Origin of the sequence: Motilimonas eburnea, from assembly GCF_021295345.1 — a bacterium.
Classification (GTDB): Bacteria; Pseudomonadota; Gammaproteobacteria; order Enterobacterales; family CBDFNC01; genus Motilimonas; species Motilimonas eburnea.
The window spans coordinates 173,015-403,700 of the sequence record NZ_JAIMJB010000001.1 but is presented as its reverse complement, the minus strand read 5'-3'; the positions used below and the strand labels follow the sequence as shown (position 1 = coordinate 403,700).

Annotated in this window: 208 protein-coding genes, 6 tRNA genes and 1 riboswitch (1 of these 215 only partly in view); of the genes, 95 read left to right on the top strand and 119 right to left on the bottom strand. The window is 46.0% G+C overall.

Features of this window, described 5'->3' with window-relative positions; translation table 11 throughout:
* Positions 1–84: 84 nt before the first annotated feature.
* Together K6Y21_RS01890 and K6Y21_RS01885 are read right to left on the bottom strand one after the other, a co-directional pair.
* A complete protein-coding gene (locus K6Y21_RS01890; RefSeq protein ID WP_233069972.1) occupies positions 85–612 on the bottom strand; it encodes an NlpC/P60 family protein in 528 nt (175 codons plus the stop codon).
* A 33-nt stretch (positions 613–645) separates the two neighbouring features.
* A complete protein-coding gene (locus tag K6Y21_RS01885; RefSeq protein ID WP_233069971.1) occupies positions 646–933 on the bottom strand; it encodes a DUF406 family protein in 288 nt (95 codons plus the stop codon).
* Positions 934–1,131: 198 nt separating this feature from the next.
* Here K6Y21_RS01885 and K6Y21_RS01880 point away from each other — a divergent pair, with 198 nt between their 5' ends.
* Both K6Y21_RS01880 and K6Y21_RS01875 read left to right on the top strand, forming a co-directional pair.
* Positions 1,132–2,142, top strand: a complete 1,011-nt coding sequence (locus K6Y21_RS01880; RefSeq protein ID WP_233069970.1) for a M14 family zinc carboxypeptidase — start codon at positions 1,132–1,134, stop codon at positions 2,140–2,142.
* Positions 2,143–2,178: 36 nt separating this feature from the next.
* A complete protein-coding gene (locus K6Y21_RS01875) occupies positions 2,179–2,943 on the top strand; it encodes an alpha/beta fold hydrolase (protein ID WP_233069969.1) in 765 nt (254 codons plus the stop codon).
* On the opposite strand, the gene K6Y21_RS01870 is transcribed toward K6Y21_RS01875, so the two are convergent.
* Positions 2,926–3,540, bottom strand: a complete 615-nt coding sequence (locus K6Y21_RS01870) for a TetR/AcrR family transcriptional regulator (RefSeq protein ID WP_233069968.1) — start codon at positions 3,538–3,540, stop codon at positions 2,926–2,928. The genes K6Y21_RS01875 and K6Y21_RS01870 overlap by 18 nt on opposite strands.
* 534 nt (positions 3,541–4,074) lie before the next feature.
* Here K6Y21_RS01870 and adhE point away from each other — a divergent pair.
* Together adhE and K6Y21_RS01860 are read left to right on the top strand one after the other, a co-directional pair.
* Positions 4,075–6,741, top strand: a complete 2,667-nt coding sequence (gene adhE / locus K6Y21_RS01865; protein ID WP_233069967.1) for a bifunctional acetaldehyde-CoA/alcohol dehydrogenase — start codon at positions 4,075–4,077, stop codon at positions 6,739–6,741.
* Between the two features lie 115 nt (positions 6,742–6,856).
* On the top strand, positions 6,857–8,134 hold the full coding sequence (locus K6Y21_RS01860; RefSeq protein ID WP_233069966.1) for a cyclic di-GMP phosphodiesterase: 1,278 nt from the start codon (positions 6,857–6,859) through the stop codon (positions 8,132–8,134).
* Here the strand turns inward: K6Y21_RS01860 and K6Y21_RS01855 are convergent.
* Positions 8,131–8,946, bottom strand: a complete 816-nt coding sequence (locus K6Y21_RS01855) for a helix-turn-helix domain-containing protein (RefSeq protein ID WP_233069965.1) — start codon at positions 8,944–8,946, stop codon at positions 8,131–8,133. The two genes, K6Y21_RS01860 and K6Y21_RS01855, sit on opposite strands and share 4 nt — an antisense overlap.
* 661 nt (positions 8,947–9,607) lie before the next feature.
* Between K6Y21_RS01855 and K6Y21_RS01850 the strand changes: the two genes are divergently transcribed.
* The 4 genes from K6Y21_RS01850 to K6Y21_RS01835 all read left to right on the top strand — a co-directional run bounded on the left by K6Y21_RS01850 (position 9,608) and on the right by K6Y21_RS01835 (position 18,169).
* Positions 9,608–10,444 carry a hypothetical protein gene (locus tag K6Y21_RS01850; protein ID WP_233069964.1) on the top strand — a complete coding sequence of 279 codons (837 nt, stop codon included), beginning with the start codon at positions 9,608–9,610 and terminating at the stop codon, positions 10,442–10,444.
* Between the two features lie 43 nt (positions 10,445–10,487).
* On the top strand, positions 10,488–14,249 hold the full coding sequence (locus tag K6Y21_RS01845) for a zinc-dependent metalloprotease (RefSeq protein WP_233069963.1): 3,762 nt from the start codon (positions 10,488–10,490) through the stop codon (positions 14,247–14,249).
* 610 nt (positions 14,250–14,859) lie between these two features.
* On the top strand, positions 14,860–15,921 hold the full coding sequence (locus K6Y21_RS01840) for an alpha/beta hydrolase (protein WP_233069962.1): 1,062 nt from the start codon (positions 14,860–14,862) through the stop codon (positions 15,919–15,921).
* A gap of 166 nt (positions 15,922–16,087) precedes the next feature.
* Positions 16,088–18,169, top strand: coding sequence for a winged helix-turn-helix domain-containing protein (locus K6Y21_RS01835; RefSeq protein WP_233069961.1), 2,082 nt, complete (start codon positions 16,088–16,090; stop codon positions 18,167–18,169).
* 91 nt (positions 18,170–18,260) lie between these two features.
* On the opposite strand, the gene pcp is transcribed toward K6Y21_RS01835, so the two are convergent.
* The 6 genes from pcp to K6Y21_RS01805 all read right to left on the bottom strand — a co-directional run bounded on the left by pcp (position 18,261) and on the right by K6Y21_RS01805 (position 24,943).
* On the bottom strand, positions 18,261–18,908 hold the full coding sequence (gene pcp, locus K6Y21_RS01830; protein ID WP_233069960.1) for a pyroglutamyl-peptidase I: 648 nt from the start codon (positions 18,906–18,908) through the stop codon (positions 18,261–18,263).
* A gap of 72 nt (positions 18,909–18,980) precedes the next feature.
* Positions 18,981–19,970 (bottom strand): ABC transporter ATP-binding protein, encoded by a 990-nt coding sequence (locus K6Y21_RS01825; protein ID WP_233069959.1) that lies wholly within the window; start codon positions 19,968–19,970, stop codon positions 18,981–18,983.
* A complete protein-coding gene (locus tag K6Y21_RS01820; protein ID WP_233069958.1) occupies positions 19,970–21,007 on the bottom strand; it encodes an ABC transporter ATP-binding protein in 1,038 nt (345 codons plus the stop codon). Before K6Y21_RS01820 ends, K6Y21_RS01825 begins: the two co-directional genes overlap by 1 nt.
* Positions 20,988–22,796 carry an extracellular solute-binding protein gene (locus K6Y21_RS01815; protein WP_233069957.1) on the bottom strand — a complete coding sequence of 603 codons (1,809 nt, stop codon included), beginning with the start codon at positions 22,794–22,796 and terminating at the stop codon, positions 20,988–20,990. Before K6Y21_RS01815 ends, K6Y21_RS01820 begins: the two co-directional genes overlap by 20 nt.
* An 82-nt stretch (positions 22,797–22,878) precedes the next feature.
* Positions 22,879–23,925 carry an ABC transporter permease gene (locus tag K6Y21_RS01810; RefSeq protein ID WP_233069956.1) on the bottom strand — a complete coding sequence of 349 codons (1,047 nt, stop codon included), beginning with the start codon at positions 23,923–23,925 and terminating at the stop codon, positions 22,879–22,881.
* Between the two features lies 1 nt (position 23,926).
* On the bottom strand, positions 23,927–24,943 hold the full coding sequence (locus K6Y21_RS01805; protein ID WP_233069955.1) for an ABC transporter permease subunit: 1,017 nt from the start codon (positions 24,941–24,943) through the stop codon (positions 23,927–23,929).
* A 475-nt stretch (positions 24,944–25,418) separates the two neighbouring features.
* On the opposite strand from K6Y21_RS01805, the gene K6Y21_RS01800 reads away from it, so the two are divergent.
* The 4 genes from K6Y21_RS01800 (at position 25,419) to purU (ending at position 30,526) form a co-directional block, all read left to right on the top strand.
* Positions 25,419–27,422: a prolyl oligopeptidase family serine peptidase gene (locus tag K6Y21_RS01800; protein ID WP_233069954.1), complete on the top strand. Its 2,004-nt coding sequence runs from the start codon at positions 25,419–25,421 to the stop codon at positions 27,420–27,422.
* A gap of 106 nt (positions 27,423–27,528) precedes the next feature.
* Entirely contained in the window at positions 27,529–28,971 is a 1,443-nt protein-coding gene (locus K6Y21_RS01795) for a leucyl aminopeptidase (protein ID WP_233069953.1), read from the top strand.
* Positions 28,972–29,201: 230 nt separating this feature from the next.
* Positions 29,202–29,675 carry a YchJ family protein gene (locus K6Y21_RS01790; RefSeq protein ID WP_233069952.1) on the top strand — a complete coding sequence of 158 codons (474 nt, stop codon included), beginning with the start codon at positions 29,202–29,204 and terminating at the stop codon, positions 29,673–29,675.
* 14 nt (positions 29,676–29,689) lie between these two features.
* Positions 29,690–30,526: a formyltetrahydrofolate deformylase gene (purU, locus tag K6Y21_RS01785; protein ID WP_233069951.1), complete on the top strand. Its 837-nt coding sequence runs from the start codon at positions 29,690–29,692 to the stop codon at positions 30,524–30,526.
* 39 nt (positions 30,527–30,565) lie between these two features.
* Here the strand turns inward: purU and K6Y21_RS01780 are convergent, their stop codons facing one another.
* Positions 30,566–31,105 (bottom strand): VC2046/SO_2500 family protein, encoded by a 540-nt coding sequence (locus tag K6Y21_RS01780; protein ID WP_233069950.1) that lies wholly within the window; start codon positions 31,103–31,105, stop codon positions 30,566–30,568.
* A gap of 256 nt (positions 31,106–31,361) precedes the next feature.
* Between K6Y21_RS01780 and K6Y21_RS01775 the strand changes: the two genes are divergently transcribed.
* The gene (locus K6Y21_RS01775; protein WP_233069949.1) at positions 31,362–33,020 is read left to right on the top strand and encodes a response regulator; all 1,659 of its coding nucleotides are present in this window, start codon (positions 31,362–31,364) and stop codon (positions 33,018–33,020) included.
* An 11-nt stretch (positions 33,021–33,031) separates the two neighbouring features.
* Here K6Y21_RS01775 and K6Y21_RS01770 read toward each other — a convergent pair whose 3' ends face one another.
* Positions 33,032–33,994 (bottom strand): glutathione S-transferase family protein, encoded by a 963-nt coding sequence (locus tag K6Y21_RS01770; protein WP_233069948.1) that lies wholly within the window; start codon positions 33,992–33,994, stop codon positions 33,032–33,034.
* A gap of 219 nt (positions 33,995–34,213) precedes the next feature.
* On the opposite strand from K6Y21_RS01770, the gene K6Y21_RS01765 reads away from it, so the two are divergent.
* The 4 genes from K6Y21_RS01765 (at position 34,214) to K6Y21_RS01750 (ending at position 37,611) form a co-directional block, all read left to right on the top strand.
* Positions 34,214–35,215, top strand: coding sequence for an ion channel (locus tag K6Y21_RS01765; RefSeq protein ID WP_233069947.1), 1,002 nt, complete (start codon positions 34,214–34,216; stop codon positions 35,213–35,215).
* Positions 35,216–35,317: 102 nt separating this feature from the next.
* Positions 35,318–36,205: a DMT family transporter gene (locus K6Y21_RS01760; protein WP_233069946.1), complete on the top strand. Its 888-nt coding sequence runs from the start codon at positions 35,318–35,320 to the stop codon at positions 36,203–36,205.
* 124 nt (positions 36,206–36,329) lie between these two features.
* A complete protein-coding gene (xthA, locus tag K6Y21_RS01755) occupies positions 36,330–37,139 on the top strand; it encodes an exodeoxyribonuclease III (protein WP_233069945.1) in 810 nt (269 codons plus the stop codon).
* Between the two features lie 10 nt (positions 37,140–37,149).
* Positions 37,150–37,611: an EVE domain-containing protein gene (locus K6Y21_RS01750; RefSeq protein ID WP_233069944.1), complete on the top strand. Its 462-nt coding sequence runs from the start codon at positions 37,150–37,152 to the stop codon at positions 37,609–37,611.
* A gap of 97 nt (positions 37,612–37,708) precedes the next feature.
* Here the strand turns inward: K6Y21_RS01750 and metQ are convergent, their stop codons facing one another.
* The 5 genes from metQ to K6Y21_RS01725 all read right to left on the bottom strand — a co-directional run bounded on the left by metQ (position 37,709) and on the right by K6Y21_RS01725 (position 43,316).
* Entirely contained in the window at positions 37,709–38,542 is an 834-nt protein-coding gene (gene metQ, locus K6Y21_RS01745) for a methionine ABC transporter substrate-binding lipoprotein MetQ (protein WP_233069943.1), read from the bottom strand.
* A 20-nt stretch (positions 38,543–38,562) separates the two neighbouring features.
* Positions 38,563–39,216, bottom strand: a complete 654-nt coding sequence (locus tag K6Y21_RS01740; RefSeq protein ID WP_233069942.1) for a methionine ABC transporter permease — start codon at positions 39,214–39,216, stop codon at positions 38,563–38,565.
* Positions 39,209–40,240, bottom strand: coding sequence for a methionine ABC transporter ATP-binding protein MetN (gene metN / locus K6Y21_RS01735; protein ID WP_233069941.1), 1,032 nt, complete (start codon positions 40,238–40,240; stop codon positions 39,209–39,211). Before metN ends, K6Y21_RS01740 begins: the two co-directional genes overlap by 8 nt.
* Positions 40,241–40,423: 183 nt before the next feature.
* Positions 40,424–42,367: a putative bifunctional diguanylate cyclase/phosphodiesterase gene (locus K6Y21_RS01730; RefSeq protein ID WP_233069940.1), complete on the bottom strand. Its 1,944-nt coding sequence runs from the start codon at positions 42,365–42,367 to the stop codon at positions 40,424–40,426.
* A 202-nt stretch (positions 42,368–42,569) separates the two neighbouring features.
* On the bottom strand, positions 42,570–43,316 hold the full coding sequence (locus tag K6Y21_RS01725; RefSeq protein WP_233069939.1) for a substrate-binding periplasmic protein: 747 nt from the start codon (positions 43,314–43,316) through the stop codon (positions 42,570–42,572).
* 310 nt (positions 43,317–43,626) lie between these two features.
* Between K6Y21_RS01725 and cspE the strand changes: the two genes are divergently transcribed.
* From cspE to K6Y21_RS01705, 4 genes are all read left to right on the top strand, one after another.
* Entirely contained in the window at positions 43,627–43,836 is a 210-nt protein-coding gene (cspE, locus tag K6Y21_RS01720; RefSeq protein ID WP_233069938.1) for a transcription antiterminator/RNA stability regulator CspE, read from the top strand.
* Positions 43,837–44,138: 302 nt separating this feature from the next.
* On the top strand, positions 44,139–45,563 hold the full coding sequence (locus K6Y21_RS01715) for a C45 family autoproteolytic acyltransferase/hydrolase (RefSeq protein WP_233069937.1): 1,425 nt from the start codon (positions 44,139–44,141) through the stop codon (positions 45,561–45,563).
* Complete coding sequence (locus K6Y21_RS01710; protein WP_233069936.1) at positions 45,563–47,815, top strand: PAS domain-containing hybrid sensor histidine kinase/response regulator; 2,253 nt, start codon at positions 45,563–45,565, stop codon at positions 47,813–47,815. Before K6Y21_RS01715 ends, K6Y21_RS01710 begins: the two co-directional genes overlap by 1 nt.
* Entirely contained in the window at positions 47,812–48,684 is an 873-nt protein-coding gene (locus K6Y21_RS01705; protein ID WP_233069935.1) for a diguanylate cyclase, read from the top strand. The genes K6Y21_RS01710 and K6Y21_RS01705 overlap by 4 nt, the downstream gene beginning before the upstream one ends.
* A gap of 43 nt (positions 48,685–48,727) precedes the next feature.
* On the opposite strand, the gene K6Y21_RS01700 is transcribed toward K6Y21_RS01705, so the two are convergent.
* Both K6Y21_RS01700 and K6Y21_RS01695 read right to left on the bottom strand, forming a co-directional pair.
* Positions 48,728–50,326, bottom strand: a complete 1,599-nt coding sequence (locus K6Y21_RS01700; RefSeq protein WP_233070007.1) for an isocitrate lyase — start codon at positions 50,324–50,326, stop codon at positions 48,728–48,730.
* 110 nt (positions 50,327–50,436) lie between these two features.
* Entirely contained in the window at positions 50,437–52,623 is a 2,187-nt protein-coding gene (locus K6Y21_RS01695; RefSeq protein WP_233069934.1) for a malate synthase G, read from the bottom strand.
* Between the two features lie 138 nt (positions 52,624–52,761).
* Here K6Y21_RS01695 and K6Y21_RS01690 point away from each other — a divergent pair, with 138 nt between their 5' ends.
* Positions 52,762–54,348, top strand: a complete 1,587-nt coding sequence (locus K6Y21_RS01690; protein WP_233069933.1) for a DUF3612 domain-containing protein — start codon at positions 52,762–52,764, stop codon at positions 54,346–54,348.
* Between the two features lie 89 nt (positions 54,349–54,437).
* Here K6Y21_RS01690 and K6Y21_RS01685 read toward each other — a convergent pair whose 3' ends face one another.
* The 3 genes from K6Y21_RS01685 to K6Y21_RS01675 form a co-directional block, all read right to left on the bottom strand.
* The gene (locus K6Y21_RS01685) at positions 54,438–56,288 is read right to left on the bottom strand and encodes a methyl-accepting chemotaxis protein (RefSeq protein WP_233069932.1); all 1,851 of its coding nucleotides are present in this window, start codon (positions 56,286–56,288) and stop codon (positions 54,438–54,440) included.
* A gap of 237 nt (positions 56,289–56,525) precedes the next feature.
* Positions 56,526–57,200, bottom strand: a complete 675-nt coding sequence (locus K6Y21_RS01680) for a DUF2913 family protein (RefSeq protein ID WP_233069931.1) — start codon at positions 57,198–57,200, stop codon at positions 56,526–56,528.
* Positions 57,201–57,300: 100 nt separating this feature from the next.
* Positions 57,301–58,182 carry a helix-turn-helix domain-containing protein gene (locus K6Y21_RS01675; RefSeq protein ID WP_233069930.1) on the bottom strand — a complete coding sequence of 294 codons (882 nt, stop codon included), beginning with the start codon at positions 58,180–58,182 and terminating at the stop codon, positions 57,301–57,303.
* Between the two features lie 181 nt (positions 58,183–58,363).
* On the opposite strand from K6Y21_RS01675, the gene K6Y21_RS01670 reads away from it, so the two are divergent.
* Complete coding sequence (locus K6Y21_RS01670; protein ID WP_233069929.1) at positions 58,364–59,623, top strand: sugar efflux transporter; 1,260 nt, start codon at positions 58,364–58,366, stop codon at positions 59,621–59,623.
* A gap of 139 nt (positions 59,624–59,762) precedes the next feature.
* Here the strand turns inward: K6Y21_RS01670 and K6Y21_RS01665 are convergent, their stop codons facing one another.
* The 6 genes from K6Y21_RS01665 to K6Y21_RS01640 form a co-directional block, all read right to left on the bottom strand.
* Complete coding sequence (locus tag K6Y21_RS01665) at positions 59,763–59,972, bottom strand: cold-shock protein (protein WP_233069928.1); 210 nt, start codon at positions 59,970–59,972, stop codon at positions 59,763–59,765.
* Between the two features lie 317 nt (positions 59,973–60,289).
* Entirely contained in the window at positions 60,290–61,009 is a 720-nt protein-coding gene (locus tag K6Y21_RS01660) for a TIGR01621 family pseudouridine synthase (protein WP_233069927.1), read from the bottom strand.
* A 134-nt stretch (positions 61,010–61,143) separates the two neighbouring features.
* Positions 61,144–61,887 (bottom strand): ABC transporter permease, encoded by a 744-nt coding sequence (locus tag K6Y21_RS01655; protein ID WP_233069926.1) that lies wholly within the window; start codon positions 61,885–61,887, stop codon positions 61,144–61,146.
* A gap of 2 nt (positions 61,888–61,889) precedes the next feature.
* Positions 61,890–62,633, bottom strand: a complete 744-nt coding sequence (locus tag K6Y21_RS01650; RefSeq protein WP_233069925.1) for an ABC transporter permease — start codon at positions 62,631–62,633, stop codon at positions 61,890–61,892.
* A 168-nt stretch (positions 62,634–62,801) separates the two neighbouring features.
* Positions 62,802–63,575, bottom strand: coding sequence for an ABC transporter substrate-binding protein (locus K6Y21_RS01645; RefSeq protein WP_233069924.1), 774 nt, complete (start codon positions 63,573–63,575; stop codon positions 62,802–62,804).
* 130 nt (positions 63,576–63,705) lie between these two features.
* Positions 63,706–64,476: an ABC transporter ATP-binding protein gene (locus tag K6Y21_RS01640; RefSeq protein ID WP_233069923.1), complete on the bottom strand. Its 771-nt coding sequence runs from the start codon at positions 64,474–64,476 to the stop codon at positions 63,706–63,708.
* Between the two features lie 707 nt (positions 64,477–65,183).
* Here K6Y21_RS01640 and K6Y21_RS01635 point away from each other — a divergent pair.
* The 3 genes from K6Y21_RS01635 to K6Y21_RS01625 all read left to right on the top strand — a co-directional run bounded on the left by K6Y21_RS01635 (position 65,184) and on the right by K6Y21_RS01625 (position 68,142).
* Complete coding sequence (locus K6Y21_RS01635; RefSeq protein WP_233069922.1) at positions 65,184–65,792, top strand: acetate uptake transporter; 609 nt, start codon at positions 65,184–65,186, stop codon at positions 65,790–65,792.
* A gap of 248 nt (positions 65,793–66,040) precedes the next feature.
* Positions 66,041–67,135, top strand: a complete 1,095-nt coding sequence (locus K6Y21_RS01630) for a YjgN family protein (protein WP_233069921.1) — start codon at positions 66,041–66,043, stop codon at positions 67,133–67,135.
* Positions 67,132–68,142 carry a M48 family metallopeptidase gene (locus K6Y21_RS01625; RefSeq protein ID WP_233069920.1) on the top strand — a complete coding sequence of 337 codons (1,011 nt, stop codon included), beginning with the start codon at positions 67,132–67,134 and terminating at the stop codon, positions 68,140–68,142. The genes K6Y21_RS01630 and K6Y21_RS01625 overlap by 4 nt, the downstream gene beginning before the upstream one ends.
* A 30-nt stretch (positions 68,143–68,172) precedes the next feature.
* Here K6Y21_RS01625 and K6Y21_RS01620 read toward each other — a convergent pair whose 3' ends face one another.
* The 4 genes from K6Y21_RS01620 to K6Y21_RS01605 form a co-directional block, all read right to left on the bottom strand.
* Positions 68,173–70,134 (bottom strand): methyl-accepting chemotaxis protein, encoded by a 1,962-nt coding sequence (locus K6Y21_RS01620; protein WP_233069919.1) that lies wholly within the window; start codon positions 70,132–70,134, stop codon positions 68,173–68,175.
* Between the two features lie 128 nt (positions 70,135–70,262).
* Positions 70,263–70,784 carry a DUF2753 domain-containing protein gene (locus tag K6Y21_RS01615; RefSeq protein WP_233069918.1) on the bottom strand — a complete coding sequence of 174 codons (522 nt, stop codon included), beginning with the start codon at positions 70,782–70,784 and terminating at the stop codon, positions 70,263–70,265.
* Between the two features lie 6 nt (positions 70,785–70,790).
* Entirely contained in the window at positions 70,791–71,729 is a 939-nt protein-coding gene (locus tag K6Y21_RS01610; protein WP_233069917.1) for an ATP-binding cassette domain-containing protein, read from the bottom strand.
* 10 nt (positions 71,730–71,739) lie between these two features.
* Positions 71,740–72,597 (bottom strand): ABC transporter ATP-binding protein, encoded by an 858-nt coding sequence (locus K6Y21_RS01605; RefSeq protein ID WP_233069916.1) that lies wholly within the window; start codon positions 72,595–72,597, stop codon positions 71,740–71,742.
* A gap of 203 nt (positions 72,598–72,800) precedes the next feature.
* Here K6Y21_RS01605 and K6Y21_RS01600 point away from each other — a divergent pair, with 203 nt between their 5' ends.
* The 4 genes from K6Y21_RS01600 to K6Y21_RS01585 all read left to right on the top strand — a co-directional run bounded on the left by K6Y21_RS01600 (position 72,801) and on the right by K6Y21_RS01585 (position 74,277).
* A complete protein-coding gene (locus tag K6Y21_RS01600) occupies positions 72,801–73,661 on the top strand; it encodes a tetratricopeptide repeat protein (protein WP_233069915.1) in 861 nt (286 codons plus the stop codon).
* A 105-nt stretch (positions 73,662–73,766) separates the two neighbouring features.
* The gene (locus tag K6Y21_RS01595; protein WP_233069914.1) at positions 73,767–73,883 is read left to right on the top strand and encodes a tetratricopeptide repeat protein; all 117 of its coding nucleotides are present in this window, start codon (positions 73,767–73,769) and stop codon (positions 73,881–73,883) included.
* Between the two features lie 73 nt (positions 73,884–73,956).
* On the top strand, positions 73,957–74,073 hold the full coding sequence (locus K6Y21_RS01590; RefSeq protein WP_233069913.1) for a tetratricopeptide repeat protein: 117 nt from the start codon (positions 73,957–73,959) through the stop codon (positions 74,071–74,073).
* 87 nt (positions 74,074–74,160) lie between these two features.
* Entirely contained in the window at positions 74,161–74,277 is a 117-nt protein-coding gene (locus K6Y21_RS01585) for a tetratricopeptide repeat protein (protein WP_233069912.1), read from the top strand.
* Between the two features lie 146 nt (positions 74,278–74,423).
* Here K6Y21_RS01585 and sohB read toward each other — a convergent pair whose 3' ends face one another.
* Positions 74,424–75,473, bottom strand: a complete 1,050-nt coding sequence (gene sohB, locus K6Y21_RS01580; protein ID WP_233070006.1) for a protease SohB — start codon at positions 75,471–75,473, stop codon at positions 74,424–74,426.
* A gap of 134 nt (positions 75,474–75,607) precedes the next feature.
* Between sohB and K6Y21_RS01575 the strand changes: the two genes are divergently transcribed.
* From K6Y21_RS01575 to K6Y21_RS01555, 5 genes are all read left to right on the top strand, one after another.
* Positions 75,608–76,342 (top strand): YciK family oxidoreductase, encoded by a 735-nt coding sequence (locus K6Y21_RS01575; RefSeq protein ID WP_233069911.1) that lies wholly within the window; start codon positions 75,608–75,610, stop codon positions 76,340–76,342.
* Between the two features lie 12 nt (positions 76,343–76,354).
* Positions 76,355–77,275 carry a LysR family transcriptional regulator gene (locus K6Y21_RS01570; RefSeq protein WP_233069910.1) on the top strand — a complete coding sequence of 307 codons (921 nt, stop codon included), beginning with the start codon at positions 76,355–76,357 and terminating at the stop codon, positions 77,273–77,275.
* A 151-nt stretch (positions 77,276–77,426) separates the two neighbouring features.
* A complete protein-coding gene (locus K6Y21_RS01565) occupies positions 77,427–78,170 on the top strand; it encodes a 5-oxoprolinase subunit PxpA (RefSeq protein ID WP_349629449.1) in 744 nt (247 codons plus the stop codon).
* Positions 78,170–78,859, top strand: a complete 690-nt coding sequence (gene pxpB, locus K6Y21_RS01560; RefSeq protein ID WP_233069909.1) for a 5-oxoprolinase subunit PxpB — start codon at positions 78,170–78,172, stop codon at positions 78,857–78,859. Before K6Y21_RS01565 ends, pxpB begins: the two co-directional genes overlap by 1 nt.
* Positions 78,856–79,803, top strand: a complete 948-nt coding sequence (locus K6Y21_RS01555) for a 5-oxoprolinase subunit C family protein (protein WP_233069907.1) — start codon at positions 78,856–78,858, stop codon at positions 79,801–79,803. Before pxpB ends, K6Y21_RS01555 begins: the two co-directional genes overlap by 4 nt.
* Before the next feature lie 34 nt (positions 79,804–79,837).
* Here the strand turns inward: K6Y21_RS01555 and ylqF are convergent, their stop codons facing one another.
* A complete protein-coding gene (gene ylqF / locus K6Y21_RS01550) occupies positions 79,838–80,761 on the bottom strand; it encodes a ribosome biogenesis GTPase YlqF (RefSeq protein ID WP_233069900.1) in 924 nt (307 codons plus the stop codon).
* A 491-nt stretch (positions 80,762–81,252) separates the two neighbouring features.
* On the opposite strand from ylqF, the gene K6Y21_RS01545 reads away from it, so the two are divergent.
* The 4 genes from K6Y21_RS01545 to K6Y21_RS01530 all read left to right on the top strand — a co-directional run bounded on the left by K6Y21_RS01545 (position 81,253) and on the right by K6Y21_RS01530 (position 85,733).
* Complete coding sequence (locus tag K6Y21_RS01545) at positions 81,253–82,230, top strand: TAXI family TRAP transporter solute-binding subunit (protein WP_233069898.1); 978 nt, start codon at positions 81,253–81,255, stop codon at positions 82,228–82,230.
* Positions 82,231–82,301: 71 nt separating this feature from the next.
* A complete protein-coding gene (locus K6Y21_RS01540; protein WP_233069896.1) occupies positions 82,302–84,887 on the top strand; it encodes a TRAP transporter permease in 2,586 nt (861 codons plus the stop codon).
* Between the two features lie 10 nt (positions 84,888–84,897).
* A complete protein-coding gene (locus K6Y21_RS01535) occupies positions 84,898–85,329 on the top strand; it encodes a universal stress protein (RefSeq protein WP_233069894.1) in 432 nt (143 codons plus the stop codon).
* A 209-nt stretch (positions 85,330–85,538) separates the two neighbouring features.
* Positions 85,539–85,733, top strand: coding sequence for a YaeP family protein (locus K6Y21_RS01530; RefSeq protein ID WP_233069893.1), 195 nt, complete (start codon positions 85,539–85,541; stop codon positions 85,731–85,733).
* Between the two features lie 53 nt (positions 85,734–85,786).
* Here the strand turns inward: K6Y21_RS01530 and K6Y21_RS01525 are convergent, their stop codons facing one another.
* A complete protein-coding gene (locus K6Y21_RS01525) occupies positions 85,787–86,536 on the bottom strand; it encodes a hypothetical protein (RefSeq protein ID WP_233069891.1) in 750 nt (249 codons plus the stop codon).
* 298 nt (positions 86,537–86,834) lie between these two features.
* Here K6Y21_RS01525 and K6Y21_RS01520 point away from each other — a divergent pair, with 298 nt between their 5' ends.
* On the top strand, positions 86,835–87,950 hold the full coding sequence (locus tag K6Y21_RS01520) for a sensor histidine kinase (protein WP_233069889.1): 1,116 nt from the start codon (positions 86,835–86,837) through the stop codon (positions 87,948–87,950).
* A gap of 121 nt (positions 87,951–88,071) precedes the next feature.
* Positions 88,072–88,704 (top strand): hypothetical protein, encoded by a 633-nt coding sequence (locus K6Y21_RS01515; RefSeq protein WP_233069888.1) that lies wholly within the window; start codon positions 88,072–88,074, stop codon positions 88,702–88,704.
* Positions 88,705–88,742: 38 nt separating this feature from the next.
* On the opposite strand, the gene K6Y21_RS01510 is transcribed toward K6Y21_RS01515, so the two are convergent.
* Positions 88,743–89,660 carry a LysR family transcriptional regulator gene (locus K6Y21_RS01510; protein ID WP_233069887.1) on the bottom strand — a complete coding sequence of 306 codons (918 nt, stop codon included), beginning with the start codon at positions 89,658–89,660 and terminating at the stop codon, positions 88,743–88,745.
* 389 nt (positions 89,661–90,049) lie between these two features.
* Here K6Y21_RS01510 and K6Y21_RS01505 point away from each other — a divergent pair, with 389 nt between their 5' ends.
* From K6Y21_RS01505 to K6Y21_RS01495, 3 genes are read left to right on the top strand one after another with little or no spacing between them, the layout of a single operon-like run.
* Positions 90,050–91,264 (top strand): pyridoxal phosphate-dependent aminotransferase, encoded by a 1,215-nt coding sequence (locus K6Y21_RS01505; RefSeq protein WP_233069884.1) that lies wholly within the window; start codon positions 90,050–90,052, stop codon positions 91,262–91,264.
* 59 nt (positions 91,265–91,323) lie between these two features.
* Complete coding sequence (gene yfbR, locus K6Y21_RS01500) at positions 91,324–91,920, top strand: 5'-deoxynucleotidase (RefSeq protein WP_233069883.1); 597 nt, start codon at positions 91,324–91,326, stop codon at positions 91,918–91,920.
* A gap of 44 nt (positions 91,921–91,964) precedes the next feature.
* Positions 91,965–93,272 carry an anti-phage deoxyguanosine triphosphatase gene (locus tag K6Y21_RS01495; RefSeq protein ID WP_233070004.1) on the top strand — a complete coding sequence of 436 codons (1,308 nt, stop codon included), beginning with the start codon at positions 91,965–91,967 and terminating at the stop codon, positions 93,270–93,272.
* A 28-nt stretch (positions 93,273–93,300) separates the two neighbouring features.
* On the opposite strand, the gene K6Y21_RS01490 is transcribed toward K6Y21_RS01495, so the two are convergent.
* The 8 genes from K6Y21_RS01490 to pspA form a co-directional block, all read right to left on the bottom strand.
* A complete protein-coding gene (locus tag K6Y21_RS01490) occupies positions 93,301–93,984 on the bottom strand; it encodes a SanA/YdcF family protein (protein WP_233069882.1) in 684 nt (227 codons plus the stop codon).
* A 126-nt stretch (positions 93,985–94,110) separates the two neighbouring features.
* Complete coding sequence (locus tag K6Y21_RS01485) at positions 94,111–95,064, bottom strand: fumarylacetoacetate hydrolase family protein (RefSeq protein WP_233069880.1); 954 nt, start codon at positions 95,062–95,064, stop codon at positions 94,111–94,113.
* Positions 95,065–95,146: 82 nt separating this feature from the next.
* Positions 95,147–95,491: a 4a-hydroxytetrahydrobiopterin dehydratase gene (locus K6Y21_RS01480; protein ID WP_233069873.1), complete on the bottom strand. Its 345-nt coding sequence runs from the start codon at positions 95,489–95,491 to the stop codon at positions 95,147–95,149.
* Between the two features lie 59 nt (positions 95,492–95,550).
* Positions 95,551–96,558: a YcjF family protein gene (locus K6Y21_RS01475; protein ID WP_233069872.1), complete on the bottom strand. Its 1,008-nt coding sequence runs from the start codon at positions 96,556–96,558 to the stop codon at positions 95,551–95,553.
* Positions 96,555–97,913 (bottom strand): YcjX family GTP-binding protein, encoded by a 1,359-nt coding sequence (locus tag K6Y21_RS01470; protein WP_233069871.1) that lies wholly within the window; start codon positions 97,911–97,913, stop codon positions 96,555–96,557. Before K6Y21_RS01470 ends, K6Y21_RS01475 begins: the two co-directional genes overlap by 4 nt.
* Before the next feature lie 114 nt (positions 97,914–98,027).
* Positions 98,028–98,432, bottom strand: coding sequence for an envelope stress response membrane protein PspC (pspC, locus tag K6Y21_RS01465; protein WP_233069869.1), 405 nt, complete (start codon positions 98,430–98,432; stop codon positions 98,028–98,030).
* Positions 98,429–98,656, bottom strand: coding sequence for an envelope stress response membrane protein PspB (gene pspB, locus K6Y21_RS01460; RefSeq protein WP_233069868.1), 228 nt, complete (start codon positions 98,654–98,656; stop codon positions 98,429–98,431). Before pspB ends, pspC begins: the two co-directional genes overlap by 4 nt.
* Before the next feature lie 25 nt (positions 98,657–98,681).
* Positions 98,682–99,344 (bottom strand): phage shock protein PspA, encoded by a 663-nt coding sequence (pspA, locus tag K6Y21_RS01455; protein ID WP_233069866.1) that lies wholly within the window; start codon positions 99,342–99,344, stop codon positions 98,682–98,684.
* A gap of 224 nt (positions 99,345–99,568) precedes the next feature.
* Here pspA and pspF point away from each other — a divergent pair, with 224 nt between their 5' ends.
* The 6 genes from pspF to K6Y21_RS01425 all read left to right on the top strand — a co-directional run bounded on the left by pspF (position 99,569) and on the right by K6Y21_RS01425 (position 105,847).
* Complete coding sequence (gene pspF / locus K6Y21_RS01450) at positions 99,569–100,549, top strand: phage shock protein operon transcriptional activator (RefSeq protein ID WP_233069865.1); 981 nt, start codon at positions 99,569–99,571, stop codon at positions 100,547–100,549.
* Positions 100,550–100,631: 82 nt separating this feature from the next.
* Positions 100,632–102,227: an ABC transporter substrate-binding protein gene (locus tag K6Y21_RS01445; protein ID WP_233069863.1), complete on the top strand. Its 1,596-nt coding sequence runs from the start codon at positions 100,632–100,634 to the stop codon at positions 102,225–102,227.
* 3 nt (positions 102,228–102,230) lie between these two features.
* The gene (locus K6Y21_RS01440; protein WP_233069859.1) at positions 102,231–103,196 is read left to right on the top strand and encodes an ABC transporter permease; all 966 of its coding nucleotides are present in this window, start codon (positions 102,231–102,233) and stop codon (positions 103,194–103,196) included.
* Positions 103,183–104,073, top strand: coding sequence for an ABC transporter permease subunit (locus tag K6Y21_RS01435; RefSeq protein WP_233069857.1), 891 nt, complete (start codon positions 103,183–103,185; stop codon positions 104,071–104,073). Before K6Y21_RS01440 ends, K6Y21_RS01435 begins: the two co-directional genes overlap by 14 nt.
* On the top strand, positions 104,073–105,068 hold the full coding sequence (locus K6Y21_RS01430; RefSeq protein ID WP_233069856.1) for a peptide ABC transporter ATP-binding protein: 996 nt from the start codon (positions 104,073–104,075) through the stop codon (positions 105,066–105,068). Before K6Y21_RS01435 ends, K6Y21_RS01430 begins: the two co-directional genes overlap by 1 nt.
* Positions 105,069–105,070: 2 nt before the next feature.
* Positions 105,071–105,847: an ATP-binding cassette domain-containing protein gene (locus K6Y21_RS01425; RefSeq protein WP_233069854.1), complete on the top strand. Its 777-nt coding sequence runs from the start codon at positions 105,071–105,073 to the stop codon at positions 105,845–105,847.
* A gap of 5 nt (positions 105,848–105,852) precedes the next feature.
* On the opposite strand, the gene K6Y21_RS01420 is transcribed toward K6Y21_RS01425, so the two are convergent.
* The 8 genes from K6Y21_RS01420 to K6Y21_RS01385 form a co-directional block, all read right to left on the bottom strand.
* Positions 105,853–106,203: a DUF2850 domain-containing protein gene (locus tag K6Y21_RS01420; RefSeq protein ID WP_233069850.1), complete on the bottom strand. Its 351-nt coding sequence runs from the start codon at positions 106,201–106,203 to the stop codon at positions 105,853–105,855.
* Between the two features lie 74 nt (positions 106,204–106,277).
* Positions 106,278–108,179, bottom strand: a complete 1,902-nt coding sequence (gene ppiD / locus K6Y21_RS01415) for a peptidylprolyl isomerase (protein ID WP_233069844.1) — start codon at positions 108,177–108,179, stop codon at positions 106,278–106,280.
* Between the two features lie 139 nt (positions 108,180–108,318).
* Positions 108,319–108,594 carry an HU family DNA-binding protein gene (locus K6Y21_RS01410; RefSeq protein WP_490356155.1) on the bottom strand — a complete coding sequence of 92 codons (276 nt, stop codon included), beginning with the start codon at positions 108,592–108,594 and terminating at the stop codon, positions 108,319–108,321.
* A 224-nt stretch (positions 108,595–108,818) separates the two neighbouring features.
* Positions 108,819–111,167: an endopeptidase La gene (gene lon, locus K6Y21_RS01405; protein ID WP_233069842.1), complete on the bottom strand. Its 2,349-nt coding sequence runs from the start codon at positions 111,165–111,167 to the stop codon at positions 108,819–108,821.
* Positions 111,168–111,314: 147 nt separating this feature from the next.
* A complete protein-coding gene (gene clpX / locus K6Y21_RS01400; RefSeq protein WP_233069841.1) occupies positions 111,315–112,598 on the bottom strand; it encodes an ATP-dependent protease ATP-binding subunit ClpX in 1,284 nt (427 codons plus the stop codon).
* 112 nt (positions 112,599–112,710) lie between these two features.
* Positions 112,711–113,334 carry an ATP-dependent Clp endopeptidase proteolytic subunit ClpP gene (gene clpP / locus K6Y21_RS01395; RefSeq protein ID WP_285229707.1) on the bottom strand — a complete coding sequence of 208 codons (624 nt, stop codon included), beginning with the start codon at positions 113,332–113,334 and terminating at the stop codon, positions 112,711–112,713.
* 86 nt (positions 113,335–113,420) lie between these two features.
* Positions 113,421–114,734 carry a trigger factor gene (gene tig / locus K6Y21_RS01390; protein WP_233069832.1) on the bottom strand — a complete coding sequence of 438 codons (1,314 nt, stop codon included), beginning with the start codon at positions 114,732–114,734 and terminating at the stop codon, positions 113,421–113,423.
* A gap of 288 nt (positions 114,735–115,022) precedes the next feature.
* Positions 115,023–115,970, bottom strand: coding sequence for a chemotaxis protein CheV (locus K6Y21_RS01385; protein ID WP_233069830.1), 948 nt, complete (start codon positions 115,968–115,970; stop codon positions 115,023–115,025).
* Positions 115,971–116,093: 123 nt separating this feature from the next.
* On the opposite strand from K6Y21_RS01385, the gene K6Y21_RS01380 reads away from it, so the two are divergent.
* Positions 116,094–116,417 (top strand): hypothetical protein, encoded by a 324-nt coding sequence (locus K6Y21_RS01380; RefSeq protein WP_233069828.1) that lies wholly within the window; start codon positions 116,094–116,096, stop codon positions 116,415–116,417.
* Between the two features lie 74 nt (positions 116,418–116,491).
* On the opposite strand, the gene pyrC is transcribed toward K6Y21_RS01380, so the two are convergent.
* Positions 116,492–117,529, bottom strand: coding sequence for a dihydroorotase (gene pyrC, locus K6Y21_RS01375; RefSeq protein WP_233069822.1), 1,038 nt, complete (start codon positions 117,527–117,529; stop codon positions 116,492–116,494).
* Between the two features lie 126 nt (positions 117,530–117,655).
* Positions 117,656–118,132 (bottom strand): FKBP-type peptidyl-prolyl cis-trans isomerase, encoded by a 477-nt coding sequence (locus K6Y21_RS01370; protein ID WP_233069814.1) that lies wholly within the window; start codon positions 118,130–118,132, stop codon positions 117,656–117,658.
* Between the two features lie 134 nt (positions 118,133–118,266).
* On the opposite strand from K6Y21_RS01370, the gene K6Y21_RS21240 reads away from it, so the two are divergent.
* The 3 genes from K6Y21_RS21240 (at position 118,267) to K6Y21_RS01360 (ending at position 120,117) form a co-directional block, all read left to right on the top strand.
* On the top strand, positions 118,267–118,401 hold the full coding sequence (locus K6Y21_RS21240) for a hypothetical protein (protein ID WP_285229706.1): 135 nt from the start codon (positions 118,267–118,269) through the stop codon (positions 118,399–118,401).
* Positions 118,382–118,843 (top strand): TIGR02444 family protein, encoded by a 462-nt coding sequence (locus K6Y21_RS01365; RefSeq protein ID WP_233069813.1) that lies wholly within the window; start codon positions 118,382–118,384, stop codon positions 118,841–118,843. The genes K6Y21_RS21240 and K6Y21_RS01365 overlap by 20 nt, the downstream gene beginning before the upstream one ends.
* Before the next feature lie 77 nt (positions 118,844–118,920).
* Entirely contained in the window at positions 118,921–120,117 is a 1,197-nt protein-coding gene (locus tag K6Y21_RS01360; protein WP_233069811.1) for an ABC transporter substrate-binding protein, read from the top strand.
* Positions 120,118–120,477: 360 nt separating this feature from the next.
* Here the strand turns inward: K6Y21_RS01360 and K6Y21_RS01355 are convergent, their stop codons facing one another.
* On the bottom strand, positions 120,478–121,347 hold the full coding sequence (locus K6Y21_RS01355) for a flagellar protein MotY (protein ID WP_233069809.1): 870 nt from the start codon (positions 121,345–121,347) through the stop codon (positions 120,478–120,480).
* Positions 121,348–121,510: 163 nt separating this feature from the next.
* Here K6Y21_RS01355 and rnt point away from each other — a divergent pair, with 163 nt between their 5' ends.
* Together rnt and K6Y21_RS01345 are read left to right on the top strand one after the other, a co-directional pair.
* Positions 121,511–122,161 carry a ribonuclease T gene (gene rnt / locus K6Y21_RS01350; RefSeq protein ID WP_233069807.1) on the top strand — a complete coding sequence of 217 codons (651 nt, stop codon included), beginning with the start codon at positions 121,511–121,513 and terminating at the stop codon, positions 122,159–122,161.
* 262 nt (positions 122,162–122,423) lie between these two features.
* A complete protein-coding gene (locus K6Y21_RS01345) occupies positions 122,424–123,746 on the top strand; it encodes a Na+/H+ antiporter family protein (RefSeq protein ID WP_233069796.1) in 1,323 nt (440 codons plus the stop codon).
* Positions 123,747–123,840: 94 nt separating this feature from the next.
* Here the strand turns inward: K6Y21_RS01345 and K6Y21_RS01340 are convergent, their stop codons facing one another.
* Positions 123,841–124,188, bottom strand: coding sequence for a Grx4 family monothiol glutaredoxin (locus K6Y21_RS01340; RefSeq protein WP_233069794.1), 348 nt, complete (start codon positions 124,186–124,188; stop codon positions 123,841–123,843).
* 215 nt (positions 124,189–124,403) lie between these two features.
* Between K6Y21_RS01340 and sodB the strand changes: the two genes are divergently transcribed.
* Positions 124,404–124,985 (top strand): superoxide dismutase [Fe], encoded by a 582-nt coding sequence (gene sodB, locus K6Y21_RS01335; protein WP_233069792.1) that lies wholly within the window; start codon positions 124,404–124,406, stop codon positions 124,983–124,985.
* A 231-nt stretch (positions 124,986–125,216) separates the two neighbouring features.
* A complete protein-coding gene (gene olsF, locus K6Y21_RS01330) occupies positions 125,217–126,935 on the top strand; it encodes a bifunctional ornithine lipid synthase OlsF (protein ID WP_233069791.1) in 1,719 nt (572 codons plus the stop codon).
* A gap of 29 nt (positions 126,936–126,964) precedes the next feature.
* Here the strand turns inward: olsF and K6Y21_RS01325 are convergent, their stop codons facing one another.
* From K6Y21_RS01325 to K6Y21_RS01315, 3 genes are all read right to left on the bottom strand, one after another.
* Positions 126,965–127,249 (bottom strand): Rdx family protein, encoded by a 285-nt coding sequence (locus tag K6Y21_RS01325; protein WP_233069790.1) that lies wholly within the window; start codon positions 127,247–127,249, stop codon positions 126,965–126,967.
* The gene (folE, locus tag K6Y21_RS01320) at positions 127,246–127,902 is read right to left on the bottom strand and encodes a GTP cyclohydrolase I FolE (RefSeq protein ID WP_233069789.1); all 657 of its coding nucleotides are present in this window, start codon (positions 127,900–127,902) and stop codon (positions 127,246–127,248) included. Before folE ends, K6Y21_RS01325 begins: the two co-directional genes overlap by 4 nt.
* Before the next feature lie 61 nt (positions 127,903–127,963).
* Positions 127,964–128,119, bottom strand: a complete 156-nt coding sequence (locus tag K6Y21_RS01315; RefSeq protein WP_233069788.1) for a hypothetical protein — start codon at positions 128,117–128,119, stop codon at positions 127,964–127,966.
* 134 nt (positions 128,120–128,253) lie between these two features.
* On the opposite strand from K6Y21_RS01315, the gene moeA reads away from it, so the two are divergent.
* Positions 128,254–129,498 (top strand): molybdopterin molybdotransferase MoeA, encoded by a 1,245-nt coding sequence (moeA, locus tag K6Y21_RS01310; RefSeq protein WP_233069787.1) that lies wholly within the window; start codon positions 128,254–128,256, stop codon positions 129,496–129,498.
* Between the two features lie 88 nt (positions 129,499–129,586).
* Here the strand turns inward: moeA and moaE are convergent, their stop codons facing one another.
* From moaE to moaA, 11 genes are all read right to left on the bottom strand, one after another.
* Positions 129,587–130,030, bottom strand: coding sequence for a molybdopterin synthase catalytic subunit MoaE (gene moaE, locus K6Y21_RS01305; RefSeq protein WP_233069786.1), 444 nt, complete (start codon positions 130,028–130,030; stop codon positions 129,587–129,589).
* On the bottom strand, positions 130,031–130,279 hold the full coding sequence (moaD, locus tag K6Y21_RS01300; protein WP_233069785.1) for a molybdopterin converting factor subunit 1: 249 nt from the start codon (positions 130,277–130,279) through the stop codon (positions 130,031–130,033).
* Entirely contained in the window at positions 130,272–130,754 is a 483-nt protein-coding gene (gene moaC, locus K6Y21_RS01295) for a cyclic pyranopterin monophosphate synthase MoaC (protein ID WP_233069784.1), read from the bottom strand. Before moaC ends, moaD begins: the two co-directional genes overlap by 8 nt.
* Before the next feature lie 3 nt (positions 130,755–130,757).
* Positions 130,758–131,270, bottom strand: coding sequence for a molybdenum cofactor biosynthesis protein B (gene moaB / locus K6Y21_RS01290; protein WP_233069783.1), 513 nt, complete (start codon positions 131,268–131,270; stop codon positions 130,758–130,760).
* Positions 131,271–131,332: 62 nt separating this feature from the next.
* Positions 131,333–131,905, bottom strand: a complete 573-nt coding sequence (gene mobA, locus K6Y21_RS01285; protein ID WP_233069782.1) for a molybdenum cofactor guanylyltransferase — start codon at positions 131,903–131,905, stop codon at positions 131,333–131,335.
* Positions 131,906–132,024: 119 nt separating this feature from the next.
* Positions 132,025–132,579, bottom strand: coding sequence for a NapC/NirT family cytochrome c (locus tag K6Y21_RS01280; protein ID WP_432757971.1), 555 nt, complete (start codon positions 132,577–132,579; stop codon positions 132,025–132,027).
* A 67-nt stretch (positions 132,580–132,646) separates the two neighbouring features.
* The gene (locus K6Y21_RS01275; RefSeq protein WP_233069780.1) at positions 132,647–133,126 is read right to left on the bottom strand and encodes a nitrate reductase cytochrome c-type subunit; all 480 of its coding nucleotides are present in this window, start codon (positions 133,124–133,126) and stop codon (positions 132,647–132,649) included.
* 25 nt (positions 133,127–133,151) lie between these two features.
* The gene (gene napA, locus K6Y21_RS01270) at positions 133,152–135,644 is read right to left on the bottom strand and encodes a nitrate reductase catalytic subunit NapA (protein ID WP_233070002.1); all 2,493 of its coding nucleotides are present in this window, start codon (positions 135,642–135,644) and stop codon (positions 133,152–133,154) included.
* Positions 135,644–135,946, bottom strand: coding sequence for a chaperone NapD (locus K6Y21_RS01265; protein ID WP_233069779.1), 303 nt, complete (start codon positions 135,944–135,946; stop codon positions 135,644–135,646). The genes napA and K6Y21_RS01265 overlap by 1 nt, the downstream gene beginning before the upstream one ends.
* Before the next feature lie 80 nt (positions 135,947–136,026).
* Positions 136,027–136,506 (bottom strand): ferredoxin-type protein NapF, encoded by a 480-nt coding sequence (gene napF, locus K6Y21_RS01260; protein WP_233069778.1) that lies wholly within the window; start codon positions 136,504–136,506, stop codon positions 136,027–136,029.
* Between the two features lie 223 nt (positions 136,507–136,729).
* Positions 136,730–137,710: a GTP 3',8-cyclase MoaA gene (gene moaA, locus K6Y21_RS01255; RefSeq protein WP_233069777.1), complete on the bottom strand. Its 981-nt coding sequence runs from the start codon at positions 137,708–137,710 to the stop codon at positions 136,730–136,732.
* Positions 137,698–137,843, bottom strand: a riboswitch (molybdenum cofactor riboswitch). Its footprint overlaps the gene before it by 13 nt.
* 95 nt (positions 137,844–137,938) lie before the next feature.
* Between moaA and narQ the strand changes: the two genes are divergently transcribed.
* The 3 genes from narQ (at position 137,939) to yvcK (ending at position 141,269) form a co-directional block, all read left to right on the top strand.
* Entirely contained in the window at positions 137,939–139,663 is a 1,725-nt protein-coding gene (gene narQ, locus K6Y21_RS01250) for a nitrate/nitrite two-component system sensor histidine kinase NarQ (RefSeq protein WP_233069776.1), read from the top strand.
* Positions 139,650–140,288, top strand: coding sequence for a two-component system response regulator NarL (gene narL, locus K6Y21_RS01245; protein ID WP_233069775.1), 639 nt, complete (start codon positions 139,650–139,652; stop codon positions 140,286–140,288). The genes narQ and narL overlap by 14 nt, the downstream gene beginning before the upstream one ends.
* A gap of 84 nt (positions 140,289–140,372) precedes the next feature.
* Positions 140,373–141,269: a uridine diphosphate-N-acetylglucosamine-binding protein YvcK gene (gene yvcK / locus K6Y21_RS01240; RefSeq protein WP_233069774.1), complete on the top strand. Its 897-nt coding sequence runs from the start codon at positions 140,373–140,375 to the stop codon at positions 141,267–141,269.
* Between the two features lie 57 nt (positions 141,270–141,326).
* Here the strand turns inward: yvcK and K6Y21_RS01235 are convergent, their stop codons facing one another.
* Together K6Y21_RS01235 and K6Y21_RS01230 are read right to left on the bottom strand one after the other, a co-directional pair.
* On the bottom strand, positions 141,327–142,088 hold the full coding sequence (locus K6Y21_RS01235) for a Nif3-like dinuclear metal center hexameric protein (protein WP_233069773.1): 762 nt from the start codon (positions 142,086–142,088) through the stop codon (positions 141,327–141,329).
* Between the two features lie 100 nt (positions 142,089–142,188).
* The gene (locus tag K6Y21_RS01230) at positions 142,189–142,386 is read right to left on the bottom strand and encodes a DUF2517 family protein (protein ID WP_233069772.1); all 198 of its coding nucleotides are present in this window, start codon (positions 142,384–142,386) and stop codon (positions 142,189–142,191) included.
* Between the two features lie 223 nt (positions 142,387–142,609).
* Here K6Y21_RS01230 and K6Y21_RS01225 point away from each other — a divergent pair, with 223 nt between their 5' ends.
* Genes K6Y21_RS01225 through K6Y21_RS01205 form a run of 5 tightly spaced genes read left to right on the top strand, consistent with a single transcriptional unit; the run spans position 142,610 to position 146,052 of the window.
* Complete coding sequence (locus K6Y21_RS01225; RefSeq protein WP_349629448.1) at positions 142,610–143,002, top strand: type IV pilin protein; 393 nt, start codon at positions 142,610–142,612, stop codon at positions 143,000–143,002.
* A gap of 13 nt (positions 143,003–143,015) precedes the next feature.
* On the top strand, positions 143,016–143,465 hold the full coding sequence (locus K6Y21_RS01220) for a GspH/FimT family pseudopilin (protein WP_233069771.1): 450 nt from the start codon (positions 143,016–143,018) through the stop codon (positions 143,463–143,465).
* A complete protein-coding gene (locus K6Y21_RS01215) occupies positions 143,465–143,878 on the top strand; it encodes a type IV pilus modification PilV family protein (RefSeq protein WP_233069770.1) in 414 nt (137 codons plus the stop codon). The genes K6Y21_RS01220 and K6Y21_RS01215 overlap by 1 nt, the downstream gene beginning before the upstream one ends.
* Positions 143,879–143,886: 8 nt before the next feature.
* Positions 143,887–144,432: a PilW family protein gene (locus K6Y21_RS01210; RefSeq protein ID WP_233069769.1), complete on the top strand. Its 546-nt coding sequence runs from the start codon at positions 143,887–143,889 to the stop codon at positions 144,430–144,432.
* A gap of 21 nt (positions 144,433–144,453) precedes the next feature.
* Positions 144,454–146,052, top strand: a complete 1,599-nt coding sequence (locus K6Y21_RS01205) for a pilus assembly PilX family protein (protein ID WP_233069768.1) — start codon at positions 144,454–144,456, stop codon at positions 146,050–146,052.
* A 138-nt stretch (positions 146,053–146,190) separates the two neighbouring features.
* Here K6Y21_RS01205 and K6Y21_RS01200 read toward each other — a convergent pair whose 3' ends face one another.
* From K6Y21_RS01200 to K6Y21_RS01180, 4 genes are all read right to left on the bottom strand, one after another.
* Positions 146,191–146,664, bottom strand: a complete 474-nt coding sequence (locus K6Y21_RS01200; protein WP_233069767.1) for a response regulator — start codon at positions 146,662–146,664, stop codon at positions 146,191–146,193.
* Entirely contained in the window at positions 146,651–148,024 is a 1,374-nt protein-coding gene (locus K6Y21_RS01195) for an ATP-binding protein (protein WP_233069766.1), read from the bottom strand. The genes K6Y21_RS01200 and K6Y21_RS01195 overlap by 14 nt, the downstream gene beginning before the upstream one ends.
* Positions 148,024–149,433, bottom strand: a complete 1,410-nt coding sequence (locus K6Y21_RS01190; RefSeq protein WP_233069765.1) for an SLC13 family permease — start codon at positions 149,431–149,433, stop codon at positions 148,024–148,026. Before K6Y21_RS01190 ends, K6Y21_RS01195 begins: the two co-directional genes overlap by 1 nt.
* 480 nt (positions 149,434–149,913) lie before the next feature.
* Entirely contained in the window at positions 149,914–150,573 is a 660-nt protein-coding gene (locus K6Y21_RS01180; RefSeq protein WP_233069764.1) for a M50 family metallopeptidase, read from the bottom strand.
* Between the two features lie 298 nt (positions 150,574–150,871).
* On the opposite strand from K6Y21_RS01180, the gene K6Y21_RS01175 reads away from it, so the two are divergent.
* The 8 genes from K6Y21_RS01175 to K6Y21_RS01140 all read left to right on the top strand — a co-directional run bounded on the left by K6Y21_RS01175 (position 150,872) and on the right by K6Y21_RS01140 (position 164,274).
* Positions 150,872–154,363, top strand: a complete 3,492-nt coding sequence (locus K6Y21_RS01175; protein WP_233069763.1) for a hybrid sensor histidine kinase/response regulator — start codon at positions 150,872–150,874, stop codon at positions 154,361–154,363.
* Between the two features lie 555 nt (positions 154,364–154,918).
* Positions 154,919–156,475, top strand: coding sequence for an ABC transporter substrate-binding protein (locus K6Y21_RS01170; RefSeq protein WP_233069762.1), 1,557 nt, complete (start codon positions 154,919–154,921; stop codon positions 156,473–156,475).
* A 158-nt stretch (positions 156,476–156,633) separates the two neighbouring features.
* Positions 156,634–157,611 (top strand): ABC transporter permease, encoded by a 978-nt coding sequence (locus tag K6Y21_RS01165; RefSeq protein ID WP_233069761.1) that lies wholly within the window; start codon positions 156,634–156,636, stop codon positions 157,609–157,611.
* A 2-nt stretch (positions 157,612–157,613) separates the two neighbouring features.
* Positions 157,614–158,528 carry an ABC transporter permease gene (locus K6Y21_RS01160; protein WP_233069760.1) on the top strand — a complete coding sequence of 305 codons (915 nt, stop codon included), beginning with the start codon at positions 157,614–157,616 and terminating at the stop codon, positions 158,526–158,528.
* On the top strand, positions 158,525–159,568 hold the full coding sequence (locus K6Y21_RS01155) for an ABC transporter ATP-binding protein (protein ID WP_233069759.1): 1,044 nt from the start codon (positions 158,525–158,527) through the stop codon (positions 159,566–159,568). The genes K6Y21_RS01160 and K6Y21_RS01155 overlap by 4 nt, the downstream gene beginning before the upstream one ends.
* A 16-nt stretch (positions 159,569–159,584) precedes the next feature.
* A complete protein-coding gene (locus K6Y21_RS01150; RefSeq protein WP_233069758.1) occupies positions 159,585–160,565 on the top strand; it encodes an ABC transporter ATP-binding protein in 981 nt (326 codons plus the stop codon).
* Positions 160,566–160,593: 28 nt separating this feature from the next.
* On the top strand, positions 160,594–162,300 hold the full coding sequence (locus K6Y21_RS01145) for a glycoside hydrolase family 9 protein (RefSeq protein ID WP_233069757.1): 1,707 nt from the start codon (positions 160,594–160,596) through the stop codon (positions 162,298–162,300).
* 87 nt (positions 162,301–162,387) lie between these two features.
* A complete protein-coding gene (locus K6Y21_RS01140) occupies positions 162,388–164,274 on the top strand; it encodes a beta-N-acetylhexosaminidase (RefSeq protein WP_233069756.1) in 1,887 nt (628 codons plus the stop codon).
* Positions 164,275–164,343: 69 nt separating this feature from the next.
* Here K6Y21_RS01140 and K6Y21_RS01135 read toward each other — a convergent pair whose 3' ends face one another.
* The 3 genes from K6Y21_RS01135 to K6Y21_RS01125 are packed head-to-tail and all read right to left on the bottom strand — an operon-like array spanning position 164,344 to position 167,200.
* Entirely contained in the window at positions 164,344–165,126 is a 783-nt protein-coding gene (locus K6Y21_RS01135) for a metal ABC transporter permease (RefSeq protein ID WP_233069755.1), read from the bottom strand.
* Positions 165,127–166,029, bottom strand: a complete 903-nt coding sequence (locus tag K6Y21_RS01130; protein ID WP_233069754.1) for a metal ABC transporter solute-binding protein, Zn/Mn family — start codon at positions 166,027–166,029, stop codon at positions 165,127–165,129.
* Positions 166,019–167,200, bottom strand: a complete 1,182-nt coding sequence (locus tag K6Y21_RS01125; protein ID WP_233069753.1) for a hypothetical protein — start codon at positions 167,198–167,200, stop codon at positions 166,019–166,021. The genes K6Y21_RS01130 and K6Y21_RS01125 overlap by 11 nt, the downstream gene beginning before the upstream one ends.
* A gap of 191 nt (positions 167,201–167,391) precedes the next feature.
* Here K6Y21_RS01125 and K6Y21_RS01120 point away from each other — a divergent pair, with 191 nt between their 5' ends.
* Together K6Y21_RS01120 and ggt are read left to right on the top strand one after the other, a co-directional pair.
* Entirely contained in the window at positions 167,392–168,705 is a 1,314-nt protein-coding gene (locus tag K6Y21_RS01120) for a S9 family peptidase (protein WP_233069752.1), read from the top strand.
* Positions 168,706–168,859: 154 nt separating this feature from the next.
* Positions 168,860–170,674, top strand: coding sequence for a gamma-glutamyltransferase (ggt, locus tag K6Y21_RS01115; RefSeq protein ID WP_233069751.1), 1,815 nt, complete (start codon positions 168,860–168,862; stop codon positions 170,672–170,674).
* 226 nt (positions 170,675–170,900) lie between these two features.
* Here the strand turns inward: ggt and tamB are convergent, their stop codons facing one another.
* Both tamB and tamA read right to left on the bottom strand, forming a co-directional pair.
* Positions 170,901–174,647, bottom strand: coding sequence for an autotransporter assembly complex protein TamB (tamB, locus tag K6Y21_RS01110; RefSeq protein ID WP_233069750.1), 3,747 nt, complete (start codon positions 174,645–174,647; stop codon positions 170,901–170,903).
* A complete protein-coding gene (gene tamA, locus K6Y21_RS01105; RefSeq protein ID WP_233069749.1) occupies positions 174,644–176,368 on the bottom strand; it encodes an autotransporter assembly complex protein TamA in 1,725 nt (574 codons plus the stop codon). Before tamA ends, tamB begins: the two co-directional genes overlap by 4 nt.
* Before the next feature lie 193 nt (positions 176,369–176,561).
* Here tamA and K6Y21_RS01100 point away from each other — a divergent pair, with 193 nt between their 5' ends.
* Positions 176,562–177,125 carry a carboxymuconolactone decarboxylase family protein gene (locus tag K6Y21_RS01100; protein WP_233069748.1) on the top strand — a complete coding sequence of 188 codons (564 nt, stop codon included), beginning with the start codon at positions 176,562–176,564 and terminating at the stop codon, positions 177,123–177,125.
* Positions 177,118–179,253 carry a dihydrolipoyl dehydrogenase gene (lpdA, locus tag K6Y21_RS01095; RefSeq protein ID WP_233069747.1) on the top strand — a complete coding sequence of 712 codons (2,136 nt, stop codon included), beginning with the start codon at positions 177,118–177,120 and terminating at the stop codon, positions 179,251–179,253. Before K6Y21_RS01100 ends, lpdA begins: the two co-directional genes overlap by 8 nt.
* A 35-nt stretch (positions 179,254–179,288) precedes the next feature.
* Here the strand turns inward: lpdA and K6Y21_RS01090 are convergent, their stop codons facing one another.
* The 7 genes from K6Y21_RS01090 to bioB all read right to left on the bottom strand — a co-directional run bounded on the left by K6Y21_RS01090 (position 179,289) and on the right by bioB (position 187,889).
* Positions 179,289–181,790: a GGDEF domain-containing phosphodiesterase gene (locus tag K6Y21_RS01090; protein WP_233069746.1), complete on the bottom strand. Its 2,502-nt coding sequence runs from the start codon at positions 181,788–181,790 to the stop codon at positions 179,289–179,291.
* Entirely contained in the window at positions 181,783–182,748 is a 966-nt protein-coding gene (locus tag K6Y21_RS01085; protein ID WP_233069745.1) for an ABC transporter substrate-binding protein, read from the bottom strand. Before K6Y21_RS01085 ends, K6Y21_RS01090 begins: the two co-directional genes overlap by 8 nt.
* A 214-nt stretch (positions 182,749–182,962) precedes the next feature.
* Positions 182,963–183,829 (bottom strand): protease HtpX, encoded by an 867-nt coding sequence (gene htpX / locus K6Y21_RS01080; protein WP_233069744.1) that lies wholly within the window; start codon positions 183,827–183,829, stop codon positions 182,963–182,965.
* 181 nt (positions 183,830–184,010) lie between these two features.
* On the bottom strand, positions 184,011–184,727 hold the full coding sequence (gene bioD, locus K6Y21_RS01075) for a dethiobiotin synthase (protein ID WP_233069743.1): 717 nt from the start codon (positions 184,725–184,727) through the stop codon (positions 184,011–184,013).
* A gap of 112 nt (positions 184,728–184,839) precedes the next feature.
* On the bottom strand, positions 184,840–185,658 hold the full coding sequence (gene bioC / locus K6Y21_RS01070) for a malonyl-ACP O-methyltransferase BioC (protein ID WP_233069742.1): 819 nt from the start codon (positions 185,656–185,658) through the stop codon (positions 184,840–184,842).
* Between the two features lie 19 nt (positions 185,659–185,677).
* Positions 185,678–186,832, bottom strand: a complete 1,155-nt coding sequence (bioF, locus tag K6Y21_RS01065; protein WP_233069741.1) for an 8-amino-7-oxononanoate synthase — start codon at positions 186,830–186,832, stop codon at positions 185,678–185,680.
* Between the two features lie 10 nt (positions 186,833–186,842).
* A complete protein-coding gene (gene bioB / locus K6Y21_RS01060) occupies positions 186,843–187,889 on the bottom strand; it encodes a biotin synthase BioB (RefSeq protein WP_233069740.1) in 1,047 nt (348 codons plus the stop codon).
* A gap of 111 nt (positions 187,890–188,000) precedes the next feature.
* Between bioB and bioA the strand changes: the two genes are divergently transcribed.
* A complete protein-coding gene (bioA, locus tag K6Y21_RS01055; protein ID WP_233069739.1) occupies positions 188,001–189,275 on the top strand; it encodes an adenosylmethionine--8-amino-7-oxononanoate transaminase in 1,275 nt (424 codons plus the stop codon).
* A 10-nt stretch (positions 189,276–189,285) separates the two neighbouring features.
* Here bioA and K6Y21_RS01050 read toward each other — a convergent pair whose 3' ends face one another.
* Positions 189,286–189,645 carry a hypothetical protein gene (locus tag K6Y21_RS01050; RefSeq protein WP_233069738.1) on the bottom strand — a complete coding sequence of 120 codons (360 nt, stop codon included), beginning with the start codon at positions 189,643–189,645 and terminating at the stop codon, positions 189,286–189,288.
* A gap of 259 nt (positions 189,646–189,904) precedes the next feature.
* Between K6Y21_RS01050 and asnS the strand changes: the two genes are divergently transcribed.
* From asnS to K6Y21_RS01030, 4 genes are all read left to right on the top strand, one after another.
* The gene (asnS, locus tag K6Y21_RS01045) at positions 189,905–191,305 is read left to right on the top strand and encodes an asparagine--tRNA ligase (protein ID WP_233069737.1); all 1,401 of its coding nucleotides are present in this window, start codon (positions 189,905–189,907) and stop codon (positions 191,303–191,305) included.
* Between the two features lie 371 nt (positions 191,306–191,676).
* Entirely contained in the window at positions 191,677–192,066 is a 390-nt protein-coding gene (locus K6Y21_RS01040) for an Imm26 family immunity protein (protein ID WP_233069736.1), read from the top strand.
* Positions 192,067–192,174: 108 nt separating this feature from the next.
* Positions 192,175–192,510 (top strand): hypothetical protein, encoded by a 336-nt coding sequence (locus tag K6Y21_RS01035; RefSeq protein ID WP_233069735.1) that lies wholly within the window; start codon positions 192,175–192,177, stop codon positions 192,508–192,510.
* A gap of 393 nt (positions 192,511–192,903) precedes the next feature.
* Positions 192,904–193,194: a cystatin family protein gene (locus tag K6Y21_RS01030; protein ID WP_233069734.1), complete on the top strand. Its 291-nt coding sequence runs from the start codon at positions 192,904–192,906 to the stop codon at positions 193,192–193,194.
* A gap of 361 nt (positions 193,195–193,555) precedes the next feature.
* Here the strand turns inward: K6Y21_RS01030 and K6Y21_RS01025 are convergent, their stop codons facing one another.
* Together K6Y21_RS01025 and K6Y21_RS01020 are read right to left on the bottom strand one after the other, a co-directional pair.
* Entirely contained in the window at positions 193,556–193,987 is a 432-nt protein-coding gene (locus K6Y21_RS01025) for a hypothetical protein (protein WP_233069733.1), read from the bottom strand.
* A 63-nt stretch (positions 193,988–194,050) separates the two neighbouring features.
* Complete coding sequence (locus tag K6Y21_RS01020; protein ID WP_233069732.1) at positions 194,051–194,416, bottom strand: cupin domain-containing protein; 366 nt, start codon at positions 194,414–194,416, stop codon at positions 194,051–194,053.
* Between the two features lie 249 nt (positions 194,417–194,665).
* On the opposite strand from K6Y21_RS01020, the gene K6Y21_RS01015 reads away from it, so the two are divergent.
* Positions 194,666–195,646 (top strand): aldo/keto reductase, encoded by a 981-nt coding sequence (locus tag K6Y21_RS01015; RefSeq protein WP_233069731.1) that lies wholly within the window; start codon positions 194,666–194,668, stop codon positions 195,644–195,646.
* A gap of 15 nt (positions 195,647–195,661) precedes the next feature.
* Here the strand turns inward: K6Y21_RS01015 and K6Y21_RS01010 are convergent, their stop codons facing one another.
* From K6Y21_RS01010 to K6Y21_RS00995, 4 genes are all read right to left on the bottom strand, one after another.
* Positions 195,662–196,024, bottom strand: coding sequence for a MerR family transcriptional regulator (locus K6Y21_RS01010; RefSeq protein ID WP_233069730.1), 363 nt, complete (start codon positions 196,022–196,024; stop codon positions 195,662–195,664).
* Between the two features lie 459 nt (positions 196,025–196,483).
* Positions 196,484–196,948, bottom strand: a complete 465-nt coding sequence (locus K6Y21_RS01005; RefSeq protein ID WP_233069729.1) for a hypothetical protein — start codon at positions 196,946–196,948, stop codon at positions 196,484–196,486.
* Between the two features lie 64 nt (positions 196,949–197,012).
* Positions 197,013–197,435 carry a DUF5412 family protein gene (locus K6Y21_RS01000; RefSeq protein ID WP_233069728.1) on the bottom strand — a complete coding sequence of 141 codons (423 nt, stop codon included), beginning with the start codon at positions 197,433–197,435 and terminating at the stop codon, positions 197,013–197,015.
* Between the two features lie 201 nt (positions 197,436–197,636).
* The gene (locus K6Y21_RS00995; RefSeq protein ID WP_233069727.1) at positions 197,637–198,185 is read right to left on the bottom strand and encodes an NAD(P)H nitroreductase; all 549 of its coding nucleotides are present in this window, start codon (positions 198,183–198,185) and stop codon (positions 197,637–197,639) included.
* Positions 198,186–198,324: 139 nt separating this feature from the next.
* Between K6Y21_RS00995 and sppA the strand changes: the two genes are divergently transcribed.
* Together sppA and ansA are read left to right on the top strand one after the other, a co-directional pair.
* Positions 198,325–200,175: a signal peptide peptidase SppA gene (sppA, locus tag K6Y21_RS00990; protein WP_233069726.1), complete on the top strand. Its 1,851-nt coding sequence runs from the start codon at positions 198,325–198,327 to the stop codon at positions 200,173–200,175.
* A gap of 175 nt (positions 200,176–200,350) precedes the next feature.
* A complete protein-coding gene (gene ansA, locus K6Y21_RS00985; RefSeq protein ID WP_233069999.1) occupies positions 200,351–201,364 on the top strand; it encodes an asparaginase in 1,014 nt (337 codons plus the stop codon).
* On the opposite strand, the gene K6Y21_RS00980 is transcribed toward ansA, so the two are convergent.
* Positions 201,361–201,630: a YeaC family protein gene (locus K6Y21_RS00980; RefSeq protein WP_233069725.1), complete on the bottom strand. Its 270-nt coding sequence runs from the start codon at positions 201,628–201,630 to the stop codon at positions 201,361–201,363. The two genes, ansA and K6Y21_RS00980, sit on opposite strands and share 4 nt — an antisense overlap.
* A 212-nt stretch (positions 201,631–201,842) precedes the next feature.
* Between K6Y21_RS00980 and K6Y21_RS00975 the strand changes: the two genes are divergently transcribed.
* The gene (locus K6Y21_RS00975; RefSeq protein ID WP_233069724.1) at positions 201,843–202,661 is read left to right on the top strand and encodes a DUF2989 domain-containing protein; all 819 of its coding nucleotides are present in this window, start codon (positions 201,843–201,845) and stop codon (positions 202,659–202,661) included.
* 76 nt (positions 202,662–202,737) lie between these two features.
* On the opposite strand, the gene msrB is transcribed toward K6Y21_RS00975, so the two are convergent.
* Positions 202,738–203,121 carry a peptide-methionine (R)-S-oxide reductase MsrB gene (gene msrB / locus K6Y21_RS00970; RefSeq protein ID WP_233069723.1) on the bottom strand — a complete coding sequence of 128 codons (384 nt, stop codon included), beginning with the start codon at positions 203,119–203,121 and terminating at the stop codon, positions 202,738–202,740.
* Positions 203,122–203,703: 582 nt separating this feature from the next.
* Here msrB and gap point away from each other — a divergent pair.
* A complete protein-coding gene (gene gap, locus K6Y21_RS00965) occupies positions 203,704–204,699 on the top strand; it encodes a type I glyceraldehyde-3-phosphate dehydrogenase (RefSeq protein WP_233069722.1) in 996 nt (331 codons plus the stop codon).
* A gap of 351 nt (positions 204,700–205,050) precedes the next feature.
* Here gap and glgX read toward each other — a convergent pair whose 3' ends face one another.
* The 3 genes from glgX to malQ all read right to left on the bottom strand — a co-directional run bounded on the left by glgX (position 205,051) and on the right by malQ (position 211,804).
* Complete coding sequence (gene glgX / locus K6Y21_RS00960; protein ID WP_233069721.1) at positions 205,051–207,165, bottom strand: glycogen debranching protein GlgX; 2,115 nt, start codon at positions 207,163–207,165, stop codon at positions 205,051–205,053.
* 2 nt (positions 207,166–207,167) lie between these two features.
* Positions 207,168–209,516: a 1,4-alpha-glucan branching protein GlgB gene (glgB, locus tag K6Y21_RS00955; protein ID WP_233069720.1), complete on the bottom strand. Its 2,349-nt coding sequence runs from the start codon at positions 209,514–209,516 to the stop codon at positions 207,168–207,170.
* Between the two features lie 89 nt (positions 209,517–209,605).
* A complete protein-coding gene (malQ, locus tag K6Y21_RS00950; RefSeq protein WP_233069719.1) occupies positions 209,606–211,804 on the bottom strand; it encodes a 4-alpha-glucanotransferase in 2,199 nt (732 codons plus the stop codon).
* 312 nt (positions 211,805–212,116) lie between these two features.
* On the opposite strand from malQ, the gene K6Y21_RS00945 reads away from it, so the two are divergent.
* The gene (locus tag K6Y21_RS00945) at positions 212,117–213,007 is read left to right on the top strand and encodes a D-hexose-6-phosphate mutarotase (protein WP_233069718.1); all 891 of its coding nucleotides are present in this window, start codon (positions 212,117–212,119) and stop codon (positions 213,005–213,007) included.
* Positions 213,008–213,077: 70 nt separating this feature from the next.
* Here K6Y21_RS00945 and nadA read toward each other — a convergent pair whose 3' ends face one another.
* From nadA to aspS, 19 genes are all read right to left on the bottom strand, one after another.
* Positions 213,078–214,118, bottom strand: coding sequence for a quinolinate synthase NadA (gene nadA, locus K6Y21_RS00940; protein ID WP_233069717.1), 1,041 nt, complete (start codon positions 214,116–214,118; stop codon positions 213,078–213,080).
* Between the two features lie 109 nt (positions 214,119–214,227).
* Positions 214,228–214,303, bottom strand: a tRNA-Lys gene (locus K6Y21_RS00935).
* Positions 214,304–214,337: 34 nt separating this feature from the next.
* Positions 214,338–214,413, bottom strand: a tRNA-Lys gene (locus K6Y21_RS00930).
* A 34-nt stretch (positions 214,414–214,447) separates the two neighbouring features.
* Positions 214,448–214,523: transfer RNA gene (locus K6Y21_RS00925), tRNA-Lys, on the bottom strand.
* A gap of 74 nt (positions 214,524–214,597) precedes the next feature.
* A tRNA-Lys gene (locus tag K6Y21_RS00920) sits at positions 214,598–214,673 on the bottom strand.
* Between the two features lie 41 nt (positions 214,674–214,714).
* Positions 214,715–214,790: transfer RNA gene (locus K6Y21_RS00915), tRNA-Lys, on the bottom strand.
* Positions 214,791–214,863: 73 nt separating this feature from the next.
* A tRNA-Lys gene (locus K6Y21_RS00910) sits at positions 214,864–214,939 on the bottom strand.
* A 191-nt stretch (positions 214,940–215,130) separates the two neighbouring features.
* Positions 215,131–215,865, bottom strand: a complete 735-nt coding sequence (ybgF, locus tag K6Y21_RS00905) for a tol-pal system protein YbgF (RefSeq protein ID WP_233069716.1) — start codon at positions 215,863–215,865, stop codon at positions 215,131–215,133.
* A 17-nt stretch (positions 215,866–215,882) separates the two neighbouring features.
* Complete coding sequence (gene pal / locus K6Y21_RS00900; RefSeq protein ID WP_233069715.1) at positions 215,883–216,428, bottom strand: peptidoglycan-associated lipoprotein Pal; 546 nt, start codon at positions 216,426–216,428, stop codon at positions 215,883–215,885.
* A 27-nt stretch (positions 216,429–216,455) separates the two neighbouring features.
* On the bottom strand, positions 216,456–217,763 hold the full coding sequence (tolB, locus tag K6Y21_RS00895; protein ID WP_233069714.1) for a Tol-Pal system beta propeller repeat protein TolB: 1,308 nt from the start codon (positions 217,761–217,763) through the stop codon (positions 216,456–216,458).
* Positions 217,764–217,793: 30 nt separating this feature from the next.
* Positions 217,794–218,930, bottom strand: coding sequence for a cell envelope integrity protein TolA (tolA, locus tag K6Y21_RS00890; protein WP_233069713.1), 1,137 nt, complete (start codon positions 218,928–218,930; stop codon positions 217,794–217,796).
* Positions 218,931–218,941: 11 nt separating this feature from the next.
* Complete coding sequence (tolR, locus tag K6Y21_RS00885; protein ID WP_233069998.1) at positions 218,942–219,379, bottom strand: protein TolR; 438 nt, start codon at positions 219,377–219,379, stop codon at positions 218,942–218,944.
* The gene (gene tolQ / locus K6Y21_RS00880; protein WP_238486307.1) at positions 219,379–220,059 is read right to left on the bottom strand and encodes a protein TolQ; all 681 of its coding nucleotides are present in this window, start codon (positions 220,057–220,059) and stop codon (positions 219,379–219,381) included. Before tolQ ends, tolR begins: the two co-directional genes overlap by 1 nt.
* Positions 220,060–220,285: 226 nt before the next feature.
* Complete coding sequence (gene ruvB, locus K6Y21_RS00875) at positions 220,286–221,296, bottom strand: Holliday junction branch migration DNA helicase RuvB (RefSeq protein WP_233069711.1); 1,011 nt, start codon at positions 221,294–221,296, stop codon at positions 220,286–220,288.
* Positions 221,297–221,324: 28 nt separating this feature from the next.
* Positions 221,325–221,939 carry a Holliday junction branch migration protein RuvA gene (gene ruvA / locus K6Y21_RS00870; RefSeq protein WP_233069710.1) on the bottom strand — a complete coding sequence of 205 codons (615 nt, stop codon included), beginning with the start codon at positions 221,937–221,939 and terminating at the stop codon, positions 221,325–221,327.
* 285 nt (positions 221,940–222,224) lie between these two features.
* On the bottom strand, positions 222,225–222,746 hold the full coding sequence (gene ruvC / locus K6Y21_RS00865) for a crossover junction endodeoxyribonuclease RuvC (RefSeq protein WP_233069709.1): 522 nt from the start codon (positions 222,744–222,746) through the stop codon (positions 222,225–222,227).
* 332 nt (positions 222,747–223,078) lie between these two features.
* Complete coding sequence (locus tag K6Y21_RS00855) at positions 223,079–223,825, bottom strand: YebC/PmpR family DNA-binding transcriptional regulator (protein WP_233069708.1); 747 nt, start codon at positions 223,823–223,825, stop codon at positions 223,079–223,081.
* A complete protein-coding gene (gene nudB, locus K6Y21_RS00850; protein ID WP_233069707.1) occupies positions 223,809–224,264 on the bottom strand; it encodes a dihydroneopterin triphosphate diphosphatase in 456 nt (151 codons plus the stop codon). The genes K6Y21_RS00855 and nudB overlap by 17 nt, the downstream gene beginning before the upstream one ends.
* Before the next feature lie 4 nt (positions 224,265–224,268).
* The gene (aspS, locus tag K6Y21_RS00845; RefSeq protein ID WP_233069706.1) at positions 224,269–226,062 is read right to left on the bottom strand and encodes an aspartate--tRNA ligase; all 1,794 of its coding nucleotides are present in this window, start codon (positions 226,060–226,062) and stop codon (positions 224,269–224,271) included.
* A 271-nt stretch (positions 226,063–226,333) separates the two neighbouring features.
* Between aspS and K6Y21_RS00840 the strand changes: the two genes are divergently transcribed.
* From K6Y21_RS00840 to K6Y21_RS00820, 5 genes are all read left to right on the top strand, one after another.
* Positions 226,334–227,200: a DUF72 domain-containing protein gene (locus K6Y21_RS00840; protein ID WP_233069705.1), complete on the top strand. Its 867-nt coding sequence runs from the start codon at positions 226,334–226,336 to the stop codon at positions 227,198–227,200.
* Positions 227,201–227,314: 114 nt separating this feature from the next.
* Positions 227,315–228,043 carry a carboxy-S-adenosyl-L-methionine synthase CmoA gene (gene cmoA / locus K6Y21_RS00835; RefSeq protein ID WP_233069704.1) on the top strand — a complete coding sequence of 243 codons (729 nt, stop codon included), beginning with the start codon at positions 227,315–227,317 and terminating at the stop codon, positions 228,041–228,043.
* A 37-nt stretch (positions 228,044–228,080) separates the two neighbouring features.
* Positions 228,081–229,070, top strand: a complete 990-nt coding sequence (cmoB, locus tag K6Y21_RS00830) for a tRNA 5-methoxyuridine(34)/uridine 5-oxyacetic acid(34) synthase CmoB (protein ID WP_233069703.1) — start codon at positions 228,081–228,083, stop codon at positions 229,068–229,070.
* A gap of 96 nt (positions 229,071–229,166) precedes the next feature.
* The gene (locus K6Y21_RS00825; protein WP_233069702.1) at positions 229,167–229,934 is read left to right on the top strand and encodes an ATP-dependent zinc protease family protein; all 768 of its coding nucleotides are present in this window, start codon (positions 229,167–229,169) and stop codon (positions 229,932–229,934) included.
* Positions 229,935–230,004: 70 nt separating this feature from the next.
* A protein-coding gene (locus tag K6Y21_RS00820) for an inactive transglutaminase family protein (protein WP_233069701.1) crosses the window boundary here: on the top strand, positions 230,005–230,686 show its 5' end (the start). The gene runs 830 nt beyond the window's last position; the window shows 682 of its 1,512 coding nt (coding positions 1–682); its start codon is at positions 230,005–230,007; the stop codon falls past the right edge of the window.

The following is a 230,686-nucleotide window of genomic DNA, read 5'->3' as shown; positions in this document are numbered from 1 at the left end:
TCAAATTATTGGGCTTAGTCACGATTTTTCCATTGAGTGCGCTATTTTTGTAATTAATCTCGCTGCGCCATTTGTTTGTCATCGTTATTGGATACGCCGTGACATCCAGTAACGCTTTTTCCAGTAAGGGTTATCTAATCGAGAAATGATGACACCTTTACTGGTACTCGCATGAAGAAACTGGCCGTCTTTAAGGTAAACCCCCACGTGTTGAGTGCGTCGAGACACCCGAAAAAAGACCAAATCACCCGTCGTTAACTCACTGCGTTTAATCTGACGCCCTAACTTTGCTTGTTGAGTCGTCGTCCTCGGAAGAATGGCATCAAAACTATCTTGGTAGACCCGCTGTACATAAGCGGAACAATCCACCCCGTTGGTACTCGTCCCTCCTAACCGGTAAGGCACCCCTTGCCACTGTTCGTAGTGGTCAAGCAAGAGGTCAATATCCTTTGATTGACCCGTAGGCCTAGCGGAACGAAGATCACTGGGTTGATATTGATATGAGGGGTTCGCCGACTTAACCTTCGCAGCAGTTGGTTCAGGTGACGAACTACAGCCGGCGAGAAGTAACACCCAGCCAGCCAGCAAGATAGAATAAGGTCGACGGCCCATTTTTGTTCCCTAATTAACGATATACGCGGTCGATTAACGCAAGCTCATTTCAAAAATCAGTCGCTCAGCGGTACAGGAAAAGCGAAGGTTAAGCACAAGGGCGATACCGGCATCGAGCCCTTGTGTCACTTGCTCAGCCTCACAATCAGGGTATTTTTCCTTAGCACGTTGAGTGTACTCTTGCGCAAGCGACTGGGCTTGCTCAAGGCTAGGTGCACTGATCGGTAAAGCCAACACATTGTCATCTTCATGGATCACGCTGCCTAACTCCACCAACACACCGCAGGCTTCACATACATCATCATTCTTTTCAACTGTCATAACTGTCCCCTTTAAGTAAAGTCAGCGCATTAAAACCCAATGATAAATCAAAAAACAAGCAGAATTAACCATCATCCCAGCGAAAAACAATAAATCTTAATTTAGAACAACTATTCCTCTTAATCCAAGATCTTAAGTCATCAAACTGTCTTACGCTTAATTTACTGTTGAATTTATCTTCATCCTATCGAAAACGGCATGCAAACACACATACCTGAGTTAGACAAAGTACTTGAATTGATCGAGTGTCACCAAGATACATTGCGCGCCAAAGTATTAGGTTACATTGACGCTAAAGATGCTGCGTTGCCGATACATGGTATCGAAATCGGCAGTGAGTCTCCCCATTGCCCAACAGTCATTTTTGTGGGGGGAATACACGGTGTAGAGCGCATCGGCAGCCAGGTCGTTATCGCCTTCCTTGACAGTATATTGAAGCGGTTACAATGGGATAACCATTTTCAACAATTGTTCAGCCAAGTTCGTGTGGCTTTCTTACCTTTGGCTAATCCCGCTGGTTTTTTGAATAATACGCGCTGTAATGGCCAAGGCATAGACCTGATGCGTAATGCCCCAACCGATGCGATTTGTCCAACCACTTGGATGGTGGGAGGACACAGGATCAGCCGACATCTACCTTGGTACCGTGGCAAACAAGGCCTTGCACCAGAAAGTAAGATGCTATTGTCTTTTGTCAGTGACTTGATTGAGCGTGCCAGCCTGACCCTCAGCCTGGATGCGCACTCAGGGTTTGGCCTGCGTGACCATTTGTGGTTCCCCTATGCTGGCAATATTGCGCCCTACCCCATGCTTGGACAAACCTATGGGCTGATGAACTTATTTGACCAAACTTACCCCTATCATGCCCACTACCAAGTTGCACCGCAAAGCCACTTTTACACCACCCACGGCGATCTCTGGGACCACTTATCCAAACAACATAAACGCCAGCTGTTTATACCGTTAACCCTAGAAATGGGCTCATGGCTTTGGGTAAAAAAAAACCCTCGCCAACTATTTAATTTTGCAGGTTTTTTTAACCCACAGAAACAACACAGATATGAGCGAATCTTAAGAAGACACACAGTCCTGATGAACTTTTTAATACAAGCGGCTTACTCATCGGCCAACTGGCTTCCACAGGGTAACACCTTGGCCCTGATGAATGATGCCGCTAAACGGCTGTGGTACCCGAACCTAAAGCGCTAGTTTTCGTTGTCACTTGAGTCAATAACAAGAGCACAAATGAAGAATCAACAAACCAAACCAACAATCGTATTATTACGTGGCTTATCTCGTGAGCAGCGTCATTGGGGCAACTTTATCAACCTATTACAACACCAATTACCCGAGTATCAGGTGATCTGTCTTGACACGCTAGGAAATGGCACACGCAACCGTCAGCCTAGCCCTGTCAGCATCAGCCGATACAGTCAAGATATCCTAATGCAATTAGCTGAGCGAGACATAGAGGGCGCCGTCTTAGTGGGGCTCTCACTTGGCGCCATGGTGGCATTGTCAGCACAAGCGATCGACACCCACCACATCAGTCAAGTTATCGCGCTTAATACCAGTTCGCGCCACAGCTGGTTTTGGCAACGCTTTGCAACATGGCGAGTCGCCAAAGCATTAATGACCGCCACTGCGGCTCCTGATTGCAGTAGACTAGAGCAAGGCATTTTAGCCTTTACCAGTTATCGACACAGCCACGATTTGGTCTTACTTAAACAGTGGAGCGAATTGCGTAAACAATCCCCCACATCGGTGATGAATGCCCTTTGTCAGATCATTGCAGCAGCAAAATTTAAAGCGCCCGTTCAGGCTCTTGTGGGGAAAAGAGTACGGTTTATCTATGGCAAACAAGATCAATTAGTCAGCCCAAAGTGTACTTTCAAGCTGGCTAATCTACTTGGGGCTGAGGTAGATGCTATTGACCAATGTGGCCATGATATCGCCCTCGACCAGCCACAGAAGCTGGCTGAGATGATCGCATTAATACTCCGCGATTGACGCCAGTTCATCCATCGGTTTGGCGGATGGCGTAAGGGCAAGCTCAATCAACTCAAGCATCAATTTAATTTGCTGTCTTGCCATGGCCGCACTCATATTTGGGTTAAGGCGATTGACGCTTAAACCTGTGATAAAGGTACGGACTAATTGCGCCAAGGTATCGACCTCACTTTGTCCTAATGGGGAAAAACAACGCCATAGATTATCGGTCCCTTGATACAATACAGGCCCCACCACCTGCTCGAGTTTGGTGTCACCTCGCATTGATAGCCACAAATCCATCATCACCAATTGCATTTCATTCTCTGGGTCGCGGTATAACGCATTCAACATGGCTTTAACCAGCTCTAATGGCTGACAATAGCCATCTTTGTAATAATGCACCACCTGCTCACAGAACATGGTTTCAACTAAATCTGCAATTAATCCAACTTTGCCATCTGGATATTGATGGTTTAGGGCTCCGCGAGTGACCCCTGCAGCATGACAGATCGCACTGGCATTAGTACCAGCATATCCAAATTGTACCAGTTGACTTAATGCAGCCTGACGAAGTGCCTCACGGGTTGCTGCGTTGCGCTCAGCTTGAGTTGCCATAAATAGCACCAATATTTCCAATCGAGATAATAAAGTTCAAAAATATACGACAACGGAGTTTAAATTACTTTCAAGATTAATAAAAACAAAACAAAATTTTAATGAACAAAGCATGCTGATTTCATCTATTGATTGTTCCCTATCTAAGAACCGACAGAGCTGGGTAAGTATGGAATTCAGACCAAGATTTAATGTGATCTATGCCTAACAGAATGTCAAAAAAGATGAAACTTTCTTACCATTTAAGGCAATATAGTCATCAGCAGCCAATATTAGTAGTCTAAATAATGTTTCAGAAGGCCTGTTATTTAAGGGCTAACGGTTATTTTTCCACCGTTCTACCCCATGAGTAATAGATTTTCTTTTGTAATTTAGCAACAACTGATCCAAATCAACATTTTGGCCACGATCAGTCCTATAATCCTTCATGAAAGTTATTTACTAAGGCAGCAACAGACAAGTAACAAAGCGAGTTTAGGTTAGTTAGACGTACCACCCTTAATAAAGAATTTTTATTTACTAGGAGTAACCAAGATGACAGTTAGCAATCTTGCTGAATTAGATGCAATGGTCGCACGCGTTAAAGCGGCCCAAAAAGAATTCGCCAACTACAGCCAAGAGCAAGTAGACAAAATTTTCCGCGCGGCTTCACTCGCAGCTTCTACAGCTCGTATTGAACTTGCACGCATGGCTGCCGAAGAGTCAGGCATGGGTATCATGGAAGACAAAGTGATCAAAAACCACTTTGCTTCTGAGTTCATCTACAACAAATATAAAGATGAAAAAACCTGTGGCATCATCGACAAGAACGATGAAGGCGGCACGATCACTATCGCTGAGCCAGTGGGCATTGTTTGTGCAATCGTACCAACCACTAACCCAACTTCTACCGCTATCTTTAAAGCACTGATCTCGCTTAAAACACGTAACGGCTGTATCTTCTCGCCACACCCACGTGCTAAAAACGCCACTAACTTCGCAGCTAAGCTAGTGCTAGATGCAGCGGTTAAAGCGGGTGCACCAAAAGACATCATCGGCTGGATTGACCAACCTTCTGTAGAGCTATCAAATGCCCTAATGAAGCATGACGACATTGCACTTATCCTAGCAACGGGTGGTCCAGGCATGGTTAAAGCTGCTTACTCTTCTGGTAAGCCAGCTATCGGTGTAGGTGCAGGTAACACCCCTGTTGTTATCGACGAAACAGCAGACGTTAAACGCGCTGTATCTTCAATCCTAATGTCTAAAACATTCGATAACGGTGTAATCTGTGCTTCTGAGCAAGCAGCCATCATCGTTGAGTCTAAGTACGACGAAGTGATTGCACGTTTTGCTAAATACGGCGCTGCGGTACTGAACAAAGCTGACGCAGACAAGGTACGTAAAGTATTAATGATTGACGGTGCCCTAAACGCAAAAATCGTTGGTCAACCAGCATACAAGATTGCTGAGCTAGCCGGTGTAACCGTACCTGAATCGACTAAAATTCTTATCGGTGAAGGCCTAGAAGCGTCTTACGATGATGAGTTCTCTCACGAGAAACTATCTCCGACCCTAGGTGTTTACAAAGCCAAAGACTTTGAAGACGCAGTACGTCAAGCAGGTATCGTATTAGATATCGGCGGTGTTGGTCACACATCTGTACTATACACAGACCAAGATGCAAACGCAGACCGCATCGTTTACTTCGGCGACAAAATGAAGACCGCGCGTATCCTAATCAACACGCCTTCTTCTCACGGTGGTATCGGTGACCTTTACAACTTCGAACTAGCACCTTCTTTAACACTGGGTTGTGGTTCTTGGGGTGGTAACGCGATTTCTGAAAACGTAGGTCCTAAGCACCTAATCAACAAGAAAATTGTAGCGAAGCGAGCAGAAAACATGTTATGGCATAAACTACCAAAATCTATCTACTTCCGTCGCGGCTCTCTACCTGTTGCAATGGACGACCTAGACGGCAAGAAACGCGCCATGATCGTTACTGACCGTTTCCTATTCAACAACGGTTACATCGACGACCTACGTGCCATCCTAAAAGAGAAAGGCATGGAAGTGGAAGTGTTCCACGAAGTAGAAGCGGATCCAACATTATCTGTTGTTAAAGCGGGTGCAGCGGCGTGTCATAGCTACCAGCCTGACGTAATCCTAGCTGTGGGCGGTGGTTCACCTATGGATGCGGCGAAAATCATGTGGGTAATGTACGAGCACCCAGAAACTGATTTCGAAGACCTATCAATGCGCTTTATGGATATCCGTAAACGTATTTACAAGTTCCCTAAAATGGGTAGCAAAGCAGAACTAGTGTGTATCACTACTACTTCTGGTACAGGCTCTGAAGTAACGCCTTTCGCGGTTGTAACTGACGATGCAACAGGTCAGAAATACCCACTAGCGGACTACGAACTAACACCAAACATGGCTGTTGTTGATGCTAACCTAGTTATGGACATGCCTAAGTCACTATGTGCCTTCGGTGGTTACGACGCTGTAACGCACGCAATGGAAGCTTATGTTTCTGTACTAGCGAACGAGTACTCAGACGGTCAAGCACTACAAGCGCTTAAACTACTTAAAGAGTACCTACCAAGCTCTTACCAAAATGGTAAAGCGGACCCAATTGCACGTGAGAAAGTGCACAACGCTGCAACTATCGCTGGTATCGCGTTTGCTAACTCTTTCCTAGGTGTTTGTCACTCAATGGCGCACAAACTAGGTGCTGAGTTCCATATTCCTCACGGTCTAGCTAACGCACTACTACTGACTAACGTAGTCCGTTACAACGCGACGAATACACCGACTAAACAAACGGCTTTCTCTCAATACGACCGTCCTAAAGCACGTGCTCGTTACGCAGAAGTCGCTGACCACTTAGGTCTAGGCGGTAAGAACACAGAAGAGAAGCTAAACAACCTACTAGCATGGTTAGACGAGCTGAAGAAAGAAGTTAACATCCCAATGTCGATTCAAGAGACAGGCGTTAACGAAGCTGAGTTCTTAGCCAAAGTTGACGAGCTAGCGGTAGATGCGTTTGATGACCAATGTACTGGTGCAAACCCACGTTACCCGCTCATCAGCGAACTAAAAGAAGTATTAATCGCTTCTTACTACGGTCTACCGTACGTTGAAGGTAAAAAGTGCCAAGACAAGCCAACAGCAGAAGCAAAACCTGCTAAAGCTAAAAAGGCAGCAAAAGCTTAATTAATAACATAAATTGTTAACTAAGTTAGAAATTCAAGCCCGCTTATAGCGGGCTTTTTTGTGTTTGTAGCAAAGCCAACTAAACTGGTAATACAGTTTAGATAAGTTCGCTAATATGGCAGAAAACAAAGCAAAAAAATCCCGTGTCGCAATTAACGACTTAGCCATAGGGCATTTCGTTGAGCTTCCACTCGGCTGGAAAGATCACCCTTTTATGTTCAACAGCTTTAAAATTAAAACCCAAGAGCAGTTGAGCATTATTCAAGCCCTAGGCTTAAGTCAGGTTGACGTAGATTGGCAAAAAAGTGACCTTAAGCCCACACCCGTAAAGCAAGCTGAGGCGACGCCAGAGCCACAAGTAAAAAAAGCCCCCCGCCCTTTGACAGAAGAAGAGCAGCAACGTGCTATATCAAAGCAGCTGCGCATGGACAATAAACGCGCCGATGCCGCTTATCATCATAGCTTATTGAAATTTAGAGAAGCTCTGGGAAAATTTGGCCTCACCCCTGAAGAAGCCCAAGCCGAAATAAAAGAGCTGATTAGAGCACTATGCGCTGATGTGTACACCACCCCAGATACCAAAGTGATGCATGTTATACAGGCTCAGCCAAGTAGCGATGATCTCTTCTATCACAGTTTAAATGTGACCGTGTTGTGTTTAGTGGCAGCCAAAACCCTAAGCTGGAGTGAAACCGATGCACAAACCTTATGCCTGAGTGCTTTTTTACATGATATAGGCCTGATCAAAGTCCCGACCTCCATCCGACGTAAAACCACCCCATTAACGACATCAGAAGAAAACTTTTACAAGATGCACACCACCTACGGTGTCGAGCTGGTTAAAAAAGCCAACTGCTTTCCCCAAGAAGTGATCCCTTTGATTGCTCAACACCATGAGCGCTTAGATGGAACGGGTTACCCCAAGCAATATCAGGCTGATCAACTAGACGAAATGACCCAACTATTAAGTCTCGTCGATGCCTATGATAGCCTATGCTTTCCCCACCCCTCACAAAAAGCACTGAGCCCACGCAGCGCCATTGCCTTGATGTTTAAACAAAGCGAAACCAAATTTAACCGTAGCATGTTAGAAGTGCTAGTGAAATTACTCGGCGTCTACCCACCTGGCTCCTTAGTCGAACTGGACGACAAAACCCCTGCTTTGGTTATGTCAACCAACCCGAAAGACGCCATGAACCCCAATGTACTGATTTACGAAGTGGGTAAAAATGAGGCCAGTGGGCTGGTGTTACCCTTAGCCAGCCACCAGCGCAACATCAGCAAGGTAATTAGTTTTGATGATTTAGATGAACTAGCGGCACGCTATTTTAATAGCCATATCCGCTATTGCTTATACTTCTCACCGCAAGTGCCAGAGAAAAACGAACGTTAGGCCTCTCCAGGCGAGCCCTGATCGATTTTAGAAAAGGATTCAATGCTACTTGAGACATGGGCTAAGAACTCATTTGGGAGATTAGCAATGCCATTTGAGAATAAAATTTTCTGATGTGGGCGGATCATCAGCAGTACATCATGCTGCAACTGCTCGGTTTCATGGGCCTTAAGCCAATGCTCAGTATTGGACTCTAGAATTTTTCGCACTACCATGTCTTCAATTTCTTGAATGCATTTTTTGGTTAAAAACATCCGCGAACAAGCTATGTTTGCCTTCTCTTCACCCGAGCCATAAACGTGCTCTTTAAGTTTTTGATCAAACAGATAGCTGAGCTTTGAGTGCTCAGAAAAACGATAATGACAAGGCCCTTTTAGGAAAAACTTGTTGTTTGGCAACAACTCGATGAGACCAATCATCTCCAGCGCACGTAAATAAGAATAAGTACTGGTTGGTGTAAGTTGATACGTGGCCACCATTTTATCTAATGACTCAGGCGCCAAGCGTAATTCTTGGAAAAAGTCATATAATTCAGGAAATTGAAAAAACACTTCATCTTGAATTTCAGTAAATAAGTCATCGCTTTGCGATTGCAGTTGGCGCGCCTGTTTAATTAAATCATCCAAGCTCAATTCCACCATACGGCAATATTCAACTAACTTATCCAAGGAGATAGCAGGACTATGTAAGTGCCTCTTTAAGGTGGACAAAGGCACATCTAATTGCTGCGCTAGCTTAGCATAGGTTAAATGGCTTTCCTTGATCCTCTCACGCAGAGCGCGCAGCAAATATTCTGGTTTTATATCATGCATCGCTTCATCCTACTGATCATAACCTGCTTATATATATGAAAAAAAAGTAAACCAAGCAGGCAAAAGAATTATCCCTTCATTATAGGTGAGGAGGAACCAATTTAATCAGAGCTAGGATAAATTTTTAATAAATGCGTCCCCTTTAAATCAGCTTAAAAGCGAATATAACAAACAAGAAGAACATTAGAAACGATTAAAACACTAAAACCAGACAGGCAATGGCCTTTGTCGACACTCGATAGTCTATTGAGTTCAGTTTGATAATAGCAACTGCACATCAAAATAATACTAATTCACCAATGTATGTAACAAAATCAGCATATCCAATCAAAAAAACCAGCAATAAACGAGATATTAAAACAACAAAGCAAGTAAAAAACAGACTTAAACACCATTTATATAGTTAAAGTAACATATCACTCCAGATTATAAATTACAGCCAGAATATCCTGCCGAAAATACCTCTTTTTTCGCCCCAAATTGACGGTTCACTATAAGAGACCAATAGGTTCACCCAGTGGACTCCTACCTGATCAATTTAAATAAATGTTCATTTTTCGGTCATTACCGTTTAAAAATCTCCCCACTAGTAATGTGGGGTAGTCCCAACTAGTCGATAAAGCAAACACAAAATAAAAAAATATATAAAGTAGGCCACAATATGATACGGACATTGACTAAGGGCATTCTGCCTGCCGCAGTATGCTGCGTATTCTCTGCAAATGCTTTTGCCAGCACAGCCTCGACGTCTACAGAGGAAACCACATTTCTCGATCGCGTTTCTGGCACCATTGCAGTTGATTACTCTCGCAACGCTTATAAAAGCAGTAGTTACAAAGCAAGACGCTCCACCGGTATCAGTGCGGGCTTACGATATAAGACCGATGCCGATGTCGTATTAGGGGTTAACGGGCGCACCCAATACAGTTACGACATGGAAGAAGGCTGGTTTGAACAGGACATCTGGCTATCTGCAACAAAAGGTAATTTGTTTAAGCCTTACGAATGGCTGACCATAGGCGGAGACATTCGCGCGGCGATCCCTGTTTCGGAATACTCAGACAAAACGAAATTGAACACGGCGGTACGTGGCGCCATCACGTTTGCTTTTGATCTTTCCTCTTGGGCCGAAGGGTTACGTTTTACCTATCAACCAAGGGCCATGAAAAACTTCCACAAATACAAAACCGCCGGCGGCCAAAACCTCATTGAATGGGATCTCAGCGGCTATTACGAATTGGCTTATGGCTACCAAGACTGGACCTTTATCGTTGGCGCCATTAACAACCACACTTGGACCTACAAGGGTAATTACAACCACCCTTCTCTAACCCACCAAGAATATATAGGTTACCAGTTAACCGACAGTTTGAGCTTAGGTGTTGGTCATACCAACAGCATTAGCTTCTTTGATCCTTCACGAGGACCAGCACCGGTGACTCGCTTACTGGATTTTAAAAACTCGAGCTTTTACGCCCTCGCAGTTTATTCGTTTTAAACATAACAAGTAGAAATCGTAAACACACGAAATGGAGTTATCTATGAAACTAACTAAGTTAGCCTTCAGCGTGGCTGTTGGTTTATCACTAGTTGGCTGTGGTGCAGGAGACGCACCGTACGACGAAGTAGTCAAACCAACCGAGCAAGTGAAAAAAGAAGTATTTGATACCGAAAAGGTATACATGTACATGCCTTCTATGAGCAAAGCACCACGCTACGCCGTTGCCATGGCGCCATTTATGCAGGGTCAGGAGCAATTAGTTCGCCTAAACTTCACCGAGCAAGGCTTACAACTGCGCGCGCTAAATTCCGACATCATCAGCCAAGCGCAGCTTGATAACGGTGACTTTGGCCGCTGGAATGAGCAAGATAGCGATAATGCACCGCTGTTGACCATCCCAGGTGATTACGCAGACTACCGCTGTAAGCTTGATGCTTACGACGAATGTACTAACAAAGAAGAAGAAAACAAAGACGCTGACGTCAAATGGTACGACAAGCAGTTCTTTACCCCTGATTTTGCGAACCTAAAAAACATTGCCGCTTCGTGGAGCGATTTCTCATACGGTACACGTTGTTTTAGCCCTGTCGGCAGCCCGCGCTTAACTGAAGATCCTGCGACGGGTTGGAAAGGCTACGAGGTTTCAGAAGATGGCTCAATCTTCATTGAAGTAGAGCAAGAGTACACTGTTAACAAATCTTGGGGCTGTTTAGTTAATAGCCTCATTGCTGCTGATTTTAACTTTAGCGAATTAAGCTTCACCGTTGCACACAGTTACTCAATCGTGCCGCTAGAAAACCTAGCAAGCAAAGATTACGAGCCAATCCTTTACTCGGTTAATGATGAAGATACCTTTGGTTTCTTTACCAGCGAAGTAAACCGCCCTACCGCAGCCAACATCGACGGTGCTGTGGGCTCAAAACACCAGTACTTACATCGCTTTAACCCGAACTTAGCGTCAATTGACTATCACCTTAGCGATAGCTTTAACAACAACGAGTCGACCCGTTTCTTCAAACAGATCACCATTGATGTCATGAACCGCATCAACCCTCAGCTTAAGGCTGCAGGTGTACCAACGGTTAACATCATTGAGCCATCGGGTAAACATTCAGGTGACCTTCGCTACAACGTTATCAACCTTATCGATGAGCCACTTGAGAACGGCTTAGCCGGTTACGGCCCGTCTGCTGCTAACCCAGTAACAGGTGAAATCGTTCACGCTCACATCAACCAATACTCAGGTGTACTTGAGTCAGGTGCTAACTTCTACTGGGATACTATTGCCAGTACCTTTAACCGTGGTGCTACGACGCAAACGTCTACCTTGGAAGCCACCGAGCAAGGCGCATCTGAGTCAACAGACACAGCTCAAGCCACGCAATCGTTTGGCCAAAGCGACATCCTACCAGCCGAGGCTATCGCCATTGCTCAAGTTGGTGAGCTGATCACCCAAGACAAGGTGGCTGAAACGCAATACCTAGATCGTGAGCTCAACAAGTTAGCTGATGACATTCATACAGAAAGCTTTGAACTTGTCCTAGAAGAGATTGCTCGCCTAGATAACCTAGATGAAGAATCTCTCACTAACCAACAGCGCGTTCGCCGTGATGAGTTAGAAAAGCGTGTGTGGACTGAAAACAACATGTTCCCTGCCGCGTCGCTATGGACAAGTGCCACCGCAAAAGCGCTACCGACAGGCATTGCAGGCCACACCATCGACTACACAGATGCAAGCCTATGGGTAAATGGTATCGTTGCTGAAGAATTTGGTGGAACACGCTCAGACAAACCTGCACGTTTGAAAAAATGGGCGGATTTAACCAACGCACAGCAAGTCAACATTGGCCGCGTGTTAGCGGGTATTTCTTACGCTAAAACCTTAGTTCACGAACTGGGCCACAACCTAGGTCTACGTCATAACTTTAAAGGTAACGTTGACGCGTCAAACTTCTTTAGCCAACAGCAAGCTAAAGAAAACGGTTTAATTCACGTACCAGCCTACAGCTCTATCATGGATTACAACCCATCGATTCTTGATGCGCTTCCGGTATTTGGTCCTTACGATCTGGCAGCCCTTAAGTTTGGTTACAAGCGTGAAGTAACGGTTTTGGATCCTGAAACGAAAGAAGTATCAGGCGTTCGTAGCGTAAAAGATTACGACAACCAACTACTAACAGAATACCTAGACATTAACCAAAGCATTTCAACTGAACTTAACAACGGTGTTATCGCCGCGTTAACGCAAGACTTGGAAGAAGAAGCAACAGCAGAAGTTAAGCCATACGAATTCTGTACCGACGGTAACGTCAGTGGTAACACCGACTGTAACCGTCATGACGAAGGCCGTAACCACGATGAGATCAACAAGTTCTCTATCCAACGTTACATCGACTTCTACGAGTTAAGGAACCGTCGTAACAACCGCGAAGATTACACCGAAACCTTCCTACACGGCTACGCTGGTGCACGTGAACGTGAATTTGGTGCGATGCGCGACAATGTTGAATTCCTAAGCCGTGCTTGGGGTGGCAGTGTATCGCAAATGAATAACCAATTACTGTTTGCTAACCACAACTTAGCAGCGGAATTAGGTTGGCCTGCTGATAACTGGACCACACGTTGTGTGAACCCGCAAGGATCAACGTTCTGGGAAGGTGAAACGCCTAAAGTAGATGATTTCCTATGGGATATCTACTGTGCACTCCCTGCTGCTGTAGCGCGTACTCAGCAACACTTCATTGAAGTGGTTTCTGAGCCTGATCACACCTGTGAGCTACAAGATACGCAAACCGGTGCAGTACGTTACTCTCTGCTATCTGACCTAATGAACGGTAAATACGACAGCCTACGCTCACCAACCAGCAGCATGAACACTGCACCTGAGTTTGGCATGAGTGTAGTACCAACCAGCTGTTTCGACGATGCACTCGTTGAAGCCGTGGCCGTTGATGGTTACCAAATCACTGCAGAAGCAGGCCGTCTACTTAACAGTGGTCGTGCGCCAGAGCGTAACCCTAACCACAAGTACTCAAATGATCGTGATTACCTAGGTACTTGGGTAGATAAGTTAGTGGCAATGCGTAAATTGGTTGACCGTACAACGTCAATGCCGATTTCAGATCGTCAATCTATCGCCCTAGCTGATTTGTACGAATTCCGTACAACGCCACAAGGCATTATGCAGTACCCTGCATTTAAACTACTGGTGAAAGACATGGTGTTACAAGACACGCCTTTCTACGCACCTAAGTTTAAAAATGCGCAAGGTGAAGTGGTTGCACCGCAAGGTGACTACAAAGGCCAGTGGAGCTGGGCAACGAACATCGAAGCACTGCCGCTTTACTCAAGCTACCGTTGTCTATCTTGGTGTTACGGTTTATCGCCAAAAGGTGAAAACAACCTGATTGAAGCCTTACTAGAGCAAGTCATGATTGAAAGCCGTGACAGTAGTCTAGCGGGTCGTGACCAAGCTGAAGAGCTAGCTCGCTTTGTTTCTATCCGTACCAGCGACACTTCACAAGTTGGCGCTGTTTACTGGGAGCACAAAGGCACACGTTACGCGGCGACACCAGAAAATGGCCTAGCCCACGAAATCATTGTTAGCCAGCAAGAGCTTGCCTACATGCAAGCACGCCCGAACCTAAATGAGTTAACTCAAGAAGAAGTTCAAACTGTGTTAGCAAACCAATACGTAGACGCACGTGCGTTCTACCTTGGCACCGACGAACAACGCGCTGAGCTTGTAGCCACTGTTGAAGGCTACAAAAACGCACTGCCGATGTTACCGGTTTGGAACTAATTTAGCTCAGCTAAATTAACCCTAGCCAATCCATCAATGATAAAAGCCAGCTATCCGTAGCTGGCTTTTTTATTTCAACAGCCATTAGGTTAGCTATCACCCCAGCTATACAGGAAAAAGTAGTCGCACGAAGAAAAAAATTGCAGAATTACTTGTTAGCTTTTCCTGTTAGAGGCACCTGAGTGTTAGAACTATAGACAGGCAAATCGCCAACAACCACATTCCGAGAAGCCCCCATCACTTATCCCCCAAGCAACATAAATGCGTTTATTTCAGCTGTCCTATGTTGGTAAGCCTTGTTTATAGCCAAAATTATTTCGTGTTAGCAGACTCCACCAAAAATGTCTGTCATTTGTCAGCAAAAAAGTGAAAAACGAGTGATTTTATGGTGATTCACAGCAAATACTACAGTGAACAGTTCCTTGCAGCGAAACAGCCGTAGGGCCCTGCTGTCTTGAAGCGCTAAGCATATTAGCTACATGTTAGGGAATGACTCTTTAACAGAATTAACGATATTGACTGTATGAAATAGAAATCAAGCTTGTAATATGAAATACGGGCTGGCCATCCCCCTACAAACCAATATGGACATTACTATCGAGGTATTATTATGTTACTAAATTCAACCAGAAAAGTATTTCAGACAGGCTTGTTATTAGTTGGCTTTACCGTTGCACTGAGCACTCAAGTCATAGCAGATGCTCTCCCGCAGGGTGAAGTGCTTAATATTCAGGTTGCAGCTCCTACATTAAAAGGTAATTTAACGGATGAACAAGAAGTTAGAGAAACTTATGTTTATTTGCCTCCGTCATATCATAGCAAGCCACAAAAACGCTACCCAGTAGTATACTTTCTACACGGCTTTGGTGGTAACGCACAAGCATGGTTTTCAACACAAAATCCCAGCGACCCGGCCACCCATAAAGCAATGGATGAATTAATTGCACAACAACAAGTACAAGAAATGATTTTAGTCGCAGCCGATACCACAACGAAACATATTGGATCATGGTATATCAACTCACCGATCACCGGTAATTGGCAGGACTTTATCACACAAGATTTGATCACAGCGATAGATCAACAATTTAGAACCCTAGCAAAAGCTGAAAGCCGCGCGTTATTGGGCCACTCTATGGGTGGAATGGGGGCATTTACCATTGCATTTGCTCAACCAAAACTTTTCTCAACAGTCGTTGGAATGAGCCCCGCGACGTATTTACTCGCCCCCACCTCACCCGATGAAATTTATCAGTTTTATTCCAATGTAAAACCACAGCTTGATAATATGCTGACAAAACCAATTGACGGCTCGGCGCATTTTTTTCTTTCTCTCGCCCAGCCTTACCTTGGCGATAGAAGCAATCCGCCAAGCTACATTAAACCTAACTTACAAAGCACTGATTTTGCAGAGTTAGCAAGGTTTAACTTACTTGACTTAGCTAAACGAGCTCCGGAACAGGCGAAAAAAATCAATTATTATTCTGAAATGGGTACTGAAGACATGATCCCTGGCGGCTATACCACTTATGAGCAGACCATGAAGCAAATTCAACAAGCAGGATATAACTTACAATTCGCCTCATTTAAGGGAGGTCATACCGATAAGTTTAATGAACGCGTATACCCAGCCTTAAAATTTGTCAATCAGCACTTGATTTCTACCCCTTAACCGAAAGCATATTCTGGCATAGCGGCCGAAGCCATGGTCGCTATATTTACCTCATCTTCTAATCCCATTCACACAAAATAATAAAAACTTATATTAATCATTTTGTTACGGGACTTTTGTTATGTATGATTATGCCTGTAACACTCCCAAATAGCATGGATGGCTAATGCGTTTTATTCGTTGTGGTACATTTACCATTGATACTGAGTTAGCTCGCTTACAAGAGCAAAATCAAGACGTTCAAATTGATCCTAAGGTTTTTAACCTGCTGCTCTTCTTTTGCCAAAACCCCAACAAATTACTAAGCCGCCAAGACTTATTGGATAATGTATGGGGCGGTAGTATGGTAACGGATAATGCGATAAACAAGATAGTTGCCAACCTTCGCAAGACGCTGAATGACGATCCAAAAAAACCTTCTTTTATTCAAACGGTGCCAAAGAAAGGGTACTGCTTTATCGCAGACGTGACATTTTGTTCTGAACAACCGGAAAACGAGCCAGCAAGACATCAACCAAAAGGCCCAAGAACGCTCGTATATTATTTCCTGATAGGCATCTTAACCTTAATCGCCATAATTGTTGGGTTAGCTAAACGAGAAAGTACCCTTGTTATAAAAACCAAAGAGTTAACGCGCGCGATTGGCGCAGAACATTCTGCTATTATCGATCCCAATTTGCGCTATTTATTATTTGTTAAAGCCAGTAATAAATCCGGCAAAACACAGCTTTGGCGCAAAGATTTAAGCAGTAACAAAACATATAGAGTCAGAAATGCAAGCAGTACTCTCAGTGACGTGTTTGCTATCGACAGCCAAGACCACATTTATTATCTGCAACAACATCAGCAAAGCTGCAGCGTCAACAAAGTAAGCTGGGCATCGCCAACGGCTTTGTCAAAGCCGGAAGTCATTTTCAATTGCAGCCAATATCAAATCGAAGAAATTAAGCTTGCTGAGTTACGCCAACAAGTTTTTTTTACTGCTCACGCTAATAGCGACTCAGATCTCACGCTTTATCGTTATGATATTGTCAATCAACAGCAATACGAAATTCTTATACCGGAAAAAGAAGTCCTTAATATCAGTAAGTTAGATGTTGCACCAGACGAGCACGCTCTGCTTATAATCAGTACCCCCACAGATAACTATTCACAATTTTTTACCTTTGATCTTGATACAGGAAAAACTCAACTAAGGCAGCACTTTGATTATCCCGTGAGCGAAGCGATTTGGTATCATGATAGCGATAAAATAGTAATGCTGTCTGAGCCGCCCGAACACAGTATCTTATTGACTGATAGAAGCGGCAAACAGCAGGTTCTCGTCAACCTTTCTGAGCACTATACTGTTGATTTAAATAGAATAAACAATGGTTCCGATGTTTTATTCACAACGACTAATACCAACTTCAATTTACGTTGGCTTACCATGAGTATGACGAACCATTCACCCAATAATTCATCAGTTTATGACTATTTACCCAGTTTAGCGCATCAACAAGCTAGATATGCGTTTATCTCTAAACGCAGCGGTATTAATCAAGTGTACATGTCCCATTCATTTCGTGAGAAAACCAAAAAGCTAACCGATTTTAAGCAGCATCGAACAATTAAAAGTTTATCTTTTTCACCCGATGATCGTAGTTTGCTGTTAGTGCAATCAAAACAAATATCTAGCCTGACGATACCTGAAGACAAGGATAAAGGTACTTCAGAGCCTGTCATCCTATTTTCTACTTCAGGGAAGATAGGCCATGCTGATTGGCTAAATAACCAGTGGCTAAGCGTGAGGGTTTGGCAACAAAATCATAGTACTAATTACTTGATAAATGCGATCACAGGCGAAAAACGAACACTGAGCAAACGTTGGCATAGCGTTATCGCCGATCACTCATCAACACACACCCTCTATCTCATCGATGATGAAAATCATCAACTACACCAAGTTCATTTGGATAACCTCAACCTAGCACTATCCGATTTTGAACAACATCCCATTGCCCAAAACGTCGTCTTACCCGCTAATGCCGCTGAGATAAAAATATCCCAAGGCGAGCTGTACTATTTAACACACTCGGAGCAAGGTGCTCGAATAAATGTCACCTCGTTGAGTAATCACCAACAACGCCATTATGATGTCGACAATTTATATGGTTACGATGTAGGTGGGTCAAATCTTATTGTCAGTGAGCAAGTAAGCCAAGAGGGTGACGTACATACATTGCTCATAACTCCTACAGAAAATTAAAAATTGAGGGCTTGCTATGAAAAACTTCAGAAACAAGATTCAGCTCAGCTTATGAATTTGAAGCAAATCCAATAGCGCGAGCTCCACACTATTAACACTGACTGCCGGTTACCATAGCGACGCTCTCTGTTGGTGCTAACGCGGCCGTGAGCGAGGCTTGAACGCCTGCTAGCTGCTCTGACAAAGGCATCGCAAATTGCTGAGCTTGTGCTTGCTCGGGTAATAAAGGTAAATGCATAAAGCCCATCACTACTTTGCGAGTGGTTAACTCAGTTGCCAAGGAATGCAAGGTACGATAAAAAATATGATTACAAACGAATGTTCCCGCCGTATTGGATATCGCGCTTGGGACATTGGCATTGTTCATCGCATGGGTCATAGATTTGATCGGTAATGTCGTAAAATAAGCCGCTGGGCCATGGCGAACAATGGGCTGGTCAAGCGGCTGTTCACCTGCATTATCTTTGATGGGGTAATCATCTACATTTATCGCAACGCGCTCTAGGGTCAGCTTGTCTCGCCCCGCCGCTTGGCCTAACACCAACACAATATCCGCCTGGTATTGCTCGATATAAGTCATCAACTTCTCGTGGGCAGCAGCCCCAATCACAGGCAAGGTCTGACAATGTACAACCGCATTGGTCAATGACGTATTTGCCAATAATGGCAGTACTTCACTGGCAGGATTCACGCTCTGGCCATTAAAAGGCTCAAAACCGGCAACTAAGATGGATTTCATGTTGTTACTCAAAAAAAGCATAAAAAAAGCCGTATCAAGCCACCTTGATACGGCATTATTCAAAGGCGTTGCTTATGCGATAGGCTGAACTAAATGACAAGCTACCTGATGGCCTTGGCTATCATAATCAATCAACTCAGGGCGCTTCACCCGGCACTCATCGGTTGCGTGAACACAACGAGCATTAAAATGACACCCCGGCGGAGGATCCATTGGCGAGGGCACATCACCCTGCAAAATAATCCGTTGATTACGATGCCTTGGGTTCGGGATTGGAATAGCCGAAATAAGCGCTTGGGTATACGGATGTTTAGGCTCACGGTATAAGGTTTCTGCATCACCCATTTCGACCACTTTACCCAAATACATCACCGCAATGCGATCAGAAATGTGTTTTACTACCGAAAGATCATGGGCGATAAAAATCAGCGCAAGGTTCATTTCTTTTTGTAATTCAAGTAGTAAGTTAACAATCTGAGACTGTACTGACACATCTAATGCCGATACCGCTTCATCACAAACAATGATTTTAGGTTTTAACGCAATGGCACGGGCAATACCGATACGTTGGCGCTGTCCACCGGAAAATTCATGAGGGTAACGATCGGCTGCCGTTTTCGGTAAGCCAACTTTAACCAATAACTCTTCCACCCAAACTCGGCGCTCTTCAGGCGTGCCGATGCCGTGAATTTCAAACGGCTCAGCCATGATGCCACCTATGGTGTGGCGCGAGTTCAGGCTTTCCATTGGGTCTTGGAAAATGATCTGCATTTCTTTACGCAGATCGCCCATTTCTTTGCTGCCCAACTTGGTTATGTCGCGCCCTTCAAAGAAGATCTGACCCGATGTCGGCTCATACAATTTAAGTAAAGTGCGGCCTACGGTACTTTTACCACAGCCAGACTCACCGACAAGACCTAAGGTTTCACCCGCTTTTACATCAAAGCTAATGCCGTCGACGGCATAAACGAACTTCTTCTTACTAAACAGTCCGCCGCCAATAGCAAAGTGCTGTTTTAAATCACGAATAGATAATACTACTTCACTTACTACGTCATGCATTAGCTTAACTCCTTGAGCCTTAAGCAACTGACCATATGATCATTGGCGATCATTTCCGGCACAGGGGTTTGATGTTCACACTGTTCTTGACGATCCGGACAACGGTTGTAAAAGCGACACCCCTTCGGCATCTCAGCCAAGGAAGGCACCGAGCCTTCAATGGTGTTTAAACGGGTTTTGGGTTTATCATCCAAACGGGGGATCGAGTTTAATAAACCGCGGCTATAAGGATGACGCGGGTTTTCAAACAGCTCAAATACATTGGTTTTCTCTACCGCTCGTCCGGCATACATCACCACTACTTCATCACAAATTTCGGCTACGACACCTAAATCATGGGTGATGAAAATAATCGCCATGCCAGTTTCTTGCTGCAGCTCTTTCATCAAGCTTAAAATCTGGGCTTGGATGGTCACGTCCAATGCTGTGGTAGGCTCGTCGGCAATTAAGATATCCGGCTTACATGCCAGTGCGATGGCTATCATCACACGTTGACGCATACCGCCAGATAACTCATGAGGATAGACATTAAAGCGCTTTTCTGGTGCAGGAATATCTACCTTTCTGAGCATGTTAATGGCTTCTTCTTTGCGCTGCTTTTTATCAAACTCAGGACGGTGCAGTCGATACACCTCACACAATTGCTCACCTATGGTATGCACAGGGTTTAAGGCCGTCATCGGCTCTTGGAAAATCATCGCGATGCGATCGCCGCGCATTTCATACAGTTTTTCCGGCGGCAGTTTTGTCACGTCTTGACCTTTATAGATCACCTCACCCCCAGTCACTTGACCGTGGGGACGCGGTAATAGGCCCATTATCGATAATGACGTAACACTTTTACCACAACCTGATTCACCCACAATACCAATGGTTTGGCCGCGCTTAGCTTGAAAGCTCACGCCGTCAAGTACTTTAATCTTGCCTTGCTCCGTGGTAAAGGTGGTCTCTAGCTGGCGAACATCCAGCACCACTTCACCTAATTGCTCACCCGCTGTTGGCTCTGTTGAGCTAGGATTAGTGTTTAAAGGTTTCATCTATCTTTACCTCAGGCTCAAAAGGAATGCGTTTTTTACGCGCTTTCAATACTGCTTTCTTTTCTTCTTCATCAATCCAGAAAATGCCGAATCTCATGGCCGCATCGAGACTAAACATGGCTCTAGACATACGCGTGATAGGCACTTCAGGAGTGTGAACCCAACGCCAATGGGCCGCGCGTGAGGTCGATTCTTGATAGCCTGGAATGAACATGGCTTGCTCGTGCAGCATATGTTGGATTTGTTTGGCTTGCTTGATCCGGGTCTCGACATCAAATTCGCTGCGATAGGCTTCAATTAATTTATCCAGCTCAGGATCCGCCGTGTTGGTGGTGTTGTTGGTGTTATTTTGGCCCACGTGAACCGAGTGGAAAAACTGCCAATAGGCTGGTGCTAACACACCCACGCCCCAACCGCCCCAGTAGGCTTGATGCTTATTTTCGCCCACGGTGCGTATGCGAGTGGTAAAGTCGACTTTGTTAAGGCGCAAATCCACGCCGGCTTTTTTCGCCTCTTCACGTAAAATCACCATTAGATCATTACGTTGATCACCGTTGTACATCAGTTCAATGGATAACTGTTGACCGTCTTTCACGCGGATACCCATTTCATCACGCTCACCCCAGCCTGCTTTGCTGAAATAGGCTTCCGCCTTGGCCAAATCAAATTCACGGGGTTTGATATCTGCCTGATAAACACCGTTACCTGAGGTAAATTGCGGTAAACGCTGCACATCTCCACGTAGTGCCTTGTCGATACCTTTTTGCATATTCATGGCGTGTTGTAAGCCTAGGCGAATATTGATGTCAGACAGTAATGGCGATTTGGTGTTTAGATAAATACCCCAAGGGATCCTTGGCTTATCGTTATAGGCTAAGGTTTTTAAGATATAACCAGATGCAAATTCACGGGTTTTGGTTTTCTCGTGCCAGTAAATCGGCTCCGGCATTTCAAAAGTATCCAGTTGCCCTTTCAAGAAGTGCTTGTAAGCAATGGCTTTGTCACGAATGATCTTGATGCGAATTTTGTCCACATTAAAGCGGTTTTTTTGAAACTTAAGATCTTTCGCCCACCAGTCTTGATTGCGTTTGAAGGTAACGGTTTTACCTTTGCGAAAATGACTTAGCACATAAGGCCCCGTGTTTGGTGCCACTTCCCAGTTGGCTTCTCTTACCCAGTTTTCACCAATGCGGCCTTGATAAAAATGCTCAGGCACAGGCGTAATACTGGTGGCGGCAATCAGCTCTTGCTTTTCTTTGGCTTCACCTAAGGTAATTGAAATGGTGTGATCATCGAACTTGGTCACATCAACTAACTGATTGGTGTAATACTCATGATACCAAGGCGCTTTAATATTGGGATTTAAGTGGAACTCACGAGCGTAAACAAAGTCATCTGCGGTTACGGGCTCGCCATCAGACCAGCGCGCCGCTGGGTTTAACTTAAAGTAGACGGTTTTAAAGTCATCTTTCACCGCCCATTCGGTCGCAATTTGGGGGATAAATTCTTTGGTGTTGGGGTGCAACATGGTCAACGCCATTTGGTTGCCCAAAATATACTCTCGAAATTCACCGTTTGAGTTTGGCCCCACCACGCGAAATGTCGGTGGATAACTGTCGGTGTAAAGGCGTAACGTACCGCCCTTTTTTGCTTTATCTGATGCAAAAACGGGCTGGTCCAAATTGTTTTCCCAAACCAATCCTTCTGGCAGCTCAGCACTGAAAACGGCTGTCGAAAATAAGCTTAAAGCAGCCAGTAGGCCACACTGTAATTTAAGACTTAACTTCATATTCTGTCCTCTTTTCCATATGACACCCACCACACTTAGGTAGGCGTTTAAATCACCGAGCAAAACCTGCCCGGTGATTTCCTTAAATGTATTTAGTGTGTTTTTTCGGGTCAAACGCTTCCCGAATGGCTTCCCCAACAAAAGTCACCATGGTTAATACCACCACGATGGCCGTGACGACCGAGGCCACAATCCACACCGCATCTAGGTTATCTTTACCTTGAGATAACATCTCACCCCAGCTTGGCGTTGGCGGCGCTAAACCTAAACCAAGGTAATCGAGGGAGGTCAATAAGGTTAAATTGCTGACGATGGTAAAAGGAGCCATGGTGACTATCATCACTAAGGTGTTAGGCATGATGTGTTTGAAAATGATCCGTGCGGTAGATGCTCCTTGGGCTTTGGCCGCCATCACATACTCGCGGGCCTTTTCCTTATAGGTTAGGGTTCGCATATACCAAGTCATGGCGGTCCAGTTAAACATCACGATGATCATGACAAACAGCCAGAAGTTGGAACCAAAGATGGACACAATAATCATGATCACATAGATGCCGGGCAACTGGCTCCAGATTTCAATGATACGCTGACCGAGCAAATCAGCTTTACCGCCCCAATAGCCCATAAAGCAGCCGACCGTCACGCCGATGGCATAACAAATCGCCATCACCAAAAAGGCAAAGCCCATGGCTAAACGAAAGCCGTAGATCAAGCGTGAAGCCACGTCACGGCCATAGGTATCTGTGCCTAAGTAATGCTTATCCGCAAAAGAAGGTGCCGTTGGTGGGTACTGATCCTCATAGTAGTTATTTTCATAAGGGCTATAAGGGATAAAAGGCATCAACACCCAGTTATCGCCACCCTCTTGTTCGAATTTCTGCGCCAATTCACGGTATTTGGTTTCATACGCGTAATCTAAGCCAAAGGTTTTACCCGAATACACATCGCTGTAAGTTGGGAAGTAATAATCGCCGTCATATTTTACAATGACCGCTCGGTTATTGACCCACAACTCGGCAAAGGCCGACAGCAAGACCAGTACCAATAAGATGATGGCGGAATAGTAACCGCGTTTGATTGAGCGAAAGCGATTAAGTTTCTTTAGGGTTAATGGATTTAATTTCATCATGTTACTTCCCAAACTTAACTCGAGGATCAACCAAGGCAACACACACATCCGAGAGGATGTTACCTATCATCATGGCAATTGAGGTCATCACTAAGATGCCCATCACCACCGGATAATCGCGTTGTAAAATCGCGTCGTAACCTAACAAACCTATGCCATCGATATTAAATACCGCTTCGATTAAGAAGGAGCCAGCAAAGAACACGCTTACCACCGCACCAAAATGGCTGGCAATGGGGATCAAGCTGTTGCGCAGCGCATGTTGTTTTAAGGCACGATCAAACGGCAGGCCTTTAGCAATCGCGGTACGCACGTAATCAGCAGACAAGTTCTCCATTAACGAGTTTTTCATCGTCATGGTTAAGATGGCGAAATCACCAATGGCATAAGCCAGTAGCGGCAATACCGCATGCCAGAGTATTTCATAGATTTGCTCACCCAAGGTTTCTAAATCTTCAAAGTCATCGCTGACGAAGCCACCAAAGGGAAACCATTCAAGCTGAAATGAAAAGATGGTTAATAGCAAAATACCGACCACGAAGCCGGGTAAAGCAAAACCCACAAAGATAGCGATGGATGACAGGTTGTCAAACCAACTGCCATGGTGGCGGGCTTTAGCGATACCTAAGGGAATCGATACGCCATAGCTGATTAAAAATAAGCAGACACCATAAAAGGTAGACACGGGTAAGCGCTCTAAAATCAGATCCAGCACAGGATCTTGATAGAAGGTCGATTCACCTAAATCACCTTGTAATAGTTTTGCCATCCAATCGAGATAGGCTTGCCATACAGGTTTGTCCATGCCGTAAAAGGCACTCAGTTCAGCCAGCTGATCTTCAGAAAGCGAACTGCTGCTCATACTTGAGCCTTGAGACAAACTCATTTGCTGCATTTCTGCAATCGCTCGTTCCATGGGGCCACCGGGAACAAAGCGGGTAATGGTAAACACCAGTACGGTAATACCTATAAATGTGGGAATAACCAGCAATAAACGCCGGATAAAATAGGCTAGCACAACCCTCTCTCCTTCTTGAGCTAACGATTCAGCTTGAATCAGTACTGCCGACTCAGACCACCAGTTGGTTTTGGTCGCTGGTGGGACGCTTGATACTATCGCACCATTTTAGATTTGGCGCATTCTAGCACGGCAAGCCTATCGCTCCGCTGCGCCAAGCCCTAAAGCCTCACTGCGCGATACGCTCAGTATCAATAAATGATCCTAGTTTGGCTGCACTCTGTAAAATGGGGCAAAAGCAAGGGATAAGATCGGGTTTACAGCACAAAAATAACCTCAATTGAACAAAAAAGAGTCATCAAGTTTTACTCAGCACCCCTCACTTAGAGCCTCATGACATGCACCTTATGGGCTTACCCATAGGCACTTTATTAGCTTGCTCTGTCATCATCAGGACTTTATGGCAGAATCGGGCGTGTTGTTGAAGATTGTAGTTGAATCGTTGCTCACACTGGATGTGGTATAGGAGTAGTACATGGAACAAGATAACTTTCTATGGTTAGAGCAGGTTGAAGGTGAGCAAGCACTCACTTGGGTTAAGCAACAAAACCAGCGCAGCCAAGCCGAATTAGAAAGCATCAAGGTATTTGAACCGTTTCAACAAGCCATTTTAGCCAGTTTAGAAAACGACCAAAAAATTCCCTACGGCCAACGTCGCCAAGGTGACTACTACAATTTTTGGCAAGACCAAGATCACGTCAAAGGTATTTGGCGCAAGACGTCATTCGCGCCATTTGCAAATAGTGAAAGCCCGTTAGCTTGGCAAACCTTACTGGATGTTGACGCCTTAAGTGAGCAAGAAGATCAGGCTTGGGTTGTTAAGCAAATTGATGTGTTAGCACCGCAACACGAAAAAGCCCTTATTACCTTAAGTCCAGGTGGCAGCGATGCTGCGCAAGTGCGTGAATTTGACTTAACCCAGCAAGCCTTTGTCAGCGATGGCTTTAACTTGCCCGAAGCCAAAAGTACCTTAGCTTGGGTCAATGAGCAGCAAGTGTTAGTCGGTACTGACTTTGGGCCCAATAGCTTGACGGATTCAGGTTATCCGGCTCAATTAAAACTGTGGAGCCGCGGCCAAGCGCTAGCGCATAGTAAACATCTGCTCACCATCCCCAGTAACGAAATGGGCCTGTTTACCTTTAGGTTAGAGCAAGGTGATCACAGTTACAGCGGCGTGACGCGTTGCCTCGACTTTTTCCACTATATTAGTTATATCTTGGTTGGCCAGCAGTTAATTGAACTGCCCCTACCCCAGCAACATGAAATTCATGGCTTATTTAATGATCACTTACTGGTCACCCTAAAAGCCGATTGGCAAGGATTTAAGCAAGCCGATGTGATTGCACTGCCAATGTCATCTTTACTTTGTAAAGAGGCCGAGCCCAAACTGGTGTATCGCGCCAGTAGCAAGGCCGCCGTTGAGCGTATTAGCGCAGCAGGCAGCGTGATCTATATTGAGCTATTAGAAAACGTGTCGTCGCGTTTGCTCTGTTTAGATGCCAACTGGCAAGTGCGCGATCTAACGCCGCAAGCCAATTTAAGTTTGTCTATCATCGACACCTGTGAAGCCGATGACACGGTACTGGTCAAAGCCGAAGGCTTTCTAATGCCAGAGTCTTTACTATTAATTGGGCCAAACCAAGCCCCGAAAGTGATCCAACAATTAGCGCCGCAATTTGATGCCAACCAGCTGGAAGTGAAACAGCATTGGGCGACCTCCAAAGATGGCACCCTAGTGCCTTATTATTTGATCGCCAACAAGGCCCTCGCCTTTGATGCCAGCACCCCAACCATACTCTATGGCTATGGCGGCTTTGAAGTTTCCCTCAAACCCAGTTATTTAGCCCATGCGGGCGCAACTTGGTTGGCGCAGGGCGGCGCTTATGTGATCGCCAATATCCGTGGCGGTGGTGAATTTGGTCCCGCTTGGCACCAAGCGGCATTAAAACATCACAGGCAACGCGCTTATGATGATTTTTTTGCGGTCGCAGAAGACTTGATTGCACGAAACATCACCCAGCCTAAACATTTAGGAGCCATGGGCGGCTCAAATGGCGGCCTATTAATGGGGGTGTGTTTAACCCAGCGTCCCGATCTCTTTAATGCCATCGATATCTTAGTGCCGCTGCTCGACATGAAGCGTTTTCATTTATTACTGGCTGGCGCCAGTTGGATGGCGGAATACGGTAACCCGGATATTGCCGAAGATTGGAACGTGATCAAGACCTATTCGCCGTATCAAAATCTTAAAGCGGATCAGGTTTATCCTAAGGTACTGTTTAGAACCTCGACTAAGGATGATCGCGTGCATCCCGGTCATGCCCGTAAGCTAGCAGCAAAAATGGAAGCCTTAGACTATCCGTTTTTCTATTACGAAAATACCCAAGGTGGCCACGCTGGCGCGGCAGATCTAAAACAAAGTGCTTATGCCAAAGCCCTCGATTTTGCTTATTTCTGGCAACAGCTCAGCAGCAAATGAGTAGCCATCAATGACAACATCCTTTACCCTGCTCGGCGGCATCGGCTGCCGAGCCGTTAAGGTCACCCTACCCTTTACCTATAAAACAAATAAATAGAGCAGTATTATGAAGTTTAACGTTACAACTAACCGTCAACTCGACAACCACACGCTAGTGGTTCCTGTATTTCAAGATGATCATCAAGCCCTTGACGGCCTAGATGCGCAGCACGCCCTTGCCGCCCTAATTGAGCAAGACTTAGTTTCAACTAAAACAGGCGTGCTCACCCCTTACTTCGGCGGCGAACAAGCTATTTTAGTGGTTGGCGCAGGCAAGCGTGAAAAGTTTGATGAGAATGAATTACTCAAACTAGTGCAAGCCCTTGCTAATGGAACCAAAGACAGCCACAAGCAACTTAACCTCGCCGTTGAAGCCTTAGTGCCAGCCGGTCGCGACCTTGATTGGACCTTAACTCAAGTGACGCAGCAATGGGTGAGCAGCTTGTACAGCTATGACACCACCAAGTCTGAAAAAACGCCGGCACAAAAAATTGAACTGGTAAGCTTTATCACCGCACAAGAAAATCTAGCAGCCGTTGAACTAGGCCAAGCCATCGCCACAGGCATGAACATCACCAAAGAGCTAGGCAACTTACCTTCAAACATTTGTACCCCCACTTACCTTGCTGACTTTGCAGGTGAGTTAGCGGCAAAAGATGACGCATTTTCCATTGAAGTGCTTGAAGAAAGTGATATGGAAGCCTTAGGCATGGGCTCGTATTTATCCGTTGCCAAAGGCAGTGATGAGCCAGCCAAGCTGATCGTGCTGAAATATCAAGGCACTGACGAAACTCAGGCCCCACATGTGCTAGTAGGCAAAGGCTTAACCTTTGACAGTGGCGGTATCAGCTTGAAACCGGGTGCTGGCATGGAAGAAATGAAATACGACATGGGCGGCGCCGCGTCTGTGCTAGGTACTATGCATACCCTGGCCGAGCTAAAACCGGCCTTAAATGTGGTTGCCATCATAGCCGCAGCTGAAAACATGCCATCGGCGCGCGCGTCTAAGCCGGGCGATGTGGTCACCAGCATGAGCGGTAAAACCATCGAAATCATCAATACCGACGCCGAAGGCCGCTTGGTACTGTGTGATGCACTCACTTATGCAGAGCGCTTTAACCCAGCAAGCGTAGTTGATATCGCCACCTTAACGGGCGCGGTGATCGTGGGCTTAGGTATTCATCCAACGGCCGTTTATGCCAACGACGATACACTTAGCCAACAGCTATTAGATGCAGGCACGGCATCTTGGGATCGCGGCTGGCCAATGCCACTATGGCAAGACTACGCGGCAGAAATTACCTCACCGTTTGCAGATTTACGCAACACAGGTAACATCGCACGCGCCGGTGGCTCTATCACCGCGGCCATGTTCTTAAAAGCCTTCACTGAAAAATACAAGTGGGCACATTTGGACATCGCCGGCACCGCATGGCAAGGCAGCAAGGGCTCAACTGGTCGCCCTGTGCCTATGTTGACCCATTACTTGCTAGCACAGCTGTCAGCGTAGCTACCCGCGTAACTGTCATTTTGTACTGACCTGCAACCATTAATGGTCGGGGCATAACAAGCTTAGTTATGCCCTAACCAGCTGAAACCTATCAAGCTGTCACTCAATGGATCCCCCTATGGATCCTCCCTCGAGTGACGGCTTATTGATCTCATCCGTTATTTTCTAGTGTGATATGCCTTCAATATCTCCGTTAAGGTGTGCATAATAGCGCCGTTAAGGAGAATTAAATGTCACTGTGCCACTGCGGTAATCCATTACCCTACCAACAATGTTGTCAACCGTTTCACCTCGGACACAAAACTGCACCGACTTGTGAAGCCTTAATGCGCTCACGTTTTAGCGCCTATATTGAACAGTTGGGTGATTATCTATTTAACACTTGGCACCCTGACTTTCGTGATGATTTAACGCCGCAAGCGCTGGCTCAATCGGGTAAAGAAACCGATTGGCGCAGCTTAGATATCTTAGCAAGCTTTGGCGGTCCGGATGATCAGCAAGGCACGGTAGAATTTGTTGCTTGGTTTATGCACCAAGGTGAACTGCAATACCATCATGAAAAGTCGAACTTTACTCGCTATCAAGGTCAGTGGGTGTATCAAGACGGTACGTTTAATCCTCAACGAAAATCCGTACTGCCGGGTCGCAATCAAGCTTGCCCCTGCATGAGTAAGAAAAAGTTTAAAGCCTGTTGTGGCAAATAATTAAGAGCACCCAAATGGAACGCAAAATACTATTAACCGATTGCCAAGACCAAAAAGGCCTGATCGCGCAAATTACCAACATCTGTTACAAGCACCAGCTAAACATCATTAAAAACAATGAGTTTGTTGATAACGACTTTGGCCGCTTCTTTATGCGCACCGAATTAGAGGGCCATTTTAATGATGCCACCTTCCTTGCCGATATCGATTCAGCCTTGCCTACTGGTGCCAATCGCAACCTAGTGCAAGCTGGGCGTAAACGCATCGTTATCATGGTCACCAAGGAAGCCCATGCGTTAGGCGATATCCTAATGAAGCAAGCCTACGGCGGCATGGACGTAGAGATTGCAGCGGTCATTGGTAACTATGATGCATTAGAAGATTTGGTCAGCAAGTTTGATATTCCGTATCACACCGTCAGCCATGAAGGCTTAACTCGCCCAGAGCACGAAGCGAAAGTGATCGAGCTTATCAACCAATACGACCCAAATTATGTGGTACTGGCCAAATACATGCGCATCTTGACACCAGAATTTGTGGCTCACTACCCGAATAAAATCATTAACATTCACCACAGCTTCTTGCCCGCCTTTATTGGCGCCAGCCCTTATAAGCAAGCCTTTGATCGCGGTGTAAAAATCATTGGTGCCACGTCGCACTTTGTGAATAACGATTTAGACGAAGGCCCGATCATCACCCAAGACGTGATCCACGTAGATCACACCTTTAGCGCCCAAGACATGGCTAAAGCAGGTAAAGACGTTGAAAAACTCGTGCTAACGCGTGCACTGTCTTTGGTATTAGATGAGAAAGTGTTTGTGTACGGCAATAAAACCGTGGTGTTTAGATAAGCCGGTTTGTATTGGGCCCTTTGTGAAACGCTAAGGGCCTTAAGCCACCATATCCAATCTGTGCAGCTTGAGCTCTTTGCTGTAATCAAAGCCTTCAATCACTTGATTCATGCTTACTTGATCGTATTTAACGGGTTTAGGCACGGCCTTATCTAGTTGCTCCATCCATTGCAGGCGTTTTTTCAGGCTGATGTTGTCTAGCACTTCTTGACCTAGGCCGCCTGTGCTATCGGGTTGGCAAAGGGGTTTCGGCTCAAGTAATTCCATTAATCTGACCGAACTGGTAAGGCCTTGATTGGTGAGTTCGCTGTATGCTTTAGCGCGCTCAGCACTGATGCCCACGCCTCTTAATGGGATAGGTTTAGGCAAGCCAAATTCACGACGAAAATCCGCATCGGCCTTTTTCATCAAGGGTTTATCGACCAAGGCAAACTGCGGCCACTCAGGCACATCGGCGCAAAGCATACTCAGCAGCAGTGAAAACTGCGCTCGATGACCTTGATGCACTGCTTGGTTAAGGGTATTGCCCAGCTGCAATTCATCGGTGAGTAAAAGTTCGCGTATTTGGCCTGAAATCATTAAGCTGCACACTGCTTTTGGTTGGTGTTATTGTTTTTATCGGCGTGAAGCTAAAAAACATGAACATTTTTTTGCATCTTCCTATAATCCCTGTGGCAATGTACCTGTCATGGTCGCTTGTTGATTATCCTTTGACTACAATATCCTTGTTGAGCAGCCATCAACAATCGGCGCCATCCATGTCAGGGATCAGATGAGCGGAGATATGGCCCTTTAATTTACTCACTAAGATTGAGTTAGCCTTTAGGAAACCTGTTTGGAACAAGAACTTTACCGTTACCACAGCAAGAAGGTGTTGATCGTTGATGATCAACGCGCCTTTCAAGTGATGCTCAAAGCCATGTTGGCCAATTTAGGTTGCACTGCAGTCTATTTTGCAGATAACGCAGAGGCGGCGGTGAAGCTGTGTCGCGAAGTGCCATTTGACCTTTTGTTGGTTGATTACAATTTAGGTACGGGAAGAAATGGGCGGCAGTTATTAGAGTATTTGAAACGCAATAATTTAGTGAGTGTTGAGTCTATTTTCATCATCGTCACCGGCGATAACTCTCGGTCTATGGTGCTGACCGCCCTTGAGCTTGAGCCCGATGATTATTTAATGAAGCCTTTTTCTGGCCACCAGCTCGACACGCGTATCCAACGCTGTTTTCGCAAGAAAAGTGAGTTAATCGACATATTCACTGCATTGCGGGATCAAAAATATGATCAGGTCGCGGCGTTATGCCGACGCAAACTCAAAGAAGATACGCGATATAAAAACTACTGTCGCAACCTAATGGCTGAAATGCTGATCCGTACCGAACGCTATGATTCAGCTCAGGTACTTCTGGAAAAAATCGTTGAGCAACGCGAGTTTACTTGGGCTTGTATCACCTTAGGTAAAGTCTATTTTCTGCAAGGTGAGCATGATAAGGCGATCACCACGTTAGAAAAAGTCATTAAATCCAATTCATTATTGATTGATGCTTATGAATGGCTAGGCCGAGCCTATGAGGGAAAAGGCAACGCCGAAAAAGCTTTGAGCATAGTAACACGCGCTGCAGAACTGGCTTACCACAGTGTCGAACGTCATCGCTTATTAGCCCGTCTCGCCACCGATGCCCACGAGTATGAGATGGCGAAAGATAGCTTTGGCGCGATCCTTCAGCTCTCGAGAAATTCGTTTTATCCCGCCATCGAGCACCTTGCTAATTATATTCGCAGTATCTTAGAAGCGGCGAAGCACACCGATGATATCCATCGCCGTAACCGGATTTTGCAAGATGTGCATTCCGCCCTGTTTAAAGGGCGTCACGAAGAAGGTCGCCAAGAAGACTTCGATTTTGATATGTATGAAAGCATCTGTCATGCCCGCGTTCATGAGGCCAAAGGCGAGATGCTCAAAGCAAAGCGCACCTTACTACATGCCATTGAGCCTATCTTGGAGCAACACGATGACGCTTCAACCCCTATCTTGGCGGAGTCCATGCTGGCTTTAGTAGGGATAGGTGAATACGAATACGCGGAGCTGATGGCCGACACCTTATCAAAACGTGATGTCGTCGATGAAGTCACGAGCAAAACCTTAACAGCCGTGACCCAAGGTGAAATGAAAGAAGCGCTCACCACTTTTAATGACTTAAATAAAGCGGGTAAGCAAGCTTACGAGCATGAAGACTATGAAACGGCCCGCGGTTACTTTGATCGCGCATTGAAAAAAGCGCCGATGAACTCAGGGGCGGCCATCAACAAGCTGCAAGCAACCATCAAATTGTTATTGTTAGATAACAAGCAAGCACGTAAGTACACTGACGAATGTGAGGCTTGCATCGGCAGTCTTGAAGGTATGCCGCTCTCAGCCAGCCACCGAGAACGCTTTCTATCCCTTAAAGACGACTTTCATCAAGCCGTCGCCAAAACCAGTAAACGTAAATAGCCAAATGGCCCTTAAGCTGTAATTTGCTCACGATGATGAGGTGAATCCAAGTCTAATGCCGGCCCAACAGGCACCACTTGAGTCGGATTTATCATGGTGTGACTGAAATAGTAATGACGCTTGATGTGATCCATATTCACCGTTTCAGCCACCCCTGGCATTTGATACAGCTCTTTGAGATAACCTTGAAGATGGGGGTAGTCAACAATACGCGCTTGATTGCATTTAAAATGCCCGACGTAAACCGCATCAAAACGCACTAAGGTTGTAAATAACCGCCAATCCGCTTCGGTTAACTGATCGCCCAACAGATACCGGTGGCAAGAAAGGTGCTGCTCTAATTTATCCAGTTCTGCAAACAGTGCTTTAAATGCCGACTCATAGGCAGCTTGAGTGGTCGCGAAGCCGCAGCGGTAAACGCCGTTGTTCACATTGTCATAAATCGGTGCATTAATAGCGTCTATTTTATCCCTTAATGGGCGTGGATAGTAATCCCGTTCATTATTAGTTAACTCATTGAAGGCGCTATTAAATATCCGGATAATTTCAGCCGATTCATTATTCACGATGCGCTGAGTTTGTTTGTCCCATAAAATAGGTACCGTCACCCGACCCGTGTAGTGAGGATCGGCTTTTTGATATATTTGATACAAGTATTGGCTGTGGTAAAGATCGTCTTCTAGCCCCTGCTCAGGGTCAAACTCCCAGCCATGGGAGAGCATATCCGGGCTAACTACAGACACGGATATATGGGGCGCTAAGCCTTTTAACTGGCGAAAAATTAGGGTGCGATGAGCCCAAGGGCAAGCTAACGAAACATAAAGGTGATAGCGACCCGAATCAGGGGTAAAGCCTTCAGAACTGTTGGGCTCTATAAGGTGGCGAAACTGGCTTAGTTCGCGCTTAAACTCCCCTTTCGTTTTACCGGTGTCATACCATTTGTCATGCCACTGTCCGTCTACTAATAAGCCCATGTTGTTACCCTCTTCACTGTTTTTCTTTATCTTAATTTACAATTAATCGAAAACAAGTAGGCTTTTTAGCAACGTTAATCCTAAAAAATCGAACGTAATACGAGTCAGCTTAATGCTCGACGACTGAGACAAGGGTTGTGCCAAGGGCTGTGCCAAGGGCTGTGGCAAGGGCTAATAACTGGCCTATACTAACTGTGAGTTGGCTTGTAAGGATGAGAAATGGCATCGAGTAGTAATTCCTCAGCCCAACATACTTGCTGTACCTATCATGACCACCTAGGAGCAAGGTGTGAGCAAAAAGCTGGCCCCCACGGTTTGTGCTTTTGGCACGATCCTGACGCAGATAAATCCGGCGATGACATACCTAAACGCCTGGAACAATATGCCAAAGATGGCGGCATGTTACATGGCCTAGCATTGCAACGAGCCAACCTTGAAGGGGTTAATCTGGTTAAGCCGAAAGCCAAAACCGGCTATGATCTCAGTGGCAGTGACTTTTATCGCGCTAACCTACGCGGCGCACATCTGTTTAATGCATCCTTGTGCAAAGGTAGCTTAATGAAGGCCGACCTCACCGGCGCCAATCTCCATTGCGTACACCTTGGCGACTGCAACTTGCTTGGAGTCAAGCTGTTAAAAGCTAAAATAGATAACATCAAGGTAGGTCAGACGTTACTGCAAGAAAAACGCGCAGAGCAAGCCAAAAAACGCCACGACATGGAAGCCATGTTAGACAACTATGAACAAGCCGAAGAGATATACCGGGATTTGCGCAAAGCCAGTGAGCTGCAAGGTTTATTTTCTTTAGCTGGCCCGTTTTTGCAGCGAGAGCTGACCATGCGTCGCTATCAAATGCCGTTATTTTCTTTCTCTCGCTTATTTTCCAAAACCGTGGATTTATTCTGTGGCTACGGTGAAGAGCCCATTCGCGTGGTGCTCTTCTCCCTCTTGCTGATCATCGCCAGCGCCATCTTTTATTTTTTCTTTGGCATCAGCTTTGCGGGTGACATTGTCGCCTTTGATCATCAAGCCGATTTACTCACCAATGGTATCGCCTTTTTAGAATGCCTATATTACAGCGTGGTAACCTTTACCACCTTGGGCTATGGCGACTTTACCCCCGTCGGTTTGTCGCGTGGCATGGCCGCGATCGAAGCCTTTACGGGCAGTTTTACCCTTGCCTTGTTCGTGGTGGTATTTGTGAAGAAGATGACACGATAAATACTTTACAAATACACAACATCAAACTAGATAAAAGCATAAAAACTAGGTAGATTAGCCAAAAAATATTCAATACAAAGATAAATTAACGGACTAATTTACATGCCAGCAAGCCTTTGCCTGACAATCGCCATGATTATCTGGGGCAGTTCATACATTGCCCTTAAACAGGCCATCCTTTTCTATCCTCCTGAGTGGGTTATGTTTTTACGCATGTCCACCACCCTAATTTGTTGCTTATTTTTGTGGCGCTGGGTACGCCGCTTTAGCTACCAAGCTGGCGATTGGAAACTGCTACTGCTCATGAGCGCAGCGGAGCCCTGCCTCTACTTTTGGTTTGAAGGTCAAGCCATGCAATATACCTCGGCGGCACAAGCCGGTGTGTTAGTTTCTTGCCTGCCTATTTTTGTCGCGTTGCTTGCCTGGTTTGTGCTAAAGGAACGTTGTAGCTCAACCATCGCACTGGGTTTTACCTTATGTATTGGCGGCAGTATTTTACTGTCCCTCGTTTCAGAAACGTCCGAGCACGCGCCTAATCCTCTGCTTGGTAACACCTTAGAAATCATTGCGCTGTTTTTTGCTGCCGTTTACACCTTATGTGTGAAAAAACTCTGCACTCGCTACTCCCCTTTAACCTTGATTGCTTTACAAGGCATCAGCGGCAGTTTATTTTTCGCTCCTCAAGCGGCCCTGACGCCTTTTCCAACGGAGCACAATACCGCGGGGTTACTCAGTATTTTTTACCTCGGCGCCTTTGTTACCTTGGGAGCTTATGGCTTGTATAACTACTCGATTTCAAAGATCAGTGTCCTCAAGGTCGCCGCATTCTCTAATTTAACCCCGGTGTTTGCCTTGTTGCTGGCCGTACTACTGCTAGGTGAGACCATTACCTTAGTGCAAGGCGCTGCCATTGCACTGATTTTTCTTGGTGTGTATGTTAGCCAGCAGCATAAAAAGGAGAACAAACTGGTCTCAGAGCCATCCGTTTAAGATGTATACCTAATCAACTTAGATATGCTTGATTTCAGAGCGCCTTCAAGTTGATTGGGTATATTGAATAATAAAAACGGCTGCTCTAGTATGTGCCTCTTTGATTTTTACCAAGGGGCACACAATGAAGGTAGTATCGTTTAATATTAATGGCCTGCGCGCCCGCTTACATCAGTTGGCAGCGCTGATCGAAAAGCATCAGCCTGATGTGATTGGCCTTCAAGAAATTAAAGTCCATGATGAAGCCTTTCCCCTCGCCGATGTTGAGGCCCTAGGCTACCATGTTTATTTCCATGGCCAGAAAGCCCACTACGGCGTCGCCATGTTATGTAAACAGCCACCTTTAGCGGTACAAAAAGGCTTTGCTACGGATACTGACGATGCCCAGCGTCGGATGATCATGGTCACGGTAGCCGATCAGCAAGGCCAGCCAGTGCGTATCCTGAACGGTTACTTTCCCCAAGGGGATAACATTAACCATGAAACCAAATTTCCCTATAAGCGTCAGTTTTATAAAGATTTACAACACTATCTTGAGACCGAGCATCACCCTGACGAACAACTTATCGTCATGGGTGACATCAATATATCCCCCACGGATCAAGACATAGGTATCGGCGAAGCCAATGCCAAACGTTGGTTAAAAACGGGCAAATGTAGCTTTCAACCCGAAGAGCGTGAATGGCTTAAACGCCTAACCGATTGGGGCTTAGAGGATACGTTTCGCCAACTACACCCAGATGTAACCGATCAATTCAGCTGGTTTGATTACCGTTCTAAAGGCTTTGATGATAACCGCGGCCTGCGTATTGATGTGATTTTAGCAACCCCATCATTAGCCGCAAAAGCCATCAATGCGGGGATTGATTATGAGCTGCGCGGTATCGAAAAGCCCTCGGATCATGCACCTATCTGGACTGAATTTAACGAATAGGAACTCATCCATGAAGTACTGGTTATTTAAATCAGAGCCTGATGATTACAGCATTCGAGATTTGGCAACGGCACCCGAGCAAACAGCCAAGTGGGACGGCATTCGCAACTATCAGGCGAGGAACTTTTTACGCGATCAAGTGAGCCTGGGCGATCACGTTTTGTTTTATCACAGCCAATGTAAACACATAGGCATAGTAGGCACGGCGGAAATAGTGCGCGCAGCCTACCCTGATCCTGCGCAATTTGATGAAAACAGCAAATACTTTGACCCCAAAGCCAGCTTTGAAACCCCGCGCTGGTTTTGTGTTGATATTAAGCATCAAACGAGCTTTAAGCGAGAAATCAGCTTAGCTAGGATTAAAGCCAATCCGGCATTGGCCGAGATGGTGTTATTGAAACAAGGTAGGTTATCGGTGCAACCTGTGACGGAGCAAGAGTGGCAAGCCATTATGGCCATGGCAGAACGATAACCTCTTATTGAAGCCTGTCGCTTAGGTCTTCTGAACATAAAAAAGCCACCGCGACTTGGGTGGCTGTTTTACTTTTTAGGGCAATTCAAGTGCTCGCTTACCAGCCTTTTACGACACTGCCTTTAAACAGCTCTTGGGCTGCTTGGTATACCTGCTCTGATTGGAAAGATTGAATAAATTGCGCGACTTGTTGTGCGTCTTTATTGTCTTCGCGTGTTGCAATGATGTTCACATACGGTGAATCTTTGTCTTCAACAAATAATCCATCACGGGTAGGTAATAAATCGATTGAAGAAGCATAAGTGGTGTTGATCACCGCCAACGCTACATCATCCAGTGAACGCGGTAGTTGCGCCGCTTCTAGCTCAACAAATTTAAAGCCTTTTGGATTGTCAACCACGTCCATAATGCTTGCGTTTAGGCCCGCATCTTCTTTGAGTGTGAACAAGCCTTGTTTTGCTAATAAAATTAACGAGCGCCCTTGGTTGGTTGGATCATTTGGGATCGCAATACTAGCGCCTTGTTCTAGCTCACTAATATCTTTAATTTTCTTCGAGTAAGCCGCAATGGGGTAAACAAAGGTATTGGCTACGTTAACGATTTTAAAGCCACGATCTTTTACCATGGTATCTAGGTAAGGTTGGTGTTGAAACGCATTGGCATCGATGCTGCCATCTGACAGGGCAATGTTAGGCGTCACATAATCGGTAAAGGTCACCACTTCCACGTTAAGGTTAAATTTCTCCTTCGCCACAGTGGCTGCCACCTCAACAAGTTGCGCTTCAGCGCCTGCAATGGCGCCCACTTTGATAGTTTCAACTTGCGCTTTGGGCTCAGATTGAGTTTGCTCTGGCGCTGGTTTATCACTACAAGCAGCCACTAAAAATACCGCAGAAATAGCACCAAGGCATTGTTTTAAAGATAATTTCATTTTGATTTCCACTTATTAAATTAACGGTGATCGACTTTATTAACTAGGTAATCCCCTAGCATTTGAATTAACTGCACCAATGCAATGAGCACTACCACAGTAATAATGAGAATTTGCGGCTCGAAACGATGGAACCCGTATCGTATGCCCACATCACCTAAACCGCCTCCACCTACCGCGCCAGCCATGGCTGAATAGTTGACTAATGTCACTAAGGTGATGGTGATACTATTAATGATGCCCGGCAAGGCTTCGGGTAAGCACACCTTACAGATGATTTGCAGGGGACTCGCTCCCATGGCATTGGCGGCTTCGACTAATCCGTCTGGAACTTCCATCAAAGCACCTTCCACCAGCCTAGCCACAAAAGGAATAGCAGCAATAGTGAGTGGCACCGTGGCCGCTAAAGTACCGATGGAGCTGCCCACGATCAAACGCGTCAAAGGAATGATGGCGACCAATAAAATAATGAAGGGCACCGAACGACCAATGTTCACTACGATCCCAAGAACATGATTTAACGCGGGATTAGCCCATAGTTCGCCGGCTTTGGTGTTATGAAGTAGCACTCCTAATGGCAGGCCTAATAAACAGCTGATCAACCCCGATAAGCCGACCATCATGAGAGTTTCTCCAAAAGCTTGGATCAGTAAATCTATCATGGCATCAGACATAACCTAAAACCTCCACACTGATATGGTGCTCAACTAAAAACTGAATGGCCTGTTGCGTTTGGTCGGGCTGACCAAATAACTCTGCTAACATGTAGCCAAATTTTACGCCACCGGCATAATCCATATTGGCACTCAATATACTAATGTCGACATTGTACTGACGGCTCATCTCAGAGATTAAGGGGGCGTCAACACTGGCACCAGAAAAGCCTAAACGGACCAAGGGGTAAGTATCTGGCCTGATGTCGGGATGCAATCGAGCTTGATAGTCATGGGGAATTTCAATATGGATGGTGGCAGCAATGAAGCGTTTAGCCAACTCGGTTTTTGGATGAGAGAAAAACTCAGCCACACTGTTTTGTTCAATTAATTGGCCACCATCAATAATCGCCACTTGATCACAAATACTTTTAATCACTTCCATCTCGTGAGTGATCAATAAAATAGTAATGTTCAGTTTTTGATTGATGTCTTTAAGCAGACTTAAAATCGACTTGGTCGTTTCCGGATCCAACGCCGATGTTGCTTCATCACAAAGTAGCACCTTAGGCGAGGTCGCAAGGGCTCTGGCAATCGCCACGCGCTGCTTTTGCCCACCACTAAGCTGGGCAGGATACACATTCGCTTTATCGGCTAAGCCAACCAAGGGCAGTAATTCGGCAACGCGCTGCTTGATACTGGCTTTACTTTCACCTGCTAGCTCAAGGGGTAAAGCAATATTTGCGGCAACCGTGCGTGATGATAGCAGGTTAAAATGCTGAAAAATCATGCCAATTTTACTGCGCGCCTGGGCCAACTCAGATTTTGCTAATAAGGTTAAATCCACACCATCCAACACAACTTGGCCTGAATCTGGCCGCTCGAGCAAGTTAACACAGCGAATCAAGGTACTTTTCCCCGCCCCCGATGCGCCGATGACGCCAAATATCTGACCGGCCTCAATATGTAAACTAACCTCTTGCAGGGCTTTGACCTGCTTTGCCCCCGAGTGAAAGGTCTTATTCAGATTTTGCAAATGGATCATAGTGATAAGCGGGTCCTGAGTGCATGAATCAAGAAAATAGAGATATTATTACTGGTAATAATATCGTATTAAGTCGTAAGGTCTAATCTCCCCGCAAAAACAGGGTGGATAATGCTAAAAATTATAAAAGACTAAGTCAATGTAATAATTTATTCTAAAAAGTGCTGATATATGCTTTTTGACTTACATTTGAGGGTTGGCTGCAGTGGATCTCGGTGCAAAAGGCGTGGCTTGCTCTAATAAGGCAACCACTTCTTTAGCGAGCAGTGGTTTTGCAAAATAGTACCCTTGAATAGTGTCACACCCCAGCGCCAATAAATGGGTTAATTCAGCTTCGCGTTCAACACCTTCTGCCACTAAATTTAAACCTAGGTTTTTTGCCAACTCAACGATGGCTTTAGTAATGATTTGTTGATCTGATTGTTGATCGATGTGGTCAACAAAAGAGCGATCTATCTTGAGCTTACTGATGGGAAAACGCGATAGATAGGCGAGGTTAGAATAGCCAGTACCAAAATCATCCACACTTAAACTCAGACCTAATTGGCGTAGAGCATGCAGTGTATTATTCAGTTTGATTTCATCTTTCATCAAAATGCTTTCGGTTAACTCCAACTCGATTAATTCGCCTGGCACACCCGATTCATGGATGGTTTGACCTATGTCTTTTACCAAGTCATGTTGATGAAATTGTAATCCTGACACGTTAATGGAAACCGGGACACATTGTAATCCCGCCTGATGCCAATGCGCTTGTTGTTTGAGGGCGGCTTTCAGGACATATTTCCCAACCTCCGAAATCAACCCCGACTGCTCAGCAAATGGAATAAATTCCGCAGGGCCTATTTCACCGCGCTCCGGATCTTGCCAGCGGATCAGCGCTTCCATTCCCACCATGGCGCCGCTCGCCCCATCCACCATAGGTTGATAACGTAAAAACAGCTGCTCTTGCTCTAGTGCAAGGCGCAAACGCTTGTCCATAGACAGCTGCTTTAACGCTAAGCCTGCAAATTGCTCCGAAAAGATTTGATAGCGTTTCCTACCCGCTAATTTCGCCTGATACATGGCAATGTCGGCATTTTTAACTAATTCCCAACATTCACTGCCATGATGAGGGTATAGGCTGATCCCCATGGTGACGGCTAAATCAAACTCAAATGATTCGATCTCGCAGCGTTGGCACACTGAATCCATGATTTTCTGTGCCCACTTTTCAATTTGCTCCTGTTCAACCAAATCGCCTGCCACCAGCACAAATTCATCACCGCTGAGGCGATACACTTGCGTGTTAGCAGGCGCTGCTTGTTGCAATCGCTCAGCGGTCACCCTGAGGGCTTTATCTCCGGCAGCATGGCCCATGGAATCATTGATTAATTTAAAGTTATCCATGTCGAGAAAGGCCACCAATAAATAAGCTGGCTCCTGCGCCAATAATCGATTGAGATCCTGCTCTAGGGAGTAGCGATTGGCTAATCCGGTTAACGAGTCAAAGTGCGCCAAATGGGCCAGTTTCTCTTGGGCTTTTTTACGCTCGCTAATATCACGCGCCGTGCCTGCCGTCCCTACCACCTTGCCCGCTTTAACCACTGGCACTTTAATTAACTCAATCCAAGCTTGAGAGCCATCAACGGCGGTAGCAAGAAATTCTTGCCTAAGCTGTTGACCTGTCTCCATGACATGTAAATCATCTTGGCGATATTGCTCGGCGTCAGCACGGTGTGACAAGTCAAAATCGGTTTTTCCAATCAAGGTTTCATAATTCACGCCAAAAGCTTGTTCAAACTGGGCATTCACCGTCAGGAAGCGGCCTTGGGGATCTTTTACCCAAGCAAGATCAGGTAGACTATCGAGTAAGGTTTGGTATTTTTGGGTTTTGTCAGCAAGGGCGGCAACGTCAATATTTAGTAGCCGGTTTTGTTTTGTTAACTCGCTATTTCGCTGGCTGATACGCTGAATTTTTTGGCCTAACTCTTTGAAGTGAAAATAAGCCAAGAGCAATAAGTTTACAATGGCTGAATAAGCTAAAAGATGTAGAGCATTGATATCATTGCGAAAAAACACCCAAGCTAGGGAATCTACCAACACGGTCAGTGCCAATAAAATAAATAATATCGAGTAACGTCCCACACTTAACCTCACCACTTTGGTTATTTGAATAACCGAGAGAGCCCTGTTGGCACAGTATATCCCTAAGGAAAAAATGAAATCGACTACAAAAGCAAAAGGCGTGATGAAGGCAAAAGGCGATTTAATAAACCGCTACCTTGATTGCAAATTTTAAATTTAAATTCGCGTTCTGCCTCCATTGTGCTAATAGAGGGAAATAGACCTAATCACTCGGTGCAAAGTACTGACGTTTAATTTGTTCAAACTCTTCGCTTTGTAATAACTCGACCAATGCATTCTCGACTTGGGGAGCAAAGGTGAGCTTGGGCGATTTTTTTGAGAAGCCAATATACAAAGAGACCTGATGTTGTGGTCGATAAGGTGCCCGTGCCAAACTCAACCATAAGCCTCGTCGTGAGATTTCATATTCAACCTGACAATCGGTGCCTATGAAGACTTCAATGTGGCCTTTTTGCGCCATTTTTAGCAGCTGGATTTCCGTTGGGACACTGTGTTTAAGCAGCTCTTTATCGGAATCAAATGGTTCAAAATAGGCAGAATCTCGCACATAGCCAATGCGATAATAATAAAGATCTTGATAGTTTTTTATCGGCTTATGTATGTCTTTGGTGGTATAGAAAGCGGGGTTACAATCGTAATAACTCGGCTGTAGGTAATGAATATACTGAGCTCGGGCAGGCGTCTTAGCCAGCCCTACCATCATGTCAACCTGACCAATTTCCATATGACTTAAGGCTCTCGCCCAAGGATACCGCTTCACTTGAAACTGGATCCCCGTTTTTTCACTTAACGCAGCTAACAGTTGAATGTCTAAACCGGTAAAGCCATTGGGATCGGCTATTCTAAAGGGTGGCCACTCATCCGTTGCCACGAGTAAGGTTGTTTGGCCTGTGGCAAAACACGTGGTACAAATGCAAAACCCTAAAATCAACAAGTATTTCGTTTTCATTCACTTACTCCAAACAACAAGTGACCATACAAGTATAGATGAAACTGGGGATGTGGCTTGAAGGTAAAGAAGGGATAAATTAAATAGGTTTACTTTGTTAAGCGCTGTGTTAGTATGGCCGTGGGCTGTCAGACAGACCTTTGTTTATATGTAATACTACAATGTTATGCTTTAGAAACCTTCGTTCCATCTGTTCAACAGCTAGTGTCATGAAGTCTTTCCTTACATCGTTTTTGCAACAAATAAATAATTCTTTTCTGGCTACTACAACGCAAACTGCGAATTAATATTGAAAAGTTAGGAGACACACATGTCTAAATCTACTGGTACTGTAAAATGGTTTAACGAAGACAAAGGTTTCGGTTTTATCACTCAAGATAACGGCGGTTCTGATGTATTCGTACATTTCCGCGCTATCGCTTCTGAAGGCTTCAAAACTTTAGCCGAAGGTCAAAAAGTTTCTTTTGACCTAGAGCAAGGCCAAAAAGGCCCACAAGCAGCTAACGTAGTTACGCTTTAATCGACTCGGCTTAGTCCATCTCGATATCTATCCACGACCCTTCGTTGGATAAAACACAAGTGCCGGCGATCGCCGGCATTTTTTTGCCTAGTTTTTTGTTAGTTTTTCTTAATAGGTAGCGTTCACCAACACCAAAAGTAACATTGAGTCTTTTTCGTGTGCGTCACTGCCCTATTTCATAGCTTTAATCGCTTTCCACAAAACAAAAAATGCGCCAGCTCTTGCTATCCAATCATAACCATTGACATCACAAACTTGTCAAACTAGCTTAACATTATCTTCAACTACAGCGCGGCTTCCCCATGCATGAATCAATCTTAAGCAAAGGCAGTTTAACAGTAGAACAAGGCGTTAAAACGCTGATCATGAAAGGCTCACATTATGAAATGGGTTTCCAGCATGGTTATTTGCTAGCAGAGCAAATTAACACCATGATCCAACAAACCCAGCCTGCTGCAATCGCGGTTATCGCCAAAACATTGCAACATGATTGGGACAAAGCCGAGCTTGCCTTCGCAGAAGGGGCGAAAGTGGCTCAAGAGTATGTCCCCTCGTGCTTATTGGAAGAAATGAAGGGAATCGCCGACGGTGCCCAAGCCGCCGGCTTTGATATTAGCCTTGAGCAAATTCAAACCTGGAATACCATGTATGACCAGTGGTGTATTTATGCCCACCCGCATTATTGGAATGTGTTTGATGAGACAAGCAAAGGCCACTACCCCGCTCATGGTGCAGGCACCCGTGTGTTAACGGGGGCTGGTTGTAGCAGCTTCTCAGCATGGGATGAAACCGCAGGGGGTGATGGGGAGCTTATCTTTTGTAAAAATGAAGATAACCTCAACCTGCCTGGGCAATTGGATAACCGCTATATTTTTATTAGCGCGCCAGAGCAAGGTCAACCGCACCTCTTTTTGTGTTTCCCCGGTATGGTTGGCTTTGATGGCGGGTTCAATACGGCAGGCATCAGTGTGATGACGCAATACGATGCTTCCATCGATGAAACCATGAGGGGCTATGGTTTGGGGGTGTTGACTCGCTTGGCGCTGCTCAACGCTACCAACTTAGAGCAAGCGCTGGATACTTTTCGTGATAACCCAAGACGCACCGGCATTGCCTATCACTGCGCCGATGCCAATAATCGCACTGCGGCCGTGATAGAAGCCTCAGCCAAAATCACCACGGTACGTTATCCCATGGTGGATACCAGTTGTTTATGGCAAACCAACCATTCCATTTGCTACCCCGGTTATATGGGCTACTCAGGCTATAATTACGCACTGGATCAACAACAAGTTTACGCACTCGGACCCATTGATAACATTCCGGCTTACCTTGAGCAATTACGTCAGCCCTATAACTTTATTGTACCGGCTCCCAGTCGATTTGAACGTTATCAGTCCCTGCTTCATGAATACTTCGGTCAAATTACCCCAGACAACGCGATGAAGATCATGAGTGACCGATTTGATCCTTTTACCCAATTAACCCGGGAGCAAGGCGTCCCCTCTTATACCAATAATATTCTCGCTACTATTAGTGCATATTATCCAGAAGAGACATTTACCACACCGAAGCAGTCTTTTTCTGCTGGCGTTGCCAATCTATGGAGTTTGATCGCCTACCCTAAAAGCGGAGACTTTTATTTAGCTATTGATGGCTTTCCGGCAAATCAGCAGGGTTTTAAACAATTTAATTTGTTTGCATTACTTAAGAAGAACACTTTGTAATGGAAAGACGTGATGTACCTAATTCATCAGTAACGGAATCATTGACAAGTTCACTGGCCTATTTACCCTTGGCCAGTGCTTTGTTAGATCCCCAATTAAACCTCAACACAAGCAACTTGGCCTTTGCTCAGTTATTTGGCCTCGAAAATATTTCGCCAGGCCAAACGCCGCTGATGGAAGTCCTCGGTTGGCAACATCAACAAGCCATCAATGAACATCTATCACAAGCCCCCCAGGCTGCCTTAGCGCTAGCGGTGACATACAAACAAAGCACCCTCTGTCTGGATTTGTATTTTACCCGATTACCTGATTCGGATTATCTATTCTTACAATGTGTCGAAACCAGCTGCCACAGCCCTGAACGCCAACAGCTGGCACAAGCTCGATTGGATATAGACAGGCTAGAGTTTGCAGCAAAGGGCGCCAATATCGGCATTTGGGACTTTTATCCGCAGCAAGGCCGGATTATTGCCAACCAAACTTGGGCTACGCAGAAAAAATACCCGCCCAGTGTGATGTTTGACACCAATGAGCTGTTTTCAGAAGTCGTTAATGGTTTGGAGCGTTGGTCTGAGATGGTGCATCCGGATGATTTGGACCAAGCAGTCGCCAAGATCCAAGCGCATCTAGATGGCGAAACCGACACCTACGAAGCTGAATTTAGGATGCGGTGTGGTGATGGGCAGTGGCGTTGGATCCTCGACCTAGGTAAGGTGTCCGACAGAGATGACCAAGGCAAGCCCACGCGGATGAATGGTATTCACCTTGACATCGATAACATAAAAAAATTACAACAACATCTGGCTAAAGCCAAAGATCAGGCAGAAGTGGCCAACCGGGCTAAATCCACGTTTTTGGCCAATATGAGCCATGAACTCAGAACGCCCCTCAATGCCGTGCTTGGCTTTTCTAAGGTGATGCAAGATTCAACCGGCCTAAGTGATGAAAACCTTAACTATATCAATATTATAAACCAGTCAGGTGAACACTTACTGGCATTGATTAATGATGTGTTAGACATGTCGAAAATAGAGGCCGGCCATTATCAAATTGAACCACAAGTAGTTAATTTTCATGAATTAATTGATGATTTATATAACTTACTTTTGATTCGAGCCAAAGAAAAGAACATCAGTTTAAAAGTCACCTATTCTGCCGAACTTCCGCAATTTATTATTGCCGATGGCGTTAAGCTCAGGCAAATCTTGTTAAACCTACTGGGTAATGCCATTAAATTTACCAATCAAGGCCAGGTGACGCTGACCATAGATTGCCCTGTTCAGGCAAACGATGAGTGCGAATTAAGCCTTTTGGTCAGTGATACAGGATGCGGAATTCCCAATACAGACCTAGAGCGTATCTTTTTACCCTTTGAACAACTTGAGCAGTCATCGCCAGCTAAGGGAACGGGGTTAGGCTTAAGTATTACAAAACAATTTGTCGAGCTAATGAAAGGCACCATCAAGGTGAACAGTGAGCTGGGTGTTGGCACTGATTTTTGTCTCACCCTGCCCATCGCCATGGCTGATAAAGCTAGCCAAGACATAGAATTATTAAGTAAGGGCATCCAATTACATCCGCAAAATGCCGGTATTAAGGTACTGGTTGCAGAAGATGAAACCTTCAACCAAGAGCTTATTTTAAAAATACTTGATGGAGCAGGCTTTCAGACCAAATTAGCCATGAATGGTGAACAAGCCGTGGAGCTTTACCAACACTGGCAGCCCGATCTTATTTTCATGGATCGTCGCATGCCCGTCCTCGATGGCCTAGAAGCGACCAAGAAAATTCGTCGTTTAAGCACAAATGGGGGCAAGAAAGTCAAAATTATCGCCCTGACAGCCAGCGTCTTTAAAGATGAAAAGCACGAGATGTTATTGGCCGGCATGGACGATTTTATTTGCAAGCCTTATCGCCCTAATCAACTTTTCCAATGCTTAAAACAGCACCTAACATTAGAATTTAGTTATAACAAGGACCAACCTTTACCTGATGTCGCCCCTGCCACCTTGAGTCATGATCTCGTTGCACTGACTCATGAGCTTGATCTTGCGCTATCAGCGCAATTAGTTGAAACCGCGCAGCAGGGCGATCAAGAGCACCTGAGCGAGCTATTGTGCCAAAATGTGATGCCACCGCCACTAAAAGACCACCTTCAAGGGCTCGTTGACAGCTATAATTTTGCAGAAATCACGCGCATTTTAACGCACCAAACAGACCCTGTTACTCAAGGAGAGCATGTTAACGAATGACATCCGATATTTTGATTGTTGACGATACCGTTGAAAACATTCGTTTGCTGAGTAAGTTACTTAAAGACGAAGGGTATCAAGTACGAGGGGCGGCCGACGGCAAAACAGCATTGATGTTGTGCGACAAAAAGCCGCCCTCGTTGATCCTACTCGACATTATGATGCCGGGCATGAATGGCTATGATGTCTGCCGCCACCTAAAAGAGCAGCCCGAAACCAAAGATATTCCAGTGATCTTTTTAAGTGCCCTCAATGAGCTAACCGACAAAATAACGGCCTTTCGAGCAGGCGGCGTGGACTACATCAGCAAACCCTTTGAAGCCCTAGAGGTACTCGCCAGAGTGGCAACCCATTCACGCATTGTCACGTTACAGCGCACCTTGATGGAGAAAAATGCCCAGCTTAAAGCCTTGGCTGAAACAGACTCCTTGACGGGGTTGTTTAATCGTCGTTATTTAATTTCTCAGGTGAATCACAGGCCCGTGCCTTATTCCCTGATCTTATTTGATATCGATGACTTTAAACAAATCAATGACCAATATGGCCACCAGTTTGGGGATGAAGTGCTGATTTGTTTAAGTAATGTCGTCATGGAACAATGCCGTGAGCAAGACATAGCCGCTCGCTGGGGCGGAGAAGAGTTTTTAATATACCTGCCTAATACTCACCTCAAGCAAGCCAAACAGATAGCTGAAACCTTGCGCGTCAACATCAATCAATGCTGCTGCAATCAGGCGAGGAGTATCAGTGCCAGCTTTGGGATCGCGTCTCAAACGCAGGGGGAAAGTTTAGAATTATTGATCAAGATGGCAGACAGTGCCCTGTATCGCTCAAAACTAAAAGGTAAAAACTGCGTTGAGCTGGCCTAACCCATCAATGAGATGTGCTGAATTAGGCCACAGGGCTTGAACCTTAAGAGAATTGGTTCATGGTGTTGTTTTCACCCGAGGCTTTCAACGCTTGATTACCAGAGAAATACTCTTTGTGATCATCACCAATATTTGATCCCGACATATCCTGGTGTTTAACCGAAGCTAAACTTTGTCGAATTTCTTGGCGTTGCACACCCGCCACATACGCCAGCATACCTAGGTCACCAAAATAATCTTTAGCGAGGTTGTCGGTGGACAAGGCTGCCGTGTGGTAAGTCGGTAGGGTTATCAAATGATGGAAAATGCCTGCTTGCTGCGATGCATCACGCTGGAAGCTTCTGATTTTTTCATCGGCGACTTGCGCTAACTCTGAACCATCATACTGCTGACTCATCAAGTTTTCACGATGATACTCACTGACATCGCGCCCCTCTTGTTGCCAAGCATCGAACACTTGCTGTCTGAAGTTTAAGGTCCAGTTAAATGATGGGCTATTGTTATAGACCAGTTTCGCATTGGGCACCACTTCTCGGATCCGATTCACCATACCTGCGATTTGCTGCACATGGGGTTTTTCGGTTTCAATCCAAAGTAAATCAGCGCCATTTTGCAACGAAGTAATACAATCGAGCACGACGCGATCTTCACCGGTATTGGCTTTAAATTTAACTAAACCATTGGCCAAACGTGTTGGTTTAATCAGCTTATCGCCTTGACGCAGTACCATATCACCCGAATCTAGGGAGCTCACATCGGTGACTTCTTCGCCATCAATGTAGGCATTGTATTGCTCAGCTAAATCGCCAGGATATTGAGATACAGGGATTTTTTGTGTTAGGCCTGCCCCCAGCGAATCGGTACGCGCAACGATAATGCCATTTTCGATACCTAACTCCATAAAGGCGTAGCGCACTGCATTGATCTTGGCGAGAAAATCTTCATGAGGTACCGTTACTTTACCGTCTTGGTGACCACATTGCTTGGCATCGGATACCTGATTCTCAATTTGAATACAGCAAGCCCCCGCTTCTATCATTTTCTTAGCGAGTAGATAAGTGGCTTCTTCATTACCAAAGCCAGCATCGATGTCTGCAATGATAGGCACGACATGAGTTTCAAAATCATCAATGCGTTTTTGCGCTGCTCGCTCTTTGACTTGATCTCCTTCATCTCGGGCCGCATCAAGCTCTTTAAACAGATGATTGAGCTCACGGGCATCGGCCTGTTTCAAAAAGGTGTATAGCTCTTCGATTAACGCTGGAACCGACGTTTTTTCATGCATAGATTGGTCTGGGAGAGGACCAAACTCAGATCGCATCGCCGCCACCATCCAGCCTGAAAGATACAAGTAACGGCCCTTGGTGCTGCCGAAATGTTTTTTCACCGAGATCATTTTTTGCTGGCCAATAAAGCCGTGCCAACAACCTAATGACTGCGTGTACTGAGCAGCATCTTGGTCATATTTCGCCATATCACGGCGCATGATATCCGCCGTGTATTGGGCAATATCAAGCCCCGTTTTAAAGCGATTTTGCAACCGCATTCTCACTACGTATTCCGGGTTAATCGCACGCCAGGTGTCGCCTTGTTGCGCTAAAAAATTGCTGGCTTGAGTCATTTGGTTAGTATAAGTCATCATCATTTGCCTCTTACTTTGTCCATGGTTCGCTAGCCAAGCTAGCGAAAGTTATCTACTTACTTGGAGTGACTATTCGCCAACGTTCCTTGCAGTGTTGCCATATCACCCAATTAGCCAGCTTGTTTTGCTAATCGGCGATATTGATGTAACAGGGGTTCGGTGTAACCACTGGGTTGATTTCCTCCTTCGAAAATTAATGCTTTAGCACTTTGAAACGCTAAGCTGTTATCAAGATCTGGGGTCATAGGGCGATAGCCCTTTACCCCGGCGTTTTGTTGGTCGACCTTAGCGGCCATGGTTGCCATCACATCGAGAACTTGCTCAGTGCTGCAAATGCCGTGCTTGAGCCAATTCGCTAGGTGTTGGCTGGAAATGCGCAGCGTGGCGCGATCTTCCATTAATCCTATGTTGTTGATATCGGGTACCTTAGAGCAGCCCACGCCCATCTCAACCCAGCGCACCACGTAGCCCAAAATGCCTTGAATATTGTTGGCGAGCTCTTGCTCAATCTCATTGGCCGTTAAGGTGCGATGAGTTGGTAGTAAAGGTTGGGTTAGTACATCTTTTAATGCGGCTGGAGTACGTTTAGCCAGCGTTTGCTGAACTTGATGCACATCCACTTGGTGATAGTGCAAGGCGTGTAGCACGGCAGCGGTGGGTGATGGTACCCAAGCAGTACTTGCGCCGGCTTTTGGATGATCGATTTTCGCTTTCATCATTGCCGCCATTTCATCTGGCATCGCCCACATGCCTTTGCCAATTTGCGCCTTGCCAACAAAACCACAGCTCAAGCCAGCATCTACATTGGCGTCTTCGTAGGCTTGGATCCAAACTTGCTGCTTGATTTCGTTTTTCGGTAAAAATGCGCCGGCTTCCATGCTGGTGTGAATTTCATCGCCGGTGCGATCCAAAAAGCCGGTATTAATAAAGAACACACGCTCACGCGCCTCATAAATACACGCTTTTAGATTAACCGTGGTGCGACGCTCTTCATCCATGATGCCAAGCTTGATGGTATTGCGAGTAAGGCCAAGCATGTCCTCAACGCGGCTAAATAGCTTACAGGTAAAGGCCACTTCGGCAGGGCCATGCATTTTCGGTTTAACAATATAAATACTGCCACGGCGTGAATTGTGAATATCACGCTTACTCATATCGGTGTCATTCATATGAGCAAGGTCATACATGGCAATCAAGCTGGTCACCACCGCATCAACAATGCCTTCTGGTGCAAAGTTGCCTTGAGCATCTTGCATCAACTCGGTATCCATCAAGTGACCCACATTGCGCACCAACAATAATGAGCGGCCATGTAAACGATACTCTTCGCCATCTTTGCAGTTAAATATCTTGTCAGGGTTAAGATGGCGCTCCATTAATGCACCGCCTTTTTCAAACGTAGCGGTGAGGTTACCCTGAATCAGCCCCATCCAATTGCGATAAGCCGTTATTTTGTCTTGGGCATCCACTGCCGCGATGGAGTCTTCTAAGTCCATGATGGTACTTAACGCCGCTTCCACCTTAATATCATCAATACCCGATAAATCGTGCTGACCGATAAAGCCGTTACGATCTATCATGAGCTCTATATGCAGGCCATTGTTTTTCAAAACAATTGAACTGGGATCTGCCTTAGAGTTAGCAAATGCCACAAATTGACAAGGTGTCACTAAACCCGACTCTGAGCCATCAGGAAAATAAGCTAACAAGTGTTGGAAATAAACCGTATAACTGGCCACATCATGATGTGAGCCTTTCTCTAATGGGAACACTTGGTCTAAAAAGTCTTTAGCAAAGTCAATAACATGTTTACCACGCGCAGGATTGTATTTACGGCCCGGCGCCAATCCAGACGTTGATGGAATCGCATCGGTGCCGTACAAGGCATCATAAAGACTTCCCCAGCGCGCATTCGCCGCATTAAGCGCAAACCTTGCATTCATGACCGGAACAACTAACTGCGGGCCTGCGATGGTCGCAATCTCTTCATCTACATGCTGGGTACTGATAGCAAATGGCGCAGGCTCATCCACTAGATAGTTAATGCTGCGTAAGAACGCCTCATAGCGATCTGCGTCAGCATTGGGGTTGGCTTGGTGCCATTGATCAATTTGATCTTGTAACTGTTGACGTGTGCGTAGTAATTCACGGTTCTCAGGGGCAAGTTCCTCAACTAACTCCGTGAAATCTTGCCAAAATTTGGCACTGTTTAATTGGGTATGTGGTAGCACTTCTTCGTTAATGAAGCGATAGAAGCCCTGATTAATTTCACATTGTTTTTTTAGTGCTTGGTTCATGGCCTCTTCCTCTTAAATCGGCAACAAAATGGTTAAAGTGTGAGCAGAAAGTGGTGTTTATTTGTTCACTGAATGGAAGTGTAGAGGAAGCAGGACTAAAATTTCACAATAGAAATTTCACAATGTAAATTTTACAAAATGAAAAATAATAAAACCTTATATCGGCAATCTCATTTTCTTGGCACTAAAATCAGAAACTTACGTAAAAGGAACAATCTAACACTGGAGCACTTATCGGCCCGCTGTGTAAAAATTGATCCCGAAGAAGCCCCTTCTGTGTCGTACTTATCCATGATTGAGCGTGGTAAACGGGTGCCCAGTGAAGCCATGTTGACAGTGATTGCAACGGTTTTTCAAAAAGAATTAACCTGGTTTCTCGACGATGAACCCGAGCCACAAGATATCACCCCCGATAAAGGTAACCGCGGTGGCATTAGTGGTATTGCACTCGAACCGAGCTTTTTATTCTCCAATGATATTTTACAAATTGCCATTCCCGAGATGCTGTCGCAAACCGGCACCACAGGGCGCCAATTTGCTCACTTGCTGATCCGGGCTTATCAAGAGCATCATCAAAATCATTTTCCCGATCTAGAGCGTGCTGCCGAATCCGTTGGCCACAAACGTATGCCTCTTCATGTGAATGATTTACTTGATATTGCTAAACAAGTGGGTTTAGACGTGCATTGGTTTGAACGCGCTGACGAACACTTTATCGATGACCAAGGCCAGCCCAGCCAAAGTATCATTACGTCCTTCTTTGAGCCACCCAATGGCGTGTATTTAAACCAACAGCTTAAGCAACATGTGCCTCGGCTTAAATATGATCTCGCGGTCCACATAGGCCACTGTGTTCTGCACAATAATGACGGCATGAAAAGCGTGATGATTGCAGGTAAAAATCAAAGTCTCGGTTTACATCAAGAAAGCAATGAGCAGCGCACGGTGACGACCCTGGAATCCCAAGATATTTTGCATGCTTGGCGCGATTTTGAATGCAGCTTTTTCGCCGGCGCCTTATTGTGCCCAAAGGTGCCCTTTCGCCAATTATTAGATCGCCAAGGCTATGAAGTGAATGTCAGCCAATTGCTGGAAGTCTCTGAATCTGTGGTAATGCGCCGAATGACGGCCGTGTCCCCCTACCCCCATTGGCATTACTTTGATGCTTATGCGCCGGGCAAGTTAAAGGCCGTGTATCGCGGCAATGGTATTCCACTACCTTGGGGTAATATGCGCTTAGTCAATGACCCTTGCCAGCATTGGTCGGTATTTCGCATGATCAATACAGATACCCCAGGAACATGCGCTCAAATTTCCATTTTAAATCATGGGGATACTCCTAGAATCTATTGCTGTGAATCAATCAAGGTGGCGGATATCGCCGACAACCGCCATGTATTGTGCAGTGGCATCGACCTTAACCCAGCGCTGGAAGCCCAAGGCCATGACAGCGTTGCCATTGCAACCGAGTTAAAACAGGCCTGCATTCGCCAGGGCGGAGAGGCAAAAATCCCATATTCAATCAAAAAAATTCTGCAAAGTGTCGCGCAAATCTTAAATATTGCCTGGGTCGAGCGGGGTATTAACAGCCCTGCTCGTTTAATTTGTGCCCGCGGCGGCGAATGCCCAAGAGAGCCAACATGCTATAACCAACACTGCCCAGATCAACCCCGTTTTGATGTGCAGCAAATACAAGCTGAGATCCTTGCTTCCTTAGCCAAGTAGACCGTTTATATAAAAAATGGCTGGCGCTCTTTTTATCAAAGTAACACCAGCCATCTAACCGGAATGCGGATCTTATATTTTAACAGGCTCTAGACAATAAAACGCGCCACGTCTTTTTGCATTTCGTCGGCATGAAGTTGCAGCTCATGATTGCTGCGTTTGTTGTTATTGGCATCGGCTAATAACTGCTCTGCCGCACAAGATATACTGTGGGTTGCATCGCTCACGTGCGCCACCGTGGTTTTCTGCTCTGCGGTGGCCAAGGCAATTTGCGCCGTCATCTCCTTAATGCGATCAAACTCAAGTCGAGTTTGCATAATATGATCGCTCGCCTGTTTTACCTGATCGACCGTGCTATCGACTAACACTAAACCCGATTCCATCGATTGAGAAGATTGCTGAACGACCTGCTGCAGTTGATTGATGATTTTTTCGATATCCACCGTTGAGGTTTGAGTTCGCTGGGCTAAGGTGCGAACTTCATCCGCCACCACAGCAAAACCCCGACCACTTTCACCTGCTCTTGCAGCTTCGATAGCAGCGTTAAGGGCAAGTAAATTCGTTTGCTCGGTAATTTCACGGATCACAGCCACCACTTGACCTATTTCCTGGCTCGCGCGGGCTAAATCAGCAACCCGATGAACACTTTGGCTCACTTGGTGTTGCAGTTGCGTGATCTGCTCTTGGGCTTGCTGCATCGCAGTATCGCTTTGACGAATAATGTCATCGGCTTGTTCAGCACTAAGTGACACCTGCTGGGTATGCTGAGCCACCTGCTCAACAGCGATGGTCATCTGCTCAATAGAGCTTGCCACGGCTAAGGTTTTATTGCGCTGCTCTTCTATTGCTTGAGAAGAGCTATTGGCTAACAGGGCACTGTCTTTGGCACTGCTGCCTACGGCAACCCCTTTATCTTTAATTTCTAACACTAGGCTTGCCGTTGTGCGGATAAAGCCATTGATGGCATTCGCTAACCTTGCTATCTCATCCCTACCTTGAATGTCGATTTGCTGAGTAAGATCGCCATCACCATTACAAATGTCTTCCATTCTCAAGGTCGCCATTTTCAAGCGTTGCGTGACCCGCAAGGATTGCCAGATCAAAAAGGTGGCAATTAACGCTGTTAATAGCAAGGCAATGCTAATGCCGCTCATTCGGCTGTGCTCTAGCTGTTCAATAAGCTGCTCTTCGAGTAACGCACTTAAATCTGCAATTTCCCCTTCTACCTCATGAATATTGCCACGTAACTCGCCACGTAACCCTGACGATTCATCTAAACCTCGTGTCACTAAGGCCTCGGCGAGTTCATTGGTTACCTTTTCATACTCACTGATGGCTTGATGCTGAGAGCTTGTGGGATCTTCAAGACGGGTTTTTACGAACGAAATATGTTGATTTAACTTAGGTTGTAAGGCCAGATCTCGGCTGGCAGTAAAGTGTTGCTCTAACAAGACTAATTTAAGGATGTCAGCCTGCCAGCTGGCATCTTGTACGTAACGCACACTTTGATACACGCTTTGCTGCGCTTGTTTTAACTGAGCCTGTAATCCTTGATGAGTATCCAGACCGATGCGCTTATCAACGGCTACCAAACGTTCAAATGTTTGTGCATAACTATCAAGTAATTGATTACTTTTGTCTATATCTTGATGCACTGCCGCTAGAGGTAGGCTTGTTTTAAACCAAGCTAAGCGTTGCTTCATTTGTGTTAAACGGGCTTGAAACTTGGCGATATATTTTTCATTTTTACGCAGTAAAAAGTCTTTTTCGTGGCGGCGTAACATCAGCATGTCTGTTTGTAAATTCTTTGCCTGCACTTGCTGGTAACCCAAGGTTTGCATGTCGCCGCTGGCTTGCCACAGTAAAGCAGACATCAGCCCCAAACCCAAAAGCACAAACAACGAAATGAATAAAAACACTTGTTTGATTGACAAAGACATATCGAATACACCTTATTGTTAGATTACCCTAAGTGGCATTTCAATATTAGTCGATGCCAATCACTCACAGCAGGGCGACTGATAAAACCGCGATATTGGCGATAAAAGGGCAATAGAACCGATTAAAAGGTTATTTTTTATGATCAGCTTGGATAAAAAAGCCCTGAGGATGGGCTTAGGCAACTGAACCTTGACCGTAGGTCATTAAATTAGGCACGCAACGAGCCTGCCACCTTTTTATGCTGCGGGTGAAGTGAGCATCTCATTAGGAAATTCAGGTAAAAAGTCACCTTTGTTACTTGGAAAAATAAGGTATTCACCGTGGAACTTCACTTTGGATTTGTAATCCGTTTTTTTAAACAAAAGCAGCTGTTGTTGATAGGCAAGATCCACCAATTGGGTAACGTCACCGCGCACATACAAAGACAGAGGTCGTATTAAGCGCCGCTCGGTTTCATTGATGGCATCGGCGTATTGCTTAGCACAAATAATCAACGAGTCTTGACCGTTGCTGTTTAACTTCATTTTGCGTGCTAACTCGACTTGATCGATGACATTCCAATTAGCTTCCGTCAATTGCTCTAACAGGGTTTGCAACTGGGGCTCATACACCTTCACTAACTGATGTTGACTATCTCGCACATGAGCATAAGTGGCTAAAATGCGTTTTAAGATCGGTAGAATGTCGGCTTTTTTGCCTAAACTGCGGCCTTGCTGTTGCCAATTTAAGAGGGTTTTCGCCACACAATGGGGGAACCGCTGCAACTTAATGGCTTTTGTTACCCAGGCGTTGATGTAGTGAGCTTCATTCACTGGGGTTCTTGACACCCCTCCTTGCTGACACGCTTGCTCTAGCTCTAATAATGCGGTTTCGGCAACTAAGGTAATGGCTTTGGCAAAATCATCATTCATGGCATGGCTCTTTGGGTATAAAAAAGCCCATAGTCTAGCTTATTTATGAGTGCCTGTTGATCTTTATTCATCCATTCAAAAAGGCGAGTATCCTCCCGCGTTATCGGGGCTTGTCTTGTCCACCCGTGGCAAACCGGCGACGAAACGCAGACGGTGTCATGCCTTTAAATTGCCTAAATTGACGATTAAAATTTGCCAGGTTATTAAAGCCAACCTGATCGGCTATCACGGCAATGCCCTGCTTACTGTTGATAAGCTGTTGGCACGCTTTGCCGACCCGATATTGGTTCAAATGAACCGTAAAGCTCTCGTTAAAATGTTTATCGAACATACGTTGTACACTGCTGGCGCTCATGTGCAGTAGGTCGCAAATGTCCTGAATTCGAATATCTTGATGAAACTGGTCAGCAATGAAATGAGCGACCTTGGCCAGTTTATGTTGAGCCACTTCATCTTCCTGCCAAGTCAGGTGGCGGCCACGGGTTAGGTTTTCCACCTGCGGACATTCTGCCATCAAGATCAAAATCTCTATCAGATTATTGACCTGCCTCATCGGGCTCAGCTCATCATGGATACAAAGCCGCTCAAACACCGCTTGTGCCAACGTTTGGGGAAATAGGATCCCCTGCTGGGCATGGCAGAAAAGCTTCTCGATCGGTTTAAACTCGGGGATGGATTTCACCACTTCATTCAGCCATAAGGGGTTAAACCATACCGCAAATGTATCACTGTGGTGAGCCCCATTGAGTAAATTGCTGATGCAACTTGTGTGAGGTAAATTTGGACCAATTAAGGCTAATGTATTGTGACCATAAGGAATAATACTGTCATCAACAAATAACTGTCCCATGCTGTCACGTTGTAAGATCAGCTCGTACTCCAAATGATAATGCCAATCAAACTTGGCCCCCGCACATTGATAACGCGCCACTCGCCAAGGGCAGGCAAGATCACCACTGATTTTTTCCATATAAGGCTTCATCGTTCATTTTCCCCATTGCCTTGACGCTGATGTTGCTGCGTTAATCATAACGCAAAGAGTACTATAAACTCACAACCTACCTTAAGATTGAGGTAATAATATCAAACCATGACTGAAGGCTATCACTTTTTATGGCTACAACCTCGTACAGTGACGGAACATTTTTTATAGCGAGGTGATTATGTTCAAACAGCCTGTTTCCCTTGGGTTTATCCTAAGTACCTTTATCTGCGGACTCACGACGGCGTTGGTGTTTCCGTTAACGAGCTTATATTTAATCAATGAAGTGGGCGCAAGCCCAATGGCGATGAGTTATTACTTGGCTGCCATGGTATTAAGTGGCGTCATGGTTTCTTTGTATCTCGCCAAGCAATCCGACCGCGGGTGGTCACGCAAAAAAATCTTAGTGCTTGCACAGGTAGGCTTTTGCCTAGGTGTGTTGACGATGGCGCTGACCAGTGATTATTGGCTGACGTTAGCCAGTGCAATTTGTTTTTTAAGTTTTAGTAATGCGGCCTTACCCCAACTTTTTACCTTGGGCAGACTGTATGCCGACCAAACTATGCCGGAGCAAAGTACGCAGTTTGTGTCTGTGATGCGTGCTGGCATTGCCTTGGCATGGGTGATTGGGCCGCCGATTGCTTTTATGTTACAAGCCAGTTTTGGCTTTGCTTTAACTTTTATCAGCTCCGCCACGTTGGCGCTGATGCTGATCGGTCTGATCATCTACTTACCCACGGTTAATGCCAGCGCAACCAAAGCGACAGCCGAGCCAGCAACAGCGCCTGATAGCGCGAACCCAACTTCGACTGAACCTCAGATGCAATCCAACCCCAGTACTATCACTTCCAATTGGTTAAAGGTGCCCGGTGTTGCATTATTTCTGGTCAGTATTTTGGCCATGTGCTCAGCCAATACCATGTACTTAACCGCGCTCCCCCTCTACCTCAGCCAAGAGCTTAACACCTCTGCTCAATTAGCGGGCTATATGATGGGCACGGCGGCCTTGTTTGAAATTCCAATAATGATCTTAGCCGGCACCCTAGCTGTCAAACTGGGAAATCATAGGTTAATGTTCATGGCCTTTGTTGCAGGTGTGATCTTTTATATCGGCATGGTCAGCCTAGATAACCCCAGTGGATTACTTTTGATCCAACTATTTAACGGCATTTTTATCGCCATTGCTGCTTGTATCGGCCTCGTTATCATTCAAGACATGATGCCCAAGCAACTCGGATTGGCGACAACCTTGTTCAATAATGCGCAACAATTAAGTTTATTACTGGGTAGCTTGTTGGTCGGTATGATCGCGCAACATTTCAACTATTACAGTGTTTTTCTTGCCTGTTTAATCGCCATGTTCATTGCGTTAACTTGCTTCGCATTGATGCAAAAAAGCCTATATCAACGACGCACTCAATGCGTACCAAAAATAGCTTAGGATGCTTATTGCGGGGGAGTGCTACTAAGCCCTCTGCAGTTGGCTGCCGCCATCGCGATTAAAGCTGAGCTGTGGGCATTCGGGCAAAAAAAAAACGAGACCTTAGGTCTCGTTTTTTGCATTGAAAACAATCGCTCTATTATAGAGGTACGATGTTCTCAGCTTGTGGGCCTTTTTGGCCTTGAGTCACTTCGAACTGAACTTTTTGGCCTTCAGCTAGTGTTTTGAAACCAGTACCTTGGATTGCACGGAAGTGAGCAAATACGTCAGGACCATTCTCTTGTTGAATGAAACCGAAACCTTTTGCTTCGTTAAACCATTTTACTGTACCAGTAGTTGTATTAGACATAATAAATATCCTGTAAATTCAAGAGTAATAAGCTCATCGAGCTCGTTGTTTTGCTGGAAGTGTTGCTATTACTTATGAAAACAGGACTGAAGATGTGATTCTTTAATCCGGATGGTGCGCATAAATATAAACCGTACTTTCAAGCTAAAAAGATTATAAACCCCCTTCCCATTAAGTCAATGTATTTTGTGTTACTTTTAGGCGTATCTGATATACGAATAGAAAGGGGTAATTACATTTTAAAATCAACTACTAAGCTAACCCTGAATGACAGCTGAATAAGAGGGTGCCCTGTTGGTTGAGAAATGACAGCTTGATTAACGTGACGCGTTTTCTTTATCCCTTACTGGCTGAGGTAATTGGTAACTCGGCCAAGCCAGATCGGCCAAATTGCCTAATTGATCAAGGCAATCTTGGCATTCAGTCAGATTAAACAACTCCCCAGATAACGCGTTAGCTTGATATTGATACACGCGGCCCTGATAGGTAAAAGCGAGCTGGTAGGCATGCAGATAACCTCTATCAGCGCCATCTTGACCATAGCGACGATCACCCACAATGGGCGAGCCAATGCTTTTCAATGCCACCCTAAGTTGATGGGTTTTTCCCGTAAGAGGCTTAAGTACAAATAAGCGCAGCCCTGCGCGAACCCCAAAACTAAAAAAGTGCGTAATCGCGGGGTTATGTTGCGTCTTACAAAGTTTCCAACTGCCACGGCGGCTTTTCTGCATATCCCCCTTGATTAAGCCTTGTTTTTTTGTCGGCTTACTGTCACTTAACGCGATATAATACTTTTCAATCTGACGCTGAGCAAAAAGTTGAGCCAACGCAGCCGCCGCCACTGGCGACTTAGCCAGTAATAAGATCCCCGACGTTAGCTTATCTAACCTGTGTACGCTGTATAGCTTTTGCCCAAGGGATTGCTGCGCAGCCACTACTAAACCTGCTTCACCTTGCTCACTGTGGAAATTACTGCCGGCCTGCTTGTTAATCACCACAAAATCAGGTTCATCGGCAATTAACTCAAACATACTCATACGGTTTCACCTTAAAATTTAGCTATGATGCGCCTAAGAGCAAAAAATGAAAAAGGGCCAAATGGCCCCTTTATCTATAACCAATCAACTTGAAGATGCATGTTTTTACAGGTTGATTGGGTAAAGCAAAGCAATTATACCTCAAGGGGTTTAAGATGCTTATGCCACCGAGCTTCCCATTTCTTAAACAGGAACACGATCACAAAGGTGGTTAGCATATAAAGTAATCCCGCCGTGATAAAGGCTTCGAACGGTGCATAATAACGTGAATTGACGATGCGCGCTGCACCGGTAAGATCAACGATGGTCACCACGCCAGCTAACGCACTACCGTGTAACATGAAAATCACCTCATTACTGTAAGCCGGTAAGGCACGTCGAAATGCGCTCGGAAGCACAATACGAGACATGATTTTATAACGGCTTAAACCGTAAGCTTTGGCAGCTTCTATTTCGCCACTTGGCATAGTATTGATACTGCCACGCACGATTTCAGCGGTATAGGCGCCGGTATTAAGGGTAAAAGCCAGCAACGCACAAAACCACGCTTCTTGAAACCAAGGCCACAATAGCAGCGCCAAGGGATGCTCGTTATTGGCCAAGAATTGCCCAGCACCGTAATAAATCAAAAACAGCTGGATCAATAAGGGGGTGCCCCGGAAAAAATAGATAAACGCCCATGCCGGAAAACGCACAAACCAATTTTGGCTGTTATTCATGATGCCAGCAGGAACCGCAATAAACAGTCCCAAAAACAGTGAAAAAGCAACCAGCCATAAGGTTGTCCACAAGCCAGATAAATACAAAGGCCATTCGTCGGCGAGTAACTGAAAATATTCTATTTGGCCAAACCAATTAATGATTGCATCAAATCCCATAACTACCTCGACACGATGGCATATTTTTTCTCAGCAAGATTAAGCAGGCTGGTCGAAATAGCAGTAAAAACAAGAAAAATAAGCGCTACAACAAAATAGAAGGTAAATGGCATTTGGGTTGAACCACCCGCGTCACCAGCTGCTTTCACCATATCCTCTAGGCCTATGATAGACACCAAGGCAGTGGTTTTTAATAACACCAACCAATTATTGCCAAAACCGGGTAAGGCATGGCGCATCATTTGCGGAAACATAACACGGCGAAACACCATCATGCTGCTCATGCCATAGGCTCTTGCGGCTTCCAGCTGCCCTTTATCGACAGCGATAATCGCACCGCGAAACGTTTCGGCCATATACGCACCAAAGATAAAACCTATGGTGACAACGCCCGCAAAAAACGGACTCACATCAACATAATCGGGTAAGTAACTGGTCCATTCATGGTTCGGATTTTGGCCCGCAAAATATTCATTAAGCCAATCATTGAGGGTGACATTGAATTCATTGATAAATATCTGCCCACCAAAAAAGATCAGCATCATTAAGATCAAGTCAGGAATACCACGGATCACCGTTGTATATAGCGTCGCCCACCAGCGTATAAAAGCAATGGAAGAAAGTTTTGCTAAGGCTCCGAGCATACCCAGCACCACAGCAAGCAACAATGAAAGCAATGCCACTTCAAGGGTGATCCAAGCGCCAGCGAGGATGGTACCTTCATAACCTTGTAGGTCTAACAACATAAATAAATTCTTATTGCAGCAAAAAGCGTAAGGGAGCGACTCAAATGTAATCAGCAGGGTGCGTTAGCCATCGGCGCCCGATTGGGGAACCCGGATAGGGAAACCCATTGGCTGATAACTCCAGCCCCTGCTTTACTCTGATAACCGCTCCCTCGTTAGTCGACTTTGTTACTCGTCGCCGTAAATATCAAAATCGAAGTACTTGTCTTGTAGCTCTTTGTACTTACCATTCGCACGAATGGCTTTAATGGCTTCATTGAATTTAGCATGTAACTCGGTATCACCTTTACGCATTGCAATACCCGCGCCTTCACCAAACCACTTAGGATCATTGAGTTTTGGTCCAACAAACTCAAACGCATCGCCGCCTGGCTTGTTCAATAAGCCTTCTGAAATCGCTGCTGAGTCAATCATTACGTAATCAATTCGACCCGCTTTAAGATCAAGGTAGGCTTCATCAGCCGTGCCATAGCGTTTAACTTCTGCTTTAGGGAAGTTATCCGTTACATAAGTATCCATAGAGGTGGCACGTTGCACACCAATTCGCTTACCAGACATGAACGCTTCGGTTAATTCAATTGAAGTCCCTTTTTTTGCCGCAAAGCGCGCAGGGATATGTTGATATTTATCAGAAAACGCGACTTTCTTCTTACGCTCATCGGTGATGTCCATGGTTGCGATGATGGCGTCATATTTACGTGCTAACAACGCTGGGATAATGCCATCCCAATCTTGCTTAACTAAGGTACACTTCACTTTCATTTCTTCACAAAGTGCATTGGCAATATCAATGTCAAAGCCTTTCACTTCCCCATTTGGCTCAGTCCAGCTAAATGGAGGGTACGCGCCTTCGATACCGATACGTACATTTTTCCACTCTTTGGCTTGTGCAGTGCCAACAGCAGCGCACAAAATGGTTGCAGCGATGATTAGTTTTTTCATCTAAATTTCCCTCTTAGTTATTTAAGTGACAAGTCGTAAACATGGCCCGTCTACTTTTGTTGTGTTTGTACTACTGTAATGAGCTTCGAATAAGCCACTGCTTTTAGCCGAATGTTTTTAGTTTAGTAGGCTAATAAACAGATGAAATAAATTGTTTAAATCGCGCGGACTTAGGCTGAGTAAATATCAGCTCTGGTGCCCCTTCTTCTTCAACAAGACCCTGATGTAAAAACATCACCTTGTTTGACACATCGCGAGCAAAAGCCATTTCGTGTGTCACCACTAACATGGTGCGCCCTTCTTCAGCTAACTTACGCATAACCGTAAGTACTTCTCCCACTAATTCGGGATCCAGTGCCGATGTGGGCTCATCAAACAACATCACCTCAGGATCCACCGCTAAAGCGCGAGCGATGGCGGCGCGCTGTTGTTGCCCACCTGAAAGGTGGCCAGGATAATAATCACGGCGGTCATATAAGCCGACTTTATTTAAGTATTCGTGAGCCTGCTCGATGGCTTGCTTTTTCGGTATCCCCAATACATGAACCGGTGCTTCAATAATGTTTTGCAACACTGTCATATGTGACCATAAGTTAAAGCCTTGAAAAACCATGGCGAGACGGGCACGAATGGCTTCAACCTGCTTTTGATTAGCAGGAACACGTTCCCCATTTTTGAGCGGCTTCATTTGGATCAATTCACCTTTAACGTAAACATCACCGGCATTGGGCATTTCCAATAAATTGATGCAACGTAAAAACGTACTTTTCCCTGAACCCGAAGAGCCTAAAATGGATATAACATCGCCTTGGTTAGCCACTAGGTCGATTCCTTTTAGCACTTCATTTTGGCCAAATTTTTTATGCAGCGCTTTCACTTCTAAAGTGGGTATCGCATTCATTTGGGTACAGGTTCCTTAAACTGGTATGAACAAATTATGGGCTAATTGACGCCATTGCGCTAAAACAATGTTAAGCCGTTTATGTCAGTGGTTAATGACCGAATCAAACAAAGGCAAGGCAAAATATACTGCGGCTAATGAATTACCAAACCAAAGATAACGCCAACAAACGGGCTGAATCTAACATCTAGTCATTCACCAATAAAGCATATTTAGTCAAAATACGATTTTTTTGATAACTGCCACGATCAACATCACTTTTTGCCCTGATCGAGTCAAGTACTCAAGGATATCGCCACAAAACCCATGATTTAACAACCGACAGCAAACCTTAAACCCATCTCAAACCGTGACTGGTTCCTAAGTTACTCGTTGCAAAATTAGTCACTAAAGTAGATAACACCAACCACCCATAAAATAAACAACATTTCAAAACACAAACAAACGAAATCGCAAACGAATAAACCAAAAAAAAGGCAAGATAAAAACACACTACATACAATGAGAAAATAACCCCAAATACGTGTTATTAGTGCGACAAATAAGAGTTGTTAAGTTTTTGTTAGTCAAAATCAAGCACATTGATAATGACTATTTGCAAGATAATTAAATACGAAAAATGTTTTTAAATTACCTAGGAATGTGATCTGTATCCTGCTACATTCGCGCCGTTTCCCATCCCCTAACAAATTAAGGAGCGCACTAAGGTGTCAACAAACTACGCAAATCCGGGTCCACTTGGCTTAATGGGCTTTGGTATGACAACCGTATTACTGAATATTCACAATGCCGGTTTTTTTCCTATCAGTGCAATGATTTTAGCCATGGGGCTGTGTTACGGGGGAATGGCTCAGATCATTGCTGGCGTGCTTGAGTTCAGAAAAGGCAATACGTTTGGCTTAACTGCATTTACCTCTTACGGCTTTTTTTGGATTAGTTTAGTGGTGCTATTGATCCTCCCTGAACTAGGCTTGGCCGAGGCAACACCTCATGCTTATATGGGCTTTTATTTACTGATGTGGGGTATTTTTACCGCTTTTATGTTTGTCGGAACCCTAAGTCATAACAAAGCAACGCAATTTATCTTTGCTAGCTTAACCCTGTTGTTCTTTTTACTGGCTGCACGTGATTTCACCGGCTCAGAATTAATTGGTACATTAGCGGGTTTTGAAGGAATTATTTGTGGTGCCAGTGCAATCTATACCGCGATGGCAACCGTTATTAACGGCGAACTTGGCCGTGAAGTATTGCCATTAGGCGAAAAGAAGGCTAGCTCGCCAGTCCCAGTGGCCCAAGAGCAAGCCCAAGCAGCTTAACTAGCGCTCCTTAGATACAAACGCCCACCATAACCGAAAGAGACCGACTTTCGGTTATGGTTAACGGATTCCCCCTTCCATTGCCCTTGTAGACTGAGTCGGTATTGCCCATGAGATACGTCCCTTCACACTTTTTCGATAATTCACTCCACCTTGTTTAACCCCGATTGCTAATTAAGATGTTTGATTGATAAAATATTCACCTTAGTATCTTTACCATGCAACCTAGGCCATTATTGGAGTTAACAGTGAGCGAGCATCAAGGCGCCTTCGCGTCCACCCCCTCCCCGGCGAAAAAAGCCTATTATCGTGTTAATTTTACTGGCCAAGGGGGCGAGTACTTTAAGATCTGGATAGTCAACATCGCCCTGACCATTGTCACCCTAGGTATCTATTCAGCTTGGGCGAAAGTCAGAACCCGTCAATACTTCTACAACAACACGTTAATCAATAATACGAGCTTTCAATATCATGGTGAGCCTTTAGCAATTCTCAAGGGCAGGATCATCGCCGTCATTTTGTTTGTGCTGTATTCTTTTGCCGTTCATAGTTTGCCGATCATTGCCGTGCCCACATTTTTAATCTTTTTGGCAGCCTTACCTTGGATAGTCATGCGAGCGTTGGCCTTTAATGCCCGGATGACCTCTTTTAAGGGAGTCAGATTTAATTTCAACGCTAACTACACACAAACATTACAAATAGTACTGCTCTGGCCGATATTGTTAGTGTTCACTTTGGGCTTAATTTTTCCTTTAGTGAAGCATAAATACTATGAATTTGTAGCCAAACACATGAAATTTGGCACCAGTGAATTTGCCTATCAGGGCAAAATATCGGAAATGTTTATTATTTACCTCATCGCTATGGCGATCAGCGCCGGTATCACGACCGTAATGGTGTTGATTGGTGTAGTATTTGCTGGGGTTGCAGGCTTGGCTTCAGGCCTTGAAGATGCGTCAGGTGTGATGCTTTGGCTGGCATCAAGCGGTATCACCTTGTTCATCGTCTTTTACATCGCACTCAATTTGGTGATTTGGGCATTTATCCAAGCCAAAACCGTTAATCTAATCTTTAACAATCTGACATTAGGGGATAATCGTTTTTACGCCGATTTAAACTTTTCCCAAGTCGCCATTATTCAGTTTACCAATACCTTAGCGATTATTTTCTCATTAGGCCTCGCTTACCCTTGGGCCGCGATCCGCATGACTCGCTATCGTACTACTTGTATCCAAGTGATTGCCGCTGACGATTTAGACAATATCACAGCTGAGCAAGTGGCCAAACTCGGCGCCGTAGGTGATGAAGCCGCCGAAGTCTTCGATTTGGATCTGGCATTTTGATATCAATATCGGGTCACTATTATTCGGGGAAAACCAGCAAGGCGACCCCTTGCTGTTTACACTTACAGGGCGATAAACAGGTTCAACTCGTGGAAGTCGGCGGCTACTTTGCGTTAGCCCAACTGCGTATTCCAGCCAGAGTGGGCAATGGTAATCGTTGGGTCTATTTCCCTGATGGCAGCAGTTTTGAGTCAGCCGATACCGATGCCATCGATCAATTAAAGCAAGCCCAACCCGGCTTTAAGCTTCATTTGCACACATTTGAATCTCATTATCGCTACATCGTTGCCAGTTTAATCATTACGGTGGCATTTGTAGTGGCATTTGCTAAATGGGGGATCCCTGCTACAACGGCGCTGATTGCTCACAGCCTGCCTGAGCAAACCAATACCCTGATAGGCAACCAAAGCTTAGCACTGGTAGAGAACTCACTCTTTTCCCCCTCACAATTAAGTCAGCAACGTCAAGAGCAGGTGCTGGCACTGTTTCAACCTTTTTTAGCGCCTCATCATCAGGTGTTAATTCGCCATAGCGAAGCCCTTGGCGCCAATGCCATTGCGTTACCCAATGGGACATTAGTGTTCACCGACGCCATTATCGAGCTCACCAATGACCAAGAGTTGCTGGCTATTTTGGGTCACGAACTGGGCCATGTTGAACATAAACACGGCCTTCAGCAAATGGTCAGAAGCTCATTGATACTGTTTCTATATATGATGGTAACGGGTGATGCGGCTGGTGCATCATCTTCGGTGACTGCGCTGCCGGCCTTCTTATTAGAGCAAAGCTATTCTCGCGAATTTGAACGCGAAGCCGATGATCATGCGATTCAATTTTTACATCAACACCAGCTACCAGCCAATGCTCTGGCCAGCGCCCTAAACAAGCTTTACCACGCGAATAACATAGCGGTCGACCCTGAAACGCAATCAACAAATGTGCAAGATTATTTGTCCTCTCACCCCGCTCCGCCCGAGCGTTTACAGCGACTATCTCAAACCCCGTAAGGGTCATTGAATGACCCTTAACTCAACAGGTTACACCTTGAACTGACCAATATTGGAGGCTAGGCGTTGCCCTAATTGATTCAGCATTTCTGCCGAGTGAGATGTTTCTTCGGTTTGATCATAGGTCCGAGTTGAAATATCAGACACCATGTTAACATTTTGGCTGATCTCATCGGCCACCGTCGCTTGCTGCCCTGCAGCATCAGAGATATGCTCAATGGCGGTGTTGATCTCACTGATAAAGTCTGCGATTGACAGTAATGACTGCTCGGCGGATTGCACTAAGTTAACGGTATCTTCAGCACTGTCACAGCTTTCTTGCATCGCCTTATAGGCTTTTTCTGAGCCTTGCTGCAAGGTTTGGATAATACTTTGGATTTCTTGAGTTGAGTCTTGTGTTCGCGAAGCCAAAGAGCGTACCTCATCGGCCACAACCGCAAAGCCTCGGCCTTGCTCACCGGCACGAGCAGCCTCAATGGCGGCGTTTAAAGCCAGTAGATTAGTTTGCTCGGCAATACTACGGATCACTTCTAAAACGGTGCCAATCTGCTCACTGTCTTTTTGCAGCTCCGCCACGATGTTTGAAGAGTCAATGATTTGTTTTGATAAGCCTGACATACTGCTCACGGAGTTCACCACCACGTCTCGACCTTGGTTGGCGGTGTTCATCGCATTGGCCGATAATTCGGTAGCTTTAGTGGCACTGCTACTCACTTCAACGGCGCTGGCCGACATTTCTGTCATTGCAGATGCGGCAAGGTGAGCTTGCGATTGCTGTTCACGCACATCATCTTGTGTTCCCTTGGCTTTGTCGGTTAACTCAGTCGCTGCACTTAATAACTGCTCCGTTGATTCACTGACTTCTGAAACAGAAACTTGAATTTTTTCGGCAAATTGATTGAAGCTCAAGGCCAGTTGCGATAATTCATCTGTCCCCTCAACTGGTATCCGTCGGGTTAGATCGCCTTCACCCTGTGCAATGTCAGCAAACACGGTGTTGAGCATGGTTAAACTGGTAATGATGGCGCGCGAGATTAAAAATGCCAGGCCAAGGCCTATCACTAACGCGGCACCAGCCACCGTCATAAGCATAGACTCGGAGGCCAATGCGGTTTCGTCAGCAATTTTTGACGCTTGCTCCATCGATGCGGTGATGGATTCAGTCAACTCATTAAGCAATTCGGCAACATGGGGGCCGACACTGTCTAAAGTAGCGATGCCTTTGTTGCGCTCAAAAATGTAGGTGGCGACCTCGTTGGCCGTTTTTATGTATAGATCAACATCTTTCTTAGCTTGTTCGGTTAACGCACGGCGTGTTGGATTTTGTAATTCTCTTAATAAGGCTTCCATATTCGTTTGTGCACTGGTGAGTTCGGCTCTAAAACGTTCAACCTGCTCGGGTTGATTTTCCACCAGAAATTTGGCCACGTATAAACGTCCCAGTAATAAATTTCTCACCGCGGTGCCTGCAGCTACCGCCGCCTCAATATCGCCGTCAGCCTCGGCCGATTTCATCACCTTGGTCAGGGCGCGCTCTATTTCCGGCCCTTTGACATTAAGAATATTGTTAACGGCAGCATTTCGTTTTTTCTGATTCGGCACCACCTGCTCGTTAAAGGCACTCAAATACACTTCTTTATCTTTTTTGATCCCATCGAGCATGGCAACCCGCTTAGGGTTTTGTATTGACTGATATGCTTGATCTAATGAGGTTTGCCAAATATCCGCATCTTGGTTGAATTTACCAGTCAAACTATCATTGCCGCTTTTGACATAATTTTTTACGGTGATCCGCAATCGATACAAGTTTTCGGTAATGTCAGTTGCAAGGGCACTATCGGGAGCAAGATCAAAAGTGATCTTGTGCATATCTTCTCTGACTTCATCAATTGCTTGGATGCCGGCAACCGTAATGAGCACCAAAATAGCGCCTAACACCACGGGGGCAATGGCTAATTTCTTCGCAACGGACAACCGATTAAAGATCTTCATAATTATATCCCTTTTTCTTTTATACATTTAGGTATAGCAAGTCAGGATAATAACTAGGTAAAATAAATCTAAAAAAGAGGGATGGCGCACCTTCTCTTACGGGAAAGTGCGAAAGCTATTGGGCGACACTAATGGAAGGTGGCGTTATCAGGATGGTGCTGGCATCCCTGACAATGGTCACAACTTGGCTCTAGGTTTTTATGTTGGTGTTTATCCATGTAAGCCACATGTTCATCGACGAGGGCGTTTGACAACAATTGCCAATGTTCCCCTTGATGCTGCTGATGAAACTCAAGTAGACCCACTAAGGTAACATCCAACATCTTTAAACTGGTCACCCGAGTCAGCTCAGAGATGGCCTCGTTATCAGCAAACTGTTGTAACTGGGCATGAGCTAGCTGCAAGTAATAGTGTTGATTGTCAACATCCCCCTGTTGCTTACAGGTGTTCACCAAATTATGACAAGCGGTCATATATAACCGCGCCGTATGTTCATAATCCGCTGCAAGTGACAGATCATCAATCAGTTTTTGCGCCTCAGTTAATGCCAGTTTATAAAAGATTTCAGCTTGGCGGCTATCACCTTGTCGCAAATAATGTTGTCCCTGCGCTGACAAGGTTTGCCATAAGTCTAATGAAAATGTGGCCATCGTTAATTACCCCGCTAACAGACGAACATAGTGATTGTGGTTCACTCGTTTCACCTGATCCACCTTGGCGCTGCTGATTTCACGAATTTTCTGGGCATGACCGGAATAATCTTCATCCCCTTTCACCACATCGGCAAAACGCACATCGGGATCGGGCACCGCCGAAATGAGTAATTGGGTGTAAGGATGTTGCGGGTTATTGATCACTTCTGTGGTATCGCCCCACTCCACGATTTGCCCCTTGTACATCACCGCGGTTTCCTCGGCGATATAATGGGCAGTAGCGAGATCGTGAGTGATGTATAAAAAGCCCAAGTTGAACTCTTTTTTCATCCGCTGCATCAAATCAAGCACACCAATACGAATCGACACATCCAGCATCGAAGTAGGCTCATCGGCCAATACCAGATCCGCTCCCACGGCTAAGGTTTTTGCCATGTTAACGCGCTGGCGCTGGCCGCCACTTAACTCATGGGGATATTTATCCGCCGTTAAGGCTGGCAGTTCAACCATTTCCAGTAGTTCACAAACCCGTTCGCGCAGCTTGGTTTTATCATTTTCACACATTCTGTGGAGCAACAAAGGCCTGGCCAAATGATGGTAAATCGTGTGAGTTGGATTAAGGGATCCAAACGGATCTTGAAAAATCATTTGCACGCTTTTGCGGTAGTTCAACACATCCTGGCGCGCCTTGATTTGGGTGATATCTTGACCGCGAAACAAAATCTCTCCCGCTGTCGGTTCATAGATCTTGGTAATTAAACGCGCACACGTGCTTTTGCCGCAGCCAGATTCGCCGACCAATGCCAAAGCACGGCCTTTATGGATAGAAAACGACACATCATTTAACGCCCGAAAGATATCGGTTTTGGCAAAACCACCACCGGTCGTAAAATCTTTCACCACATTACGTAATTCTAAAATGGGGGTATTGGCATCTAACATCAAAAGCTCCTTATAATTGAATTACTTCAGGGGTGAAGTCCGTTGTCGGTTGGTAGTGTTTTCTGCCTTCATGAATAGAAGGAAAAGCAGACCATAATTTTTGCGTATAAGGATGTTGTGGATGATGACGGATTTGCTGTGATTCATTCACCTCAACTAACTCGCCTTGATACATCACACCAATGCGATCACAAAATTGGGTCATCAGACTTAAATCATGGGTAATAAATAAAATAGAAAAGCCAAACTCTTCTTTTAGGTGATAAATCTGTTGCAATATCTCACGTTGTACCACCACATCCAGTGCCGTGGTGGGTTCATCCATGACGATAAGCTTAGCGTTTAATGCCAAACAAATGGCGATCACCAAACGCTGGCGCATCCCACCGCTGAATTGATGGGGATAATCACGCAAACGCTCCCGGGGGATTTTGACAATATCCAGTAGCTTTTCGGCGCGATCGATGGCTTCTTCACGGGTCATTTGGGTGTGAGTCATGATCACATCACAAAATTGCTCTTCAAGACGCAGTACTGGGTTAAGGGAGTTCATGGCACTTTGAAATACCATGGCAATTTGGGTCCAACGAAAATCCCGTAATTGCTTTTCCGTTAGCTTAACCACATCAACGCCGTTAAAAATAATTTCTCCACCGCTGATCAACGCTGGCGGGCGATGCAGCCGCGTCACCGCAAAGGCAATCGTGCTTTTGCCACAGCCCGATTCACCCGCTAGACCAAATACCTCGCCCTCACCGATCTCAAAATTGACCTTCTTTACCGCTTGAAACGCACCATCTTGCGTTAAGTAATCCACCTCTAGGTTTCGTACTTGCAGCAAGGGACGCTTGGCAGTTGATTCACTCATAGTCCACTCCTGTTTACACTCGAAAAAAGTCATTGGTCAAAGCAACCAATAAAACAATAATGCTATTGCGAATCCATATCATTTGCAATAATAATTACACTTAATCTGACCGTCTCGCTCACTTCTGTGATCTTTTACTGCCTTGTAATTCCGCTCTTTTATACCCACTATATAAAAAATTCTTTAAGGAGCGCCGCGAGCGAATGCAAACCAAGATGCAATCGAATATTATTGATATTTCATTAGATAATTTCCAAGCCGTCATTCTAGAAGGCTCCAACACTCAACCTGTCATGGTGACATTTTGGGCCCCCAGCCACGAAGAGTCCGTTGCGCTTGTCGCCACCCTAGAAAAGTTAGCTCAGGAATTCGCCGGCCAATTCGTCCTTGCCAAGATCAACTGTGAAGTTGATCAAGCCATTGCGATGCAATTTGGCGTACAAGCCCTGCCGACAACGGCCATGTTTGTCAACGGCCAGCCATGTGATGGTTTTGCGGGAAATCAAGAGGAAGGTGAAATTCGCGCCATTTTACAAAAGCACTTACCAGATGAGGCCGAGCTATTACTACAACAAGCCCAAGGCCAATTAGAGCTGCAAACCTTTGAAGCGGCAATCACGACGATTAAGCAAGTGTTAGCCCTCAAGCCCGAGTTAGCCAAGGCACAAATCATGCTTGCCAAAGCCCATATTGAGTTAGGACATATTGCTGAAGCGCAAGCGTTGACGGAGGCGATTAAACTTATCGACCAAGACGACCTGTATCACCACGTTATTGCGCAGATTGAACTGGCTAAAGCCGCTGCCGATACGCCTGAGATCCGCGCCCTAGAAGCACAAATCGCAGCCAATCCTAGCCCGTTGTTAAGCTTTGAGCTAGCCATCCAATACAGCCAAGTGAACCGTTTAGAAGAGGCATTAGAGTTGTTGTATCAAGTGTTACATCAAGACATGAATAGTTTGGACGGTAAAGTAAAACAAGCCTTTATGGATATGCTAACGACCCACTCGAGTGATCCAGCCGCCAGTGCTTATCGTCGCAAACTCTATAGTTTACTTTACTAGGGCCTAGTTAAGTGTGAGTGTGAGCTTGGGCCTGAGTTTGAGTTTGAGTTTGAGTTTGAGGTAATGTTATTCGCCGAGCAAGCTCGACTCCCACAGGAGCTTGGCTTGGACGATAAGGTAAAACAAGCCTTTATGGATATGCTAACGACCCGCTCTAACACTCCAACTAGTGATCCAGCCGCCAGTGCTTATCGTCGCAAACTCTATAGTTTACTTTACTAGGGCCTAGTTAAGTGTGAGTGTGAACCTGAGGGTGTTATTCGCCGCGCAAGCTCGCCTCCCACAGGAGCTTGGTTTGGACGATAAAGTAAAACAAGCCTTTATGGATATGCTAACGACCCGCTCTAGCACTCCAACTAGTGATCCAGCCGCCAGTGCTTATCGTCGTAAACTCTATAGTTTACTTTACTAGGGCCTAGTTAAGTGTGAGTGTGAGCTTGGGCCTGAGTTTGAGGTAATGTTATTCGCCGAGCAAGCTCGACTCCCACAGGAGCTTGGTTTGGACGATAAGGTAAAACAAGCCTTTATGGATATGCTAACGACCCGCTCTAACACTCCAACTAGTGATCCAACCGCCAGTGCTTATCGTCGTAAACTCTATAGTTTACTTTACTAGGGCCTAGTTAAGTGTGAGTGTGAGCTTGGGCCTGAGTTTGAGGTAATGTTATTCGCCGAGCAAGCTCGACTCCCACTAGGACTTGAATGGGATCCAACAAAATTGGGCAGCCAAATTCGTCTGCCCATTTTTGCGAAAAAGGTGATCTAGCTGTTTAAAAACGGCCCCTTGCCTTGCTGCCATAACTTCATTAAACAGCGCTCCAATGCCATTGATGCACCGTGGGCGATTTTATCCGCCAGTTTTTTCTTGGTCACATAACGAACCGAAATAATTTTTTTCGTTTCGTTTAGCTGCAACAAGTAATCATCACTGGTTTGGATCTTATCGATTAAGTTAAGGGAAAAGGCTTGACTGCCATACCAGTGTTCACCTGTCGCCACTTTATTGATGTCCAGCTGCGGGCGGTTACTGCTGACAAATTCTTTAAACAAGCTATGGGTTTCTTCAAGCTCTTGTTGGAACTTCTCTTTGCCCTTTTCGGTATTTTCACCAAACATGGTTACGGTGCGTTTAAATTCCCCCGCGGTCATTTGTTCAAAGTCCACATCGTGCTTTTTCAGTAGCCGATTAAAGTTAGGAATTTGCGCGATAACACCGATAGAGCCAACAATGGCAAAAGGAGCTGCAATAATTTTAGGGGCGACACACGCCATCATATAACCACCACTGGCCGCCACTTTATCCACCGACACCGTGAGGTTTATTCCCTTGTCACGTAAGCGCTGCAGTTGTGAAGCCGCTAACCCGTAGCCATGCACCATGCCGCCGCCACTTTCAAGGCGCACAAACACTTCATCATTTGGCTGAGCCACCCCTAAAATAGCGGTAATTTCTTGGCGTAAAGACGTGACTTCTTTTGCGTCAATGCTGCCTTTGAAATCGACCACATACACTTTATTTTCAACGGCATCTTCGGTTGCTGCTGGGGTTTTCTTGGCTGCTTTTTTCGCCTCTTTGGCCGCTTTTTTCTCCGCTTTATGTTTAGCCTTTAACTCTTGCTCCGATAGCAATTGCTCTTCTATATGCGTCTTGTTGTCACTCATTTGTTCAGAAAGATCGGTGATTTGTAACTCACCTTTTTGTCCTTTTTGCTTTGACGCCAAAGCAACACCGGTAATGATAACGGCCAACACCGCTGCAACAAAGGTCAGGGTTTTAGCAAAAAATAAACCATAGTCGTATAAGAATTCCAAACGTTCACTCCTGTCTAAAGCAAAAGGGATATCACCCGCCATGGTGGCGAGGTAAATCATGCAATTGCGCGCCAGCATAGCAAAAACCAGCTAAAGGCGTTAGAATTTGCACAAAATTTTGCAGGAGATGCCCCTTGGATTATCAAGCCCCCCACAACCTATTGGCCAACAAGATTGTTCTCGTGACAGGTGCAGGCTCAGGTATAGGTAAAGAAATCGCCCTAAGCTATGCCAAGCACGGTGCACGCGTGATTTTACTCGGTAAAACCGTGGCTAAACTCGAAGCGGTTTACGATGAGATTGAGGCCCTCGGTGCGCCGCAGCCGGCCATTATCCCACTCGACCTTAAAGGGGCAACAGAACAACATTACCAAGATATGGCCGAAACCATCGCAGGTCAATTTGGTCACCTTGATGGCCTAGTTCATAATGCAGGCGCCCTTGGCGTATTGGGTCCCTTTCATCAAATCGGCCAAGACACCTGGGACGAAGTGATGCAGGTAAATGTAAAGTCACAATTTTTGATGACCAAGCATTTGCTACCCGTACTCAAAGCCGCACCACAAGCATCCATTATTTTCACCAGCTCAGGTGTCGGTCGCCAAGGCCGTGCTTATTGGGGCGCATATGCCATCTCCAAATTTGCCACCGAAGGCATGATGCAAACCCTCGCCAGCGAACTTGATGGATCCCATGTCAGAGCAAACTGCATTAATCCAGGTGCAACTCATACACCGATGCGCTCCAAAGCCTACCCAGCAGAAGACTCAAGCTTATTAAAACGCCCAGCTGATATTATGCCGACCTATCTATATTTGATGGGCGCAGACAGCTTGACTGTGAACGGCGAAAGTCTTAACGCACAATAAAGTAAGTAACCTATGACCGATACCACCAACAAGCGATTAAAAGCCACCTTAGAGCAATGGCGCATCTTACAAGCCGTGGTTGATTGTGGTGGTTACAGTAAGGCAGCAGACACGCTGAATAAAAGCCAGTCCTCATTGAACCATGCCGTGAGTAAACTACAGCATCAAATGGGGGTGGCCTTATTAGAGGTAAAAGGGCGCAAGGCATACCTCACCAAGGCGGGTGAGGTGATGTTAAGGCGCTCTCGGCTACTTACTCAAAGCGCATTTGAACTTGAGCAACTAGCCGATAACTTAAGCCAAGGCTGGGAGCCAGAGATCCGCGTTTATGCCGAAATCATCTACCCTAGAGCGCAATTATACGCCGCCCTGCGCGCATTTTTACCGCAAAGCCGCGGGAGTCGGATCACCTTGATTGACTCAGTGATCACAGGCACCAGCGATGCCATTATCAATAAACAAGCCGATATCGTGATCGCAGGCTTATTGCCTAAGGGGTATATCGGCCAGCCATTGACCCATGTTGACCTATTGCCTTGCATCAGTCCCAACCACCCGTTAAGCCAAGCCAAGGTGGTGGATACCCAAGAATTAATGCAAGACTTGCAAGTGGTGATCAAGGACACCTCACAGCGGCCCGATGAAACCTTAGGCTGGTTAAAATCAGAGCAGCGCATTACCGTGAGTAACTTTCATGAGGCCCTCGCCTTGGTCAGTCAAGGTATCGGGTTTGCTTGGTTTCCCGATCATTTTGTGAAGCAACACCTTGCGCGCAATGAACTGGTCGCCTTGCCCTTAAAGCAAGGCACTAACCGCACCAGTGCCACCCACTTAGTGATCCCAGATGAAACCCGCATCGGCCCCGGCGCGTCCACCTTTGTTGATTGCCTTTTTGCCGAGCATGGCATTACCCCAACTAACACGAGTAAGTAGCGAGAGAAAGCATTGGCCAATGGCAAAAGAAGTTACATGACGAATACAGGAACGCGCGAACAAGGATCATGATGAAATTAAACTGTGGCATGACACGAAAGAGTGTTTTGGCCATTGGCAAAAGAACTGAATGAACGTATAAAAGCAGATTATGATGAAATTAAACTGTGATATGGGTGAGAGTTTTGGCCAATGGCAAATGGGCTGTGATGAGGCCATAATGCCCCATATCGATATGGCCAATATTGCGTGTGGTTTTCATGCCAGTGATCCTGTCACCATGGACAAAACCGTAAAACTAGCCAAACTGCACCATGTCACTATCGGCGCCCATCCCGGTTACCCTGACTTACAAGGTTTTGGCCGCCGCGCCATGCACATGTCGCCAAATGAAATTGTCAGTATGGTGCAATATCAAGTGGGCGCCCTCGGCGCTATTTGCCAAGCCAACCAAGTTAAACTTAGCTATGTTAAACCCCACGGCGCCCTCTACCACGCCATGATGCAAGATGGCAAAGTGATGACGGCCTTGATGCAAGGCATTAGCGCCCTCAATATGGATTTGGCCTTAATGATCCAAGCCAATCGCGAAGCCGAGCGCTGGGCGCAGTTAGCTAAGTCGGTCAACTTACCTTTGTGGTTTGAAGCCTTTGCCGACAGACGCTACCAAGATACAGGTGAGCTAATGCCACGCTCTCAAGCCGGGGCTCAGCTTGAGCTAGATGAGATGCTAAGCCAAGCCCAATCGTTATTTCGCCAGCAACAGGTTATCAGCCAGGGCGGCCAGCCCTTAGGGTTAAAAGCCGATACCTTATGTGTTCACGGCGATAATCCAGCCGCGGTGGCCGCCATTGCCAAACTAGCACACATGCGTGACAGCCTTGAGCAAAACTAATGCTAGCCATCCACCCACTTAACGAAACGAGTTTATTGGTCACCTTTGGCGACCAGTTTGATAACGCGACCTTAGATCTGATTGGCTTATTTTGCCACCAGCTCAAAAGCCGATGCCCAGCTCGGCTGTTAAAAGAAGTGCTGCCTTCCTATAACACTGTGATGATCGAGTACCATATTGATCGAATTAGCTTTGATCAACTGCATCAGCTGATCCACCAAAGCTACCTAAGCATCGTGCAGCTTAGTCCAAGCCAAAGCGAAACACGCCTAGTCGAATTACCCGTTTTTTACATGGGCCCGGATCTTGCGCGCATTGCCAATCACGCTAATATGTCGGTCGAGCAAGTGATTCAATGTCATAGCGATACCCTATATCGAGTTTATGCCATCGGTTTTAGCCCAGGGTTTCCCTACCTCGGCGAGGTTGATCCGCGCATTGCCACTCCCAGATTAACCAGCCCAAGAAAACAGGTTGCCGCGGGCAGTGTGGGCATTGCCGATAATCAAACTGGCATCTATCCTAATGCCTCCCCCGGTGGCTGGAATATCCTTGGCCTTTGCCCTCATGCCCTACTCGATAACGATTACCAGTGCCGGCTCCAAGTGGGCGATCAAGTTAGGTTTGTGCCCATAGCGCAAGATGAATTTTTACATCTGGGCGGGCAACTTGGTGAGGAATTTAGGTGAGCATAAGCATTTTAGATGGCGGCATCTTTAGTCAAATACAAGATTTAGGCCGTGTCGGCCATGGCCATAGCGGTTTTTCTCAAGGCGGGCCAATGGATTTACCCGCAGCATGCTGGGCTAATTATCTGTTAGATAATAACAATCACTGCGCCGTGATTGAAATCACCTTAGGCCAATTGTCGCTGCAATTTAACCAAGACACCGTTATCGCATTATGCGGTGCTGACATGGCACCAAGATTAAATAAACAAGCCTTAGTAATGTGGCAAGCCGTGCCCGTGAAGGCCGGCGATATGCTGAGCATGAAAACCTGCCAAGCCGGCATGCGCGCTTATTTAGCCATTAAGGGCGGCTTTGTTGGTCAAAAGGTGCTAGGCAGTGTGGCCAGCGTCATGCGCGATCGCGTTGGCGGGGTTAATCAAGGACAACCTTTACAAAAGGGCGATGAAATTGAAGTTAATTCCAGCCTAAAAGGTAAAGCCATGCAATCATATAACGTTGCCCCTGAAAGGGCATATCAAAGGGGCTATCATTACACCGCCAAAAGCTGGGCCAAATTAGCCGTGTTTAAAGGGCCGCAGTGGCATTTGTTTAGCCAAGCCGACCAAGATTTGTTTTTAAACCAATATTATCGCCTTGAACAAAGCAGTAATCGCATGGCGGCCAGCTTTGCCGGCACACCTTTGACCAGTGGCATTGCGGGGATAGTGTCACAAGGCATTACCCTAGGGGCCATTCAAGTGCCGCCCAGTGGCTTACCCGTTGCCCTATTAAATGACAGGCAAACCTTAGGTGGCTACGCCAAAATTGCCAACCTAAGCCAAGGCGCATGTTGGCGCCTAGCGCAGCTGCCGCCCGGGTGTCAGGTGCAGTTTGAATTGGCAGACATCACTCAAGCACAGCAGCAAGTGTTGCAATTTCAGCGTTTTTTTCAGCTGAATTAACCTAATTTCTGGTTAAGCCTTAGTTCTGATTAAATTAGTTGCGGCGACGCTTTTTATTCTTCTTACGCTTGGCTTGTTTTTCTTCGCGCTCTTGGGTGAGTTGTTCAACTAACACCTTTTCCTGCTCGACCATGGCGGGGGTTTCTAAGCTGATGCGACCTAGCGCAGCGGAGCGGATCTCATGCAGTAAGATTTCCGATACTTTGTGTAAATCGGCATGGCCACCGGCACGTTTGGCGCCGCGTTTGCCTGCAATGGCCTCAAGCAAGCCTAATTCAGAATCGGGCAACTCATCGAGTTGATAACGCTGTTTGACCACCTCAGGGTAGGCTTGAAGTAAGTATTCAGCGGCAAAAAACGCCACGTCTTCATATTCCATCGCCGTGTCTTTAATGGCACCGGTCACGGCCAAGCGATAGCTTGAATTTTCATTCATCACTTTGGGCCATAAGATCCCCGGGGTATCAGACAGTACGATGCCATTTTTCAGATTGATGCGCTGCTGCGCCTTGGTTACGGCAGGCTCGTTACCGGTTTTGGCGATGATCCTTCCCGCCAGAATGTTTATGGTGGTGGACTTACCTACGTTCGGAATACCCATGATCATTACACGAATATTGGCCAAACCTTGGTCTTTCTCGGGCAACATAGCACGGCATAAATCCAAAATAGCGCGCACTTTTTCCGGCTCTTGGGTGGTTAAGGCGACCGCTTTAATGTTGGTTTGTTGATTGTAATAATCAATCCAAGCCGCGGTAATGTCAGGATCGGCTAAATCCGATTTGTTAAGAATTTTGATGCAAGGCTTATCACCACGCACTTCGGTCACCACCGGGTTTTCACTGCTGTAAGGAATACGCGCATCCAATACTTCAATGATTAAATCTATATTTGGCATAGCTTCGCGCATTTCGCGCTGCGCTTTATGCATATGACCGGGATACCAATGAACAGCCATTTATTCCTCCTGACGATTGCTTGGCGCCATACTAACGGCTCTGACACAGAAGTACAGGTTTAAGCCAAAATATGTTGCTTCAATGTGGCGATGAATAGCAATACTATCCTCATGGTTAATTGCAGCATTTTTCACCAAATATTTAGGCAAATCCTTACACTCAAGGATAAAAATGCAATATCTTCAATTTTATAACCTACATCACGCTTTTTTGAGAGTGAATTGCATTTGCTATTACTGATCACTAAATTAGCTATATATCATTGATTACCTTAGGCATAGCGCTTCAGGCATGGTATTTGGAGTCTCGTTTCGTTGCCTCTGGGCCACTGTCGACACCTAATGTGTAACCTAAGGTATAAAGAATGCGCTTGCACCTAACAATGATAATCATAATTAAATAATAACTATCTACACTATAGATATGTCGGTGTCTCTTCGACTCGACGAAGCACTCCCTGCACACAACACGAATACAAAAGGAACGGTATATGTCGTTAAAACAAAAGTTATCACTTGCAGTCGCAGCAACAGGCTTAAGCTTAGCCATGGCGCTCCCCACGGCCAGTGCACAAGAATTCATTAGCATAGGTACAGGTGGGGTAACAGGTGTCTACTACCCAACCGGTGGTGCAATTTGTCGCTTAGTCAATAAAGACAAAGAGCAACATGGCATACGTTGTTCCGTTGAAAGTACGGGCGGCTCAATTTACAACTTGAATACCATTCGTGCCGGTGAGCTAGACATGGGCGTTGCGCAATCAGACTCACAATATTACGCCTTCAAAGGTGAAGGCCCATTTAAAGATGCAGGGGCTTTTGCTGAACTTCGCTCTGTTTTTTCTGTCCATGCTGAACCCTTTACGATTGTGGCACGAAAAGACGCCAATATTAAAAACTTCACTGACCTAAAAGGTAAACGCGTTAACATTGGTAACCCAGGCTCGGGACAACGCAGCACCATGGAGCTTGTCATGGGTGCTTATGGTTGGACCAACGACGACTTTAAACTGACCTCTGAACTTAAGCCTGCTGAGCAATCACAAGCCTTATGTGATAACAAAATCGATGCCATCGTTTATGTGGTTGGTCACCCTAATGGCTCGATCAAAGAAGCAACAACATCATGTGAGACAGTTTTGGTTAACGTCGCGGGCCCTGAAATCGACAAACTGGTTGAAGGGAACTCTTACTACCGTAAAGTGGATATCCCAGGTGGCATGTATCAAGGCAGCGAGCAAGCTACGCAAACCTTTGGTGTTGGTGCAACTTTTGTTAGCTCAACTAAAACATCTGAAAAAGTGGTCTATGAAGTGGTTAAAGCGGTGTTTGAAAATTTCAATCAATTCAAACGTCTTCACCCGGCCTTTACTAACTTAGAAAAATCACAAATGGTTCAAGACTCCCTTTCTGCTCCCCTTCATGATGGCGCAGTAAAATACTATAAAGAAGCAGGTTTGATTAAATAATCACAGCTCCTGCCTGATAGAGGAGCATCCGCTCCTCTTTTCTTCGCTTTACCAATGCTTTAGGGACGTTAATGGCTAATTCATCGCAAACTGATACCGATCTTGAATTACAAGAAATGCTCGCACAGTCCGACACCGGAGCAAGGCAGCCAGTCGGAAGCGCAGGGGTTATTTTACTCTTGGTGCCGCTACTTTGGGCCTTATTTCAACTTTGGTACGCCTCGCCCCTCCCTTTTGTCTTTGATTTCTTGGTTTTTAACGATACTCAAGCTCGAGCTATCCATCTCGCCTTTGCCATCTTTCTTGCCTTTACTGCTTACCCAGCATTAAAACGCTCACCCAGACAATTTATCCCTTGGCAAGATTGGCTGTTTGCCTTACTTGGTGCTTTTAGTGCGGCCTACATTTTGATCTTTTATGAAGCCCTAGCTAATCGCTCTGGCGCACCGACCACCTTAGATGTCACCGTGGGGGTGATCGGCATGGTCTTGTTGCTTGAAGCCACACGACGAGCTTTAGGCCCCCCCCTAATGATAGTTGCCGCGGTGTTCTTAACCTATGCCCTTGCAGGGCCTTATATGCCCGATATCATTGCCCACAAAGGTGCCAGTTTAAATAAACTCATTTCGCACCAATGGCTGACAACAGAAGGGGTGTTTGGTGTAGCACTGGGCGTTTCAACCTCTTTTGTGTTTATGTTTGTCCTGTTTGGCGCCCTTCTAGATAAAGCCGGGGCGGGAAACTACTTTATCAAGGTGGCCTTTTCATTATTAGGTCACCTTCGAGGCGGCCCAGCTAAAGCAGCAGTGGTGGCTTCAGGCCTAAGCGGTTTGGTTTCTGGCTCATCAATCGCTAACGTGGTCACCACCGGCACTTTTACCATCCCATTAATGAAGCGAGTGGGCTTTCCAGCAGAGAAAGCCGGTGCAGTCGAGGTGGCGGCATCAACTAATGGCCAGTTAACCCCGCCAATCATGGGCGCCGCGGCGTTTTTAATGGTGGAGTATGTCGGCATTCCTTATGTAGAGGTGATTAAGCATGCCATTTTGCCTGCGCTGATTTCATACATTGCGCTCATTTATATTGTTCACCTTGAAGCCCTAAAAGCCAACATGAAGGGGTTAGAGGGCCCTAACTCTCTAACGACATCACAATTTTTGTTTGTACTATTAACCGGTTTGCTGATGGTGACAGGCGTTGGAGCCTTGGTGTACTACTTCATTATTTGGACCAAGCAACTCGTTGGCGATGCTGCTGTATATGTTATCGCTATCGTCACCCTATTGAGCTATGTTGGCTTGGTCTATATATCGGCCCGTAATGAAGATTTAGCCATCGATGATCCGAATCAAGAAGAAGTGCTGATCCCACCTCTGGGGGCAACCTTGGTATCCGGTCTGTATTACTTATTACCCATCGTTGCGTTGATCTGGTGCCTGGTTGTTGAACGTTTTTCACCTGGCTTGTCGGCATTTTGGGCAACCCTTTTTATGATCTTCATCGTGGTCACTCATCGTCCTCTCAAAGCATTGTTTCGCAAACAACACGATCTTAGCACCATGGTGTGGGTTGGCCTGATTGATTTATTCCAAAGCCTAGTCAACGGTGCTCGAAATATGATCGGCATTGGTGTCGCTACGGCTGCGGCTGGGGTAGTGGTCGGCACAGTGACCCTCACGGGCATTGGCCTAGTGATGACCGAATTTGTTGAGTTTATTTCTGGCGGTAACCTGTTCCTGATCCTGTTATTTACGGCCATCATTAGCTTGATCTTAGGCATGGGATTGCCGACCACAGCAAACTACATTGTAGTTTCTACCTTGATGGCGCCCGTTATTGTTACCTTAGGCGCAAATGCAGGCTTAATTGTGCCCTTGATCGCGGTGCATTTATTCGTGTTTTATTTTGGCATTTTAGCCGATGATACCCCTCCCGTTGGTCTAGCGGCTTTTGCCGCCGCTGCTATTGCTAAATCCGATCCTATTCGTACGGGTATCCAAGGTTTTACTTATGATATTCGCACCGCTATTTTGCCCTTTATGTTTATTTTTAACACCCAGCTGTTATTGATAGGCATAGACAGCATTTGGCACCTTTTAGGGACCATTTTCAGTGCGACCATCGCCATGCTGGCATTTGCCGCAGCCACCCAAGGATTTTGGCTGGTTAAAACTAAGTGGTGGGAAGTCGTCGGCTTACTCTTAGTCGCCTTTACCTTGTTCCGTCCCGGCTTTTGGTGGGATGAATTTTATCCCCCGACCGAACAAGTGCCAGCCGCGCAAATTGAACAAGTCATCGCCAGCTTACCCATAGGGCAACCACTGCAAATGCGCGTTTCTGGTGAGACCTTAGACGGGGATCAAGTCAGCAAAATCACTCGCCTACCGTTTGATGAAAAGGCCAATGATGGCGCTGCACGTCTGGCCAGTACCGGGTTGAATTTGCGTCAAGAACAAGCACAAGTCGTGGTTGATTTTGTTGAGTTTGATAGCCCAGCCCAGCGTGAAGGCATCGACTTCGACTGGGTCATAGAAAGCGTGGAGCGCCCCCTTGAGCGACCCGCTAAAGAATGGATGTATATCCCAGCTTTGGTTTTATTAGGCCTGCTGGCCTTAGGCCAAATTCGTCGTCGAAATGCCCAATCTATCGCAGTGTAAAGGAAGGATCATGTATAAGAATATATTAGTCCCCGTCGATCTGAATGCGATTGGGTTTAGTGACAAAGCCATTGATTGCGCCATCTGGTATGCTCAGCAAAATGATGCAAACTTACAGCTTATTTCTGTCTTACCGGGTATGAATATGCCCATGGTGGCATCTTATTTTCCCGAAACGGCCATTAAAGCCATGGCCAGCGACACACGAGCACAATTGTTATCTTTTGCTAAGCAACATATTCCCGATGATATTCAAGTGAGTGTACATGTAGAGCAAGGCAAGCCCTACAAGCGGATTTTGAAATACGCGCAAGCTCACGCCATCGACCTTATTATCATACCGAGTCACAAGCGCTCTAAGCTGGACAAAGCCATGTTAGGCTCGGTCGCCGCCAAAGTCGTTGAAAATGCAAACATGGATGTACTGGTTATAAAACCTTAGGTAAACCTTAGGTAAGCTTTAGGTAAGCCTTGGGATTACCCTAGATGTGTCTTCGTCTATGTAAGACTGAACAAATAAGGCGAAACCTGATATCGATAGGTATTCGTGGTATCTTGTTGAGGCTAGGCCTAATGATGGCTTTTAACTTTGATGGTGCCTGACGCCATCAGAGCCAAATAGGTTAAATCTCATCGACTATTGGAACAAACATGGAACTATCGAATAAAACCCGCGCGACCGCTAATCAAATCGCCAGTGGCGACATCGGCTATGTCAGTAAAGCCATTGGCTGTGCGATTAAAACCTTAGATGAAATCGCTCAAGATGAAACATTACCTGAAGGGGTACGCAATAAAGCGGCTTTTGCTGCTGCCAACTTGCATCTCAGTGATCATCAGGATTAATGAGTTACAGCCCCCTCATTTGGCCCACAAGGTTAACTGGGGGGTAGAGCGCCTTAGCCACGACAACGCTTGCTGAAATCCCCCACAGGACAAATGAATGCTTGCTGTTTGAGATAGAGCTCGGTTTGCCTTGCAGCACGCTCAAACTCACGTAACACTTGAGGATCCGGAAAGATATCCTGCTTTAGCCGTTCAATCGAGATGGCCGTGACATCAAACGGCTCAACGCGCCACTCTCTTGTCACTAAATATATGGCTTCTTTACCCCTAAGGGCTTTAAAAAAGGCGATCACCCCTTGCTCGGTACCACGACGCCGACCACAGTAGTACTTTCCATAGGCTACCCCCACGTCTTTTTCAACATCGGCATAAATGGGTTCGTTGATAGAGCCGTCACAGACACTGTTGACGATGTCCTTCAAAGAGGTAGCAAAGCGCTCCGCTGGCATGCTTTTAGGTAATGCGGTAAGCCATTGTTCATTTAATAAATCGCTGTAATTAAATTGACTTTGACCTTCCGGGATATGCTCAATTTCGCGAAAGCTCCCCAAGCGCTCATCTTTGATTTTTTGCCAATTACCCCAGCCGGGAAATCGGCCTACCGTTAAAAATTCTCGATTGGCATCTTTGCGCTTTTGCGTCTTTTTTCGTTCTTGTTCATAGGAGGGCTCAGCCACATCAAGATCACAGGGCTGGCTTGAAAATACGACCTTATCGCCAAAATCACATTGATAAAACGATGCCGATGCAGGCAAGGTTATTAGCCATGTAATAATGCAAACAAAAAGACGTATAAAACTCATTGGTATAGTGTCGCTTCCATATCGACGCGGGATTCGGCTCATATTGCCAGACCCAGCTCTGTTGCTATAATTTTTTTCCTAAGATTGTGATTCAAAACACAAAGGAAAACCAGTTTTTACGTTATTTATTAGCATTTTCACACCCATGAACAATAAACTATGTAGAGTTAATATTTCGCTGTCACTCCTAGGGCATCCTTGATAATATAAAGATATTGTCTATTGGTTATCACTTATCTTTTTCTCCTATAATCGCGATAATCAAGCTTTTTATTTTTAGTTCACTTGGTCGTAGCCTATGTCGTTTAGACTTGACAATAAAACAGGGAAGTTACGAGTTAAAGGCGTGATAACGGACATAGTTATCTCAAGCCTGCTTGCGTTTACCGTTACAATTATTCTGTACATCACTGAAATTAGTACAAATTTCACCCTTAGTTTAGGGATAGCTCATAGCTTTAGCCTTTCATGTATCTTTATTGCTATCCTAGTTGATGCTTACTATCCATTTGCATCCAGGGTATTCAAAACGTCCATTATTGTTTCCGTGGGCATGGCATTAGCTTCCTTGTTGACTTACTTTTTACTTGTCGGTTTTTATGGTCCATCGGCCAATTTTTTAACCGATCGCGTTTATAAAGCGGCAGTCATCTCCTTAACCATCGGGTTTGTGGCCACCTTTTTCTTTCATAGCCGCGATCGCACCGTGATGATCCAGCACAAGCTCAGTGAAGCCCAGCTGCAAAAGGCAAATCAAGAGAAAGCCTTAGTTGAAGCGCAACTGAAAATGTTGCAAAGCCAAATCGAGCCCCATTTTTTATTTAATACCTTAGCCAACATTCAAGCGATGATTTTCCATCAGCCCGATGTTGCCAGCCAGTTATTATCAAATTTAACCGACTTACTCAGACAAAGTTTAACTAAAACACGCCAAGATAAAATACACATCAGTGATGAACTCACCTTCATTCGCTCTTACCTTTCCATTCAAAAAATTCGCCTTGCAGAACGCTTAGAGTTTAACATCGAAATAAGTGAACACTTGCCTGAAGACACCTACCTTCCCCCTCTGCTGATCCAACCCTTAGTTGAAAATGCCGTCAAGCATGGCATCGGCCCACGTCAAGAAGGTGGTGAAATAAAAGTCATGTTTTCTAAGATTGGAGACCAGCTTTGTGTGGCCATCAAGGACAATGGCGTCGGATTTTCCATCAGTCATACCAAAGGAAATGGCATAGCTCTCAATAACATTAGAAATCGGATCAACAGTTTATTCGGGGATAAAGGCAAGTTAGTCATAAGAGAAAACATGTCGGGAGGCGTCACATCGGAACTTTATATCCCGTTAATGACGGCCGCTACCTCATTAACCCCTAAGGAATATGAATCGCCTAATGCTGAGACGGTCAGTTAACAATGGGAGGCGGGCCCTATAGATACTCAATCAACTTAAAGATGCATGTTATAGCAAGTATATAAAGGTAGGTTGAGCATCTCGGCTCAGTGCAATCAGGCTACAATGTAATGATGACTCAATGGATTGGGCTCTGGCTATGTGGATTGTTATTTCTGTTACCTTATTATGCTTGATTGTTTTCGTGTTAACTTTTGTCTTACACAAAACCTTACTCAAGCCATTATTACAACAGCCTGAGCGTTATTTCGTCGCTAGCCACGTGGACTTCCCTTTTGAAGCGATTAATTGCTGGGCGCAAAACCACGATTTCTTTGAAGACACCCAGTTTATTTTTAAGCGGGATAGGCACCTTGCCCATTGTGCTAGTTGGATCAACGAACAAGCAAACTGCTATTTACTTGCCTGCCAATTGGGCGAGAAGCAACGGGTATTTTTTGTGCAGCTTTTTCACAACGGTGACCACTTTATCACCGCAAATACCTACCCTTGGTTGATTTTACCTGCTCTAACTCAGATCAACGGATGCTACCTGACCACGGCCAATATTGAACAACTTTGGCAGCACCATCTAGCCAATGCGCCAGAGCGACCTGCTTATATCGCTAATACCAAAACATATCGCTTATTGTGCCGATTTATCAGAAAACAACACGCCAGCTATTTAGCACAGCCTTGGTGGCGGATAAATTATTTTAAATTATTCTCATGGCATAGAAAGACCTATTCAGCCCCCTTTGATGACACACTTTAGCCCAGCTTCTCTCAAACTAAGTGATTCAAACAAGTCATCTAAGTGACGCGTTTAATGCCTTTTAAGTTATTAAAGCTTGAATTAACGGCTGTGCTCAAGAAATCACGCATAAATGGCAGATCCGCTTGCTCGGCACGCACCGCTGCATAAAGGGTGCTCCATAGACCGCCTTCACCCAAAGGCTTAGCCAAAACGTAGTCCCGCTCTAAATATTCGGTTAATGCCCAGTTCGGTAATGCGGCGACACCGCGGCCACTGGCCACCAATTGCAGCATCATGATGGTCATGTCAGCTTGGCGTATCCCTGCTGGTGATACCCCTGCTGGATCTAGAAATAAATTAAAAATATCAAGGCGGTCACTTTCAACAGGGTAAGTGATCAAGGTTTGTGAAGCGATATCCTCGGGCAACACGTAAGCCTTTTTAGCTAAGGGATGGTGACGACTAATGGCAAGCATAGGCTGATAACTAAACAAGGGGTGATAAGTGATGCCCGTCATCTCCTGAGGATCGGAGGTGACCACGAGATCTAAATCCCCTCTGGCAAGGGCGGGAAGAGGTGCAAAACTAAAGCCACTGCTTAAATCCAGCTCGACTTCTGGCCAGCTATCGCGAAATTTATCAATGGCAGGCATTAACCACTGAAAACAAGAGTGACATTCAATCGCCATGTGCAAACGCCCTGCTTCGCCAGCATTTAAGCGGCTAATATCACGTTCAGCACTGGCAATACTGGGCAATATATCGTCGGCTAGGTTTAACAAGCGCTGCCCTGCGACCGTAAACCGAATTGGCCTGGTTTTTCTGATAAATAACTTAGCATTTAATTTCGCTTCAAGATCCTTAATCTGATGAGATAATGCTGATTGCGTTAAAAACAAGCGCTCGGCCGCTTCGACTAAGGAGTTGCAGCTACGTAACGCTACCAGGGTATTAAGATGCTTAATTTCTATCACGTGAAAAAACCTAGCCTTAAGTTAAACCAAGTTGAAATAAATTAATAATAAGAGAGTTTGTATTTAAAAACCAGTCACAATGACCCCAGTCCGAGTTAATGCTTGTTGTAAAACGACTTGAGATTACGCGGCTAGCGCCCCCATTGTGAACCAAGATTAGTCCTTCTATGTATTGTATACCCAATCAACTTGATGAGGCATGGTGGGCTATAAATTCGTTTATCAGTTTATTCTCCTTGCAGAATCAGGTAGTTTGACCATATATACCCAATCAACTTAAAGATGCATGTTTCAGAGCGCCACCGTGTTTTCAATACTAGGCACGCTAATGCAGGTTGATTGGGTATCAGGTTTGTCTATATAAGGTTACGCAACAGAGCGCCTCAATCATGAACTTAATTAATAAATCGCAAAAATTAGATAACGTCTGCTATGACATTCGTGGCCCCGTTCTTAAACATGCCAAACGTCTTGAAGATGAAGGTCATAAAGTATTAAAACTGAATATCGGCAACCCCGCTCCGTTTGGTTTTGAGGCACCCGATGAAATTGTCATGGATGTGTTGCAGAACTTACCCCAAAGCCAAGGTTATTGTGATTCAAAAGGGTTGTTTTCTGCCCGTAAAGCCGTGGTCCAGTTTTATCAACAACAAGGCATGCGCGGCGTGGACGTTGATGATATTTACATGGGCAACGGTGTCAGCGAGCTCATCGTGATGGCGATGCAAGCCTTACTCAATAACGGTGACGAGTTACTTGTGCCATCACCCGATTACCCCCTTTGGACTGCGGCAGTCACCTTGGCTGGCGGTCACCCGGTTCATTATATCTGTGATGAAGATGCCAACTGGTTTCCTGATTTAGAAGATATCAAACGTAAAATCACGCCGCGCACTAAAGCCATCGTGCTGATTAATCCGAATAATCCAACGGGAGCCGTTTATAGTCGCCCTTTGCTCGAAGCAGTGATCGCCATTGCCCGTGAACATAACTTGATCATCTTTGCTGACGAAATTTATTCCAAGATTATTTACGACGATGCTGAGCACATTCCGCTTTGCACCTTGGCCGATGATCTGCTTATCGTTACCTTCAATGGGTTATCTAAAGCCTACCGAGTCTGTGGTTTTCGCGTTGGCTGGATGATGATCAGTGGCGCTAAATCCAACGCCCATGATTATATTGCAGGCCTCGATATGCTTGCCTCCATGCGGCTATGCGCCAATGTACCGATGCAACATGCGGTGCAAACCGCTTTGGGTGGGTATCAAAGTATCAACGAGTTAATTGTGCCCGGCGGACGCTTATACGAACAGCGTGAAACAGCATGGCGACTGATTAATGATATTCCTGGCGTATCCTGTACCAAACCCGATGGGGCCATGTACTTATTTCCAAAATTGGATCAGAAAAAATTTAATATCAAGGATGACCAGCAATTCGCCTTAGATTTGTTACTTAAAGAAAAAATATTGCTGGTTCAAGGCACGGGCTTTAACTGGCATAAACCCGATCATTTTAGGCTGGTCTTTTTACCCAATGTCGTGGACTTAGAGACAGCGATTGGTCGCATGGCACGATTCTTAGAGCACTACAAACAATGATCTAATATCTGGCAGGCTGGCCATTGTTGCTAGCCTGCCAATGAATCACAGGAGCCCTTATGAGCCATTTTTTTGCCCACATGGCACGAATGAAATTAATTCAACGCTGGCCACTGATGCGCAACATCGAGCGAGAAAATGTCGCCGAACATAGCCAACAAGTAGCGATGGTGACACACTTACTGGCGCTCATTAAAAATACCCTTTATGGCGGCAAGGTTAACCCAGCCGAAGCGGCTTTATTAGCCCTTTATCACGATGCAAGTGAAGTGATCACCGGTGATATGCCCACCCCAGTTAAATACTTCAATCCCGATATTGCCAAAGAATATAAAAAAATTGAGTGCTTTGCTGAACAAAAATTACTTCACATGCTGCCGCCGCCGCTGCGTGCTGGCTATATTCCTTTACTCGACAGCGAACACATGGATGAAGAGTATAAGTCGCTAGTAAAAGATGCCGATACTCTATGTGCATACATAAAATGCCTTGAGGAATTAAGCGCAGGGAATCATGAATTTACCTTGGCAAAGCGACGCCTAGAGAGCAGCATAGAAAAGCGAAAAACGCCAGAGATGAACTACTTTATCACGCATTTTTTGCCTAGTTTTGAACTCACCCTCGATGAAATCAGCGAGGATGACACCGATTTATAACGCAAGTGACGAATTGCAAAGAGTCAACATCCATGATCAATCCGATAATACAGGCCGACTGGCAACAACGCTTGGGCAGTGAAACCAATAAACAGCGGCTCAATGATCACCGTAGCCCATTTCAACGCGATCGCGCTCGGATCTTACATAGCGCCGCTTTTCGCCGCCTGCAGTCCAAAACACAAGTGCTCAGCACTGGGGCCAATGACTTTTATCGCACACGCTTAACCCATTCCCTTGAAGTATCGCAAATTGGAACGGGAATTGTGGCTCAACTGAAACAAAAGCAGCCGGATATCGCCCCTTTATTGCCATCAACCAGCTTAATTGAAGCCATTTGCCTGAGCCATGATATCGGCCACCCACCCTACGGTCATGGTGGCGAAGTCGCGTTAAACTATATGATGCGTGAACATGGCGGATTTGAGGGCAATGGTCAAACCTTACGCATTGTTAGCAAGCTTGAGCCCTATACCCCAGAAAACGGCATGAACCTAGCGAGGCGAACCTTGCTCGGCTTACTGAAATACCCCGCGCTGATCAGCCAAGTAAGAAGTGAGCTTGAGCCTGAGCCTCCGATCAATTTTCGTCAATTAAAAGCCAGTGATTGGACACCCGCAAAAGGCATTTATGATGATGACAAAGGGATCCTCGATTGGGTATTAGCGCCAATATCAAAGACAGATCGCCAACAATTGGGCCTGACACGTCCTCAAGATGATCCAACATCCCATAAAAAGACGCGCTTTAAGTCACTCGATTGCTCTTTGATGGAGTTGGCCGATGACTTTGCCTACGGCATTCATGATCTTGAAGACGCCATTGCCATGGGGATCGTCAATAAACGGCTTTGGCAAGAGCAAGTCGCATGTAAGTTGGCCGATATTGACGGTTTTTGGTTATCTAAGGACATCAACAACCTAACCGACAAACTGTTTTCTGAACATCACTTCGAGCGTAAAGATGCGATTGGCGCTTTAGTGAATGCATTAATCACCTCGGTGCGAGTATCACAGGTTGATTTGCATTTTGATGAACCCCTGCTGCAATATCATGCCCAGCTAACGCCCGATATGGAGCAAGTGCTCAATGTACTGAAGCAGTTTGTTTTTAACTATGTGATCAGTAAAACCGAACTACAAATAATGGAATATCGCGGTCAACAAGTGGTGATGGAGCTGTTTGAAGCCTTTGCTGGCGACCCTAAACGACTGCTGCCTAATGACACTAAAGCGCGCTGGCAGGCTGCCACAGAGCAAGGTCATAGCGGATATCGGGTGATAGCTGATTATATCTCAGGGATGACGGACGGCCATGCCTTACGATTACATGGCAACTTATTTGGCAAATAAAACGTCAGCATCATCAAGCCTATTCAAGCTAAGGGTTTTCATAGGGGCTACGCGGCGGTGGCGCCTTGAGAATGACCTGCTCTTGCTGACCTAAAAACTTGGGCTGTTTATTGAGAACATTGATGTCTAATACCGCTTTCGCTCTGGCCAGTACTTCGCGTAAGCGAATTTTAACCGCCGCCAAGCCACTGGCATTGTCTGCACTTAAACAAAGAGCATCAATATCCATGGACCGAGCAATATAAATAGCCCGTTCACAGTGAAAGCCTTGGCTGACTATGGTCATGGCATCTTGACCAAAAATGCGTTTAGCACGAACAACCGAATCCAAGGTGCGAAAGCCGGCATAGTCTTTCACTACATAACGTCTTGGTACCCCAGCGCGCACTAAATCGTTTTCCATGGTCTGGGGCTCGTTATAATAACGGGTGGCATTATCACCACTGACGATGATGGCTTGAACCTTATCGTTATCAAACAACGCAACGGCCCCTTGTAACCTCGGTGGATAAAAAGGGTTAATACGTTTACCTATGTATTTACTGGTGCCTAACATAATGGCCACTGGCCGATGGGGAATGGCATTCACATCGGTATAGACACGATCTTTGGCCACATAGGAAACATACCTATCTAAGCCCGCAAGGGTGCAGGCAGCAAGAAAGCTAAGTAGCAGGGAAAACAACAAAAATTGGCGAATCCGCTTAACCAATGGCACCGCCCTAAACTTAAAAGAGGAATCTTAACCGTTTGTTTAGCCATAATAAATGAAAACAGTAGCAGTGAGGAGCAAAGTAAGAAACAAAACCCAACTTCAGCATAAAATACTAATAAAATGTTAATTTACCACTACATTTATCCGACCAAAGAGATTTCTACCCGCAGCATCTTGTACATAAGTCTCGAGCTTATCCCCTGATCTGAGCCCAACAAAATCTCCTTGCTCTTTTGCTAACTGGGCTTTACTCCAAAGGTTAGCTGGGCCACTGAGCTGAGCTTGATTCATAATCGGGCCAATACTTAACATGGCTCCAGCTGATAAGGCGCGGCTTGAAACCAATTGAGTCAAGATGGTCGCAAAGTCGGAATGGGCATCTTGCCATGGGTTTAACGCAGCAAATGGCTTGCCATTAAATTTAGTGATCACCGATAAGTTCATCATGCTCTCTTGCCAAGCTTCGCCAAGCTCTTCAGGTGTGACTAAGACAGGTGCGGATATCAATTGATGGAAACCTTGATTGATACCCCAACCTGAATTTAACTCGTCAACCAGATTTTGAGGGCTGTATATTTGGTTATGTAAAGCCAATAAACGTATCTTTTGCTCACATTCCTGCTGGCTTGCTTGTTGTGAAACAGGGCCGCAAATAACAGATAAATAAGCAGAAAAGTCCAAGGTTGTCGCATCAGGAATACTGATTTCAGCACTGGCATTGTGCTGCTGACAACTGGGTAATGCCAATAAAGGTACAGGCTCAGGAGCAAGGGTCGGCTGACAGGCAGCGTTAACTAAATCGATATAAGGGCGGTAATTGAGCGCTAAGTAATGCTCGAAAGCATAGGCCAAAGGCGCAATGCATTGGCCCAGCATCAACTCAAACGAGCCAGCGATGGGCCCTTGATTCAACTCATGGTATATCATGTGCAGCAACGGCGAGACACTGTCCCAATCATCTAATGCAGCAGGTAGATTGGGTGCCAAAATACCAACAAACTTAGCCCTGCGTAAATCTTGGCTCACCACGACCAAGCGGCCATAACGAGAACCATCATTCAAGCTTGCTAATTTCATGACTCGCCTCACCCATCATTTGCACCTTGTTTAATACTAGACGCAAATACTCGGCCATGAGTCAGAAAATCAATCGCTAAATTTAATGGCCTTGGTACAGCTGATCCGTGTGTGCAGCCATCACAAAGTCATTGAGGTGCAGGTTATCCAGACTGTGGGTCCACCACTCCACGTTGACCCTGCCCCATTCTAAGGTGATCTTGGGGTGGTGATCCGCCTGCTCGGATAACTCGGCCAATTGCACAGTAAAATGCACAGCCGCTGCATAGGTTTTAAATCTAAACAACCGACTCAAGCGCGGCTTTCCCTGTTCAGCCCCTCGTTGCCAATCAGGTAACTGCGCCATCAATGCCACTTGTTGCTGCTCTGGCAGCGCTGCCATGTCACCTTGACACGGTTGACAATTTAACTGGCTTAAACGCTTCATATTAGGGCCTATTGACCTTTGAAAGTGAATGCTGGTTCAAGGAACAAGGTTAATTCATCCTATCCCTTGATCACCGACTTTAATTTCGAAATAAGTGATAGTCTGATCTCTTTTGCTTTAGGGCGTTCTTTTTCTTGCCAAGGCACAGGACGGCAAATTTGCATGGCTTTAAACCCCAAACGCGCCGTCAGCAGCCCCGCAGCCACGCCTTGTGCGGCTCTAGCTGAGACGATTCCAGCCATTTCAGCACCGAGTATATCTGTGCCTAAATCCGCCGCAACTTCAGCACCAGCCGCGTAAATCATGTTGCTAATCACCAATTTGAACAATTTTAAGCGACTTAAATAGCCAAGCTCAATCCCGTAAACCTTGGCCACGGCTTCGATCATCTTAGTGTTACGCCACAAAATAATCAGCATATCCACTAAGGCCAATGGGCTGATGGCAACCAATAGTGCTGCTTCACCTGACCATTTGGTCACCGCAACCTTGGCCTGTTGATCTTGGGCCGCCAAGACGTGATGACGGTATAACGCCAATACCTCTTGATTACTGTGGCTGTCACTTAACTGTGCCTGCCAGTTTTGATAACCCAAGCTTTCAAGTTGACCTGTCACCTTGGCCAACTGCTGGCAATATTTAAATGCGCCGTCGCTGGCTTGCGGATCCAACAATTGGGCCTGATTTTGTAACTGTTTATTGAGCCTGAGCCGGTTTAGCTTACTCACTTCACTCCACAATAATTTAAGCAAAGCGACGACCAAACAAATACTAACTGCGGTGTAAAATAACCCCAACATCGGATGATTAAGCAAACTGGCCTGCAGCCAGCTAACCGTTTCCCAGGTCACACCAACAGAAAGACCAAATAGACCAAACCTGAGCCACCAGTTGGGCCGAGTGGGAACGAAAACCTCATCAAGTAAACTTTCAGTGTGTGACTCGGGCTCATCGACCACAAACTCATCAGACGAAAAAACTTGCGCAGATTTAATGCTCGCACTCGAACCGGTGTCATCGGGTGTATCAAACACTTTTTTGGGTGTTAAATTAGACATGTCGGTCATAACAATTTGTCCCCTAACAGGTGCTCAATGGCCAAGTCCATGCGAATATGTGGCAAAGGCAGGTTACTCGCCACAACCGGAGGCGCAAAATTGACAAAATCAAAGCCTTGCTTTTGCCAAAATGCCGCCTGGGGTAAATCGGCGGGCACTTCACCCGGATACAGGCTGAGCAGCTCAGATGTATCCAATTGGCGGCCCGTTAATGCAACATGAGGCTTACCTTGATAATTGACGTTACCCACTTGGGTACTTTTTACTGCAGCAAGGGCAATACAGTGGCTTTCGATGCCAGAAAAAGCCACTTCTCGTTGGCCATTGACGACGAGTTTATCCACCAGGGCAAGTAAGTTTTCATGTTGATCTGGAGTCACATGATCCGCCTTACTGGCAGCAAAAACGATTCTGTCTATTTTGGGGGCGAACAATCGTCTCAAAAAGCCCGACTGTCCATATTGGAAACTTTGCATGATTTGCTCTACGGCCGTCTGCATATCTTCAAAGCTCTGCCTGCCCGTATTTAGCGGTGTTAAACAATCAAGTAACACAATTTGGCGGTCAAAATGAACAAAATGTTGTTGATAAAAACGTTTAACAACATGCTCTTTATATTGCTCAAAGCGAGCGCTGAGCATGCTTAGGGCGCTGTCTTTGTTATCATGGTCTGAATTAATTTCACCCCAAACATAAGGAAAAAAGGCCAATAACGGCGCGCCCGCTAACTCACCTGGCAACACAAACCGGCCAGGTTGAATATGATGTAAACCTAATTGTGCCTTACATTCATGTAAATATTGTGTGTAGGCTTGGCTTATTTGTGCAATTTGTAATTCATCATACGCACCATGCAGATCTAACTGCGCCCCTAGGTTAAGCCAGTTCTTAGCTAATTCAGCGCGCCCTGGCTGGGTCAAAGACTGCGCCATTTGCTCGCTCCATTGCTCATAGCTCATGTGTAACAAGGGCAAATCCAGTAACCATTCACCGGGGTAGTCGATAATATCTAAAGTAAGCTCAGCTGTTTGGCTAAGATTGCGCCACAACAAGGAATCAGGGCGATATTTAATTTTCAGACGTATTTCACTCACCCCCGCGGTTGGCTCAGGCCAAACAGGCTGATCCGCACGAAGAGAGTTTATATTTTGTTCGAACTTAAAGCTCGGGATATGAAAATGCGCTTGAGGCACTTTTTTTGCCCCTAAGAAGCGTCCATCTCGCGCCACCGACCATAATGGTAATTGATGGTGCACCGGCCCTTGAAGTAAATGATCCACCAGCGCAGTAATAAACGCCGTTTTTCCTGCACGGCTTAATCCTGTGACTGCTAAACGCACATGTCGGTCTAAACTGCGATCCACTAAATCCTTAGCGCTACGGTGTAAATTTGAAAATGTCGCTTTGGATACCATTATTCTGAGACTCTCATAAAAAAGACCAAGTGCGCTTAGGCCCTTGGTCATACGCTGACATGATTATAAGCGGTTGATTTCTCGATTTACTTTAAAAGAAGCCGAGGTCACTACTTTTTCGATGTGATTAATTTTACCTTCTAACTTATCCAGAATGACGGACACTTCGGCTAAGGCTTGTTTGGGTAACTCTCCTTTTTGCCAAACCTTACTCTTCACGTGAATATGGCTACAAGCTTGAGGCTGCTCGGTTTCCGCTTGAGCCAGGTGTTCAGGCTTTTTATCTAGCATCAGCCATGCGGCCCCATAACCTAAAGCGGCTAACGGAAAGCTGAATAAAAAGGCACTTATCACAATGATCCTGACCAGCCATACTTCCATGTTGAAATAATCAGCTAAGCCTTTACACACGCCCGCCACTTTACCGCCTTTAGGGTCTCGATAGAGGTATTTCGTCGATTGGCTCATTCCTGATTCCTCCAATTGGGTGCTTCAACATCCAAGATGGATTCCAGTGTACGCACGCGTTTTTGTAACTGCTCCGCCCGCTCCACCAGTTGATTCAGTTGCGCGGTTTCTTGCACCGAGAGCCCCTCTCCCAATTGCTTTTTACTGCGATAATGAAGAATTAACCACAAAGGTGCGACCACAACCAGAAACACAACAATGGGAAAAACCATAAAACCAGACATAAATACCCCCTAACGATCCACTTGGTTATGCGTTATTGATTTTCTTTTTTAACTCAGCCAGCTGTTTGCTGATTTCATCATCCGCTTGAAGCTCGGCAAACTCATCTTTTAACTCAGGTTTAGCACCTATATCATAGGCATCGGCTTTGCTGTTTAGTTCATCAATGCGGCGCTCAAATTGATCAAATCGCTCCATGGTGCGAGCCACTTTCTGGCCATCGAGTTGCTTTTTAACATCCAATCGACCATTGGCGGCGCGATGGCGCAGTTCAATGCTTTTTTGCTTAGCACGCGTCTCTTGCAGCTTTTGCTCTAACTGGGTGATTTCACCTGATAGTCGAGTTAAGGCTTCATCATTAGCAGCCAACTCTTCATTTAAAGCCTCTTTTAATTCGTTCAGTTTTTGCTTTTCAAGCAAAGCAGCTTTGGCTAAATCTTCACGCTCTTTGCGTAGCGCCAATTCCGCTTTGTCCTGCCAGTCTTGCTGCGTTGCTTCGATGCGAGCAATTTTGCGGCCTAAATCTTTTTTCTCAGCCAATACGCGCGCTGAAGTAGAGCGCACTTCAACCAAGGTATCTTCCATTTCTTGAATGATCAATCGGATCATTTTCGCTGGATCTTCGGCTTTATCTAATATCGATGTCACGTTGGCATTGATAATGTCTGCAATTCTTGAAAAAACACCCATAAATCCTCCAAATATTCTATGTTAAATAGGGCTTGTTAGGGTTGAGTTTAGGTTATCCTGTTAAGCCACTGATACTGTCATTGCAATGGGTGTGCCAACCTTTGACAATTTATTTAAGTACATGATAATTATTGAAAACAATTAGAATCCATTGACATTCCACTGGCGCACCGAGATTTAACTTAGTATATTTAACTAATTATTAGTCATTTTAACCACAAACTATGAAAGCGGAAAATTTGATCGGTGAGTCAAGTGCCTTTGGTCAAGTACTTGAACAAGTCTCACAAGTCGCCAAACTCGATAAGCCTGTATTAGTGGTCGGTGAACGAGGAACGGGTAAAGAGTTAATTGCGGCTCGTCTGCATTACCTATCAACGCGCTGGGATAAGCCCTACGTGTCACTTAACTGCGCAGCACTAAACGATAACCTCCTTGATTCGGAGTTATTTGGCCATGAAAGCGGCGCTTTTACGGGCGCCGCCAAACGTCATCAAGGCCGCTTTGAACGTGCCGACACGGGCACCCTGTTCTTAGACGAGCTAGCCACAGCCCCTATGCTAGTACAAGAAAAGCTGCTCAGAGTCATTGAATACGGCGCCTTTGAGCGCGTCGGTGGCTCGCAAGCGATACAGGCTGATGTTCGATTAATTTGTGCAACCAACGAAGATCTCCCCAGTCTCGCAAAACAAGGTAAATTTCGCTTTGATTTACTCGACCGCCTTGCCTTTGATGTGATCACCTTACCACCATTAAGACATCGCACCGACGACATTCCGCTGTTAGCAGAATACTTCGCGATCAAGATTTGTCAGGAATTAAAGCGGGATTTTTTCGCAGGTTTTAGCAGCAGTGCAATAAAAGCGCTACAGCATTACCCTTGGCCGGGTAATGTGCGTGAATTGAAAAATGTGATTGAGCGTAGTATCTATCGTCAAACGGATCCCCACAGCCCGGTTAAACGGTTGATTTTCGATCCCTTTGCCTCTCCTTGGCAACCAAAGGCCACGAACGAGTTAGCAAACGAGCAAAAAAACCATAGTTTTCCTATAGATTTTAAGGCATTAAGTGAAAAGTTTGAGGTGGATCTAATTTCACAAGCGATGAAACACGCACAATACAACCAGCGCCAAGCTGCAACGGCCTTAGGGATAAGTTATCATCAACTTAGAGGCTTACTGAAAAAATATGCCATCAACACGTAACGTTAAATCAGTGCCGACTTGGGGCTGAGCTTGAGGCCATGTTACATTATGCAATCTACAGTCACCTTTTGACATGAAGTCTATGATCCGATTATTTGCCTTACTTTTCAGCTTACCTATGCTGGCCAGTTGCATGCAAGAAAGCCAAGTGCTTAATAAGGGGTTAGTTTATTGTTCCAGTGGTAATCCAACTAACTTCAATCCCCAGCTCAGCCAAACGGGCGACAGTTTAGATATATCGAGTCAGCTTTATAATACCTTGGTACGTTTAGATCCCAACACCCAAGGGATAACCTCAGGCTTAGCGAGAAAGTGGCATGTAAGCCGAGACGGCTTACGTTACCAGTTTGAACTGCGCCGGGGCGTCGCTTTTCACAGCACCGCCTACTTCACTCCCAAGCGCACATTAAATGCCGATGATGTGGTATTTAGTTTTCGTCGAATCATCCACCCGACTCATCCGTTTCACAGTGCTTCGGGTGGAAGTTACCCCTTTTTCAACAACACGCAGTTTAGTCAGCTGATTAAAAACGTAAAAAAACTCGGGCCCTACAAAGTAGAGTTTGAACTCCACCGCCCCGACACCTCATTACTTGCTAACCTTGCCACCGAGTTCGCTGTGATCCTGTCGGCAGAATATGGTCACCATTTACAAAAGCACGGTAAAAATAATCAACTTGATCAACTGCCGATAGGAACAGGGCCTTACCAATTTAAGCAGTTTATCCCAGATAACTTAATTCGCTTTGAACGCCATTGGGGCTATTGGGAAGGCGGCGCGCCTATGCCTCAACTGGTGTTTGATATCACGACTAGCCCAACATTAAGATTAGCTAAGTTGATAACGGGTGAATGTGATGCCATGGCTTATCCCGCCGCCAGTCAAGCGAATGTGATCAGTGATCACCCTGATTTACTCATGAACGTTGAAACTGGCTATAAGGTGTCCTATTGGGCGTTCAATCACGATAAACCTCCTTTTAACAATGCCCAAGTGCGTAAAGCCCTCGCCACGGCCATAGACAGAAAAACCATACTTAAAGCAGTTTATTTTAATACGGGCGTCGTCTCTCACGGTCTATTACCGCCGACATCTTGGGCCTATAACCCTTATTTGGATGATTATGCTTACTCACCAAAGCTGGCTCGCAAACTGCTTCAAGAAAGTGGTATTAAGTTACCTTTATCATTAACCATTTATACCTCTTCTAGTCCAGAGCCTTTTAACCCTAACTCCTTTAAAACAGCTGAATTTATTCAACGAGACCTACAAAAAATTGGGGTAAATGCCAAGATAGTGGTACTTGAACCACACCATTTACACTCCAGTATTGTCAATGGCGAGTACGACACCCTTGTCAGTGGTTGGAGCGCAGTCACCAGTGATCCAGATAACTTCTTTCGGCCTCAATATAGCTGTAACGCGATTGCGAATCACACCAATACCAGTCGTTGGTGCTCGGCGAAACTGGACGGGTTAATCGACCAAGCCGTTAAACAAAATAGAATGGTGCCCCGGATCCGAATTTATCGAGAAATACAGGAAAAATTACGCAATCATTTACCGCTACTGCCCCTGGCTCACTCACTCCAGTTACAAGCGTATCGACGCGATGTCCATGGTTTAAAATCATCGCCGTTTGGCGGCGTGAATTTTTCAGAGGCCTATCGAGATTAAGCCATGCTAATTTATATCATCAAACGTTTGAATGTATTGGTTATTACCCTGTTTCTACTGAGTGTGGTTGCCTTTCTATTACAGCGCCAAGTGATCACCGATTTTGTCAATACTGATAACATGCTAGGCGACTACCAACGCTACTTAATGGCCATGTTATCGGGTGATTTTGGTATTTCCCAAGCTTCAGGTAACCCGGTTTTACAGGATATTTTAACGATATTCCCCGCCACATTAGAGCTGTGTTTAATGGCCTTTATCGTATCGTTAATCTTGGGGGTACCGTTTGGTATTTTGGCGGGTTTAAGCCGAGGCGGCAGCGCTGATTACGGTATTATGACGGTAACCTTAGTCGGCGTATCCATACCGACATTTTGGTTTGCTATGTTGCTGATGATGTTTTTTTCTTTGCATCTAGGTTGGCTTCCCGTTTCTGGCCGCATGGGATTACTATACGAAATACCTGTTGTAACAGGCTTTAATTTACTCGATACCTTACTGTCAAACCAACCTTATAAATATGAAGCTTTTTTTGATAGTTTACAGCACCTTGCACTGCCGACTATCGTGTTGGCAGCCTTACCCACAACAGAAGTTATTCGACAAGTGCGCGCGTCCATTGGAGAAGAAATGGACAAAAACTACATCAAAGCAGCCCAAGCGAAAGGCCTCAATACCTTCCAAATCATCAAACGACATGGTTTACGCAATGCCCTACCCGCTGTGATCCCCAGTTTGGGATTACAATTTGGCCGAGTATTAACCACCGCGATGATCACTGAAACCGTGTTTTCATGGCCGGGGATTGGCCCTTGGATGGTCAATAACATTTATTTAGAGGATCACAGTGCCATTCAAGGGGGGATGCTGTTTATCGCGGCTTTTGTACTCTTGGCTAACATGGCAACCGATATGCTGCATTTGCTAATCAATCCACTTAAAAGGGATGAGCTCTATGGCAAATCATGACGTCTTCAGGGAAGAGACGATTCGTTCTCCCCTTGCCCATAGTTGGTATATTTACCAGCAAAACACCATTGGCATGATAGCCTTGTGGGCGCTGATATTCATTGGTGTGTTAGCCCTCATCGGCCCTTGGATCGCCCCATACCCACTTGACCATCAAGACGTAGGAGCACTGCTTAACCCTCCTTCTTGGTTTGAACAAGGCGAGGTTCACTTTTTCTTTGGCACCGATGATTTAGGCAGAGATCTCCTCTCTCAGCTTATTTATGGTGCGCAACTGACGTTTGGCGGGGCGTTTATCACCGTTATCTTAGCCATGCTGATTGGCTCCGCGATTGGCATCATAGGTGGCATGAGCCGAGGTATGCAGGCCAGTATCTTGCATCACTTTTTGGATACCTTACTGTCAATCCCCTCATTGCTACTGGCCATTATTATCATTTCGGTGCTAGGTCCGGGCTATTTCAATACCCTGCTTGCCGTCTTTTTGGCCTTGCTGCCATTATTTACCCGGGCAGTTTATCGTGCTGTGCATGATGAATTGAACAAAGAGTACATCATCGCATTACGCTTAGATGGCGCTACCCCGTTAAGAATACTAAGATACGGCATCTTACCTAACATAGTGGAAACCTTTGTCAGTCAAACCACACGCGCGATGACCTCCGCAATCCTAGATATTACCGCCTTAGGTTTTTTAGGTTTAGGCGCACAGCGGCCTTTGCCTGAATGGGGAACCATGTTGTCAGACACCATGGAGCTAGTCTTCCTCGCCCCTTGGACGGTGACCTTGCCTGGACTGACTATTTTAGCCACCATCTTAATCATCAATATCGTCGGCGAAGGGCTGCGTCAGGCCATTATTAAGGGGATGGATTAATGGCTATATTGGATATTCGAAACCTCACGATTGAATTAGATACATCCCAAGGCCGGATTAAAGTGGTCGAGCGTGTTAACCTCACCATGGTCGAAGGAGAAATCCAAGGGCTCGTGGGGGAATCAGGATCGGGAAAAAGCTTAGTGGCGAAAGCCATTTTAGGGATCAAGAAAGACGGCTGGATTGTGCAAGCCGATCGCATGCGTTTAGGAGACATCGATCTTCTCAATCTCACCCCCAGCGAACGTCGTAAGGTTATGGCTAATGATATTGCCATGATTTTTCAAGAGCCGAGCAGTCATTTAGATCCTAGCCAAGAAATTGCGGAACAAATTGAAGAAGCCATTCCTTCTCGCACCTTTGAAGGCGGTTTTTGGCAGCGTTTCCAATGGCGCAAGAAACGCGCTGTGACCTTGTTGCATAAAGTGGGCATTAAAGATCCTTTAAGCGTGTTACGCAGCTACCCCCATGAGCTTTCTGAAGGGATCTGCCAGAAAATCATGATAGCCATGGCCATTGCAAAAAATCCGCGTTTGTTGATTGCTGACGAGCCCACCACCGCAATGGAGTCAACCACTCAAATTCAAATTTTAAAGCTGCTCCATAAACTTAATAAGGTCAACAATACCAGTATTTTGTTTATTAGCCATGACATTGAAAGTGTGGCAAATTTATCGGACTCCCTAACCGTTATGTATTGTGGTCAAACCGTTGAATCCGGTACGCGAGACCAAGTCGTGAATCATCCACGACATCCTTATACCAATGCCCTTTTACAAGCCATACCCGACTTTGAAAGTAACCTAGCGCATAAAAGCCATTTGTATGCCTTACCCGGTAGTATCCCGCCATTAGTGCACCTACCCATTGGTTGTCGACTTGGCCCCAGGTGCCCCAACGCACAAAAAGCCTGTGTCAAAAAGCCGCATTCAACACGGATAAAAGGGCATATGTTTAACTGCCACTTTCCTCTTGAGGTCACGGAAGACAAGTAACCATGATAGTATTGAGTGTAAATAAGCTAAGTAAAAGCTATGTCCAGCATCATGGTCTTTTTTCGCGTAAACATATCACCGCATTTTCGTCTGTCAGCTTTGAACTAGAGCAAGGTAAAACCTTGGCCATCATAGGTGAAAGTGGCTCGGGTAAAAGCAGTTTAGCGAAAGCCCTCACGGGTGTGATTGCGCCCAGCTCAGGCAGTATTTGTATCGATGGCGTTAATATTGCGAACAAAGATCATCAGCAGCGCTGTCGACAAATTCGCATGATATTTCAAGATCCAAGCACGTCTTTGAATCCGCGCTCTCAAGTGGGCCGAATTTTACGCTCGCCCTTGCTGCTCAATACCGAACTGTCCGAGCAAGAAATGGATGAACGTGTCAGTGACGCGCTGCGCCTAGTGGGGTTGTTACCTGAGCATGCCCAGTTTTATCCTCGCATGCTCTCTGGCGGTCAAAAGCAACGGGTAGCCCTCGCCAGAGCCTTGATCTTAAAACCTAAAATCATTGTTGCCGACGAGGTATTGGCTACTTTGGACGTCTCGGTGCGATCGCAGATCATTAACTTGATCTTAGATGTGCAACGCCAGCAAAAAATCAGTTTTATAATGGTGGCTCATAATTTAGGCATAGTGCGTCATATCAGTGATAACATTATCGTGATGCACGAAGGACAAATCGTCGAAGCAGGTGAAACCGCAGCCGTGTTGGATGATCCTCAGCATACCATCACTCAAAGACTACTGATGAACCAACAGGTTAAGTTTAGAAAATAAGCGAGCTATTCAACACGGGTATAACGAATACGCTTTAACCTGGGCACTTCACGTTCAATCAAGCTGTCGTTAATCACTTTAAACGTCAAGGTTTCACCACGCTTACTGATGGTGACCATTTTGCCATCAATTTCATAGCTAGCAGGGTGAAACCGGCTTTCAAATTGATAGCCCTCAGGTGTGAATTCGAAGTACTCATAATCACCATAGGGTTTACCTTCACTTCTCCACTTACCGTAAATCTGGGTATCAACCACTTGTGGCTCACCGCTAAAGTCATAATAAGCCACAAAAGCCGCTGACCCTAACAAGATAACCGCCAAAGAAATAATACAAATAAGGATGGTTTTCAGCAAAATATCACCTCAATGAAAAAGGGTAGCTAGGCTACCCTTAATAATATATCTGCTTAGCACGATTTCAAGCTTTGCTAATCAGCCTTTGGATAGCTGATCTCGGCTCTTGCTTGCAGCAGTTTAAGCAAGGCTTGATATGAGGTATCTGCCTGCGTATTTTGAATAAACTGGCTAAGTTGATTCACTTCTGTTTCGCTAGGTGAAGTATCATCAGCAACTTCAATCACGTTATGTAGCTCAACAATGGCCACATCACCATTCATCAGGGCCACCTTAGTGCGCACCACTTCGTCAGCTTTTGGTTTAACCATAGTGAATACGGTTCGAGCGACTTCTGGGCTGGCACCAGGGTCCATACGACTTACGGTTGCTAGCTCGGTAAAGCTCAGCTGTGCCTCATCTAATTCTTCAGTAACGTCAACGCCTTGTACTAGCTTAGCCAGTAACTCATCGGCGTATTCATTGGCCGCAGCCATTGCCTTGTCACGTCGTAAAGCCAGCTCAAGTTCCGATTTCACCTCGTCTAGGGCTTTCACCTGCTGTGGTTTGTAATCCGTTACACGGATAACGGCAACTTTCTCAGGCGTAAGCTCTATCACCTCAGAGTTAAGCTGCTCTTCACGCAGTTGCTCACTGAATGCCTGAGCCAATAACGCTTCTTCGGCAAATTCACCTTGCGCGTTAGCACGGCTGAATAAACCTGTTTGTTTTACTTCTAAACCAGCAGCATCCGCGGCTTCAGTTAAGGTGTCTGGCACTTCAAACGCCATTTCACTGAGCTTTTGCAGTTTGTCATAGAACACTTCCATTGCTTGGTCATGTTTTAACGTCGCGGCAATCTTATCTTCAACTTCAGCTAAAGGAGCAGCTTGATCGGCTTCAACTTCAAGTAATTTAATGATGTGATAACCAAACTCACTTTTTACCACTGCTGAGGTGTCACCTACTTGCTCAAGAGCAAAAGCAGCGGCTTCAAAGTCAGGATCCATGACCCCTTTTTCGAACCAATCTAGCTCACCACCGTTTTCACCACTGAAGGTATCGCTAGAGAAGTTTTTCGCTAATTCAGCGAAGTCTTCACCGGCTTGTACTTTCTCTAATAGCGACTGAGCTTCTTGCTCAGCATTGTCTTGGTTAATATCCACCAAGATATGAGCCACACGGCGTTTTTCAGCGGCTTTATAATTAGCTTGGTTCGCTTCGTAGTAGGCTGCAACAGCACCTTCTTCTAGGCTAATGCCTTCACTAATGGCGGCTGCATCAAGGAGCACATATTCTAAATTAACTTGCTCTGGATGCTGTAAGCCGGCTTTGTTTTCTTGATAGTAATCCTCAAGCTCTTGCTCTGTGACGCTCACCTTGTCAAGGAAAGGCGATACCGCAAGGTTAAGCTGGCGAACTTCGCGTTGTTGCGCTTGCAAACGATATATTTGCTGCGCTTCACTCGGCAAGCTGATCTCACTGGTTAAGTAAGCTTGTAACAGCTGGCGACGCGTCATGTCTTGACGCAACATTTCTGGAAACTGTTCCGCTTGGATACCCGATTGACGAAGCACTGCGAGATAGGTGTCGTTATCAAATTTCCCATCACGTTGGAATTCAGTCATCGAGCGGATCGAATCTTTGATTTGCTCATCACTTACGCGCAAGCCTAGCTCATCGATAGCTTGGTCCGTCAAGCGTTCGGTCACTAGCTTTTGTAATGCATTACTACGCAACTGTTGAGCAAAAGAAGGATCTGCAGCGATGGCTGCAAATGATTCACCATATTGCTGCTCAACTCGATTTCTCTCTTGTTGATAGGCATTTTCTAATTCTTGGCGTGTTATGTCTTCACCGTTAACAACGGCAGCAGGCTCATCTGTACTAGAGCCAAGGTAACCCCCGACACCCGCTAGCGCAAATGACAGTATAACTACCCCTAAAATAATCTTTGCCGCGGGGCCTTGCGCACCTTCGCGAAATTTATCCAACATGCTGTACTTCTCTCTTAATTCCCTGGACAAAACCTAAATAAAAAAAGCGCATCAGTCAAAGATGCGCCAGAGTATCTGCTCTTGAGCACTGATGCCCAAGTGTATCAAGTTTCAGCCTGAGGGTCTGCAAACTCTTTGATTAGTTACAAGCGTCTTTAAGCGCTTTACCTGCTTTAAAGCCAGGTACGTTAGCAGCAGCAATTTCAATTGTTGCGCCAGTTTGTGGATTACGACCGGTGCGAGCACTACGCTCTTTAACGGCAAAAGTACCAAAACCGATCAGTGCAACCTGATCACCCGACTTCAGGCTTTCGGTAACTGCATCTACGAATGCATCTAACGCGCGTCCCGCTGCGGCTTTAGAAAGATCTGCACCATCAGCTACTTTGTCGATAAGTTGAGCTTTATTCACTATTTTGTCCCCTATAGTTCTTATACTTAATCTGGGGTAACTAACTCAGTTAGTCTTTCCTAACCCCATCAATATTGAGAATTTGACACTTGGCCCATCATCAGAATCGGTAAAGCAAAATATCAATCTGGTTAAATCTACTGCCAGCCGAGGGTGGCTGGCAAGCAAATTTGCCCCTGAAACCCGCTAACTTTGCGGATCATCAAGTTTTTTCGACCCCATTTACCTTAACTCACTACTTGAAATTTTTCTGGGTGCTCTTGCAGTGCAACGGCAAGGACCTCATCAATCCAACGCACCGGTATAATTTCGAGTTCACGCGTCACATTCTCTGGAATTTCTTCTAGATCACGCACGTTTTCGTGTGGGATTAATACGGTTTTAATACCGCCTCGTAGTGCCGCTAATAGTTTTTCTTTTAAACCACCGATTGGCAGAACTTCACCACGTAGTGTAATTTCACCTGTCATCGCCACATTGGCTTTGACTGGGTTACCTGTTAAAGACGAAACTAAAGCAGTACACATGGCAATACCTGCACTCGGGCCATCCTTTGGCGTAGCCCCTTCGGGCACATGCACATGAATGTCGCGTTTTTCGTAAAAGTCGGCATTAATCCGTAACTTTTCAGCGCGCGAGCGCACCACCGTCATCGCAGCTTGAATCGATTCTTGCATCACATCACCTAGGGAACCGGTATGGGTCAACTTACCCTTGCCAGGCACCGCAGATGTTTCAATGGTGAGTAAATCGCCGCCAACTTCGGTCCAAGCCAGACCTGTGACTTGGCCGATTTGATTATGCTCCTCCGCTTTACCATAGTCGCATTTTTGCACACCTAGGTATTCCTTGAGGTTTTCCATATTGATGGTCACCGACTTGATATCTTTGTTCAGCAATATCTTTTTAACTGCTTTGCGGCATAATTTGGAAATTTCCCGCTCCAAGCTACGCACGCCAGCTTCACGGGTATAGTAACGAATAATACCTATGATGGCTGAGTCTTCGACTACTATTTCACCTGATTTTAAGCCATTTCGCTTAATTTGCTTATCAAGTAAGTGTTGCTTAGCAATATTGAGTTTTTCATCTTCGGTGTATCCCGATAAACGAATCACTTCCATTCTGTCGAGTAAAGGGCCCGGAATGTTCATTGAGTTTGACGTAGCCACGAACATCACATCAGACAGATCATAATCCACTTCAAGATAGTGATCGTTAAAGCTGTTATTTTGCTCAGGGTCTAATACTTCCAATAACGCAGACGCCGGATCGCCGCGCATATCCGATGCCATCTTGTCGATTTCATCAAGCAAGAACAGCGGATTTTTCACGCCAACCTTAGACATTTTTTGAATCAACTTACCCGGCATAGAGCCAATATAAGTACGGCGATGACCGCGGATTTCGGCTTCATCTCGCACCCCACCTAAAGCCATGCGTACGTATTTGCGCCCAGTAGCTTTCGCGATGGACTGGCCCAATGAGGTTTTACCGACGCCCGGAGGCCCAACTAAACAAAGGATCGGGCCCTTGAGTTTATTAATACGGTTTTGCACCGCCAAATACTCTAAGATACGCTCTTTGACTTTCTCTAACCCGTAATGATCGGCATCGAGAATGTCCTGTGCTTTGGCGAGATCTTTTTTCACCTTAGAGCGTTTTTTCCACGGTACGCCTATCATCCAATCAATATAGCTGCGCACGACTGTGGCTTCTGCCGACATGGGCGACATCATTTTTAGCTTTTGCAATTCCGCTAAGGTCTTTTCTTTACCTTCTTCGGTCATGCCCGCTTCATCGACCTTTTTCGCTAAGGCTTCGAACTCATCAGGGGCATCATCTAGCTCACCCAATTCTTTTTGAATCGCCTTCATTTGCTCGTTGAGGTAATACTCGCGCTGGCTTTTTTCCATTTGCTTTTTGACACGGCTGCGGATTTTCTTCTCAACCTGTAGCAAATCGATCTCAGATTCCATCATTGCCATCAAGTACTCTAAACGCTCCGGTACTTGTGAAATTTCCAGTACCGTTTGTTTATCTTCAAGCTTGAGTGGCATGTGCGCCGCCATGGTATCAGCTAGGCGGTCCGCATCATCAATCGCACTCACTGAGGTCATGACTTCGGGTGGGATCTTCTTGTTTAGCTTAACGTAACCTTCGAATTGACTGATGGCACTTCGCACTAAAACTTCTTCTTCACGCTCATCAATGCTGTCGGTGCTCAATTCAGTCACTTCACCGACAAAGAACTCTTCCTTATCAAGGAAACATTCCAGCTTGGCGCGACGGCTACCCTCAACCAGTACTTTCACCGTGCCATCAGGCAGCTTAAGGAGTTGCAAAATATTGGCTATGGTCCCCACTTCAAACATATCAGTGGTGTCAGGATCATCCTTAGACGCATCACGCTGAGCGACTAACAATACTTGTTTATCTTGATCCATGGCCGCTTCTAAACAAGAGATGGATTTTTCGCGACCAACAAAAAGTGGGATGACCATATGTGGATATACCACTACATCCCTTAGGGGTAAGACAGGGATCTCTATGCGTGCATTACGCTCTAAACTCATTATGTCCTCTCTTTTTCGAATACTGGGCCATCTTCTTTTGAGTATATTGGGGCAACAGCAGGATATTCAATGGCATATGAAGTAAATTTGCAAAAAAGTAAAAAAGGGGCCGTTGGCCCCTTCTTAACTGACTAATTAACCGTCAGTTTAGTCAGCTGATGCCGCCTTGTTATCATTACTTTGATAGATAAGAATAGGATCAGATTCACCTTTAATAACGGTTTCATCAATCACTACCTTGCTAACATCATTGACCGAAGGTAAGTCATACATGGTGTCGAGTAGCACTTGCTCTACGATTGAACGCAAACCACGTGCACCTGTTTTACGCTCCATGGCTTTAGCAGCAATGGCACGCAGGGCATCATCGCGAAACTCAAGTTCAACATCTTCTAGTTCAAACAGGGCCGCATATTGCTTAGTTAGCGCATTCTTTGGCTCTTTCAGAATTTGAATTAAGGCATCTGCATCAAGCTCGGTGAGCGTTGCAACCACCGGCAAACGGCCGATAAACTCAGGGATCAGGCCGTACTTGACTAAATCCTCTGGCTCCGTTTTGGTGAAAATTTCTGACAAGGTAGCCTTATCATCTTTCGATTTGACCTGCGCACCAAAACCAATTCCGGTACCGGTATGAACGCGTTGTTCGATGACCTTATCTAGGCCTGCAAAAGCACCACCACAGATGAATAGGATCTTACTGGTATCAACTTGTAAAAACTCTTGCTGCGGATGCTTACGTCCACCTTGTGGCGGTACTGAGGCGACAGTGCCTTCGATCAGTTTCAACAAAGCCTGCTGTACCCCTTCACCCGATACGTCACGGGTAATCGATGGGTTGTCCGACTTACGTGATATTTTGTCTATTTCATCAATATAAACAATACCGCGCTGGGCCTTCTCGACATCGTAGTCACACTTTTGCAGTAGCTTTTGAATGATGTTTTCAACATCTTCACCAACATAACCCGCTTCAGTTAGCGTGGTCGCATCGGCCATGGTAAAAGGAACATCAAGTAATCTTGCTAATGTCTCTGCAAGTAATGTTTTACCACTACCTGTAGGGCCAATAAGCAAAATGTTACTTTTACCTAATTCCACCCCATCGGTCACCTTATCGGCATTGCGAAGGCGTTTATAGTGGTTATAAACCGCCACCGATAGCACCTTCTTGGCATGCTCTTGGCCGATGACATAATCATCTAAGTGCGCTCTGATCTCATGGGGAGTCGGTAAGCGATCACCTTCCTGTTTTGGAGCGATTTCTTTGATTTCTTCACGAATAATATCGTTACAAAGCTCAACACACTCATCACAGATATAAACGGAAGGGCCAGCGATAAGCTTTCTAACTTCATGTTGGCTTTTGCCACAGAAAGAACAATACAACAGCTTACCGCTATCTCCCTCACCTTTACGCTTATCTGTCATTCGTTAACCTCACCTTTGGCTTTTTCATATTTCTGTTCAAAGCCTGCTTTGAACGCTATTACTGTTGGAGCGACTGCTTGCTCTCAGTTTAATTCATTTATGGGATAATTGCTTAATCACGACGCTGCAGAATTGAGTCAACTAATCCGTAGTCAACCGCTTGCTGAGCCGTCATAAAGTTGTCTCTATCCGTATCTCGAGCAATCACATCATATTCTTGACCTGTGTGCTCTGCCAATAACTCATTCATTTTACGCTTAATACGAATGATCTCTTGGGCGTGAATTTCAATGTCAGACGCTTGCCCTTGGAACCCACCTAAAGGTTGGTGAATCATCACCTTAGCATTAGGTAACACATGACGTTTACCCGCTGCGCCGCCGGCTAATAAAAAGGCGCCCATGCTCGCAGCCATGCCCATACAGACGGTGCTGACATCCGGTTTGATAAATTGCATGGTGTCATAGATTGACATCCCCGCACTGATTGATCCACCTGGTGAATTGATGTAAAGGAAGATATCTTTGTCTGGATTTTCTGATTCAAGAAACAGCAATTGAGCAACCACTAAGTTGGCCATGTGATCTTCAACTGGGCCCGTAAGAAAAATCACTCGCTCTTTAAGCAAACGTGAATAGATATCAAAAGAGCGCTCACCTTTGGCTGTTTGCTCTATAACCATAGGGACAAGTGCGTTACTTGGCGTATCAAACATATTATCAAAGCCTCTCGACATAGATGATTATCCTTAAACAAAAATGGCTCGGGTGAACAGTCACACGAGCCATTATAATGATTAGATTAGACGAGATGTCAAATCTATTATGCGTTTGCCGCTGCTTTATTCATTACTTCGTCGAAAGTTGCTTCTTTTTCCACCACTTTCGCTTTTTCTAGAACGAAGTCAACCGCTTGCTCTTCTAACGCTACGTTTTGAATGTTTTGCAGTGCTTCTTTGTTGCCTTTGTAGTATGCCACTACTTCAGCGGGATCTTCATAAGCAGATGCTGCATTTTCGATAATAGCGTCTACACGCGCTTCGTCAACTTTTAGCTCGTTTGAACGAATCACTTCGCCAAGTAGTAGGCCTACTTTAACGCGACGAACGGCTTGCTCTTCGAACAACTCAGCAGGTAGTTCAGGCATGTTTTTAGGGTCAACTTGGCCACCAAAACGTTGCATTGCTTGTTGACGTAGTACATCTACTTCATTCGCTACTAGGGCTTTTGGTACATCAATTTCGTTCGCGTTAACAACCGCATCAAGCACTTGCTCTTTCACTGTGTTCTTCAGTGTTTGCTCAAGTTCACGTGCCATGTTTTTCTTCACTTCGGCTTTTAGCTCTTCTAAATCGCCGCTCGCAACACCAAACTTCTTCACGAACTCTTCGTTCACTTCTGGAAGCTCTAGAGCTTCGACTTTAGAGACAGTAATCGCAAACTTAGCCGCTTTACCTTTTAAGTTTTCAGCATGGTAGTCTTCAGGGAAGGTCACATCGATTTCAAATGATTCACCCGCTTTTTTACCTTTCACGCCTTCTTCAAAGCCTGGGATCATACGGCCAGAGCCAATCGCAAGTTTGAAGCCTTCTGCTTTACCACCGTCAAATTCTTCGCCATCAATCGAGCCAACGAAATCAATGGTTACTTGGTTTTCATCATCAGCTGCGGTATCAACTTCTGCCCATGTCGCATGTTGCTTTTGTAGTGTAACCAACATGTTGTCTAGATCTGCATCGGTCACAGACGCCACTTTTTTCTCAACTTCTAATGCTGAGAAATCGCCCAGAGCTACTTCTGGGTAAACTTCAAATGTCGCAACGAAAGTGAAATCGTCACCTTCTTTACGCTCATTAGGTGTGAATGCTGGCGCACCGGCTGGGTTTAGCTTTTCAGCCATAATGGCTTCAAAGAAATTACGTTGCATTAATTCGCCAGCAACTTCGTTAGAAACAGCGGCACCAAAACGCTTCTTGATTACTTTAGCGGGTACTTTACCTGGACGGAAACCGTCAATACGCTGTGTTTTTGCTAGTTGACGTAAACGGCTGTCTAATTCTTTATCAAAGTTTTCACCAGGTACGGTGATAGTCAGACGGCGTTCTAGTCCTTGAGTCGTCTCTACAGAAGCTTGCATTATATTACCTCAATTCTGTTCGGCGCTGGCTGGCCGAAATCTATCTTTCAAAAGGTAGCAAACTACCTTTTATTGCTAAAAAGTCAAGATAGGCAAGGCCTACCTTACAAAATGATATGTTTTAATAGGTGCTAACCTAGAATTTGACGCGGCATTATAGCGATGGTTGGTCCCATAGTCGAGAATACAAATGGGACAATTAGTGAAGGTAGTCGCATTAACGGTGTGTTTGCGCCTAAATTTGCAGCAAATCTTGACGCCTTTGCCTAAATAAGAAAGTAACGGGCACTAATCTTTACCTAAAACTTGCTTCAAGCGCGTTTGCGCAACCTCCACGAGTAAGTCTGGTTGGAATTTAGAAATAAACGCATCACACCCTACTTTTTCTACCATGGCATTGTTGAAGCTCCCACTCAAAGAGGTATTTAAAGCGATATATAAATCACTCATTCGCGGGTCGTTACGAATTTCATAGGTTAATTTATAACCGTCCATCACGGGCATTTCGGCGTCGGTGATCAAGAGTAATATTTCATCTTTGACCACTTTACCTTCATCACACCATTGCTTCAGTAGCTTGAGCGCTTCCATGCCATTCTCAACACCGATAACATTAAGACCAAGTTGTTCTAAGGTATCCGAAACTTGGCGTCTCGCGGTGGGAGAGTCATCGGCATGAAGCACTTTACGGCCAACAAACTCATTGACGATCGCTTCATCTAAGGTGCCTTTTGTTATCTCGATATTGTAGGTCACAATTTCAGCTAACACCTTTTCCACGTCGATAATCTCAACCAAGCGTTGCTGCTCTTCATGCTCGACTTTAGTTATAGCGGTGAGATAGTGTGCCTTACCCACCGTATTTGGCGGCGGCATGATATTCTGCCAAGTTAAGTTGACGATGTTTTCAACTTTACCCACCAGAAAGCCCTGTACGGTCCGATTATATTCGGTGACGATCAGGTTGCACTCTTCGTCAATCGGCAACGGCCTCATACCGATGGCTTCACGCAGGTTAATCACTGGGATGCTGTGGCCACGTAGTGTCGCCACCCCACACACCTTAGGGTGAGAATTGGGTAATGAATTAAGCGGTGGCAATTTCACCACTTCTTTTACTTTAAACACATTGATGGCAAACAACTGTGAGCTTTGTAATCTAAACATGAGTAGCTCGAGCCGGTTTTCACCGACGAGTTGAGTTCGCTGATCAACGGAATCAAGAATGGTCGCCATGCCTACCTCTAAAGTTGATTATTCGCTATTATGCGCACGACACGCTTATTAGCATTTTAGTATAAGTAAATTATCTTTACTGCTAAACCTGAGCACTTCATTAATTTTTGTTGGTATTACCTCATGCGAGACCTTACATTCACAGGCTTAAAAGCTCATCCCATAGCCGTATTGATCATGTTTATCCTAGCCAGCGGTATTTTTTGTTATGGTTGGATTGACATGACCACCCACCTAAGTCAATCCCAGATGCTAAGTCGCGAGACCTTTTTCGCCATGCTTAATGATAGATCAAATGGCCAGGGATATTTACTCAGTGCCATCTTTACTTCACTCATTAGTCTTTATGCTTTGGGAAGCTACAAAAACCACTTGATATATCGCGTGGTGTGTTATGTCAGCCTCGTATTGGCCATCAGTTTCGCGGTGTTTTTGGCCTGGGTGTAACAACAGCGGAAGATATTAAGAAGCGGTCTATCAAGGCCTGCCCTCAACAAAGGGCAGGACATAAAAGTGAAAAGTTACGGGGCCACTTTCCACGAAATGGTATCACCGGCTTTAATCGGCACCACCTGATCAGAACCAAAAGCCATGGTTTCAGGTACTTGCCACGCTTCTTTAACCAAGGTGATCTTATCTTGGTTTCTTGGTAAGCCATAAAAATCGGGACCATTAAAGCTAGCAAATGCCTCTAGGTTTTCCAGCGCATCCATCATTTCAAATGCTTCGGCATAAAGCTCAATAGCAGCGTGAGCCGTGTACGAGCCAGCACAACCACAAGCCGACTCTTTCGCTCCTTGTGCATGGGGGGCCGAGTCCGTTCCCAAAAAGAACTTTTTATTGCCACTGGTTGCCGCTTCTAACAAGGCTTGTTGGTGAATATTGCGTTTTAGGATAGGTAGACAATAGAAATGCGGTTTGATCCCCCCGACCAACATATGGTTACGGTTATACAGCAAATGGTGAGCGGTGATCGTTGCAGCGACGTTATCGCTGGCACTGGCGACAAATTCTGCTGCTTGCTTAGTGGTAATGTGCTCCATCACTATTTTTAGATTAGGAAAGCGCTCAACCAATGGCTTCATGACCTGCTCGATAAATACCGCTTCACGATCAAAGATATCAATATCGTGATGAGTCACTTCACCATGAACCAGTAATAACATGCCTACTTCTTCCATTGCCGCAACCGCCTCAACGATATTATCGACACTCGTCACGCCTGAATCAGAGTTGGTTGTGGCGCCTGCTGGGTAAAGCTTCGCAGCGTAGACCTTACCACTTGCCTTCGCCTTACGTATTTCCTCGGCCGTGGTGTTATCCGTTAGATATAACACCATCAGGGGCTCAAAGGTCGCACTGGTATTATGGCTCATAATGCGTTCGCGATAAGCAAGCGCCGCTGCCGTATCGGTTACCGGTGGCACTAAATTAGGCATGATAATAGCGCGCCCCATATATCGGCTTATATCGCGGGTGGTGTCTGCCAATGCCTCACCATCACGCAGGTGAACGTGCCAATCATCGGGACGAGTAATAGTTAAAGAGGAAGTTGACATGGTTTTCTCCAATACGTGCTATTGCACCAAGTGTAAATTAAAACGAATGATGAGTCTAAGCATCGGCCCAGAGCCAATGATTGAGATTGAAAAAAAGGAGCCGAAGCTCCTTAAGCAAATAGCAAATTAATGCTTATGACCGCCTTCACCATGGGCATGCTTATGAGCAATTTCTTCTTCTGTTGCTGGACGCACTCCCATCACCTTCATATCAAAGGTCAAGGTTTTGCCTGCAAAGGGGTGATTGGTATCAACCGTGATCATAAACTTACCGACTTTAACAACCGTCACTTGGCGTGGGCCATTGTCGGTATTCACCTGGGCAACCATGCCTGGCAGCCATTTTTTGGCGCCTTGTAGGTGCTTCACCGGGATCCGTTGTTGCGCATCGGCTTGGCGCTCGCCGTAAGCCTCTTTTGGCCCTAAGGTTACTTTTATTTCGTCCCCTTCAGCCTTACCTTCTAATGCCGCTTCGATGCCAGCTAGCATGTTATCTTGGCCATGTAGGTAGGCAATAGGCTGGCCATGACTGGTTTCTAATAAAGTACCATCGGCATCGGTTAGCTCATAAGAAAACTGCACTACGGTATTTTTTTCGATCATTTTGTTTGCTCTTTGTTGAAACTGTCCTAATTTGCAGCCGACTTTAACAATCACACCAGTTTGACTCAAATTTATTTTATTCATCGGGCAAAAAACTGTGTAACATACGCAGAAAAATTGGTATCGGAGCCCAAATGAGTAACCCCCCCATATCCGAAGAAGAGCTCGCCCTTTGGATAGAACAAGTGCATGGCAGCAGTTGCTGCAGTGATATCGCACCGGAAATGACATCACCCGCAGTCGATCCCCATGATGAACAAGCCAGCTAGCCCACTTTGGCAACAATGCGAACGCTTGTATGATGCAACCCATGGGCCTGCTTTACTCAAACGACAAGCAAGTCATGGCTGCAGCGTTAACTTAATGCTACTGGCGCGCTATTTAGATCAAAATCAACACCCCCTCCCCCAAGCCATCTGGCATCAGTTGGATCAGCATGCTGAGCATTTTGAACGACGTATTTTGCGCCCTTATCGCTTGTGTCGTCAGCAATTAAAGGCTCGCATCAGTCAAGGTGCATATCAGGGCATACTCACCATCGAACTCGTATTAGAGCGAGCACTGCAGCAACAACTGGCTATATTACTGCCTCTATCAGCACTTGAAGCCCACAATGAACACCGCACCGGTCCCATCTCTTTTACTAACCTTTGCCGGTATGCTCGAGCACGAAACATTCCCGAAGAGTTACTAACTCCCATTTTTCAATAAATTAGCTACACTATCAGCAACCAAACTCATTACAGTAACATCAGGCAATGTCCACCCCCTCACTTTAGGAGAACAACATGCGTTATCTCGTCAATCTGGCTTTTTGCCTCTGTCTATTTGGGCTTAACAGCCTTGCCCAAGCCGATACCTGGTCTGAACTAGAGCAACAAGCCAAGGGTAAGACCTTATACTTTTACGCTTGGGGCGGCGCTAAATCCATCAATGATTACATCCAATGGGCATCCGATGAAGCCAAACACCGTTACGACATAGACGTCGTGCATGTCAAAGTAGCCGACACCGGCACCGTGGTGAATCAAGTCTTAGCAGAAAAAACAGCGGGGAATCTAAATCAAGGCAAAGTCGATCTGGTTTGGATCAACGGTGAAAATTTTGCGGCAATGAAACAGCAAGCACTGCTATTTGGCCCTTTCACTGCGCAGTTACCTAATATGAAACTCACCGACGCCACGGAAAAACCCTCTATCGCTGCGGACTTCACCGTGCCAGTTGACGGATTGGAAGCGCCTTGGGGCATGGCGCAATTAGTGTTTATGGCAGACCAACAACGCGTCAAGACTTTTCCTGATTCGATGGCCGCCTTACTCGACTTCTTAACAAACAACCCAGGGCAGTTTAGCTACCCGAAAATACCTGATTTCCATGGTTTAACCTTTGTAAAACAAGCATTAATCGAAACAACTCAAGCCAACCCAGCATTATATCAAGACGTTGAACAGGCTGATTTTGATAAGGTAACAGCGCCCCTTTGGCACTACTTGGATCAACTTCACCCTCTTATGTGGCGCAAAGGTAAGACATTTGTCACCAGCCAAGCGCAATTAAAAGCAAAACTCAATGACGGTGAAATCAGCATAGCCTTTAGCTTTAACCCCAATGATGCCGCCAATAGTATCAGTAATGGCGAGCTACCAGACAGTGTGCGTAGCTATGTTCACCATCAAGGAAGCTTAGGTAATACCCATTTTATAGCGATCCCATTCAACGCCAGTCAAAAAGCAGCCGCACAAGTGTTTGCCAATTTTTTAATGTCGCCCGAAGCACAGGCCCGTAAAGCCGATCCTGGTGTATGGGGAGATCCAACTGTGCTCAGCATGGCGAAGTTAACACCTTCACAGCAAGCCCTGTTTCACCAAGAACAGCGTCATCCGGCCAGTTTACCTGAGCAAGCATTAGGCAGCATATTGCTAGAGCCTCACCCAAGCTGGGTGGCTAAATTAGAGCAAGCTTGGCTCGCTCGCTATGGGCAGTAACGAATAAAAAAAGACCCGCAACAAGCGGGTCAATACGGTTAAAGAATTAGGGCCTGTTGACCTTTCGTGGTTAATTTTTGTTCGAGAGGGGACACCCTGTCTAAAAGCGTTTTGGGCAAGGCGAGCGGTGTGTAGCTTAGCACTCTAAGTAAATACCGCTCAACGACGCGTAGAATGCTTACGCCCGAAGGGCTTTAGCCGAATCCAAAGGACAGCGTTTGTTGGTCATTTCTACTGCGTTAGCGCCTTTTCGCATAGGTAGCTATGCCACAAAGATGCTGCCCACAACGATTGTTTTGTATAAATATCCAACAAATCGCTGCAAAAACAATCTCCAAAGGTACAGGCCCTAGTTAACGGCTATATTTCTTCACGGCCAATCGAGATCACCACGCGACGGTTTTTCGGCCGCTGCGCATCGGAGCGGTTATCGGCGATATGGCGTTTTTCACCGTGCCCCTCTACGGTAAACTTCGCCGGATCAACGCCAAGCTCGGTGAGGTAGGTCTTAACACTGTTGGCGCGCTTTTCGGATAATTGTTGGTTGCCCCAACGGCCGCCATAACTGTCAGAATAGCCATCAATCAAAATGATATTGACCGCTTCGTCATGACGTAAATACTCGCCGATCATTTGCAACCTTTGCTTAGAGTGACGAGTTAATTCGCTGCCATTTTTGACATAATTTAAAATACTGAACGAGATATCGTCGAAACTGTACGGCAATAAACCTGCGACACAATCGGTAAAATCTTGATATTTTTGTCTAAAATTCACCGCAGATAAGGCCACTTGAGTCACCCTGTCACGGTTGTACCAATCTTGGAAAATAAAAGTAGGAAACTGACCATCCTCTAATTCACTGAGCATAGCCCATGCACTTTGGCCATTAATATAGCCGTCAAAACCTTCATGAAATTTTGCTAATGTGATGTCATCGGCGGCGACACCTGGGCGCCAAGAAGGCGGCACGGATCGCAAGGTCACTTGTCGTGTCGCGGGTGTATCGCGACGCCCATCTAAATCAAAGTCCAAGTTGACAGATTTACTGGCGCGAACCGTAAATCTTGCATGCCCAAAACGTGGAATATTATGATCTAACGTACATTCAATTGGGTTCGCCTTGGTCACTTCCCACACGGAGTTGGTTAGATCTGCGGTGTAAATTTTGTTTGATGCCAATGCTGCGGGCGACAACATAAGCAAGAGCAGGGATTTCCAATTCACCATAATTTACTGTCCACTTAATGATGCATTTTGCGACAATATCAAGCCAGTATAGGCCAGCTTAATACTAGTATCGGCGCGATGCGCGCATCCTTTAATATATTTTCCAGCGGTCACACAAAAATTCTGGCATACTTAGCCGCTTTTCCACTAGCTAGCTTTAACTATGACCCAAGATACCAAAATCAGCGAATCACTATTGGCCAAACGCTTTCGAGGCTACTTTCCCGTTGTTATTGATGTTGAAACCGCTGGCTTTAATCCTCGTGGTGATGCGCTATTAGAAATAGCCGCCGTGCTGACGACTATGGATAAAGATGGCTGGCTACTGCCAAGCAAGACACTACACTTTAATGTTGCTCCCTTTGAAGGCGCAAACCTTGAGCCAGCGGCACTTGAATTTAACGGTATTGATCCACACAACCCGCTGCGCGGGGCCGTGAGTGAATATGAAGCATTGCATGAAATATTTAAGGTGATCCGCAAAGAGCAAAAAAACCATGGCTGTAATCGCTCCATTATGGTGGCTCACAATGCCGCATTTGACATGGGGTTTGTTAATGCCGCCATTGAACGTACGGGCCTTAAACGCACCCCTTTCCATCCCTTTGCTAGCTTTGACACCGCCACCTTAGCAGGCTTAACGTTGGGGCAAACTGTGCTCGCCAAAGCGTGTAAAACCGCCAACATCGCCTTTGATAATAAAGCCGCCCATAGCGCTTTATATGACACAGAAAAAACCGCCGAACTATTTTGCTATATGGTCAACAAATGGAAAGCCCTGGGTGGCTGGCCACTGCAAAACAGCCCAGATTAATCTCGGTTGGCGACCCCCAACCAAGACATCATGCCATTTTAGCCACTAAAGGGCCCTAAGTAGGGCTCTACTGAGAACACAGTCCCGAGGCTAAGCACGCAGCAAATCATCTTATAAAAGTATTGAGAACAGTCAAAAACCGCATAATAAATCAAAATATTCGTTTATTTATCTGTTAACATCCTGCAAACCAGATTATAAACAGGAAAGATGGCCAAAGAGCCCTCCCCCTGCATCACACACAACATTTAAAGGACACTTCATGAACTCGGTTGTTATTGCCGTCAGCTTGATGCTGCTGCTTAGTTTATTAAGAATCAACGTGGTCGTTTCATTAACCTTGAGCGCGATCGTCGGAGGCCTGATTGGAGGCTTATCACTCAATGACACCATCGCCGCATTTAATGGTGGCTTAGGAGGCGGAGCCACCATTGCGTTAAGCTATGCCATGCTCGGTGCATTTGCGGTGGCTATCTCACGCTCCGGTATCACCGATTTGTTGGCGCAAAAGGTCATCAACACCTTCGGCGGCACCAGCAACACTAACAATGTGTTTTGGTTCAAAACCATTCTCTTTGCTGCCATCTTATTGGTGTCTGTTAGCTCGCAAAATTTAGTGCCCGTCCATATCGCCTTCATCCCCATTTTGATCCCGCCTTTGCTCCATGTAATGGCGCAATTCAATATCGACAGACGTGCCATTGCATGTGTTATAACCTTAGGTTTAACCGCAACTTATATGCTGCTTCCAGTGGGTTTTGGTGGCATCTTCTTAAACAATATTTTATTGGCAAATTTAACCAACAATGGCTTAGACGCACAAGCGTCAGACCTGCCCCTAGCCATGGCATTGCCTGTGGCAGGCATGGTGTTAGGCTTAATCATTGCGCTCATGTTTAGCTACCGCAAGCCACGCCAGTATTCGCTGGAGAAGATCTTAGCCGTTGAGCCAGAAAATAAGCAGTTCAATCTAACCCACATTGTGGTTGCCTTTATCGCCATTATCGTTGCCCTCGCGTTACAACTTTATGCTGACTCGATTATCTTAGGCGCGTTAGCAGGTTTTACCATCTTTACCCTAGGCGGCGTTATTCGTTTCAAAGAAACCCAAGACGCCTTCACTCAAGGGGTCAGAATGATGGCCATGATAGGTTTCATTATGATAGCCGCCGCGGGATTTGCAGCCGTTTTAAAGGAAACCAATGGCGTGGCTACCTTAGTCAGCTCGTTGGGTGAAATGATTGGTGAAAATAAAGGCTTAGCGGCCATGCTCATGCTGATTGTCGGCTTACTCATCACCATGGGGATCGGCTCTTCGTTTTCAACGATTCCGATTATTGCCACTATTTATGTGCCCCTATGTATGCAGTTTGGCTTCTCGCCAATGGCAACAATGGCATTAGTGGGAACGGCTGCCGCGCTAGGCGATGCCGGCTCGCCTGCATCGGACTCCACCTTAGGACCAACCTCAGGCTTGAACGCCGACGGTCAACACGATCATATCTGGGATACCGTGGTGCCTACCTTTATTCACTACAATATTCCCTTGATCATCTTTGGTTGGGCTGCCGCCATGATACTTTAGACCAATGGGGCGCGAGATAAATAGCGCTTAAAGCAAAGTCGAAATACAAAAAAAGCACCTACAGGTGCTTTTTTTGTAACTGACATAAGATGACTTATTCAGCGTCGGACGACTCAGCACCAGCCGTTTTAGCCGCCGCTTCTTTAATAATCGGTTGCAGTTCACCCTGTTGGAACATTTCAAGGATGATGTCACAACCACCAATCAGCTCACCTTCAACCCATAGCTGAGGAAAAGTAGGCCAATTGGCGTACTTAGGCAATTCTGCACGAATATCTGGGTTTTGTAGAATATCAACGTAAGCAAACTGCTCGCCACATTGCATCAGCGCTTGTGCCGCTTGAGCTGAAAAGCCACAGCTAGGGAATTTAGGCGATCCCTTCATGTATAACAAAATTGTATTTTCACTGATTTGGCTTTTGATCTTATCTAATGTTTCCATTTTTTCCTCACACTGCATGATTTTTTGGCTAGTTTACCTTAAAGGGCGCACACAAAAAAACGTAAAAAATCTAGGGGCTTTTCCCTAGTTTAAAGAAAAGCGTGCTTAGGGTCACGTTGATCTAGATCAATACGAAAAAAAAGGCTAAAGTGTGAACGTCAATTTTAATAACCTCTGATATAAAACAGAGGGATAAATGAGCAATGGAGAATAAAATGGCTTTTGAACTTCCAGCACTTCCTTACGCACAAGATGCATTAGAACCACATATCTCAGCTGAAACCCTTTCTTACCACTACGGTAAACACCATCAAACTTACGTAACTAAACTAAATGGTTTAGTTGAAGGGACAGATCTAGCGAACAAATCACTAGAAGAGATCGTTAAAACTTCTGAAGGTGGCGTATTCAACAACGCAGCTCAAGTTTGGAACCACACTTTCTACTGGAACTGTCTAAGCCCAAATGGTGGTGGTGAGCCAACAGGTGCACTCGCTGACGCCATCAATGCAAGCTTTGGTTCATTTGCTCAATTCCAAGCTGAACTAAACGACAAAGCAGTAAATAACTTTGGCTCATCATGGACTTGGTTAGTGAAGAAAGCTGACGGCAGCCTAGCTATCGTTAACACGTCAAACGCTGCTACGCCATTAACTGACGAGAGCGTTACCCCAATCCTAACTGTGGATCTATGGGAGCACGCATACTACATCGACTACCGTAATGTACGTCCTGACTACCTAAAAGCATTCTGGGCACTGGTAAACTGGGAATTCGCAGCAGCCAATTTCGCTTAAGCTACCTAGCGCCTCAATTTTTAAATCCGATACCCAGCCTTGGCTGGGTATTTTTTTGCCCCTTCCATTTCATCAGCATGCTGTGGCCCCGTCATTAATGTGCCATATTTCTGACAAGCCATTGTCACATCCTCACATTATTTTGAGCTATTGAGCTAACACTTAACTGCCGAAGCTCCTATCACTTTTTGCAGTCGGTCAACGCTCATTAACCCAATAGAAGGATGCCTTATGTTTTCAGTCGATCAAGTGGTCAATCAGCATTTTCCCCAAATCAATAACAAACCTTGGTTACGAAAACCGGTCACCTTCTTTTTACGTCGACTACTTCACGAAAAAGAGTTCATTGAGTTTGGTCAACAATACCCTCACCTAACAGGCTTTGATTTCGTAGAGAAAGTACTTGATTACTTTGACTTTAGTTATCGCACCACAGACAGAGAAATAGCGCGTATTCCCGTTTCGGGCAAGGTGGTTATCGTTGCAAACCACCCGATTGGTTCTCTGGATGGCTTAGCCCTACTGCAATTTATCCACCGTATTCGCCCTGATGTTAAAGTCGTTGCAAATGAACTACTGATGTCTATTGAGCCACTGCGCTCAACCCTGCTTCCCGTCAACAATATGAATGGGATGACAGTAAAAGAAAACCTACAAAATATTCATCAGCACCTGCAGCAAGAAGGCGCATTAATTATTTTTCCCGCTGGTGAAGTTTCCCGCCTGAGACCAACAGGCATCAAAGACATCAAATGGAACAGTGGTTTTTTGAAAATGGCCAGCCGCGCCCATGCCCCTATCCTTCCCATTCACATTCAAGCGCGAAACTCGGCGTTATTTTATGGCACATCGATGCTTTATAAGCCGTTAGCCACCCTGCTATTGGTAAAAGAAATGTTCAAGCAAAATGCCAATACGGTCAAAATGACAGTGGGGAAAATGGTGCCTTATGATAGCTACCAAGGCGACCAAATCGCCACCAGCGCTAAGGTAAAGCTGTTTCAAAAACAAACTTATCGCTTGGCTAAAGGAAAAAATGGGTATTTTCGTACCGAATCGCCTATCGCCCATCCTGAGCCGCGAATTGCCCTTAAGCAAGCCATTGAGCAATGTGAGCGACTCGGCACAACCCCAGATAATAAGCAAATTTACTTATATCAACACCAGCAAAGCTCACCCATTTTACGCGAGCTTGGCCGTTTACGTGAAGTGTCTTTTCGCGCCGTCGGAGAAGGCACTGGCACCAAACGCGACATAGACCATTACGATAGTCACTACTTGCATTTAATTTTATGGGATGCTCAGGAGCTAGAAATAGCAGGGGCATACCGCTTTGCCAAAGCAGATCAAGTCATACAGCAACACGGGGTCGAAGGCATTTACAGTCAGTCATTGTTTCACTATCAAAAGGCCATGCTGCCCTACTTTGAACAAGGCCTCGAGTTAGGCCGCAGCTTTGTTCAACCTAAATATTGGGGCAGACGCAGCCTGGACTATTTATGGCTCGGTATAGGGGCATTTATTGCCAAAAACCCCCAATACCGCTATCTATTTGGCCCTGTCAGCTTAAGTGACAGCTTGCCAAAAAATGCCAAAGATTTATTAATCTACTTTTATCAACTTTACTTCCCCGCAGGTGAAGTGCTCGCCAGCGCGCGAGTCCCGTATCAAGTACCCGAAAATTTACTCACGGATTTGGGGGTTGAATTTGCCGGTGATAATTACAAACAAGACTTCACCACCCTAAAAGCGGTATTGGATAACATGGGGGCCGCTATCCCCACGCTATACAAACAATACAGTGAGGTATGTGAGCCAGATGGGGTTAAGTTTATCGATTTTAGTGTTGACGCCGATTTTAACAATTGTATTGATGGCTTAGTGTTGGTGGATCTCAACCAACTAAAAACCAATAAGCGCCAGCGCTATATCAATGCACATTTGAACTAGATAAAGAGGGTGAAGGCACAGCAACGAGCTTACTTGTCGCTGTGTCCAAGATCACGCTCAGGAAATAACACATCTCGTACCCGCTGCTTTAATACCTTAGCTTCAGGGAACCCCTCGTCCTTCACTCGGCACCAGATCAACTGCTCATTAACGTAAATACGAAATTCGCCTTTGTCTCCCGGTGCGAGTGCGACTTCACCGAGATCGTCAGCGAATGTCGACAGCAACTCTTGCGACAGCCAACTGGCCCTTAATAGCCAGCGGCACAGATTACAATAACGGATCACAATGCGAGGTTTCACTGACTCGCTCATTTTCGGATCCCCATCATAAACTCATGACGCGTTTCTGGTTTGGATTTAAAGTTTCCACCTAAGGCTGTGGTACGAGTATGGCTCGACTCGTCTTGCACACCACGCGCCTTGACACAATAGTGCACCGCATCGATGGTGACCGCGACATTATCCGTTTCCAGTAAAGCTTGCAAAGCGCATAAAATTTGCTGAGTCATGCGCTCTTGAACCTGAGGCCGGCTTGCAAAAAAGCGTACAATACGGTTGATTTTCGATAAACCTATCACCTTGGTTTTAGGAATATAGGCCACGGTGGCACGCCCATCGATAGTCACAAAATGATGCTCACAAGTGCTGGTGAGGGCGATGTCTGACACCTGCACCATTTCATCTACTTTCATCTTGTTTTCAATCACAGTGATCTTTGGGAAACTGCGATAATCAAGACCTGAAAAAATTTCATCTATATACATTTTGGCAATGCGGTGGGGCGTTTCGGCCAAGCTATCATCGCTGAGGTCTAACCCCATTAAATTCATAATGGCGTTAAAATGCTGCTCAATCTGGCGTTTCTTATCGTCATTCGTTAAGCCAGTTTCCACCAAAGGGGTTTCAAGACCTCGGCTAATTAAAGCATCACGTACCACCATTGCGGCATGATTTATAGATGACATTCATTCTTCCTTCACTGAACTAATGCGGCATAAATAGAGGTTTTCAGCACAGATTGCAACTTTAACTTCCAGGTAACTGACTAAAAATGTCCTCAAGTAAGTTATCAAGGTACGCTTGTAAGTCTTGTTTGGATTGCTCATTGGGGGGGATTTCACTGCCATAGCTTGACTCTACCACCTCGTAAGCCTCGGTTTGCTTAGCTGCTTTATGGTCCATAGCACTACCCCTTTGGTAAGTATTTACCTAAGTATAGCGAGACATTTAACATTTTATTGCCTTTGCGCTTATCGCATTAAGACTGGCGGGGCATAATGGTATTTATTATCCAGCCAAAGATAGGAGTGATACGCATGGGATGTTGCGATACACCTGGCTTAAAACCCATTGAATCGGCCTTAGCCGAGATGCTTGACGCCGTCTCGCCTTGTACTCAAGTATTATCGGTGACGTTAGACGATGCCATCGGCTGTACCTTGGCCGAGCCCATTCACTCACCCATGTCGGTGCCACCTTTTAATAACTCAGCGATGGATGGCTATGCTTTTCGCCAACAAGACTGCGCCGAAGGTGCAGCCTTGCCCCTTGTTGGTAAAGCCTTCGCGGGGGCCCCTTTTGAAGGCCCCCTTCCCCGAGGTGCGTGTGTACGTATTATGACGGGCGCCCCCATCCCACAAGGTGCTGACACGGTTGAAATGCAAGAAAACACCCACGTAGAGCAAACCGACCAAGGGCAATGCATCACTTTCTTAAAAGCCACTCGCGAGGGTCAAAATGTACGCTTGGCAGGTGAAGATATCAGCCAAGGCCAACGCTTGTTTGACAGCGGACACATACTGCGCGGCCGTGATATTCCATTGCTGGCTTCATTAGGGATAGCTCAACTTAACGTGTTTGCGCCATTAAAGGTGGCTATATTTTCAACCGGGGATGAATTGCAGCACCTTGGCACTCCTCTTGGCCCTGGGCAAATCTACGATAGCAATCGCTATTGCTTGCGTGCGATTTTGAGCCGATTAAATGTCGAGGTCATCGATTTTGGGGTGATTGCCGACGATCCCGCGCAATTGACTCAGACATTTTTACAAGCTGACCAACAAGCCGACGTCGTCATCACCAGCGGCGGTGTCTCCGTCGGTGAAGCAGACTATACCAAAGAGATACTTGAGCAAATCGGTGAGATTGGCTTTTGGAAACTGGCCATCAAACCGGGTAAACCCTTTGCCTTTGGTAAACTCGCTAACAGCGTCTTTTTTGGGCTGCCCGGTAACCCCGTTTCAGCCTTAGTCACCTTAAACCAACTGGCCATTCCCGTGATGCTAAAGATGGCCGGCGCCTGCGCTTTAAAACCGACGCGTTTAACCGCAAGTGTGTGCCACCCCCTGCGCAAAACGCCTGGAAGAACCGATTTTCAGCGCGGCATTTACTATGTAAACTCCGCCGGGGAAATTGAAGTCACGAGTACAGGAAGCCAAGGCTCTGGCGTGTTTAGCGCCATGAGTAAAGCCAATTGCTTTATTATTTTAGAGCAGGACAGAGGCAATGTTGCCGCTGACGAAAAAGTCACCATCGAGTTATTTGCTGATTACTTAAACTAAGTGACCAAGTAACTTCTTGGATGAGGGATGAACGATGGGGCCCAAGGCACACTAATGCGTGCACTTGGCGCTATCACCCTCGCTTGCACTAGCGCCAACGTTTAGCCGCTTGCAGATCTTTTTCATTGGCGTCGAGCCAAGTCTCACCTGAGTCCGTATGCTCTTTTTTCCAAAACGGCGCCTCGGTTTTCAGGTGATCCATAATGAACTCACACGCGGCAAAGGCATCGCCACGATGACGACTGCTAACGCCAACAAACACGATTTGCTGATTGACGGTTAAGGTGCCCACTCGGTGGATCAAGCTTACATCAATCAGCTGCCAGCGTTGTTTAGCCTGTTGCACAATACGGCGTAAACTTTTCTCTGTCATTTCGGGGTAATGCTCTAAGTGCAACGCCGTCACGGTTTGCGCTAAATTTAAATCACGCACAAGGCCAACAAAGGTAACGATGGCACCTGCTTCAGATTTAGCCGCTAATCGATGGTACTCATGATTAACATCGAAATCCTCTGTTTGCACCTTAATCATTTAGCCTCCCGTCACCGGCGGAAATAGAGCCAGTTCATCGCCTGAGCTCACCTCACTGTCGAGCTTGGCCATTTCATGGTTAATCGCCACCAGCAGTTGAGTGGATACCAACTCACTTTGCCACTGCGGGTAACGCTGATGTAATGTATCTAACACATCTGTCACCGTGCTAATGCCTGTGCTTTCAAGCTCAATAGCTTGCGTGCCTAAACTCTCTCTTAGCTTAGCGAAGAACACAACTTTAATCATAACATCCCTTAAAGTGGCCGGACTTTCCACCCATCTTTTCCAACAATCGAGTTTGGCTGATCACCATGTCTTTTTGCACCGCTTTGCACATATCATAGATGGTTAATGCCGCGATGGATGCCGCCGTTAACGCTTCCATTTCAACCCCTGTTTTACCAGACAATTTACACAAAGCTTGGATTCGAACCCGACTGTGCTCAGGCTCAGGGGCGATATCGACTGTCACTTTCGTGAGCGCTAAGGGATGACAAAGCGGGATCAAGTCGGCCGTTTTTTTGGCCGCCATAATGCCCGCAATTCTGGCCGTCGCAAACACATCTCCCTTGTGGTGTTGACCAGATAAAATCAAATCAAGGGTTTGACTCGACATTGAGATAAAGCTTTCAGCAATCGCGACCCGCTCAGTGCTCCCTTTATCACTGACATCGACCATGTGGGCATCGCCCTGTTGATTAATATGGCTAAACTCACTCATGGATTAAACACCGATATGAGGCATAAAGTTACACGGCTTAGAGCGTGAGTCTAGCTGGGCTTGCAAAATTTTGGTCCAGGCCGTTTTACACGCATTGGTTGAGCCCGGCATACAAAAAATCACGGTGCGATTTGCAAAACCGCCTAATGCACGACTTTGAATGGTCGACGTGCCTATCTCTTCATAAGAGACGTGACGAAATAGTTCGCCAAACCCTTCTATTTGCTTATCAAACAAAATAGACACGGCTTCCGGTGTGGTATCTCGCGCAGTAAATCCAGTCCCTCCAGTGATTAAAATAACATTAATGGCTTCATCGGCAATCCAATCGGATACCACAGCACGGATCTTATACTTGTCATCAATCACGATTTCTTTGGCCATAAGGTTATGACCCGCTGATTTAAGGGCATCCACTAAGTAAGCGCCAGAGGTATCATTGTCTTCGGTACGCGTATCCGATACCGTTAATACCGCCATATTGGCTGGCTCAAATTGTTTTTCTACGTGTCCCATAAGGCTTCCTTCTTCGCGGCTTTACTATTCACTTAAAAATATCATAACACAATGATAATAGATTACTTTTCTGCTGTCATCGCAAGCCACTGAGCCGGCGTGTTGGCATTCATTAAACGCACTTTTTGTTCCCTGTCGGGCACTATCTCTTGTATGTCAATCTGCTTCAGCAGCGTGCGCAATGAGCGCAGCTGTGCATTAGGGTTGGCCAGCACTTGCTTGAGTGTGTGCTCAAGGCTGGGGGTGATGGCCAGCAGTAACGGAAATAAAGCCCCTTGATAATACCCGCCTAGCTCATTACTTTCGGTCAACAGTCGGTCTATGTCCTGCGGCGTAAGTAGCGGCATATCGACCGGCACCACCAGCAAAGCGCGGCATCGAACAGCCGCGTGCGCTAATGCCGTGGCTATCCCGCCAAGGGGTCCAATACCTGACTCAATATCTCGTAAATGGGGGTATTCGAGATAGTGACCACTAACTTTTAACTCGCCCAATTGCATCTGAGTCAATAAGTTAAAGCAATGGGCTAACTGAGTTTTCCCCCCTCTTGGCAGTAGGGCTTTATCTCTGCCCATACGAGATGATTTACCGCCTGCTAAGATCACCGCGCTTATTTCATTCGTTGCCCAAGACATCTTGCTCTCATTCGTTTTGTTAGCCACAAAAAAAGCGGCGCTGGCCGCTTATTCAATAACAACATATTTGATAACGCAGCATAGCTTATTACGTGTATCGCTGCGTTATCAATATGCGATTACCACCCCTCAACGCCTTGCATATCGGGTAGTTTATGTGCAATACCTTTGTGACAATCGATGCAGGTTTTATCACCACTGGCGAGTGCCGTTGAGTGCATACTTACGCTGCGAGGCCCCTGTTCAGAAAAGTCCATAAAGGCAAACTCATGACAATTTCGACATTCCTGAGAGTTATTCTTCTTCATACGCGCCCATTCACGATCCGCTAAATGACGACGACGTTCATAGAATTTCTCAGGCGTATCTATGGTGCCCATGGCAAAAGCTACCAGCTCTTTACTTGCCTGCACCTTACGGATCATTTTATCGGTCCAATTATGAGGCACATGACAGTCGGAACAAATAGCTCTCACCCCTGAGCGGTTTGAATAGTGTATCGTTTCTTGAATTTCTTCAACAATAGGAGCGTGGCAACCTGAACAAAAAGCCTCCGTGTTGGTGGCTTCCATCCCGGTGTTAAATCCACCCCAAAAGATGATACCGCCAAAAAAGCCCAGAAAGAGAATAAATCCCAGTGACGCCGAACTCGGTGAGCGCATGATTAACCACATCTGCTTCAACCAAGCGATTAATTTTTTAAACATATTCCCCCCTTAAATAAGGTGATGATAGTGATCGCTAATTAAGGGCATCAACAGGTTTAAACTCATTTTCCACCAAGGGCGCGGCATCGGCTTGCGGTACATGGCATTGCAAGCAGAAGTAACGTCTTGGAGAAACATCCGACAGGGTCATCCCTTCTCGGGTTTCAAAATGCGTGGGGCTGATCTTCGTCGCTCCCGATTCGCGCGCATTTTTCCAACTGTGGCAGGACAAGCACTTGTTTGCATTCAGGTCCACCTCATAATGGCGTATGTTATGAGGGATCATAGGCGGCTGATGCACGTATTGGCGCTCAATAGGCCCGCGATCCGCAATCACCTTTTTCAACGCCTCGGGTTGTTGCTGAGTGTTCAACTCAACATTCCCGCGCAGAGAGGCCACACCACCATTGTTAATTTCAGCGTCAGGTTTGCTCTCGGGCGTGCCCAGCGCAGAGGTGCTTAAAAAAGCACTAGTACAAGCGAATAAAACCGCTGCAACTATTTGTTTTTTCATTCTCGATTCTCCACCGTTAGACAGCCTAGGCTTTAACAATTTTCACTGCGCACTTTTTAAAGTCGGTTTCTTTAGACAAGGGATCCGTGGCATCTAACGTCAACTTGTTGGTTAACTGCTTAGCATCAAACCAAGGCATAAAGACCAAGCCTTCAGGTGGGCGATTTCGGCCGCGCGTTTCCACCCGAGAGCGCAGCTCTCCTCGCCGGCTTGACATGACTATCTCATCACCACGGCGCAGGCCTCGTTTCTTGGCGTCGTTTGGATGCATAAACACCACGGCATCAGGAAAAGCTTTATAGAGCTCTGGCACCCTTCTGGTCATCGTTCCTGAATGCCAATGTTCTAGTACTCGACCCGTGCTTAACCATAAATCGTACTCGGCATCGGGTGCTTCGGCTGCTGGCTCATAAGGCGTCGCGATGATGAAAGCACGACCATCAGGCTTGCCGTAAAAATCAACCCCTTTGCCTGGTTTCACATAAGGATCGTGACCTTCGCGGTAGCGCCATAAGGTTTCTTTGCCGTCAACCACGGGCCACCGCAAACCATGTACTTGATGATAAACATCAAAAGGCGCTAAATCATGGCCATGGCCACGACCAAACTGGGCGTATTCTTCAAATAACCCTTTTTGCACATAAAAACCGAAATGACGCGCTTCATCGTTTAACTGCGATTCTTTGACTTCGTCTAAGCTGTAGGCATCCACATTGCCGTTGCGATAAAGCACATCAAATAAGGTCTTACCTTTAACTTCAGGTTGTTTATCGATTAACTCTTGAGGCCACACTTCTTCCACTTTGAAGCGTTTCGAAAACTCCATTAATTGCCACAAGTCGGATTTCGCTTGACCCGGCGCTGACACTTGTTGGTGCCAAAATTGGGTGCGACGCTCGGCGTTGCCATATGCGCCTTCTTTTTCAACCCACATGGCCGTCGGTAAAATCAAATCGGCGGCTTGTGCGGTGACTGTTGGGTAAGGATCACTACAAACAATAAAGTTGGCTGGGTTACGATAGCCCGGCAAGCTCTCTTCATTGATATTTGGCGCAGCTTGCATGTTGTTGTTACACATCACCCAATAAGCATTGAGTTTGCCATCTTTAAGCATGCGATTTTGTAACACAGCATGATAACCCGGCTTAGGTGGAATAGTGCCTTCCGGTAGTTTCCAGATTTTTTCCGCTTTTGCTCGGTGCTTAGGATTCATCACCACATAATCAGCCGGTAAACGGTGAGCAAACGTCCCTACTTCACGTGCGGTACCGCAAGCTGATGGCTGACCCGTTAACGAGAACGGACTGTTGCCGGGCTCAGAAATTTTACCCGTCAAAAGGTGGATATTGTAAACCGAGTTATTAGCCCAAACGCCGCGCGTATGTTGGTTGAAACCCATGGTCCAAAACGAAGTCACTTTTTGCTTAGGATCGGCATAAGACTCTGCCAATGCCTGCAACTTCTCGGCGGGTACGCCGGATAGCTCAACGGTTTTTTCAAGGGTGTAATCAGACAAGAAGGCTTTGTATTCCTCAAATGTCATGTCCGTCATGTCACCGCTATCTGGATTTGTTGCCGCTTTTTGCAATGGATGCTCAGGGCGAAGGCCATAACCTATGTCGGTAGCGCCGCGCTTAAATACCGTATGCTTATTAACAAAGTCCCAGTTGACCTTGTCATTTTCAATAATGTAATGAGCGATGTAGTTCAAAATCGCTAAGTCTGATTGTGGCGTAAAAACAATGCCATTATCAGCCAGTTCAAAGCTACGATGTTCAAAGGTAGACAACACGTGAACTTTAACATGAGGGTTTGATAAACGGCGATCTGTGAGGCGTGACCAAAGAATGGGGTGCATCTCCGCCATGTTTGAGCCCCACAGCACAAAGGCGTCTGCTGCTTCGATATCATCATAACAGCCCATGGGCTCATCAATACCGAAAGCGCGCATAAAACCAACCACGGCTGACGCCATACAGTGACGAGCATTGGGGTCGATATTGTTAGATAAAAAGCCGGCTTTCATTAATTTGGCTGCGGCATAGCCTTCCCATACCGTCCACTGACCCGAGCCAAACATGCCCACCGACGTCGGACCTTTGTCTCTCAAGGCTTGCTTAAACTTGTCTGCCATCACATCAAAGGCTTGATCCCAGCTCACAGGCGTGAAGTCACCTTCTTTATGGTATTGACCGTCTTTCATCCGCAATAAAGGGGTTTGCAGACGGTCTTTTCCGTACATGATTTTCGATAGGAAATAGCCTTTTATACAATTTAAGCCTTTATTCACTTCAGAATCAGGGTCACCTTGGGTCGCGACCACTCGGCCGTCTTGGGTACCCACCATCACACTACAGCCCGTTCCGCAAAAACGGCACGGCGCTTTTTCCCATTTGATTTTAGTTACATCTTTACTGGCAATTAGATTGCTTGCCGAAGCGGGTAATGCAATGCCTGCGACTGCTGCTGCAGAAGCGGCGGCATTCGCTTTGACAAACGCGCGTCGAGTCAGTTTCATCATTGGTTATCCTCACATTGCACACAGTGCGCTTCGGTTGACACATCAGTTGTGTCAGCCAGCTCTTCGAATTGGTGATAGACCAGCGCGGTATTAATCACACCTTCGATATTATTAAGGGTTTCAACAGTGGCAAGAATATGACTTTTGCCACTGCTTTCGATGACCACCACCAACTTACCACCCTCTCGAGCATAGATTTCTGCCTCGGCTAGCTGCCCTATTGCCTGCGCCACATCAGCCTCACGCTCCGGCGCACAATAAACCACTAGACTCGAGATATGGCATTCTTTTGGTTGCATCACTGACCCATTTTTTCGTATTGATTAAACATAGTTGCTATTTACCATTATGGTCACCATTATGCTCCCCATTATGGTCATCATTCTGGGGGATTAAGTGCAATAGCATCCACCGGGCACACCGATAGACACGCGCCGCATCCAGTGCAATCGGCCAAGGAGATTAACGGCGTTGAACTTATTCCAGGCTTAAATGAGATCGCTTGGGTTTCACATTGCTCACCACAGCTGCGGCAGTAGACATCTTGATTGGCTAAACAGCTTTCTTTTATTTGTGCTTTTAGTTGCCATGGCTCGGACTGTGAAAGATCAAATAATGGCTCAGGACAGACGGTGGCGCATTGTTTGCAAAAACTGCACTCTCCCTCACCTTGATTAAAATCTAAGGAGGGGAAACCACCATCCCCTTTGACGATGATCTGCGTTTCGCAAGCCGAGATACATTCACCGCAACGACTACAGCCATCGGTAAAACTCACCGATTGATCACGCCAAGGCAACGCCACCAGCGCAATGGCTTGTTCACGGCTAAATAAACGTCTTTTCGTTAAATCTGCCACATCGCCTCTCAAGCTTATCTGCCTTTGATTTTTTACTGGTTAAATCTTAAAGCTCAATGAATAAATTGAATGAGTGGATCCAGAGAACAAATAAAATCAAAGTAAATCATATCTAATTTACTTTAATCACATACCAGTAATAGGGATATACCTATCAGGGGGTAATAGAGGGTTAAATTGAGTTAGATCAAGACCAAGAGGATGCCTTGATCACACTTTAGGCCTAACCACCAACAGAAGCGAGGTGTTGGGTTCCACCGACGTCGCCTTGAGCGAGGTGATGACTTGGCCCTTTAGTCGCCAATGCGGTCAATAGCGCTTGCTGCAACTCAGGTTGCTGGTGTGAGTGTTGTAGCAAAGGCCGCAATTCTGAGCCCTGCTCACCAAATAAACACAAGTGCAAACGGCCCAATGCCGATACCCTTAGCCGATTACAGCTGTCACAAAAGTGAGACTCATAAGGCATAATCAACCCAATTTCACCTTGATAATCAGGATGGCAAAACACGCGCGCAGGCCCATCGGTAGGTTGACGAACCTTTTCAATCCAGCCTTGCTCCAATAACTGTGCCATGATAGTTGCACCACTGACATGATGAGCATGGAACAGGGCCGGATTATCACCGGTTTGCATCAGCTCAATAAATCGTAATTGAATATTTCTCGGTTTGATCCAAGCCAAAAACGCGCCTAATTCATGGCTGTTTAAGCCCTTCATTAACACCGTATTCACTTTAACTTGCTCAAATCCCGCATCAAACGCAGCGTCAATGCCCGACATCACTTTATGCAATAAGTTTTCACCTGTGATCTGATGGAACATCTTCGCGTCTAGGCTATCCATGCTCACATTAATGGCATCAAGACCCGATCTGCGCCAGTCAGCGACATCGCGCGCCATCCGATAACCATTGGTGGTCATGGCCACTTTTGCGATGCCAGGGGTAGTTTTAACGGTTTCGAGAATGTCACATAAATCGCGTCGCAGTGACGGCTCCCCCCCCGTAATGCGCACTTTTTGGGTTCCCATAGTGGCAAACCCCGCAACAAGGTGGCGTATTTCAGGCAAGGTTAAAAATGCCTTTTTATGTTGACGGTGGTAACCATCAGGCAAGCAATAAGTGCATTTAAAATTACACACATCAGTAATAGACAGACGCAAGTACTCAAACTTACGCTGATATTGATCAACCAGTTGGGGCATAAACACCTTTCCAAATCGGGAGGCTAAATCATTTCTGAAATAACCCTTCTCAGCGTTCGATAAAAGAGCACTGAAGCGGTCACACCGTCATATCTTCGACTTAGACAAATGAGACTCGGAGTTCATCGTTTCTTTTGGTATAACAGATATCCGAGATAGTTCCCAGTCAATCGCGCTTATTTTGGTTAAAATGAGCCGCAAAATGCCCTATTTACCTATTAAGTGATAATGAAAATCCGTCAATTTCACCAATCTGCCACCTCATCATTACGCTATGCCTTATTGCTCATTTTTACCTTATCGGTCTTGCAAGCGGGGTTAACCTTAAGCATTGAAAGTACCAACTTAAAAGATGCCAGCATGATCAATGTCGCGGGCTCATTAAGGATGCAAAGCTATCGGATCGCCTACCAACTACAACGAGCGCCAGAGCAGACCGCTCACAATATTGACAAGTTTGAAGCCTCGCTGTTTAAGGCACCACTAACCGAAGTGAAGGCGTGGTATTACCCCACCACCATACTCAATGACTATCATCAAGTCGTGTTGCAATGGCAGCGCATGCGAAGCTTGCTTGAGCAAGGCAATGAGCAAGCGTACAACCAAAACTTAGTGGCCTTTGTTTCCTTAATCGATCGTTTTGTACTGTCACTGCAAAACTACTCCGAAGCCAAAATTCGATTATTATTTCTCGCTCAAATCATCGGCCTTGGCGCTATTTTAATGATCTGTGCTTATCTAATGAATCTCATGCGCGTTAGAGTGGTTGAGCCCTTGCATCAACTTATGGCTGCCACGGAGCAAGTCAAAGCGCGCCAATTCGACAGCGACTTTGCCATTGCCAAAGACCAAGAAATAGGCGCCCTCGGCCAAGCATTTCAACATATGTCAAAAGAGCTAAAGCAGCTTTACTTGGAGATGGAAAATCAAGTCAATCAAAAGACCCAAGAGTTAGCCAAAGCCAATCAAACCGTCAGCTTTCTCTATAATATCTCTCAGCAACTGAGCGTAGCCGATTTATCTGAACGAGATTTAATCAAAGCCCTGGATCAATTGATCTATCAACAGCTACTTAGATCGGCGCGACTTGAACTGCACACTCACGCGGACACCCCACGCTTTATTTACAGTACCTCGCCATGGACAGATCAATGCGATGACATTATTCGCATCGAGGTGAGTCGCGATGCAAAACAACAGATCCATTTAGAGATCCAAAAAAATCAACATGTCGACATGGTGGTGTTAGATAGCTTTGCCTTCTTACTAGGACAAGCCATTAAGCAGCAAGATATTCGTTTACAGACCCAGCGCATGGCACTGATGGAAGAGCGCGGTGTCATTGCACGGGAACTGCATGACTCTATTGCCCAGTCTCTATCATTTTTGCGGATCCAATGTACCTTACTTAAACGCGCCATTACCCAACAAGACAGTGTAAAAGCCCAAGCCATCAGTCAAGAAATCGACCTAGGTGTTGCCAACACTTATAAGCAACTGCGAGAGTTGCTCAGTACATTTCGTCTTAAGGTGGATGAAGCCAATTTATCCAGCGCGTTAGAGGCCATGTTAACGCAATTAAAGCCCCAAACTGAGGCGGAAATCTCATTACACTATGAAATAAATGACTACCACTTAAATGCAGGTCAATACATACATATACTGCAAATCGTCAGAGAATCTGTGCTCAATGCCATCAAACACGCGAACGCAACACACATTGATGTGAAATGCCATTATCATGACCACACGCGGATCCAAGTCGAGATCCGTGATGATGGCATTGGCATGCCAGATGACACCAGTAAACTCAACCACTACGGGTTAAATATCATGAAAGAACGGGCCGCCAAACTGCAGGGACAGCTCGATATCATGCGCTTAGCTGAGCAAACCTGTATTTGTTTACATTTCCCAATCATTCAACAAGAGGCTCAAGATGGAGCAAAATAACATCACTGTCATGGTGGTCGATGATCACCCGTTAATGCGCAAAGGCATTGTGCAGCTACTCAACCTTGAGCCCGAATTTGATGTGGTGGCTGAAGCGAGCAATGGCACCCAAGCCCTGGCCTTTGCACAACAACATCAACCCGAATTGATTTTATTAGATTTAAACATGAAGGGCATGTCAGGCTTAGATACCCTAAAAGCACTGCGCGATGAAGGCGTTGATGCCAGCATCATTATTTTAACCGTTTCTGACGCCAAACAAGATGTCATTAATTTAGTGAATCAGGGGGCCGATGGTTACCTGCTCAAAGACACAGAGCCCGAAGATCTACTCAATCAATTACAACTTGCTGCCTCTGGTACTCAGGTGTTTAGTGAGGGGATCATCGAATATCTCAATTGTTTAGAGGAAGATAATGATTTTCAAGCTAAACTCAATTTGTTGACCAAACGTGAGCTGCAAATTTTACAACACATTGCTAAGGGCCAAAGTAATAAGGAAGTGGCGGACAAGTTACACATTTCCGAAGGCACGGTGAAAGTTCATGTGAAAAGCTTACTCAAAAAGTGCGAAGCTAAATCCCGTGTTGAAGCCGCGGTGATGTATCTAGAGCTTCAAAGATAACTCAGCATCAAACAGCATATTTTATTTACACCACCCAGTTTGATGAGTTAATTTAGCCGTAATTTAACAATAAAACGGTTTAATATGCCAAATAATGCGTTAGCTAATTTTAATAATGTCGTCGCTATCGGCGGTGGACACGGCCTAGGACGCTTACTGTCGGCTTTGGCTCACCTTGGGCCAAACTTGACGGGAATAGTGACCACCACAGATAACGGCGGCTCGACTGGGCGTATCAGACAGAGTGAAAATTGTATCGCATGGGGTGATTTACGTAACTGCATCAACCAGTTGGTACCTGAGCCTAGCATAGGCAGCATGCTGTTTGAATATCGCTTCCCGGGCAAGGGGGAATTTGCGGGCCATAACTTGGGTAATTTAATGTTGCTTGCCTTAGATCAACTCTCCATCCGGCCACTTGATGCAATCAAGCTTATCTCTAATATGCTCAAGGTCACCAGCCAAATTTTGCCGATGACGGAACAACCCGCTGATTTAATGGCTATCTGCAATGAAGGCAAAAATTATCATGGCGAAGTGTTGGTTGATCAAATGCAAAGCTTTCCGTTCCAATTAGCGATCAGCCCTGATGTGCCTGCCACGCCAGAAGCCATCAAAGCAATCGAGCAAGCCGAGTTAATCTTATTAGGGCCAGGTTCATTTCTTACCAGTATTATGCCGCCGTTGCTGTTGCCCGAGCTGCAAGCCGCCCTTAGGCAAAGTCAAGCTAAGGTCATATTTATTGCCAACCTGGTGCCTGAGCTAAGCCCAGCAGATCAATACACATTGCAACAGCAATTAGGCTGGTGTGAACAACAGATGGACATGCAGTTTATTGATTATGTGATCTTGCCTTATGGCGCTGCGCCTTTAGCCGACTATCAGGTGTTTTATGCCGATCTGGCCGAGACAGAACTGGTGCACCGCCACGACCGAGATAAGTTAAGAGTGGCCATAGAAAAGCTCGTCAGCCTGATGTAACCAAGGACTGCGGCTAAAATGGCAAGTTAACCGCTAAAGCCGCCTATTCCCTTCCTGTTATACCGGGTTGTCGATTTCTACGTACTCAACATCTAAGGCGTATTGCTGAGCTAGCCATTCGCCCAGGGCTTGTACTCCATAACGCTCAGTGGCGTGGTGACCAGCACTAAAGTAGTGGATATTCATTTCTCGGGCCGTGTAAACGGTGCGTTCAGATATCTCACCACTGATAAACGCGTCGACACCTTGACTGGCGGCTAAGTCGATATAGCTTTGTCCACCTCCAGTACAGATAGCAACCGAGCGGATCGTCTCTTTATTGCCATCAATCCAAAGGGGGTCTCGTTGCAGAGCTTGTTGTAAACGCTGAGTTAATTGCTGGGGCGAAATAGGCTCATCGAACTTACCCACTTGCGCCACACTCATGGGATCCCAAGGCTCAAGGCCGCGACGTAAGGTGACGCCAAGTAATTTGGCCAGTTGCGCATTATTGCCCAGCTCAGGGTGCACATCTAAAGGGAGATGGTAGGCAAACAAATTGATGTCGTGTTGTAATAATGCTGCGATACGAGCGCGTTTCATCCCCTTCAAGGGCTCAGGCTCACCTTTCCAAAAGTAACCGTGATGAACCAAAATGGCATCGGCTTGCTTGGCAATCGCTATGTCTATCAGCTCTTGACACGCCGTCACCCCAGTAATCACTTTTTGGATCTGTGGCTTACCTTCTATCTGTAAGCCATTGGGACAATAATCTTTGATTTTGTGTGCTGATAATAATTGGTTCAGCGCACCTTCCAACTTTGTAGCAGAAACCGCCAAGGGAGCTCCTTAATTCCATGTTTGGTTAGAGCACTTATTATAACGGTAAACACACCAAGCTAAGCAAGCCAACGGCCAAAAATGAACGTCTTGAGCAGCCCTAATATAACGGGCCAACTTCCTCACTACGCTGGATCCAAACGGGCTTATTACTGGTTTTTATCCACATGCGATACAGCACACTGGTGTACTTGGCAGGTTGTTTAATAAAAGGCAGACAAGGCAATAAGGCAAGATAACCTAAAATCACCAAGGCTCTGCGACCCATAATCTTGACTAAACCGTATGCTTGATACATCTCGAACGACCTCAACATTAAAATGGAATGGACACATTGTACAAAAAGCAAACTCATCCGACCAGTTTAAAGATCAACAAACTCGCCTTTTATTGATCTAGAGCCGCCCACTGACTTTTTTGATCAAAAGTATTAGAAAAGTATGAAACCTATTTCACACTCTTGAACAATAAATAATGATCTTACTCAGTAACCTCCTATACTTGAAATAAGCAACTTTTTTGTGAAAAACCAGACAATCTATATGAAAAATAATGGCTTCACTTTAATCGAAGTACTCATCGTCGTCGCTATCATTGGGATATTGACCGCGATAGCTTTGCCTAGCTATCGCGCCCATGTCATGACATCAAATCGCGTGGATGCCCAAATGGCGCTCACCGAAATGGCACAAATATTTGAGCGCAGCTATGCCCGCCAAGGCGTCTACCCAAGTGCCGTGCCATCAATTTCAGTGCCAAGTAGCTACACTTTTTCTTTAACAACAAGCTCAGATCCGGACTTATTCACTTTAACAGCCACACCTGACACAGCACAAAGCAGTGACGAGTGTGGCACCTTAACGATTAATCAAGCCGGTGTGCTTGGTGCAGACAAAACACACTGCTGGCAGTAATGGGGGGATGAAGATGAAAACAAGCGCTGCCTTTTCTTACGGATTCAACTTGATTGAACTGATGATCACCATCGCCATCGCGATGATTTTAATGTTTGTCGCCGTCCCTGGTTATCAAGTTATCATGAGTAAAGAGCGCTTTACCAACGCCACCAATAACCTCTACAACGCCTATCGCTATGCGCGCAGTGAAGCCATTAAATCCGCCGCGCCAATGCGCCTCGTGCCCATCGACAGCAGCTGGGCAAAAGGTTGGCAGGTGTTGGATGTGAACAACATAGTATTACAACAAGCCGGCGCGCCTCATTCCAGTGTCACAGTGACGGGTAATGAAATTAAAATATTGGGAACGGGGGCGTTGACGACATCAGCCAGCTTTAAAATTACCGACACCACCAATACTCGCTACCTTTGTGTGCTATCAAGCGGCCAAAGTCAGCTCCAAGAAGGAGCTTGCAGCTAATGAAGCAATATCAATTACGGCAAAATCAACAAGGATTTAGTTTATTTGAAGTGATGATAGCCACCATCGTCGCCGTGATTGCGCTACTTGGCATTGCTTTATTAGAGATAAAAATGCTTCAGGCAGCCCAATCAAGTTTTTATTACACCATTTCCACTATCCGCGCCCACAATTTGGTCGATAGTATTTGGTTGGATTTATGCGCTGCCAAAACCACCCCCGCTAAATACACCAGTATCGTTAACACTTGGCAGACCGCCCTGCCCTCCGACTACAGCGTCACCGCAGGTAAACCCGGCGTCAGTTTCGCATTAAGTACAGAAATTGAACTCACTTGGACAGATAGCAAGATAGACGAAGCAGACAATAACAAGCTGACGCTAATTGCTAACTTCCCCGACGTGTGCGATTAGGTGATGAGATGATAACAAACAGCCAATCCCAACGCGGATTCACCCTCATTGAACTACTCATCGCCATGTTATTGGGGCTAGTGCTAATACTTGCCTGTACCAGTGTGTATAGCTCATTAAAAAGTACATTAAGTACCACGCGCTCATTATCTGAAGCCCAAGAGTCACTGCGCGGCGCATTTAACTTAATCACCCGCAGTGTCAGGCAAAGTGACAACATCAGCGTGAGTACATTAAATGGCTTTGGCGAGTTATTAGTCAGTTACAACAATATATCTGCAGGTGATCAAGTGGTCAGCTGCTTAGGTAACACCCGCATCAATGGCACCAGTGACCGCTTTTACAGTAACGGAGCTGGGCTATTTTGTGATGATGGCATAGGTAATCAACTGATTGCCCTCAACGTAGAAAACTTTACACTGCAAGCTATTGGGACTGAAGGAGTGAATGTCTCAATTAAGGTAACCGGCATGCCTGCATCGTTAGGCACTGATGGAATTACGTTTACTGTAGCACTGCGGCAAAAAATTCTCGCGAGGATCACCGCCCCGTGAGCAAGTTAGCTGGAGTCAATCATGAACAGATACAATCAACAGCAGGGATATGTCTTGGTCACGGTATTAATCGTCACCATAGTGGCCACCTTAGTTGCCTTAGGCGGTATTGCCGAAAACCGCTTACAAGAACAGATAGGTGGTAATCAACAAAAAGAAGTCAATGCCCGCATGCTCGCAGAAAAAGGCATTTTTAACAGCTTCTCCTACATTAAAGAACAAAATGAACTGGATAGCAGCTTAGCCACCATTGCCAATGGCATTCCCGGCAGAAGTATTGCAGGTGAATTTAGCCTGGAGTCGGTCAGCTTAAATGGCACGCTGCTGAGCTTTGTCAGTAAAGGCACCTACCAAGGCGCAGTGGCTTATCTTAACGCGAAGGTCAACGTAGACGACAAGCAATCCATCTTTGAGGATGGCGTGGTGGGCTGCGACGGTATCGACTTATCAGGCAGTGGTAAAATCGACAGCTATAACTCGAAAAACGGCCAATACGGCGAGAACAATAATGCCCACAATGCCAGTGTGATGACCATCAACAGCAATGCGGATATTGCGCTAAACGGGGATGCCCCTATCTACGGCAATATCAATGTCAACGGTGATTTTAGCAGTACTGGCTCATCGGAATTAATTGGTAATGTGAATGCGGTGGGCAATATTAATGTCAGTGGTGGCGGTAATAACCGCCTCACTGGTGACTTTAGCGCCGGTGGGAATTTGACTGTGTCTGGGTTAGAAATCGGTGGCAATGGCACCATTGGTGGCAATATCGATTATCATTCAGATACAAAGATCAACGGCAGCCTAACCTATGGGGGGGATGATCTGGCGGGCGGCGATCAAAGCGCCTTAGCCCAATCGGTACTAAAAGACCCTAACCTCTGGTTACCCGACTTTAGCGCCCCGCCATGTGATCCCATGAACATCGCGACTCAGATGGCTGGTTTTTCTAAATTCAACAGTAACGGCACCATGGACACCAACCATTGGGAAACCGCCGACCGCGCATACGAGTTTACGCCAGATAATGCCGAAATGTACGACCGCAAAGCTGACAACTTCATTGTTGATAAAGCCGCGCAATCTTTAGACATACTAGGCGAATCAACCAAGGTGCATGTGTTTGATAACTTAGCGGTAAAAAATGGCAAAATTAACATCAGTGGAGGCGATGTGGTGCTGGTCATCAAGGGCGATCTCACCACCAGCGGCGGTGGTCCTAGAATCGATATCGCCGCGGGCAGCTCCTTAACCATCTTTGTCGAAGGCAAGGTCAACATAGGCTCTTCGGGCCAAGTGGTCGCCAAAGGCAGCATTACCAATACAGGTAAGCCTCCCGTGTCCATTTATTCTTCCTATGCCAGTGCCCGTGACAACGACGTAGGCATTACCCTTGCTGGCGATACCGATATGTATGCCTCGGTGTATGCGCCTAAATCTCATGTTAACGTCACCGGCTCCGGGGATATCCTAGGCGCGCTACGGGGTAAAACCGTCGCCATCAGTGGCGCCGGCGGCATGCACTATGATGAGGCCCTAGCGGATTTACAAGTAAAAACAAACGTAAAATATACCGCCTTTGCATCATTACATTACTACTACCCCACTTACGAATAAGCATTTTTAAGCTCGACCATGGCGGATCAATTAACCTTGATATCACCATGGTCGTCGGCCTTGTCTTACGCTTAACTAAAGCGATAGCTAAATCTGTTGCAAAAGGGTTTGGTATCGCAGTCGTTGCTTACCCCTGTATTATTGGATCAACTTATACAAGGTAGGCGCATCCAATACGCTCAAATAATCTTGATAATCTAAGCCTTGCTCAACCACAAATTCCGTCAATAACTGTTTACTGATTTGCAGCAGCTCAGCACCATCCCACGCCTTTTCTAAGTAATGGTCGATATGGGCTTGGTTGACGGCCTTAATGGTATCGGCATGGGTCGCAAGGCCCGTTAATAATATTTTTCTAATGCTGCGAAATCTGGGCTCATTAGCCAAGTCCGTTAATAACTGGACGCCGGTTTTGACCGGCATAACATGATCGGAAATGATCAATGCCACTCGTTCACCATTGGCATCAAGCTCGTCCAACAGCTCTTCACATTCCCCTGCCGACTCGCATTCTTCGATATTAAAATAGCTTGCCAGCGGGGCTAAATCACGCACCACGGCCGATAACACTTCGCGCTGATCATCAACGCAAATAATGTTAATTGTTGTCATTGTTTCCCCCTATAGGCAAGGCAACCGTAAAACAAGTCTGACCGGGTTCACTCGTCACACTTAAGTTACCTTGATAACTCGAAATAATTCTTTGGCAGATAGATAACCCCAACCCTAATCCAAACGACAAGCCGCCTTTTTTTGTCGTCATATCGGGCTGAAAAATATGGCGGATAAGATGAGGGGCAATCCCCGGTCCATTATCCGTTACCTCGACATAGATGCAGTCGTGTTTATGATAAGATTTGATCCGTAACATCGGCTCAGGATTAGGCTGGCTTAACAAGGCTTCATAGGCATTTTTTATCAAGCTGACCCACACTTGCACCCATTCACTGTGGCTGGCCGTGATCAAGGGTAATTCCCCCGCTTGCACGCGAATTTGAATCGCACGGCTATGGCTGCTCATTAAATCTAACGCATGATTGATGGTTTCATTCATGTCTAAACCAAATTTGCGCTCGGTATCACTGACCCCCAATAAACGCACCGATTTGATGATGCCAGTCGCATGGTTAACCGCATATTTTAACTCTCGAAAATCGCGCCCCAGTTGCCAAAAGTCGGCGTATTCATCAAGACGTTGTAGAAACCCCTTGCCTAATGCCAGTACGTCGTCTTCATGATTAAAAATGCGCGCCAATGCCTTACCTTGATCGCGGCCAACACCTAGCTTTTTCTCAAACAACTTGCCCCGCTCACGTAAGGTTTTACTGTCTGGTGGGCGTTTCGAGTCTAATCCGGCACGAAAATAGTGATGTTGGGATGCAAAGTGTTGAGCAAAATGGGCATCCATAAAACGCTCAAAATAGGCACTTTTGGCAGAGATAGCCCCGAGCGCATTATTCAGCTCGTGAGATAACCCCGCCGCGAGCTGACCTATGGTCGACATCTTTTCGGCTTGCATGACTCGCTGCTGGGCCAACGTATGCTCAATTTGTGCATCTATAGCTAAGATCTGGCGCTGGGATAACTCGTTAACTATCACAGGCATGAATTGCTGCTCTAAGGTGCCAAAGGTCTCTTGCTGTTTCGCTTTAACATGTTTATCAAGGTACGCCAGCTGGCAATCAGACGTGGCCACCACCCGAAATCTCGCTTGGTATGAGCCCGAAAAGAAACTATGAACGCCGGTAAAAGATAAGGGCGTAAATTGGTTTAATTCGATAAACTCACTGTGTTCATCCACACGGTAATACGCCGTTAAACGCCCCTTTAATAACAAATACAAACGTTCATTGGCTTGGCCCTGCTCTAACAGCAGCTCACCAGACTTTAGGGTCAATTGACGGGTCGGCGCTAAAAAGTATCGCTGTTGTAACTGTTCAATCGCCGCACTGATATCGCCATTATGTTGCATTAGATAAACCCAATCAGCTGGAGCACATAGACCATGGCAAAGGTCATCAACAAGCCGATGATACCGATACTCACGCCCACCTTAGCCATTTGCTGAGTATTTATGTGCCCAGAGGCATGAGCAAGGGCATTAGGCGGAGTACTGATGGGCAGTGACATGCCTAACGAAGCGGCAAAGGTCACACATAAAATCAAGGCGACTTGGCCACCATAAGGTAATAAGGAATGCATCGACATCCCCAGCGCGGCAACAATCGGCATCAACAAGTTAGCCGTGGCGGTATGAGACATGAAATTGGCCATCAACAAGCACAACAGCGAAGCCCCAGCGATAATCACCAAGGGCGAAAACTCACCAAATGGGATAGCGGCAACGGCATTGGCCGCCAGACCGGTTTTTTCTAAACCAAGTCCGAGGGCAATACCGCCGGACACCAGCCATAACACATCCCAAGAAATCTTTTTTAAGTCCTCTTTGGTAATAATTTTAGTGACGGAAAAAATCGCCACTGGGATCAAGGCCACCACATAGGCATTCATACCGTGAATACCGCCCATCAACCAAAGTAAAATGGTCAGGGTAAAGGTCACATAGACAATGATGGCTTGAGGCGTTTTTAAAAATCGTCCTTTAATTTCTAGGTTAATTTTGTCGGTTTCCGCTGGAAACAAATAGCTTAATAACAACCAAGAAATAAACAGCAGTATGATCACAAAGGGCACGCCAAAAGCCATCCATTCACCAAAGGTGATCAAGTTATCCCCGACTAAATACTTAAGTGCAATGGCGTTGGGCGGCGTACCTATGGGTGTGCCTATGCCACCCACGTTCGCGGCCACAGGAATGGCCAAGGCAAAACCCACTTTGCCTAGATCGTCTTTTGCAAACACGGCCAATACCGGCGTTAAAATGGCCAGCATCATGGCGGTCGTAGCGGTATTGCTCATAAACATAGAGAAGGTGGCCGTGATCACCATTAACCCTAACATGACAAATTTAGGCTGTTGGCCGAAAGGCTTGAGTAACACCCTAGCCAGATTGACATCTAAACGATACTTAGTCGCCGCCATCGCAAGAAAAAACCCGCCTAAAAACAGCATGATGATGGGTGACGAAAAGGTAGCCATAATGTCTTTATAGCTCAATAAGGTGCCTAAATCGGGGCTGGGAATTTTTGTAAACCACAGTCCTTTATCAGAAACCAATAGCAGCTCTAACACGATGATCAATACCGAAGTGGCATAAATGGGAATAGGCTCAAGTACCCAACATAAGGCGGCAAGAACAAATAAGGCGATGATTCTTTGTTCGGCGATGGTGAGCTGATCAATGGGAAACCAGGACAAAGGCATCAATAAGATGATTAAAGGAGCCAAGATAGGTAACAAATATTTACTGTAAGTTTTCATATATCCTTATCCCTGCTTGGGCCTGTTGACCTTTCGCGGTTAATTTTTGTTCGAGTGGGAGACACCCTGTCTAAAAGCGTTTTGAGCAAGGCGAGCAGTGTGTAGCTTAGCATTCTAAGTAAATACTGCTCAACGACGCACAAAACGCTTTTAGCCGAATCCGAAGGACAGCGTTTGTTGGTCATTTCTACTGCGTTAGCGCCTTTTCACATAGATGACTATGCTACAAAGATGCTGCCCACAACGATTGTTTTGTATAAATACCCAACAAATCGCTGCAAAAACAAGCTCAAAAGGTCAACAGGCCCTAGAGGTTGAGCATGTCATCGAGTGATAAGCGACTACTGTGGCAGGATAAAGAAAAATTTCTGTGAAATAGCGCAGAGTCCCCAACAACCGTGTTTGGTTTAGATCAATGAATAACCAGATCGGCGGCCATTGGGGCGCTAGGAATATGGTATTACCCTGTCGGCTCAGCCATTACGCCCCTTTAGATTGGGTGGAAATTCCTTGGGGCGGTTTGCTCAACGCCCACACCAAAACCACAAGACTACACAAAGTCCACAATCCGCCCCAAAACCAAGTAAAACCAAAAAACTCTTGAGCCAGCATGGCCGCATCTGACATCAAATTGGCATGGATGATGGTATCTTGGAAGACATCGTAAGGCACATAACACAAGCTGGCTAAACCGATCAGTTGCAATACACTCGCTTGCCAAAATCGTGAGAAGTAACAGCGGCACAAAGCAAAACCAAGAGCACTGATGAGACTAAACAGTAAGGTAAACCAAGAGCCAAAGAAAAACAGGCCAACGAAAAGCAATACCGCAACCATTAGCCATAACAGGTTATTAATGTGGCTGTAACGGTATAACAAGGCCCCACATAAAATAGAGCCAAGATAGCCCGCCGACAAAATGAGAAAACGACTGCCGCCTTGAGAAATAACATGGCCGGATTGATCAGGCGCAACCACAAAGCTCACCACCGAGCCTCCTGTTAACCACGTCATTAGCGCGTGGCTAAATTCGTGGAAATACACCACTAATACTTTTAGCGGCAACACCCAAATTGTGTGCCATGCTAAATACAAAATCATCACTAACAGGCAGGTTAGGATTAAACGATAGTGATACATGCTAAACCTCGAAACAATTTTATAATTTTGTGACAGTATGCCCTGTTGTTCTGATTGAAAACTAGCCCTTTTTTCTGAGAGACTAATACCTACTGCCTGTTTTTTGTCAGTTAACGCACCAAGAAATGATTAACATTCTTGTCAGTTAGCGAGAACAAGATCCTGCTAACTGTATTTTTCACAGCAGGCAGAAAGTAAGCAAGGCTAAACTGCTCATCAGGTTAACAACCCATGATGGCCAAGGATCAGGGCATCATTTATCGAGAGTGCTCGATACATCGGAGAATGAAAACACCTCATGGTTGAAAAAAGAAAACTCACCGGATTGCGCTCTAAACTCATGCTGGCATTTTTAATGTTCAGCATTGTGCCCTTTTCAACTATTTCTATTCTGTTTTTATATTCCTATTCCAAAGATTTAACCCAGCAAACCACCAGCCACCTTATTTCTGTTCGCGAAATCAAAAAAAGCCAAGTCAGTGACTACTTTAGAGAACTAAAACAACAAGCGAGCTTATTTTCACAATCGGATTTTGCAAAAGCCTCCATCGGTCGTTTTTATGGTTTTAGTGCTGCATTTGAGCGCCTTGGTGTGAGCATTGAGAGTGCGCGGCTTAACGCCCAGCAATTATTTGAGCCCGGCAGTTGGGATCAATACCGTGAAGGGATTACTTTTGATGGCGACGATAAATTTAAATCCGTTGATCAAGGCGACGGCTTATATAAACGGGTCCACCTGAGATATCACAAAGAATACGCCAAACTGGTACGCGAGTCAGATTTTTCCGATATTTTGCTGGTGGATGAAAATGGCAATGTGGTCTATTCGGTCACCAAGCAAGCCAGTTGGGGCACCAACCTGATTACAGGTCAATATAAATCATCGGCATTAGCAGAGTCATTTCAAAAGCTTAAGATCCAAATGGATCAGGTTAAGAATCCCTCTGAGCTTTTTCACTTTACCGACTTTTCACTCAACCCCCTCACCAATGAAGTCGTGGCTTATCTTAGCTTACCCATCATGCAACATTCCTATGTGCGTGGTGTGATTATTTTTGAAGTCGCCAACGCAGGCCTTAACACCTTAATGAGCGACCGCGAAGGATTAGGAGAAACGGGCGAAACCTTTGTTGTAGGTCAAGATCACCAGCTGCGCTCCTCGCTAGGGCTAACGCCAGACTATTCCGTCATTAATAGTTTTACTCAGCGCCAATATGCGATGAACTCAGAGCCCGTCAACCAAGCTTTAGCCGGTGAAAATGGCGCCGGACGCTTTGATAGCTATCGTAATGAAGAGGTATTGGCCGCTTATACTGAGATCGATGTATTTGGTCAATCTTGGGCATTAATTTCAGAGATATCGGTCGATGAAGCCTTTGCCCTCACCCGGCAACTTGAAAAGCTAGTGCTCTCTTTTGCGTTCTTTTCGGTGTTGCTGTTTATTATGTTCTCGCGCTGGTTATCCAATACCATTACCGCGCCGTTACTTAATTTAACTTGGTCGGCAGAGTTGGTGGCAGCGGGCGACCTAGAAAAACCCATTCGCGGCGCTAACCCCGAAGGCGACGAAATTTGCCGCTTAGCCCACAGCTTTGCCCATATGCAGTATTCCGTCAGAGAAAAATTACAATTAATCAATCAGCAAAAGCAAGAGTTAGAAAGCCAGGTTGAATTAATTCAACAACAAAATGAAGAGCTGCAACAGGCGGATAAGCTCAAAGATGAGTTTTTAGCCAATACCTCCCATGAATTAAGAACACCTATCCATGGCATTGTCGGCATGGCCGAATCCATGATCGCAGGGAGTGCAGGCGAACTCAGCGAAGCACAGCGCCAACAGCTGTCGATGATCATTCGCAGCAGTGAAGGATTAGCGCGTTTGGTCAATGATTTATTGGATTATCACAAAATGCGTTATGGCCAATTGCCTATCAAGCTGCAAGCCATCGACCTTAAATCCATTATTAATTTGGTGTTTGAGCTTTGCCACCATCTGACAGGCAACAAGCCACTGCGCTTAATTAACCACTGCCCCGATGACTTACCCGTGGTCTACGCTGATGAGCTCAGGCTCGAGCAAGTGTTATATAACCTGATAGGTAATGCCATCAAATACACACCCGAAGGTAAGGTGGTACTCGAAGTAGAAACCTTTGATGACTACTTGCGCATTACCATTACCGATACGGGCATCGGTATGACGGAAGAGCAGCTCAAACATATTTTTGAGCCTCTGGTGCAAATCCGTAATAACAGAAATCATGCCAAATCAGGCTACGGACTGGGTTTATCCGTCAGCAAACAATTGGTTAACTTAATGCATGGTGAGCTGAGTGTGACCAGTAAACCGGATCTTGGCTCTGTCTTTAGCTTCACCTTACCAGTACATGAAAATCAACAGGAAACGCCGTTAAAAGCGGTGGCGAGTCCGCAAAGCCATTTAGTACTTGATGAAGCCCTTGATCTTAAGCCCATCGCCACGAAACCTAAACCCATTACCCCCATTGCTGAAGATGCCCATACCATTTTAGTGGTGGATGACGAAGTCATTAACCTGCAAATCATGCAAAATCTATTAACCTTGCAGGGTTATCACGTTTATTGTTGCCAAGATGGCCAAGAAGCCTTAGCCGTGCTAGAAGTTGAAAAGCCTGACTTGATGTTGGTGGACATTATGATGCCAACCATGACTGGTTTTGAGCTCTGCCAGAAGGTACGTGAACGCTTTGATCGTCTCACCCTGCCCGTGATCTTTTTAACGGCATTAAATCAGCCTAAAGATCTACTTGAAGGGTTTGAAGCCGGGGCCAATGACTACCTCGTCAAACCCTTTTGTAAAGATGAGCTTTACGCACGTATTAACGCGCACATTCAAGCCAAACTGGCCAATGACCATCGCATTGAAAATAAATTACTGAAACAAGAGATCTCCCAGCATATCAACACCCAGCGAGGCCTACATCATACTCAAACCAAGCTGTTAACCATGTTGGAAGAAGCTGACGAAGCCATTTTGAGTATCACCGCCCAAGGCACCATCGACTTTGCCAGCAGCGGCGCTGCGATGTTATTTGATATTGAGCAAGATTTATTGGCGAACACGCATATCGATCAATTACTTGTTACGCCATTCAAAGCTCAACTGGAAGCCAACCATAATCACAAAAGTGAAGTACAAGTATTTGAACTGGCATGTAAAGGTACCAGCGGGCCATTTAGTGAAATGGTGACAATTTCACCTACCAGTAATGGGGTTTCGCGAGGCTGGAGTATTATTTTTCACTGCATGCCACAAGCAGATGGCGTGCGCCAACCGCGTCACAGCAGTGAGAAAGTCGCTGCATTAACCAGTGCTATCAATTCGTTATCCAAATACGTACTAACCACAGATCAGCATTTGATTAACGAGTTACGTGCGTTAGGGCCTGACTTTGCCAAGCTTGCCGACAAACTAAGCAGTGATAACGATGGCGACCGACTACGCAATCAAATTGTCGACACCATGAAAACAGCACTTGAACTTTGGCAAGAGTCCACAGGTAAAACCAAGATAGAGCTAGCGGAAAAAAGCAAGCTTTGGCGAGTCTATTTAGATCGAAGTTCACTGCAAACCCGAACTCTGGATAAATATTTACAAATAGACACGCTGCCAAAATCCCCTCGTTGGCGCACCGTATTAAGCACCGCTGAATACGTTTTATCACACTGTAAATTAACGCCTGAGCAAAAAGAGACCCTAGAGCAAGCCAAAGCCGCCCTAAGATCACAAGTCAACAAATCAGAAAATTAAACTCTCTATCCTGATCATACCCTTACGGGGTGATCAGGATCACAAGTCTCAAACTTGTCAATAATCTCTCTTTAATATCGATTCTCATTTTGAACGTGACCTAACTCACAAACCCTTAGATTGTGATCAAAAACGATTCAATTTTGGTCGCTTTATTTGCATCAAGAAAAAAGCTAAGTGATTGTTTTAAAACAACTAAATATAGTTAACGGCGAGATTAACGTGAGTTGCTTCACGCTTAACGAAATCGACGACAAAAACATTTGCGTGTTGGCGCTGAAATTGGTGTTATATAGCCCGTTGGTGACAAACATTAATCGAGTCATTTGTCGATAAGACAAAGGAACTCAAAATACCAGCGGTTGGACAAGCGGAGGTCCAAAAGGATCAAAGTTTGTTCGCTTCTCATATACAAGGAATGGAAAAGGAATTGTTATGCTTGCTAAGTTAACGAAAATTTCTACCGCAGTAGCAATGGGTGCTACTATGATGGCAGGTGCTATCTCAGCTCCAGCTATGGCTGCTGAAAAAGCAACGCTTACTCTTGTTTCAGAAATGAAACCTGCTTGGGTTCGTAACTTCAACCCACTTACTGTTACTTCACGTCTAGCTACAACAAACCAATTCATTTACGAGCCACTACTTATCGTAAACGAAATCAAAGGTGGTGAAGTTGTTTACCGTCTAGCTAACAAACATTACTTCTCTGAAGACCTAAAAACTGTTTTCTTCGAACTGAAGAAAGACGTTAAATGGTCTGACGGCGAATCTTTCAACGCTGATGACGTAGTTTACTCTCTAGGTCTAGCTGCTGAAGGCGGTGCTTTCGACGTAGCTGGTATCGGTTCTAAAATCTCTGGCGTTAAAAAAGTTGACGACTTCAAAGTAGCTGTAGAGCTAGCTGAAGTTAACACTGGCGTTGTTTCTGAAATCGTTCGCGCACCTATCGTTGCTGAGCACGTATTCTCTAAGCAAGCTGACCTAGCTACTTTTGCTAACGAAAACCCAGTAGGTACTGGTCCTTTCACTCAAGTAGATACGTTCACTCCACAACTATACGTTCAGTGTCGTAACCCTAACTACTACGAAGCTGACAAGCTAGCTGTTGACTGTATCAAGATGCCACAGCTTGCTAACAACGACCAGCTACTTGCTGCTGCTATCAAAGGCGACCTAGACTGGACTTCTGCGTTCATTCCAGATATCGACCGTGTACTTGTTAGCCAAAACAAACACTACCACTACTGGTTCCCAGCGGCTGGTTCTGCATCTTTCATGGTTAACTTCAAGACTCCAAACGAGAACAACGCTAAAGCGTTCAACGACGTAAACTTCCGTCGTGCATTCTCTATGGCCCTTGACCGTCAAGCTATCGTAGACATCGCTGGTTACGGCTACTGGTCTGTAAACGAATACCCAGATGCACTAGGTGACCAATTTAAAGCTTGGGCTAACCCAGATGTAGCTGCTAAGTACGGTAAGTACAGCAAATTCAACATCGAAGGCGCTAAGAAACTTCTTAAAGAAGCTGGCTACAAAGACGTTGACGGTGACGGTTTCGTAGAAAACAAAGACGGCTCTAAGATCGAATTCAAGATCCTAGTACCAAACGGTTGGTCTGACTTCGTAAACACAGTACAAATCGGTGTTGAAGGCCTACAAGAAGTGGGCATTAACGCAAGCGTTTCTACTCCTGAGTTCTCTATCCTAAACGAGAAAGTTATGTCTGCGGACTTCGATGCTCAGTTCACTAACTACTTCGCAGGTCCAGATCCATACATGTACTACAACACGGCTTTCCATTCAGAGCAAATGGACAAAGCGCGTTTCGGTGGTCACCACAACGTAGACAAAGAGCTTGACGCCCTAATCGACGGTTTCAACAAAACTGGCGACCAAGACGAGAAGCTGAAGATTGTTTACCAAATCCAAGAGAAGATTGGTTCTAACCAAACGACTATGGCTGCGATGAGCACGAACTACAACTACCAGTACAACACTAAGCGTTTCACTGGTTGGTTCAACGAAAGCAACCCACAAGCACGTCCAGTAGTATGGCCTGATACGCCAGAGCGTCTACTTCACGTACTAAATCTTAAGCCAGTTAAATAATTAACTGACTAAGAAACCAAGCCTCTCCCCCGGGAGGGGCTTTACTTTAACGTAAACCTTCTTATTCGACCCTTTTACACTCGCGTATCCCCTTTTGGATACACATCTGGAAACAGCTAGAGTGACCCGAATAGAAGCAATAAAATAGGTGTAGAGATATGGGATTTATATTAAGACGTCTCGTCTTTTACTTTGGTGCCTTTTTGGTAGCCGTAGTAATTAACTTCTTCTTACCGCGCATGATGCCCGGTGATCCAGTTGATGCGATGCTTGCCCAAGGTGCAAGATTTACCGCTGAGCAAATTGCAAACTTACGTTTGACCTTCGGTGTCGATCAACCTCTTTATCAACAGTTTTTTACTTACCTAGGTGATGTATTCACATTAGAGCTAGGTAACTCAACCTTCTTCAGTAACATGCCCGTTGCAGAAGTACTGGGTAACGCATTTTGGTGGACTCTGTTCCTAACAGGTACAGCAACTGTACTTGCGTTTATCTTCGGTGCGACACTGGGTATTGTTGCCGCTTGGTACCGTGGTGGTAAGTTCGACAGCTTCGCGTCGCCCCTATCTCTGGTACTACAAGCCACACCTCAGTTGGTGTTTGGTATCGTTGTACTGTTCTCCCTTGGTGTAACTTGGGACTTAATCCCAATCAGCTACGCGTACGACCCTGAGCTAACGCCTACCTTTAGCTGGGAATTCATCAAAAACGTACTTCACCATTCCATTGGTCCAATCTTCTGTATCTTTATCGTACAGCTAGGTGGTTTCTTGGTACCAATGCGTAACAACATGATTAACTTACTTAACGAAGACTACATCACCATGGGTAAGGCAAAAGGCCTATCAAATACTCGCGTGATGTTAAACTACGGTGCGCGAAATGCCATCCTACCAAGTGTAACCGCCCTTTCTATGGCGCTAGGTTTCGTTGTAGGTGGTGCGCTAGTTGTTGAGGTTATCTTCAACTACCAAGGTCTTGGCTCAGTACTTTATAACGCCATTATCAACCGTGACTACCAGCTAATCCAAGGCCAGTTACTTATCATGACCGTGTTCATGCTAGCGTTTAACTTCTTAGCCGACGTGCTGTATGTATTCTTAGATCCTCGTCTTCGTAAAGGTGGTAAGTAATTATGGACTTTATCAAATTATTAACGCGTAATAACAAGGCCCTTGCCGGTCTATGTATTGTGTTTTTCTTTATCGTTATTTCGGTTTTTGCGCCTTTTATCACGCAATATGATCCAGGCAAACGTGTGACTAAATCTCACGTAGAGCCAAGCTCTGAGCACGTATTAGGTTCAACGCGTATGGGGCGTGACGTATTTGCACAAACCCTATACGGCGGTCGCGTGTCACTGGCTGTTGGTTTCGGTGCCGGTATCATCGTTGTCGCCATGGCGGTAGCGATTGGTATCACAGCGGGTTACTTTGGCGGTGTTATCGATGAAACCTTAAGCTCATTAATGAACATCATGCTGGTTATCCCACAACTGCCACTCTTGATGGTACTGGCGGCCTTTATCGGGGAGGTGTCTCCGATGGTCATTGCCATGATAATCGGTCTCACCTCCTGGGCTTGGGGCGCACGTGTTGTTCGTTCACAAACCCTAGCCGTACGTGAGAAAGAGTTCGTGGTAGCAGCACAAGTATTAGGTGAACCATCTTGGCGCATCATCCTAATTGAAATCCTACCTAACTTGATTTCAATTATCGGTGCAAGCTTCATCGGTTCTGTTATCTACGCCATCATGACTCAAGCAACGCTAGAGTTCCTAGGCCTAGGTGACCCAACCTCAGTAACTTGGGGTACTCAGTTATTTAACATGCAAAAAACCTCAGCTATTCACATCGGTGCATACTGGGAAGTGTTCTCTCCAATTGTTGTAATCGCTTGTGTGGGTGCAGGTCTTGCCCTACTTAACTTCGCGGTTGATGAAATTGCTAACCCACAACTACGTTCACACGTTGGTCTAAAACGTTGGAAGCAAATCACTGCGCAAAAAGAAGCAGAAGCACTACAGCAACAAGAAGGAGCAGCATCATGAGTGTAAATCAAGCTAACGCATCAGTTCATGATAAGTCAGAAGTTCAATTATCTGTGCGCAACCTTTGTGTTGACTACATTACAGCTAACGGTGATGTGCGCGCAGTAAACAATGTATCTTTCGATATCGGCCGCGGTGAAGTATTCGGTTTAGCAGGTGAGTCAGGTTGTGGTAAATCAACCGTTGCTTTCTCTGTATGTCGTCTGCATAAGCCACCTGCGTTTATCTCTGGCGGTGAGATCATCTTTAATGGTCGCGATATTCTGAAATTCGATGATGAGCAACTACGTCAATACCGTTGGAAAGAATCGGCCATGGTATTCCAAAGTGCGATGAACAGCTTAAACCCTGTTTTAACTCTGGAAGAGCAATTCTGTGACGTACTACTTGCGCACACTAACATGACGCGTCAAGAGTGTATTAAGCGTGCAGGTCAGCTACTTGAAGTGGTTGATATTCACCCTAGCCGTCTAAGCGACTACCCACACCAATTCTCGGGTGGTATGCGTCAGCGTCTCGTTATTGCAATCGCTCTGGCCCTTAACGCAAAACTCATCATCATGGATGAGCCGACTACAGCTCTTGACGTAGTGGTTCAGCGTGAAATTTTGCAAAAGATTTACCAGTTAAAAGAAGAGTTTGGCTTCTCTATTCTGTTCATCACCCACGATATCAGCTTAATGGTCGAGTTCTGTGACCGCATCGGTATCATGTACGCGGGTGAGCTTGCAGAAGTGGCGCCAGCGAAGAACATTTTAACTAAACCAAACCATCCATACACCGAAGGTTTGGGTAATGCGTTCCCTCCTCTACACGGTGAGAAGAAACGTCTAGTGGGTATTCCAGGTACACCTTTGAACCTGTTTGAAGTACCAGTAGGCTGTCGTTTCCAAGCTCGTTGTCCTTATGTTAAGGACGTCTGCCGTAAAGAGTACTGTACACTAACTGAGATTGCGCCAGGTGAATTCTCTGCGTGTCATCTACACAAAGATGGCGTAGTGGATATCAAATCATTAGAGCAGCAACCGGTTCAGGGCTAGCATTGAGAGAAGCATTATGAGCAATAATAATCCAATAATCGAAGTAAAAAATCTGGTTAAAGATTTCCCAATCAATGCTAACGCGTTGAAAAAGAGCCACATGCGCGCGTTGAACGATGTATCGTTCAACCTATACAAAGGCCGCGCACTCGCCATCGTAGGTGAATCAGGCTCAGGTAAATCAACCAGTGCAAAAATCATCGCAAAAATGTACAGCCGCACCGCAGGTACGGTTAAGTATCACGGCCGTGATATCGATGAGTTCAATCAAAAACAATCTTTGATGGAATACCGTGAAAGCGTGCAAATGATTTTCCAAGACCCATTTGGCTCTTTGAACCCAACGCACACAATTTTCCATCACCTAGCGCGCCCGCTGCTACTGCACAAAAAAGTAAGCAGCAAGGCTGAGCTACCTGAGCGTATTTACGCCCTACTTGAGCGCGTAGGTCTAACGCCTGCAAAAGAAACCGCTGAGAAGTTCCCGCACCAATTATCTGGTGGTCAACGTCAGCGTGTTAACATTGCACGTAACCTAGCGGTTGAAGCTGAAATCATCCTTGCCGATGAACCGACTTCAATGCTTGACGTGTCTATCCGTCTAGGTGTTTTAAACCTAATGGAAGACATGAAAAACGACGGCATCTCTATGATGTACATCACTCACGATATCGCCACTGCGCGTTACTTAGCAGAAGATATCGGCGTAATGTACGTAGGACACCTAGTTGAATGGGGTGAAGTAGATGAAGTACTACAAAAACCTGCACACCCTTACACGCAGCTATTGATGTCTGCAGTACCGGATCCAGAGAAGAGTATCCACGACAACCTTGAAGGTGGTCGTAAGGGTGAAATTCCACTTTGGACCCCTGAAAGTGTAGGTTGTCCGTTCTCTGGCCGCTGTCTACAAGCCATGGATAAGTGTAATCAAGCGCTACCTGAGCCAAAAGAGATTGCACCTAACCACTTCGTTCGTTGTTTCTTGCACGAGTAAGTAGAACAAAATAATTAAGGATCCTGCCATGCAACTATTGACTAACCATATTGGTTATCAAGTAGGCGCAAATAAAGTGGCAGTCATCAAAGCAAAAGCCGGACTTGTGATGAGCCCGGCTTCTTTGATTTCATGCCAGGATAAAAGCGTAACTTTTAGTGCCGAAGTTGAGCCACAAGGCCAAGTTGACCAGTGGAGCGACTGGTATTTCTATAAGATAGACTTCAGTGAATTTGATCAACAAGGTGAGTTCGTCCTCGAGGTTGAGTGCGAAGGACAGCGCTATACCTCACACCGTTTTACTATCGCGCCCGAACTGTTACTAAACCGTACCCTGTCTGATAACTTGTTCTACTTCAAGGGCCAACGCTGCTCTGGTAAGTTTGATAAAGCCGATCAAAACATGCCGTTTTGGGAAGATGAAAGCCGTACCAAAGACGTGCGCGGCGGCTGGTTTGATGCCAGCGGCGACATGAGTAAATACCTTAGTCACTTATCTTTCTCTAACTACCTAAATCCACAGCAAATCCCTATGGTGGCGTGGAATTTAGTACGTTGTTATCGTGAGCTAAGCAGCAGCGATGACATCATTAAGGTCAACTTAAATAAACGTATTTTAGACGAAGCCCTACACGGTGCTGACTTCTTAGTCCGCGTACTCGATGAAGAAGGTTATTTCTATATGACCATTTTCGATCAGTGGAGCAAGGACGTAAACAAGCGCCATATTTGTGCTTATGAAACCCAAAAAGGCATCAAGACACAGCAGTGGCAAGCCGCATTTCGTCAAGGCGGAGGCGTGAGCATTGCCGCCCTAGCCGCTGCATCTGGGCTACCTGCCGAGGGTGAATTTAGCCCTGAGCAATATTTAGCTTGTGCAGAAAAAGCCTACGCGCACCTTTGCGCGCATAACATTAGTTATTGTGATAACGGCAAAGAAAACATCATCGACGAATACTGTGCACTACTTGCAGCGGTTGAGCTGTATAAAGCAACCAACAACAGCGAATACCTGGCTGAGGCTCAGCGCTGGTCAGCACGTCTGCAACAGCGTCAAGTTAGCGATGAGCAAGTCGAAAACTTCTGGGTGGTAGAGCAAGATAGTGATCGCCCTTATTTCCATGCCGCAGAAGCTGGCCTACCCGTGATCAGCTTGTTGGAGTACAGCCAAATTGAGCCCGATAGCCAATTACGTGAGCAAGCCCTTGCCAGCGTTAAAAAGGCCGTGGAGTTTGAGCTGGCTATTACTGCCGAAGTGACCAACCCGTTTGGGTATGCGCGTCAATACATCAAAGCCGTGGATCAAGCTAAACCACGCACCTCATTCTTTGTGGCACAAAACAATGAGTCTGGTTATTGGTGGCAAGGTGAAAACGCACGCTTAGGCTCACTGGCCGCCGCCACTAAAATGGCTGCACAGGTGTTTGCCGGTGACGAACAATTAGCATCGTCATTGCGCAGCTTTGCCCAGCAGCAACTTAACTGGGTGTTAGGCTTAAATCCATTTGATGCTTGTATGCTTTATGGTCACGGTCACAACAATCCTGAGTATGTCGATGGCTATCCAAGTGCACCTGGCGGCATTTGTAATGGTGTCACCGCAGGTTTTGACAATGAACGAGACATCGCATTAGTGCCTGAAGCACAAAAGGATGACTTTTTCCAAAACTGGCGTTGGGGTGAGCAATGGATCCCACACGCCGCTTGGTATATGCTAGCAATCACACTTAAGTAATCGTTAATTTCGCTTGGCTTATTGCCAAGTGAATCAACCCAGCGTGCATTAACGCCTTGTGCACGCTGACTATTTTTGGGGCTTATCTTGGCTATCGTACTTGAAATAACCGAACTTCGTAACGGTCAGAATAATTACAACGCTGACTTTACCTTAACTAATCTCAGCCAAGCGTCGATTTGTGATTGGACGCTTAACCTATTTCTTGTTGGACTATTAGAGCCAACAAAGTGTCGTCATGTTGAGCTAGTGCGCCAAGATGGTAGCTTTATCGAATTAAAACCCGCAACCTCGACGCAGCTATCACCAGGCGACACCTTTAATTTTACCCTGCAAGTCGATAAGTTAGCGCTTAATAAAATCACAGATTTACCATCTGGTATCTACCTGACAGAGCAAGCGACGCAGCAACTGCACCAGGTTGAATTTGCACCCTTTATCTTACCGCATGTTGAAGTCAGCAAGCGCGATCCCCTCAATCAGGCAGCGCCGCAGGCTTACCCGGTTATCCCTTTGCCTAACAAAGTAAGCTTAACGGCGGGAACCATCCCCAATCGACCGAATGTGTGGGTATCCGGCGCCGAGCAGCTAGTGCAAGAGTTGGAAGTGTTTAGCACTCAGCTACAACACCACAGCTTACAACCAGACAATGCCATTGAAGTGGTGTGTGAACAGCAAGGGCAAATACCCGCACAAGGCTACGAAATCCAGTTTGATCGCAAGATCACCATTTACGCCAGTGACAGACTCGGCTTTAGTCATGGCTTGACTAGCCTAGCCCAATGCCTCAATGCCAATCAGGATCTTCCTTGTGGCCAAATAGTGGATCAACCTCGATTCAATTATCGCGGCTTTATGCTCGACTGTGTTCGCCACTTTAGAAGCGTCGACAAAATCAAACAAGTGATCGATTTACTCAGTTACTACAAAATCAACACCCTACATTGGCATTTTACCGACGATGAGGCGTGGCGAATTGAGATAAAAGCGTTTCCAGCCTTAACGGAAAAAGCCGCTTTTCGTGGCCATGGACAAGCCATTGAATCGCAATTTGGCAGTGGCTCAGAGCCCTACGGTGGGTTTTATACCCAAGAGCAGGCCAAAGAAATCGTCGCCTATGCCGCCAAACGCCATATTCAAGTGATCCCTGAAATTGATATTCCGGGCCACTCACGCGCGGCCATTAAAGCGCTCCCTGAGTTATTGCTTGATCCAGCCGATCAATCACAATACTGCTCGGTGCAATTTTATAATGACAATGTGCTCAACCCGGCTTTACCTGGAACATACCAATTTCTGGACGCGGTAATTGATGAGCTTGCAGAGATCTTCCCAGCCCCCTACTTCCATGTGGGTGCGGATGAGGTTCCCGAAGGTGTTTGGGAAGGCTCACAGCATTGCCAACAAATGCTTAAAGATAATGGCTATCAAGACTTACGTGAGCTGCAAGGGCATCTACTAAGGTATGCTCAAGACAGATTACGTCAAAAAGGCAAAACCTTAATGGGCTGGGAAGAAGCCATCCATGGCGACAAGCTAGAAAAAGACGCCATCATCTTTGCTTGGCGTGGGGTGGAAAGTAGCATTGCTGCGGCAAACGATGGCTATCATGTGATTGCAACGCCAGCTCAGTACACCTATCTCGACATGGCTTACGATCGCTCTGAAGTGGAGCCTGGCACCACGTGGGCGGCTGATATAGAGTTAGATAAGGCTTATCATTACGAACCACTCAATCAGGATTTAACCCTCGAAGGGAAAGCGCGCCTTATGGGGGTACAATATGCACTATGGAGTGAGTTTGTCAGAACCGACAGTCAATTTGATTATATGGTATTCCCACGATTACTCGCCGGCGCTGAAGTTGCTTGGACCCAATCAGAGCAAAAGCAATGGCAAGATTTTCAAGCTCGCCTGAGCCTTCACTTTGATTACCTAGACCACTGCGGTATCAAGTATCGCCATTATAAATAGGTCAACTCATTGCTCTTAAAATGACGTTATCCATCCATAGCCCACCTTAGTTGGTGGGCTATCTCTTTTTTAAGCTTGCTCTGTCTGTGTTTTGCGCAGTAAATGTTGCCAAGCCAATGTTAGGAATCCAACCAAGGTTATCATGATCACAATCGCCGGCCCCGATGGCCAATCTAATCGCAATGATAACCAAGCCCCAAGCAAGATCCCTAACATCCCCATAAACCAAGCCGCCAATAGCTGCTTGTTACTGACAAATACAGAGGCGGCTAATGCTGGGACAACCAACATAGCAAACTCTAAATACACCCCTAGCGTTTGCACCAGCAATGGAATACTGACCGCGAACAATATGTAAAAACCAGCTCCCCTTAGCCACTGTATTCGCAACCAAAGTACCAGCAGTAAGACTAAGGCCAAAGTGGCCAGGCCAGCCACATCCATCCAACGAGACCAAAGTAGTTGCCCCTGTAGCAAGCTTGATGCATGTTCATGGGCACTCGGTATTTGACTGATCAGAATGATAGTGACACAAGTAGCCAAGACGTAAATACAACCTATCATAGCTTCTAAATGCGGTAATTTTGCCCTTTCCAACACAGCAATCAGCGCACCTACAAGCAAGGCCAACCCACAAGCACCGAAAAGAGATAGCCAAGTGCCGGACAAAGCGCCATCATGAGAATGAAATGCCAACTGCATGATCAGCATCCCCAATGCAGCAACTTGTGCCATGGCTAAATCAATAAAGATAATCCCGCGTTTTAATACTTGTTGCCCCAAAATAATGTTGCACAGCAAGGCCAAGAAACCGGCACAAAGTGGTGGCAATAGCCAATCAAACTCCTCCATTTAGTTAACGCTCCTCGGCGTCAACAATAAATCTATGCTGTTATTGATTAAGCCAAACAAATCACTGGCCGCATCGGTGCCTCCAACACTTTGCGGCAATACCACTACGGGTAAGTGATTACGCTGCGCTAACCAAGTTGCAGCATCATTGGTTTGGTGGGTTGCATAAACGATGGCATAGGTATCACGGGTATCCAGTTTACTCAAACTAGCCAAATGTGACATGGTGGGTGAAACACCGGGCTTAGGCTCTAAATCAGCCACTTGCTCCATACCTAGCCAAGCAAACAAGTATCGATAGGTAGTGTGATAGCCCACCACATGCTTACCCACTAAGGGCTTTGCCTTGGCTTTCCATACCTGCATTTGTTGCTGCCACTGATGCCTAAATTGCTCACCCGCTTTAGCGTAGTCAGCTTGGCTTGCGGGGTCGAGCTGTTGCAATTTTGCCGTCAGCGCCACTGAAATATTCACCATATCGGCAACGGCAAACTGCACGTGCGGGTTACCGCCGGCATGCACATCGCCCATTGAGCGGTCAACATGATCATGCTTGTCTAACACAGCCACATGCTCGGTGACAAAAAACAACCCACCTCCTGCAGCCGTCGCTTTTGTATTACGGCTTTGCCGTTGTAACTCAGGTAACCAGCCCACTTCCAACTCTGCACCCGAACAAATCACCAGATCCGCTTTACGCATCTTAGTGATCAGCGAAGGCCGCGCTTGAATGTAATGAGGGTCTTGAAACGCCGTGGTCGCACTGAAAACATCGGCATCTGGGGCATGTAGCTTGGCCAAGGATGCCCAATCAGGCTGACAGGTAAAGATATTAAGAGCAAACGCTGATGGGGATGCAAAGAGCATCCCGACCGTTAGCAAGGTTGAAAGGTTAAAATGCATGAGCGGCGTGTGCTCCAAAAGTCATGATGTACTGCAACGACACGATATTGTTTTTCTCACCGTGATAATCTTGTTGGCTAACTTGGCCACGAATAACACCGAAATGGGATGAGTGCCACGCCAACGCAAAATCAAGCTCTTGCAGCTTTTCATTCTCAAAATGACCATGGGCATGATCGCCATGGCCGTGGACATCATGCCCTTCGATATGATCGAAACGGCTAAAGCGCGTGCTAACCGACCACGACGGGGTAAACTGGTAGACGACTTCACCGTAATAGCCTGAAACCGAATCTTTGGCTCCTTCTAATGCACTAAATGGTGCATCCATTACATCATCTAAATACAGGTACTCGGAAGTAAAGCGAATATGTTGGTATTTATAGTTCCCTTGCGGTGCCCACTTCCAAGTAAAGTCAGCGCCATATAGCATGCGCCCAGTGTAAGCGGGACCATGGGAATGGCCGCCGTGGTCGTGATCATGATCGTCATCGTCATCAGCCCCATGATCGTGGTCACCACCAAATTGCATATGACCATTACCATTGCGCAATACACTTAACCCAAGCATCCAACTATGGGATTCACCGACATCCGCACCAAGAGAAAGTTTACCACTGTAAACACCAACGGTAGCGGGATCGTCAAACCCCGCATCCATTTTTTTACCTGATAAGGCTTCAAACGACAGGGCAAGGTAAAAATCCGTAGGCAGCAAAATACTGGCTTGAATACCATCGTCATAATAGTGCCCACCAAGCAACGCACGGTAAACACCTGGACGCTCAGTGAATGCATCTTCATGGGTATGCTTGCTATTGAGATAACCAAAGTTAGATAAAAAACGACCCGCTTTCACCTTAGTACCATATGGCAGCGCTAATGTTTCAATGAAGGCTTCCTCGAGTTCTATTTCGGTACTGCCGTGATGCGATTCAAACACACTGGTGAGTACACCACGAAATTTGTCATCCACGCTGGCACTTAAGCCAACTTCGGTATGGCCTAGGCCAAATCCTTCACCGCGGTGGGAAAACGCACGCTCACCGTCTTGGTAAAATCCATCTAATACGACACTGATATCTGGGCCTTTGATCTGTGATAGGGTATCCGCTGCCACATTCCCTGCTACGCCAAGAGCGACACTGCTCATCAGCCAAATCTTCTTCATACTGCTTTTTCCATAGTGAATAACAACAATAGCGAACATGAATAACGCATAGTCGACGTTGAAATGAGTCAACCGAGTAAATCTCCGCTTGCGTGGCGCAAATGTTATAGTATAACATTTCAATTAATCAAGTGATTGATAATTATTTTCACCGGTAATCGACACTTCATTTATAAGGAGCAGCAAAGACCATGATGTCAAAACGATTTTCTACTGTGAAATTAGCCATTTTGTTACCGTTTGGCTTAGCCTTATCGGCGTGCGGTAGTGGTAGCAATAACACAGCACAACAAAGCACAGATACCGATCCTGTCACGCCCAGCATTCAACCCAGTGCAGAGCCTACCCCACAGCCAGACCTATATGGTCGATTGGCTATCGCCGATGCCAATCAACCCAATGTGGCTCTGATTGATTTAGCCAACATGGCCACCATTGCCGACATTAGCCTGCAGAACCCAGCAAGTGCACTCTATCGCAGCCCCCAATCTGGATATGCTGTCGTGGTCCAACGTAAGCAAAACCTGGTTGAATTTATTGATTCTGGCATCACTGGCTCACAAACACGCTCGCCAAGTCTATTGGATTATAAAATTGACCAAGCTCTGCCCACCCACTTCGATGTAACCGCCGAAACCGCCGCTTTGTTCATTGATGGTGATAGCACTGCAGGCTTAAATGCGGGGTTCGTATTGTTAAGCGATACCAGTATCAAACAAGGTAAAGCATTAGCTGAACACCAGTTCAACCATGCCATGCACGGCACCGCACAGATCCGTGGTGAATTTGCTTTAACTACCTTACGCAGTGAAGACAGCACTTCCACCTTGCCTGATACAGTGGTGTTACTGCACCAACATGATGATCACTACCATGAAGAGACTGTTTTTGCGGATTTATGCCCTGGGTTACATGGCAGTACTCAAGGACCTAATTGGACGGTATTTGGCTGTGAGGACGGTGTCCTTGCGATTGAACAAAGTGGTGACGCGTTCGCCAGTGTGAAAATCCCAAACTTGGAAGGCATGGATAATGTCAGAATAGGCACACTTAAAGGCAGCCAAGGCCATGACAAATTCTTAGGTCTAACGCGAAGCCAACAAGCCTTCCTTGTCGATCCCGCTAGCAAAAGTATGACTGAGATAGCATGGCGCGATAACGCTGACACCCGATACCTAGCTTACACAGTAGACCATCACCAAGATCATTTTTTGGTGCTAGATAACCAGGGGTATCTCAACGTATTTGAAATAGAAGATGACTTTAAACTTGTAGCCCGCCCTCAAGTTTTCGCGGCGCCACCCGCGCTTGGCGAAGGTCAAAAGATATATATGACAACGTCGGGTAGCCAAAATACGGTATTTATTGCCAATCAAGGCAGTAATCAGCTGATTGCTTTCGACCTCGATCACCATGAAATCGACAGCACCATCGATTTAGCTTTTACACCTGCGCATCTTGCTTGGGTTGGTATCCCACAAACACCGACTGAACACCACCATTAATCAATGCCATGCATAGGGTTGAGCACGCTTCGCCCTATGCAACCTGTGGCCAACGCCTACAAACTTTCGTTGAGCGGTAAATAACAAAACATTTTTGCAACAGCATCATATTAAGCGCTATGGTTAGGTATATTTCTTATCCGAGCTGCCCACTATGTTTCACTTTAACCTTCTACACAGCCTATTACGCAGTCACTTTCAATTTAACTTTTTACTGCTACTCCCGTGTTTATTGCTCTTGTGTTTGGTATTCACCGGCCCCCTAATTGCGGCCACACAAATCAGTGATTCGATTTCGCCTGAGGCTGAAACAGGACGCACCAACAAAGAAGCCTTGCTCGCTAAGCAGCACCTAGTCGTTACCGCTAATCCTTACGCGAGCAAAGCCGCTTTTGCTATTTTAAAACAAGGCGGCAGTGCCATTGATGCCATGATCACCGCCCAATTAGTCCTTGGCCTTGTTGAGCCCCAATCTTCTGGCATCGGCGGCGGTGCATTCTTACTTTATTTCGATAACAAAAACCAAGCTTTACTCAGCTTCGATGGCCGAGAAACAGCCCCTGCAGCGGCCAGTGAGAACTTATTTCTCACCGCCAAGCAAAGCCCTATGGGCTTTTTTGATGCCGTAGTAGGCGGTCGCTCGGTTGGCGTGCCCGGCGTGATAGCCCTGATGTGGCAAAGCCACCAGCAATATGGAAAACTACCTTGGAAAACACTGTTTACCCCTGCCATTGAACTGGCACAACAAGGTTTCATTGTGTCGCCAAGGCTCGCTCAACTCGTTACACTTGACCAAAATAAATTAGGTCAACAGCCCAGTACCCGTGATTACTTTTTTGATCTCAAAGGAGAGCCCATCAAGGCGGGCGCTACCCTGCAAAACTTAGCTTATGCCGACTCCCTCAGCATCATTGCCAAATTAGGTAAAAAGGGGTTCTATCAAGGTCGACTCGCAAAGGCCATGGTTAACGCTGTTCAGCAGCACCCCACCAACCCGGGATTACTAAGTCTTGAAGACTTAGGTAACTATCAGGTCAAAACCCGCCCCAATATCTGTTTACCCTATCAACAAATTTATCAGGTTTGCGGCATGGGTTTACCGTCTTCAGGTGCGCTAACGGTGAACCAAATATTGGCATTAACGGAGCAAGCAGGATTAAGCCAATTAACTGCCGACAACCCACAGGCGTGGCGATTAATTGGCGATGCCAGTCGGTTAGCTTTTGCCGATCGCGCCAGATACATGGCCGATCCCGATTTTACGCCCGACTACAGCCATGCATTACTCGACAAAACTTACTTGAGCAAGCGTGCCAAGCTACTTGGTAGGAATATAGCGCTCAGCGATGTGCAAGCGGGAGAACTGAGCCTAGCGCCCGATACCGTCACGCAATTAGCCAGCCAAACCAGTGAGGCTTTACCTTCAACCACTCACTTAGCGATCCATGATAGGGATGGCAATATCGTCTCCATGACTTCCAGCATTGAGAATGCGTTTGGCGCAAGGTTAATGGTGGGCGGCTTTTTGCTCAACAACCAACTCACTGACTTTTCTTTTCAGTCTCACTATCAAGGCCAAGTTATCGCTAATCGAGTCATGGCAAACAAACGGCCACGCTCATCCATGTCGCCAACTCTAGTATTTAAACACAACAAACCTTATATGGCGTTAGGCTCACCGGGCGGCAGTCGCATCATTAACTATGTCAGTCAGGTATTGATCGCTCATCTAACGTGGCAAGTGCCATTACAACAAGCCATCGAGATGCCCCATTTGGTTAATCAAAGTGGTGTTTACCTGCTAGAGCAGGACACGCCAGCCACGCAGTGGCAAAGCGCGCTCGAAAAGCTGGGCTACAAAACCCAAGTGAAGCCATTAAACAGTGGCCTACATGGGTTTGTGATTACTGAACATGGCCTTGAATCGGGCGTTGACCCAAGGCGCGAAGGCTTAGCCGTGGGCGAGTAAGGATTTATTATTGCTAAACAGGGCCTTGAATCCGGCATAGCTCCAAGGCGCTAAGGCTTAGCCGTGGGCGAGTAAGGGTTTATTATTACTAAACATGGCCTTGAATCCGGCATGGCTCCAAGGCGCTAAGGCTTAGCCGTGGGCGAGTAAGGGTTTATTGTTGCTAAACAGGGCCTTGAATCCGGCATGGCTTCAAGGCACGAAGACTTAGCGCTGGGCCAATAAGTTAATCCCAATCAAACTCATAATACACATCAAATGCGTTATTAAGCCCGCTCACGGCTTCTAAGTAGAGTTTGGGCATCACTTCATAGCGCAGGGCAATTTCTGACATGGCGGTAAATAAGCCAATACCGTAACGGATCTGAACGCCCGGTAAAATGTAACCCGAAATATTCAGTTGTGAATCATCACCGCTACCACTGGAGTCAAGGGAAAGGTCTTTTACCCCTATGGCTTCACCTATTTGGTTGACCGTACCCGCACTTTGGCCTACCCCGAGGTTGATCAATACCGAAGTTAGCATGGAGCTGTCGCCACCATTACTGTCGATGGCTTTACCGCGCAATAAATAGGACAGGGCGTTTTGCTGATCCATGGACGGATCCGAGTAGATTTCGATTTCAGGAGCGGACACCGGACCTTCCAGTTTGATCCCCGCGGTAACCTTATCTTCGATAAGATTAGGATCGCGAATCGCATCAACCGATAAATAAGGTTGATCAGGTGAGCCAGAGAATAAAATCAGGCCTTTATTGATCAATAAATTCTGACCAAACGCGCGATAAGAGCCATCTTCAAGGCGGATCTCGCCATTGACTAACATCGGGCCGTCGACCTTTTTGGTCACCGCCAATTGCCCTTCTAAGTTTGACTTGAGACCAAACGCGTCAATTTTAACGTCATCGCCCAGCAGCAGCCTTAACTTCATCTTCATGGGCAACTCACTGCCATCAGTTTCAGCTTCACTGCTATCTATCACCACCACGTCATCGGAAACAGAAACAGCACTTGGCGGAAGGGATTTCACCACTATCAAGCCCTTAGGCACTAATACCTGGCCACTTAAGTCCATTTTGGCATCATCTAAGGTAAATTTAATATCTGGGCTAACAAACAATTGCACTTGTGACTGATGATCGATTTCGATATTGTCGCCTTTTAAGGTGACCCAAGCATCGACCCCTTGTGTCCAGTCTAATTCACCTTCTATTTTGGCGTCGCCATCTCCCGTATTCAGCTCCCCTGTTAACGTCGCTTGGGTGCCATTTAGTTTAATCTCAGTATTGATATCAGACATCCAAATAGGCAAACTGCCGCCGCCCAATTTACCATCCACTAGCTTGGCATCCCCCTTGATCACAGGCTCAAGTAACGGCCCACTTAAGTTAACGTCAAGATCAAATTTGCCCGCCATCTCTTCAATATCCGGCAGTAAATAATGTAATGCCTGCAACTCTAGCCCTTGATAACGTATCTTACCTTGGATAGCGCGATCCTGGTGATAAGGCTGTACCGACACATCCGCTTCCGCTTTACCTAGGTCAGCGGTATCCAGTAGCAAGTTAACGTTAGCCAAGGTTTTACCTAACTCTGCCTGCAAGGTCAGCACGTCAATGGGTAATTGATGGACTTGATTATCCTCATCGGTTGCTTCTAGCTTAATCTTATCACCCGCTAAATTAAGCCGGCCAATGGGCATCTCCCCGTTAGCCCATTTCGCACTTAAGTCGGCACTTAATGCGCCAGTGAGCGCCATTTGGCTTGGTAACAAGTGCTGTAGTCGCGTTAAATCATAATGTGTTATGGTCAGTCCACTCTCACCGGCCTCGCCAATGCGCGACGGATTAATGCAAAACTCACTCGGGGCAGATTGCCAGCATTGGCGTTCAAGGCGCAATTGATTCTTCAAGTAAGCTAACTTGCTCGCTTGTTGAAGCTGCCAGCGACCTTCTATGGTATTAAACCAGGCTTGCTCTAATTGCCCTTGCCAACCTTGTTCAACCCAAGTACCTGCTAAGGTGATCTCTGCGTTAACGGGCTCCCCCACCACGGCCAATGTAGCACGGTGATTAGCCGCGCCACCTTGGGCATCCAATTTAATCGAGTCAAACTTCATGTCCCCTTGTTGCACATCGGCTATCGTTAGGTTTATTTGTCCGTTGGGCTGTTTACTGGCTACAAGGTCACCGTTAAGGGCTAACGCATCGATGGTTAATGCTTGATAGGCAATGCCCTTGGCTGACAAGTTGACGTTCACTTTAGGACTGGCTAACGGGCCGGTGACGTTCAGTTTACCCACAACCGCACCTGCCACATCGGGAACAGATGAACTGATATCAGGAAAATCCAATTCTAAATTCAATGCGAGTTGCTGTTCAACTCGTCCCTTAGCATGCAGGCTGTTGTTACCATTGACCAATGAAAGTTGGGTGATATCCCACTGCATTTGACTGTTGCCAGCAGCTTGCCCTTTGACAGTTAACGGCTGTTCCATAAACTGGCCACTCAAATCTAACTGTTTAAGCTTGATTTGCCACTGCTCACCTTGCAATGCAAATTGGTGTTCAATCACACCATTTAACTGCGCCGGGTAATCAGGTGCTAATGAGGTGGTATCGATGTCTTTAACATCCAGTTTCCCTTGCCAAGATAGTTGCTCAGCCAACGTTAATTGGCCCGTTAATTGAGCGATGCCCGACAAGGTTTTGGCTTCAAGTTTGGTCACATTTAATTGCGTTAAGTTACCATTAACTTGGCTACTGAGTGCCACATCAGGCAGTCCTTCACCAGCCGCTAAGGTATCTAACGCCAGCGCAAAGTCATCAAGATCACCCGCTAAGTTCAACGCACCTTTGCTCAAGGTATATTGCGCTTCGCCTTGCAGCGGCCATTGCAATTTAGGCCAAGATAACTTGAGCTGATGCTGTAATTTAGGATCCAGTGGTGCCATCCAGCCTTTTAGGGCTAAATCAACGGGTCCCACTAGATCTAACTGAGCGTCTAATTTTTCACTGTCACCCGACAATGACAAATACACGGTTTGTCCCACTAAGTCCCCCTCTAGCACCGGGTCCTGCTTGATCTTAGTAAAGAGAGTTAATTGCAGTGGCCATTGTTGCACCATGGAGACTTGTGCATCCAAGGTAGCCGAAAGTTCAGGGATAACCAATGACAGCTCGGATAACGTCAAGTCATGCTCAGACCAACTGGCTTGAGTATAAAAGCTATTGAGTACAAAACGCTGCTCCCCTTGAATCACTTCAATATGGCTTAAACTCAGTTGGGGTACACTTACCGGAATGGGGGTGCGTAATTCAGGTAAGGTAAAAGGAGTGTCCTTGGCGATGTCCTTGGCAGCGTCACCGACTGCGTCATCGACTGGGTCATCGACAGGGTTCGCATCTTCATTGTCAGACGTAGGTTGAGCATCTGAAGGCGTGGCAAGTTTAACCACGACACCGTCTATCACAGGTGCAATACTTGCTTCTTGTTGACTTATCTGGGCAGATAACAGCAAGTGTTTTAAAGTAACATCAAGGCCTTCTTGGCGGTAAGCAACATTTTGGATGTCGATACCTTGTAATCGCACCTCAATAGGAATGGAGAGGGAGGTGGGCATTACAAAGGGTTCACTAGGCTCTGGCTCCGTCTGCTCAGTGGGATGAAAGTTAACATCCACGCCATTCACAACCAGAGAGTTAAGGCAAAATGCTTTGGTTAAACACCCCCAGTCAATGCGATAGTTTAATTCATCTATCACTAAATCCAATTGCTCATCTTGCCAGGCAACGCCGGTTAAATGAGGGGAAAACAGCAAGGTGCCTTGCTCAAGCTCAATCTCTAACTGGGGCACCAGTTGCTTAGCCACATGTAATAGCAGCACATTACCGTGATGAGAAAAGATTAAAGCGATCACTAGACTGATTAACAGCAACAAGCCTAGCAGTATACGTCGTAACCAAATCATCATAGTTCAGGCCCCATCAAGAAGTGTATTCTGACGCCATCTTCATCGCCGTTAATCGGCGTACCAAGAAATAACTTGATCGGTCCAATGGGGGATGCCCACGCCGCCCCTATTCCTGTGCCATATAAGATATCTTCAGAGAAATCATTGGTGGCCGTGCCGCCATCAATAAAAGTAGCAATGCGCCAATTTTCTCTGACCGGATAACTATACTCAAGACTGGCCACGGCCAAATACTTGCCTCCAATTAACTTGTTTTGCTCATCGCGCGGAGCAATGGATTTATAGCTAAAGCCACGAATGGACTGATCTCCTCCGGCAAAAAAGCGCATGGTAGCGGGCACACTTTCAATCGAGTCAACGGCAATGGCGCCCAATTCTAACCGGGTTAAAATGCGGTGTTTGGGGGTTAACGAACGTAACCATTTAGTTTGCCCATAGACTTTTAAAATATCTTCATCCGATGCCCAGTATTTGCTCGATACTTCGGTGCCCAAAATTTGTTTATCTCCCCAATAAGCATTCAACCCGCCTCGAACTCGCGTGCGTGTATAGGTCACACCGGGCAACAATAGCTGGGTTGTAAGATCTTGATTACCTTGCGTACTTTCCTCAATGTCATATTTCAGATAAGCATTTCGGTCCCAATTGCCCGGCGTCTTTGAAAAGCGGTTGGCACTGATGGTGTATTTGTTACTTTCCGTGTCGTTTTCATCAAGGCGCTGATAACCCACCTGAAAATTCCAATAATCCGTATTAGGGTCATCAACCGGCACTTTATAAAACCCGGAAACAGTCTGTGAAGGCTCGCTTAATTCCACGTTCGTACCCAGGCTATGTCCATAATCGTTAACCCAAGGCCGTTTCCAATTAAAGCTCATTCGCGGCCCGATATCGGTTGTCACCCCCGCGCCGATTTCAAAGCTGTTCGTTGGCTTTAGCCCCACGGTAATTTCTATTGGCACTTGGTTCCCCACCGCCTTATCTAAATTAGGTCTTACCAACACATTACGAAAATACCCCGTATCACTTAGCTCAACACTAAACTCTGCAATTTCCTTACTAAGGTAAAACTCGCCTTGGTCAAAGGTAATCATGTTGCGAATGAGGGACTCAGCCGGCGTCGGTTGGGTAAAAAACACCTTGCCGTAGCGATAACGGGTGCCAGATTCAAACCAGAGGTAAATGGTGGCTTGATTGGTTTTGCGTTCAACTTCCACACTCGATTTAATAAACTTACCGTTAAAATATCCCCGTTGCAGGGCTCGGCTGGTAATACTTGATTTCACCGAGGCGTATAAACCGTGATCGAGAGGCTTGCCTTTTTCAAGGGGTAAGTTTTTCAAAAAAGTTAGAAATTCTTCATCATGGCGAGCTTCACCCCGTAATTGTTTATCAATGTGGGTAATGATGACAGGATCACCCGGCTCGATATCAACCACCACCACCAACTTACCCGGGGTTTGATCTTTAAGAGAGACACTTAATTGAATCTTAGATTGATAATACCCTAAGGCCATCAAGCCCTTTTGGGTCTCTTCTAACAGACTTTCACGATAGGTGCCTAAGTTACGACCTCGAGGTTCGGAGACAGACAAGATGTAAGCTTCAACATTATCTTTTAGATTGCCTTTGATCCCATTGATGGTTAAATCGACTTTCGCAAACGCACTCAAACTCAAAAAAGCACAAAAAACCACCAATAGCCGCAACATTATCACCATAGAGTACCTAAGATCTAAACCAATCTGTAAAGTGTATTACAAAGATAAACTAAGCTTAACTAGCTTAACGTCTGATATATAGAATTTATTTCGCTTTCGGTATGATGATTGAAATTTTTTTACCCCATCACCTGTCTCAATAACGAAAGCCAAGATAATTTAACGTCATCAGACCAGCATGAAAGGAGACCTGATGCGCATTTCCCCCAACCCGATTAAACACTACCCCTGGTGGATAAAACCTTTCTTCTGGACCCAACAACGAAACTATGGCGAGATACTGATGCCAGGCTTACTCTGGGGCAAAGTTCCCCTGTTGTTTGCAACCGTTGCCAGCTTATATGGTGTGATAAACCGCAAGCGCTCACCGATCACCCCGGTGCTACGCGCTTTGGTAACGGTTCGCGTGTCTCAGCTAAATCATTGCAAATTTTGCATTGATATCAATAGTATGACCCTTGCAAAACGCACTGGCTCTGAAACCAAAGTGCTGGCCTTAAGTGATTGGCGTAACGACCCTATATTTGATGAACAAGAGCGCGCCGTACTCGATTACACCGAAGCCATGAGTGATAGCAATCAAGGTGTGAAGGATGAGCAAGTTGCAACCCTCAAGCAATGGTTTAATGAAGCGGCGATTGTTGATCTCACCGCCTTGATTGCCTTTCAAAATATGTCTGCCAAGTTTAATGCCGCACTAGACGTACCCGCTCAAGGTTTTTGTCAGATAAACCAGCAGGAGCCAAATAATGAGTAAAACAAAACTGGCACTGCTCATCATGCTTAGCCTGATCATCATTAGCTTTGTTGCTTTTGATTTATCTCACTACCTTAATTTAGCGACCATCCAACAACAGCACCTTAAATTGCAACACCTAATCGACTCAGCTCCTTGGCTCTACGCGAGCGCTTTTTTTATTATCTACCTGATCATCACCGCCAGCTCTCTGCCAGGCGCGGCTATGCTCACCCTCTTGGCGGGCGCCTTATTTGGACTCTGGCAGGGATTTATCTTGGTTTCTTTTGCCAGCAGCTTAGGAGCTACTTTGGCTTTTTTACTTGCTCGCTATCTGGCCCGAGACAAAATCCAGCAACGCTGGGGGCACAAGCTTCATCAATTTAATCGTGAGTTTGAGCAGCGCGGGAGTGATTACTTACTGAGTCTGCGCTTGCTGCCCGTGGTCCCTTTTTTTCTGATCAACCTGTTAATGGGGCTAACCACCATTAAATCATGGCGCTTTTACTGGGTAAGTCAGCTGGGCATGATCCCCGGCACCTTGGTTTATGTCAACGCAGGGACAGAGCTCGGCAAAATCCAACGCGTCGAGGACATTGCCTCACCTTCCCTTTGGCTTGCTTTAGCTGCCCTTGCCAGCCTGCCCCATGTGGTCCGTTTCGTTATGCACCGCATCAAGCAGCATAAATTATATCGCCGCTACCCTAAGCCCGACACGTTTGACTACAACATGATAGTCATAGGTGCAGGGGCTGGCGGGTTAGTAAGCAGTTACATAGCTGCAACCGTGAATGCCAAAGTCGCCATCATTGAAAAACACAAAATGGGAGGCGATTGCCTCAACACCGGCTGCGTGCCTTCTAAAGCACTACTGCGCAGTGCCCATTTTGCCCATGAGTTGAGCAAAGCATCACAGCTTGGTTTTAGCCCGGTTAACGCCAACGCCAATTTTAAAGCCGTGATGGCCAGAGTACACCAAGTGATCAAGCAGATTGAACCACACGACTCTGTTGAACGCTATCGCCAACTCGGCGTTGAATGCCTTAGCGGGCATGCGGTGATCCGTAGCCCCTATCATGTTGAGCTTAACGGACAACAACTCACCACAGAAAACATTATTATTGCTACCGGCGCTAAACCCTTTGTCCCCAACATAGCCGGCCTCGAACACATAGACTACCTGACTTCAGATAATCTGTGGCAGTTGCAAACGCTGCCCCAACAATTATTGATCATCGGTGCTGGCCCCATTGGCTGTGAATTAGCCCAAGCCTTTTCCCGCTTGGGCTCGAAGGTAACCATAATGGACCAAGCCGCACAGCTGATGCCAAGGGCAGATCAAGACATTGCGCAGCTGTTGCAGCAGCAATTTGACCAAGAGCATATCCAAACGCTGCTTGGCGTAAAGCTCACCCAGTTTTCATCGAGCGAAGGGGCGCAATGTATCCACTACCAGTATCAGGGGGAAAACCACCATCAAACGTTTGATAAGGTATTGATCGCCGTTGGCCGTAAAGCGAACACACAAGGCTTAGGCTTAGAGGATTTAGGCATCGAAACCCATGACAACGGCACCCTGGTACTCGACCCCTATCTACGCACTCAGTATGCCAACATCTTTGCCGTTGGCGATGTGGCCGGGCCAATGCAGTTTACGCACTTTGCCGCTCATCAAGCTTGGTATGCCAGTGTGAATGCCTTATTTGGCCGGTTTAAAAAATTTAAAGCAGATTATCGCGTGATCCCCAGTGTCACTTATTGCGATCCACAAATTGCGCAAGTCGGGCTCACCGAGCAACAGGCCAGAGCAGAGGGGATCGCCGTTGAAGTGACGGAATTTGAACTCAAAGAGCTGGATCGCGCTATTGCAGATGATGCGACACAAGGCAAAGTAAAAGTGCTAACCGTACCTAACAAAGACCGCATTCTCGGGGTGACCATAGTCGCAAACCACGCCGGTGATATGATTGGCGAATTTGTATTGGCAATGAAATACAAGTTAGGTTTGAGTAAAATATTGGCCACCACGCATGCTTATCCCACCATGCTAGAAGCCAATAAATATGTGGCCGGCCAGTGGAAACAAAAACACAAACCCATCTGGCTACTCACTTGGTTAAAGCGCTACTTTGATCGCCGTCGAGGCTAAGGTATACGCCCCTTTCAAAGTCTTTCAATGTCAGCTTAGCAGTCAGAGCCCACAGGTTCAGGCTGCTGAGCTGGCAACACCGTTTTAGCAAAATCATCCACGCTTAATGCCTTGCCAAACAAGTATCCCTGAAACAAGCTACAGCCTTTGGATTTCAAGAAGTTAAGCTGAGCAACATTTTCCACCCCTTCAGCAATCACTTCTAAATCTAAATTATCGGCCATGGCGATAATCGCTGCCACTATCGCCTGTTGGCTTTCTTGGGTTTCGATGTGTTGAACAAATGAGCGATCTATTTTAAGGGCGGTAATGGGTAACGTACTTAAGTAAGACATTGACGAATAGCCGGTGCCAAAATCATCAATGGCGAAACGTATTCCCAGTGCGCGTAAGGCTTTTATTTTCTCAACCGCATCGTCAAGTTGAGACACTAAGATGGTTTCGGTGATCTCCAGCTCTAGGAACGTTGGATCAATACCCGTTTCTTTCACAACTTGAATGATTTGCTCAACAAAGTCGACCTGTAAAAATTGTTTCGGGCTAACGTTCACCGATAAGGTGGTGAAATTATCAGCAAGGCCTAACTGCCGCCAATGCACCAGTTTAAAACAGGCTTGGCGCAGTACCCAGTTACCCAACTCAATAATTAAACCAGAATCTTCTGCTGCCGGCACAAACTCAGCCGGTGAAATCCAGCCTCGCTGAGGTTGATACCAACGCAACAAGGCTTCACATCCAACCGTGTTGCCCTTGCGGTCTGTCTTCGCTTGCAAGAACAATTTGATTTCATCTTGCTCTAAGGCCAGACGTAGCATTTGTTGTAAGTTGTGGCTACGTTGAACGCGGTTTTCCATTTCTTGGGAAAAGAAATGGATCATATCGCGGCCATCTTCCTTACCGTGAAACATGGCTATATCCGCTTGGCGTAAAATATCCGTTGCTGAGTGTCCACCCTCGGGAAACAAGGTAATGCCAATAGTCGACGACAAATTAATACGTTGCCCCTGCAAAACAAAGGGGGATGCAATGCGCTTGCGCACCACCTGTGCAAACCCTAAGGCTTGTTCACCCGCTTTATCGGGCTCATTTCCTAATTGGGGCAAAACAATGGCAAACTCATCACCGGGTAAGCGCGCCACGATGTTACTGCCTTCCATCATTTGCAATAACCGTTTAGCCACCATTTTAAGTAAGGTATCGGCTGCCATATGGCCATGAACATCATTGACTTGTTTAAATTTATCGATATCGATAAACAGCAGGCAACCGTATTGCTTACTTTGCTTAGCTCGGTTAATTTCAATATTCAAGTGTTCAAGCAATTTACGCCGGTTAGGCAACTGAGTCACCTCATCATGATAGGCTTGAAACGCCACCAAGTCTTGTGCTTTACGGTACTCGGTAATATCAGTATGAGTACTGATCACCCGTGATGGCGAGCCATCCGTAGACCACTCAATCACCTTACCGCGATCTAGTACCCAACAATAGCTGTCATCTTTACAACGAATGCGATGAATATGCTCATAGTAAGGCGTTTTGCCCTGCAAGTGTTGTTTTAAACAACTGAACATGTCATTTAAGTCATCGGGATGCACGCGTTGCTCTAACTCTTCAATGTCATCACCGATTTCGTCATCCGTGTGCCCTAGCATTTCTTTCCAGCGGCTAGAGTAATACACTCGGTTGCTTTCTAGACTCCAATCCCATACCCCATCTCTGGCCCCACTCAGGGCGTAATGCCAACGTTGCTCGCTGGCACTGAGTTGAGCAAAGCTCGCTTTCATTTTTTCGGCCATCTCGATAAGAGAGCGCTGCAACATGCCGATTTCACCTTGCCCCTGTTTTAACGCGGGAAAGTCATCCTCGTTATTGAGGTGCTGCGCGGCTTGCACCAGTCGATTCAAAGGCGAAATAATCATTTTCACCATCAATAGAATCAAGATGGTTAAGGCCACTAGCACAACTAAAGTGGTTTTTATGGAATCTTTAAGGGTGGTGAATTTTAACTGTTGGTAAGGTTTAGTCAGCGAATAAGACACGAATATTGCGCCGGTATTGTTGCGCTTTAAGCTGTGATCTTTACGTGCTAATTGCAGTGGCGCGTACACATAGATGGTTTGACTATTGGGCTCATATTGATACAACAAGCGGTTTTTATCTCGTGCCAGATAGAAATCGTTCCAGCTAAACTCCGGCAACACGGCACTGGCAAACATAAACTTAAGGCTCATTTGATTAGCCAGCAGCACTTCCGCATTTTCATCAAGCACAAGTAATTGCGTTACGTTGTCATTCAATGCGGCGAGTGTCAGTTCACGCTCAGCCACCGCGTTATCATGACGCATCAAGGCATCAGAGAGACTTTGCTGCAGCTTATTCACCTTGCCGAGCACTTCTTCTTTGCTTTGCACCAGCAAGCGCTCACTTTTATTGTGATAATCAATATAAATAAACACGGCTTGCAGCAGCAAAAATACCAATAACAATAATGCCGGAATGACAGAAGCAAGGGACCACAATCTAGGGTTATTCATACACCACCCGCTCCAGAATTTGACTGTCTACCAGGTGACTTAAATCCGGCACGGATTCGAGCATGCCGCGATAAACCATTAACTCACCTAAATCTTTTGCTTGTGTGGTCAAAGCTGATTGCGCATTGCCCGCCAGTCGCATGATGGCCTCAACAGGCTCGATAAATTTCACCCCTTGTAAGCTGTTTTCCATTTCACTGGTATAAAGCTGCAACCGAATGGCCATAATTTGCATGGCTTTTTTTGGTCGGCCTTTTTGAAACTTTCTGGCTTTGTAATAGCTTTTAAGCAGTTCAACCATCATTGGCGTTTTTGTCGCCATGGCCTGCTCCGATGCCACCATTAAATTAACAATGCGCCCCGGCAATCGCGAGCTGTCAAAGATAGCAACGCCACCTAAGCCAAGTAATTGTTGCTTAATCGGCTCGCTGGTTATCAGTGCATCCACTTGATTGCGATGAAACACTTGGCGTTGCTCATCCAGTTTGACTTCAACTAGCTCCACCTCGTGGGCAGCGAGATTGGCGTGACTAAGGGCTTCGGCTAACAACAATGAACCCGCAGCGTTATTTTCATAGCCGATGCGCTTACCTTTTAAATGATGAATATGGGTAACCCCGGGCAAACCAATGATGGCATCACCACCGACGGACTCATCAATAATGGCAATCACCTTTAATTTTACCCCTCGGGTCACTAAGGTCAGCACCTCGTCAAGGGACAATAAAGCCACATCTAATTTGCCCGCTTCAAAGCTGTGGGCAACATGGCTAGCACTGGTAAGCTCAAACAAGGAAATACGATCTTGGTCTAAATACTCCATTTCTCGCGCAAGATAGATAGGCTCAAAACCAGGCCAGGGGGCCGCACCAACGCGTAAGGACTCATTTTCAGGCGCACATGCACTGAGCATAACGATCAATGCTAAGCACAACTTCCATCTGATTATTCGACTCACACACCTTGCCATCGACAGCGCATCCTTGCTGAAATATCTTTTTTTTACATAGTTTGCCAGATTAGTAAGGTAATTAATAGAATCTAGGTCCTCTTCAAGCGGTTTTTGCTAATCTTACCTAACAAAACCATTAACTTAGATTCATTTCCAGATCACGATGGGAGGGGGAAGACAAAAAAAGGCTGCCGAAGCAGCCCTATTAACTCAAGTAGGATTACTGATTTTTAAGCGCTTGAATGCGATCTTCTAACGGTGGGTGAGTAGAGAATAATGAGCTAAAGCCACCATTGATACCAAAGGCTGCAAATTGGCCTTCCATTTCATGTTGGTTACCGGTACGTAAACGCTCAAGGGCATTGATCATTTTTTGCTTGTCAACTAACTGGGCCGCGCCCGCATCAGCAGCAAATTCACGCTTACGACTAAACCAAGCCACCACAACTGAAGCCGCTGCGCCAAATACCGCGTATAACACCATACTGATAGCAAAAGAAGCGATAAAGCCTAAACCACCTTCACCTTCTTCATCGCCGCCTAATACGTTTTGGATCACGTTAGAGACAATAGACACAAAGAAGTGCACAAAGGTATTCATTACGCCTTGAACTAGCGTCAAAGTCACCATATCACCGTTAGCAATGTGGCTAACCTCGTGAGCCAACACAGCTTCAACTTCATCACGCGTCATGCCTTGCATCAAACCCGTGCTCACCGCCACTAGGGATGAGTTTTTGGTCATACCGGTGGCAAACGCGTTCATGTCTGGGCTGTTGTATACCGCTACCTCTGGCATGGCAATGCCGGCTTTTTGCGCTTGCTCACCAACACGCTCAAGTAACCAATGTTCATCGGCATTGCGCGGCTCGGTGATCACCACCGCCCCCGTGGAGCGCTTCGCGATCATTTTTGACATGGCCAGTGAAATAAATGCACCACCAAAACCAAACACTAAGGCAAATGTGAGTATGCCACCGATTCCTCTGCTGTTGATCCCTGTTACAGCAAAGACAATTTGTAACACGATACCCAACACTAGCATCACGGCTAAGTTAGTCAGTATTAAAAGTGCAATTCGTTTCATGTTTGTCCTCTGCCAACTGGCTTTATAATTAATGGATGGAAACAACGACATAATATGTCTAGCAACCAAAAGATCAAGTGTTCTTTACATAATTTTACGCAAAAAATGTTACAGCTTGATCACACGGCGGCTACATGGAATAAACATCCAGATTGTAGTGGAAATATTCGCCAAACGTAGCCTATTTTATCGCCTGTAGCGGCGCGATATTCAAATTATCCGCCGCTTGTTTGGCTGCGGCCATCACATCACTAAACTCACTTTGAGCACCATTCATCGCGGGAATTTTGCCCAGTAAAGGGGCGTCGATGACTTGCTCTAGATGGGCGATATTCTCTGCTAAAAACCCTTGCTCAACGCCGGGACTGTTCGCCACCCAGCTCACCAATTTAAGGCCGGCACGTGTGATACTTTCGGCCGTCAGTAAGGCATGATTTAAACAGCCCAATTTCATGCCCACCACCATGATCACAGGTAATTGCGCCTGCGCTACCCAGTCAGACAAATTTTGGCCATTACCTAAAGGCAAATGCCAACCGCCCGCGCCTTCCACCAGCAAGGTATCTGCCCCCTGCTCAAGTAAGTTTTGATAGCCCTGCTCCACTACCTGCATATTAATGGTTTGCTGCGCTTGCGCGGCGGCAATATGCGGTGCGATGGGCGGTGCAAACACGATTGGGTTGACCGCTTCATAAGGTAATGGTAACGAGCCATTTTGTTGCAGCAATAAGGCATCATCATTTAATAAGCCGTGATGGCTAAGCTCAGCCCCGGCCGCAATAGGCTTGTAACCGATCACGGTTTGACCCGCTTGACGTAATGCCTGCATCAAGGCGCAAGAAACAAAGGTTTTACCGACTTCCGTATCTGTTCCGGTAACAAAAAAGGCTTGGGTCATTAATCCGTTCTCCAATTAAATAAGGCAAAGGAAAGCAACACTTAATACGCTACTCATATTAAGCTGGATCCGTAGTAAATAATGAAACTGATTTCGATTCTAGTCTTTTTTACTACTTGATAAGTTTGGCGTAGCAAACTTGATAGGTGGCAGGCAGCATGCCGTGGTCGTTACGAAATGACTCGTAAGCTTGACACATGGCAGCAAGGGCACCTCGCCCTCCTAAGCCAGCAGCGTGTGCTCTGGTAGGGACATGGTTGGCGCCGATGCCCTTTAAGTCCCTTAACAAAGCCAGCGCATTGGGATAGCTCACCACCTCGGGTAAGACTTGTAGCTCGACATGGGAAAAATCGGCTTGGCACACCGCGGCTGCTATCTCAGCCTGAGATAAAAAAGCATTAACATGGTGCTTATCATCTACTTGCTGCCAAGCTTGAGTTAACTCGGTTAACGAGCCAGCCACTAAGGTGGTGAAATACATTTCACCTTGGGGTTTAAGTACGCGATGGGCTTCTTGCAGTGCACGCCCGAGATCATCACACCATTGCAGCGCCAAGGTAGAAAAAACCAAATCAAAAGCATTGTCTTGCAGTGGTAAGGATTCGGCATCACCATTTACCCAAGTTAACGGGTGACTAAGCTGTTTACTACCTTGACTGCTGCGCTGCGCTTTAGCATGACTGAGCATGCCCAAGGCTAAATCTAACCCCACCACGTGAGCACCGCTAGCTGCGAGTAACTCAGTAAAATAACCAGTGCCTGAGCCTAAATCGAGCCAACGCTGGCTAGCCAATGGCTCCACGTTAGCTCGGCTTAATACGGGATCCAGTAGCTTATGGCCGGTATCGCGCTGAAACTGCGCGGCGCTGTCATAAGAGGCGGCCGCCTTAGAAAACGCCTGCGCAATTGAGCTTTTTGGAGAATAACTCATGAGCCACTAATACCTGATATCACGCTAACACCTGATGTAAGGCATTAAGTAAGGCATCAATATCTTTGATCTGATGCTTAGCCGTCAGGGTGATTCTTAATCTGGCACTGCCTTTGGCCACCGTCGGTGGGCGAATAGCCGCGCAATAAAAGCCAAGCTCTCGCAATGCCTTAGACACCTGAAGAGCCCGCTCACTGTCACCGATTAAAACAGGCTGAATGGCACTTTGCGACGCCATTAAAGGCAGACCTAACTGATTCGCCATGCGCCTAAAATAATGAATATTGTCTTGCAGCTGCTGCAAGCGCCAAGGCTGTTTCATTACGATATCGATAGCTGCGCCTACTGCCACCGCTTGTGCTGGCGGCATGGCCGTGGTGTAAATATAAGGCTTAGAAAAGTTTGTTACATACTCGATAAACTCCACCGAGCCCGCCACCATCGCGCCGCCCACGCCAAGGGCTTTACCAAAGGTGGCCATGTAAATATCTATATCATGATTATGTAAGCCCGTTGCACATACCGTGCCTGTGCCAGCACGGCCCAGCACACCTAAGCCGTGAGCATCATCTATCATCAGCCACGCATTGTGTTGGTCACGCAATTGCAGCAGCTTAGCAATGGGCGCACCGTCACCGTCCATGCTGAAAACGCCTTCCGACACGATCAGCTTATTGGTAGCCGGTTTGGCTAACAAGCTGGCCAGATGCTCGCAATCGTTATGACGAAAACGCAGCATTTTACAAGGTAGCAAGCTGCCCGCTTCCATTAGTGAGGCGTGGTTTAGCCTATCTTGCAGCAGTAAATCATCTTTACTTAACAGCAGTTTCAGCACCGCCTGATTAGCACTGTAACCTGAGTTAAACAGCGCCACCGCATCCACACTCAGCCAAGCTTTCAGCTTTTCTTCTAGCTGCTGGTGCGCCTTGCTGTACCCCGTTACCAGCGCACTGGCGCCGCTGCCACAGCCGTATTGTTCTAAGCCTTGCTGCCACGCTTTGACCAGCAAGGGCTCATTGGCTAAGGCTAAATAATCGTTGCTGGAAAAATTTAAATAGCGTTGACCGCCCACCGTAATTTCGCGCTGCTGCGCGCCATCAATGGGCGTCAGCTGGCGATATAAATGGGCTTGTTTGCGCTCGGCTAACGCATCCGCAATAAACTCAAAAGCCATACTTGTTCGCTTAGCTCATTCTCGCGGTGGCATCGTAAAACAGGTCGGTGTCTTCGGTAATGGGCCCAAGGGGTAAATCCACTTCCAGCTCGGTTGGATCCTGATGGCGCTCTTCGCGGTTAATGCCTAGCTTTTTAAATAGCTGCATATCGCTATTTTCTTCAGGGTTTGGCGTGGTCAGCAGCTTACAGCCGTAGAAAATCGAGTTCGCCCCCGCCATAAAACACAGGGCTTGAGTTTGTTCATTCATTTTTTCGCGCCCCGCCGATAAACGCACATGAGATTGCGGCATCATAATACGGGCAACGGCGATGGTGCGAATAAATTCAAACTCGTCCAAGTCATCCACGTTTTCCAGCGGGGTGCCTTTTACTTTCACTAGCTTGTTAATTGGCACACTTTCAGGGTGCTTAGGCATATTAGCCAGTTGCACCAATAAGCCAGAGCGGTCATTGGCCGATTCACCTAACCCTACGATACCGCCACTGCACACCTTCATGCCTGAGTTGCGCACATGATCTAAGGTATCGAGGCGATCTTGATAAGTACGGGTAGTGATGATCTGATCGTAATATTCTGGTGAGGTATCTAGGTTGTGGTTATAGTAATCTAAACCCGCCTTAGCAAGGCGCTCGGCTTGAGATTGATCTAACATGCCCAGCGTCATACAAGACTCTAAACCTAGGGCTTTCACCCCTTTGACCATTTCTTCGATATAAGGCAGGTCGCGATCTTTTGGGTTTTTCCACGCCGCGCCCATACAAAAACGGGTCGAGCCAGCCGCCTTGGCTTTTTTCGCTTCTTCTAACACCTTTTCAACTTCTAACAGGCGCTCTTTTTCAAGACCGGTATCGTAGCGCGCACTTTGCGGACAATATTTACAGTCTTCCGGACAAGCACCGGTTTTAATCGATAATAAGGTACTGACCTGTACTTGATTGGGATCGAAGTTCGCTCTGTGTACGGTTTGTGCTTGAAACACCAAGTCCATAAAAGGTAATGCAAATAGTGCGTTTACTTCTGCCACTGTCCAATCGTGTCTGACTGCTACTGTCATGCTCGCCCCGCTCATCATTGAATAGGTTTATTAAAATAATTTGGCTAGTGTATGGATGAACGCTAGACTGTCAACTTTTTCAACGCACCAAAGTTAACTAATGGTTATTTTATGAGCATTAATACCGAGTTTGACCAGCAGCATATTTGGCATCCCTACACTTCCAGCATCCATCCCCTGCCCTGTTATCCTGTGGTGCGCGCCCACGGTGTGCGTCTTGAGCTAGAAAACGGCCAGCAATTAATTGATGGCATGTCGTCTTGGTGGGCCTGTATTCATGGGTACAACGTGCCTGAGCTTAACCAAGCCGCGCAAAACCAGCTCAATAAAATGGCCCATGTGATGTTTGGTGGCATTACCCACCAAAGCGCGGTGGAACTATGCCAAACCTTGGTAGCGATGACCTCTGCCAGCTTAGAAAAGGTGTTCATCAGTGATTCCGGCAGTGTGGCGGTAGAAGTCGCGCTGAAAATGGCGCTGCAATATTGGCACAGCTTAAACCAGCCTAGGGCTAAATTTTTAACCGTACGCAACGGTTATCATGGCGACACCTTTGGCGCCATGGGCGTGACCGACCCACAAAACTCAATGCACGAGATGTATCAAGACTTTTTGCCACAGCATTATTTTGTTAGCGCACCGCAAACCCGTTTTGACGAAGCTTGGCAAGAAAATGAAATGGATGAAATCAAGGCGCTTCTGGCCGAACGCCATCAAGATATCGCCGCCATTATTATCGAGCCAATCGTGCAAGGCGCGGGCGGCATGCGTATTTATCATCCCAACTATTTAAAAGGACTGCGCCAGCTAGCCGACCAATACGGCATTTTGCTGATTGCCGATGAAATCGCCACTGGCTTTGGTCGCACAGGCAAACTGTTTGCCTGTGAGCACGCTGGCATCGAGCCCGATATCTTGTGCTTAGGTAAAGCCTTAACCGGCGGCTATTTAAGCCTAGCGGCAACTTTAACCACGAAAAAAGTGGCCGATACCGTGTGCAGCGGCAAGGCGGGTGTCTTTATGCACGGGCCAACCTTTATGGCTAATCCTTTAGCCTGCGCCGTGGCACAAGCCAGCCTAACCCTGTTATTAGAAAGCCCTTGGCAAGCCAATGTGACGCGCATTGAGCAGCAGCTAATGGCTGAATTAATGCCCTTAAAAACGCACTCAAATGTGGCCGATGTGCGAGTGCTGGGCGCCATAGGTGTGGTTGAGACCACGCAAGCTTATGACGTGGCTACCTTGCAAGCCATTTTTGTTGAACTAGGCGTGTGGATCCGCCCGTTTGGCAAGCTTATCTATATTATGCCGCCGTTTGTGATCACGCGGGCTCAACTCAGTCAGTTGACTTCGGCCATCGAGCAAGCACTGCAGAGATTGGCTTAACTAATACAAATTAACCATAGTCATAAAGAAAAATAATAAATACCAAGCTAATCACTATAAGCAGCACAGGGTTAAACCAAATATGATCTGTGCTGCGCCGTTTATAAAGCAAATTGACTAAAAAATTGATAGTGCTGATGGCGCAGCAAGCCCATAGGGTATAGAGAAACACGGTTTTTAGCTCGATGACCCAGTGATCACGAAACGGCAAATTGAAATAGCGCACTAAGCCTGTTTCCATTTCAGGGCGAGCGTAATGAAACAAGATCAAAGCGATAAGAAACAAGCTCCAAGCCAGTAACGAGCTCCAACCCAGTAATACATTTAACCAAGGGGTCGCATTGCGTCTCTCCTTGCGTGCTAACCTCATTTCGACCTCCTTTTCTGGCTTAACAAGCCTTAATCTAGCGAAAATCCTACCCATTTACTGTGAGCCAAGTGTCTCGCTGCGCTTAGCGCCACACAAAAACGAATTTTTACTTGTTTCCTGACTAAGCAAAGGTAAGATTAAGCCCTTTAATAATTGGTAATTTTGGTGAACAGGCTTTAGCTCGCACAGAGCCGCTTGGCGGCGGAGCTAAAAAGCAAAATGAAAGTTCACTACTTGGTTAAGCTGGAGTGCTAAAAAAATGACGCAAGCGTCCGTAGTTGAAGTATTTAAAGGTCAGTTTCCGATTGGAAGTCAGGTCACTGTAAAAGGTTGGATCCGCACGCGCCGTGATTCAAAAGCCGGAATTTCATTTCTTGCCGTTTACGACGGCTCATGTTTCGACCCGATCCAAGCCGTGGTGCCAGCCAATTTAACCAATTACGAAAACGAAGTACAACGCCTAACCACAGGTTGCTCGGTTGAAGTAACCGGTGAAGTGGTAGAAAGCCAAGGTAAAGGTCAACAATTTGAAATTCAAGCGACCAAGGTTGTGGTTGTGGGTTGGGTTGAAGACCCTGACACTTACCCTATGGCAGCCAAACGCCACAGCATTGAATATTTACGCGAGCACGCTCACCTGCGCCCTCGCACCAACATGATTGGCGCGGTTGCGCGCGTGCGTAACTGCTTATCTCAAGCTATCCACCGCTTCTTCCACGAGCGTGGCTACTACTGGGTAAGCACCCCTATCATCACCGGCAGCGACACCGAAGGGGCGGGTGAAATGTTTCGCGTGTCTACCTTAGACATGATGAACTTACCAAAAGACGACCAAGGTAACATCGATTATAAAGAAGACTTTTTCGGCAAGGAAACCTTCCTAACCGTATCTGGTCAGCTAAATGGTGAAACCTACGCCTGTGCCCTAAGCAAAATTTACACCTTTGGCCCAACGTTTCGCGCCGAAAACTCAAACACCAGCCGTCACTTGGCTGAGTTTTGGATGATCGAGCCAGAAATTGCGTTCGCCGACCTTGCCGATGCCGCACAACTGGCCGAAGACATGTTGAGATACGTATTTAAAGCCGTATTAACCGAGCGTGCTGACGACATGAAGTTCTTCGCCGAGCGCGTTGATAAAGACGCCATCAGCCGCCTAGAAAAAATGGTCAGCTCTAAGTTTGTGCGCATGGACTACACCGAGGCCATCGACATTCTGCAAAACTGTGGTAAGAAATTTGAATACCCAGTTGAATGGGGCGTAGACTTACAATCTGAGCACGAGCGTTACATCGCCGAAGAGCACATTGGCGGCCCAGTGATCATGCAAAACTACCCGAAAGACATTAAAGCCTTCTACATGAAGCTAAATGAAGACGGTAAAACCGTGGCAGCCATGGACGTACTGGCACCGGGCATAGGTGAAATCATTGGCGGTAGCCAACGTGAAGAAAACCTAGAAGTGCTAGATGCGCGTATGGACGAAATGGGTCTAGATAAAGAAGAGTACGGCTTCTACCGTGATCTACGACGCTACGGCACCGTGCCACATGCCGGCTTTGGTTTAGGCTTTGAGCGTTTGGTAGCTTACGTAACCGGTATGGGCAATGTACGCGACGTGATCCCATTCCCACGTGCACCTAAAACGGCTGATTTCTAAGCTTAAATTTAGATTAGCTAAAATGATTGAGAGCCGACCACAGAGTCGGCTTTTTTGATCCCTAAGATTGGCTTTTCAACTGGCAAGCTAGAACGATAGGCGCGGTAGGTAAAATGCAAAAGTCTCGGCTTGTTCACATTGAAATATGATTCATTGATGTATAGTCACGTAAATTATCCGCTCGGTTTGTAGGGAGCCTGATTGAGGGGGTCGTAATATTTAGACTCAATTTGTTTTTCCCTTGGTGTAAAGTTTAGACTAGGATGCGAAATTAAAGTATTGATTAATTGAATATTTTACGGGATAGACCTTGGCTGTCGTATGCAGGATTATTAGGAAAGATGTAGATTACACGGTTAGCTGAAATTAGCATGAAACAAAATTACCCTTTCAAACCCAAATCAACCTCATACTTAAAGCGAGGGCAATTTTGGTCAGTTCCACTTGAGAACGGCAAGTATTGCTGTGGCGTGGTGGTCGGGAAACTGTCGACATTGGATAAAGTAGACTCTCGTATGTTTATCGCCGCTCTGTTGGATTGGGTTGGTGATACCCCACCAACAATTGATTTAGTAGCTGGCTCTAGAATTTTAGAACAAAGCTATGCACATATAAAAACGATTCAAGAAACTGGTGGAGAAATTTTGGGTGAGGGCTTTAAAACAAGTTCAGAACAAGAAGTCTATCCTAAGGCATATGATATGGGGGCGTGGGGTTATCATTACATCCTTGCGCTTGCTACAAAAACATACGGCAGGTGACAAAGCCATCATGGAGACATTTTTCGCTCCATTTTAGGTGGCTTCACCACATCCCACCAAAACTCAACTACATAAATAACTCCCCATAAACCAGCGTTATTACTCAATATGAAAACGATCACTGTTCCGAAGAACACGGAAGCTGAGAGATTACTGGACTTAGATCAATGCCCTCCAGAGCAATTGGAAGAAATTATCCTGTCAAAAGAGCAATTTGCTAATTTATGGTCAGCGGGTTTCTTTGATGATATCAACAAGCTCTGTGGGTCAATGATCGATGACTATGAAGATGAAATCTTGCCAGCAAAAAATTCCGTTCCGGTTGTCTTGGCTTATATTCAAACCCAACAATGGGAGCCGAAAGTTCACGACATTGTAAATGAAATCAAATACCTTCTTATAAAAGCTAAGGAATACGGCACAAGTGTTCATTTCTATTTCTAGCAAAATGATAACAAGTAAAAACGACATATCCCTTGGGGCTGGACGCTCTAAAATAGCCACTGCTTTAGCTGTTAAGCGTAACGAAAAGTTGTGGCAGAGTTAAAGATACTCAGTCACGTCGTAGACAACATGGAAGCAACAGGTTCAAATGGAAGAGGGAACATTCACCTAAAATACTGACAATAATGCCGAGATATAAGCTAGGGCAAGTTAGTGGGAGTCCTGTTACTTTTTGTGAGCTACACAAGCGATCGAACGGCACTTGGTGGCTAAGATAGGTTAACTATTTAATTAAAGAGAGAAATCAAAATGAAGTACCCTATCACCTATCTAGCTTTGTTAAGTATTTTCACTCTGGCAGGGTGCAGTTTATCACCAAAGGAAACGGCATCGATGACATACGAAAGCCCTATTTGCAACAGCAAGAACCTTGCTGGTGGTTGGTCTCAGAAAGACATGTCACCTCAGGCTCAAGAAACTCTAGATTTTGCCCTAAACTCAATGGTTACTGATGCACAACTAACCAAGGTACTGTCTGTGCATTCCCAAGTGGTGAATGGTGTCAATTATGCGTTTGAATTTGAGATGGATAATAGTGAGGTTTACCACACCATAGTTTATCGAGCGTTAGACGGTGAAATGAGCCTCACTCAACCAGTAGAGCTCGGCAAAATTTGTCCTTAGCCATATGAAAAAGTTTAGTTAGAAGGGAGCTGGGATATATGTAAACTAGGCGCCCTACTCAAATATCGGTATGGTTAAGGCTCACGACGAGCTCCCATTCCAGAGCACACCGAAGACAGATAATCTCTAAACAAGGCTTTATGCGCTAGGATTGGATAAAATCAAGCCAAGCAAAAGAATCATGTCCATGAACCAGTTTGCACTTTTCTTTTACTCCTTAGCTTAATAAGCTTGGCCTTGACGATTAAGCTTTGCCAAATCAAATACCCCAATGCCCCCGCTGCAATGGGGCTCAAAACTGCTAGGATGTACTGGTGTTATTTATCTTTGGCGTAGTTTACGGCGTGATAATCATGCATACCTATTTAGATAGCTGACAATGTCCCAATGCAACGGCAGATTTCCCCGGTTGTGTTGCGAGATATAGCTCCCCCAAAGTTAGATCATCGTACCAAATGCCCTCAAGCTTTACTTGATATTTAACGGCCATGTCTTCAGCCAAGGTTTCAATCTCTAGCGAATCTGGCATCCATTTTTTAGGGTAAAGGGCACGGTAAATATCCAGAATTTTATCTGTTGGCGCAAACTGCAATTTGTCTTTCTCATCAAAAGCAAATGCTAAGGTGAAATCCGTTAAAAACCGCCGCATATCTTGCTTTTTTGCAGCAGGAAAAGCCTGTTTCCAGCGCCGTCCCATGCAAACTCGGCGGCGATATTGCTTTGGTAAGCTATCATCAAACCAGCACAGCGCAGCAACAATGACGATAAATATAAGCGCTAAGATTAAATACATGATGTTCTCTAATGGCGTATCCCGATCTGAATCTATTTGTCGAGGGTGACCAGTAAATCCAAGTTAAATCCAAATATCTGCTTCAGCGGTCAGATCTCCGCCCGCATCCCCAGTATTAATAACGCCCCTTGGTTCAACCAGCAGTACTTGGCACAGTCCTTTGGCAAAGGGTTTATGCTCTACCCCCTTAGGTATGACAAACATTTCCCCATTAGTGAGCGTGACCTTACCATCGCGAAATTCAATTTCTAGTGTACCGTCAATCACGATAAACACCTCATCGGTGTCTTGGTGAGCATGCCAGACAAATTCACCTTCGCCTTTAGCCAGCTTAAATTGGTAATCGTTCATTTCGGCGATAACGCGAGGTGACCAAAGGGCGTCAAATTGTGAAAGCTTCTCTTTTATATTGATTGCTTGATAGTTCATGATCTTCCTTTTCGTTTGGCCATCATAGCGAGCCATCGGGGCTAGCACTAGCATGTGGTGTAATGAAAACGGATCGCCTGCATGTGAAGTTAAAAAACTCAATTACGCACACGGCGATAGCATCGGTCGGTAACAGCTCTATGGTGGAACTGATTGAATAATATTTCAAAATAAGCTGTTGACTTAGAGTTAACTCTAACAATTAGCATGACCTTAGTGAATTAGAAACAGCCATTAAGGAGCATTATCATGGAAACTCGTCAACTAGGAAGATCAGATTTATCACTATCGGTTTTGGGCTTAGGCAGCTGGGCTATTGGTGGGGATATTGGCGATTGGGGCTGGGGCACTCAATCTGAGCAAGATTCCATCAACACCATTCATAAAGCACTAGAATCGGGCATTAACTGGATCGACACTGCTCCAGCCTATGGTTTAGGTAATGCTGAGCGGGTCATAGGTAAGGCGTTAAAACAAACCTCACAGCGGCCCTATATCATGACTAAGTGTGGTTTTTACTGGAACCAAGGCGAAAGTGAATTGATTCCAGGCCTTAGCCCCGAGCAAATAACCAAGGAAGTAGAAGCTAGCTTATCTCGCCTAGGGGTTGATGTGATTGACTTGTACCAAATTCATCGCCCCGTGCCCGAGCACCAACTTGAGCAAGCTTGGCACACCTTGGCCGAATTAAAAAAACAGGGAAAAGTGCGCGAAATTGGCGTCTCTAACTTTACGGCCGAGCAGCTGGCATCGCTACACAAAATAGCGCCAATCACCTCAAATCAACCAGCGTATTCACTGTTGAGTCGAGAAGTGGAAGCCTGCATATTGCCTTGGTGTCAAGCGCATCAAGTCGGCACAATCCATCATTCCAGCATGGCCAATGGTTTGCTTTCTGGTCGAATGACAAAACAGCGCGTTGCTAACCTAGATACAAGAGATTGGCGTCATAAGTCGCATTTTTACCAAGAGCCAAACTTAACCAACAACCTCGACTTCGTTGCCAAATTGGCACGTTTAAGTGAGCAACTAAACTGCTCCGTTGCGCAATTAAGCATTGCATGGACATTAGCTCACCCGGCTACAACGGGCACCATTATTGGCGCGCGAAATGTTGCGCAATTGGCTGGATTAATCGGCGCAGCCGAAATAGCAATCTCTGCCGAAATCTATCAACGCTTAGGTGATTTGAGTGGACAACTGCAGCAAATTGAAGGTTCCGCCGCCTAACCTTCCCCCCTAGGCTTATTTGGTTTCATCGATTAAGCTTTGATAATGGGTAATTTTCCAATCAATATGAGCAAGAAAGTCTTGAGTTTGCAGCAACTGCTGCTCAAGGCGCTTCTTGTGTTTTTGCATAATCGACAGTAAAAAATCCCCTTGGTTTTGCGCATCCCCAACCTTGGCCGCATACGCCTTGATTTCTTTTAGGGGCATGCCCGTGGTTTTAAGGCAATTCACAAAGTGGATCCACTTTACATCTTGTTCACGAAAAAAGCGGTGGCCCGCGCTATCTCTTGGCACGTCACCAATTAAACCCGCCTTTTCGTAATAGCGAATGGTGTACCCTGATAAACCCGTTTGCTTTGAGACTTCTTGGATCCGCATATATCCCTACAACTTATAATGAAATCATAGGGTGATTCTACTTTCAGGCTAAATTAAGTCAATAAAGTGTCAAGGCTATAACTCAACCGCGAGAGGGTTCAGTTGGCTTGCTCGACAGTCCGACATTTCGGAAAGGTAGAGCATCCTCGCTCTACTCGATGCCATCAGAGCCATAAACCACCTTAATCTGATTAGTCACTCCCCAACTTGCTTTTGCTAGTCGCACGGATATCGTTAAGCTGACTAAATATGAATCTCAAGATATGAAATCCATCATTTGAAAGGATGTCCTGTTATTATTCTATTATTGATTATTAAGACAAAATGTCATTCTACAACCATCGCTCGACCCAGAACACTTGGTATAGCCATTCAACAAAAAAGTTCACACTCAGCTACTTAGACATATAATTGAAAGCTTCAAAAGCGAGGCAATTCACTAACCCCATTGAGCTTAGTCTACTTATTTAATAAAACATCAAATCCCAAATGCTTAGAAACTGAGGTATTAACTGCTGCACGTAAAGACATACTGACCCAAAATGGGCAGACATTTTCAGGTCTCAAAAATGCTCTGAGTTCGTCATCTGAAAGGAGTTTAGGTATGCCTTCGCATTGAACCTTCATAGCAAAGCTATCATTACTGGGCTGACTCACTTTTCCAACCATGTCAGTAGCTAATAGATACTGATTTATTCGACTAACTGCCTTGTCAATATCCAAACCTAGTTTATCCATCAATGACAGAACCATATTTTGTGAATATGCGTTTAAATAAGCCCTAACCCCTTGCTCAAATAACTCCGGATTGTAGGCGTTGTTAGTGATAAATCCCGAGTCATCGGGCTGACTGCTGCGCATGACACAATAACCCGAGTCATGTTCAGCTTTTAATAGCCTTAAATCTACATGCCAACCTTGCATTATCCACCTTCCAAGCCGTTGTACTATTCACCTGTAATCAAAACACAAAACGCACTTTGGGTTACTAATGGCCATCAGGGCTATAAACCACCTTAATCTGGCTACTTACTCCCCAGCTTGTTTGTGCTAATCGCTCTGTGCCAATTAAGCTTCGATGAATATTAAGCTGGAAGTCAGAAATCCACCGAATGTTAGGCGCCACTTGATTTGCCAGCCCTTCAATAACAAATATATTACCCGCCTCATTACCCAGCTCCTTATTAACATCAAGCAATGAAATATGGGTGCTAAATCCTGTAGTGGCGCCACAATCACGCTGGAAAATCACCGCTTTATATTCTTTGTTGGGCGACAGCACTTCTGCGTATTTTTCATTACCGCACAGGTCACTGGTGATAACGATAAACATAATTGCTAGGATGGCGGGAATGCCAACAGCCATGAAGGCCAAAGTCATCGCCACCTTCTGCCAAGTTTTCAGTCCCAATTAACGCCTCCGACATAGGAGCATACTCAAAGCACTTCCAAAATTAGCTAAACTAGTGGCTAAGTTAATTGCCTAACCAACAATGGCCACCCTCGTGCCCCGATTAATGTATTCAGAGGCATCAGAAACGTTCAGATCTTACAGGGCGAAAGCAATAAAGTATGACCACAACTTGAAGCAAAACGCCCTATTTATTGAAAGCTATAGATAAATAACAAAATCATCCACGCTTAAGGATTTAGGCGCAGGTGGCTCAGCGACTTTGCTGCCGATATATAAAAAGCCGACGAGGCTTTCGTTTTCACCGAGCCCTAAGCCTTGCTCAACATCAGGGTTGTAACATAGCTCGCCCGAGCGCCAAATACCGCCATAACCTAGAGCTTGTGCGGCCATTTGCATGGCGTGTACGGCGCAACCTGCGGAAATCACTTGCTCAACCTCGGGTACTTTATGCTCTGGCGTTACTCGGGCGACCACAGTGATCACTAAAGGTGCACGTTGGGGCATATTTTGCGCTTTTTGCAGGGCCGCTTCGTCTGCACCTTGAGCTTGCATGGCTTGATAGTAAATATCACCTAAACGTAACAAACCATCGCCTTGAGCAACGATAAAGCGCCAAGGGTGTAGGCCGCCGTGATCGGGGGCGCGCAAGCCAGCCTGAAGAATAGTTTCAAGTTCACAGCTATCGGGAGCAGGCTCGGTTAAGCGAGCACAAGAGCGACGTTTAAGTAATAAATCCATGGCTAACATAGAGCAAGACTTCCTTTAGTAAATAGTAATCAATATCATAATAGTTGAGACCCGAAGATGAAACCTTTGCGCGTAAGAGTTTTTTCTTGTGCGCTTCTCTAGTAAAGTGAAACCATTCGTTAGTTAAGGGAATACGATTTTGCGAGCAATTAAGTGGCTGTTTAGAACCATAGGCAAAACTATCAACTTTGTTAGATTGTTGATTTTGAATTTAATTTTCCTCGCCATTGTGGCGGTGGTGGTGATAGGTTTTAATACCGACAACAGTGTTCAAGTACCGCAAGGCGCGGCATTAACACTCGACTTGTCTGGTGTGATAGTAGAAGAGCGCCGCCCTGTTGATCCTTTTCAAGAAATATCCAATGAGATTTTTGGCAAAGATCCCAATCAGTTTCGTGAAACAGCCTTAACCGATATCATCCATGCCATCCGCTTTGCCCAATCAGATAACCGTATTAGTGCACTGGTACTGCGCCTTGAACAATTGCAAGGCACCGGCATGAATAAGCTGTTTGAGATAGGTGATGCATTAGATAAATTTAAGGCCAGTGGCAAAAAGATCTACGCTTATGGCGATTTCTATAGTCAAAGTCAGTATTTTTTAGCCAGCTATGCCGATGAAGTGATGCTCAATCCTCAAGGCGCCATCTTACTGCAAGGCCTAGGCGTATATCGTTTGTACTTTAAGTCGGCCATCGAAAAGCTCGATATTACCCCTCACGTTTTTAAAGTGGGCACTTACAAATCCTTTGTTGAGCCCTACACCCGTAATGATATGTCTGCCACTAGTAAAGAGGCAAACCTGCACTGGTTAAATCAGCTTTGGGATAGTTATGTCAGTTCGGTGGCGGCTCAGCGCCAAATTGGCCAAGACGATGTGGCGCCGAATATCGAAAGCTATTTAGCCCGACTTCGCTCTGTCAATGGCGATCAAGCGGCTTATGCAAAAGCAACAGGCTTGGTGGATGAATTGCGCACTCAGCAACAAGCTAACCAATTCTTGATGGCCAATATTGGCAAAAGTCACTCGGGTGAAAGCTATTTAAATATCGGCTTAAACAGTTACCTAGCAGCCATCCCTGACGCCTTTAATTACCATGAACAAGGCCAAGATAAGGTAGCGGCCATTTTTGCTAGCGGCCAAATTATGAGTGGCAAGCAACCTACCGGCGTGATTGGCGGCGAGACCTTATCCGATTTATTGAGCCAAGCGCGCATCGACCCTCATGTTAAAGCAGTGGTATTGCGCCTTGATACACCGGGCGGCAGTGCGTTTGCATCGGAACAAGTGCGCCAAGAAATTTTAGCGTTAAAACAAGCCAACAAACCTGTGGTTGTGTCCATGAGCAGCACTAGTGCGTCGGGCGGATATTGGATTGCCTCGGCCGCGAATGAAATCGTGGCCTCGCCCGTCACACTAACCGGCTCTATCGGTATTTTTGGTATGTTTGCTACCCTTGAAAATGCGCTGGCGAAAATGGGCATTAATAACGATGGCGTGGGCACTCATGTATTAAGTGGCGTCGATGTCACCAGGCCTTTGCCTGATTACATGAAGCAAATCATCCAAATGGGCATAGACAATGGCTATCAGCAGTTTATTTCTGTGGTTGCCGAGGGGCGAAACATGAACCTAGAGCAAGTCGACAAGCTAGCCCAAGGCCGCGTTTGGACCGGTCAGGATGCCAAAGAGAAAGGCTTAGTGGATCACCTTGGAGGGCTAGATATCGCCCTTAGCCGCGCGGTGAATTTGGCTCAACTAGAAAACTATGAAGTGAAAGTGATCCGCCCTGAGCTCAGCGCGAAAGAGCAATTTATGGCGGACTTAATGACGCAATCGGCGCAAATCGTTGAACAAAGCGTGATTAGCTCATCAACGGTGCGCCAATTCCTAAAGGCCCTTGATGAACAAGCTGCGCCTTTAGTGCAGTTTAATGATCCCAAAGGCATTTATGCTTTATGTCCTGCCTGTGAGCAGGTCAAAATCTAATTTCAGCCGACTGTATATTGAAACCCAACAGCCCAGTTTGACTGGGCTGTTTTTTTCCAGCTGTTGAGCTGTTTCAGTCACAGCCAATTTCTCTGTTCGCCGAGCAAGCTCGCCCACATCAGCAACTAGCTGGTATATACTTAGGCCATAAATTATTTTAGCAAGAGATAAGATGTTGGCTAAAAAATCCATTTACGTTGCCTACACAGGTGGAACCATCGGTATGCAGCGCTCTAAGCAAGGTTATATTCCGGTTGCGGGGGCCTTAGCACAAAACATTGCCAGTATGCCCGAGTTTTACCGCGATGAAATGCCTGAGTTCACCATCCATGAATACGCGCCTTTAATCGATTCCTCCGACATGTGTCCCGATGATTGGCAGCGCATCGCCGACGATATTGCGGCTAACTATCAAAAATACGATGGCTTTGTGATTTTACATGGCACGGATACCATGGCGTTTACCGCCAGTGCCTTGTCATTTATGCTCAAAGATCTTGCCAAGCCAGTGATCGTGACAGGATCGCAAATCCCCCTCACCGAGCTGCGCTCCGATGGGCAGCGGAATTTGCTTAACGCCCTTTATATTGCCGCTAATTATCCTATTCCCGAAGTAAGTTTATTCTTTAATAACAAGCTGTTTCGCGGTAATCGAACCACTAAGGTTCATGCCGATGGCTTTGAAGCCTTCGCTTCTCCTAACTTTGAACCTTTGCTAGATGTAGGAATAAATATTCGCGTCGTCGCTGGCGCTTTATTGCCGCCAACCGATTCCCAACTAAAGGTGGTAAAAATTACCCCCCAGCCGATTGGTATTGTGACTCTCTACCCGGGAATTTCGTCTTTGGTGGTGGCCAACATGCTCAAGCAGCCGGTTAAGGCGTTAATCTTACTCAGTTATGGAGTGGGAAATGCGCCACAAGACAGCGCCTTGCTCGATTTACTCCATCAAGCCCATCAACGGGAAATATTAGTGGTTAATCTAACCCAGTGTATTAAAGGCAAGGTGAATATGGGCGGTTATGCGACGGGTAATGCATTGGCTCAAGCCGGCGTGATCAGCGGCGCTGATATGACCAAGGAAGCCGCACTGGCAAAACTGCATGCGCTGCTTAGCCAAAATTATGACTTTGAGCAGCTAAAATCGAAAATGCAGCTCAGCCTGCGCGGTGAGTTAAGCCCAGATTAATCTTGCTGGCTGATCTCGATTTTTTGCTTGTATTGTTGTTTTAGCTCAGATTTACTTTTCATGTGCACTTCGCCCCCTTTGGCCACGGTGAAGTGCTCAGGCTGCGCATTATGGTGTGCTTGCCAAGCAAATACCGCTTGCAGCGCATAAGCCTTTTGCTCTTCGGTTAACGGGTTGCCATCGAACCACTTGCCCGTTTCAACGGCAGCCTTTAAACGCTCATATATTTCAGGACTAAGATTGGCGACTAATTGCTCTAACGACATACAGATCCGTTTCCTTATTTACTCTTGTTGCTATCACGCTATGATGCCCTAAACAAGCGTTGAGATCACCCGCGATTGTTTAATGCCAGCTTGTTAGCAGAATTTGCGCTAAAAGAGCCACATTTTATTTTATTGCGTTATCATTAAGCTATGTCCACAGGCGAAGTCACCCTAACCGCTTCGCTTCTCCATTCAGTTAGATGGCGAAATACATGTCCAAATACATACCTTTTCTCTTTATCCCCTTGATATTAATGACAACAGGTTGTGAACAAAAAGCGAGTATCAAGGAGATTTGCAGTGATACCCCTGAACTCTGTGATGACCTCAATACGGATGATGGCTGGTGTAAAGAAGAGCGCTCAAATGTGATCCGCAGTCGCCAAGAGCAAACCAATCCAGAGATTGAGACTGATTTAGCGAAATACCATCTGCTACGAGATTTTAAAGCCTACAAGAAATGTATCGAGCGGGCGGCACAAGTTGAGCCTATTATCTACAAAGAAAAGAAAACCGGCCGTGTTAACGCCTTGATCACAGCAGAAAATGAAATTCAACGCCTAGAGCAGGAAACCATGGATTCAAATGAGCCTCACCTTGCTTATTATCACTGGCGTGTACGCGGTGATCAAAACGCCAAAGCAAGATTTATGGCCATTGAAGATTCTCCCGCGTTAGATGAGCCTGAGTTGGCGTTGGCTATGGCCAGTTACTACTTTGAACGCGATCCTGATAAAACCGCTAAGTTACTTTATCGTGCTATTAGTAACTACAAAGGGGAGCTACCTCCAGAGAGTATCTATGACTCGCTGACGACCTTAAACTTGCGGGAAAAACGCTACCCTGAAACCTACATCTGGATGCAGGTGGCGAAGCAACTAGGCAAAAAAAATGTCAGCTTGCAAACCTTAGAGCGCTACCACGTGTTTAGTCACGAAGAAAAAGCAAAACTGGATAGCCTAGCGCAGCAATTAGCAGACAAAATTAGTGACGGTCAGTTTAGTCCCAAAGACGCAAACTTCACGTTTTAACCCTATTGGGCTCACCTGAATCTGGGGGAATGTGTTGCTTTATCTCTAACAGAGTGCAAAGCAACACATGCTCAGGTTAATCTTCCTGGGTAAACTGCATACTCACAGAATTAATACAATATCGTTTATGGGTTAAGGTAGGGCCATCATCGAACACGTGTCCGAGATGCGCATGGCACTGGCTACATTGAACTTCTACCCGCACCATACCATGGCTGGTATCTTCTAAGTATCGGATAGCGCCCGATATCGACTCATCAAATGATGGCCAGCCACAACCTGAGTCAAACTTATTTTTTGATGCAAACAATGCCTGTCCACAACAAATGCAGTGATAGACCCCGTTGTCCTTATTGTGAAGTAAGGCCCCGCTAAATGGGGCTTCTGTTCCCTTTTCAAAGCAAATATGAAACTGCTCTGGCGATAATTTATCGCGCCAATATTCTGCTGATTTAGTCATTATGCAAGCTCATCTTCTATATAAATTCAGTGATCCGAGGAATAATCCTTACAAGTCCCCGTGTTTAAATCAAGTTAACGAGGCTCATCACTAATTCCCCGTGGATTATATCTTTATTTATAAGTAATTACGTATGTTTGTTGCTAAAAAGTTCAGTAACAAACTTAATTCATAGCGTAAAAAAACTTGCAAAAAAGCCCTTTTTGGCTTAGATTTCAAGCTAAATTTTGTAATATTACTAACTTATTGTTGTTTACTTTCAAAGTTCCGAACCTTGATTCATTGACTTAATATCGGTGTCATTTTTGTTGTTGAGTTTGTTTGAACTATCATGATTTCAATCATTCCCGCGGCAACAAAATTAACACTTGTTGTTAAAACCAATATGAATTAATGTAGGAAAATAACGAAATGCAATATCAAAATTCGTCAAAATCAAGCATTTTTGCGATTTCGAGCATTTCAAATGAAAGGATTTAACATCAAAGGCGTAAATTTGATACGAATCAAGTTTAGCCTCCTTTGATTTAGGTAGTATCACCACAGTTTCCAGTTAAAACAAACCTGTAAGGATCTTAAAAGATGACTATTAAAGTAGGTATCAACGGCTTCGGTCGTATCGGACGTTTTGTATTCCGCGCTGCTCAAGAGCGTAACGACATCGAAGTAGTAGGTATTAACGACCTAATCGACGTAGATTACATGGCATACATGCTTAAGTACGACTCAACTCACGGCCGTTTCAACGGTACTGTTGAAGTTGAAGGCGGTAACCTAGTAGTTAACGGTAAAACTGTTCGCGTAACTGCTGAGCGTAACCCAGAAGATCTAAAATGGGATGCAATCGGTGTTGACGTAGTTGCTGAAGCAACTGGTCTATTCCTAACTGACGAAACAGCTCGTAAACACATCACTGCTGGCGCGAAGAAAGTTGTACTAACAGGTCCTTCTAAAGACGCTACGCCAATGTTCGTAATGGGCGTTAACCAAGACACTTACGCTGGCCAAGACATCGTTTCTAACGCTTCTTGTACTACTAACTGTCTAGCGCCTGTAGCTAAAGTACTTAACGACAAGTTCGGTATCGAATCTGGCCTAATGACAACTGTTCACGCAACTACTGCGACTCAAAAAACAGTTGACGGTCCTTCTGCTAAAGACTGGCGCGGTGGCCGTGGTGCTTCTCAAAACATCATCCCATCTTCAACTGGTGCTGCTAAAGCGGTAGGCGTAGTTCTTCCAGAACTAAACGGCAAACTAACTGGTATGGCTTTCCGTGTACCAACTGCTAACGTTTCTGTTGTTGACCTAACTGTTAACCTTAAAGAATCTGCTACTTACGAGCAAATCTGTGCTGCAATGAAAGAAGCTTCTGAAGGCGAGCTAAAAGGTGTTCTAGGTTACACTGAAGACCAAGTTGTTTCTCAAGACTTCATCGGTGAAGTACAAACTTCAGTATTCGATGCTAAAGCAGGTGTTGCACTAACTGACAAGTTCGTTAAAGTTGTATCTTGGTACGACAACGAAATCGGTTACTCTAACAAAGTTCTAGACCTAATCGCTCACATCTCTAAGTAAGCATTAGTCTCTGAATGATAAAGCCCGCAACAGCGGGCTTTTTTTGTTTCTGAAGCTCAAGCATTTCGTTAAAGCGAAATCGGACTCATGTTAAGCCCAAACAAAGTTCTAAACCTAATCGCTCACATCTCTAAGTAATTATTAGTTCTAAAGAATTATAAACCCCGTCTAGTGCGTTTTTTTTGTGTCTGCTGCTCTGTGGGAGCTGCAGTCATGCAGCGATAAACTTAGATAAGCTTGTATAAACTTAGGTGTTGCTAAACCCAATGACAGGTTAAGTAAGCATTAGAGCCTAAGAGTTGAATGCCCCATGTGAGACCGCAGCTCGCTGCGGGAATAACCATAGAGCAGCTAGAAGTAGGGATTAAACTCTTTGGCCGTTAACAGCATCAATGAATGAGCATGGCTCGTACTGCATTGACTCATCACACAATTGTCTGGGCATAACATGCCATTATTAACCGAGGTATCAAAAACACATTGCCAATTGACTAAACTGTCTTTGATTTGAGGTAACACTACCGCCACATCATATTCCGATGCATTAAATATCAGTAACCAGTGTTCACTGTTGGATTCAAGCTCCAGTTGCAGAACTTGCGCCGTCGCACTGTGCCATTGGCTTTTTTGCATAAAATGGCCGTCAGGGTGATACCAACGCGCTTGAACTATGTCGGAACGGGTTTGAAAACCATCATCAGCCAAGCTTAATTGAGAAAAAATACTCGATTTTAATCGTAGCTGGATCATTTGCTGACAAAAAGCCAACTGTTGCTTTTGTAAATCAGACAGCTGCCAATTAACCCAGCTAACCTCATTGTCTTGGCAATAAGCGTTATTATTGCCTTGCTGAGTTCGCCCCATTTCATCCCCCGCCAAAAAATGAGGGGTACCTTGAGATAGAAACAGGGTTGCGATCAAGTTACGTTTACGCTGCTCGCGACGCTGGATCACCTTAGGGTCAAAACTGGGCCCTTCAACCCCGGCATTACTTGATAAGTTGTGGCCATGACCATCTCGGCTATTTTCACCGTTGGCATGATTATGACGGTGTTCGTAGCTGACTAAGTCTTCTAGCGTGAAGCCATCGTGGTAACAAACATAATTAACACTGGTGTGAATACTGCGTTTGTTTTTCGGAAAGATATCCCGTGAACCAAGGATCCGCGTTGCAAACTCCGCAATTTGCCCAGAGTCACCGCGCCAAAACGCACGGATATTATCGCGATACCTGTCGTTACACTCATACCAATTACTTGGAAATTGGCCTAAACGATAACCTCCAGGTCCAATATCCCAAGGCTCAGCAATCAGCCTAACTTGGCTTAATACAGGATCTTGAAATAACGCTTTAAAAAAGGCGCTATAAGGTTCAAATGCGCCTTTCTCTCGCGCCAAGGTAACCGCTAGATCAAAACGAAAACCGTCTACTTGCATTTCCGTTGACCAATAACGCAATGCGTCCAAGGTGAGCTTAAGCGCCCATGGCAAATCAATATTGACCGTGTTACCACACCCTGTAAAGTTGGCGTGCCGGGTGGGCAGATCCGGATTATCGGCATGCTCAAAGTAGTAATAACTGTTTTCAGCCAAGCCCTTGTAGCTCAAAATTGGTCCACCCTCTCCGCCTTCTGCGGTGTGGTTAAAGACCACGTCTAAAATCACTTCAATACCCGCTTGATGGAATTGACGAACCATGGTTTTGAACTCGGTGACCGCATCTTGGTTCGCATAACGGGGATCGGGAGCGAAGAAATTTACCGGGTTGTAGCCCCAGTAATTCGTCAATCCTAGCTCCATTAACCTCGGCTCAGCCATAAAGCTAGCCACTGGCATGATTTGCACCGCTTTAATCCCCAGCGCCGTTAAATGAGCTATCACACTGGGATGACTTAACCCTAGATAAGTGCCTCTTAACTCACTCGGCACGTCTGAATTGAGCCAAGTAAACCCTTTAACATGAAGTTCATATAAGATGATTTCACTTGCTTTCAGGTTTGGTTTAGCGACACCTTGCCAGTCAAACTTTTCATCAACCACCACAGATTTGGCCATGACATGCGCATTAGCGGCTAAGTCCACCGCATCACACCACACCACACTCTTGTTAAGGGCTTTCGCATAAGGGTCAATTAACAACTTTTCATTGATCGCGTCTTGCCCCGAGGCATCATCTGACTCAACAATATAACCATATCCCTGACCCGCTTTGACACCTTGAATAAAAGTCGACCAAAATTTGCCACGCTTTTCGGTTAATAGAAAGCGGACCTGCTCTTGTTCATGTTGATCAAACAACACTAGCCAGATCCGATGGCAATTACTGTAAACAGAGAAGTTACAACCTGCTTCAGCCAGCTCTGCTCCTAGAGGTAATATCTTGCCCTCTAATTGCTTAAACGGCGACGTTTGTAACGAACACGCACTGACATCTTGGCTTGAGTCTTGGCTTGAAACAGGTTTCATCTTTATGCCTTTTTACGTATGTAAAGGGTTGCTAGCGGCGGTACATTCAGTTCAATTGAATGAGATTGACCTTGATGTGCAACATCTTGGGCATGGAAGTGGAACCCTGCATCATAGTTACTGCCCCAGTAATACTCACTGTCGGTATTAACCACAATCTCATACTCACCAGCATCAGGCACACCTAACCGGTAGTTGTCCCGCGGCACTGGCGTAAAGTTACTGACAATAATCACTTGATTCGTTTTATCTAAATTCTGACGCATAAAGGCATACATCGAGTGCTCACCGTCTTGGTGATCTAACCAAACAAACCCTTGCGGCTGATAGTCAGCCTCATACATGGCCGGCTCAGCTTGATAAAAGTGACCAAGATCTTTACATAGCAACTGATGCCCTTTGTGTTTGTCATATTCAAGCAGCCACCAGCCTAATTGTTCATTGTGGTTCCACTCAAATGACTGGGCGATTTCATTACCCATAAAGTTCAGCTTTTTACCCGGATGAGCAAACATAAAGCCCGCATAGGCGCGTAAGTTTGCACTGGCTTGCCACTCATCGCCGGGCATCTTGCCAAGAAGCGATTGCTTACCATGCACCACTTCATCATGAGACAAAGGCAGAATAAAATGTTCGTTGTAGTGGTAGACCATGGCAAAGGTCATTTCATTGTGATGGAATTTGCGATACATGGGATCTTTCGACATGTACTCTAATGAATCATGCATCCAGCCCATATTCCATTTGAAACCAAAGCCCAACCCGCCTTCAAAAGTCGGTTTAGACACCCCCGCAAACGCGGTTGACTCTTCGGCTATCGTCATAGCATGAGGATATTGTTGGTATACCTCTTCGTTAAACCATTTAAGCAAGCTGATCGCTTCATAGTTATGGTTTCCACCATCGACATTGGGTACCCACTCGCCCTCGTTGCGCGAGTAATCCCAGTACAACATAGAGGCAACAGCATCAACACGCAGGCCATCGACGTGGAATTTATCCAGCCAATATAACGCACTGGCGACTAAGAATTGACGAACATTGTCGTTACCAAAATCGTAAATATATGAGTTCCAATCTGGGTGCCAACCACGACGCGGATCTTCATATTCGTACAAAGGCGTGCCATCAAAGCGTGCCAAACCATGAGGATCCGATGGGAAATGAGCAGGCACCCAATCAATGATCACCCCAATACCCTGTTGGTGACAGGTATCAACAAAACGTTTGAATGCATCAGGATCGCCAAAGCGACTGGTTGGCGCAAACATACCCACGGGTTGATAACCCCATGAGCCATCAAATGGAAATTCAGAGACAGGCATCACCTCAATATGGGTGTATCCCATTTCTTTAACGTACTCAACCAGCTCGTGAGAGAGCTCATCATAAGTTAAATAGCGACTGCCTTTTTTATCGTCCGGCTTACGGCGCCAAGATCCTAGGTGTACCTCGTAAATGTTCATCGCACTATAGCGTTTGTCATTTTGCTGCGATTGTATCCAATCCGCATCCTGCCATTGGTACTGTGAATGGTCATACACCACAGATGCATGAGAGGGGTATTGCTCAGCGCTAAAGCCCACCGGGTCGGCTTTGTGTGGCAAACGATTACCGAGTGGATCTTTTAGCTCGTACTTGTAACGTTCGCCTGCTTTTATTTCAGGCACAAATAATACCCAGTGACCACACAAACTGCGCTGCATTGGATGTCTGCGGCCATCCCAATGGTTAAAGTCACCAATTAAGCTTACGCTGCTTGCACTCGGGGCAAAGACCGCAAAACGCGTGCCACTGATCACCTCGCCATTGAGCTCTATTTCTGTGACTTGCGCCCCCAACACCTGATAGAGGTTTTGCGGACGGTGGGTCATGGTACTTAAGCCTTGATAGGCTGGCTCATGAAACTGATAAGGGTCAATAAAACGATGCGCTGCGCCATCGGCATAAGTTGCTTGCAGTCGATAATTAAAGGGGGCTTTTACATCGGGCAGAGCCAGTTCAAACAAGCCCGCCTCGCCGACTTGCTTCAGTGTTGCTAACGGCGTTGCTTCACCAAATGCGAACACATCGACTTGTGTCGCCTCAGGCAACCAAGCTCTGATTAAATATCCCTTATCTTGTGGTAACAACCCTAAATGCTCAAAGGGTTGATTCAAACATGCGCCTTCAAGGGGAGTCAAAAGAGGATGCTGATTCTCTTGAGCCTTGATCTTGGTTTTGGAGGTTGATGTTGCACTGGCTTTAGTCGAGCGTGGTGCTCGTTTAGCTGCGGTCGTTTTTTTGGCGGTAGATTTTGGTTTAGCCGCGCCTCGGTTGGTTTTTTTAGCTGGTTTTGAAGTTGTGGTCATAACGTACTCTAAAAAGTTAATAGCAACGCCCTTTCTTTGCGTTCAGCATAATGCACGCGCAATGCATGCATTTTTCAAGGGCGTATCAATTATTCAGCTGCGATACTGCGGGCTAAGCTGATATTGCGACATAGCGTTTGTATATGATCTTGATTGAAAATATCGTCAAGATTACAGGTTAGCTTGCGTCGCCAGTTGGGATATTCGTCACTCGTGCCAGGTACATTGACGGGTTTATCCATCTCTAAAAAGTCTTCAAGTTGCAAACTCAGCAACAAGGAACGGGCATGAGCAAGGTGTTGCTGGATACCAAAACTCAACTCACGATCCATGCCAACGAAGTCAACACAATTTGAAATACGGTCTGAAATTGCCTGATGGCCGAATAAACTGTTGAGTATTTGTTGTTTCGCGCTGTGACGATCAGCCATGAGTTGATCGACCAGTTCTTGGGTTGGATAAAGGCCTAAGGTTTTGCCCAAAGTAAGGTCGTCACAATGCCAGTAACCGCGCAAGGTAGGCATATCATGAGTCACCACGGTCGCCATAGCTTGGGCAGGATAATGGGCCGGTGAGATATAACCGCCGTCTTCGGCCGTTTCAAAGCAAAAAACACGATAAGAGTAAACGCCAGCATTTTCCAGCAGCTCCCCCATCCCATCAGGTACCGTGCCCAGATCTTCACCAATAATTAAACACTGATTGCGTTGGCTCTCCAGAGCGAGAATGGCCAGCATCAGCTCTACAGGGTAGTAAACATACACGCCTTGCGCTGCACTTTCCCCTTCCGGCACCCACCATAACCGCAATAATGCCATCACATGATCGATGCGCAACGCCCCACACGCTTTCATATTGGCTTGTAATAACTTAATGTAAGCGGCAAAGCCATGTTCCACTAAGCGCGACGGGTCTAACGGCGGCAGGCCCCAATTTTGACCGAGAGGACCAAGGACATCAGGCGGAGCCCCCACCGTTGCTTGGACACAATAATCCTGTTTATTAGCCCATATTTCACAGCCACCAGACGCCACTCCAACAGCCAAATCGCGGTATATGCCAATTTCCATATCAAGGGTCTTGGCATGTGTATGGGCTTGCGTTAACTGCTCATCAGCTAACCATTGTAGATAGGCCCAAAATTGAACCTCATCAGGGTGCTGTTCACGCCAGTCTTGGACAGCTGAGCTGTGATAATCTTGTAACGCTTGCGGCCAGGCTGGCCAGCCCCAAGCGTGACTATCCTGTTTGATCAAGTCTTCGTGCAGGGCATCAAACACGGCTTGTTGCATCAAGGCGTCACCCTTGTCCTTGATAAACTGCTTAAATGCTTTTGCTCTTGCCCCATTTTTTTTCAGTGTCCCTTTAAAGGCTTCATAACTCAGTTTCAGCGCACTGAGTTTTAATTCGTGAACAAGTTGATAGTCAACATCGTCAACAATACGCGCATACTTAAGTTTGTCTTGAAACACGGCGCTGTTAAATAAATCTTGTGCGGCTTCACTGAGCTTAAACTCAGGCACCTGACTCACGTCTATATAGATAATATTGAGCCATTGCCTCGATGACGGGCTATAAGGACTGGCATTGTCTGGCATCATGGGGTACAAGGAATGGATCGGATTTAGGCCAACAAAATCCCCTCCTTGTTGCTTAATTTGCCCTAGTAATTGCTTCAGGTCTGAAAAGTCACCTATGCCCCAATTCGCCTCACTGCGCAGGCCGTATAACTGCACACTTACCCCCCAAAGGCGTTTTCCCGCGGCCACATTAGCTGGGGTATAACAGGCGCGAGGCGCAATAATAATACGACTGATGCCAAGTGCGTCTTCAACATGGGGGTCAAAAATACGTAGGTCATGATAACCCAAGGCTAACGTCACAGGCAGGGTGACCGAATAGGCTTGAAACTCAACCTCATTAAGGTGCTCAACGGCCAATAACTCACCATCCACCGGACAAAATGTCCCTGTCAAGATTTCTCCTGATTCGGTTTCAATTTCATAACTTAATGTTTCAGCGACAAATTCAATCGGCAGTTTAACCTCAAGCTGAAGCGACTCCTCGTGGTAAGCCAAAATAACCGGCGCTAAACTGGATAACCAATGCTCTTTTAAAGCATCTGCGACTTCGCTCTCGAGGCGCTCAGGTGAGGTATCACATCCCATCGCGTTGAGAATACGAGACACTACCTCTGGACTCGCTTGAGTTTGCTTGCCCCATGCATCGGTATAATGAGGGTCAATCCCCTTCATGCTGGCTAGATTTGCAAGTAGACTTTCTGACATACCACTCCCATTTGGACGCTGAGCCATAAAAATTTAAAAATAACGTGTAAAGATGGAGCTTATATTACGTAGTAACAAAAAAACGTTTGCCTTAAACAAAGCATCTTTGTGAAATCATCATACTCATTTTGTGCTGGTCAATTCCGCTACCAAAAACGCAATTAGAGTTTGATTTAAAACAAACAAAACCGCGTCTCATCTACGTCTCGATAAGGCGTCGCTGGTAGAATGATGACTTTATAGCTTAATTCATCATTGTCATTTTTATCAACTAACAATTAAAGCATAATTTTCAATGCTATATGAGGTTTTATGATAGACCATCTAAATTTAACGTCAAAACGAGATCTGTCCCCATCTGTTCAATTGATGTCCGATGAAAAGGGAGTCGAGTTTGTCAAGGTTCAACACCCCAAAGCGCAAGCGTGTTTTACCCTCCATGGAGCGCACTTAATTCACTTTCAAGCTCAAGACCAAGCGCCTGCAATTTGGTTAAGCAAAACAGCGATTTTTGATAACAAAAAAGCGATACGTGGCGGTGTGCCTATTTGCTGGCCTTGGTTTGGCGCACCCGCACCCAGCCTAGGTGAAGGCTTACCTTCTCATGGTTTTGCTCGTAATAGCTTATGGCAATTAGGCGACATAAAAGAAGATGAGCAGCAAGTGGTTATTTCCTTCACCCTAACCGATAGCCCTGCAACACACTCGCTATGGCCTCATCAGTTTGAATTAACCTTGACCGCGATCATTTCTGACACCTTGCAGCTGAGCTTAATCACCAAAAATACGGGTAGCCAGCCACTGCAATACTTGGCGGCCTTACATACCTACCTCAATATTTCAGCGCCAGAGCAGGTTGAAGTCACTGGGTTGGGGCCAACCTACATCGACAGCTTAGACAACAAAGCCATCAAAAATGCAGCCGCAAACTTAACCTTATCAGGCCCGGTGGATTCACTTTACATTGAACCGACAAACATCGTGAAGTTAGCTGACTCAGGTCTTGCACGTGAATTAAACATTACGAGTCAAGGCCACGATACCATAGTGGCATGGACACCTTGGGTTGAAGGCGCGAAAAGTATGGGGGACATGCCAGATGACGGCTATCAAACCATGGTGTGTTTAGAAGCGGCCATCACAGGTAATGCGGTGACGGTAGCCCCAGGTGAAAGCCATCTATTAAGCACCACGATTAGCTAGCATTCACTAATCAACTGCGAATAGAAAAAAGGGCCGTTAGGCCCTTTTTTATTGCGATGGTTAGCTTGGATTAGTTGTTATTGGCAGCAAAAGATAACATGCGGTCCAGTGGGATCATGGCTTGTTTAGCCAACTCTGGATCGACAAACACTTCGTGCCCTGTGGCATCTAATAGCGATTTTTCAATGGCCTGTAGGCCATTCATTGCCATCCAAGGACAATGGGCACAGGTGCGACACGTTGCCCCGCTGCCTGCGGTTGGCGCTTCAATCATCTCTTTATCTGGACAGGCTTGCTGCATCTTGTAGAAGATACCGCGGTCGGTGGCCACAATTAACTTTTTATGAGGCAAAGTTTGTGCGGCTTTAATCAGCTGACTCGTCGAGCCCACCGCATCGGCGAGTTCCACAATGTTCGCTGGCGATTCAGGGTGCACTAGCACGGCTGCCTCAGGGTAAACCGCCTTCATGTCCTTTAACGCTTTCGCTTTAAACTCATCATGGACTATACAAGCGCCCTGCCACATTAGCATTTCGGCGCCGGTTTGCTTTTCGATGTAGGCGCCAAGGTGACGATCTGGCCCCCAAATAATTTTTTTGCCTTCGCTGTCTAAGTGTTCGACGATGTCCAAGGCGATAGCCGATGTCACCACCCAATCCGCTCTGGCTTTCACAGCTGCTGAGGTATTAGCATAAACCACCACAGTGTGATCAGGGTGCTGGTCGCAAAAAGCTGAAAACTCATCAACCGGACAGCCGAGATCGAGTGAGCAGGTCGCTTCTAAGGTTGGCATCAATACTTTTTTATGAGGCGTCAGAATTTTTGCCGTCTCCCCCATGAATTTAACACCGGCAATGATCAAGGTATCGGCCTGATGATCACGACCAAAACGTGCCATTTCGAGCGAGTCGGCAACATAGCCACCGGTTTCTTCCGCTAAAGCTTGGATCTCAGGATCGGTATAATAATGAGCAATCAATACCGCATTCTTTTCAATCAATAGGGCTTTGATCCGCGCTTTATAAGCTTCACGCTCAGCCTCAGTTAATACTGCAGGTTTAGGAGGGAAAGGATAATCTGATTCTAAAATTGCTTGCTCAATCTGGCTCATTTGCTGTCCACGTTTATACGAGATCTAGTGGCTGCGTATTATACACGCCAACAGCAGAAAAACCATGAGCACAAAAACGAAAAAACCCCGCATTGCGGGGTTTAGATAGTGGTGGGTTGTGAAGGATTTGAACCTTCGACCAATTGATTAAAAGTCAACTGCTCTACCAACTGAGCTAACAACCCGAATTGTATCAACGCATATGCGCTGTTTAAAATGTGGTGGGTTGTGAAGGATTTGAACCTTCGACCAATTGATTAAAAGTCAACTGCTCTACCAACTGAGCTAACAACCCGAATTGTGTCAACGCATGAGCGCTGTTTAAAATGTGGTGGGTTGTGAAGGATTTGAACCTTCGACCAATTGATTAAAAGTCAACTGCTCTACCAACTGAGCTAACAACCCAAATTTTTATACCCTTTACTCTTAACGAGTGTGCTGGTTATCGCACTGTAACAGCCTTAGCTGATACTTGAATGTGGTGGGTTGTGAAGGATTTGAACCTTCGACCAATTGATTAAAAGTCAACTGCTCTACCAACTGAGCTAACAACCCGAATTTTTTATCTGCCGTTCAGCATATTCGTTTACTTTATCTGGTGGGTTGTGAAGGATTTGAACCTTCGACCAATTGATTAAAAGTCAACTGCTCTACCAACTGAGCTAACAACCCAAATTTTATACCCTTTACTCTTAACGAGTGTGCTGGTAATCGCACTGTAACAGCCTTAGCTGATACTTGAATGTGGTGGGTTGTGAAGGATTTGAACCTTCGACCAATTGATTAAAAGTCAACTGCTCTACCAACTGAGCTAACAACCCTAATTTTATCTTGGCACACAAGTAAAATGTGTGTCTAACAATGTTCCCGAGAAGCTGTCACAGCCGCCTAGGCAACGGCGGCTTATATTACGGATTTATAAACCCAGTGCAACTTAAAAATGTATTTTTTTTCCTGACTGCCTACTAAACCAACAAACCAGCTAAATTAGCAGCCATAAAATACTTTTTTTTTATTTTAATGCTGATAATCGAGGCTCTGCAAGGTTAGCTGAAGCCGATCCAGGGTATTCGGAAATCACCATCTGATACAAGGATGTGGCTTCACTCTTATTGCCTAAGTACTCAGCGATAATACCGCTTTTAAGTAACGCTTCGGCGCGCTTGTTTGAATCTTTGAATTGCGTAGCAACAATATCAAACTCTTTCTTCGCCGCTTCATGCTGCTGGGCATTAAACAATAATTGGCCTAGCCAGTAGTGTGCGTTTGCGGCATAACTTGAATCTGGGTAGGTTTGAATAAAGGCAGTAAAAGCCGTGATGGCTTCATCATACTTTTTATCTTGCAATACCAAGTTAACCGCGGCCTGATAAGCTTGTTGCTCATCGGCTGGGGCGGCACTGGCTGGAGTCGAAGGTTGCTCTGGTTCAACGATAGCAGGCTGAGCTAGTTTGTTATCTATCTCTTGGTAAAGCTCACGCTGTCTGGTTTGGATCTGCTCAATTTTATAATTTTGCTTTTCGATGGTGCCCGTCAACGTATTCATTTCACGTTGCAGCTGATTCAGTTGCTGCTGAATATCGAATTGCATTTGATTACGTGCATCAAGCATGCGCTCAAGTGTGGCTAAGCGCGTTTCTAAGTCACCTGAGCCAGCGCGTACATCTTTGACTGGCGCTGCCGCTAGGGCGTGAAAACTGGTGGCAATAACGGCCATAAATATGGCCGTTTTCATATTGGTTGTCATAACGTTAGGGGTATCCCTTAGTAAACTAGTACCGCGCGACGATTCTCCGCATAAGCCGCTTCTGAATGAGCAAAGTTAACCGGCTTTTCTTCACCATAGCTCACCGTGCTAAGTTGCGAAGCGGGCACGCCCATACTTTGTAGGTAACGAACAACAGACAGAGCACGTCGCTCACCTAAGGCAATATTGTACTCAGGTGTACCGCGTTCGTCAGTATGCCCCTCAATGATCACAGACTTTTGCGACTCAACTAAGTATTGAGCATGGGCATTAAGGACTTGGCGGTACTCAGGTGCAATTTCAGACTGATCGTAGGCAAAGCTAATGGTATTTTCTAGGATAGCCTGACCGTACTTAGCCGCAAGCTGCTCTTCAAATGTCATGTCAATTGGCGTAACAACTTCGGTATCGACCCCATTGTTGTTACCTCCGTTGGCCCCTTCAATACTGGTATCAACTTGAGTACTTTCGTCTTGGGTTGCAGATTGATTAGAACTACACGCAGCCAGCGCCATTAAAGGTAGAGAAATTGCTATGCCCTTTAATACTTTGTTAAATTCCATACATTGTTCCTGTAATTTTGGATTTGATTAATTTAAGTAAGGAGACCAAGCTGGCGCCCTTACTTCACCGCTACGAGCAGGCAGTTTCGCTTTGAAACGACCATCCATTGAAACCAAGGCGAGATTCTTTTTACCACCGTAAATCGTGCTGTAAATAATCATACTACCATTGGGCGCAATACTGGGCGACTCATCTAAGCTCGATGTGGTCAATACCTGTAAATTGCCCGTGTCTAGATCTTGGCGGGCGATTTGATACTGGCCGTTATTTCGACTTACCATGACTAAGCTTTTACCATCGGAAGTAAATGAACCGCCTAAGTTCATATCGCCTTCCCAAGTCATACGCTTGGTCTCGTTAGTCGCTAAATCTACTCGATATATTTGTGGTTTACCACCCCGCTCAGAAGAGAAAATCAGCGACTTTCCATCGGGTGCCCAGCTCGGCTCAGTATCGATAGCACGGTGGGATGTCACGCGTTTAAGGTCGCGAGTACGAATGTTCATCACATAGATATCAGGCTGACCATCTTTAGATAGCACCATCGCCATTTGCTGGCCGTCAGGTGACCATTTCGGTGAGCCATTAATGGCTGGAAATGAGGTTAACTGGGTCCGCTCTTGGGTAAAAATATCTTGTATAAAAATTTGCGAGCGGTTGTTTTCAAAGCTCACATAAGCTAACCGACGACCATCAGGCGACCACGACGGCGACATTAAAGGTTGCTGCGAACGCACCACCATTTTTTCGCCAAAGCCATCATAATCAGCAATGCGCAATTGGTATGGGAATTCATCGTTTGGGTCGACAGCAATATAGGCTATTCGAGTTAAGAACGCCCCTTTCTCACCGGTCAGTTTTTCATAAACAATATCACTGATACGATGAGCATATTGACGCATTTGATTTTGATTAACGACGCTACGGCGCTTGTCTAACACGTAACTGCCACTTTCAGTTTGCCCAGCAATCACATCAACTAACTCAAAGGTCACTTGATATTTATTCGGCTCGGTCAGGGTAACCACTCCTGTCACCACCGCTTCGGCCCCCAACGCCGCCCATGCTTGAAAGTCCACGTCAGCACTGTCCGAAGGCGTTTGTGGCATTTTATCTGGGCTAAGTGGGTTAAATTTACCACTTCGCATCAAATCGGTGCTGATAATGCTAGCCAAATCTTCTGGCGCCGCCCCTTCTCCTTCAAATTTGAACGGGGAGATACCCACAACCCGAGCTCCGTCAACACCTTCAGTGATCACTATCTCGAGTTTGGCTTGTGCACTGCTGACCACTGCAAGCCATAAGCCCAATAACAAAAACAGTTTATTTTTCATAACAAAAGAGCTCCTTATTTCACTCTCGATTTATGGCTCTAAACGTACATTAAAATCTTTAAACTCAGCTAATACCACGGGATCTTTGGGCACAGGTAACGTGTTTGCCCGATTCACCGCGGCAATGGCTGAGCGGCACACCTGTGCATCGCCTTCAACACGCTTGGTTCCGATAACTAAACCGTTACTGGTCAAACGGATATTAAGTAAGCAATGCTTGCCTTTCCAACCTGACTCGACATGCCAATTTCGCTCAACCTTGCTTTTAATTAAAGCGATAAATTTATCTTTTTCCGATAGCTGATGCTTGGAAAGGGCACTATTTTGTTCAGCGGCAAATTCCGCCGCCATCAGTGCCTCTAGCTCGGCTCTTCGTTTGGCCTCCTCAGCTTGACGCGCTCGCTCGGCGGCTTCTTTTTCCGCTTTTTCTTTGGCCTTGCGCGCCTCTTCTTGTTGGCGTTTTTTCTCAGCTTCGGCTTTTTTCGCGGCTTCTTCAGCGGCTTTTTTCTCTTCCTCTGCCTTACGCGCTTCTTCTAATTTACGCTGCTTTTCTGCTTCTGCTTGCTTGGCAGCCTCTTCGGCGGCTTTTTGCTCGGCAGCTGCTTTAGCTGCCGCTTCTTCTGCGGCCTTTCGCTGCGCTTCTTTTTCTTTACGCGCTTGCTCGGCTTGCAGCGCTTTTTGCTCCGCTTCTTTGCGCTCCGCTTCTTTTTGCTGTTTCACCCGTTGCGCTTCAAGGGCCGCTTCTTCGGCTTGCTTTTGCTCGGCTTGCTTAGCCGCGGCGGCGGCAGCGGCAGCGGCCGCCGCTTGTTCAGCCGCAATGCGCTCAGCTTCTTTCACCGCCCGTTGTTGCTCTAATTCCTCTACTTTTTTCTGCTCGGCTAATTGACGCTCACGCTCTTGCTCGGCAAGCTCTTTTACCCGCTCTAATTCTTCATTGGCAGCTGCAATCCGCTCTGCTTCTTCTCGGCGTTTTTCGGCTTCTCGCTGCTTAATTTTACTCACCTGAGCATCAACCACCGCCTGATCCACCACCACAGCATTGATGGCGGACCCCGATGGTGGTGGGGTCGGCTCTTTTTTAAAATCAATACCGACAATAAACACCAGCACTAATACAACATGCAGCGCACAGGCGATAATAAAAGGTATCCCAAATCGAGACTTCACGGCTTTCCCTGCTATTTTTGTTCTTGTGGCTGGGTCATCAAGCCCACTGAGGGCACCCCAGCTTGTTGTAATAACACCATTAACCTAACAACTTGCTCGTAAGCAACGGCTCCATCGCCTTTCACCACCACAGGGACACCCGGCTCCAGTTGCAAGTGCGCTTGAACCATGGCCGTTAGCTCACTATCTGATAAAGCAACATCACTGCTGTCACCCACATCAAGAAAATAGTTACCATCGATATCGACGGAAGCAACCAGCGGCGGCTTAGAATCTTCCGATAACGATTCCGCTTCTGCAGTTTGCGGCAAGTCGACTTTAACCCCTTGGGTAATAATCGGCACGGTCGCCATAAAAATAATCAGCAACACCAACATCACATCTATGTATGGCACGACGTTAATTTCCGCCACTGGACGTCGGCGTTTACGTTGATATCCGCCATGCATCATGCTTGGCTCCCTTGCTCGCTCATGGATTGACGCTGCAAGATTGAAGTGAACTCTTCCATAAAGTTAGCATAACTGTTTTCTAGGCGGCCGACTTGATGGGAAAAACGGTTATAGGCAATCACCGCAGGAATAGCAGCAAATAAGCCCATGGCCGTGGCGATCAGCGCCTCTGCAATACCCGGCGCAACCATGCTTAAGGTAGCTTGTTGCACTTCACCTAATGCGATAAAGGCGGTCATTATCCCCCACACGGTACCAAATAACCCAATGTAAGGGCTGATTGAGCCTATGGTTGCAAGGGTAGGGAGTGAGGATTCAAGCTCGTCAATTTCACGTGACAAGGTGACTCGCATCGCACGATACGTGCCTTCCATGACGGTTTCTGGCGTACGTCCTACGGACTTATGCAAGCGAATATATTCTTTAAAACCCGCGTGAAATAATTTCTCACTGCCTTGTAAGGAATCACGGCGCACCGCACTTTCTTGATACAGCTTAGACAAATCAATACCTGACCAGAATCTGTCTTCAAAACGGTCAACGGCTTTTAACGCCGCTTTCAATGCTTTATTGCGTTGAAAAATAATGGTCCAAGATGCCAGCGACATGGCCAGCAACATCAACATTACCGCTTTAACCAAAAAACTGGCTTGTGAAATCAAGCCGATGAACGACATATCTGCGTGCACTAAATGATTCTCCTATATTGTACTAAGCCTTCTAAGGGCTGTCCTTGGCGCAATTTAGGGCGCCAATATAGCCGAGCTAAAGGCAATAGAATACGGTTAACAGCCTAAAATTAATTTGACCTGACCGCAAATAAAAAAAGATTCATATTAGACCGAGATCTTAGGTTAGGGTCATAATCAAGAACTCAGCGCTAGGTGACTGATAGTACAGTTCTTATATTTCGCCATCTTTACTAAAGCCCAGATGCTGATAAGCACGATCGGTGGCAATGCGCCCTCTCGGGGTTCGCTGTAGAAAGCCTTGTTGAATTAAATAGGGCTCAAGCACATCTTCTATGGTTTCACGCTCTTCACCGATGGCCGCGGCTAAGTTATCTAACCCCACCGGGCCGCCCATGAATTTATCAATAATGGCTTCAAGTAACTTTCTATCCATTAAGTCAAAGCCTTGATTGTCCACTTCAAGCATATCTAGCGCGGCCTTAGCGGCAATTTGGTTAACAACACCGGCGTGTTTGACCTCAGCGTAATCGCGTACGCGGCGTAGTAAACGATTAGCTATTCGCGGCGTACCGCGCGAGCGCCTTGCCACTTCAACGCAGGCTTCTCGATCCATGTTAAGGGCTAAAAAGTGCGCGCTGCGCTCAACTATGCTGGTCAAGGCAGGAACATCGTAAAATTCCAAACGCTGCACTATGCCAAACCGGTCGCGCAGCGGTGAGGTTAAGGAGCCTGCTCGCGTGGTCGCACCAATCAAGGTAAACGGCGGTAAATCCAGTTTAATCGAGCGCGCCGCGGGGCCTTCGCCTATCATAATATCCAGCTGGTAATCTTCCATCGCCGGATACAGAATTTCCTCTACCATGGGGCTAAGGCGGTGGATTTCATCAATAAACAGCACATCGTTAGGCTCAAGATTAGTCAGCAGCGCGGCTAAATCACCCGCTTTTTCCAGCACCGGACCCGAGGTGGTTTTTATGTTCACATCGAGCTCGTTAGCGACGATATTGGCCAAGGTGGTTTTACCCAATCCCGGCGGACCAAAAATGAGGAGATGATCGAGCGCTTCATCGCGACGACGCGCCGCCTCGATAAAGATCTCCATTTGGCTTTTCACTTGCTCTTGGCCGGTATAGTCTTGCAATAATTTAGGTCTAATGGCGCGATCTACCACCTCTTCTTGCGAGGTGGCACTGCTGCTGATCAGTCTATCGGCTTCTATCATGATGTTTTCACTGCTTATTGGTTAGACATTAGGCCATGGTTTTTAAGGCATCGCGGATCAAACTCTCACAGCTTGCTCCCTCGCTATAAACTTGTTTGACCATTTTTTCGGCTTGTGTGGCTTTGTAGCCAAGAGAAATCAAGGCGCCGATGGCTTCACTCTTTTCATCAGCGGCACTCACCACACTAACATTGTCCTGCGATACTGGCATTGCCGGATTAAATAAATCGGCGCCCACCCAGCCTTTGAGGCGATCTTTCATTTCCACCAGCAAACGCTCAGCGGTTTTCTTACCCACGCCCGGCAGTTTAACCAACCCGGTCACATTATTATCTTCAATACACTGCACAAATTGATTGGCGGTCATGCCCGATAATATCGCTAGCGCTAATTTTGGCCCGACTCCATTAACTTTAATTAACTCACGAAACATGGCGCGCTCGAGTTTATCGGTAAAACCATATAATAGCTGAGCATCTTCACGCACCACAAAATGGGTGTAAACAATGGCTTCTTGACCCGGCTCGGGTAAATGATAAAACGAGCTCATCGGCAATTGCACTTCATAACCGACCCCAGCGACTTCAATTAACATCTCTGGCGCTTGCTTATCTATAATGATGCCTCTGAGTCTACCTATCACAACCTTCACCCTGTCTATACAAAAACGCTAGGATAAAAAACAACTGGATAAACATCCAGATCTTTTTATTACTTTAGTGATTAGGGCATGTTTAAACGGGTTGCTAATTGGCAATCCCATAAATGTGTTTTGAGCAAATCGGTAGGATTTTCTTAGTCGAAAATCTGCCGCAAGGATGAGGCGGTTAAGCCATAAAGGATGATTTCACGGCGTTTCGAATAAGAAAATGCCACCTTGTGCTTAACCTTGATTCGATTTTGTACTCTCATGCCCTCGCCCTGATGATTAACGCAGCCGACCTCGCACGGTTTTACGCACCTTGCCCGCCATGGCAATCAAGCTCGTTTGCGTCGCACCATGACACATGGCCACAGCGAGCGCATCAGCCGCATCGGCTTGCGGCGTGCCATCGAGTTTGAGAATGTGCTGCACCATGTGTTGCACTTGTTCTTTTTTCGCGCCGCCCGTGCCCACCACGGCTTGTTTGATTTGCCGCGCCGAGTACTCAGCGACAGGCAATCCTTGATTGGTGGCCGCCACGATGGCCACGCCACGTGCTTGGCCTAGCTTTAGGGCTGAGTCTGGATTTTTCGCCATGAACACTTGCTCAATCGCAAACTGCTCGGGTTTGTATTGCATGATGATCTCGGTGATGCCGTTATAAATAGTGTGTAATCTGGGGGCGAGTTCATCACCTTGAGTACGAATACAGCCACTCATCACATATTCAAACTTACCACCTCGATGCCTTACTAAGCCAAACCCGGTAATGCGCGAGCCAGGATCGATCCCCAAAATTAACGCCATCTATTTGCCTACAATCAATCTGCCATAAAAAAAGGAGCTTGCGCTCCTTATAGGGCCTGTTGACCTTTCGCGGTTAATTTTTGTTCGAGACAAAAGCGTTTTGAGCAAGGCGAGTAGTGTGTAGCTTAGCACTCTAAGTAAATACTGCTCAACGACGCGCAAAACGCTTTTAGCCGAATCCGTAGGACAGCGTTTGTTGGTCATTTCTACTGCGTTAGCGCCTTTTTGCATAGTTGACTATGCTTCAAAGCCTCTGCCTTGTACAAATACCCAACAAATCGCTGCAAAAACAAGCTCAAAAGGTCAACAGGCCCTATCCTCGTCTCGCTAGTTTATTCCAAGCTAGCGGCAACTTCATCGGAAATATCACCGTTGTGATACACCTCTTGCACATCGTCATCATCTTCAAGCATATCAATCAAGCGCAGTAGCTTAGGCGCAGTATCAAGATCGAGCTCTGCTTTAGTCGATGGCACCATGGTCACTTCTGCGTTTTCGGCTGCAAAGCTAGCGGCATCAAGGGCATCTTTAACCGCACCAAAGTCTTCCGGCGACGTCTGCACTTCAAATGAGCCATCGTCATGATTTATCACGTCTTCGGCCCCTGCCTCTAGAGCCGCCTCCATCAGCTCGTTTTCATCGACGTCTGCGCCGTAGGCAATCACCCCTTTTTTATCGAATAAGTACGCCACTGAGCCATCTGTGCCTAAGTTACCACCCGCTTTACTAAATGCATGGCGCACACTGGCCACGGTGCGGTTACGGTTATCAGTCATGGTTTCCACCATCACCGCAGTGCCGCCCGGCCCATAACCTTCGTAAATAATGGTTTCAAGCTCTTGACCATCAAGCTCCCCGGAACCACGCTTAACGGCGCGATCGACCGTATCTCGGGTCATATTATTGGATAACGCTTTGTCGATGGCGGCCCGTAATCTTGGATTGGCATCGGGATCTGAGCCGCCCTCTCGTGATGCCACGGTTAACTCGCGGATCAGTTTAGTGAAGATTTTACCGCGTTTGGCATCTTGTGCCGCTTTACGGTGCTTGATATTGGCCCATTTACTGTGACCTGCCATAACAGCCTCCGAATGATTGGCTTAGCTCAAGCAATACCTGACGATTCGTGGTTGCGCTGGCAAGGGCAATGGCTTGCTTAAAGGGTAACCATTGATACTCACTGTGCTCGCTAAGTTGGATCTCACAGCTGTCGGGCAGAGCTAAGGTAAATTGATGTTCTAAGTTGGTGGTTACCCCGTCGGGATAACGTTTTCGCCACAAGGGGCGGATGTCATATCTCACTTGTCGCGCAAGATCGTGCAACGTCAGATCTTGAGCGATAATATCGATGCCGGTTTCTTCTAATACTTCACGCACCGCAGTTTGCGCTGGGATTTCGCCATGCTCTAAACTGCCCGTGACCGATTGCCAAAACGCAGCATCATCTAAACGCCTTAGCATCAACGCCCTGCCATCCATCGTGTAAATCACGACTAAAACTGACTCAGGGCGCTTCATGCTATTAGTCCTCAGCTTGGTCTGCTTCGGACTCTGGCGCTTTGACGACTTCAATGCCTAAATCGTCCAATGCCGCAGGGTTAGCATGGCCTGGAGCATTGGTTAATGGACATGCTGCTGTCAGGGTTTTCGGGAACGCCATCACATCACGAATCGAACTTGCGCCTGTCATTAACATCACCAAGCGGTCTAGACCAAACGCAAGGCCAGCGTGTGGCGGCGCACCAAACTTCAAGGCTTCCAGTAAGAAGCCAAATTTTTCTTCGGCTTCTTCATCTGTGATCCCTAAGATACGGAAGATGGTCGCTTGCATTTTTTGGTCGTAAATACGCACCGAACCACCGCCTAGCTCACAGCCGTTAAGGACCATGTCGTAAGCATCCGATAAGGCGTTAGCCGGATCTTGCTCGAGTTGCTCTGGTGTTAACCCTGTTGGCGCGGTAAACGGATGATGCAGCGGTGTTAGGTCGCCGTTTGGCAACTCTTCAAACATTGGGAAATCAACAACCCACAATGGCTTCCACTCGTCTTTAGTGAGCCCAAGATCTTCACCGACCTTCAAGCGCAGTGCGCCCATGGCTTCTGCCACCACGTTGGCTTTGTCTGCACCAAATAAAATGATGTCACCGTCTTTAGCGTTGGTGCGCTCAAGGATAGCAGCAATAATGTCAGCCGTTAGGAACTTAGCAATCGGTGATTGAATGCCTTCAGCGCCTTTGGCTACGTCGTTAACTTTGAGCCAAGCTAAGCCCTTAGCGCCGTAGATATTGACATACTTGCCGTAGTCATCGATGTTTTTGCGCGAAAGTGACGCACCGCCCGGCACACATAATACCGCAACACGCCCCTTTTCATCGTTGGCAGGGCCTGAGAATACTTGGAATTCAACGTCTTTTAGTAAATCCGCTACATCCACTAATTCCATTGGGTTACGCAAATCTGGCTTGTCTGAGCCAAAACGGCGCATCGCCTCAGCGTAAGTCATGCGCGGGAACTCACCTAAATCTACTTGCAGTAGGTCTTGGAACAATTGGCGGATCATGGATTCCGTCACCGACATCACTTGCTCGGCAGTCATGAAAGAGGTTTCGATATCGATTTGGGTAAACTCTGGCTGGCGGTCAGCGCGTAAGTCTTCATCGCGGAAACATTTCACTATCTGGTAGTAGCGATCTAGCCCTGACATCATCAGCAATTGTTTAAACAACTGAGGTGATTGTGGCAGCGCGAAAAAGCGGCCGTTATGGGTACGACTTGGTACTAAGTAGTCACGCGCGCCTTCTGGGGTCGCCTTGGTTAACATCGGTGTTTCGATGTCTAAGAAGCCATTATCGTCAAGGAAACGGCGAACTGAACTGGTGACGCGAGCACGGAATTTAATCTTCTGCGCCATGTCAGGACGACGTAAATCTAAATAGCGGTATTTTAGACGCTGCTCTTCACTGTTGTTCTGATGATTGTCCAGAGATAGTGGCAAAGGCGCTGATTTACTTAAGATTTCAAGCTCAGTCCCTAAGATCTCTATGCCACCTGTGCGCATGTCTTTATTTACTTGGCTTTCTGGACGTGGGCGCACCTTACCGGTTACCTTGACACAAAATTCGCTACGTAAGCTGCTGGCACGCTCAAACACCTCGGCTAAATCGGGATCGTAAACCACTTGTACTAGGCCTTCGCGGTCGCGCAAATCAAGGAAAATAACGCCACCTAAATCGCGGCGCTTGTTTACCCAGCCTACTAATTCTACTTGTTGTTCAATATGTTGTTCGTTTACTTCGCCGCAATATAGGGTGCGCATGCTTGTTCGTTCCTATTCTAGGTTTGGTTCAGTCGCCGTGGTTAATTGTTATCAAATAAGCCACATAAAATTAAAATTCTTTCGTTGCTAAATTTTGTTATTACCGGTCATAAAAGTGGCTTCGTACCAGCCATTGCCGCCTAAGGGCAACCCATAAATGCAAGATCTATGTCTGCCGCTTTTCTATTAGCATCTTTCTATTATCTAATGCGACGCTTTCGCATTAGTGAAAACGCGTTATTATAATGGAAAAGCAAGGCAAGGGTAAATCGTGCAAGGCGCATCATCTCACACAAATTTACGCATCGGTATGGCAATGTGGTCTGAGCCCGCTTGGCAATCTCGCTTGGTAAGGCAAGAACAGCCCAATCAAAGCGCCTTATTTTATTACAGTCGGGTCTTTAACACGGTCGAAGGCAACACTACTTTTTATGCCCTGCCCAATCCCGCCACGGTATCAAAATGGCAGCAAGACACGCCCGATGATTTCAAATTCAGCTTAAAGTTGCCGCAAACCATTTCTCATCAAAAGCGCTTGTGTGGCGTGAGCCAAGAGCTCAAAGCATTTTTCGATTTATTCACGCCGCTGCAACACAAAATTGGTCTGATCAAGTTGCAACTGCCCGCCAGCTTTGGCCCAGAAGATTTACCGATTTTAATGACCTTTTTGAAGCAACTGCCCCAAGATTGGCAATATGGTGTCGAAGTGCGCCATTTAGCTTATTTTGCCAAAGGCGAAGTGGAAAAACGCCTTAATGGCTTTTTAATCGAGCAACAAATGAACCGCATTATAATGGACTCACGTCCGGTGTTTTTGGCCGATGCCAGCAATCCCATTATTGCCCACGGCCAAAGCCAAAAGCCTAAGGTGCCAGTACACGCCATTGCCACCAGCCAACATCCGGTAGTCCGCTTTATTGGCGATATTGAGCTGGAAAATAACCGAGCGCTTTTCTTACCTTGGGTTAACACCATCACCCAGTGGTTAGCCCAAGGTAAATCGCCTTATTTATATATTCATACCGCAGACAATATTCAGGCCCCAGAGCTTGCCGCCATGATTGCACAAATGCTGGGGGAGCCCGCCGCTTGGTTTCACTTACCTGAGCCTGAATTTGATCAGCTGAATATGTTTTAGTCAGCGTAAAGCACAAAGGGAGCTGATAAAAATAACGCAAGATACCCGCTTAAGGTATTTCACAAAGGCTGAGGGTTTGATTAAAATACGCGCCCTAGCAAATGGGAGAGCCCAATGAAACACAAAGACACGATTTTTGCCGCGCCCGTAGAACAAATGGGTAACTTTACCTTTGATGAAAAAGTGGCCGAAGTGTTTCCTGACATGATCAAGCGCTCCGTCCCCGGCTATTCTAATATTATTTCGGCCATTGGCATGATCACCGCCCGCTTTGCCAAGCCGAATACACAACTTTATGATCTAGGATGTTCTTTAGGTGCGGCAACCTTAGAAATGCGCCGCAATTTAAGCCAGCCTAATTGCACCATTATTGGAGTAGATAATTCCAGTGCCATGGTGGAGCGTTGCCAACTTCATGTCGATGCGTTTCGCAGTGATGTGCCTGTAAACATTGTATGCCAAGACATCTGTGATATTGAGATACACAATGCCAGTCTAGTGGTATTGAATTTCACTTTGCAGTTTATCGACAAAAGCAAACGCCACGCCCTCATCGAAAAGATCTACCAAGGCCTAGTGCCTGGCGGCGTATTAGTATTGTCAGAGAAGTTCCACTTTGACAATGACATAACCCATGACGTGCTGTTTGAACTGCACCATGACTTTAAACGCGCCAATGGCTACAGCGAACTTGAGATCAGCCAAAAGCGCAGTGCCCTAGAAGACGTCATGGTTCCCGACACCATAGAGCAAAATAAACAGCGCCTCTATCAAGCAGGCTTCACCAATGTTGACGTTTGGTTTCAATGCTTTAACTTCGGCTCCATGTTAGCCATCAAATAACCTAACGATAAAAGAATAAGACAACTGAGATTATAAAGTGCAAATCGATTTTAATAACTTCTACCAGCAAATAGCCCAAAACCGACTCAGCCATTGGTTAACCACCTTGCCAGCACAATTAGCCCAGTGGCAGCAAGACAGCCTGCGCGGTGAATTTCCTAGCTGGCAGAAGGTACTTAAAAAGTTTCCACCGATTGAAACGTCCCATATTGACCTAACAGACAAGGTTAGCGTTGGCCAGCTGGGCGAGTTACCCCAAGGTGAGCAAGCAAAGCTGGCTAACTTATTGGGTAAGTTCCACCCTTGGCGCAAAGGCCCCTATACGGTACACGGCGTACATATAGATACCGAATGGCGCTCTGACTTTAAATGGGACCGCTTGCTGCCCCATATCAGCCCGCTGAAATACCGCTATGTGCTTGATGTGGGCTGCGGCAATGGTTACCACATGTGGCGCATGTTAGGCGAAGGCGCCGAATTTGTGGTCGGGGTCGATCCCTCTCAACTTTTCTTATGTCAATTTGAAACCATACGTCACTTTGCCAATAACAATCAAAATGTCCACTTGTTGCCTTTAGGCATCCAGCAGCTTCCTGAGTTAATAGCGTTTGATACGGTTTTTTCGATGGGCGTGCTTTATCACCGTAAGTCACCCATAGATCACATCCTACAACTCAAATCTCAATTAGTACCAGGTGGTGAGCTAGTATTGGAAACCATCGTGATTGATGGCGGCCCCAATGATGTATTGGTGCCGGGTGACCGTTACGCCAAAATGCGCAACATCTGGTTTATTCCAAGTGCGCAGGCACTGAAAGGCTGGGTAGAAAAATGTGATTTTGAAGATGTCCGCATCGTCGATATCAGCGAAACCACGGTTGCCGAGCAGCGTAGTACCCAGTGGATGAAAAATGAATCGCTAACTGATTTTCTGGATCCCAATGACCCAAGTTTAACCATCGAAGGCCATCCGGCGCCTAAACGTGCCGTGATTATTGCCCGTAATCCGGAAAAGCGATTAAGCTAAAATAAATATCGCCCAACCCCTTGTAGTTTAGTGGCATATACCTTAGCTTTGCCCTCTGACTGAGTTCAAAAAAAGTGACCTTGTTAGGAAGTTTATATGTTTAAAAAAAGTGTGTTAGCGACATCAATACTGCTCTTAACCGCATGTGCAAGTAATCAAGAAGCAACACCAACGGTTTCACCAGAGCAATTGACAACCGCGCTCGAACAAAACCAACAAATTATCGTGGCACAGTGCCAACAAATTAACCAAACATTGACCACTGAACTTGAGCAATTGCGCCAACAGCAACAATTGCAGTTACAAGATGTGAAAAATACCTTTATTGCCGAAAACAAAAAGCAAAAAGTGGTTGTGGCTCCAGCTCCATTGCCTGCACCTAAATGTGAACAACCATCTGAATCAAAAAATGCCCTTATCGAAGGCACCAAAGCAGATAAGGTGATCGTAGGGGAAGAAGAATGGGTGCATATTTCACCACCAAAAATTAACTTACTGGCTCGTGTTGATACAGGTGCGGCGGTATCTTCCATTCATGCTGTAAATGTCACCGAGTTTGAACGCGATGGTGAAAAGTGGGTTAAATTTGAAATTGCTCATCCCGAAGCTGAGCCAGCGGTGACGGTCGAAAGAAAAGTTGTCCGTTATTCCAATATTCGCCAATCCAGTAGCGAAGAAACGGTGCGACGTCCGGTGGTAAAATTCAATATCCGTTTGGGCTCGATTAAGGAGTCCGCCGAGTTTACCTTAGCCGATCGTGGCCAGATGAACTACCCTGTTCTGCTTGGACGTGAATTCTTAAAAGACATCACCCTCGTCGACCCAGGGAAACAACAAATTCATCCAGAATTTAAACCCAACTAATTATCAGGCGAGCCTTAGCTCGCCTTTATTTTGTTAACCATTTTACTCAACCAGTAGGATCATTTTCATTATGGCCTCCAAAACCCCGTTTTATATTCTCGTTACCTTGTTATTTGTAACAGGTCTCGCCCTGACTATTCAGCGTCATGTTGCCTTTGAAGTTCCAATGACCCCAGGCGTCAAACGTACCGTGTGGTCTGTGGATGCCAAAATCGAATTCTTTGCCAATGGCAGCGCCGTCAAAGCGTCTTTAGCCACTCCCATCAGCCAACCCGGCTTCACGTTATTGCATCAAAATGCCGCTTCACCTGGCTATGGACTTAACTTCGTTCAAAAAGACAATATGCCTCGTGCTGAATGGACCATACGCGAAGCCGCCGGCACGCAAGAACTGTTCTATAAAGTGCAATTGTTAGAAGACGACAACACAGAATTAACGGGGCTGGCAGCGGTCCCAGCGGTCACTCCGCCAGAGTGGGTTGAGCCCTATGGCACCGCCGCTGAGCAGCTCACCTTAGATGTAACCCAGCGCAGTGCCGATGCATTTAGTTATACTCGCGAGTTATTAAAACAATTCGCCAATAACAACCTCAGCCAAAATGCGGAACTCTTACTTAACAGCGAGCCAGATCGTTCACAGTTAGTGGTAAAACTTCTCAATCAAGCCAACATTAGCGCCCGCGTGGTGGGCGGCCTTAAGCTAGAAGACGGCCGCCGCCGTCAACCCCTTAATGCCTTCGTTCAAGTTTATG

Coding starts and splice junctions, on each gene's coding strand:
- K6Y21_RS01890 (WP_233069972.1), bottom strand. CDS start 612: ATGGGCCGTCGACCTTATTCTATCTTGCTGGCTGGCTGGGTGTTACTT.
- K6Y21_RS01885 (WP_233069971.1), bottom strand. CDS start 933: ATGACAGTTGAAAAGAATGATGATGTATGTGAAGCCTGCGGTGTGTTG.
- K6Y21_RS01880 (WP_233069970.1), top strand. CDS start 1,132: ATGCAAACACACATACCTGAGTTAGACAAAGTACTTGAATTGATCGAG.
- K6Y21_RS01875 (WP_233069969.1), top strand. CDS start 2,179: ATGAAGAATCAACAAACCAAACCAACAATCGTATTATTACGTGGCTTA.
- K6Y21_RS01870 (WP_233069968.1), bottom strand. CDS start 3,540: ATGGCAACTCAAGCTGAGCGCAACGCAGCAACCCGTGAGGCACTTCGT.
- adhE (WP_233069967.1), top strand. CDS start 4,075: ATGACAGTTAGCAATCTTGCTGAATTAGATGCAATGGTCGCACGCGTT.
- K6Y21_RS01860 (WP_233069966.1), top strand. CDS start 6,857: ATGGCAGAAAACAAAGCAAAAAAATCCCGTGTCGCAATTAACGACTTA.
- K6Y21_RS01855 (WP_233069965.1), bottom strand. CDS start 8,946: ATGCATGATATAAAACCAGAATATTTGCTGCGCGCTCTGCGTGAGAGG.
- K6Y21_RS01850 (WP_233069964.1), top strand. CDS start 9,608: ATGATACGGACATTGACTAAGGGCATTCTGCCTGCCGCAGTATGCTGC.
- K6Y21_RS01845 (WP_233069963.1), top strand. CDS start 10,488: ATGAAACTAACTAAGTTAGCCTTCAGCGTGGCTGTTGGTTTATCACTA.
- K6Y21_RS01840 (WP_233069962.1), top strand. CDS start 14,860: ATGTTACTAAATTCAACCAGAAAAGTATTTCAGACAGGCTTGTTATTA.
- K6Y21_RS01835 (WP_233069961.1), top strand. CDS start 16,088: ATGCGTTTTATTCGTTGTGGTACATTTACCATTGATACTGAGTTAGCT.
- pcp (WP_233069960.1), bottom strand. CDS start 18,908: ATGAAATCCATCTTAGTTGCCGGTTTTGAGCCTTTTAATGGCCAGAGC.
- K6Y21_RS01825 (WP_233069959.1), bottom strand. CDS start 19,970: ATGCATGACGTAGTAAGTGAAGTAGTATTATCTATTCGTGATTTAAAA.
- K6Y21_RS01820 (WP_233069958.1), bottom strand. CDS start 21,007: ATGAAACCTTTAAACACTAATCCTAGCTCAACAGAGCCAACAGCGGGT.
- K6Y21_RS01815 (WP_233069957.1), bottom strand. CDS start 22,796: ATGAAGTTAAGTCTTAAATTACAGTGTGGCCTACTGGCTGCTTTAAGC.
- K6Y21_RS01810 (WP_233069956.1), bottom strand. CDS start 23,925: ATGATGAAATTAAATCCATTAACCCTAAAGAAACTTAATCGCTTTCGC.
- K6Y21_RS01800 (WP_233069954.1), top strand. CDS start 25,419: ATGGAACAAGATAACTTTCTATGGTTAGAGCAGGTTGAAGGTGAGCAA.
- K6Y21_RS01795 (WP_233069953.1), top strand. CDS start 27,529: ATGAAGTTTAACGTTACAACTAACCGTCAACTCGACAACCACACGCTA.
- K6Y21_RS01790 (WP_233069952.1), top strand. CDS start 29,202: ATGTCACTGTGCCACTGCGGTAATCCATTACCCTACCAACAATGTTGT.
- purU (WP_233069951.1), top strand. CDS start 29,690: ATGGAACGCAAAATACTATTAACCGATTGCCAAGACCAAAAAGGCCTG.
- K6Y21_RS01780 (WP_233069950.1), bottom strand. CDS start 31,105: ATGATTTCAGGCCAAATACGCGAACTTTTACTCACCGATGAATTGCAG.
- K6Y21_RS01770 (WP_233069948.1), bottom strand. CDS start 33,994: ATGGGCTTATTAGTAGACGGACAGTGGCATGACAAATGGTATGACACC.
- K6Y21_RS01765 (WP_233069947.1), top strand. CDS start 34,214: ATGGCATCGAGTAGTAATTCCTCAGCCCAACATACTTGCTGTACCTAT.
- K6Y21_RS01760 (WP_233069946.1), top strand. CDS start 35,318: ATGCCAGCAAGCCTTTGCCTGACAATCGCCATGATTATCTGGGGCAGT.
- xthA (WP_233069945.1), top strand. CDS start 36,330: ATGAAGGTAGTATCGTTTAATATTAATGGCCTGCGCGCCCGCTTACAT.
- K6Y21_RS01750 (WP_233069944.1), top strand. CDS start 37,150: ATGAAGTACTGGTTATTTAAATCAGAGCCTGATGATTACAGCATTCGA.
- metQ (WP_233069943.1), bottom strand. CDS start 38,542: ATGAAATTATCTTTAAAACAATGCCTTGGTGCTATTTCTGCGGTATTT.
- K6Y21_RS01740 (WP_233069942.1), bottom strand. CDS start 39,216: ATGTCTGATGCCATGATAGATTTACTGATCCAAGCTTTTGGAGAAACT.
- metN (WP_233069941.1), bottom strand. CDS start 40,240: ATGATCCATTTGCAAAATCTGAATAAGACCTTTCACTCGGGGGCAAAG.
- K6Y21_RS01725 (WP_233069939.1), bottom strand. CDS start 43,316: ATGAAAACGAAATACTTGTTGATTTTAGGGTTTTGCATTTGTACCACG.
- cspE (WP_233069938.1), top strand. CDS start 43,627: ATGTCTAAATCTACTGGTACTGTAAAATGGTTTAACGAAGACAAAGGT.
- K6Y21_RS01715 (WP_233069937.1), top strand. CDS start 44,139: ATGCATGAATCAATCTTAAGCAAAGGCAGTTTAACAGTAGAACAAGGC.
- K6Y21_RS01710 (WP_233069936.1), top strand. CDS start 45,563: ATGGAAAGACGTGATGTACCTAATTCATCAGTAACGGAATCATTGACA.
- K6Y21_RS01705 (WP_233069935.1), top strand. CDS start 47,812: ATGACATCCGATATTTTGATTGTTGACGATACCGTTGAAAACATTCGT.
- K6Y21_RS01700 (WP_233070007.1), bottom strand. CDS start 50,326: ATGATGACTTATACTAACCAAATGACTCAAGCCAGCAATTTTTTAGCG.
- K6Y21_RS01695 (WP_233069934.1), bottom strand. CDS start 52,623: ATGAACCAAGCACTAAAAAAACAATGTGAAATTAATCAGGGCTTCTAT.
- K6Y21_RS01690 (WP_233069933.1), top strand. CDS start 52,762: ATGAAAAATAATAAAACCTTATATCGGCAATCTCATTTTCTTGGCACT.
- K6Y21_RS01685 (WP_233069932.1), bottom strand. CDS start 56,288: ATGTCTTTGTCAATCAAACAAGTGTTTTTATTCATTTCGTTGTTTGTG.
- K6Y21_RS01680 (WP_233069931.1), bottom strand. CDS start 57,200: ATGAATGATGATTTTGCCAAAGCCATTACCTTAGTTGCCGAAACCGCA.
- K6Y21_RS01675 (WP_233069930.1), bottom strand. CDS start 58,182: ATGAAGCCTTATATGGAAAAAATCAGTGGTGATCTTGCCTGCCCTTGG.
- K6Y21_RS01670 (WP_233069929.1), top strand. CDS start 58,364: ATGTTCAAACAGCCTGTTTCCCTTGGGTTTATCCTAAGTACCTTTATC.
- K6Y21_RS01665 (WP_233069928.1), bottom strand. CDS start 59,972: ATGTCTAATACAACTACTGGTACAGTAAAATGGTTTAACGAAGCAAAA.
- K6Y21_RS01660 (WP_233069927.1), bottom strand. CDS start 61,009: ATGAGTATGTTTGAGTTAATTGCCGATGAACCTGATTTTGTGGTGATT.
- K6Y21_RS01655 (WP_233069926.1), bottom strand. CDS start 61,887: ATGGGATTTGATGCAATCATTAATTGGTTTGGCCAAATAGAATATTTT.
- K6Y21_RS01650 (WP_233069925.1), bottom strand. CDS start 62,633: ATGTTGTTAGACCTACAAGGTTATGAAGGTACCATCCTCGCTGGCGCT.
- K6Y21_RS01645 (WP_233069924.1), bottom strand. CDS start 63,575: ATGAAAAAACTAATCATCGCTGCAACCATTTTGTGCGCTGCTGTTGGC.
- K6Y21_RS01640 (WP_233069923.1), bottom strand. CDS start 64,476: ATGAATGCGATACCCACTTTAGAAGTGAAAGCGCTGCATAAAAAATTT.
- K6Y21_RS01620 (WP_233069919.1), bottom strand. CDS start 70,134: ATGAAGATCTTTAATCGGTTGTCCGTTGCGAAGAAATTAGCCATTGCC.
- K6Y21_RS01615 (WP_233069918.1), bottom strand. CDS start 70,784: ATGGCCACATTTTCATTAGACTTATGGCAAACCTTGTCAGCGCAGGGA.
- K6Y21_RS01610 (WP_233069917.1), bottom strand. CDS start 71,729: ATGTTAGATGCCAATACCCCCATTTTAGAATTACGTAATGTGGTGAAA.
- K6Y21_RS01605 (WP_233069916.1), bottom strand. CDS start 72,597: ATGAGTGAATCAACTGCCAAGCGTCCCTTGCTGCAAGTACGAAACCTA.
- K6Y21_RS01600 (WP_233069915.1), top strand. CDS start 72,801: ATGCAAACCAAGATGCAATCGAATATTATTGATATTTCATTAGATAAT.
- K6Y21_RS01570 (WP_233069910.1), top strand. CDS start 76,355: ATGACCGATACCACCAACAAGCGATTAAAAGCCACCTTAGAGCAATGG.
- K6Y21_RS01565 (WP_349629449.1), top strand. CDS start 77,427: ATGATGAAATTAAACTGTGATATGGGTGAGAGTTTTGGCCAATGGCAA.
- pxpB (WP_233069909.1), top strand. CDS start 78,170: ATGCTAGCCATCCACCCACTTAACGAAACGAGTTTATTGGTCACCTTT.
- ylqF (WP_233069900.1), bottom strand. CDS start 80,761: ATGGCTGTTCATTGGTATCCCGGTCATATGCATAAAGCGCAGCGCGAA.
- K6Y21_RS01545 (WP_233069898.1), top strand. CDS start 81,253: ATGTCGTTAAAACAAAAGTTATCACTTGCAGTCGCAGCAACAGGCTTA.
- K6Y21_RS01540 (WP_233069896.1), top strand. CDS start 82,302: ATGGCTAATTCATCGCAAACTGATACCGATCTTGAATTACAAGAAATG.
- K6Y21_RS01535 (WP_233069894.1), top strand. CDS start 84,898: ATGTATAAGAATATATTAGTCCCCGTCGATCTGAATGCGATTGGGTTT.
- K6Y21_RS01530 (WP_233069893.1), top strand. CDS start 85,539: ATGGAACTATCGAATAAAACCCGCGCGACCGCTAATCAAATCGCCAGT.
- K6Y21_RS01525 (WP_233069891.1), bottom strand. CDS start 86,536: ATGAGTTTTATACGTCTTTTTGTTTGCATTATTACATGGCTAATAACC.
- K6Y21_RS01520 (WP_233069889.1), top strand. CDS start 86,835: ATGTCGTTTAGACTTGACAATAAAACAGGGAAGTTACGAGTTAAAGGC.
- K6Y21_RS01515 (WP_233069888.1), top strand. CDS start 88,072: ATGGATTGGGCTCTGGCTATGTGGATTGTTATTTCTGTTACCTTATTA.
- K6Y21_RS01505 (WP_233069884.1), top strand. CDS start 90,050: ATGAACTTAATTAATAAATCGCAAAAATTAGATAACGTCTGCTATGAC.
- yfbR (WP_233069883.1), top strand. CDS start 91,324: ATGAGCCATTTTTTTGCCCACATGGCACGAATGAAATTAATTCAACGC.
- K6Y21_RS01485 (WP_233069880.1), bottom strand. CDS start 95,064: ATGAAATTAGCAAGCTTGAATGATGGTTCTCGTTATGGCCGCTTGGTC.
- K6Y21_RS01480 (WP_233069873.1), bottom strand. CDS start 95,491: ATGAAGCGTTTAAGCCAGTTAAATTGTCAACCGTGTCAAGGTGACATG.
- K6Y21_RS01475 (WP_233069872.1), bottom strand. CDS start 96,558: ATGACCGACATGTCTAATTTAACACCCAAAAAAGTGTTTGATACACCC.
- pspC (WP_233069869.1), bottom strand. CDS start 98,432: ATGAGCCAATCGACGAAATACCTCTATCGAGACCCTAAAGGCGGTAAA.
- pspB (WP_233069868.1), bottom strand. CDS start 98,656: ATGTCTGGTTTTATGGTTTTTCCCATTGTTGTGTTTCTGGTTGTGGTC.
- pspA (WP_233069866.1), bottom strand. CDS start 99,344: ATGGGTGTTTTTTCAAGAATTGCAGACATTATCAATGCCAACGTGACA.
- pspF (WP_233069865.1), top strand. CDS start 99,569: ATGAAAGCGGAAAATTTGATCGGTGAGTCAAGTGCCTTTGGTCAAGTA.
- K6Y21_RS01445 (WP_233069863.1), top strand. CDS start 100,632: ATGATCCGATTATTTGCCTTACTTTTCAGCTTACCTATGCTGGCCAGT.
- K6Y21_RS01440 (WP_233069859.1), top strand. CDS start 102,231: ATGCTAATTTATATCATCAAACGTTTGAATGTATTGGTTATTACCCTG.
- K6Y21_RS01435 (WP_233069857.1), top strand. CDS start 103,183: ATGGCAAATCATGACGTCTTCAGGGAAGAGACGATTCGTTCTCCCCTT.
- K6Y21_RS01430 (WP_233069856.1), top strand. CDS start 104,073: ATGGCTATATTGGATATTCGAAACCTCACGATTGAATTAGATACATCC.
- K6Y21_RS01425 (WP_233069854.1), top strand. CDS start 105,071: ATGATAGTATTGAGTGTAAATAAGCTAAGTAAAAGCTATGTCCAGCAT.
- ppiD (WP_233069844.1), bottom strand. CDS start 108,179: ATGTTGGATAAATTTCGCGAAGGTGCGCAAGGCCCCGCGGCAAAGATT.
- lon (WP_233069842.1), bottom strand. CDS start 111,167: ATGAGTTTAGAGCGTAATGCACGCATAGAGATCCCTGTCTTACCCCTA.
- clpX (WP_233069841.1), bottom strand. CDS start 112,598: ATGACAGATAAGCGTAAAGGTGAGGGAGATAGCGGTAAGCTGTTGTAT.
- clpP (WP_285229707.1), bottom strand. CDS start 113,334: ATGTCGAGAGGCTTTGATAATATGTTTGATACGCCAAGTAACGCACTT.
- tig (WP_233069832.1), bottom strand. CDS start 114,734: ATGCAAGCTTCTGTAGAGACGACTCAAGGACTAGAACGCCGTCTGACT.
- K6Y21_RS01385 (WP_233069830.1), bottom strand. CDS start 115,970: ATGGCGACCATTCTTGATTCCGTTGATCAGCGAACTCAACTCGTCGGT.
- K6Y21_RS01380 (WP_233069828.1), top strand. CDS start 116,094: ATGCGAGACCTTACATTCACAGGCTTAAAAGCTCATCCCATAGCCGTA.
- pyrC (WP_233069822.1), bottom strand. CDS start 117,529: ATGTCAACTTCCTCTTTAACTATTACTCGTCCCGATGATTGGCACGTT.
- K6Y21_RS01370 (WP_233069814.1), bottom strand. CDS start 118,132: ATGATCGAAAAAAATACCGTAGTGCAGTTTTCTTATGAGCTAACCGAT.
- K6Y21_RS21240 (WP_285229706.1), top strand. CDS start 118,267: ATGAGTAACCCCCCCATATCCGAAGAAGAGCTCGCCCTTTGGATAGAA.
- K6Y21_RS01365 (WP_233069813.1), top strand. CDS start 118,382: ATGATGAACAAGCCAGCTAGCCCACTTTGGCAACAATGCGAACGCTTG.
- K6Y21_RS01360 (WP_233069811.1), top strand. CDS start 118,921: ATGCGTTATCTCGTCAATCTGGCTTTTTGCCTCTGTCTATTTGGGCTT.
- K6Y21_RS01355 (WP_233069809.1), bottom strand. CDS start 121,347: ATGGTGAATTGGAAATCCCTGCTCTTGCTTATGTTGTCGCCCGCAGCA.
- rnt (WP_233069807.1), top strand. CDS start 121,511: ATGACCCAAGATACCAAAATCAGCGAATCACTATTGGCCAAACGCTTT.
- K6Y21_RS01345 (WP_233069796.1), top strand. CDS start 122,424: ATGAACTCGGTTGTTATTGCCGTCAGCTTGATGCTGCTGCTTAGTTTA.
- K6Y21_RS01340 (WP_233069794.1), bottom strand. CDS start 124,188: ATGGAAACATTAGATAAGATCAAAAGCCAAATCAGTGAAAATACAATT.
- sodB (WP_233069792.1), top strand. CDS start 124,404: ATGGCTTTTGAACTTCCAGCACTTCCTTACGCACAAGATGCATTAGAA.
- olsF (WP_233069791.1), top strand. CDS start 125,217: ATGTTTTCAGTCGATCAAGTGGTCAATCAGCATTTTCCCCAAATCAAT.
- K6Y21_RS01325 (WP_233069790.1), bottom strand. CDS start 127,249: ATGAGCGAGTCAGTGAAACCTCGCATTGTGATCCGTTATTGTAATCTG.
- folE (WP_233069789.1), bottom strand. CDS start 127,902: ATGTCATCTATAAATCATGCCGCAATGGTGGTACGTGATGCTTTAATT.
- K6Y21_RS01315 (WP_233069788.1), bottom strand. CDS start 128,119: ATGGACCATAAAGCAGCTAAGCAAACCGAGGCTTACGAGGTGGTAGAG.
- moeA (WP_233069787.1), top strand. CDS start 128,254: ATGGGATGTTGCGATACACCTGGCTTAAAACCCATTGAATCGGCCTTA.
- moaE (WP_233069786.1), bottom strand. CDS start 130,030: ATGATTAAGGTGCAAACAGAGGATTTCGATGTTAATCATGAGTACCAT.
- moaD (WP_233069785.1), bottom strand. CDS start 130,279: ATGATTAAAGTTGTGTTCTTCGCTAAGCTAAGAGAGAGTTTAGGCACG.
- moaC (WP_233069784.1), bottom strand. CDS start 130,754: ATGAGTGAGTTTAGCCATATTAATCAACAGGGCGATGCCCACATGGTC.
- moaB (WP_233069783.1), bottom strand. CDS start 131,270: ATGGGACACGTAGAAAAACAATTTGAGCCAGCCAATATGGCGGTATTA.
- mobA (WP_233069782.1), bottom strand. CDS start 131,905: ATGTCTTGGGCAACGAATGAAATAAGCGCGGTGATCTTAGCAGGCGGT.
- K6Y21_RS01280 (WP_432757971.1), bottom strand. CDS start 132,579: ATGTGGTTAATCATGCGCTCACCGAGTTCGGCGTCACTGGGATTTATT.
- K6Y21_RS01275 (WP_233069780.1), bottom strand. CDS start 133,126: ATGAAAAAACAAATAGTTGCAGCGGTTTTATTCGCTTGTACTAGTGCT.
- napA (WP_233070002.1), bottom strand. CDS start 135,644: ATGAAACTGACTCGACGCGCGTTTGTCAAAGCGAATGCCGCCGCTTCT.
- K6Y21_RS01265 (WP_233069779.1), bottom strand. CDS start 135,946: ATGCAACCAAAAGAATGCCATATCTCGAGTCTAGTGGTTTATTGTGCG.
- moaA (WP_233069777.1), bottom strand. CDS start 137,710: ATGCCCCAACTGGTTGATCAATATCAGCGTAAGTTTGAGTACTTGCGT.
- narQ (WP_233069776.1), top strand. CDS start 137,939: ATGAAAATCCGTCAATTTCACCAATCTGCCACCTCATCATTACGCTAT.
- narL (WP_233069775.1), top strand. CDS start 139,650: ATGGAGCAAAATAACATCACTGTCATGGTGGTCGATGATCACCCGTTA.
- yvcK (WP_233069774.1), top strand. CDS start 140,373: ATGCCAAATAATGCGTTAGCTAATTTTAATAATGTCGTCGCTATCGGC.
- K6Y21_RS01230 (WP_233069772.1), bottom strand. CDS start 142,386: ATGTATCAAGCATACGGTTTAGTCAAGATTATGGGTCGCAGAGCCTTG.
- K6Y21_RS01220 (WP_233069771.1), top strand. CDS start 143,016: ATGAAAACAAGCGCTGCCTTTTCTTACGGATTCAACTTGATTGAACTG.
- K6Y21_RS01215 (WP_233069770.1), top strand. CDS start 143,465: ATGAAGCAATATCAATTACGGCAAAATCAACAAGGATTTAGTTTATTT.
- K6Y21_RS01210 (WP_233069769.1), top strand. CDS start 143,887: ATGATAACAAACAGCCAATCCCAACGCGGATTCACCCTCATTGAACTA.
- K6Y21_RS01205 (WP_233069768.1), top strand. CDS start 144,454: ATGAACAGATACAATCAACAGCAGGGATATGTCTTGGTCACGGTATTA.
- K6Y21_RS01200 (WP_233069767.1), bottom strand. CDS start 146,664: ATGACAACAATTAACATTATTTGCGTTGATGATCAGCGCGAAGTGTTA.
- K6Y21_RS01195 (WP_233069766.1), bottom strand. CDS start 148,024: ATGCAACATAATGGCGATATCAGTGCGGCGATTGAACAGTTACAACAG.
- K6Y21_RS01190 (WP_233069765.1), bottom strand. CDS start 149,433: ATGAAAACTTACAGTAAATATTTGTTACCTATCTTGGCTCCTTTAATC.
- K6Y21_RS01180 (WP_233069764.1), bottom strand. CDS start 150,573: ATGTATCACTATCGTTTAATCCTAACCTGCCTGTTAGTGATGATTTTG.
- K6Y21_RS01175 (WP_233069763.1), top strand. CDS start 150,872: ATGGTTGAAAAAAGAAAACTCACCGGATTGCGCTCTAAACTCATGCTG.
- K6Y21_RS01170 (WP_233069762.1), top strand. CDS start 154,919: ATGAAACCTGCTTGGGTTCGTAACTTCAACCCACTTACTGTTACTTCA.
- K6Y21_RS01165 (WP_233069761.1), top strand. CDS start 156,634: ATGGGATTTATATTAAGACGTCTCGTCTTTTACTTTGGTGCCTTTTTG.
- K6Y21_RS01160 (WP_233069760.1), top strand. CDS start 157,614: ATGGACTTTATCAAATTATTAACGCGTAATAACAAGGCCCTTGCCGGT.
- K6Y21_RS01155 (WP_233069759.1), top strand. CDS start 158,525: ATGAGTGTAAATCAAGCTAACGCATCAGTTCATGATAAGTCAGAAGTT.
- K6Y21_RS01150 (WP_233069758.1), top strand. CDS start 159,585: ATGAGCAATAATAATCCAATAATCGAAGTAAAAAATCTGGTTAAAGAT.
- K6Y21_RS01145 (WP_233069757.1), top strand. CDS start 160,594: ATGCAACTATTGACTAACCATATTGGTTATCAAGTAGGCGCAAATAAA.
- K6Y21_RS01135 (WP_233069755.1), bottom strand. CDS start 165,126: ATGGAGGAGTTTGATTGGCTATTGCCACCACTTTGTGCCGGTTTCTTG.
- K6Y21_RS01130 (WP_233069754.1), bottom strand. CDS start 166,029: ATGCATTTTAACCTTTCAACCTTGCTAACGGTCGGGATGCTCTTTGCA.
- K6Y21_RS01125 (WP_233069753.1), bottom strand. CDS start 167,200: ATGAAGAAGATTTGGCTGATGAGCAGTGTCGCTCTTGGCGTAGCAGGG.
- K6Y21_RS01120 (WP_233069752.1), top strand. CDS start 167,392: ATGATGTCAAAACGATTTTCTACTGTGAAATTAGCCATTTTGTTACCG.
- ggt (WP_233069751.1), top strand. CDS start 168,860: ATGTTTCACTTTAACCTTCTACACAGCCTATTACGCAGTCACTTTCAA.
- tamB (WP_233069750.1), bottom strand. CDS start 174,647: ATGATGATTTGGTTACGACGTATACTGCTAGGCTTGTTGCTGTTAATC.
- tamA (WP_233069749.1), bottom strand. CDS start 176,368: ATGGTGATAATGTTGCGGCTATTGGTGGTTTTTTGTGCTTTTTTGAGT.
- K6Y21_RS01100 (WP_233069748.1), top strand. CDS start 176,562: ATGCGCATTTCCCCCAACCCGATTAAACACTACCCCTGGTGGATAAAA.
- lpdA (WP_233069747.1), top strand. CDS start 177,118: ATGAGTAAAACAAAACTGGCACTGCTCATCATGCTTAGCCTGATCATC.
- K6Y21_RS01090 (WP_233069746.1), bottom strand. CDS start 181,790: ATGAATAACCCTAGATTGTGGTCCCTTGCTTCTGTCATTCCGGCATTA.
- htpX (WP_233069744.1), bottom strand. CDS start 183,829: ATGAAACGAATTGCACTTTTAATACTGACTAACTTAGCCGTGATGCTA.
- bioD (WP_233069743.1), bottom strand. CDS start 184,727: ATGACCCAAGCCTTTTTTGTTACCGGAACAGATACGGAAGTCGGTAAA.
- bioC (WP_233069742.1), bottom strand. CDS start 185,658: ATGAGTTATTCTCCAAAAAGCTCAATTGCGCAGGCGTTTTCTAAGGCG.
- bioF (WP_233069741.1), bottom strand. CDS start 186,832: ATGGCTTTTGAGTTTATTGCGGATGCGTTAGCCGAGCGCAAACAAGCC.
- bioB (WP_233069740.1), bottom strand. CDS start 187,889: ATGACAGTAGCAGTCAGACACGATTGGACAGTGGCAGAAGTAAACGCA.
- bioA (WP_233069739.1), top strand. CDS start 188,001: ATGAGCATTAATACCGAGTTTGACCAGCAGCATATTTGGCATCCCTAC.
- K6Y21_RS01050 (WP_233069738.1), bottom strand. CDS start 189,645: ATGAGGTTAGCACGCAAGGAGAGACGCAATGCGACCCCTTGGTTAAAT.
- asnS (WP_233069737.1), top strand. CDS start 189,905: ATGACGCAAGCGTCCGTAGTTGAAGTATTTAAAGGTCAGTTTCCGATT.
- K6Y21_RS01040 (WP_233069736.1), top strand. CDS start 191,677: ATGAAACAAAATTACCCTTTCAAACCCAAATCAACCTCATACTTAAAG.
- K6Y21_RS01035 (WP_233069735.1), top strand. CDS start 192,175: ATGAAAACGATCACTGTTCCGAAGAACACGGAAGCTGAGAGATTACTG.
- K6Y21_RS01030 (WP_233069734.1), top strand. CDS start 192,904: ATGACATACGAAAGCCCTATTTGCAACAGCAAGAACCTTGCTGGTGGT.
- K6Y21_RS01025 (WP_233069733.1), bottom strand. CDS start 193,987: ATGTATTTAATCTTAGCGCTTATATTTATCGTCATTGTTGCTGCGCTG.
- K6Y21_RS01020 (WP_233069732.1), bottom strand. CDS start 194,416: ATGAACTATCAAGCAATCAATATAAAAGAGAAGCTTTCACAATTTGAC.
- K6Y21_RS01015 (WP_233069731.1), top strand. CDS start 194,666: ATGGAAACTCGTCAACTAGGAAGATCAGATTTATCACTATCGGTTTTG.
- K6Y21_RS01010 (WP_233069730.1), bottom strand. CDS start 196,024: ATGCGGATCCAAGAAGTCTCAAAGCAAACGGGTTTATCAGGGTACACC.
- K6Y21_RS01005 (WP_233069729.1), bottom strand. CDS start 196,948: ATGCAAGGTTGGCATGTAGATTTAAGGCTATTAAAAGCTGAACATGAC.
- K6Y21_RS00995 (WP_233069727.1), bottom strand. CDS start 198,185: ATGTTAGCCATGGATTTATTACTTAAACGTCGCTCTTGTGCTCGCTTA.
- K6Y21_RS00980 (WP_233069725.1), bottom strand. CDS start 201,630: ATGTCGTTAGAGCAATTAGTCGCCAATCTTAGTCCTGAAATATATGAG.
- K6Y21_RS00975 (WP_233069724.1), top strand. CDS start 201,843: ATGTCCAAATACATACCTTTTCTCTTTATCCCCTTGATATTAATGACA.
- msrB (WP_233069723.1), bottom strand. CDS start 203,121: ATGACTAAATCAGCAGAATATTGGCGCGATAAATTATCGCCAGAGCAG.
- gap (WP_233069722.1), top strand. CDS start 203,704: ATGACTATTAAAGTAGGTATCAACGGCTTCGGTCGTATCGGACGTTTT.
- glgX (WP_233069721.1), bottom strand. CDS start 207,165: ATGAAACCTGTTTCAAGCCAAGACTCAAGCCAAGATGTCAGTGCGTGT.
- glgB (WP_233069720.1), bottom strand. CDS start 209,516: ATGACCACAACTTCAAAACCAGCTAAAAAAACCAACCGAGGCGCGGCT.
- malQ (WP_233069719.1), bottom strand. CDS start 211,804: ATGTCAGAAAGTCTACTTGCAAATCTAGCCAGCATGAAGGGGATTGAC.
- K6Y21_RS00945 (WP_233069718.1), top strand. CDS start 212,117: ATGATAGACCATCTAAATTTAACGTCAAAACGAGATCTGTCCCCATCT.
- nadA (WP_233069717.1), bottom strand. CDS start 214,118: ATGAGCCAGATTGAGCAAGCAATTTTAGAATCAGATTATCCTTTCCCT.
- ybgF (WP_233069716.1), bottom strand. CDS start 215,865: ATGACAACCAATATGAAAACGGCCATATTTATGGCCGTTATTGCCACC.
- pal (WP_233069715.1), bottom strand. CDS start 216,428: ATGGAATTTAACAAAGTATTAAAGGGCATAGCAATTTCTCTACCTTTA.
- tolB (WP_233069714.1), bottom strand. CDS start 217,763: ATGAAAAATAAACTGTTTTTGTTATTGGGCTTATGGCTTGCAGTGGTC.
- tolR (WP_233069998.1), bottom strand. CDS start 219,379: ATGCATGGCGGATATCAACGTAAACGCCGACGTCCAGTGGCGGAAATT.
- tolQ (WP_238486307.1), bottom strand. CDS start 220,059: ATGTCGTTCATCGGCTTGATTTCACAAGCCAGTTTTTTGGTTAAAGCG.
- ruvB (WP_233069711.1), bottom strand. CDS start 221,296: ATGATAGAAGCCGATAGACTGATCAGCAGCAGTGCCACCTCGCAAGAA.
- ruvC (WP_233069709.1), bottom strand. CDS start 222,746: ATGGCGTTAATTTTGGGGATCGATCCTGGCTCGCGCATTACCGGGTTT.
- K6Y21_RS00855 (WP_233069708.1), bottom strand. CDS start 223,825: ATGGCAGGTCACAGTAAATGGGCCAATATCAAGCACCGTAAAGCGGCA.
- nudB (WP_233069707.1), bottom strand. CDS start 224,264: ATGAAGCGCCCTGAGTCAGTTTTAGTCGTGATTTACACGATGGATGGC.
- aspS (WP_233069706.1), bottom strand. CDS start 226,062: ATGCGCACCCTATATTGCGGCGAAGTAAACGAACAACATATTGAACAA.
- cmoA (WP_233069704.1), top strand. CDS start 227,315: ATGAAACACAAAGACACGATTTTTGCCGCGCCCGTAGAACAAATGGGT.
- K6Y21_RS00825 (WP_233069702.1), top strand. CDS start 229,167: ATGTTTAAAAAAAGTGTGTTAGCGACATCAATACTGCTCTTAACCGCA.